Annotated in this window: 207 protein-coding genes, 3 tRNA genes, 1 other RNA gene, 1 pseudogene and 1 riboswitch (2 of these 213 only partly in view); of the genes and pseudogenes, 110 read left to right on the top strand and 102 right to left on the bottom strand. The window is 61.9% G+C overall.

The features are described from left to right. The 6 genes in view from malQ to FAY22_RS05035 are tightly spaced (at most 51 nt apart) and all read right to left on the bottom strand, a layout consistent with a single transcriptional unit that may run on beyond the window. Window positions 1-1,528: the 5' portion of a 4-alpha-glucanotransferase gene (gene malQ / locus FAY22_RS05060; protein WP_146329207.1), read on the bottom strand. It extends 584 nt beyond the left edge of the window; only the first 1,528 of its 2,112 coding nucleotides appear in the window; it begins with the start codon at window positions 1,526-1,528; its stop codon lies off the left edge, out of view. Next, on the bottom strand, window positions 1,525-3,315 hold the full coding sequence (treZ, locus tag FAY22_RS05055; protein ID WP_146329206.1) for a malto-oligosyltrehalose trehalohydrolase: 1,791 nt from the start codon (window positions 3,313-3,315) through the stop codon (window positions 1,525-1,527). Before treZ ends, malQ begins: the two co-directional genes overlap by 4 nt. Further along, window positions 3,302-5,425 carry a glycogen debranching protein GlgX gene (glgX, locus tag FAY22_RS05050; RefSeq protein WP_146329205.1) on the bottom strand — a complete coding sequence of 708 codons (2,124 nt, stop codon included), beginning with the start codon at window positions 5,423-5,425 and terminating at the stop codon, window positions 3,302-3,304. Before glgX (FAY22_RS05050) ends, treZ begins: the two co-directional genes overlap by 14 nt. A gap of 2 nt (window positions 5,426-5,427) precedes the next feature. After that, window positions 5,428-7,689, bottom strand: a complete 2,262-nt coding sequence (glgB, locus tag FAY22_RS05045; RefSeq protein WP_146329204.1) for a 1,4-alpha-glucan branching protein GlgB — start codon at window positions 7,687-7,689, stop codon at window positions 5,428-5,430. A gap of 51 nt (window positions 7,690-7,740) precedes the next feature. Then, complete coding sequence (gene treS, locus FAY22_RS05040) at window positions 7,741-11,154, bottom strand: maltose alpha-D-glucosyltransferase (protein WP_371417357.1); 3,414 nt, start codon at window positions 11,152-11,154, stop codon at window positions 7,741-7,743. Continuing rightward, entirely contained in the window at window positions 11,114-14,488 is a 3,375-nt protein-coding gene (locus tag FAY22_RS05035; protein ID WP_146329203.1) for a maltotransferase domain-containing protein, read from the bottom strand. The genes treS and FAY22_RS05035 overlap by 41 nt, the downstream gene beginning before the upstream one ends. 361 nt (window positions 14,489-14,849) lie before the next feature. Between FAY22_RS05035 and FAY22_RS05030 the strand changes: the two genes are divergently transcribed. Then, window positions 14,850-16,400: an alpha-amylase family glycosyl hydrolase gene (locus FAY22_RS05030; protein ID WP_146329202.1), complete on the top strand. Its 1,551-nt coding sequence runs from the start codon at window positions 14,850-14,852 to the stop codon at window positions 16,398-16,400. Window positions 16,401-16,444: 44 nt separating this feature from the next. Here FAY22_RS05030 and glgX (FAY22_RS05025) read toward each other — a convergent pair whose 3' ends face one another. After that, complete coding sequence (glgX, locus tag FAY22_RS05025; RefSeq protein WP_146329201.1) at window positions 16,445-18,580, bottom strand: glycogen debranching protein GlgX; 2,136 nt, start codon at window positions 18,578-18,580, stop codon at window positions 16,445-16,447. Between the two features lie 112 nt (window positions 18,581-18,692). Then, complete coding sequence (glgA, locus tag FAY22_RS05020) at window positions 18,693-20,219, bottom strand: glycogen synthase GlgA (protein ID WP_146329200.1); 1,527 nt, start codon at window positions 20,217-20,219, stop codon at window positions 18,693-18,695. 165 nt (window positions 20,220-20,384) lie between these two features. On the opposite strand from glgA, the gene FAY22_RS05015 reads away from it, so the two are divergent. The 6 genes from FAY22_RS05015 to FAY22_RS04990 all read left to right on the top strand — a co-directional run bounded on the left by FAY22_RS05015 (window position 20,385) and on the right by FAY22_RS04990 (window position 27,211). Next, window positions 20,385-20,717: a hypothetical protein gene (locus FAY22_RS05015; protein WP_146329199.1), complete on the top strand. Its 333-nt coding sequence runs from the start codon at window positions 20,385-20,387 to the stop codon at window positions 20,715-20,717. An 85-nt stretch (window positions 20,718-20,802) separates the two neighbouring features. After that, window positions 20,803-21,843, top strand: a complete 1,041-nt coding sequence (locus tag FAY22_RS05010; RefSeq protein WP_146329198.1) for a hypothetical protein — start codon at window positions 20,803-20,805, stop codon at window positions 21,841-21,843. Continuing rightward, window positions 21,840-23,534 (top strand): single-stranded-DNA-specific exonuclease RecJ, encoded by a 1,695-nt coding sequence (gene recJ / locus FAY22_RS05005; protein ID WP_146329197.1) that lies wholly within the window; start codon window positions 21,840-21,842, stop codon window positions 23,532-23,534. Before FAY22_RS05010 ends, recJ begins: the two co-directional genes overlap by 4 nt. A gap of 92 nt (window positions 23,535-23,626) precedes the next feature. Beyond that, window positions 23,627-24,731 (top strand): peptide chain release factor 2 gene (gene prfB, locus FAY22_RS05000; protein WP_146329196.1). Its coding sequence is split into 2 segments (ribosomal slippage): window positions 23,627-23,707 and window positions 23,709-24,731, totalling 1,104 coding nucleotides; the frame shifts between segments, so codons are not numbered across the junction. 36 nt (window positions 24,732-24,767) lie between these two features. Continuing rightward, window positions 24,768-26,294 (top strand): lysine--tRNA ligase, encoded by a 1,527-nt coding sequence (gene lysS, locus FAY22_RS04995; RefSeq protein WP_146329195.1) that lies wholly within the window; start codon window positions 24,768-24,770, stop codon window positions 26,292-26,294. Between the two features lie 230 nt (window positions 26,295-26,524). Next, window positions 26,525-27,211, top strand: a complete 687-nt coding sequence (locus FAY22_RS04990) for a glycine zipper 2TM domain-containing protein (RefSeq protein ID WP_146329194.1) — start codon at window positions 26,525-26,527, stop codon at window positions 27,209-27,211. Between the two features lie 76 nt (window positions 27,212-27,287). Here the strand turns inward: FAY22_RS04990 and iscX are convergent, their stop codons facing one another. The 12 genes from iscX to uvrB form a co-directional block, all read right to left on the bottom strand. Further along, complete coding sequence (gene iscX / locus FAY22_RS04985; protein WP_146329193.1) at window positions 27,288-27,482, bottom strand: Fe-S cluster assembly protein IscX; 195 nt, start codon at window positions 27,480-27,482, stop codon at window positions 27,288-27,290. Window positions 27,483-27,493: 11 nt separating this feature from the next. Further along, a complete protein-coding gene (fdx, locus tag FAY22_RS04980; protein ID WP_146329192.1) occupies window positions 27,494-27,832 on the bottom strand; it encodes an ISC system 2Fe-2S type ferredoxin in 339 nt (112 codons plus the stop codon). A 49-nt stretch (window positions 27,833-27,881) separates the two neighbouring features. Next, window positions 27,882-29,747 (bottom strand): Fe-S protein assembly chaperone HscA, encoded by a 1,866-nt coding sequence (gene hscA, locus FAY22_RS04975; RefSeq protein WP_146329191.1) that lies wholly within the window; start codon window positions 29,745-29,747, stop codon window positions 27,882-27,884. Between the two features lie 80 nt (window positions 29,748-29,827). Continuing rightward, window positions 29,828-30,343, bottom strand: a complete 516-nt coding sequence (gene hscB / locus FAY22_RS04970) for a Fe-S protein assembly co-chaperone HscB (RefSeq protein ID WP_146329190.1) — start codon at window positions 30,341-30,343, stop codon at window positions 29,828-29,830. Between the two features lie 85 nt (window positions 30,344-30,428). Beyond that, the gene (gene iscA / locus FAY22_RS04965) at window positions 30,429-30,752 is read right to left on the bottom strand and encodes an iron-sulfur cluster assembly protein IscA (RefSeq protein WP_146329189.1); all 324 of its coding nucleotides are present in this window, start codon (window positions 30,750-30,752) and stop codon (window positions 30,429-30,431) included. 52 nt (window positions 30,753-30,804) lie between these two features. After that, on the bottom strand, window positions 30,805-31,194 hold the full coding sequence (gene iscU, locus FAY22_RS04960) for a Fe-S cluster assembly scaffold IscU (RefSeq protein WP_146329188.1): 390 nt from the start codon (window positions 31,192-31,194) through the stop codon (window positions 30,805-30,807). A 30-nt stretch (window positions 31,195-31,224) separates the two neighbouring features. Further along, complete coding sequence (locus tag FAY22_RS04955; RefSeq protein ID WP_146329187.1) at window positions 31,225-32,478, bottom strand: IscS subfamily cysteine desulfurase; 1,254 nt, start codon at window positions 32,476-32,478, stop codon at window positions 31,225-31,227. A 17-nt stretch (window positions 32,479-32,495) separates the two neighbouring features. After that, complete coding sequence (gene iscR / locus FAY22_RS04950) at window positions 32,496-32,972, bottom strand: Fe-S cluster assembly transcriptional regulator IscR (protein WP_146329186.1); 477 nt, start codon at window positions 32,970-32,972, stop codon at window positions 32,496-32,498. A gap of 214 nt (window positions 32,973-33,186) precedes the next feature. After that, window positions 33,187-34,176 (bottom strand): hypothetical protein, encoded by a 990-nt coding sequence (locus tag FAY22_RS04945; RefSeq protein ID WP_146329185.1) that lies wholly within the window; start codon window positions 34,174-34,176, stop codon window positions 33,187-33,189. 345 nt (window positions 34,177-34,521) lie between these two features. Further along, window positions 34,522-35,046, bottom strand: a complete 525-nt coding sequence (locus FAY22_RS04940; protein WP_146329184.1) for a low molecular weight protein-tyrosine-phosphatase — start codon at window positions 35,044-35,046, stop codon at window positions 34,522-34,524. 260 nt (window positions 35,047-35,306) lie between these two features. Then, complete coding sequence (locus tag FAY22_RS04935) at window positions 35,307-36,098, bottom strand: uracil-DNA glycosylase (protein ID WP_146329183.1); 792 nt, start codon at window positions 36,096-36,098, stop codon at window positions 35,307-35,309. A gap of 102 nt (window positions 36,099-36,200) precedes the next feature. After that, window positions 36,201-38,294, bottom strand: coding sequence for an excinuclease ABC subunit UvrB (gene uvrB, locus FAY22_RS04930; RefSeq protein ID WP_146329182.1), 2,094 nt, complete (start codon window positions 38,292-38,294; stop codon window positions 36,201-36,203). 130 nt (window positions 38,295-38,424) lie between these two features. On the opposite strand from uvrB, the gene FAY22_RS04925 reads away from it, so the two are divergent. The 7 genes from FAY22_RS04925 (at window position 38,425) to FAY22_RS04895 (ending at window position 46,915) form a co-directional block, all read left to right on the top strand. Then, window positions 38,425-39,639, top strand: coding sequence for an amino acid aminotransferase (locus FAY22_RS04925; protein WP_146329181.1), 1,215 nt, complete (start codon window positions 38,425-38,427; stop codon window positions 39,637-39,639). A gap of 98 nt (window positions 39,640-39,737) precedes the next feature. Continuing rightward, window positions 39,738-39,813: transfer RNA gene (locus tag FAY22_RS04920), tRNA-Asn, on the top strand. Between the two features lie 365 nt (window positions 39,814-40,178). Next, a complete protein-coding gene (locus FAY22_RS04915) occupies window positions 40,179-41,108 on the top strand; it encodes a peptidase U32 family protein (RefSeq protein ID WP_146329180.1) in 930 nt (309 codons plus the stop codon). Between the two features lie 651 nt (window positions 41,109-41,759). Beyond that, window positions 41,760-43,382 carry a sensor histidine kinase gene (locus FAY22_RS04910; RefSeq protein ID WP_146329179.1) on the top strand — a complete coding sequence of 541 codons (1,623 nt, stop codon included), beginning with the start codon at window positions 41,760-41,762 and terminating at the stop codon, window positions 43,380-43,382. A gap of 404 nt (window positions 43,383-43,786) precedes the next feature. Beyond that, the gene (locus FAY22_RS04905; protein ID WP_146329178.1) at window positions 43,787-44,953 is read left to right on the top strand and encodes a PAS domain S-box protein; all 1,167 of its coding nucleotides are present in this window, start codon (window positions 43,787-43,789) and stop codon (window positions 44,951-44,953) included. Beyond that, entirely contained in the window at window positions 44,950-45,594 is a 645-nt protein-coding gene (locus FAY22_RS04900; RefSeq protein ID WP_146329177.1) for a response regulator transcription factor, read from the top strand. Before FAY22_RS04905 ends, FAY22_RS04900 begins: the two co-directional genes overlap by 4 nt. 442 nt (window positions 45,595-46,036) lie before the next feature. Then, on the top strand, window positions 46,037-46,915 hold the full coding sequence (locus FAY22_RS04895) for a Crp/Fnr family transcriptional regulator (protein WP_146329176.1): 879 nt from the start codon (window positions 46,037-46,039) through the stop codon (window positions 46,913-46,915). Between the two features lie 225 nt (window positions 46,916-47,140). Here the strand turns inward: FAY22_RS04895 and FAY22_RS04890 are convergent, their stop codons facing one another. Further along, window positions 47,141-47,860, bottom strand: a complete 720-nt coding sequence (locus FAY22_RS04890; protein ID WP_146329175.1) for a phasin family protein — start codon at window positions 47,858-47,860, stop codon at window positions 47,141-47,143. A 170-nt stretch (window positions 47,861-48,030) separates the two neighbouring features. Continuing rightward, window positions 48,031-48,777, bottom strand: coding sequence for an acetoacetyl-CoA reductase (phbB, locus tag FAY22_RS04885; RefSeq protein ID WP_146329174.1), 747 nt, complete (start codon window positions 48,775-48,777; stop codon window positions 48,031-48,033). Window positions 48,778-49,185: 408 nt separating this feature from the next. On the opposite strand from phbB, the gene FAY22_RS04880 reads away from it, so the two are divergent. The 4 genes from FAY22_RS04880 to minE all read left to right on the top strand — a co-directional run bounded on the left by FAY22_RS04880 (window position 49,186) and on the right by minE (window position 51,874). Continuing rightward, window positions 49,186-49,716, top strand: a complete 531-nt coding sequence (locus tag FAY22_RS04880) for a hypothetical protein (protein WP_146329173.1) — start codon at window positions 49,186-49,188, stop codon at window positions 49,714-49,716. A gap of 297 nt (window positions 49,717-50,013) precedes the next feature. Beyond that, entirely contained in the window at window positions 50,014-50,775 is a 762-nt protein-coding gene (gene minC / locus FAY22_RS04875) for a septum site-determining protein MinC (protein WP_146329172.1), read from the top strand. Between the two features lie 29 nt (window positions 50,776-50,804). Continuing rightward, a complete protein-coding gene (minD, locus tag FAY22_RS04870; protein WP_146329171.1) occupies window positions 50,805-51,620 on the top strand; it encodes a septum site-determining protein MinD in 816 nt (271 codons plus the stop codon). 2 nt (window positions 51,621-51,622) lie between these two features. Next, window positions 51,623-51,874, top strand: a complete 252-nt coding sequence (gene minE / locus FAY22_RS04865; protein WP_040039719.1) for a cell division topological specificity factor MinE — start codon at window positions 51,623-51,625, stop codon at window positions 51,872-51,874. A gap of 133 nt (window positions 51,875-52,007) precedes the next feature. On the opposite strand, the gene FAY22_RS04860 is transcribed toward minE, so the two are convergent. Continuing rightward, window positions 52,008-52,334 (bottom strand): hypothetical protein, encoded by a 327-nt coding sequence (locus FAY22_RS04860; RefSeq protein ID WP_146329170.1) that lies wholly within the window; start codon window positions 52,332-52,334, stop codon window positions 52,008-52,010. Window positions 52,335-52,631: 297 nt separating this feature from the next. Between FAY22_RS04860 and FAY22_RS04855 the strand changes: the two genes are divergently transcribed. From FAY22_RS04855 to FAY22_RS21945, 4 genes are all read left to right on the top strand, one after another. Beyond that, window positions 52,632-52,997 (top strand): hypothetical protein, encoded by a 366-nt coding sequence (locus tag FAY22_RS04855; RefSeq protein WP_168204775.1) that lies wholly within the window; start codon window positions 52,632-52,634, stop codon window positions 52,995-52,997. A 6-nt stretch (window positions 52,998-53,003) separates the two neighbouring features. Beyond that, window positions 53,004-53,519 carry a hypothetical protein gene (locus FAY22_RS04850; protein WP_146329169.1) on the top strand — a complete coding sequence of 172 codons (516 nt, stop codon included), beginning with the start codon at window positions 53,004-53,006 and terminating at the stop codon, window positions 53,517-53,519. Window positions 53,520-53,585: 66 nt separating this feature from the next. Beyond that, window positions 53,586-55,808 (top strand): YgiQ family radical SAM protein, encoded by a 2,223-nt coding sequence (locus FAY22_RS04845; RefSeq protein ID WP_146329168.1) that lies wholly within the window; start codon window positions 53,586-53,588, stop codon window positions 55,806-55,808. A gap of 520 nt (window positions 55,809-56,328) precedes the next feature. Beyond that, window positions 56,329-56,466: a hypothetical protein gene (locus FAY22_RS21945; RefSeq protein WP_168204774.1), complete on the top strand. Its 138-nt coding sequence runs from the start codon at window positions 56,329-56,331 to the stop codon at window positions 56,464-56,466. Between the two features lie 114 nt (window positions 56,467-56,580). On the opposite strand, the gene FAY22_RS04840 is transcribed toward FAY22_RS21945, so the two are convergent. The 4 genes from FAY22_RS04840 to FAY22_RS04825 all read right to left on the bottom strand — a co-directional run bounded on the left by FAY22_RS04840 (window position 56,581) and on the right by FAY22_RS04825 (window position 58,684). Further along, window positions 56,581-56,655 (bottom strand) — tRNA-Val (locus tag FAY22_RS04840). Between the two features lie 37 nt (window positions 56,656-56,692). Next, complete coding sequence (gene dnaQ / locus FAY22_RS04835) at window positions 56,693-57,403, bottom strand: DNA polymerase III subunit epsilon (protein WP_146329167.1); 711 nt, start codon at window positions 57,401-57,403, stop codon at window positions 56,693-56,695. A gap of 65 nt (window positions 57,404-57,468) precedes the next feature. After that, window positions 57,469-57,903, bottom strand: a complete 435-nt coding sequence (rnhA, locus tag FAY22_RS04830; RefSeq protein ID WP_146329166.1) for a ribonuclease HI — start codon at window positions 57,901-57,903, stop codon at window positions 57,469-57,471. Next, window positions 57,896-58,684: a class I SAM-dependent methyltransferase gene (locus tag FAY22_RS04825; protein ID WP_146329165.1), complete on the bottom strand. Its 789-nt coding sequence runs from the start codon at window positions 58,682-58,684 to the stop codon at window positions 57,896-57,898. Before FAY22_RS04825 ends, rnhA begins: the two co-directional genes overlap by 8 nt. A gap of 3 nt (window positions 58,685-58,687) precedes the next feature. Here FAY22_RS04825 and gloB point away from each other — a divergent pair, with 3 nt between their 5' ends. Then, window positions 58,688-59,461 carry a hydroxyacylglutathione hydrolase gene (gloB, locus tag FAY22_RS04820; RefSeq protein WP_146329164.1) on the top strand — a complete coding sequence of 258 codons (774 nt, stop codon included), beginning with the start codon at window positions 58,688-58,690 and terminating at the stop codon, window positions 59,459-59,461. Between the two features lie 213 nt (window positions 59,462-59,674). Next, complete coding sequence (locus tag FAY22_RS04815) at window positions 59,675-61,180, top strand: transglycosylase SLT domain-containing protein (RefSeq protein ID WP_146329163.1); 1,506 nt, start codon at window positions 59,675-59,677, stop codon at window positions 61,178-61,180. 50 nt (window positions 61,181-61,230) lie between these two features. Here the strand turns inward: FAY22_RS04815 and FAY22_RS04810 are convergent, their stop codons facing one another. The 5 genes from FAY22_RS04810 to FAY22_RS04790 form a co-directional block, all read right to left on the bottom strand. Beyond that, window positions 61,231-62,841 carry an ABC transporter ATP-binding protein gene (locus FAY22_RS04810; protein ID WP_146329162.1) on the bottom strand — a complete coding sequence of 537 codons (1,611 nt, stop codon included), beginning with the start codon at window positions 62,839-62,841 and terminating at the stop codon, window positions 61,231-61,233. Next, window positions 62,838-63,881, bottom strand: coding sequence for an ABC transporter permease (locus FAY22_RS04805; RefSeq protein WP_146329161.1), 1,044 nt, complete (start codon window positions 63,879-63,881; stop codon window positions 62,838-62,840). The genes FAY22_RS04810 and FAY22_RS04805 overlap by 4 nt, the downstream gene beginning before the upstream one ends. Then, a complete protein-coding gene (locus FAY22_RS04800; RefSeq protein ID WP_146329160.1) occupies window positions 63,878-64,939 on the bottom strand; it encodes a microcin C ABC transporter permease YejB in 1,062 nt (353 codons plus the stop codon). The genes FAY22_RS04805 and FAY22_RS04800 overlap by 4 nt, the downstream gene beginning before the upstream one ends. A gap of 10 nt (window positions 64,940-64,949) precedes the next feature. Then, the gene (locus FAY22_RS04795) at window positions 64,950-66,749 is read right to left on the bottom strand and encodes an extracellular solute-binding protein (RefSeq protein ID WP_146329159.1); all 1,800 of its coding nucleotides are present in this window, start codon (window positions 66,747-66,749) and stop codon (window positions 64,950-64,952) included. Window positions 66,750-66,890: 141 nt separating this feature from the next. Continuing rightward, on the bottom strand, window positions 66,891-67,091 hold the full coding sequence (locus FAY22_RS04790; protein WP_146329158.1) for a hypothetical protein: 201 nt from the start codon (window positions 67,089-67,091) through the stop codon (window positions 66,891-66,893). 12 nt (window positions 67,092-67,103) lie between these two features. Here FAY22_RS04790 and fabI point away from each other — a divergent pair, with 12 nt between their 5' ends. Continuing rightward, window positions 67,104-67,886, top strand: coding sequence for an enoyl-ACP reductase FabI (gene fabI, locus FAY22_RS04785; RefSeq protein WP_146329157.1), 783 nt, complete (start codon window positions 67,104-67,106; stop codon window positions 67,884-67,886). 382 nt (window positions 67,887-68,268) lie between these two features. Beyond that, window positions 68,269-69,678 carry a DEAD/DEAH box helicase gene (locus FAY22_RS04780; protein WP_146329156.1) on the top strand — a complete coding sequence of 470 codons (1,410 nt, stop codon included), beginning with the start codon at window positions 68,269-68,271 and terminating at the stop codon, window positions 69,676-69,678. Between the two features lie 83 nt (window positions 69,679-69,761). Here the strand turns inward: FAY22_RS04780 and senA are convergent, their stop codons facing one another. Next, window positions 69,762-70,949, bottom strand: coding sequence for a selenoneine synthase SenA (gene senA, locus FAY22_RS04775; RefSeq protein WP_146329155.1), 1,188 nt, complete (start codon window positions 70,947-70,949; stop codon window positions 69,762-69,764). Window positions 70,950-71,458: 509 nt separating this feature from the next. Here senA and leuA point away from each other — a divergent pair. Further along, window positions 71,459-73,174, top strand: coding sequence for a 2-isopropylmalate synthase (gene leuA / locus FAY22_RS04770; RefSeq protein ID WP_146329154.1), 1,716 nt, complete (start codon window positions 71,459-71,461; stop codon window positions 73,172-73,174). Between the two features lie 84 nt (window positions 73,175-73,258). Here the strand turns inward: leuA and egtB are convergent, their stop codons facing one another. Together egtB and egtD are read right to left on the bottom strand one after the other, a co-directional pair. Beyond that, the gene (gene egtB / locus FAY22_RS04765; RefSeq protein ID WP_146329153.1) at window positions 73,259-74,440 is read right to left on the bottom strand and encodes an ergothioneine biosynthesis protein EgtB; all 1,182 of its coding nucleotides are present in this window, start codon (window positions 74,438-74,440) and stop codon (window positions 73,259-73,261) included. Between the two features lie 9 nt (window positions 74,441-74,449). Next, the gene (egtD, locus tag FAY22_RS04760; protein ID WP_246860659.1) at window positions 74,450-75,502 is read right to left on the bottom strand and encodes an L-histidine N(alpha)-methyltransferase; all 1,053 of its coding nucleotides are present in this window, start codon (window positions 75,500-75,502) and stop codon (window positions 74,450-74,452) included. A gap of 144 nt (window positions 75,503-75,646) precedes the next feature. Here egtD and FAY22_RS04755 point away from each other — a divergent pair, with 144 nt between their 5' ends. From FAY22_RS04755 to FAY22_RS04705, 11 genes are all read left to right on the top strand, one after another. Next, a complete protein-coding gene (locus FAY22_RS04755) occupies window positions 75,647-76,312 on the top strand; it encodes an ABC transporter ATP-binding protein (protein ID WP_146329152.1) in 666 nt (221 codons plus the stop codon). Further along, the gene (locus FAY22_RS04750; protein ID WP_146329151.1) at window positions 76,309-78,858 is read left to right on the top strand and encodes an FtsX-like permease family protein; all 2,550 of its coding nucleotides are present in this window, start codon (window positions 76,309-76,311) and stop codon (window positions 78,856-78,858) included. The genes FAY22_RS04755 and FAY22_RS04750 overlap by 4 nt, the downstream gene beginning before the upstream one ends. Then, window positions 78,858-79,952, top strand: a complete 1,095-nt coding sequence (locus FAY22_RS04745; protein ID WP_146329150.1) for a lipocalin-like domain-containing protein — start codon at window positions 78,858-78,860, stop codon at window positions 79,950-79,952. The genes FAY22_RS04750 and FAY22_RS04745 overlap by 1 nt, the downstream gene beginning before the upstream one ends. Beyond that, window positions 79,949-81,748, top strand: coding sequence for an ABC transporter transmembrane domain-containing protein (locus FAY22_RS04740; protein WP_146329149.1), 1,800 nt, complete (start codon window positions 79,949-79,951; stop codon window positions 81,746-81,748). The genes FAY22_RS04745 and FAY22_RS04740 overlap by 4 nt, the downstream gene beginning before the upstream one ends. Before the next feature lie 105 nt (window positions 81,749-81,853). Next, window positions 81,854-82,120, top strand: coding sequence for a PepSY domain-containing protein (locus FAY22_RS04735; RefSeq protein WP_146329148.1), 267 nt, complete (start codon window positions 81,854-81,856; stop codon window positions 82,118-82,120). A 13-nt stretch (window positions 82,121-82,133) separates the two neighbouring features. Then, window positions 82,134-82,640 carry a cytochrome b/b6 domain-containing protein gene (locus FAY22_RS04730; RefSeq protein ID WP_146329147.1) on the top strand — a complete coding sequence of 169 codons (507 nt, stop codon included), beginning with the start codon at window positions 82,134-82,136 and terminating at the stop codon, window positions 82,638-82,640. Between the two features lie 77 nt (window positions 82,641-82,717). Further along, window positions 82,718-83,512, top strand: a complete 795-nt coding sequence (locus FAY22_RS04725; RefSeq protein ID WP_146329146.1) for a thymidylate synthase — start codon at window positions 82,718-82,720, stop codon at window positions 83,510-83,512. Next, on the top strand, window positions 83,512-83,994 hold the full coding sequence (locus FAY22_RS04720; protein WP_146329145.1) for a dihydrofolate reductase: 483 nt from the start codon (window positions 83,512-83,514) through the stop codon (window positions 83,992-83,994). Before FAY22_RS04725 ends, FAY22_RS04720 begins: the two co-directional genes overlap by 1 nt. A gap of 8 nt (window positions 83,995-84,002) precedes the next feature. Then, complete coding sequence (locus FAY22_RS04715; RefSeq protein WP_146329144.1) at window positions 84,003-84,581, top strand: DUF4337 domain-containing protein; 579 nt, start codon at window positions 84,003-84,005, stop codon at window positions 84,579-84,581. Window positions 84,582-84,943: 362 nt separating this feature from the next. Continuing rightward, window positions 84,944-86,149 (top strand): SRPBCC family protein, encoded by a 1,206-nt coding sequence (locus FAY22_RS04710; protein WP_168204773.1) that lies wholly within the window; start codon window positions 84,944-84,946, stop codon window positions 86,147-86,149. Between the two features lie 325 nt (window positions 86,150-86,474). Further along, window positions 86,475-88,724 (top strand): arginine/lysine/ornithine decarboxylase, encoded by a 2,250-nt coding sequence (locus tag FAY22_RS04705; protein WP_146329142.1) that lies wholly within the window; start codon window positions 86,475-86,477, stop codon window positions 88,722-88,724. Window positions 88,725-88,858: 134 nt separating this feature from the next. On the opposite strand, the gene FAY22_RS04700 is transcribed toward FAY22_RS04705, so the two are convergent. The 4 genes from FAY22_RS04700 to FAY22_RS04685 form a co-directional block, all read right to left on the bottom strand. Continuing rightward, window positions 88,859-89,044: a hypothetical protein gene (locus FAY22_RS04700; protein ID WP_146329141.1), complete on the bottom strand. Its 186-nt coding sequence runs from the start codon at window positions 89,042-89,044 to the stop codon at window positions 88,859-88,861. A 141-nt stretch (window positions 89,045-89,185) separates the two neighbouring features. After that, window positions 89,186-89,377, bottom strand: coding sequence for a hypothetical protein (locus FAY22_RS04695; protein WP_146329140.1), 192 nt, complete (start codon window positions 89,375-89,377; stop codon window positions 89,186-89,188). A gap of 148 nt (window positions 89,378-89,525) precedes the next feature. Further along, window positions 89,526-89,939, bottom strand: coding sequence for a hypothetical protein (locus tag FAY22_RS04690; protein WP_146329139.1), 414 nt, complete (start codon window positions 89,937-89,939; stop codon window positions 89,526-89,528). A gap of 60 nt (window positions 89,940-89,999) precedes the next feature. Then, window positions 90,000-90,623 carry a hypothetical protein gene (locus FAY22_RS04685; RefSeq protein ID WP_146329138.1) on the bottom strand — a complete coding sequence of 208 codons (624 nt, stop codon included), beginning with the start codon at window positions 90,621-90,623 and terminating at the stop codon, window positions 90,000-90,002. A gap of 195 nt (window positions 90,624-90,818) precedes the next feature. Here FAY22_RS04685 and FAY22_RS04680 point away from each other — a divergent pair, with 195 nt between their 5' ends. Further along, window positions 90,819-91,520, top strand: a complete 702-nt coding sequence (locus tag FAY22_RS04680) for a carbonic anhydrase (RefSeq protein WP_246860658.1) — start codon at window positions 90,819-90,821, stop codon at window positions 91,518-91,520. A gap of 454 nt (window positions 91,521-91,974) precedes the next feature. On the opposite strand, the gene dcd is transcribed toward FAY22_RS04680, so the two are convergent. The 4 genes from dcd to hrpA form a co-directional block, all read right to left on the bottom strand. Beyond that, window positions 91,975-92,541: a dCTP deaminase gene (dcd, locus tag FAY22_RS04675; RefSeq protein ID WP_146329137.1), complete on the bottom strand. Its 567-nt coding sequence runs from the start codon at window positions 92,539-92,541 to the stop codon at window positions 91,975-91,977. Window positions 92,542-92,719: 178 nt separating this feature from the next. Then, on the bottom strand, window positions 92,720-94,039 hold the full coding sequence (locus FAY22_RS04670; protein WP_146329136.1) for an NAD(P)/FAD-dependent oxidoreductase: 1,320 nt from the start codon (window positions 94,037-94,039) through the stop codon (window positions 92,720-92,722). 87 nt (window positions 94,040-94,126) lie between these two features. Further along, window positions 94,127-94,357 (bottom strand): hypothetical protein, encoded by a 231-nt coding sequence (locus FAY22_RS04665; protein WP_146329135.1) that lies wholly within the window; start codon window positions 94,355-94,357, stop codon window positions 94,127-94,129. A gap of 49 nt (window positions 94,358-94,406) precedes the next feature. Next, window positions 94,407-98,285: an ATP-dependent RNA helicase HrpA gene (hrpA, locus tag FAY22_RS04660; protein ID WP_146329134.1), complete on the bottom strand. Its 3,879-nt coding sequence runs from the start codon at window positions 98,283-98,285 to the stop codon at window positions 94,407-94,409. 108 nt (window positions 98,286-98,393) lie between these two features. Between hrpA and argA the strand changes: the two genes are divergently transcribed. Beyond that, window positions 98,394-99,704, top strand: coding sequence for an amino-acid N-acetyltransferase (gene argA, locus FAY22_RS04655; protein ID WP_146329133.1), 1,311 nt, complete (start codon window positions 98,394-98,396; stop codon window positions 99,702-99,704). 65 nt (window positions 99,705-99,769) lie between these two features. Beyond that, window positions 99,770-100,042, top strand: a complete 273-nt coding sequence (locus FAY22_RS04650) for an oxidative damage protection protein (protein ID WP_040039754.1) — start codon at window positions 99,770-99,772, stop codon at window positions 100,040-100,042. 105 nt (window positions 100,043-100,147) lie between these two features. Here the strand turns inward: FAY22_RS04650 and FAY22_RS04645 are convergent, their stop codons facing one another. Both FAY22_RS04645 and FAY22_RS04640 read right to left on the bottom strand, forming a co-directional pair. After that, window positions 100,148-100,942: an EAL domain-containing protein gene (locus FAY22_RS04645; protein ID WP_146333235.1), complete on the bottom strand. Its 795-nt coding sequence runs from the start codon at window positions 100,940-100,942 to the stop codon at window positions 100,148-100,150. A gap of 167 nt (window positions 100,943-101,109) precedes the next feature. After that, a complete protein-coding gene (locus tag FAY22_RS04640) occupies window positions 101,110-102,810 on the bottom strand; it encodes a methyl-accepting chemotaxis protein (RefSeq protein WP_146329132.1) in 1,701 nt (566 codons plus the stop codon). A gap of 34 nt (window positions 102,811-102,844) precedes the next feature. Here FAY22_RS04640 and FAY22_RS04635 point away from each other — a divergent pair, with 34 nt between their 5' ends. After that, the gene (locus FAY22_RS04635) at window positions 102,845-103,900 is read left to right on the top strand and encodes a MerR family transcriptional regulator (protein WP_146329131.1); all 1,056 of its coding nucleotides are present in this window, start codon (window positions 102,845-102,847) and stop codon (window positions 103,898-103,900) included. Between the two features lie 57 nt (window positions 103,901-103,957). On the opposite strand, the gene rpiA is transcribed toward FAY22_RS04635, so the two are convergent. Next, a complete protein-coding gene (rpiA, locus tag FAY22_RS04630; protein WP_146329130.1) occupies window positions 103,958-104,629 on the bottom strand; it encodes a ribose-5-phosphate isomerase RpiA in 672 nt (223 codons plus the stop codon). Between the two features lie 152 nt (window positions 104,630-104,781). Between rpiA and FAY22_RS04625 the strand changes: the two genes are divergently transcribed. The 5 genes from FAY22_RS04625 (at window position 104,782) to FAY22_RS04605 (ending at window position 109,931) form a co-directional block, all read left to right on the top strand. Next, on the top strand, window positions 104,782-105,141 hold the full coding sequence (locus tag FAY22_RS04625; protein WP_146329129.1) for a response regulator transcription factor: 360 nt from the start codon (window positions 104,782-104,784) through the stop codon (window positions 105,139-105,141). A 2-nt stretch (window positions 105,142-105,143) separates the two neighbouring features. Beyond that, window positions 105,144-105,758 (top strand): chemotaxis protein CheC, encoded by a 615-nt coding sequence (locus FAY22_RS04620; RefSeq protein ID WP_146329128.1) that lies wholly within the window; start codon window positions 105,144-105,146, stop codon window positions 105,756-105,758. Between the two features lie 2 nt (window positions 105,759-105,760). Continuing rightward, complete coding sequence (locus tag FAY22_RS04615; RefSeq protein WP_146329127.1) at window positions 105,761-106,744, top strand: diguanylate cyclase; 984 nt, start codon at window positions 105,761-105,763, stop codon at window positions 106,742-106,744. Between the two features lie 49 nt (window positions 106,745-106,793). Continuing rightward, complete coding sequence (locus FAY22_RS04610; RefSeq protein WP_146329126.1) at window positions 106,794-107,954, top strand: helix-turn-helix transcriptional regulator; 1,161 nt, start codon at window positions 106,794-106,796, stop codon at window positions 107,952-107,954. Between the two features lie 141 nt (window positions 107,955-108,095). Then, a complete protein-coding gene (locus FAY22_RS04605; protein ID WP_146329125.1) occupies window positions 108,096-109,931 on the top strand; it encodes a hypothetical protein in 1,836 nt (611 codons plus the stop codon). Window positions 109,932-110,003: 72 nt separating this feature from the next. On the opposite strand, the gene FAY22_RS21940 is transcribed toward FAY22_RS04605, so the two are convergent. Continuing rightward, window positions 110,004-110,144 (bottom strand): hypothetical protein, encoded by a 141-nt coding sequence (locus FAY22_RS21940; protein WP_168204772.1) that lies wholly within the window; start codon window positions 110,142-110,144, stop codon window positions 110,004-110,006. An 89-nt stretch (window positions 110,145-110,233) separates the two neighbouring features. Here FAY22_RS21940 and FAY22_RS04600 point away from each other — a divergent pair, with 89 nt between their 5' ends. Beyond that, window positions 110,234-110,623 carry a hypothetical protein gene (locus FAY22_RS04600; protein ID WP_146329124.1) on the top strand — a complete coding sequence of 130 codons (390 nt, stop codon included), beginning with the start codon at window positions 110,234-110,236 and terminating at the stop codon, window positions 110,621-110,623. A 13-nt stretch (window positions 110,624-110,636) separates the two neighbouring features. Here the strand turns inward: FAY22_RS04600 and FAY22_RS04595 are convergent, their stop codons facing one another. After that, window positions 110,637-111,821, bottom strand: a complete 1,185-nt coding sequence (locus FAY22_RS04595; RefSeq protein ID WP_146329123.1) for a DUF1501 domain-containing protein — start codon at window positions 111,819-111,821, stop codon at window positions 110,637-110,639. Window positions 111,822-111,841: 20 nt separating this feature from the next. Continuing rightward, a complete protein-coding gene (locus tag FAY22_RS04590; RefSeq protein ID WP_246860656.1) occupies window positions 111,842-113,278 on the bottom strand; it encodes a DUF1800 domain-containing protein in 1,437 nt (478 codons plus the stop codon). A 405-nt stretch (window positions 113,279-113,683) separates the two neighbouring features. On the opposite strand from FAY22_RS04590, the gene FAY22_RS04585 reads away from it, so the two are divergent. From FAY22_RS04585 to FAY22_RS04570, 4 genes are read left to right on the top strand one after another with little or no spacing between them, the layout of a single operon-like run. Further along, window positions 113,684-114,904 carry an efflux RND transporter periplasmic adaptor subunit gene (locus FAY22_RS04585; protein WP_146329121.1) on the top strand — a complete coding sequence of 407 codons (1,221 nt, stop codon included), beginning with the start codon at window positions 113,684-113,686 and terminating at the stop codon, window positions 114,902-114,904. Beyond that, the gene (locus FAY22_RS04580; protein WP_146329120.1) at window positions 114,901-115,584 is read left to right on the top strand and encodes an ABC transporter ATP-binding protein; all 684 of its coding nucleotides are present in this window, start codon (window positions 114,901-114,903) and stop codon (window positions 115,582-115,584) included. The genes FAY22_RS04585 and FAY22_RS04580 overlap by 4 nt, the downstream gene beginning before the upstream one ends. 2 nt (window positions 115,585-115,586) lie before the next feature. Then, on the top strand, window positions 115,587-116,744 hold the full coding sequence (locus tag FAY22_RS04575) for an ABC transporter permease (RefSeq protein WP_146329119.1): 1,158 nt from the start codon (window positions 115,587-115,589) through the stop codon (window positions 116,742-116,744). Further along, on the top strand, window positions 116,741-117,907 hold the full coding sequence (locus FAY22_RS04570) for an ABC transporter permease (RefSeq protein ID WP_146329118.1): 1,167 nt from the start codon (window positions 116,741-116,743) through the stop codon (window positions 117,905-117,907). The genes FAY22_RS04575 and FAY22_RS04570 overlap by 4 nt, the downstream gene beginning before the upstream one ends. 10 nt (window positions 117,908-117,917) lie before the next feature. Here FAY22_RS04570 and FAY22_RS04565 read toward each other — a convergent pair whose 3' ends face one another. Both FAY22_RS04565 and edd read right to left on the bottom strand, forming a co-directional pair. Continuing rightward, the gene (locus FAY22_RS04565) at window positions 117,918-118,538 is read right to left on the bottom strand and encodes a bifunctional 4-hydroxy-2-oxoglutarate aldolase/2-dehydro-3-deoxy-phosphogluconate aldolase (RefSeq protein ID WP_146329117.1); all 621 of its coding nucleotides are present in this window, start codon (window positions 118,536-118,538) and stop codon (window positions 117,918-117,920) included. Then, the gene (gene edd / locus FAY22_RS04560; RefSeq protein WP_146329116.1) at window positions 118,535-120,463 is read right to left on the bottom strand and encodes a phosphogluconate dehydratase; all 1,929 of its coding nucleotides are present in this window, start codon (window positions 120,461-120,463) and stop codon (window positions 118,535-118,537) included. Before edd ends, FAY22_RS04565 begins: the two co-directional genes overlap by 4 nt. Window positions 120,464-120,723: 260 nt before the next feature. On the opposite strand from edd, the gene pgi reads away from it, so the two are divergent. The 4 genes from pgi (at window position 120,724) to tal (ending at window position 125,924) form a co-directional block, all read left to right on the top strand. Next, complete coding sequence (gene pgi / locus FAY22_RS04555; protein ID WP_146329115.1) at window positions 120,724-122,385, top strand: glucose-6-phosphate isomerase; 1,662 nt, start codon at window positions 120,724-120,726, stop codon at window positions 122,383-122,385. Between the two features lie 126 nt (window positions 122,386-122,511). Beyond that, window positions 122,512-123,990 carry a glucose-6-phosphate dehydrogenase gene (gene zwf, locus FAY22_RS04550; protein ID WP_146329114.1) on the top strand — a complete coding sequence of 493 codons (1,479 nt, stop codon included), beginning with the start codon at window positions 122,512-122,514 and terminating at the stop codon, window positions 123,988-123,990. Window positions 123,991-124,005: 15 nt separating this feature from the next. After that, entirely contained in the window at window positions 124,006-124,875 is an 870-nt protein-coding gene (locus FAY22_RS04545) for an SIS domain-containing protein (RefSeq protein WP_146329113.1), read from the top strand. Between the two features lie 113 nt (window positions 124,876-124,988). Beyond that, window positions 124,989-125,924 carry a transaldolase gene (gene tal / locus FAY22_RS04540; RefSeq protein ID WP_146329112.1) on the top strand — a complete coding sequence of 312 codons (936 nt, stop codon included), beginning with the start codon at window positions 124,989-124,991 and terminating at the stop codon, window positions 125,922-125,924. Window positions 125,925-125,973: 49 nt separating this feature from the next. Here the strand turns inward: tal and FAY22_RS04535 are convergent, their stop codons facing one another. Both FAY22_RS04535 and FAY22_RS04530 read right to left on the bottom strand, forming a co-directional pair. Further along, entirely contained in the window at window positions 125,974-126,609 is a 636-nt protein-coding gene (locus FAY22_RS04535; RefSeq protein ID WP_146329111.1) for an FMN-binding negative transcriptional regulator, read from the bottom strand. A 44-nt stretch (window positions 126,610-126,653) separates the two neighbouring features. Next, a complete protein-coding gene (locus FAY22_RS04530; RefSeq protein ID WP_146329110.1) occupies window positions 126,654-127,055 on the bottom strand; it encodes a GNAT family N-acetyltransferase in 402 nt (133 codons plus the stop codon). Between the two features lie 114 nt (window positions 127,056-127,169). Here FAY22_RS04530 and FAY22_RS04525 point away from each other — a divergent pair, with 114 nt between their 5' ends. Continuing rightward, window positions 127,170-128,657 carry a PLP-dependent aminotransferase family protein gene (locus FAY22_RS04525; RefSeq protein ID WP_146329109.1) on the top strand — a complete coding sequence of 496 codons (1,488 nt, stop codon included), beginning with the start codon at window positions 127,170-127,172 and terminating at the stop codon, window positions 128,655-128,657. A 231-nt stretch (window positions 128,658-128,888) separates the two neighbouring features. Here FAY22_RS04525 and FAY22_RS04520 read toward each other — a convergent pair whose 3' ends face one another. The 5 genes from FAY22_RS04520 to FAY22_RS04500 all read right to left on the bottom strand — a co-directional run bounded on the left by FAY22_RS04520 (window position 128,889) and on the right by FAY22_RS04500 (window position 133,795). Continuing rightward, the gene (locus FAY22_RS04520) at window positions 128,889-130,133 is read right to left on the bottom strand and encodes a CaiB/BaiF CoA-transferase family protein (RefSeq protein WP_146329108.1); all 1,245 of its coding nucleotides are present in this window, start codon (window positions 130,131-130,133) and stop codon (window positions 128,889-128,891) included. Then, on the bottom strand, window positions 130,130-130,726 hold the full coding sequence (gene recR, locus FAY22_RS04515; RefSeq protein WP_146329107.1) for a recombination mediator RecR: 597 nt from the start codon (window positions 130,724-130,726) through the stop codon (window positions 130,130-130,132). The genes FAY22_RS04520 and recR overlap by 4 nt, the downstream gene beginning before the upstream one ends. Before the next feature lie 53 nt (window positions 130,727-130,779). Further along, a complete protein-coding gene (locus FAY22_RS04510) occupies window positions 130,780-131,106 on the bottom strand; it encodes a YbaB/EbfC family nucleoid-associated protein (RefSeq protein ID WP_040039770.1) in 327 nt (108 codons plus the stop codon). A 44-nt stretch (window positions 131,107-131,150) separates the two neighbouring features. Continuing rightward, window positions 131,151-133,058, bottom strand: a complete 1,908-nt coding sequence (dnaX, locus tag FAY22_RS04505) for a DNA polymerase III subunit gamma/tau (RefSeq protein ID WP_146329106.1) — start codon at window positions 133,056-133,058, stop codon at window positions 131,151-131,153. A gap of 116 nt (window positions 133,059-133,174) precedes the next feature. After that, complete coding sequence (locus FAY22_RS04500; protein WP_168204771.1) at window positions 133,175-133,795, bottom strand: TetR/AcrR family transcriptional regulator; 621 nt, start codon at window positions 133,793-133,795, stop codon at window positions 133,175-133,177. A gap of 93 nt (window positions 133,796-133,888) precedes the next feature. Here FAY22_RS04500 and FAY22_RS04495 point away from each other — a divergent pair, with 93 nt between their 5' ends. Continuing rightward, window positions 133,889-135,532 carry an isovaleryl-CoA dehydrogenase gene (locus tag FAY22_RS04495; protein WP_146329104.1) on the top strand — a complete coding sequence of 548 codons (1,644 nt, stop codon included), beginning with the start codon at window positions 133,889-133,891 and terminating at the stop codon, window positions 135,530-135,532. A 26-nt stretch (window positions 135,533-135,558) separates the two neighbouring features. On the opposite strand, the gene ffs is transcribed toward FAY22_RS04495, so the two are convergent. Together ffs and ubiD are read right to left on the bottom strand one after the other, a co-directional pair. Continuing rightward, window positions 135,559-135,657, bottom strand: an RNA gene (ffs, locus tag FAY22_RS04490) — signal recognition particle sRNA small type. A 51-nt stretch (window positions 135,658-135,708) separates the two neighbouring features. Beyond that, complete coding sequence (ubiD, locus tag FAY22_RS04485) at window positions 135,709-137,193, bottom strand: 4-hydroxy-3-polyprenylbenzoate decarboxylase (RefSeq protein WP_146329103.1); 1,485 nt, start codon at window positions 137,191-137,193, stop codon at window positions 135,709-135,711. 469 nt (window positions 137,194-137,662) lie between these two features. Between ubiD and FAY22_RS04480 the strand changes: the two genes are divergently transcribed. Continuing rightward, a complete protein-coding gene (locus FAY22_RS04480; protein ID WP_146329102.1) occupies window positions 137,663-138,580 on the top strand; it encodes a lytic transglycosylase domain-containing protein in 918 nt (305 codons plus the stop codon). Between the two features lie 73 nt (window positions 138,581-138,653). Here the strand turns inward: FAY22_RS04480 and FAY22_RS04475 are convergent, their stop codons facing one another. The 13 genes from FAY22_RS04475 to glyA form a co-directional block, all read right to left on the bottom strand. Continuing rightward, entirely contained in the window at window positions 138,654-139,838 is a 1,185-nt protein-coding gene (locus FAY22_RS04475) for a pyridoxal phosphate-dependent aminotransferase (protein WP_146329101.1), read from the bottom strand. Window positions 139,839-139,883: 45 nt separating this feature from the next. Continuing rightward, the gene (gene nusB / locus FAY22_RS04470; RefSeq protein ID WP_146329100.1) at window positions 139,884-140,354 is read right to left on the bottom strand and encodes a transcription antitermination factor NusB; all 471 of its coding nucleotides are present in this window, start codon (window positions 140,352-140,354) and stop codon (window positions 139,884-139,886) included. A gap of 3 nt (window positions 140,355-140,357) precedes the next feature. After that, the gene (gene ribH / locus FAY22_RS04465; RefSeq protein ID WP_146329099.1) at window positions 140,358-140,843 is read right to left on the bottom strand and encodes a 6,7-dimethyl-8-ribityllumazine synthase; all 486 of its coding nucleotides are present in this window, start codon (window positions 140,841-140,843) and stop codon (window positions 140,358-140,360) included. A gap of 129 nt (window positions 140,844-140,972) precedes the next feature. Continuing rightward, a complete protein-coding gene (gene ribBA, locus FAY22_RS04460; protein WP_146329098.1) occupies window positions 140,973-142,085 on the bottom strand; it encodes a bifunctional 3,4-dihydroxy-2-butanone-4-phosphate synthase/GTP cyclohydrolase II in 1,113 nt (370 codons plus the stop codon). A 123-nt stretch (window positions 142,086-142,208) separates the two neighbouring features. Continuing rightward, window positions 142,209-142,823: a riboflavin synthase gene (locus tag FAY22_RS04455; RefSeq protein ID WP_146329097.1), complete on the bottom strand. Its 615-nt coding sequence runs from the start codon at window positions 142,821-142,823 to the stop codon at window positions 142,209-142,211. Window positions 142,824-142,836: 13 nt separating this feature from the next. Further along, window positions 142,837-143,928, bottom strand: a complete 1,092-nt coding sequence (gene ribD / locus FAY22_RS04450; RefSeq protein WP_146329096.1) for a bifunctional diaminohydroxyphosphoribosylaminopyrimidine deaminase/5-amino-6-(5-phosphoribosylamino)uracil reductase RibD — start codon at window positions 143,926-143,928, stop codon at window positions 142,837-142,839. Between the two features lie 90 nt (window positions 143,929-144,018). Continuing rightward, the gene (locus tag FAY22_RS04445) at window positions 144,019-144,564 is read right to left on the bottom strand and encodes a GspH/FimT family pseudopilin (RefSeq protein ID WP_246860655.1); all 546 of its coding nucleotides are present in this window, start codon (window positions 144,562-144,564) and stop codon (window positions 144,019-144,021) included. 1 nt (window position 144,565) lies between these two features. Further along, the gene (locus tag FAY22_RS04440; protein WP_246860654.1) at window positions 144,566-145,045 is read right to left on the bottom strand and encodes a type IV pilin protein; all 480 of its coding nucleotides are present in this window, start codon (window positions 145,043-145,045) and stop codon (window positions 144,566-144,568) included. Then, complete coding sequence (locus FAY22_RS04435) at window positions 145,026-145,724, bottom strand: PilX N-terminal domain-containing pilus assembly protein (RefSeq protein ID WP_146329095.1); 699 nt, start codon at window positions 145,722-145,724, stop codon at window positions 145,026-145,028. Before FAY22_RS04435 ends, FAY22_RS04440 begins: the two co-directional genes overlap by 20 nt. After that, the gene (locus FAY22_RS04430) at window positions 145,721-146,722 is read right to left on the bottom strand and encodes a PilW family protein (protein ID WP_371417353.1); all 1,002 of its coding nucleotides are present in this window, start codon (window positions 146,720-146,722) and stop codon (window positions 145,721-145,723) included. Before FAY22_RS04430 ends, FAY22_RS04435 begins: the two co-directional genes overlap by 4 nt. Continuing rightward, entirely contained in the window at window positions 146,723-147,292 is a 570-nt protein-coding gene (gene pilV / locus FAY22_RS04425) for a type IV pilus modification protein PilV (protein ID WP_146329094.1), read from the bottom strand. A gap of 65 nt (window positions 147,293-147,357) precedes the next feature. Further along, window positions 147,358-147,828, bottom strand: a complete 471-nt coding sequence (nrdR, locus tag FAY22_RS04420; RefSeq protein ID WP_146329093.1) for a transcriptional regulator NrdR — start codon at window positions 147,826-147,828, stop codon at window positions 147,358-147,360. Between the two features lie 196 nt (window positions 147,829-148,024). Next, window positions 148,025-149,272, bottom strand: coding sequence for a serine hydroxymethyltransferase (gene glyA, locus FAY22_RS04415; protein WP_146329092.1), 1,248 nt, complete (start codon window positions 149,270-149,272; stop codon window positions 148,025-148,027). Window positions 149,273-149,361: 89 nt separating this feature from the next. Further along, window positions 149,362-149,467, bottom strand: a riboswitch (ZMP/ZTP riboswitch). Window positions 149,468-149,604: 137 nt separating this feature from the next. On the opposite strand from glyA, the gene FAY22_RS04410 reads away from it, so the two are divergent. The 9 genes from FAY22_RS04410 (at window position 149,605) to FAY22_RS04370 (ending at window position 155,699) form a co-directional block, all read left to right on the top strand. Beyond that, window positions 149,605-150,351, top strand: coding sequence for an SDR family NAD(P)-dependent oxidoreductase (locus FAY22_RS04410; protein ID WP_146329091.1), 747 nt, complete (start codon window positions 149,605-149,607; stop codon window positions 150,349-150,351). 9 nt (window positions 150,352-150,360) lie between these two features. Continuing rightward, window positions 150,361-150,792: a tol-pal system-associated acyl-CoA thioesterase gene (ybgC, locus tag FAY22_RS04405; RefSeq protein ID WP_146329090.1), complete on the top strand. Its 432-nt coding sequence runs from the start codon at window positions 150,361-150,363 to the stop codon at window positions 150,790-150,792. Window positions 150,793-150,856: 64 nt separating this feature from the next. Then, the gene (gene tolQ / locus FAY22_RS04400) at window positions 150,857-151,546 is read left to right on the top strand and encodes a protein TolQ (protein WP_146329089.1); all 690 of its coding nucleotides are present in this window, start codon (window positions 150,857-150,859) and stop codon (window positions 151,544-151,546) included. After that, window positions 151,546-151,986, top strand: a complete 441-nt coding sequence (locus FAY22_RS04395) for an ExbD/TolR family protein (RefSeq protein WP_146329088.1) — start codon at window positions 151,546-151,548, stop codon at window positions 151,984-151,986. Before tolQ ends, FAY22_RS04395 begins: the two co-directional genes overlap by 1 nt. A gap of 5 nt (window positions 151,987-151,991) precedes the next feature. Beyond that, window positions 151,992-152,936: a cell envelope integrity protein TolA gene (gene tolA / locus FAY22_RS04390; RefSeq protein WP_146329087.1), complete on the top strand. Its 945-nt coding sequence runs from the start codon at window positions 151,992-151,994 to the stop codon at window positions 152,934-152,936. A gap of 30 nt (window positions 152,937-152,966) precedes the next feature. Further along, on the top strand, window positions 152,967-154,211 hold the full coding sequence (tolB, locus tag FAY22_RS04385) for a Tol-Pal system beta propeller repeat protein TolB (RefSeq protein WP_371417389.1): 1,245 nt from the start codon (window positions 152,967-152,969) through the stop codon (window positions 154,209-154,211). A 44-nt stretch (window positions 154,212-154,255) separates the two neighbouring features. Continuing rightward, a complete protein-coding gene (pal, locus tag FAY22_RS04380; protein WP_146329085.1) occupies window positions 154,256-154,780 on the top strand; it encodes a peptidoglycan-associated lipoprotein Pal in 525 nt (174 codons plus the stop codon). Between the two features lie 3 nt (window positions 154,781-154,783). Next, window positions 154,784-155,533: a tol-pal system protein YbgF gene (gene ybgF, locus FAY22_RS04375; protein ID WP_146329084.1), complete on the top strand. Its 750-nt coding sequence runs from the start codon at window positions 154,784-154,786 to the stop codon at window positions 155,531-155,533. Between the two features lie 90 nt (window positions 155,534-155,623). Further along, window positions 155,624-155,699: transfer RNA gene (locus tag FAY22_RS04370), tRNA-Lys, on the top strand. An 86-nt stretch (window positions 155,700-155,785) separates the two neighbouring features. Here FAY22_RS04370 and FAY22_RS04365 read toward each other — a convergent pair. From FAY22_RS04365 to FAY22_RS04330, 8 genes are all read right to left on the bottom strand, one after another. Beyond that, a complete protein-coding gene (locus tag FAY22_RS04365) occupies window positions 155,786-156,808 on the bottom strand; it encodes a hypothetical protein (protein WP_146329083.1) in 1,023 nt (340 codons plus the stop codon). A 148-nt stretch (window positions 156,809-156,956) separates the two neighbouring features. Next, entirely contained in the window at window positions 156,957-157,274 is a 318-nt protein-coding gene (gene flhD / locus FAY22_RS04360) for a flagellar transcriptional regulator FlhD (RefSeq protein ID WP_146329082.1), read from the bottom strand. 17 nt (window positions 157,275-157,291) lie between these two features. Further along, window positions 157,292-157,609 (bottom strand): type II toxin-antitoxin system PemK/MazF family toxin, encoded by a 318-nt coding sequence (locus FAY22_RS04355; protein ID WP_146329081.1) that lies wholly within the window; start codon window positions 157,607-157,609, stop codon window positions 157,292-157,294. After that, window positions 157,603-157,857 (bottom strand): AbrB/MazE/SpoVT family DNA-binding domain-containing protein, encoded by a 255-nt coding sequence (locus FAY22_RS04350; RefSeq protein ID WP_146329080.1) that lies wholly within the window; start codon window positions 157,855-157,857, stop codon window positions 157,603-157,605. Before FAY22_RS04350 ends, FAY22_RS04355 begins: the two co-directional genes overlap by 7 nt. 265 nt (window positions 157,858-158,122) lie before the next feature. Further along, window positions 158,123-159,040: a hypothetical protein gene (locus FAY22_RS04345; protein ID WP_146329079.1), complete on the bottom strand. Its 918-nt coding sequence runs from the start codon at window positions 159,038-159,040 to the stop codon at window positions 158,123-158,125. 487 nt (window positions 159,041-159,527) lie between these two features. Next, entirely contained in the window at window positions 159,528-160,793 is a 1,266-nt protein-coding gene (locus FAY22_RS04340; protein WP_246860653.1) for a murein L,D-transpeptidase family protein, read from the bottom strand. Then, window positions 160,793-161,944, bottom strand: a complete 1,152-nt coding sequence (locus FAY22_RS04335) for a tetratricopeptide repeat protein (RefSeq protein WP_146329078.1) — start codon at window positions 161,942-161,944, stop codon at window positions 160,793-160,795. The genes FAY22_RS04340 and FAY22_RS04335 overlap by 1 nt, the downstream gene beginning before the upstream one ends. Before the next feature lie 280 nt (window positions 161,945-162,224). Further along, on the bottom strand, window positions 162,225-166,220 hold the full coding sequence (locus FAY22_RS04330; protein ID WP_146329077.1) for a hypothetical protein: 3,996 nt from the start codon (window positions 166,218-166,220) through the stop codon (window positions 162,225-162,227). Between the two features lie 380 nt (window positions 166,221-166,600). Between FAY22_RS04330 and FAY22_RS04325 the strand changes: the two genes are divergently transcribed. Continuing rightward, a complete protein-coding gene (locus FAY22_RS04325; protein ID WP_146329076.1) occupies window positions 166,601-167,662 on the top strand; it encodes a response regulator in 1,062 nt (353 codons plus the stop codon). A gap of 2 nt (window positions 167,663-167,664) precedes the next feature. Beyond that, the gene (locus tag FAY22_RS04320) at window positions 167,665-169,353 is read left to right on the top strand and encodes an EAL domain-containing response regulator (RefSeq protein WP_146329075.1); all 1,689 of its coding nucleotides are present in this window, start codon (window positions 167,665-167,667) and stop codon (window positions 169,351-169,353) included. Between the two features lie 110 nt (window positions 169,354-169,463). Here the strand turns inward: FAY22_RS04320 and FAY22_RS04315 are convergent, their stop codons facing one another. After that, window positions 169,464-174,203 carry an NAD-glutamate dehydrogenase domain-containing protein gene (locus tag FAY22_RS04315; protein ID WP_146329074.1) on the bottom strand — a complete coding sequence of 1,580 codons (4,740 nt, stop codon included), beginning with the start codon at window positions 174,201-174,203 and terminating at the stop codon, window positions 169,464-169,466. A gap of 946 nt (window positions 174,204-175,149) precedes the next feature. Between FAY22_RS04315 and FAY22_RS04310 the strand changes: the two genes are divergently transcribed. The 5 genes from FAY22_RS04310 (at window position 175,150) to FAY22_RS04290 (ending at window position 180,126) form a co-directional block, all read left to right on the top strand. After that, complete coding sequence (locus tag FAY22_RS04310; RefSeq protein ID WP_146329073.1) at window positions 175,150-175,923, top strand: ABC transporter substrate-binding protein; 774 nt, start codon at window positions 175,150-175,152, stop codon at window positions 175,921-175,923. 15 nt (window positions 175,924-175,938) lie between these two features. After that, complete coding sequence (locus FAY22_RS04305) at window positions 175,939-176,697, top strand: amino acid ABC transporter permease (protein ID WP_146329072.1); 759 nt, start codon at window positions 175,939-175,941, stop codon at window positions 176,695-176,697. A gap of 14 nt (window positions 176,698-176,711) precedes the next feature. Further along, the gene (locus tag FAY22_RS04300) at window positions 176,712-177,470 is read left to right on the top strand and encodes an amino acid ABC transporter ATP-binding protein (RefSeq protein WP_146329071.1); all 759 of its coding nucleotides are present in this window, start codon (window positions 176,712-176,714) and stop codon (window positions 177,468-177,470) included. A gap of 94 nt (window positions 177,471-177,564) precedes the next feature. After that, entirely contained in the window at window positions 177,565-179,004 is a 1,440-nt protein-coding gene (locus tag FAY22_RS04295; RefSeq protein WP_246860652.1) for a DcaP family trimeric outer membrane transporter, read from the top strand. 201 nt (window positions 179,005-179,205) lie between these two features. After that, complete coding sequence (locus FAY22_RS04290; protein WP_146329070.1) at window positions 179,206-180,126, top strand: DMT family transporter; 921 nt, start codon at window positions 179,206-179,208, stop codon at window positions 180,124-180,126. Window positions 180,127-180,204: 78 nt separating this feature from the next. Here FAY22_RS04290 and FAY22_RS04285 read toward each other — a convergent pair whose 3' ends face one another. Beyond that, the gene (locus tag FAY22_RS04285; RefSeq protein WP_146329069.1) at window positions 180,205-181,080 is read right to left on the bottom strand and encodes a LysR substrate-binding domain-containing protein; all 876 of its coding nucleotides are present in this window, start codon (window positions 181,078-181,080) and stop codon (window positions 180,205-180,207) included. Between the two features lie 112 nt (window positions 181,081-181,192). On the opposite strand from FAY22_RS04285, the gene FAY22_RS04280 reads away from it, so the two are divergent. The 3 genes from FAY22_RS04280 to FAY22_RS04270 are packed head-to-tail and all read left to right on the top strand — an operon-like array spanning window position 181,193 to window position 182,476. Further along, window positions 181,193-181,501, top strand: a complete 309-nt coding sequence (locus FAY22_RS04280; RefSeq protein ID WP_146329068.1) for a carboxymuconolactone decarboxylase family protein — start codon at window positions 181,193-181,195, stop codon at window positions 181,499-181,501. Between the two features lie 19 nt (window positions 181,502-181,520). Then, a complete protein-coding gene (locus FAY22_RS04275) occupies window positions 181,521-181,919 on the top strand; it encodes a tautomerase family protein (RefSeq protein ID WP_146329067.1) in 399 nt (132 codons plus the stop codon). Then, the gene (locus FAY22_RS04270) at window positions 181,916-182,476 is read left to right on the top strand and encodes a DUF4865 family protein (RefSeq protein WP_146329066.1); all 561 of its coding nucleotides are present in this window, start codon (window positions 181,916-181,918) and stop codon (window positions 182,474-182,476) included. Before FAY22_RS04275 ends, FAY22_RS04270 begins: the two co-directional genes overlap by 4 nt. 61 nt (window positions 182,477-182,537) lie before the next feature. Here FAY22_RS04270 and FAY22_RS04265 read toward each other — a convergent pair whose 3' ends face one another. Beyond that, complete coding sequence (locus FAY22_RS04265) at window positions 182,538-183,452, bottom strand: LysR substrate-binding domain-containing protein (RefSeq protein WP_146329065.1); 915 nt, start codon at window positions 183,450-183,452, stop codon at window positions 182,538-182,540. A 172-nt stretch (window positions 183,453-183,624) separates the two neighbouring features. On the opposite strand from FAY22_RS04265, the gene FAY22_RS04260 reads away from it, so the two are divergent. The 4 genes from FAY22_RS04260 to FAY22_RS04245 all read left to right on the top strand — a co-directional run bounded on the left by FAY22_RS04260 (window position 183,625) and on the right by FAY22_RS04245 (window position 185,825). Continuing rightward, complete coding sequence (locus FAY22_RS04260; protein ID WP_146329064.1) at window positions 183,625-184,326, top strand: pirin family protein; 702 nt, start codon at window positions 183,625-183,627, stop codon at window positions 184,324-184,326. Between the two features lie 26 nt (window positions 184,327-184,352). Next, window positions 184,353-184,736, top strand: coding sequence for a hypothetical protein (locus tag FAY22_RS04255; RefSeq protein ID WP_146329063.1), 384 nt, complete (start codon window positions 184,353-184,355; stop codon window positions 184,734-184,736). A gap of 99 nt (window positions 184,737-184,835) precedes the next feature. After that, entirely contained in the window at window positions 184,836-185,225 is a 390-nt protein-coding gene (locus FAY22_RS04250; RefSeq protein WP_146329062.1) for an OsmC family protein, read from the top strand. Between the two features lie 42 nt (window positions 185,226-185,267). Continuing rightward, window positions 185,268-185,825, top strand: a complete 558-nt coding sequence (locus tag FAY22_RS04245; protein WP_146329061.1) for an NADPH-dependent FMN reductase — start codon at window positions 185,268-185,270, stop codon at window positions 185,823-185,825. Window positions 185,826-185,919: 94 nt separating this feature from the next. On the opposite strand, the gene FAY22_RS04240 is transcribed toward FAY22_RS04245, so the two are convergent. The 3 genes from FAY22_RS04240 to FAY22_RS04230 all read right to left on the bottom strand — a co-directional run bounded on the left by FAY22_RS04240 (window position 185,920) and on the right by FAY22_RS04230 (window position 190,899). Further along, window positions 185,920-187,191: a chloride channel protein gene (locus tag FAY22_RS04240; RefSeq protein ID WP_146329060.1), complete on the bottom strand. Its 1,272-nt coding sequence runs from the start codon at window positions 187,189-187,191 to the stop codon at window positions 185,920-185,922. A gap of 523 nt (window positions 187,192-187,714) precedes the next feature. Next, window positions 187,715-189,919 carry an OsmC domain/YcaO domain-containing protein gene (locus tag FAY22_RS04235; RefSeq protein ID WP_146329059.1) on the bottom strand — a complete coding sequence of 735 codons (2,205 nt, stop codon included), beginning with the start codon at window positions 189,917-189,919 and terminating at the stop codon, window positions 187,715-187,717. A gap of 146 nt (window positions 189,920-190,065) precedes the next feature. Next, window positions 190,066-190,899, bottom strand: a complete 834-nt coding sequence (locus tag FAY22_RS04230) for a dienelactone hydrolase family protein (RefSeq protein ID WP_146329058.1) — start codon at window positions 190,897-190,899, stop codon at window positions 190,066-190,068. Between the two features lie 93 nt (window positions 190,900-190,992). Between FAY22_RS04230 and FAY22_RS04225 the strand changes: the two genes are divergently transcribed. Further along, window positions 190,993-191,964 (top strand): GlxA family transcriptional regulator, encoded by a 972-nt coding sequence (locus FAY22_RS04225; protein WP_146329057.1) that lies wholly within the window; start codon window positions 190,993-190,995, stop codon window positions 191,962-191,964. A 91-nt stretch (window positions 191,965-192,055) separates the two neighbouring features. On the opposite strand, the gene FAY22_RS04220 is transcribed toward FAY22_RS04225, so the two are convergent. Further along, complete coding sequence (locus FAY22_RS04220) at window positions 192,056-192,628, bottom strand: XRE family transcriptional regulator (RefSeq protein ID WP_146329056.1); 573 nt, start codon at window positions 192,626-192,628, stop codon at window positions 192,056-192,058. Window positions 192,629-192,718: 90 nt separating this feature from the next. Between FAY22_RS04220 and FAY22_RS04215 the strand changes: the two genes are divergently transcribed. Next, a complete protein-coding gene (locus FAY22_RS04215; protein ID WP_146333223.1) occupies window positions 192,719-193,246 on the top strand; it encodes a GNAT family N-acetyltransferase in 528 nt (175 codons plus the stop codon). A 137-nt stretch (window positions 193,247-193,383) separates the two neighbouring features. On the opposite strand, the gene FAY22_RS04210 is transcribed toward FAY22_RS04215, so the two are convergent. From FAY22_RS04210 to FAY22_RS04200, 3 genes are all read right to left on the bottom strand, one after another. Beyond that, a complete protein-coding gene (locus FAY22_RS04210) occupies window positions 193,384-193,938 on the bottom strand; it encodes a YbhB/YbcL family Raf kinase inhibitor-like protein (protein WP_371417350.1) in 555 nt (184 codons plus the stop codon). Between the two features lie 80 nt (window positions 193,939-194,018). Beyond that, entirely contained in the window at window positions 194,019-194,627 is a 609-nt protein-coding gene (locus FAY22_RS04205; RefSeq protein ID WP_146329055.1) for a peroxiredoxin, read from the bottom strand. A 216-nt stretch (window positions 194,628-194,843) separates the two neighbouring features. Further along, window positions 194,844-195,266: an Lrp/AsnC family transcriptional regulator gene (locus FAY22_RS04200; protein WP_146329054.1), complete on the bottom strand. Its 423-nt coding sequence runs from the start codon at window positions 195,264-195,266 to the stop codon at window positions 194,844-194,846. A 150-nt stretch (window positions 195,267-195,416) separates the two neighbouring features. Here FAY22_RS04200 and FAY22_RS04195 point away from each other — a divergent pair, with 150 nt between their 5' ends. Then, complete coding sequence (locus FAY22_RS04195) at window positions 195,417-196,496, top strand: ornithine cyclodeaminase (RefSeq protein ID WP_146329053.1); 1,080 nt, start codon at window positions 195,417-195,419, stop codon at window positions 196,494-196,496. Between the two features lie 32 nt (window positions 196,497-196,528). After that, on the top strand, window positions 196,529-197,458 hold the full coding sequence (gene rocF, locus FAY22_RS04190) for an arginase (RefSeq protein WP_146329052.1): 930 nt from the start codon (window positions 196,529-196,531) through the stop codon (window positions 197,456-197,458). A 65-nt stretch (window positions 197,459-197,523) separates the two neighbouring features. On the opposite strand, the gene FAY22_RS04185 is transcribed toward rocF, so the two are convergent. Together FAY22_RS04185 and FAY22_RS04180 are read right to left on the bottom strand one after the other, a co-directional pair. Next, complete coding sequence (locus FAY22_RS04185; protein ID WP_146329051.1) at window positions 197,524-198,897, bottom strand: tryptophanase; 1,374 nt, start codon at window positions 198,895-198,897, stop codon at window positions 197,524-197,526. Between the two features lie 105 nt (window positions 198,898-199,002). After that, window positions 199,003-199,446 carry an Lrp/AsnC family transcriptional regulator gene (locus tag FAY22_RS04180; RefSeq protein WP_210411894.1) on the bottom strand — a complete coding sequence of 148 codons (444 nt, stop codon included), beginning with the start codon at window positions 199,444-199,446 and terminating at the stop codon, window positions 199,003-199,005. Window positions 199,447-199,613: 167 nt separating this feature from the next. Between FAY22_RS04180 and FAY22_RS04175 the strand changes: the two genes are divergently transcribed. The 8 genes from FAY22_RS04175 to FAY22_RS04140 are packed head-to-tail and all read left to right on the top strand — an operon-like array spanning window position 199,614 to window position 206,918. Beyond that, window positions 199,614-200,801: a KamA family radical SAM protein gene (locus tag FAY22_RS04175; RefSeq protein WP_146329050.1), complete on the top strand. Its 1,188-nt coding sequence runs from the start codon at window positions 199,614-199,616 to the stop codon at window positions 200,799-200,801. Between the two features lie 22 nt (window positions 200,802-200,823). Beyond that, the gene (locus FAY22_RS04170; protein ID WP_146329049.1) at window positions 200,824-201,861 is read left to right on the top strand and encodes a zinc-binding dehydrogenase; all 1,038 of its coding nucleotides are present in this window, start codon (window positions 200,824-200,826) and stop codon (window positions 201,859-201,861) included. Window positions 201,862-201,873: 12 nt separating this feature from the next. After that, window positions 201,874-202,944, top strand: a complete 1,071-nt coding sequence (locus FAY22_RS04165; RefSeq protein ID WP_146329048.1) for a hypothetical protein — start codon at window positions 201,874-201,876, stop codon at window positions 202,942-202,944. Continuing rightward, window positions 202,941-204,479, top strand: a complete 1,539-nt coding sequence (locus tag FAY22_RS04160; RefSeq protein ID WP_146329047.1) for a lysine 5,6-aminomutase subunit alpha — start codon at window positions 202,941-202,943, stop codon at window positions 204,477-204,479. Before FAY22_RS04165 ends, FAY22_RS04160 begins: the two co-directional genes overlap by 4 nt. 17 nt (window positions 204,480-204,496) lie before the next feature. Continuing rightward, window positions 204,497-205,249 (top strand): OAM dimerization domain-containing protein, encoded by a 753-nt coding sequence (locus FAY22_RS04155; protein ID WP_146329046.1) that lies wholly within the window; start codon window positions 204,497-204,499, stop codon window positions 205,247-205,249. 37 nt (window positions 205,250-205,286) lie between these two features. Then, window positions 205,287-205,703 (top strand): hotdog domain-containing protein, encoded by a 417-nt coding sequence (locus tag FAY22_RS04150; RefSeq protein WP_146329045.1) that lies wholly within the window; start codon window positions 205,287-205,289, stop codon window positions 205,701-205,703. A gap of 6 nt (window positions 205,704-205,709) precedes the next feature. After that, a complete protein-coding gene (locus FAY22_RS04145) occupies window positions 205,710-206,528 on the top strand; it encodes a 3-keto-5-aminohexanoate cleavage protein (protein WP_146329044.1) in 819 nt (272 codons plus the stop codon). A 51-nt stretch (window positions 206,529-206,579) separates the two neighbouring features. Then, window positions 206,580-206,918, top strand: a complete 339-nt coding sequence (locus FAY22_RS04140; protein WP_146329043.1) for a hypothetical protein — start codon at window positions 206,580-206,582, stop codon at window positions 206,916-206,918. Here the strand turns inward: FAY22_RS04140 and FAY22_RS04135 are convergent, their stop codons facing one another. Then, window positions 206,919-207,914: a serine/threonine protein kinase gene (locus FAY22_RS04135; RefSeq protein ID WP_146329042.1), complete on the bottom strand. Its 996-nt coding sequence runs from the start codon at window positions 207,912-207,914 to the stop codon at window positions 206,919-206,921. It lies immediately after the preceding gene. Window positions 207,915-208,103: 189 nt separating this feature from the next. Between FAY22_RS04135 and FAY22_RS04130 the strand changes: the two genes are divergently transcribed. The 7 genes from FAY22_RS04130 to FAY22_RS04100 all read left to right on the top strand — a co-directional run bounded on the left by FAY22_RS04130 (window position 208,104) and on the right by FAY22_RS04100 (window position 215,429). Beyond that, window positions 208,104-208,535 carry a type IV pilin protein gene (locus tag FAY22_RS04130; protein ID WP_210411893.1) on the top strand — a complete coding sequence of 144 codons (432 nt, stop codon included), beginning with the start codon at window positions 208,104-208,106 and terminating at the stop codon, window positions 208,533-208,535. Between the two features lie 8 nt (window positions 208,536-208,543). Further along, window positions 208,544-209,056 (top strand): GspH/FimT family pseudopilin, encoded by a 513-nt coding sequence (locus FAY22_RS04125; protein WP_146329041.1) that lies wholly within the window; start codon window positions 208,544-208,546, stop codon window positions 209,054-209,056. A gap of 11 nt (window positions 209,057-209,067) precedes the next feature. Continuing rightward, window positions 209,068-209,649 carry a type IV pilus modification protein PilV gene (pilV, locus tag FAY22_RS04120; protein ID WP_246860650.1) on the top strand — a complete coding sequence of 194 codons (582 nt, stop codon included), beginning with the start codon at window positions 209,068-209,070 and terminating at the stop codon, window positions 209,647-209,649. 2 nt (window positions 209,650-209,651) lie between these two features. After that, the gene (locus FAY22_RS04115) at window positions 209,652-210,740 is read left to right on the top strand and encodes a PilW family protein (RefSeq protein WP_146329039.1); all 1,089 of its coding nucleotides are present in this window, start codon (window positions 209,652-209,654) and stop codon (window positions 210,738-210,740) included. Further along, complete coding sequence (locus tag FAY22_RS04110) at window positions 210,737-211,261, top strand: PilX N-terminal domain-containing pilus assembly protein (RefSeq protein WP_146329038.1); 525 nt, start codon at window positions 210,737-210,739, stop codon at window positions 211,259-211,261. Before FAY22_RS04115 ends, FAY22_RS04110 begins: the two co-directional genes overlap by 4 nt. 78 nt (window positions 211,262-211,339) lie before the next feature. Further along, complete coding sequence (locus FAY22_RS04105) at window positions 211,340-214,603, top strand: pilus assembly protein (protein WP_168204769.1); 3,264 nt, start codon at window positions 211,340-211,342, stop codon at window positions 214,601-214,603. A gap of 130 nt (window positions 214,604-214,733) precedes the next feature. After that, window positions 214,734-215,429, top strand: coding sequence for a UPF0149 family protein (locus FAY22_RS04100; protein WP_146329036.1), 696 nt, complete (start codon window positions 214,734-214,736; stop codon window positions 215,427-215,429). Window positions 215,430-215,496: 67 nt separating this feature from the next. On the opposite strand, the gene FAY22_RS04095 is transcribed toward FAY22_RS04100, so the two are convergent. From FAY22_RS04095 to FAY22_RS04075, 3 genes are all read right to left on the bottom strand, one after another. Then, window positions 215,497-216,003 carry a glycine zipper 2TM domain-containing protein gene (locus tag FAY22_RS04095; RefSeq protein WP_146329035.1) on the bottom strand — a complete coding sequence of 169 codons (507 nt, stop codon included), beginning with the start codon at window positions 216,001-216,003 and terminating at the stop codon, window positions 215,497-215,499. Window positions 216,004-216,157: 154 nt separating this feature from the next. Further along, window positions 216,158-216,388 carry a hypothetical protein gene (locus tag FAY22_RS04090; RefSeq protein ID WP_146329034.1) on the bottom strand — a complete coding sequence of 77 codons (231 nt, stop codon included), beginning with the start codon at window positions 216,386-216,388 and terminating at the stop codon, window positions 216,158-216,160. Window positions 216,389-217,199: 811 nt separating this feature from the next. Beyond that, on the bottom strand, window positions 217,200-217,481 hold the full coding sequence (locus FAY22_RS04075) for a hypothetical protein (protein ID WP_146333214.1): 282 nt from the start codon (window positions 217,479-217,481) through the stop codon (window positions 217,200-217,202). Between the two features lie 222 nt (window positions 217,482-217,703). On the opposite strand from FAY22_RS04075, the gene FAY22_RS04070 reads away from it, so the two are divergent. The 5 genes and pseudogenes from FAY22_RS04070 to FAY22_RS22290 all read left to right on the top strand — a co-directional run. Next, entirely contained in the window at window positions 217,704-217,958 is a 255-nt protein-coding gene (locus FAY22_RS04070; RefSeq protein WP_146329031.1) for a DUF1488 family protein, read from the top strand. 258 nt (window positions 217,959-218,216) lie between these two features. Then, the gene (locus FAY22_RS04065) at window positions 218,217-218,522 is read left to right on the top strand and encodes a hypothetical protein (RefSeq protein WP_146329030.1); all 306 of its coding nucleotides are present in this window, start codon (window positions 218,217-218,219) and stop codon (window positions 218,520-218,522) included. A 1,038-nt stretch (window positions 218,523-219,560) separates the two neighbouring features. After that, window positions 219,561-220,685, top strand: coding sequence for a mechanosensitive ion channel family protein (locus FAY22_RS04060; protein ID WP_146329029.1), 1,125 nt, complete (start codon window positions 219,561-219,563; stop codon window positions 220,683-220,685). Window positions 220,686-221,133: 448 nt separating this feature from the next. Further along, window positions 221,134-221,493, top strand: coding sequence for a hypothetical protein (locus FAY22_RS04055; RefSeq protein ID WP_146329028.1), 360 nt, complete (start codon window positions 221,134-221,136; stop codon window positions 221,491-221,493). 139 nt (window positions 221,494-221,632) lie between these two features. Then, window positions 221,633-221,857: pseudogene (locus FAY22_RS22290) on the top strand (J domain-containing protein); the annotation flags it as partial. A gap of 240 nt (window positions 221,858-222,097) precedes the next feature. Here the strand turns inward: FAY22_RS22290 and FAY22_RS04045 are convergent. Both FAY22_RS04045 and FAY22_RS04040 read right to left on the bottom strand, forming a co-directional pair. Next, window positions 222,098-222,475, bottom strand: coding sequence for a hypothetical protein (locus tag FAY22_RS04045; protein ID WP_146329026.1), 378 nt, complete (start codon window positions 222,473-222,475; stop codon window positions 222,098-222,100). Between the two features lie 96 nt (window positions 222,476-222,571). Then, window positions 222,572-222,877, bottom strand: a complete 306-nt coding sequence (locus tag FAY22_RS04040; protein WP_146329025.1) for a hypothetical protein — start codon at window positions 222,875-222,877, stop codon at window positions 222,572-222,574. Between the two features lie 191 nt (window positions 222,878-223,068). Here FAY22_RS04040 and FAY22_RS04035 point away from each other — a divergent pair, with 191 nt between their 5' ends. Together FAY22_RS04035 and FAY22_RS04030 are read left to right on the top strand one after the other, a co-directional pair. Next, window positions 223,069-223,275 carry a hypothetical protein gene (locus FAY22_RS04035; RefSeq protein ID WP_146329024.1) on the top strand — a complete coding sequence of 69 codons (207 nt, stop codon included), beginning with the start codon at window positions 223,069-223,071 and terminating at the stop codon, window positions 223,273-223,275. 2 nt (window positions 223,276-223,277) lie between these two features. Further along, the gene (locus FAY22_RS04030) at window positions 223,278-223,739 is read left to right on the top strand and encodes a thermonuclease family protein (RefSeq protein WP_146329023.1); all 462 of its coding nucleotides are present in this window, start codon (window positions 223,278-223,280) and stop codon (window positions 223,737-223,739) included. 20 nt (window positions 223,740-223,759) lie between these two features. On the opposite strand, the gene FAY22_RS21935 is transcribed toward FAY22_RS04030, so the two are convergent. Beyond that, a complete protein-coding gene (locus FAY22_RS21935) occupies window positions 223,760-223,921 on the bottom strand; it encodes a hypothetical protein (protein ID WP_168204767.1) in 162 nt (53 codons plus the stop codon). Window positions 223,922-224,066: 145 nt separating this feature from the next. Here FAY22_RS21935 and FAY22_RS04025 point away from each other — a divergent pair, with 145 nt between their 5' ends. After that, entirely contained in the window at window positions 224,067-224,471 is a 405-nt protein-coding gene (locus FAY22_RS04025) for a cupin domain-containing protein (protein WP_146329022.1), read from the top strand. A 202-nt stretch (window positions 224,472-224,673) separates the two neighbouring features. Continuing rightward, entirely contained in the window at window positions 224,674-225,153 is a 480-nt protein-coding gene (locus FAY22_RS04020) for a GDP-mannose mannosyl hydrolase (protein WP_146329021.1), read from the top strand. 45 nt (window positions 225,154-225,198) lie between these two features. Here the strand turns inward: FAY22_RS04020 and FAY22_RS04015 are convergent, their stop codons facing one another. Then, entirely contained in the window at window positions 225,199-225,750 is a 552-nt protein-coding gene (locus FAY22_RS04015; RefSeq protein WP_168204766.1) for a phasin family protein, read from the bottom strand. Between the two features lie 18 nt (window positions 225,751-225,768). After that, on the bottom strand, window positions 225,769-226,369 hold the end of the coding sequence (locus FAY22_RS04010) for an AMP-binding protein (protein ID WP_146329019.1). The gene runs 1,145 nt beyond the window's last position; the window shows 601 of its 1,746 coding nt (coding positions 1,146-1,746); the start codon falls outside the window, past its right edge; its stop codon occupies window positions 225,769-225,771.

Genomic DNA, 226,369 nt, shown 5'->3' with positions numbered 1-226,369 from the left:
TGACGATCGCGCGATGGCGCCACGATTCCAGCGCAATCAGGCGCAACAGATCCTGCAACGGATAGCGCAGGTAGGCGCCCAGCTGCGGCGACGCGCCGTTCGGCACCAGCCAAAGCCGGGTCAGGCCGAGGACATGGTCGATGCGCGCGCCGCCGGCGTGGGCAAAGGTGGCGCGCAGCATCTCGATGTAGGCGCCGAAGCCCTGCGCCTGCATCGCGTGCGGCGAGAACGCGCCCAGCCCCCAGCTCTGGCCGCGCGTATTGAGCACGTCCGGCGGCGCGCCCACCGACAGGCCGTTGATGATCTCGGCCTGCCGGCTCCAGGCCTGGCTGCCGTCGTTGTCGGCGCCTACCGCCAGGTCGGTGATCAAGCCGACCGGCATGCCGGCGTCGCGCGCCGCCTTTTGCGCGCCGGACAGGCCGCGCGCGGCTTGCCATTGCAGGAACTCGTGGAAACCGACCTCGGCGGCATGCTGGCGCGCGAACGCCTCGACATCGGCGCTGCGCGGGTTGCGCAATCCGGCCGGCCAGGTGCGCCAGTCGCCGCTCTCGCCGTGCCCGGCGCGCCATGTGTGCAGCGCCTCGAAGCGCGCATGGTCGCGCAGCGCGCCCCCGCCGTCCCGGCGGAACTGTTCGAAGTCGGCGCGGCCGCCGACGGCGACGAAGCGCTCGTACAGGCGGCGCAGCAGCGCCAGGCGCAGCGAGGCCGCCGCCGGCCAGTCGATCAGCTCATCCTGCTCCAGCGCGGCGTACCGGGCGGCGGCGTCCGCGCCAAGCTCGGCCAGGGCCGCCGCCATCGCATCGCCCCCCAGTACCGCCGCCGGGTCGACGTGCAACGCATTCAGGAACAGGCGGCTGGACGGCCCGTAGGGGCTGAAGCGGCGCACGTCCGCGCTGAACATCGCGTGCACCGGGCTGATCGCGACCGCCGAGGCGCCATGCGCGGCGGCCGAGCGCACCAGCGCCGACAGGCCGCTGAAGTCGCCGATGCCACCGTCGCCGGCCCGCCGGATCGAATACAGCTGCACGCCCAGCCCCCACAGGAGCGGATCGGACGGCTGGCCGCCGGCGCGCGCGGCGATCGCGTCGCCCACGCCGAAACAGCGCGGCGGCGCCACCGCCAGCGTTGCCGCTTCGTTCGCCACCAGCAGGCGGTGATAGCCATGGCGGTCGATCGGCGGCAGCACGATGCCGGCGGCCACGTCGTCCGGGAAGCGTCCGTCCACATGGCCGCCGTCTTCGAGCTCGATACGGTAAGGCATGCCCGCCAGGTGCGACATGGCGGCCAGGCGGACCGGCTCCCCGACCGTGCCCGTCGCCAGCGCCGGCAGCCGGTCCGCATCATGCAGCGCGGCCAGGCGCGCGGCGCTGTCGCGGCACTGCTCGTCGCTGGCGCAGGGGAATCCGAGCGCGTCGAGGATCGCGCGCAGCGCATCCGGCTCTACCCGCATCGGCTGCCCGAAAGCATTGGTCCATTCATGCGACAGGCCGGCGGCCTGCGCGAGATTCAATACGTCTGCATCGTTCATGCCGCAGCCTCCAGAACCGCGATGAAGGCGTTCGACGGCAGTTCGTCGCTGGGCACCGCGTTCTCCACGCCTCCGGTTGCAAAAAGAATCGTCCCGCCCTGACCGTCGGCCAGCCGGCGATAGCTGATGGGAACCGGTGCCGCGCCGAGATTGATGGCGACCATCAGCGCCTTGCCGTCCGCCATGCGCCAGCGCGCCTTCACCGCCGACCGGCCGATGACTTCCGCCCCGAGTGCGCGCGCCCCGTGCAACCGCGGGACGATGTGCGTGCGCCGGATCTCGAGCAGGCTCTTGATCCAGTCGCGCCAGGCAAGCGCGACTTCGGCGTCGGGCTTCGGGATCGAGTCGAGAAAGGTTTGCTCGGCGTTCGGATCCGGAATCAGTTCGCGCCGCGCCGGGTCGGAGAAGGCGGAAAAGCGCGTGAATTCCTGGCGCCGCCCGCTGCGCACGGCTTCGGCCAGTTCCGGCCCCAGGTGGCTGGTGAAATACAGGAAAGGCTGGGTCGCGCCGTATTCCTCGCCCATGAACAAAAGCGGGATCTGCGGCGACAGCAGCAAGAGCGCGACGGCCGCGCGCAGCGCGTGCGGACCGGCCAGCGTGGAGAGGCGCTCGCCGAAGGCGCGGTTGCCGACCTGGTCGTGGTTCTGCAGGAAGAACACGAAGGACGTGGGCGGCAGGTGCGCGCTCGGCTCGCCGCGCAAGGGCCCGCCTGCATGAAGCGCGGCCTCGCCCTGGTAAATGAAGCCTTCGGACAGCCCGCGCGCCAGCTTTTCAGCCGGCTGGTCGACGTAGCCCGCGTAATAGCCCTCGCGCTCCCCGGTCAGCATTACATGCATGATGTGGTGCAGGTCGTCGTTCCACTGGGCGTCGAACATCCGCGACGGCGAACGCTGCAGCAGGCGCGCGCTGTTGTCGTCGTTTTCCAGCACCAGGTGCACGTGGCGATGCGGCGGCACGCTGGCGCGCACCCGGTGCGCCAGTTCCTCCAGGCAGCCCTTTTCACTGATGGCATGCACCGCATCGAAGCGCAGGCCGTCGAAACGGAACTCATGCAGCCAGTAGAGCGCGTTCTCGGTGAAAAAATCGCGCACCTCGCGCCGCCGGAAATCGATCGCCTGCCCCCATGGCGTACGGACGTCGTCGCGGAAGAAGGACGAGGCATAGGCGCCGAGGTAATTGCCGTCCGGGCCGAAATGGTTGTACACCACGTCCAGGAAAACCATCATGCCGAGCCCGTGCGCGGCGTCGATCAATGCCTTGAGCTGGTTGGGCGTACCGTAGGCCGCGTCCGGCGCATACGGCAGCACGCCGTCGTAGCCCCAGTTGCGCGGCCCCGGGAAATCGGCGACCGGCATCAGCTCGACGGCAGTGATGCCGGTGTCCGCCAGCGCGGGCAGCTGCCGCATGACGCCTTCGAATCCTCCCAGCGCGCCCACATGCAGCTCGTACAGGACGGTCTCGTGCCAGGGCCGGCCGTTCCAGTCGGTGTTTTTCCATTGATAGCAGCCGGGATCGCACACGATGCTGGCGTCATGCACGTCGCCGGCCTGGGCGCGCGACGCGGGATCGGGCACCGCGAGACCGGCGTCCACCCGGTAGCGGTAACGCGCTCCCGCCCCGCAGGCGGCTTCCGCCTCGAACCAGCCGCCGTCGAGCCGCTTCATCGGCAGCGCCGCCATGCCGTCGATCTCGACGCTGACCTGTTCCTTGTCGGGCGCCCACAGGCGAAAGCGGGTGCGGTCGGGCGCGACCAGTTGCGCGCCGCAAGTGGGATTAAATGCTGACATGATCGGCTACCAGTAGTAGTGCGCTGTGCGCGGACACCTTGATCCTGTTGTGCTGCACGGCGCGGCCGCGCCCGCTTCCGTGCGGTGGCTCGGCAGCGTCGAGCAAGACTTTCCACGGCAATTCCGGTTGCGGCAGGACGAACTCGCGATCTTCGGAAAAGGCGTTGAGCAGCAGCAGCGACGCCGACACCGTGCCGGCCTGCGGATGAGCGGCGGCGCGGCGCAATCCCAGCAGGCGCCCTTCCGCGAAGTTCCAACGCTCCGGCGTCATCTGTTCTCCGGTCTCGTCGAACCAGCTGATGTCTGGCAGGTGCTGCGGCGTCCTGGAACGCGACTTCAGGAAGCGCGTGCTGCACAGCGTGGGCAGTTCGCGCCGCAGCGCGATGCAGCGGCGCGTGAAATCGAGCAGCGCGCGCCCGGCCTCGGTGTCGGGCAGGCTCCAGTCGAACCAGGAAATCTCGGTATCCTGGCAATACGGATTGTTGTTGCCGTTCTGGCTGCGACCGAATTCGTCGCCGCCCAGCAGCATCGGCGTGCCGTTGGCGAGCAGCAACGTCATCAGCATGGCGCGCTTGACCTTCTCGCGCGTGGCGACCACCTTCGCGGAATCGGTCGGCCCCTCCTCGCCCCAGTTGCAGCTGCGGTTTTCGTTGTTGCCGTCGCGGTTTTCCTCGAGGTTGGCCTCGTTGTGCTTGTGGTTGTAGCTGACCAGGTCCTGCAGCGTGAATCCGTCATGCGCGGTGACGAAGTTGACCGAGGCCCAGGAGCGGCGGCGGTGGTGGTTGAACAGGTCGGCCGAGCCGAGCAGGCGGCTGGCGACCGCGCCGCGCATGCCGGGGTCGCCGCGCCAGAAGCTGCGCACGTCGTCGCGGAAGCGGTCGTTCCATTCGGCCAGTCCGGGCGGATGGTTGCCGACCTGGTAGCCGCCGGGACCCAGGTCCCACGGTTCGGAAATCAGCTTGACGCCCGCCAGAACAGGGTCCTGCAGCAGCGCGTCGAAAAAGCCGGAGCCGGGGTCGAAGCCGTGATGCTCGCGCCCGAGCGTGGCGCCCAGGTCGAAGCGGAAGCCGTCGACATGGAACTCCCGCACCCAGTAGCGCAGCGAATCCATCACCAGCTGGATCACGCGCGGATGCGACATGTTCAGGGTATTGCCGCAGCCGGTGTCGTTGACGTTGTGCCGCAGGTTGTTGTCCTGCAGCCGGTAGTAGCTGGCGTTGTCCAGCCCGCGCAGCGAAATGGTGGGACCGAGCTCGCTTTCCTCGCAGGTGTGGTTGTAGACCACGTCGAGGATGACCTCGATGCCGGCGGCGTGCAGCTGGCGCACCGCGTGGCGCATTTCGTCGGGCGAGCCGCCCGACAGGTAGCGCGGTTCGGGACAGAAAAAGGACAGCGTGTTGTAGCCCCAGTAATTGGCCAGCCCGCTCGACAGGAGGCGCCGGTCCTGCAGGATGGCATGCACCGGCAGCAGCTCGACGGCGGTGATGCCGAGCTTGACGAGGTAGTCGATCACCCAGGGATTGGCCAGCCCGGCGAAGCTGCCGCGCTCGCCGGGCGGCACGCGCTGCGCGCGCAGCGTCATGCCGCGCACGTGGGTTTCGTAGATCACGGTCCTTTCCCACGGCACCCGGGGCGGCGCGTCGCCGTGCCAGTCGAAGGTGGCGTCGGCGACCACGCCCTTGGGCATGGATGGCGCGCTGTCGCGATGGTCGAACGACAGGTCGGCGCGCGGCGAGTGGATGCGGTAGCCGTACAGGGTGTCGGTCCAGCGCACCTGCCCGAAGAGCTGCCTGGCATAGGGGTCGAGCAGCAGCTTGTTCGGATTGAAGCGGTGCCCCTGCTCCGGCTGGTACGGGCCGTAGGCGCGGTAGCCGTACAGCGCGCCGGCATGCACGCCCGGCAGGTAGCCGTGCCACACTTCGTTGGTGCATTCCGGCAGCGCGCAGCGCGCCAGCTCATGCCGCCCGGTCGCGTCGAAGAAGCACAGCTCGATCTTTTCCGCGTGCGCGGAAAACACCGCGAAATTGGTGCCTGCGCCGTCATAGGTCGCGCCCAGCGGATATGGCAAGCCCGGCTGGATGGAGGCTAAAGGCAGGTGCAGGGCCGCCATTCTCAGCGCGCCGGCTTCAGGATCAGCGCCGCCAGCGGCGGCAGCCGCAGCCGCAGCGACTGCGCCATGCCATGCGCCGGCTGGTCCTCGGCGCGGATCGCCTCGCCGTTCCCCATGCCGGCACCGCCGTAGGCAGCGGCATCGGTGTTCATGATTTCCCGCCACGCGCCGCCCGCCGGCACGCCGACGCGGTAGCCCTCGCGCGCCACCGGCGTCATGTTCAGCACCACCAGCAGCGGGGCATCGCCCGCATCCCCCTTGCGCAGGAAGGCGAACACGCTGTTGTGGTTGTCGTCGCCGATCACCCAGGCGAATCCTTCCGGACTGGCATCCTTGCGGTGCAGGGCCGGCTCGGCGGCGTACAGGCGGTTGAGGTCGCGCACCAGCCGCTGCACGCCGCGATGCGCCGGGTTGTCGAGCAGGCTCCAGTCGGGCGAGGTGTCGTGGTTCCACTCCGCCTGCTGCGCGATTTCGCAACCCATGAACAGGAGCTTCTTGCCCGGATGCGCCCACATGAAGCCGAGGTAGGCGCGCAGGTTGGCCAGCCGCTGGCCGAGGTCGGCACCCGGCATCTTGTTGAGCAGCGAACCCTTGCCGTGCACCACCTCGTCGTGCGAGATCGGCAGCACGAACTTTTCCGAGAACGCGTAGATCAGCCCGAAGGTCATATCGTGGTGATGGTACTGGCGATACAGCGGGTCGTAGGCCATGTAGCGCAGCGTGTCGTGCATCCAGCCCATGTTCCACTTGTGGGTGAAGCCCAGCCCGCCCTCCGCTACCGGGGTGGACACGCCGGGCCAGGCGGTGGACTCCTCCGCGATCATCACTGCGCCGGGACAACGTTCCGCGATGACCTGGTTCAGGTTGCGCAGGAAAGCCACCGCCTCCAGGTTTTCCCTTCCGCCGTAGACATTCGGCACCCACTCGCCGTGCTTGCGGCTGTAGTCGCGGTACAGCATGGAGGCGACCGCGTCCACCCGCAGGCCGTCGACATGGTAGCGTTCCAGCCATTCCAGCGCGCTGGCGATCAGGAAGGCGCAGACTTCATTGCGCCCCATGTTGTAGATCAGCGTGTTCCAGTCCTGGTGGAAGCCCTCGCGCGGGTCCTGGTGCTCGTAGAGCGCGGTGCCGTCGAAGCGCGCCAGGCCGTGCGCATCGGTCGGGAAGTGCGCAGGCACCCAGTCCAGGATCACGCCCAGCCCGGCGGCGTGGCAGCGGTCGACGAAGGAAGCGAAGCCCGAGGGCGGACCGAAGCGCGCGGTGGGCGCGAACAGCCCGAGCGGCTGGTAGCCCCAGGAGCCGCCGAACGGGTGTTCCATGATCGGCAGGAATTCGACGTGGGTGAAACCCATGCCCAGCGCGTACGGGATCAGGCGATCACCCAGCTCGTGCCAGTTCAGGCTGCGGCCGTCTTCCTCCAGGATGCGCAGCCAGGAGCCGGCGTGCACCTCGTAGATCGACAGCGGCGCGCCGGCATGGTGGCGCGCGGCGCGTCCGGCCATCCAGTCGCCGTCGCTCCAGCGGAACGGCAGATCCGACGCCACCACCGACACGGTCGACGGCGGCGGCTCGGTGGCGCGCGCAACCGGGTCGGCCTTGAGCGGCAGCACGTTGCCGTCGACACCGACGATTTCGTACTGATAGCGCGCGCCGCTTTTCAGGCGCGGGATGAACAATTCCCACACGCCGGCCTCCAGCCGCAGGCGCATCGGATGGCGCCGGCCGTCCCACTGGTTGAAGTCGCCCACCACCGACACGCGCCGCGCATTGGGCGCCCACACGGCGAAGCGGGTGCCTGCCACGCCGGCGATCGTCATCGGGTTGGCGCCCAGGCAGTTGCCCAGCTCGCGGTGCGTTCCCTCGCGGAGCAGGTGCATGTCGAGCTCGCCCAGCAGCAGGCCGAAGCGGTAAGGATCCTCCGTGTACTGCACCTGCTCGCCGCCGGCGGCGGTCGGCCAGGTGATGCGCAGCAGGTAGTCCTGGTCCGGCGCCAGCAGCGGCGCGCCGCTGACGAACAGGCCGCCGTGGCTGACGTTGTAGAGCGATTCGAGCAGGCGGCCGCCGGCGTCGTTGCCCGCCACGCGTTCCACCACGTCGACCGCCAGCGCGCCGGGCTGGAACGTGCGAACGACGATGCGGTCATCCACCCGGTGCGGCCCGAACAGCGCGAACGGGTCCGCCAGGCGGCCGTGCAGGACCGCGTCGACGGTTCTCTGGTCGAGCCCGGTCGCTTGTGCGACTGAGTCGTCGGTGAGTTCGGTCATGCAATCACTCTCTTTCTGACACGCTTGATGATTTCGAAGAACGTCATCGGGTTACAGCAGCTCGTCGGCGATCTTCGCCAGCCCGTTCATCGGCACCGGTATCCATGCCGGGCGGTTCGCCGCCTCGTAGCAGATTTCATAGCCGGCCTTTTCCAGCATGAACAGCTGCAGCAGCGCGCGCTCGGCTTCCGGCGACACCTTCAGCGGCCCGGCATAGGCCGCCTCGCGGTAGGCGTCGAGGAAGGCCGCCTGGCAGGCCGGGGCGAAGTTGCGGATGATCTGCTGCTTGCGCAGCTCCGCCGCTTCGTCCAGGTCGGCCGGCCCGGCCTTGCCGGCGAACGCCGCCGCGTAATCGAAGGAACGCAGCAGGCCCGCCACGTCGCGCAGCGGGCTCGCCTTGGCGCGCCGCTGCTCCAGCGGCTTGGCCGGTTCGCCCTCGAAGTCGACGATGTAGACGTCGCGGTGGGCCACCAGCACCTGGCCGAGATGGAAGTCGCCGTGCACGCGGGTGCGCAGCGTGCCCAGACCGGCCTGCGCGAGGCGGTCGATCTGGGTCAGCAGGCGGTCGTACCGGCCGAGGAGGCGCGCCACCCGGTGCGCCTCGGCGTCGCTGCTCCATTCGCTGCGCCCGCGCAGTGCGTCGAACGCGGCTTCCAGCTGGTTCTTCGCACCTTGCGCCCATTGCGCAACGTCGTCCGCGCCGGCCTCCTCGGGCGCGAAGGCGGGGTCGTCGGTCGGCCCGGCCAGCGCCGCATGCATCTCGCCCAGGCGCTTGCCCAGCATGGTCGACAGCTGCAGCAGCTCGTCCTCGGGCGTCGGAATGTCGCTCTCCGCTTCCGCCGCCGCAGCCGGCTCGGATACGGCGGCCTGCTGCTGGATCCAGCGCGACAGCGTGTCGAGCACCCATTGCCAGGCGTCGCCCTGGTTGTGGATGAACTGCTGCAGCAGGATCATCGTGTGGCGCGTGCCGTCCTGGCCTACGCGCGCGGCCTCGCCCAGCATCTTCGGCGCGTTGGCATAGCCGAGCGCGGTGAGATAACGCCCCATCTCGGCTTCCGGATGCATGCCCGGCAACACGCGGCGGATCACCTTCAGCACGATCGCGTCCTGCAGCACGAGCGAACTGTTGGACTGCTCGCCTGACAACCGCTGCACGGCCGGTTCCTGGCCGATATCGACTTCGCGCAGCGCCTCGGTCGGGATGAAGCGGATCTCGCCGTCATCCGCCGGCAGCGTCGCGCCATCCCGCATCAGCTCCACGATCACGTAGGCGAACGAATCGAGCACGAAGGCGTCGGTAAGCAGGCCGACATGGCGCCCACGCCGCACCCTGGCCAGCGCCAGCTGTTGCGGCAGCGCGGTGACGATATCGTCCTCCCGGATATAGCCGAGCGGCAGAAGGTAGCGGTCGCTGCCGCCGGCGGTCGTGGTCTCGACTTCCGCCAGCATGGATGGCGTGAGGTGCGGCCGCGCCTGCGACGCCGGCAGCATGGTGGCCAGCGCGATGCGGGCCGACTGCAGCTTTTCCTGCTTGGCCGCATACCAGCGGCGCTTGGGCAGGTAGGCCGGCAGCGCTTCGTTTTCCAGGATGGCGCGGCGCGGGGCCTCCAGCACTTCCGTGACGCTGTTGCGCAGCACCAGCGTGGCCAGTTCCGGCAGCGGCTCCGGCGCCGGCGAATGCCATTCCGGCATGCGCGCCTCGGTCGCCAGCAGGAACCAGTAGAAGCCGTAAGGCGGCAGCGTCAGCAGGTAAGACAGCTTGCCGATCGGCGGAAAGGCCGAGCCGCCCAGCATTTCCAGCGGAATGCGCCCGGCATAGCTGGACAGGTCGAGCTCGACCGCCTGCGCCGAGCGCGAGACGTTGGCCACGCACAGGATGGTTTCCACCACCTCTTCGTCGGCGCGGAATTCGCGCAGGTAGGCCAGGATGCGGCGGTTGTTCGGATACAGGACGGTGAGCGTGCCGCGCCCGAACGCGCAATGCTGCTTGCGCACCGTGAGCATGCGGCGCATCCAGTTCAGCTGGGAATACGGGTCGACCAGCTGTGCCTCCACGTTGACCGCCTCGTAGCCGTACACCGGGTCCATGATCGCCGGCAGCACCAGCTTGGCCGGATCGGCGCGCGAAAAGCCGCCGTTGCGGTCCGGCGTCCACTGCATCGGGGTGCGAACGCCGTCGCGGTCGCCGAGGTGGATGTTGTCGCCCATGCCGATCTCGTCGCCGTAATAGAGCACAGGCGTGCCCGGCATCGACAGCAGGAAGCTGCTGAGCAGCTCGGTGCGGCGCCGGTCGCGCTCCAGCAGCGGCGCCAGGCGGCGGCGGATGCCGAGATTGATGCGTGCGCGCTTCTCGGACGCGTAGAAATTCCACAGGTAATCGCGTTCCTTGTCGGTCACCATTTCCAGCGTCAGCTCGTCGTGGTTGCGCAGGAAGATCGCCCACTGGCAGTGGTCCGGGATTTCCGGCGTCTGGCGCAGGATGTCGGCGACCGGGAAGCGGTCTTCCTGCGCCAGCGCCATATACATGCGCGGCATCAGCGGGAAGTGGAACGCCATGTGGCATTCCTCGTCGAAGTACGGGCGCACGTCTTCCGGCCACATGTTGGCCTCGGCCAGCAGCATGCGCCCCGGGTACTTGCGGTCGACCTCCGCCCGGATGCGTTTCAGGATCGCGTGCGTCTCCGGCAGGTTTTCGTTGGTCGTGCCTTCGCGTTCGACCAGGTAGGGCACCGCGTCCAGCCGCAGACCGTCCACGCCCATGTCCAGCCAGTAGCCCATGATGCCGAGCACCGCGTCCAGCACTTCCGGATTGTCGAAGTTCAGGTCGGGCTGGTGCGAATAGAAGCGGTGCCAGAAAAACGCGTTCGCCACCGGGTCCCAGGTCCAGTTCGATTTTTCGGTGTCGCAGAAGATGATGCGCGTGCCGCTGTAGGCCTGGTCGTTGTCGGACCAGACGTAGAAATTGCGCTCGCTCGATCCCGGCGGCGCCTGGCGCGCGCGCTGGAACCAGGGATGCTGGTCGGAGGTATGGTTGACCACCAGCTCGGTGATCACGCGCAGCCCGCGCGCGTGCGCCTCGGCGATGAATTCGCGCGCATCCTCCATCGTGCCGTAATCCGGATGCACGCCGGTGTACTCCGCGATGTCGTAGCCGTCGTCGCGCCGCGGCGAGGGATAGAACGGCAGCAGCCAGATGGTATTGACGCCGAGGTCGGCGATGTAGTCGAGCTTGTCGATCAGGCCGGCGAAGTCGCCGATGCCGTCGTTGTTGGCGTCGAAAAACGACTTGACGTGCACCTGATAGATGATGGCGTCCTTGTACCAGAGCGGGTCGTCGCTGAATGGCATGCTTTGTATCGCGGGCGAAGAGATTGAGTTGCGTCGGGTTGCCTTGCGGCGGTCGGTGTCCATGTCCATGTCGAGCTCACTTTGTTGCCTGCTTTTGCCTGACCCGCCAGATCGCATACGGGCAGATGAACGGATCGAGCCTGAGTTGCTGGCGCCTTCCCTGCCAGGACAGGTGCACGCCGTTGACCAGGTCCTCCACCTCGAGCGTGCCGTCGTCCGGCAGGCCGAACTCCCACAGCGGCAGCTCCAGCGTCGTGTCGTGCGCGGCGAACGGATCGAGGTTGATCGCGACCAGCACCGCGTTGTCGCCCGAACAGCTGCCTTGATGTTCGCCGCTGCCGGCCGGCGGCGTGGACTTGATGAAGAAGAGGATGTTGTCGTCCGACGCAGGCAGGAAGCGGATGTTCAGGTGCGTCTGCAGCGCCGGGTTCTCGGCGCGGATACGGTTCAACTGCGTGATCTCGCCGATGATGTTGCCCGGCCGGTTCCAGTCCCAGGCGCGGATCTCGTATTTTTCCGAGTCCAGATACTCTTCCTTGCCGGGAATCGGCGTTCCCTCGCACAGCTCGAAGCCGCTGTACATGCCCCACAGGCCCGACAGCATGGTCGCCAGCGCGGCGCGGATCAAGAAGCCGGGGCGGCCGGAACGCTGCAGGAAATATGGATTGATGTCCGGCGTGTTGACGAAGAAATGCGGGCGGAAATATTCGCGCACCGGCGTGGTCGTCAGCTCGGTCATGTAATCGATGAATTCCTGCTTGCTGTGGCGCCAGGTGAAGTAGGTGTAGGACTGCGAAAAACCGATCTTGGCCAGCCGGTACATCATCTTGGGCCGGGTAAACGCTTCCGACAGGAAGATCGTGTCCGGGTAGCGGCCGCGAATGTCGGCGATCATCCATTCCCAGAACGGCAGCGTCTTGGTATGCGGATTATCGACGCGGAATACCCGCACGCCCTCCTGAGCCCAGAACAGCACCGCGTCGCGCAGCGCGATCCACAGGCCGGGAATGGCGCCTTCGGCATAGAAGTCGACGTTGACGATGTCCTGGTATTTCTTGGGCGGGTTTTCCGCATAGCGGATGCTGCCGTCCGGGCGCCAGGCGAACCATTCCGGATGCGCCTTCAGCCAGGGATGATCGGGCGAGCACTGGATCGCGAAATCGAGCGCGAGCTCCAGCCCGTGCCGGGCCGCCTCGTCGCGCAGATGCCGGAAATCGTCCAGCGTCCCGAGCTGCGGATGCAGAGCATCGTGCCCGCCCTCCTCGGAACCGATCGCGTACGGGCTGCCCGGTTCGTCCGGCCCGGCGCTCAGGCTGTTGTTGCGGCCTTTCCTGTGCTTTTTGCCGATCGGATGGATGGGCGGGAAATACAGCGTGTCGAAGCCCATCGCCTGGATCGCGGGCAGGCGCTTCTCCACGTCGGCGAAAGTGCCGTGCCGCGCGGGATCGCCGCTTTGCGAACGCGGGAACAGTTCGTACCAGCTGGCATAGCGCGCCGCGCCGCGCTCGGCGTCGATGCGCATCGTCTCGCCGCGCACCGCGAACGGGCGGGCGTCCGCCAGCCGCATCGCCTCCGCCATCGGCTCCGACAGCAGCACCGCGACCCGCTCGGCGTCCCTGGCCGATGCGCCGGCGTCCTGTCCGGCGGAACTCCCGGCCGAATTTCCGACGACAGGCGCGGCCTCCAGCGAACCGGCCATCGCAGCCAGCGCCTGCGCCACCTCGGCCATGCCCTTGTCGCGCGCATGGCGCGCCGCCGCCTCCACCAGCAGCCGCCCTTCTTCCAGCTCGACCGCCACGTTCAGGCCGGCCGCCGTCTTCTTTTCCAGCTCGTCGCGGTAAGTCGAAAACACGTCGCGCCAGGCCTCCACGGCGAACAGGTAGCGGCCGATGCGCGTGAGCGGCAATGATGCCGCCCAGCGGTCGTTGCCCGTCGCATGCATCCGGGTTTCATGCCAGGCTTCTTCGTCCGCCGCGCGCCACAGGACCGCGACTGCCAGCTTGTCGTGGCCGTCGACAAACACGTCGGCTTCGATGCTGACCGACTCGCCGACGACGCGCTTGACCGGGAACTTTCCGCCGTCCGCCGAGGGCGCCACCGCTTCGATCGCGATGCGAGGGGACTTGGCCGCCGCAGCAGCGCTCGCCGCCTGCTCGCCGCCCTCGGGCGCGCACAGGATGGGCGCCAGCCGCTGCGCGATGAACATCTGCAAACCGCCGGGCAAAAGTTCGAGCGGCTTGTCCTGCGATTCATGTGCGCGCCGCGCCTCGCCCTGTGCGGCATCCTTCGGCCACAGCTGCTCGTAACGGATGAAGCCGCCGGCGCGCTCCAGCAACTGGCTTTCATTGACCACGCAGGAACGCCTCGCATCGGCGTTGGCGATGACGAGCAAGGCCTTGGCCGTGGCGCCCGGCGCCGTGCCGTGCGACGCTTCGCGCAACAGGACGGCGGCGCCGGTGTCGGCGCCGCCCAGGATGCGCGGCGCGCGCCCGTGAAAGGCCGCGCCCAGCGACGCGATGAATTCGTTGGCCCGCGCAATGTCATCGCCCAGATCGAACGGCGCGCCCTGCCGCACCGCGTTCCAGTCCGGCCGCGCGCCAATCAGGCCGGCCGTCAGGCCCGACGCGCCGTATTCGAACCCCATCGGCACCAATATCCCGTTGCCGGCGGCTGCCGCCAGCCCCAGCGCGCGCAGGTAGATCTGCCGCCGCACCGCCACATCCTCGTTGCCGGTGAGGCGCGCAATCACCGGCTCGTCCGGGCTGTCGGGAAAGGCGATCGGCGGCGCCACGCGCGCCAGCCGGGACTGTTCCTCCGCCAGCCAGCGCGAGCGGAAGTCCCACCACGCGCCCGAGGAAAAGGTGGCGTCGAAGCCGCAGCTGGCCAGCGCGTCGATCTGCGCCGGCGGGCAGCCCGGCGTCCAGGCCAGAAAACACGTCTCTTCCTGCGTTCGCCTGACGGATTCGATCAGGTTCTGCCACAGCGCCGGCGGCTGTTGCGCGATATTGATGCATCGAAAACCCGCCACGCCAGCCGCGATCTGTAACTGCACCTTGCCGCGCCAGTACGCGACGACCTGTTCCAGCACGTCCGGACGCTCGTAGCGGATGGCCCGCGTTGCGACGCCGGTTATGACACGGCGGGGCACGCGGCGCGGATCGGGCAATTCGTCATCCGCGCCGGCGTCGAGGAACCAGTCAGCATGGCGCTCCAGCAACGCCGCATCGGCGCCGATGCGGCCCGGGTCCAGGTCGACCAGCAGCCGCAGCCGCCTTCGAGCGCACGAGCTAGCCAGGCTTTTTACCGCCTCGTCCGAGGCCGGCGGTGTCATCACATGATCGAAACCCATCGCCGCGCATCGCTCAAGCAGCCCTTCCAATTCCGCTGCAGGACCGGCAAGTTCCGGGTCCAGGTAGTAAATCCGGGGAAGGAAAGGTTTCGATTTATCCATGTCGTGAATGATCCGTTGGTCCGCGCAGCCGGCACGCCTGCAATCATTTTCAATAGAGCAGCCGAGCCGGCGGTTTGTTCGCAAAAAGACATTCAGATGTCGCAAGCTTGTGTCACAAACATTGTCAGCCTCGCCAAACCGACAGTATTTCTGTATGGAAGAGTTGCGTGAGCGGAACAAAATGCGCCGTTCTTGCCTCTACGACATTGCGCAATTCCACTGAGCAACAGATATTGTGGATCTCGTCCCTCGCGTCCCGGCTCCGCCGGCGGGCGCGACGGGCAATGGATAACGCGGCCTTGTCCGCGCGCCGCCTGCGACAACCCAAGCCAGGCGCCGCACATGATTGGTGAGACGGTTGATGATTATTTATCAGGTATATCCGCGCAGCTTTTACGACTCGAACAACGATGGCATCGGCGACCTGGCCGGCATCGAGCAAAAACTTGCGTATATCAAGAGCCTCGGCGTCGACGCGATCTGGATCAGCCCCTTCTTCAAGTCGCCGATGAAGGACTTCGGCTACGACGTATCCGACTACCGTGCGGTCGATCCGATCTTCGGCACCATGGACGACTTCAGGAGCCTGATGAAGCGCGCCCGCGCGCTCGGGCTCGGCGTGATCGTCGACATGGTGATTTCCCATACGTCGGAAGAACATGCGTGGTTCAAGCAGAGCCGCGCGCGCCAGAACAGCAAGTCGGACTGGTACCTGTGGGCCGATCCGAAGCCGGACGGCAGCCCGCCCAACAACTGGGTGTCGGTGTTCGGCGGCCCGGCATGGCGCTGGGACGCGGAGCGGCGGCAGTACTACTTCCACTCCTTCCTGTCCAGCCAGCCCGACCTCAACATGCACAACGCCGGGGTGCAAAACGCGGTGCTGGCGGAAATGGATTATTGGCTCGACATGGGCGTATCGGGTTTCCGTTTCGATGCCTGCAATCACATTTTTCAGGACGAAATGCTGCGCAACAACCCGCCGCGTGACAATCCCGGCGACGCGCTGCATCCCTACGGCTACCAGGTGCATGTGTACGACCAGGGGCGGCCGGAGATGCTTCCCTTCCTGGAAAAGATCCGCAAGCTGCTCGACGCCTACGGCGCCTTCAGCCTGGCGGAAGTGGGCGGCACCGATCCCCTGAAGCTGATGGGACAGTACACCCGCCCCGGGCGCCTGCACTCCGCCTACAGCTTTGCGCTGATGCGCCCGGACTACAGCGCGCCCTACGTGCGCAACGTGATCGCCACGCTGGAAGAGCATATCCAGGGGCCGAGCAACGCCTGCTACGCGATGAGCAACCATGACAAGCCGCGCGTGGCGACCCGCTGGCAGCAGGGCCGCGAGCGCGACGCCACCGCGCGCGAGCACCTGGCGCTGCTGTTCGCCATGCGCGGCGACATCTGCCTGTACCAGGGCGAAGAGCTGGGCCTGCCGCAGTCGGATGTGCCGTTCGAGCGCCTGCAAGACCCGTTCGGCATCTCGTTCTGGCCGAAATTCAAGGGCCGCGACGGCTGCCGCACGCCGATGCCGTGGAATAACGATCAGCACGGCGGCTTCAGTGCGGCCGAGCCGTGGCTGCCGGTCGATCCGATACATGTCGACATGAACGTGGAGCGCCAGGAAAGCGATGCCCGCTCGACCCTGCGCTTTGCGCGCGAGATGATCGCGCTGCGCAAGTCCCGCCCGGAACTGCACAAGGGAAGCATCGAATTGCTCGACGCGCCGGAAGGCGTGCTCGCGTTTGCCCGCAGCCACGAGGGCAGCAGGATCGTGTGCCTGTTCAACATGGATACCGTGCCGAGAAAGATTCTGGAGTTTGGCTACGGCGACCTCCTCTTCGGCCAGCATGCCGATATCGACGGGAAAAATGTCATGCTGGGCGTGAGCGGGTTTTGCCTGCTGCAGGCATAAGGGCCATTCCAAAACGCAGGGCGGGGCGCCCCCCGCCCCCCGCCCTACTCCTCCATGTCCGCCAGGCGCAATTCCCTGGGCACGCGATTCGCGAACACCATCACGCTGAAGCCCTGCACATCCACCGAGCCTTGCGTCACTTCCCGCACCCGGCTCTCTTCCCCGGCGCTGTCGGCGAGCAGATACCAGCGCCGAGGAAGAGCGCCGGGCGCCGGGAAGCTGAACGTGATCGGCTCATGCCAGGCGTTGATGAACAGCAGGACGATGCCGGTGCGCCCATCCTCCTCGATGCTGGCGCGCTGCACCGCCAGCGCCCGCGCCTCCGGGTTTTGCCATGCCTCCGGCGCTACTACCTCGCCGCGCTCGTCGAACCAGGCAATGTCCTGCACGCCGGGCGCCAGCTCCGCGCCGTAATGAAACCGATCTGACTGCAAAGCGCAAAAGCTATGCCGGATGATTCCCAGCCGCGCGACGTAGGCGACCAGCGAACCGCCGGCCGGCGTTTGCGCCAGCGCCCAGTCGACCCATGAAATATCGTTGTCCTGGCAATACGCATTGTTGTTGCCGCGCTGCGTGCGGCCGAACTCGTCCCCGGCCAGCAGCATCGGCGTGCCCTGCGCCAGCATCACCGTGGCGAGCATGGCGCGCCGCACGCGCTCGCGCCGCGCCAGGATGGCGGCGTCGTCGCTCGGGCCTTCGGCGCCCCAGTTCGCGCTGTAATTCTCGGAATGGCCGTCGTTGTTGTTTTCCCCGTTGGCTTCATTGTGCTTTTCGGAATAACTAACGACATCCTGCAAGGTGAAGCCATCGTGCGAGGCGACGTAGTTGATCGAGGCCCACGGCTTGCGGTGGCGCCGGCTGAACAGGTCGGCCGAGCCGGAAAGGCGCGCCGCGAAATCCGCGCGCAGCCCGGCGTCGCCGCGCCAGAAGCGTCGCACGCCGTCGCGGAACTTGTCGTTCCACTCCGCGAACCGGGGCGGATGGTTGCCGAGCTGGTAGCCGCCGGGACCGATATCCCACGGCTCCGAAATCAGTTTCAGGCGCGACAGCAGCGGGTCTTGCAGAATCGCATCGAAAAAGCCCGAGCCCGGGTCGAAGCCGGTGCCTTCGCGCCCCAGCGTGGCGCCGAGGTCGAAGCGGAAGCCGTCGATATGGAAGGCCTGCGCCCAGTAGCGCAGCGAATCCATGACCAGCTGCAGCACGCGCGGATGCGATATGTTGAGGGTATTGCCGCATCCGGTTTCATTGATGTAATAACGCTCGTTGCCCGGCACCAGGCGGAAGTAGCTGGCATTGTCCAGGCCGCGAAAACAGATGGTCGGTCCCAGTTCGTTGCCGCTGCTGGTATGGTTGTAGACCACGTCGAGAATGACTTCGATGCCGGCCGCATGCAGCCGCCGCACCGCCAGCCGCATGTCGTTCAGCCCGCCCTGCGACAGGTAGGCGGGTTCCGGCGCGAAGAAGGATAACGGGCTGTACCCCCAGTAATTGCGCAAACCCTTTTCCAGAAGAAATCGATCCTGCATGTAGGCATTGACCGGCATGAGCTCGATCGTGGTCACGCCCAGCCGGTGCAGGTGATCGATGAAGCGCGGATTGGCCAGCGCTGCGAAGGTGCCGCGCAAGTCGGCGCGCAGGTCCTCGCGCAGGATCGAAATGCCGCGCACGTGTACTTCATAGATGACGGTCTTGGACCACGGCACGACGGGGCGGCGGTCTTCGCCCCAGTTGAAGACGTCCTCCGCCACGACCGACTTGGGCATCGCCGGCGCGCTATCGCGCCGGTCGAAACTCAGGTCGGCGCGCGCCGAACCGAGCCGGTACCCGAACAACGCGTCCGACCAGCGCAGCGGTCCCGACAACAGGCGCGCGTACGGATCGAGCAGGAGCTTGTGGGGGTTGAAGCGATGCCCCTGCTCCGGCTGGTACGGGCCGTAGGCGCGGAACCCGTACAGCAGCCCCGGGCCGGCTTCCGGCAGGTAGCCGTTCCAGACTTCGTCCGTACAGTCGGGCAAGGGGAGCCGCGCGACTTCATGCCGTCCGGCGGCGTCGAAGATGCACAAGTCGACACGCTCGGCATTGGCGGAAAACACGGCGAAATTGACGCCCTGCCCGTCAAAGGTCGCGCCCAGCGGATAGGGACGCCCAGGGCTCAGGCGGCCCGGGATTTCAAAAAACATGCGTACAGGATCTCCGTAAAATTTTTCTGGCGATATCCTCCTCCCCGCCGGCACCCCGGCCTTGTTGTGCGGGCGCCCGCCTTGCCGCTTTCATGCCGCTTTCATGCCGCCTTCATGCGGTCTTGTATTCCGGGATGTCCGCGTCCGGCATTTCCGGCTGCGCCACGAACAATTCCCTTACATCGCTCGCGGCGATCTCGCGATACGCGGCGATATATTTCTCGACTGGCTGCGACCAGGAAAAGTCGGCAGACATGGCGTTGCATTGGATCGGATGCCATTCGGACGGATTTTCATAGAGCGCGAAGGCGCGACTGACCGCCGCTGTCATGGCGTCGGGTTCTTCGCCGTCGAACAGGATGCCGCTCGCCCCATCCGGAGGTGCGCCCGACAGGCGGGCATCGGCGACTGTATCGACGATGCCGCCGACGCGCGAGGCGATCGGGATCGTTCCATAGCGCATCGAATACAGCGGCGTCAGCCCGAACGGCTCGAAGCGGCTGCCGTGCAACAGCATGTCGGCGCCGGCATGCAGCGCATGCGCGCGCTTCTCGTCGTAGCCGATATGCACCGCGACCCGTTCCGGGAAGCATTCCATCAGCCCGGAAAAGCCTTGCTCGTACCTGCGCTCGCCGCGCCCGAGCACGATCAATTGCGCGCGCGCATAGCGGCGCAACACGACCGGCAGCGACTCGAGCGCGACATCGGCCATCTTCTGGTGCGTGATCCGGCTGCCGACGGCAAGAATCGGGGCGAACGGGTCCGGCGGCAAGCCGAACAAGGTTTGCAATTCGCGTTTGCAACTGCTTTTTCCGCGCGGGTCGGACAGGGTGAAGTTGCGCACGATGAGGGCATCGTCCGCCGGATTCCAGGTATCGGTATCGACCCCATTACGTATGGCAAGAAGAGCGCGCCGGCGCTCGTTGAGCAACCCATCCAGGCCGTGCCCGAAGCGCGGCGTCAGGATTTCCGACGCATAGGTATCGCTCACCGTCGAGATGCGATCGGCGTAGCGGATGCCGGCCTTCAGAAAACTCAGCCGGCCCCAGAACTCCATGCCGTCCGGGCCGAGCATGTGCTGCGGGATGCCGAGGCCGGGCGCGCAGTCCACGGGGAAATTGCCCTGGAAGGCGAGGTTGTGAATGGTAAACAACGAGCCGACGTCCACGACACGGTGCGCCCGCAGCAGCGCCGGAATCAGGCCGGCATGCCAGTCGTTCGCATGCACCACGTGCGGCGGCGCCAGCGCCGTCTTGCCGCGGCAAACCGCCACGGCGGCATGCGCGAGCGCGCCGAAGCACTGCGCGTTGTCGGCGAATTCCTCGCCCCGCTCGTCCACGTAGGGATTGGCGATGCGCCGCTCGAAGCCGGGCGTACCCAACAGCAGCACCGGTGTCCCGCAATCCGGCATTGCGCCATGCAGCAGGCGGCCGGGTCCGCCCGGCAGGTCAGGAAGAAGCCCGGCCTCTTCCAGGTTGCGGGCCTGCTCCAGCGCGGCTGGATAGCCGGGCATCATTAGCGTCGCATCGATGCCGCGCCGCCGCAGCGTGCGTGCCAGCGAGGTGACGACATCGGCGAGGCCGCCGGTTTTAACAAGGGGAACTGCTTCCGAACAAACGATGAGGATGCGGGCATTCAATGGGGTGGCTCCGGTCTCATGGACGAAGGGGGATTCCGGCACATCACCCGAGGCGCCGGCAAGCTTGAAGCGTCAAATTAATATAGGCGTTGCCCCGATTGCTCACCTGTGTAAAATCAACTTAATGATGTCGATACCCGGTCCACCATAGAGAGAGCCGCCACCATGACTTCTTCCGACAACCGCCAGTCCATGCCGCCGTCCGCCACGCCGCCCCAATCCGGGTTCAGTCTCGAACGCGTGCGCAGCCTGGTCGCCGCGCTGGAACAGGAACTGGCGAATGCGCCGGCCGATGCGCCCGATGTACAGACCTTGAAAGGAGAAATCGCCACGCTCAAGCAGATGCTGGCCTCGCCCGGCGACCAGGAGCGCCAGGTGCGGGAGAGCCTGCATACGGTCCACAACACGTTCCAGGACATGACCGCGCGGGTGGAAAGCGAAGTGCTGAGGGATAGCCCGTATATCGCCGAAATCGGCCGGATTCTGGGCTTGGTGTAGGCCCCCGCGGCCGCGTTCCATAGCGGCTGCACTGCTCACGGAATGCATTTGGACGCCGTGCGGGGGATGCCCTACAATGCGCGGCATGAGCCGTCTCGACATCCTGCTTCCTTTCGCCCTTCCCCCGGCCGAACTCGCCGCCGATCTCCGCAAGGCCCTGCGCGCCCCCGCGCTTGCCACCCTCGTTGCCCGCGCCAGCACCGGGCGCGCACTGCCGGCGGATGAACCGGCGGAGGGGTTCCATCGCGCCCTGCCGCACGAGCGCTGGCTCGCGCAGGCTTTCCGCGCCGCGCCGGATGGCAACAGCAGCCCGCCGATCGCCCCGGCCTTGATGCGCCGGTTGGGCGCCGAACCGGGCGCGGGAAGCTGGTTCGTCGTGCAACCCGTTCACATCCATGTCGCGCGCGACCACCTGGTGCTCGTCGATCCGCGGCAACTGATGCTGCCCGAACAAGATGCGCGCGCCTTGTTCGATATCGCCGCGCCGCTGTTCGCGGATTACGGCAAAACCTTGCATTACGGCGATGCAAGTACCTGGTTTGTCCGCGCCGACGACTGGCACGAATTGCGCACGTCGACGCCGGACGCCGCCAGCGGCCACAACATCGATATCTGGATGCCGCGCGGACCGACCGAACGCGACTGGCGCAAGGTGCAAAACGAAGTGCAGATGCACTGGTTCAACCACGCCATCAATGAAGCACGCGAAGCGCGCGGCCTGAAGCCGGTCAATTCGCTGTGGCTGTGGGGAGGCGCGCCGGCCGATGCCACGCTGGCAAGCAATTACACCGACACGTTCAATCTTTCCGGCTGGACGCGATCGTTGGGCACGACCGCCCCCGCGATGCTGCCGCAAATCCTGGCGTCCCGGCCGCAGCAAGGGTTGGCGCTGCTGGATACGCTGCTGGAGCCGGCGTTGTCGAACGACTGGTCGCGCTGGCTGGACGCCATGCATATGCTCGAAGAGCAATGGTTTGCACCGCTGCTGGAAGCGTTGCGCGGCGGCGCGCTCGACCATCTTTCGTTAATTGCAACAAATGACACCGGCGTAGCGCAATTTGCCGTCAGCCGCCTTTCCCTGCGAAAATTCTGGGTGAAACCCTCCCTGGCGCCGCTCCATTCATGACCCGCATTACTACCCGTTCCTTTTCCTTCCGCAGCGCCGAACTATTGCGCCAGCAAGGCGTGCACCCTGTGCTGGCGCGCCTGTACGCGGCGCGTGGCTTGAACGACATGCGCGAACTGTCCAGCGAACTGGGCGCGCTGATCGCGCCGGCAGGGCTGTTGCATATCGATGCGGCGGCCGCGTTTCTGGCGGATGCGATCGCGGGGGGAAAGAAGCTGGTCATCGTCGCCGACTATGATTGCGACGGCGCCACCGCCTGCGCGGTGGCCTTGCGCGGGCTGCGCATGCTGGGCGCACGGGTCGATTTCATCGTACCTAACCGTTTTGAATACGGTTACGGGCTGACGCCCGAGATCGTCGAACTGACCGTCAGGGAAAAATCGCCCGACATCATCGTCACCGTCGACAACGGCATCGCCAGCATCGACGGCGTGGCCGAAGCCAACCGGCGCGGCATCGAGGTCGTCGTCACCGATCACCACCTGCCCGGCGACGCGCTGCCCAACGCGCGCGTGATCGTCAATCCGAACCAGCCCTCGTGCGGCTTTCCGAGCAAGAACCTGGCCGGCGTGGGCGTGATGTTCTACGTGCTGCTGGCGCTGCGCGCGGAAATGCGCAAGCGCGGCATCTTCGATGCGCAATCGCAGCCCAAGCTCGATGCGCTGCTCGACCTGGTTGCGCTTGGCACCGTGGCCGACGTCGTCAAGCTCGATGCCAACAACCGCATCCTGGTGGCGCAGGGCATCAAGCGCATGCGCGCCGGTCGCATGCAGCCGGGCGTGGCCGCGCTCTTTCGCGCCGCCGGCCGGGAAGCGCGGCGCGCCACACCGTTCGACCTCGGCTTCGCGCTCGGGCCGCGCCTGAACGCGGCGGGCCGCCTGGCCGACATGTCGCTCGGCATCGAATGCCTGACCACCGACGACGAAGGCCGCGCCTGGGCCATCGCGCAGCAGCTCGATACGATCAACCGCGAGCGGCGCGACATCGAGGCGGAGATGCAGGATACGGCGCTGCTGCTGCTCGACACCTTCAATCCGCAGGACAAGACCACCATCAGCGTGTTCGATCCGTCCTGGCACCAGGGCGTGATCGGCATCGTCGCCTCGCGCCTGAAAGACAAGTTCTACCGCCCCACCATCACCTTCGCGCCGGGCGGCGATGGCCTGATCAAGGGTTCCGGGCGCTCGATCGCCGGCTTTCACCTGCGCGACGCATTGGACCTGGTGTCCAAGCACGCCCCCAGCGTGATCACGAAATTCGGCGGCCACGCGATGGCGGCGGGGCTGACCATCCGCGCCGAGGCATTCGACGCCTTCGCCGCCGCTTTCGAGGCGGTCGGCCGCGACTGGCTCACGCAAAACCAGCTCGAGCGCGTGATCGAAACCGACGGGCCGCTGGAGGATGCCTATTTCTCCACCCAGTTCATCGAACTGCTCGACGGCCAGGTATGGGGCCAGGGGTTCGCGCCGCCGGTGTTTTGCGACGAGTTCCGCGTGCTGAACCAGCGTGTCTTGAAGGAAAAACACCTGAAGCTGATGCTCGAAAAGGATGGCCGCCGCTACGACGCGATCTGGTTCGGCCATGCCGACAGCCTGCCCGAACGCACCCTGGTCGCCTACCGGCTGGACGCGAACGAATACAACGGCGTGACAAGAGTGCAATTGATGATCGAGCATGCCCAGGCCGCCTGAACCTTGCCGGACCGCGGCGAACGCGGCTGCCATGCAGAATTCTTCGATTTCGCTGGGGTATAATCTAGGGTTTGATTGCAGAAGAGTTCATCATGGAAGCAGAACGTCTCAATTCCCTGTCAGCCCTGCTCGCGGACCTGTCGACCCGCGCAGCCGAATTACGGAGGTATCTTTGACTTCGATGTGAAGTCGGAGAAACTCGAACAAGTCAACGCCGAACTGGAAGACCCCAACGTCTGGAACGACCCGAAGCGGGCCCAGGACCTCGGCAAGGAAAAGAAATCGCTGGAAGCGATCGTCCATACCCTGATCAAGATCGACAACGACCTGCGCGATGCCAGCGACCTGTTCGCGATGGCGCGCGAAGAGCAGGACGAAGACACGCTGGTCGCGATCGAAGGCGACGCCGAGGAACTGAAGAAGCTGGTCGAAGGCATGGAGTTCCGCCGGATGTTTTCCAATCCGATGGACCCGAACAACTGCTTCATCGACATCCAGGCCGGCGCCGGCGGCACCGAGGCGCAGGACTGGGCCTCGATGCTGCTGCGCCAGTACCTGCGCTATTGCGAGCGCAAGGGCTTCAAGACCGAAATCCTGGAAGTGTCCGAGGGTGAAGTCGCCGGCATCAAGACCGCGACCATCAAGGTCGAGGGCGATTACGCCTATGGCTTCCTGCGCACGGAAACCGGCGTGCACCGGCTGGTGCGCAAGTCGCCGTTCGATTCCGCCAACGGCCGCCACACCTCGTTCTCCAGCATCTTCGTCTATCCGGAAGTGGACGAATCGATCGAGATCGACATCAATCCGGCCGACGTGCGTGTCGATACCTACCGCGCATCAGGCGCCGGCGGCCAGCACATCAACAAGACCGACTCCGCGGTGCGCCTGACGCACGCGCCTTCCGGCATCGTCGTGCAATGCCAGAACGACCGCAGCCAGCACCGCAACCGCGCCGAAGCGTGGGAAATGCTGAAATCGCGCCTGTTCGAACTGGAATTGCGCAAGCGCATGAGCGAACAGCAGAAGCTGGAAGACTCCAAGACCGACGTCGGCTGGGGCCACCAGATCCGCTCCTACGTGCTCGACCAGTCGCGCATCAAGGATTTGCGCACCAACCATGAAGTCGGCAACACCAAGGCTGTGCTGGACGGCGACCTCGACGATTTCATCGCCGCGTCGCTCAAGCAGGGTGTGTAAGCGCTCATCGATATTCCCAATACAGAACGTTCATTCATGACCAACCAAAACGAACAACTGACGCCGGCCCAGGACGAGAATTCGATCATGGCCGAGCGCCGCGCCAAGCTGGCCGCGATCCGCGAACAGGGCGTGGCCTTCCCCAACGACTTCCGCCCCTCTCACAAGGCCGCCGACCTGCACGAGCGCTACGGCGAGCTGACCAACGAACAGCTGGAAGCCGACCCGATCACGGTGAAGGTCGCCGGCCGCATGATGCTGAAGCGCGTGATGGGCAAGGCGTCGTTCGCGACCATCCAGGACGCCTCCGGCCGCAAGGCGGACGGCCGCATCCAGCTCTACATCACCAACGACAACGCCGGCGAAGAGACTCACGCGAAATTCAAGCACTACGACCTGGGCGACATCCTCGGCGCCGAAGGCACGCTGTTCAAGACCAAGACCGGCGAACTGTCGGTCAAGGTGAGCGGCCTGCGCCTGTTGACCAAGTCGCTGCGCCCGCTGCCGGACAAGTTCCACGGCCTGTCAGACCACGAAACCAAGTACCGCCAGCGCTACGTCGACCTGATCATGAGCGAGGAGACGCGCCGCACCTTCCGCGCGCGCACCGCCGCGATGTCCTCGATGCGCCGCTTCATGGCCGAGCACGGCTTCATGGAAGTGGAAACGCCGATGCTGCACCCGATCCCGGGCGGCGCGGCAGCGAAACCGTTCATCACGCACCACAACGCGCTCGACATGCAGATGTTCCTGCGCATCGCGCCAGAGCTTTACCTGAAGCGCCTGGTGGTGGGCGGATTCGAGCGGGTGTTCGAGGTCAACCGCAACTTCCGCAATGAGGGCGTGTCGCCGCGCCACAATCCGGAATTCACGATGATGGAGTTCTACGCCGCCTACGTCGATTACAAGTGGCTGATGGACTTCACCGAAGCGGTGATCCGCCAGGCCGCGGTCGACGCGCACGGCACCGCCTGCCTGACCTACCAGGGCCGCGAGCTCGACCTGTCCAAGCCGTTCCACCGGCTGACCATCGTCGGCGCGATCAACAAGTACGCGCCGCACTACAGCAACGAGCAGCTGCACGACGCCGCCTTCCTGCGCGCCGAGCTGAAGAAGTTCGGCGTCAATCCGCTCGCCAACGCCGGCATCGGCGCGCTGCAGCTGGCGCTGTTCGAGGAAACCGCGGAATCGCAATTGTGGGAGCCGACTTACATCATCGACTACCCGGTCGAGGTATCGCCGCTGGCGCGCGCCTCCGACACGTTGCCGGGCATCACCGAGCGTTTCGAGCTGTTCATCACCGGCCGCGAAATCGCCAACGGCTTCTCCGAGCTCAACGATGCGGAAGACCAGGCCGCGCGCTTCCAGTCGCAGGTAGCCGCCAAGGACGCCGGCGATGAGGAAGCGATGTACTACGACGCCGACTACATCCGCGCGCTCGAGTACGGCATGCCGCCGACCGGCGGCTGCGGCATCGGCATCGACCGCCTGATGATGCTGATCACCGATTCGCCGAACATTCGCGACGTGATCCTCTTCCCGCACCTGCGCCGCGAAGACTAAGCATAGCGTCGCCATACCTACAGAACGGGACCACGCACCGGTCCCGTTCTGCGTTTACGCATGCTGCAATGCTCCTCTCGCCTGCGCGGCCTTTGACGCACAGCAAATGTCGTTACAAAGCCTTACAGGTGACACATTAATCGCCTTTTCTTGGCTGGCGCACGCTCCGATAATTACTCTGTGAAAGAAGTCGACGATTCCCGTCGCAGACGCAGCAACAGGAGCAAATCATGGAAAACAACACCACGACAAAGCGCATGCATCCGCTGGTCGCCGGCGCCGCCATCTCCGTCATCCTGGTCAGCCTGACCGGCGTGGCCGCCATCACTGGCCTGCTCCCGAAGTCGCACAGCACGAACTCGCCGGAACCGGTGGCCGCAGCTGCCGCGCCAGCCGTCGGCGCCAATACGCTCGCCGCAGTCGCGCCGGGCTCGGCCGAGCCTTCCCTTCCCGCCTCAAAGCCCGATGATGGCGATGGCGCCAAGCCGGTGCCCGCACCGCAGCGCAGCTCCGTGCAGCGTGCGCATTCGCAGCCGCGCCATGCCCGCACATCCGAGCCGGTAGCCCAGGCGCCGGCCATATGCTCGAGCTGCGGGCGGGTCGAATCGGTGCAGGCGCTCCACCAGCAAGCCAAGCCGAGCGGCGTCGGCGTGGTCGCCGGTGCGGTGCTGGGCGGCGTGCTGGGCAACCAGGTCGGCGGCGGCAACGGCCGTGCGCTGGCGACGGTCGCCGGCGCCGTGGGCGGCGGCTATGCCGGCAATGAAATCGAAAAACGCAGCCGCGCCACGACCTCCTACGAAGTCCGGGTGCGCATGGAAGACGGCAGCGTCCGCTCCTTCCCGTATGCGCAACAGCCGGGCTGGAGCGTGGGCGACCGCGTGCGCGTGGTCAACGGCCACCTGGCGGAGCGTGCCTGACCGGTCGAACGACATACCCAAACAAAAAGGCGGCACAGGCCGCCTTTTTTATTTGCCGCTCACTATTTGAGGAAGGCTATTTCGCTTCCTCTATCCAGGCCATCTGGATTGCTTCCAGAACCTTTTCGCCGCCGCGCTGGTGGTCGTCGTCGAATCCGTCCAGCCCGAGCACCCAGTTGTGCAGATCGACGAAGCGCACCGTCAACGGGTCGACGTCAGGATATTTGTCGTTCAATTCTTCCGCAATACGCGTGATGTCGGTCCATTTCATGATCCGCTCCCTCAGTGATTCTCGCTGACCTGGTTGATCGTATATTTCGGAATTTCGACCACCAGGTCGTCGTCCCCCACGACCGCTTGGCATGACAGACGCGAGGTCGCTTCCAGGCCCCATGCGCGGTCGAGCAGATCCTCTTCCTTTTCTTCCGCCTCGTCGAGCGAATCGAAACCCTCGCGCACGACTACATGACAGGTGGTGCATGCGCACGATTTTTCGCAGGCATGTTCGATCTCGATGTCGTTTTCAAGCAAGGCATCGCAAATCGACTTGCCCTTCGGCGCTTCGATGACTGCGCCTTCCGGGCAAAGGGTGGCGTGAGGGAGGACGACGATTTGTGGCACGTTCTAACCTTTATAAACGATCGATCAATGGACGGTGTTCAGTTTTGCATCAGGCGATTTCGTCCAGCTTCTTGCCGGACAGCGCGGCGCGCACGCTGCGATCCATCCTGCGCGCGGCGAATTCCTCGGTACCCCTTGCCAGCGCGTCGACGGCCGCCTTGATCGCGAGATGATCGTCGCCCCGCTCCTTCTGGCGCACGTCTTCCATCAGCGCAAGCACCGCGGACTGTTCCTGGCCCGACAGCAGGTCGCCGTCGGCATCCAGCGCCGACTGCGTCGCCAGCAGGATGCGCTCCGCCTCGACCTGTTCTTCGCGCAATGCGCGCATCTTCATGTCGACCTCGGCCGAGGTGAACGACTCCTGCAGCATCCTGGCGATCTCGTCGTCGCTCAAGCCGTACGACGGCTTGACGGTGACCGACGCCTCCACGCCGGAATGCTGTTCGCGCGCCGACACCGACAGCAAGCCGTCGGCATCGACCTGATAGGTGACCCGTATGCGCGCCGCGCCAGCCGCCGTCGGTGGAATGCCGCGCAGCTCGAACTTCGCCAGCGAGCGGCAGTCGCTCACCAGTTCGCGCTCGCCCTGCACCACGTGGATCGCCATCGCGGTCTGGCCATCCTTGAAAGTCGTGAATTCCTGAGCCCGCGCGCATGGGATGGTCGAATTACGCGGGATAACCTTTTCCACCAGCCCGCCCATGGTCTCGATGCCGAGTGACAGCGGGATCACGTCCAGCAGCAGCCAGTCGTCGCCCGCAGCGCGATTGCCTGCCAGCAGGTTGGCCTGGATGGCCGCGCCCAGCGCCACCACCTTGTCGGGATCGATATTGGCCAGCGGGATCGTCTTGAAGAATTCTCCGACCGCCTTGCGGATATGCGGCATGCGCGTGGCGCCACCGACCAGCACCACCCCATCCACGTCCTCCACCGTCAGGCCCGCGTCGCGCAAGGCCTTGCGCGTCGGGGTTATTGTCTTGGCCACCAGATGCTGCGTAATCTGCGCAAAGGTTTCCGCCGTCAGTGTCAGGCGCACCTCTTCACCCGAGGTCAGCACCGCATCGATATGCGTCTCGCCCTGCGTCGACAGCAATTCCTTGGCTTCGCGCGCCTTCACCATCAGGATGCGGGTGTCCTTGTCGGATAACGGCGCGAGCCGCGCCTGCTCGATCATCCAGCACATCAGGCGATGGTCGAAATCGTCGCCGCCCAACGCAGAGTCACCGCCGGTCGCCAGCACCTCGAAGACGCCCTTGGTCAGCTTGAGAATGGAAATGTCGAAGGTGCCGCCCCCAAGGTCGTAGACCGCGAACACGCCTTCGGACGCGCTGTCGAGCCCGTAGGCGATGGCGGCAGCAGTCGGCTCGTTCAACAGCCGCAGCACATTCAGCCCGGCCAGTTTCGCCGCGTCCTTGGTGGCCTGGCGCTGCGCATCGTCGAAGTAGGCGGGCACCGTAATGACCGCGCCGACCAGCTCGTCGCCGAGCGCGTCTTCCGCGCGCTGGCGCAGCGTCGCCAGGATTTCCGCCGACACTTCCACCGGGCTTTTCACGCCGGCCACCGTCTTGATCTGCACCATGCCCGGCGCGTCGACGAAATCGTAAGGCAGGTTCTCGGCGTAGGCGATATCCTTCAGGCCGCGTCCCATGAAACGCTTGACCGACACGATCGTGTTCTTCGGGTCGGTCGTCTGCGCCGCCTGCGCCTTGCAGCCGATGTGCGCATGGCCGTTGGGCAGGTAGCGCACGATTGACGGCAGCAACGGCCGGCCTTCCTCGTCGTTCAATACTTCCGGGATGCTGCTGCGTACCGTCGCAACCAGCGAATTGGTGGTACCCAGATCGATGCCGATCGCCAGCCGATGCTGGTGCGGCGCGGTGGACATGCCGGGTTCGGAAATTTGCAGGAGTGCCATTGGAATCTTTACTCTGTCAGTTCATTGACGCGCGCAACGGGCGGGCGAATCGCAATCGGCCTGAATGATAGCCGAGGAATTCATCCTTCGATATGTTCGAAGATGTGCCCGATTTCCGTCGAAAATTTTTCGAGAAACATCAGCTTGCGCACGCCGTGCGCGGCCTCGGCGAAATCCTGCGCGTCCAGTTGTTCGCCGATTTTCCTCACTTCCGCCTTGCGCGCGCATTGCAGCTCGGCGTTCAATGCTTCCAGCGCATCGATATCCTTCGCCGCCCGGGCCTCTTCCAGCGCCTCGCGCCACTCCATCTGCTGCATCAGGAAGTCGCCAGGCATCGCCGTGTTCGACTCGATCTGCAAATCGACGCCGTTCAGCTCGCACAGGTAGGCCGCCCGCTTGTAGGGATTCTTCAGCGTCTGGTACGCCTCGTTGGCGCGCGTGGCCCACTGCATGGCGACGCGCTTTTCCGTGTCGGTCGCATTGCTGAATTTGTCGGGATGAACGCGGTTCTGCACCTCGCGATAGGCCTTGTCCAGCGCCGTCATGTCGATGTCGAAACGCTGCGGCAGGTGGAACAGCTCGAAGTGATTTTGCATGGCTAATTAAAACAAAAGCCTGTTCGCACAGGCTTCGGATGCGATTGGACGGCGCATTCCTCCCGTGGAAGGATGCGCACGCCACTCAGATGCTGAAGCTTTCTCCGCAGCCGCACTCGTTCTTCACGTTCGGATTGTTGAACTTGAAGCCTTCATTGAGCCCCTCGCGCGCGAAGTCGAGTTCGGTGCCGTCGATGTACGGCAGGCTCTTCGGATCGACGAACACCTTCACGCCGTGCGATTCGAACACGGCGTCGTCCGGCGCGCTCTCGTCCACGTACTCCAGCTTGTACGCCATGCCGGAACAGCCGGTGGTGCGCACGCCGAAGCGCAAGCCCACGCCCTTGCCGCGGCGTTCGATATAACGGTTGATGTGCCTTGCTGCTTTTTCGGTCAACGTGACTGCCATAATGCCTTATCACCTTTCGCAAATCTGTTCCGGCCGGGCCGGAACACCAAAATCAGGCCGTCTGCTTGGACTTGCTCTTGTAATCCTGCACCGCCGCCTTGATCGCGTCCTCGGCAAGGATCGAGCAGTGGATCTTCACCGGCGGCAGCGCCAGCTCTTCCGCGATCTGCGTGTTCTTGATCGCGAGCGCCTCGTCGAGCGTCTTGCCCTTGACCCATTCGGTCACCAGCGACGACGACGCGATCGCGGAACCGCAGCCGTAGGTCTTGAACTTTGCGTCTTCAATCACGCCGTCGGCGCCGACCTTGATCTGCAATTTCATCACGTCGCCGCAGGCCGGCGCGCCGACCATGCCGGTGCCGACCGACTCGTCGCCCTTGTCGAAGGCGCCGACATTGCGCGGGTTTTCATAATGGTCGAGGACTTTTTCCGAATAAGACATTTGATGCTCCTTATAACTTGGCAGGTGCGGTCAGTGCGCCGCCCACTGGATCGAGTTGATGTCGATCCCTTCCTTGTGCATATCCCACAGCGGCGACAGCTCGCGCAGCTTGGCCACCTTGGTCTTGATCAGGTTGATCGTGAAATCGATGTCTTCTTCCGTCGTGAAACGGCCGATGGTGAAGCGGATCGAGCTGTGCGCCAGTTCGTCGCTACGGCCCAGGGCGCGCAGCACGTAGGACGGCTCCAGGCTGGCCGAGGTGCATGCCGAGCCGGACGACACCGCGATATCCTTGATTGCCATGATCAGCGATTCGCCTTCGACATAATTGAAGCTGACGTTCAGGTTGTGCGGCACGCGGTGTTCCATGTCGCCGTTGACGTAGACTTCCTCGATCTCGGTCAGGCCCTTGGCCAGGCGGTCGCGCAGCGCCTTGATGCGCACGATCTCGGTGTCCATCTCTTCCTTGGCAATGCGGAAGGCCTCGCCCATGCCGACGATCTGGTGCGTCGGCAGCGTGCCGGAACGCAGGCCGCGCTCGTGGCCGCCGCCGTGCATCTGCGCCTCGATGCGCACGCGCGGCTTGCGACGCACGTAGAGCGCGCCGATGCCCTTCGGGCCGTAGGTCTTGTGCGCCGTGAACGTCATCAGGTCGACCTTCCATTTTTCGAGGTCGATGTGGACCTTGCCGGTCGCCTGCGCCGCGTCGCAGTGGAAAATGATGCCTTTCGAGCGGCACAGCTCGCCAATTTCCGGAATCGGCTGGATCACGCCGATTTCATTGTTGACCAGCATGACCGACACCAGGATCGTGTCCGGGCGAATCGCTTCCTGCAGCTGCTCGAGCGTGATCAGGCCGTTGTCCTGCGGCTGCAGGTAAGTCGCTTCAAAACCCTGGCGTTCCAGCTCGCGCACGGTGTCGAGCACGGCCTTGTGCTCGGTCTTGACCGTGATGATGTGCTTGCCCTTGGTCTTGTAAAACTGGGCCGCGCCCTTGATGGCGAGGTTGTTGCCTTCGGTCGCGCCGGAAGTCCAGATGATTTCGCGCGGATCGGCATTGACCAGCGCCGCGACGTGGGCGCGCGCTTCTTCCACCGCCTTTTCCGCTTCCCAGCCGTACATGTGGCTACGCGATGCCGGATTGCCGAATTGCTCGCGCAGATACGGGATCATCTTGTCGGCGACGCGCGGGTCGATCGGCGTGGTGGCCGAGTAGTCCATGTAAATCGGAAAATGCGGCGCCTTGATGGTATCGATCAGGCTTTTTTCCAGGGGGGCGTTCATACGGTATTTCACTCCAATCAAGCAGCCACGTGGGGCCGGTGCTGCACCATCACCACGTTGTTGTCGGCATTCTTTTGTTTCTGTTGGTCCACCAGGTCTTTCAGGGACACGGAATCGAGGTATTCCACCATTTTTGCATTGAGCGTCGACCACAGGTCGTGGGTCATGCAGCGCGTGCCGTGTTCGTGGTTGGAGCCATGGCAGTTTTCCTTGCCACCGCACTGGGTCGCATCGAGCGGTTCGTCGACCGCGATAATGATGTCCGCAACGGTCACGTCCTCTGCGCGGCGCGCCAGGGTGTATCCGCCGCCGGGGCCGCGTACCGATTCGACGATTTCATGACGGCGCAGCTTGCCGAATAACTGCTCCAGGTATGACAGGGAAATCTCCTGCCGCTGGCTAATCGCAGACAAGGTGACTGGCCCTTTATCCTGGCGCAACGCCAAGTCGATCATCGCAGTCACCGCAAACCGGCCTTTTGTAGTCAGACGCATAAAACTTCAGCTCCCAAGCGAAACTGTATCCAAGTTCTAACAAATATCCCGGATTCCCGAATATTTTAGTCAAGTATAACAAAGCCGACTGATTTTGTCAGGTATTAGGGGAAATACGCGAACCCGAATTGCGCAGGAGTTCCAGGATTGCTGCGGCGCAACTTAATCGACGCCATTATTTCATATTTCACATCTCGCCGCTTTCCTCGCACCGCTAGCGCAGTTTCAAGCGCACGAAAACCATGAAGGAAGCAGGATCGCCCGCGTAGACGGGTGACGCGGATGAGGGCACGATGTAACGGCTCACGAAGACGCCGGCATCCAGACCGACCGGACCGCGCACCCCGCTTTCATGAAAATATCCGAAGGTCAGCTTGTTCATCTTGAATGTGCGGTTCATGGCAGCGCCATCTTCGGCCACCAATTCACCGCTACCCACCTGCTCCAAGCGCCCGAACACCGCGTGCCGGCTATCGAAGCGAAGCGTGGATTCGAGCAAATAGCCCATCGTCGGTTCGCGATCCTTCCTTGCGTTCCGGCCCCAGGCAATCGTGCTTTGCCAATTACCGTTGCTAAGCGCGCGACTGTAGGTCGCCGACAGCGTCGCGCGCCGCACATTCTCGTCCGGCGCCAGCTGGTCGACACCGTTCAGCATGCCGCGGCTGAACTGGAAAGACCAATTCGGGGACGGGTTGTAGGAAAGCCGGGTCGAGGTGGAATCCAGCCGGAGCGCGTACTTCTCATCCCGCCACCGATCATTTCGCTCCTTCCCGGAGAAAGCGGACCCTTCGAACTTGAGCGCGTGCCATGCATAGCCGACCGTAAAAACGTGGGACACGTTGTTGTTCACGTCAAGCCAATGGCTGGCGCGCCCGGTTTCCGGATTATCAATACCGGAAATCTGCCGCATATAGGAAACGGGCGGCCCCAATGCTGGCTCGCCCGGCATGCCGAATGAGCCGAATACGGCACTCCGTCCACTCATTGGCAGGCTATACGAAGCAACATACGCCGGCGATCGGGTTCGATCGTCGTCGTGGCTATCCGCAATCAAAGTTCGACGATCGGATAATTCGAATGCACGCTGCCCCACAGCACCAGCAACTTCATGCTCGTCTGCCGCGCTGCCCGCTGTCGGCCAAGCGTGATCCATTGTCTCTTCGAAGAGCGTGCCGGCATGCACTGTCCAGCTTGCTGCGTACATCAGGACCGCCACCGTTGTTGTTATTGCCTGCATGCTGAGCCCCTTCCTGTTTGGCACACGAAGTAGTCAATGCTAGGCAAACTCCATACCAGAGCAGCAGCTAGAGGGTGCTTCCTTGACGACCATGGGAAATCCGGTACGAACATCGCGCCTTGAACTGCGGGAGGCGCTTGCGAAATAGCCGCGCGCCTACGATGGTTCGCCCCCAAGTCAAGGGGAAAATTTACAGGGCCGGGCAAGCGTTACAGCACGCCCCGCACAGGGTTGGAAACACGAGGGGGAGATTATTGCCGCCGAATCGCGGCAAAAGTGGGAAATACGCAGCAACTGGGAAATGCGCTGCAACTAATACATGCCGGGCCCCGCCGCCCTGGCACTCAGACGTTCAAGCGCGGCATGACTTTGAACGAGCGTCAGCATCAATCCTTTGCAGGCGTCCTCCACATAATCCAGGACGCGACCAAAGTCGGTGCTGCCGCGGTAATACGGGTCGGGTACGACGGGTGTCTTGAATTTGCGTGAGTATTCCATCAGCATGCCCAGCTTTGACTCGTAGGCGGCCGGGCACATGGTCTGTAGCCTGTCCAGGTTATTGAAATCCATTGCCAACAGTAAATCAAATCGCTCGAAGTCGTCCAGCCTCAGTTCCCGCGCGCGCAGCATCGACAAATCGTAGCCTCTCCGCTGGGCGGCAGCGATAGCACGGGGATCGGGCGGTTCGCCAACATGATACCCATGGGTGCCGGCGGAATCGACGACAATCCGATTTTGCATGCCGGCATTCTCAATCAATTGCCGCATGACACCCTCGGCGGTAGGAGAGCGGCAAATGTTTCCCATGCAAACAAACAAAATTTGAACATTTGCCATTGGCTACTCGACGATAAATAAAAAGCTGCCACAAAAAAGTCTGATGGCGCAACGGTCCGCACGCTCCCTATTCCACCTTATCCCGAATCGTGCTGCGCCGAAAAAGAGAAAAGGGTTAGCAACGTTGATGCCATCGCCCGAAAAAGTGCTTGAAGCACCGATCGAACCGCACGGCATCATCGTCCAACGAAATGCCAGGGAGGTTGATGATAAGTCGCAATAGCTTTTCAATTAAGCGTGCGCCGATGCGCACATGCCTGTTAAGCCTCTCCTTGCAGCAAATGCATCGGGCCGAACAGCTGCTGCATTGTCTCGTTCTGTATAAAAGTCAGGTTGTAAGGATGCTCGGACAGCGCTTTCGGAAATTGCTCGGTCGCCGGCAATCCCTTCAGCTGCTCGGCGATCTTCCCCCACAGCACCAGCGTCGGTGGCGCGATTCCATGCCTACCAGCATGCTCAGCCAGCGCCGCCAGCACGACTTGCAGGAACGGTTGCCATGCGCGCGCCTCTTTCGCCGGCGGCACGTGGGGGCGAAACACTAGCGCGGCGTTCAGCAGCAAAAAACCATTGCGCGTGAGGTTTGCCTGCAGCTCGGTCAGCGTTTGAACGAAAGGAGATCCGATCGTACGCGCCTTCATCGAAACCTGGGCGATGGCGTCGCCCGACGTATTGTCTGCCGCGAGCAACCCGTCCGCCACCAGCAGCATCTTCATGAAATTGCGCAGGGAGGTGGCGCGATTGACCTGCTTCGACAAGCCTTTCTCGGACCAGAGGGACTCGACCGCACCGTCCATGAAGCACACGCCGGTGGCGCTCTGCTCGCGCGGATAGGGCCCTTCTCCCACGAGCACATAGCGCACCTTGTCCAGCGGCTGCGCGAACGCAGCGAACATGCGTCCCTCGGTGGGCAGATAACTATCCTCGGCCAGCGCAGGCAGGTAAGACGGATCGGCTTCCGCAATTGCCTCCAGGCCGCGCCCCAGTGTGGAACGCCACGATGGATGAGCGAACTTGAGGGCCTCTTGTATCGGTTGCGGAATCATTGTCGGCATATTGGATAAGCAATAAAAAGGGGCGATTGTACCGTCGCCATGCAACGAAACCGCCCCTTGATGATTCCGGCTTCGCCGAAGCGCGGAGGTCGATCCACCAGATTATTTGCCCAGCATCGACACCACGTTGTCCTCGCCCGGTGTGCCAAACAACTGTTCTTTCAGCAGATGCAACTGGTCGCGCACCTGGGCCGCCTTTTCGAACTCCAGGTTCTTCGAGTGCTCCAGCATCAGCTTTTCCAGGCGCTTGATTTCCTTGCTGATCTGCTTTTCGGACATCGATTCGTACTTCGCATGCTCCTGCGCGACCTCCCGCTCCAGACGCGCCTCGTGCGGATTGTAGACGCCGTCGATGAGTTCGCGGATTTCCTTCTTGATGCCTTTGGGCGTGATATTGTTGGCTTTGTTGAAAGCGATCTGCTTGGCGCGGCGGCGTTCGGTTTCGTCGATGGCTCGCCGCATCGAATCGGTCACCGTGTCGCCGTACAGGATCGCAGTGCCGTTCAGGTTGCGAGCGGCGCGGCCAATGGTCTGGATCAGGCTGCGCTCGGACCGCAAAAAGCCTTCCTTGTCCGCATCGAGGATCGCCACCAGCGACACTTCCGGGATGTCGAGGCCTTCGCGCAGCAGGTTGATCCCGACCAGCACGTCGAAGGTGCCGATGCGCAGGTCGCGGATGATCTCCACGCGCTCGACGGTATCGATATCGCTGTGCAGGTAGCGTACCTTCACCCCGTTATCGCCAAGGAATTCGGTCAGTTGCTCGGCCATGCGCTTGGTCAGCGTGGTTACCAGCACGCGTTCGTCCTTCTTCACGCGCGCGGTGATTTCGGACATCAGGTCGTCGACCTGGGTACTGGCCGGGCGCACCGCAATCTGCGGGTCGACCAGACCGGTCGGCCGCACTACCTGCTCCACCACTTGCCCGGCGTGCGTTTTCTCGTAGTCGGCAGGCGTGGCCGATACGAAAACGGTCTGCCGCATCTTGGCTTCGAATTCCTCGAACTTCAGGGGCCGATTGTCAAGTGCCGACGGCAGACGGAAGCCGTAATCGACCAGGTTAATCTTGCGCGCGCGGTCGCCGTTGTACATGCCGTTCAGCTGCCCCAAGAGCACGTGCGATTCATCCAGGAACATCACCGCATCCTGCGGCAGGTAATCGACCAGGGTCGGCGGTGGCTCGCCGGGCTTGGCGCCGGAGAGGTGCCGCGAATAGTTTTCGATGCCCTTGGTGAAGCCGATTTCCGTCATCATCTCCAGGTCGAAGCGGGTGCGCTGCTCCAGCCGCTGCTCCTCGACCAGCTTGCCCTCCTTGCGGAAGAATTCGAGCCTTTCGCGCAGTTCTTCCTTGATCGTCTCGATCGCGCGCAGCACCGTCGAGCGCGGCGTCACGTAATGCGAGCCCGGATAGATCGTGAAGCGCGGAATTTTCTGCCGTACGCGCCCGGTCAAGGGATCGAACAGCTGCAGGCTGTCGATCTCGTCGTCGAACGTCTCGATGCGCAGCGCCAGTTCCGCATGCTCCGCCGGGAACACGTCGATCGTGTCGCCTCGCACCCGGAAGGTGCCGCGCGCGAAATCGACCTCGTTGCGCGTGTACTGCATCTGGATCAGGCGCGCAATCACATCGCGCTGGCTGACCTTGTCCTTGCTGCGCAGGGTCAGGATCATCTGGTGGTATTCATTCGGATTACCGATACCGTAGATCGCCGATACCGTTGCCACGATCACCACGTCGCGCCGCTCCATCAGCGATTTCGTGCACGACAGGCGCATCTGCTCGATATGCTCGTTGATCGACGAATCCTTCTCGATGAACAGGTCGCGCTGCGGCACGTAGGCTTCCGGCTGGTAGTAATCGTAATAACTGACGAAATACTCGACCGCATTCTGAGGGAAAAACTCGCGGAATTCGCTGTACAGCTGCGCCGCCAGCGTCTTGTTTGGGGCAAACACGATGGCCGGCCGGCCAAGGCGCGCGATCGTGTTCGCCATCGTGTACGTCTTGCCGGAGCCGGTCACGCCCAAAAGCGTCTGGAACGACAGCCCGTCCTCGATGCCCTCGACCAGCTTCGCAATCGCCGCCGGCTGATCGCCGCCCGGCGGGAACGGCTGGTACAGCCGGTACGGCGAGTCCGGGAAGGTAACGATTTTCGATTCGTCGATGGGACTGGATACCTGGGATAAATCTGCCATCTGCATTCGACCTTTGGTAAAATAATAGGTTGCAAATTAGCTTCGGGTTTCAAACCTGAAACTGACGACAACCCGGCTGCAACATCGTGCAAAACACGTGCCCTGGCAGCCAACTTTTCATGTTATCACGATGAGCCAATCCCATCCTGCCTCCCTGTTTTCCGCCATCGAAATGGCGCCACGCGATCCGATCCTGGGCATTACCGAAGCCTATAACGCCGACAAGAACGCCAACAAGGTGAACCTCGGCGTCGGCGTGTACTACGATGACAACGGCAAGGTACCGCTGCTCGAATGCGTGAAGAAGGCCGAAGCGCAGCTGATGGAAAAGGCCGCGCCCCGCACCTATCTGCCGATCGAAGGCCTGGCAGCCTACGACAAGGCGGTACAGGAATTGGTATTTGGCGCCGATAGCCCGATCATTCAGGAAAAGCGCGCCATCACCGTACAAGCCATCGGCGGCACCGGCGCACTCAAGCTTGGCGCCGACTTCCTGAAGCGCTTCTCGCCGAACGCGCAAGTGTTCATCAGCGACCCGAGCTGGGAAAACCATCGTGCGCTATTCGAATCCGCCGGATTCACCGTCAACAACTACCCATACTATGATGCAACGACCCGCGGCGTGAACTTCGGTGGCATGCTCAATGCGCTAAAGGGAATGCCGGCCGGCTCCATCGTCCTGCTGCACGCCTGCTGCCACAATCCGACCGGCGCCGACCTGACCGAGGCGCAGTGGACCGAGGTAATCCAGGTGATGACCCAGCGCGGACTGGTTCCGTTCCTCGACATGGCCTATCAGGGTTTCGGCGACGGCATTGACGAAGACGGCAAGGTGGTGCGCCGCTTCGCGGCGGCCGGCGGCCCGCTGTTTGTATCGAACTCCTTCTCCAAGTCGTTCTCGCTGTACGGCGAGCGCGTCGGCGCCCTCTCTATCGTTGCGGCCAGCACGGAAGAAGCATCGCGCGTGCTGTCGCAACTCAAGCGCGTGGTACGCACCAACTACTCCAACCCGCCGACCCACGGCGGCCAAGTAGTAGCCATCACGCTGTCGACACCCGAACTGCGCAAGCTGTGGGAAGACGAGTTGGCCGGCATGCGCGTGCGCATCCGCGAAATGCGCCAGGCGATGGTGCAGAAGCTGAAGGAAAAGGCCCCGGGCCACAACTTCGACTTTGTGATCCAGCAGCGCGGCATGTTTTCGTACTCCGGCTTGACCAAGGACCAAGTTGGCCGTCTGCGCGACGAATTCTCGATCTATGCCGTTGATACCGGTCGCATCTGCGTTGCCGCATTGAACTCGCGCAACATCGATGCCGTCGTTGACGCAATCGCCAAGGTGCTTTAATTCTAGAAAGAAGGATTAATTGTTGTCAGTCATTACGAAATTCATCAGAAAGTTTTGACAGCAACAGAAAACTCCTCCTATAATAGCGCTTCAGCTGTTCCCTGATAGCTCAGTCGGTAGAGCGACGGACTGTTAATCCGCAGGTCCCTGGTTCGAGTCCAGGTCGGGGAGCCAAAAGATTCAAGGGCTTACGTGAAAACGTAAGCCCTTTTTATTTGCCTGTTTGAAACAGCATCCGACAGCCAATCATTAGCGCCAGCTAAATTCCATTGAGAAACGTCAATAGTATCTTTGCATCACTTTGATACATTTCTTTCATTGCACGTCAGAAATAAAAGGCTTTCTGTGTCGCAAATTTGGCTTCCGCTGTCCAGTTTTGCCGCTTGCTTCACGCCTCTCCCCAGCATCGACTGGTTGCGTGACTTACCTCTTGTCGGCCATTCAAGCTCCCCGCCCTTCAGCCCCTTTTCGACGCGCATGGTCTCCATCCACTCCCATCGGGGCTCGTCCTCGAATGGCGCAAATCATGGAAAAACATCATGACGTTAGCGAACTTCTATTCCAGCAATACCACTGCGGGACCGATCACCGCAGCGATGGAGCTTGTCTGCCCCGTTAATAGCCTGAGTACGTTGCGTGCTGCAGTGGACCACGGGGCAGATTGGATTCGCCTGGATCATCGCGCGCATAACCAGACGGAGGAAATGCGGGATCTCAATCCGGACTACGCCGTACTAATCCGCCGAGGCATTCGCTACGCGCATGACAGGCGCAGCCGCGTACTTTTCGCAATTGAAACAGATGAGCAGGCTTCTTCATGGAGCAGCTTGCGCGACATGATCGATCTCGTGGCACAGTGCGGCGTTGACGCTGTCGCCCTTTCTGACCCATCGCTGCTACTGTATGCCGCCGCGCAGCATCCTCAACTTTCCCTGCATTACGAGGCCCACGAGGACTGCATCGACCATGACACCATCAATTTCTTCCACCAGCGCTTTGGCGTGGCTAGGGCCCTGCTGCCGCGGGTATTGACGCTCGCCCAGGTAGCACATCTGGCAGCGAATACCCAGGTCGAGCTGCAGGTAACTGGCTTCGGCAGGCAATGCTCACTCGTTACCCCCAGCAGTGGGCCTTCACTCGACGGTCTGCGCTTACGCGCGCATGACGCACGCAGCATAGGAAATACTCCCGGTCCGCATCTTTGCGGCGCGACCGAACGTGCGGCAAATGACAACTGCTTCACGCTTGACAAACCACCGGATACAAGCGTTTTGACATTGCTTCCGCAGTTGACATCTCTGGGCGTGCGCGCCATCCAGGCCGAGGCTCTGGAGCATGGCCCGGTGTACTTGGCGCAAGTGATGCAGGTATGGCGGGAGGCCGTCGACGAATGCCTGGAAAATCTCGATCACTATGCGGTAAAACCGTCGTGGATTGCAGAATTGCGCAGAGCGTCACCACATCGGTGATGACCATCGCCGGATGGGCATGTCCGGCGGCTAAGCATTGCTTGACCAGAAACCGTCGTAGTCCAGAGCCCTGACGGCAACGAACATTTCGCACTGCGGATAGACAAAGCCGCCAATCAACGAAAACATCCTGAATACACAAAAGCACGCTGACCTTCGCCATCGTGAGAAAAAGCCTATCGCCCATGAATAGCACCGCGATCGCCACGTAATCGAATAATTCGTGCGATGCACGGAAAATATTTCAAAGCCGCAACCAATATAGTTACAACAAAAAAACACAACCTCCCCGCTTCATATTGCAGCGCATCAAAAAACAACACATTTCATGCAGTATGTTATTTTTCCTCACCAAAAAACAACCACATTCCATTCATTACTCCGCACAGTGACAAAAAAAGGCACATGAAAAATAAGTACTTTTACTGTACAAACTAACAGTTGCAACATTGTGAGCACTTTAATATTATTCGATTGTCGCACTGCAGCAAACCTATCTGTTTTTGCCTGTATTGCGTGCATTTAACGGCTGCGAATCCGTCGCGCCGTCAGCCATCAAATTTCTGAGTTTGGAGGGCGTCCGTGAGTCAGACATTATCCGCCCCAGCTCCCCGCTCACCGGGAATACCGAAATCACTTAGCGGATGGCTCATGCTCGGCATATGCTTGGTCGTTACCGCGCTGGCATGGCGTGACGTGGAGGAAGGCCGACTGCGGGATGAACAAGCCTATTTCGAAGGCCAGTCAAGCAATATGACTCTCCGCATCGAACAGGCGCTTTCATCGTTTGAACAGGCTTTGCAGAGCGCGGCGGCTGTTGCCGCTAACCAGGAAGGCGCGCGCTCGAGATTGCGTGACCACGTCGCTGCATCTTCGTCGGGCATGCAAGAAATAGCATTTATCCCTGCAGCAGAATCAACCAGGGCTGCTGCACCGAACCTACCGAGTTCCGGCCTCCCGTCGGTCAAAATCGCCTATATCCCTGCCGGCCATTCAGGATCGGAGGCTGTCGCAATGCCGGACGAACTTCGTTCCCACGCGCTAGCCGCCGCCTCCCCTACCTCAACCGCAGCCGGCAGACAAAACGCTCCACTCGATCATCCGCAGCAAGTGACGCTGCTCATGTACCTGCCTGTTCACGCTGAGGAAGAAAGCCGGCGGCTTGACCACAGCTCCGGGAAATTGCTCGGCTATGTTTATACCCATATCCGCCTCAGCGACTTCTTCGATTCCTTGTGCAACGATGCGCAGCGCCATTTCCGAATCAAATTTTTCAAAGAATATGGTGCTTCGCCCGAGGCCCTGCTCTATGAGAACGCGCCCGCGCTGACTGCTCTGGGCGCTGCCCGATTCAGTAAGACTGCCGTTATTGATACCAATGGCAATCGCTGGACTATCGAGTTCGAAGCGTCGCGGCCGGGGCTGCCATATTCAGACACGCGTCGCCCCCAGATCTATATTCTGGGCGGTGGACTGATGCTGGCGTTGTCTATGCTTGCGACCATACGAGCAAACAATCGTTTGCGTCGGGCGCCCCCCGTGGAACAGACGCAGCAAGACTTGAAAAACCAGATTCATGCGCTCGAAGCGCGCCGGGATCAAGAACAAAAGCGTCTGGCGCAGGAAATGCACGACGATCTTGGACAACTGCTTGCCGCCATGAAAATGGACCTTGCCTGCCTTTCGCTCCATATACCGGCGGGCGACATGAAAGCATCACAACATTTGGCTGGCATCACTGAACTGGTCAACACCATGATGACATCGGTACGGCGTATCATTTCCGACCTTCCGCCCCAAGCGCTCGACGAGCTTGGGTTGTTCGATGCGCTTCGTCTGATGGCAAAGAAATTCGAAGAAAGGCATCAGGTCAGATGTCGCGTCAATTTGCCGGCCTGCGAACTACACATCTCGCAGCAGGCGACATCCGCCATCTACCGCATGACCCAGGAGTCGCTCAATAACGTCGCAAAACATGCTTGCGCCACAAAGGTCGAGATAAAAATGGTGACGTTCGACAACCGCCTTGAACTCAGCATTGCGGATAATGGCAAGGGCTTTTCGGCGCGGGCATTGCAGAAGGCCGGCTCGTTCGGATTGATCGCCATGCGCGAAAGAGCAGCGTCGCTAAATGGCAGCCTGCGAGTGGAGAGCACCAGCGGCGCGGGAACGACGATTTACATCACGCTTCCGCTCGATGAAAAGCTGCAGCACAGTACTCATTCAGATAACTCTCATTCAGATAAATCCACGATGCTGGTCGAAGGCATTTGACTTTCCCCAGGATCGCGAATGCAAGCAGGGCCAGAGCATACTTGGGAACCGCGGACTGAATGCAACGTTGGACTCTCCCTTGAGCGTGCAAACGCACCAATGAGGCGGCTTTCCAAACCTTGAGACCGCTCAATGGCCCGATAATTACGCCGGTCCTCTGGCACCGCCCGCAACCTTGTCGCGTGGCGAGGATTGTGAATTCTCAATTCGCATCATTTTTGATCTGTTACTTTGAATTTTTCATGGTCATAGCCTGATACACATCCTGGCTCGCCGGGCAAATCATAGAAACCTGAAAACGATGGATTCAGGCATGAATCATTCTGTCAGCCATATGAATTTCGGCTAGCGACGCCAATACATTGACCAACAGCTGACTACCGGCCCAATCAAAGAGAAATGTGATGATCACCCATTTGGAACACGGTTCTGACAAGCTGTCCAATTACATCACCACCTTATCTAGATTCCCCGCCAGTAAAGTCGGCCCCTCCCTGCTCTCCATCATAGAATCTGCCATGGACGGCGTCATCATTATCGATGCCGCCCGTCAAATCGTGCTGGTCAACCAGAAAGTGGAGCGCATGTTCGGCTACCCGGCGAGGCACCTGCTGGACAAATCCATCGATATCCTGCTGCCGCCGCGCCTATGTACCGAACAGGGCCGGCGCATCGACCGTTTCACAACGGCACGCGCACATGGCAGGCGAACTAGGCTAGGCCTCAGAGGGGTTCATGCAAACGGCGAACAGTTATCTCTGAACGTCAGCCTAACCCGCATCGCTGTGCACGGCGAGCCCTTCGTCACGCTGATCGTCCACAGCATGACAGCCGAACGCAACGCCATCGAAGCCAGACGACGCACGGTACGCCCCTCCGAACTCCGCAAATGGGCAGCATCTTCGCAACTGGCGAGCGAAGTGGAGAAAAGGCGCTTTTCCAAAAAGCTCTATGACGACATCGGACAGCGGTTGAGCGTATTGAAGCTGGACTTGGATTGGCTGGAGAATCGCCTCCCCACGACCAGTACAGGAGTGCCGGCAAGAGTTGCACAAATGCAAGGCTTGCTCGATAACGTTATTACGATGACCAAGAGTATGGCTTCCGCGCTGCGCCCACCCTTACTGGATGATTTTGGATTATTGCCCGCGGTCGAATGGATGGTCGAAAATTTCCAGAAAAAGACATCCATTTGCTGCATCGTTGAAAGTCACGGGCTACCAATCAGTCTCGGCGAGGCCATCGATTCAGCGATCTTCCGGGTAATCCAGGAAGCCTTGGCCAATATCGAAAAGCATTCTAGCGCCAGCAATGCACGTATTGTGTTTTCACAGGCTGCAAGCCAACTCGATGTTATGATTCAGGATGATGGCATCGGAATGGCGGGCGGCAGCGAGAACAAACCCGGTTGTTATGGCCTTATTACGATGCAGGAACGTATTTTTGTACTTGGAGGTACAATCAGCATCGGCAATATAAAACCGCACGGCGTGCTGATCCATGCATCCGTTCCAATAGAACCTCTCGCCACTTCCGAACCGCACTCACATTCCCCGTTGCCACGTTTATGATTCGCATTGTTATCGCCGACGACCATACCATCATGCGCGAAGGCTTAAAGCGCATTCTCGATGGTGCCGACGACATTGAAGTCGTCGGAGAAGCCGTCGACGGTTTCGAAGCGCTGGCTCATGTGCGCAAAGGCGGTTTCGACCTGCTAATGCTGGACTTATCGATGCCTGGCCGTAGCGGAGTGGAACTGATCCGGCAGATCAAAGACGAGATGCCAAAATTGCCTATCCTGATCCTGACCATGCACGAGGAAGAGCAATATGCAGTGCGCGCAATTCGTGCCGGCGCGCGTGGTTATCTCACAAAAGAAAGTGCTGGTACACAACTTGTCAGCGCCATCCGGAAAGTTGCTTCGGGACGCCCATATATCAGCCTTGAAGTTGCCGAGCAGTTGGCGATGGATGTAATGCCAGCGAACGAAGAGCTGCCGTATAAACAGTTGTCGAACCGCGAATTCGAGGTATTTACGCTACTGGTAAGCGGCAAATCGATTACCGAAATCGCCGACTTCCTACATCTGAGCGCAAAGACAGTCAGTACTCACAAGACGCGCATCCTGACCAAGATGAACATGAATTCACTGGCGGAGATGGTGCATTACGCAGTCCAGCATCGACTGCTTGGCCCACTGACGAATTAATCCCCCCTATTCCATTCCCGCTTCGACTAGCGCCAATGGTTTCACATTAACCGTTGCACCGCGCATTCGCGCCTTTAACTTGCGGCTTATAGCAATAATTTACCAATATCAATTATTGCTATATTGAAATGCGTTCTCCGTCTGCCCTATACAACTAGGGTCAGCAAAATTCAGGTTTGGATGTAGGGATATTCCTACATGCACGCCAGCCGTCCTACATTGCAATTCAGCTCACACCGATAGTAATTGATTATTGCGATTGCGATACTGTGCACTTCACCCGAAGTATGACAAGTGAGCAACTCGCCGCTGATTCTGGATCATTAAGCCAGCCTGGGAAGCGCGTTCCAATAATCAACAGGTGAATAATTAAAACGATTGTGCCGGTGCTTTAGACCGGCGCACCAGAAAATGTTGTGAAATATTGAATCAGGAGCTGACAATGTTATCGACGCAAATATCTGAAATTCGCACCGAGGCTCCCGCATCGGCACTCCATCCGTCCGCAGCGGAAGCAGGCTGGCAGCGCCAAGGGAAACTGTGGTCCAATCTGAAAGAACTGTGCGATATTCTACGCATTCCGTCTGCTACCATCCATACCGACGAGGAACTGCTGTTTCAGCATGTGCAATTCAAGACCGGCCAGCGTATCCATACTATCGGCCAACCGTTTGACACCCTGTACATCGTTCACTCCGGCTTCCTGAAAACCGTTCTGATCGATGAATTCGGCAACGAACAAGTCCTGAGCTTCCCGATGAAGGGCGATTTGTTTGGCGTCGACGGTATTCATTCCAAGCGCTACGCATCCGAGGCCGTCGCCCTGTCCAACTGCGACCTGATCCTGCTTCCCTTCAAAAAATTGACCGCACTTGGCCGCGCCCACGTCGAGTTTGAACACGCAATTTACAGCGTGATGAGCCGTGAACTCGTGCGTGAACAAGCCATGGTCAGCATGTTGGGAGCGTTGAGCGCAGAAGCACGCGTCGCCCGCTTCCTGGTATCGCTGTCGGAGCGTTATGCCGAAATGGGATATTCGAGCAAGCTATTCAACTTGCGAATGACACGCCATGAAATTGGCAGCTATCTCGGCCTGACGTTGGAAACGGTGAGCCGCACTCTCTCAGCGTTCAATGAAATCGGACTGATCACAGTTGATCAACGCTCGATCGGCATCAAGGATGTCGATGCACTCAAGACCCTGCGCCGGCTACCGCCCTCAAGCTCGCGCGCCAAGCAAGTTTCTTCGAAAAAGACGAAGCAGGTGCCGAAGCAACCGGAACAACCGGATTCCGATTGGGGACAGCTTGCAACTGCCTAACCTCAAAGTGACCGACTGCACAACGTGATCGATTGCTGGCTCTGGCGCTGAAACGCGTTTTCAAGCTAAAAAGCCCGGTCTTTTCAAACCGGGCTTTTTTACATTGCTCCTCACCCAAGCGCCATAAGAATGTCAGGAACCACCGCACTACCGCTATCCATAGGCCAAATCATGGCTTCATTTGTTCAACATAATTTTGCGAGAGTCCACATCGTCGCAAAATAACTATTTACGCTTTCCACCGCCAACTGGCGTTGGCCCGGTGGTCGTCGGGCCTCGCTTTTCCTCGATGCCGGCATTCTCGTCCGTCACGATCACAGCGCTTTTTGCCATGGTATTCGCTGTTCCGGCCGTCGTATCGGCAACAGTAGCAGCCATGTCACGCACGCCAGTTCCCGTCGCTGTGGCCAATGTTTCGGCTCCCTCCCGTGCCTTGGTTGCCGCGCTATCAATCGCCGAGCGAGCAGCTACCATGTTCTTCTTCGCAAGTTCGGCGACCTCCTTGAATGCCGACTCCCAAACTGAAAACATACTTGTCATGGGATTAAATACAGCATCGTTGGCCTGCGCTTGTGTCATAGCCAGCGGAGCAGCGGCGTTTGCCGGAGTATTCGCTCCCAACTGCTCGATATAATCCTGCATCGATCTGCCAATTTCATTCTGCATTTCGGCAAAGATGCGCATGATTTCCTTCTGATAATTCATAGTATCGTCGGGATTGCGCGAGAAAAAACTCGATTGAAAAGTCGTACCGACATTACGCGGATCACGAATGCTTGACATGGCCTGCGCAAACTTGAGTTGCTCGTTGAATGCGCGATGGGTTGCGCCGATCACCACGCGATCAATCTTTTCCGTTCCAGCGAAAATGGCGTCCGCGAATCGCCGCGACGCTTCAAGCTGGGACTGGTACATATTGACCATGGGGCTGAGTACATTCTGCATGATGGCTCTCCTGGAAGAATGAGAAGAGTGTGAAAGCCGGCATCAGATAACGCTCTTTGATGACTTCGGATTTGACTCTGCATATTCTCTGCGTATCCGGCGCATGCTTCCACTCGCCCCCATCTCAGCTTGAGACAGATCAAGCGCTCTCCTGTTTGTAACGCGATCCCTCAACACATATGCTGGCCGCCGTTGATCGCAATATTTGCCCCCGTCACAAAGCCCGCATCATCAGAGCAGAGATAGGCAATCAGACCGGCGACTTCGGCTGGCTCTCCCAGCCGGCCGACCGGAATCTCGGGAAGGATTTTCGTCTCGAGAATTTCCTTTGGAACCTTGGTTACCATCTTGGTGCGCAAATAGCCGGGAGAGACCGTATTGACGGTAATTCCCTTGCTCGCCACCTCCAGCGCCAGTGCCTTCGTAAAGCCATGCAGTCCAGCCTTCGCTGCGGAATAATTGGCTTGACCGAAGGCACCCTTCTGCCCGTTGACCGAGGAGATATTAATGATGCGTCCCCATCGGCTTTCAAGCATCCCGTGCAGCACCGGCTTCGTCATGTTGAATACGCTATCGAGGTTGGTTTCGATCACAGAACGCCAGTCCTCCAGCGTCATTTTCTTCAAGGTCGTATCGCGAGTGATGCCTGCATTGTTGACGAGCACATCAATGCGGCCAAGCTCACCGACAATTTTCATCACGCCCGCTTCGCACGAGGCGAAATCGGATACGTCGATCATGTACGCCGAAAAGTCGAAACCGGCTTCCTTTTGCGCTTTGAGCCATGCCGGCGCGTGGTCGTTGTTCGGTGAATAGGTCGTGCTCACGCGATAGCCGGACGTGAACAGTTTCTGGCAAATAGCCTCCCCCAATCCTCCCATGCCGCCGGTCACCAGCGCTACTCGTTGTGCGTCCATACTGTCCTCTCTGACTCCATGAAAAAAGTGCCGCGCCCCGCGGGAAAGCTGCATTCCTGCGCCGCGAACCATTTTGCTCCCGCCGGACATACGTGCGCGTGCGGTTTGTCAAAGTGGCTGCGCCAGCACGACGGCCCACGCGTCGACCGAAGCGACGGTCACATGTTCACCGTAGCCGGCCGCAACACCCCCCTTTGAGTTTGGGAAAATCGATCCGCAATGGTAATTCCTGCCAAGTCCCACCCGGACCGTCGCAGGCGAACCAGCCGCCCGGTTAGTGGTCTATTGGGGAGTGCAACAGGTTCTGGAGGAAAAGGGATCGTGATCCTTCGCCGCGACCACTGGCCACCATGTCACAGCATCAAGGGCGAAGGCAGGCATCAGTCTGCTTGATTAGGCTATGAGCGAATGCAGCCCAAGTTCTACATTTCATACTCGCCGGGCAAACTCGGTTCCGTGTTTGCGCTGTTTTACTTCGAGTCCGGCGCCGATATCTATGGCTGGCATATCGAGGCCAGGAGCCTGTATTTTTCCGCAGCCTTCTTCATGGTCGAAAACTTCTATGACAATCGCACGCCGCGCCTGTATCGCAGCGTGCAGGATGACGTTTACGGGCCATGGACTATCGACTATCCGCCCACCAGGGACGAGATCCGTTGTCCAGTGCCCGAATCGGTGGGACACGAACTGGAGCGCATACAGTCCCGCTTTGTCGAGGAATGGCTATTCTTCAAGAGCGACCTTCACATCGAAGCCGAACTGGCGGCCTACGCGGCACACGACATGCCGGTACAGGAAGTCAACATCAAGTCCAAGCGCCTGGCACGGCTGCAAAAAACCGGAAACACGTGGATTTACACCCCGCCGGGGATCGATTTCAACGTTGTGCAGCTGCTGCGCAAATATTGGCGGCTGAGCGAAAAAGTCCCGGCGCGCTAGCCTCAGCGCTTTGCACAGGCGACAATTTCCTTCCATCCGAACGATGGTCACCAACAGGACTGGAGGAAAACTCCTATTTTCTGCCACATCCGCGCGTCTGGCCGGTCGATCTCGCATAATAGCGCCGTGCCAGCGGTTATAATTACCACGAAGCACTAGCACGCGGTGAGCAATTATTCAATGCGCTGTAACGGGCTGCATCTTTCATGCGGCCCGTTTCATTTGACTGGCCCAATTTGATTTTTTGCTCGCCGGGCGCGTGCAATGGAAGCAGGCGCATTCATCCCAGGCACTTTTATGTCCAAGACTCAAAGCAGCAAGCCGATCGAGATCAAGATTTCAACCGTCGTGGCGGTATCCGCCATCCTGCGTTCGCATGATCTGGGTACGCTGGATGACGCGATGAAGACCATGACCGGCGGCGCGCCTGACTATTTCGACCACGAGTTCGCGGTTCTGGATGTCGCCGGCTGCGACTTCAGCAAAGACGGCATTGACTGGCCGGCGGTGATCGCCCTGTTCCGTTCCTACAGCCTCAATCCGGTTGCGGTGCGCGGCGCGCCGCCCGGCATGGAGCAGGACATCCTCGCACACGGCCTGAGCATCGATACACTGGCCAAGCCGCGCCAGGAAGCCGCGCAAGATGAACCAGCCGAGCCCGAACCGGCCGTCGCTGCGCAGACTGTAGCCCCGCAAGCCGCCCCGCCGGCCGTGCCCGCGGCGATGCCGGCGATGATTATCGATACCCCGGTGCGTGCCGGCCAGAGGATATACGCGCGCGGGGCGGACCTGGTCGTCATGGCCGTGGTTAACCCCGGCGCCGAATTGATCGCGGATGGCTGCATCCACGTGTATGCGCCGTTGCGCGGCCGCGCCCTGGCGGGCGCCAATGGCAACGCTCAGGCCCGGATTTTCGCGCTGAGCATGGAGGCGGAACTGGTTTCCATCGCCGGCATGTACCGCACGTTTGAAAGCGGCCTGCCGCCCGAGCTGGCCAAGAAGCCGGCCCAGGTCCGGCTGGCGGGCGATCGGATCGATGTATCATCCATCCGCGCTTAATTTTCGTATTTTCTGGAAGGAGTCTGTTTGTGGCGAAAATCATTGTTGTAACGTCGGGTAAGGGAGGCGTCGGCAAAACCACCTCCAGCGCCAGCTTCGCATCGGGCCTGGCCCTGCGCGGGCACAAGACAGCCGTGATCGATTTCGACGTCGGCCTGCGCAACCTCGACCTGATCATGGGTTGCGAGCGGCGCGTCGTGTACGACCTCATCAATGTGATCAACAATGAAGCGACGCTTAACCAGGCGCTGATCAAGGACAAGCACTGCGAAAACCTGTTCGTGCTGCCGGCCTCGCAGACGCGCGACAAGGATGCGCTGTCCGAGGAAGGCGTCGAGCGCGTGCTGAACGATCTCGACAAGATGGGCTTCGAGTACATCGTTTGCGACTCCCCGGCCGGCATCGAGCACGGCGCGGTGATGGCGCTGACCTTCGCCGACGAAGCGATCGTGGTAACCAATCCGGAAGTCTCCTCGGTGCGCGACTCCGACCGCATCCTCGGCATCATCCAGGCCAAGTCGCGTCGCGCGTTGAACGGCCAGGAGCCGGTCAAGGAGCACCTGCTGCTGACGCGCTACGTGCCCAAGCGGGTCGAGGCGGGAGAGATGCTGTCATTTACGGATGTGCAGGAAATCCTGCGCATTCCCTTAATCGGCATCATCCCGGAATCCGAATCGGTATTGCATGCATCAAACCAGGGCCAGCCGGCGATTCACATGGCAGGCACCGATGTCTCCGAAGCGTACAAGGATGTCGTCGCGCGCTTCCTCGGAAACGATGTTCCGCTGCGCTTTACCGCTTATGAAAAACCGGGGTTGTTCCAGCGGATTTTTAAGGGCAAGTAAACATGGCGCTACTTTCATTCTTATTCAATAACAAGCCGAAGAGCGCGAGTGCGGCCAAGGAGCGCCTGCAGGTCATCATCGCGCGCGAGCGCAATGGGCGCGACGGTCCCGATTTCCTGCCGGCCTTGCACAAGGAACTGATTCAGGTCATTTCCAAATATGCGAAGGTCAACGCAGACGACATCAAGATCTCTCTTGATCGCCAGGGCAACCTGGAAGTGCTCGATGTGAATGTCGTTTTGCCGGACGCGTAATCAAGCAAATGGCCGTCTCGGGGCTGTGTCGACCGCGTCCGTCGATGATGCGATCATGGCCCGATTTGGCTGGAAAGGCGCAGGCCGGCACGCCTGCGCCATCGACTCACCTCATTCGAGGCGATGTCCACAATCAGTGCAGCTGATGCTTCAAGTCGGATAGCTCGCGGTGCGCCTGCATGACGGCGCTTCTCAATTCGCCATCCACATTCCCCGAATTTTCGCAGGCGTCCTTGGCGCGATCCCCCAACTCTTCCAGGTCGTCGATGCACTGGCGAATCTGATTTTCATCCTGCGACTGAATCAGGCTCCTCGCCTGCATGGCCCGTTGGTCCAGTTGCTGGATGCTGTCCTTCAAATCCATCGGAAGGCTGGTTGCAGACTGACAGCATTCGGCTGCGTGATGGATGGTGTTTTCAACCTGGTTGAAGCGTTGCTGAATTTCGTTGGCACGCAACATGGTACCTCTCCTATCCGTTGTTGATACAAGTAAAAGGCCGCGGGTATATTTGATGACTACTTGACAAGGGAGTTCCGGGGACGGGGCACCGCTGCGATTGAATAAAAAAATCGGAACGACCTCACCATAGAATGGAGTTAACGACTCCGGTACGGAGGTTCGCTCTTCGCATATCGCGCCCCAGTGCTGGTAAGCCACAATCCTTGTAAGCCGAACTTATGCAGCAACGGCAAGTCAAAATGACAAGAGCGTCGTGACTCCCATGCATCCGGCGCCATCCGCGGCAAGGAGGTCGCCATGAAAAGGGCTGGGCCTGCAATCATCTTGTGCCTGCTGCTCGCATTACCTGCCAGTGGCACCGCATGGGCGCATCAGCAATTCCGCCATTGGCATGGCCACTCGCATGGCAGTGTCGGTATCGTTGTCGGCGTCCCGATCGTCCCGCCAGTGCATTACCGGTCGCCCACCTATTACGCCTATCCGCCCATCGTTGCAGTACCGGCGCCTCCGCCCGTCTACATCGAGCAAGGCGGACGCGACATCGACGAGCAGCCGAATTACTGGTGGTATTACTGCCAGCTACCGCAAGGCTATTACCCGTATGTGCAGCGCTGCCCACAAGGATGGACACGCGTGGCGCCGAAGCCGCCCGATTTACCATAGTTTCTCATGTCCTACGCCAAACACCTGGATCTACCGGCAGCCATCATGACGCTGGCGTTATGCGCGTGCACGACCGTGCCGCCGAACGAACCGAGCGTCCTGGTCCTGCCCGGAACGGGAAAGAGCTTTGAACAGTTCCGTGCCGATAACGCCGAGTGCAAGCAGTTTGCGCAAGAACAGACCAGCGGGCGCACACCGGACAGCGTGGCGTTCGACAGCGGCGTGCGCAGTGCCGCGGTCGGAACGGTCCTTGGCGCCGCGGCAGGCGCCGCGATCAATGGCCGGCACGGCGCCGGCGTGGGCGCCGGCGCCGGGCTGGCGCTGGGCGGACTCGCGGGAACCGGAACCGGACAAAACGCCTCGGAGCGACTGCAGCAGCGTTATGACTTCGGTTACGAGCAATGCATGTACGCGAAAGGACATCGCGTTCCGGTTTCCGGCGGCGACCTGATGAGCGAATTCTTCCATGGACGTGGCGGGCGCTACGTCGCTCCGCCGCCGCCTGCCGCCCCGCCCCGATAAATACCAACAACGCGCCGCCTCGGCAAGCCGCCGATACAAGGCATTTCCGGTACAATCCGCCCCACCATGAATGCACCTCCGAATCTGTTTTCCTATCCCCGTTACCGTTCCGATTACACCACCCCCGCCCCCTTCCTGCCAATGTCGCGCAAGGAGATGGATGCGCTCGGTTGGGATGCGTGCGATGTCATCCTGATTACCGGGGATGCGTATATCGACCATCCGAGTTTCGGCATGGCCCTGATTGGGCGCTTACTGGAAAAGCAAGGTTTCCGCGTCGGCATCATCAGCCAACCGGACTGGCATTCGGCGGAACCATTCCGCGCTCTCGGCAAACCGAACCTGTATTTCGGCATCACGGCCGGCAATATGGATTCGATGATCAACCGCTATACCGCCGACCGCAAGATCCGCTCGGACGACGCCTATACCGCCAATGCCGAACCGAACAAGCGCCCCGATCGCGCGCTGACGGTATATGCGCAGCGCGCGCGCGAGGCCTATCCCGAGACCGCCATCATCATCGGCAGTATCGAAGCCAGCCTGCGCCGCATCGCCCATTACGACTACTGGTCCGACAAGGTACGCCGTTCGGTATTGCCGGATTCAAAGGCCGATCTCCTGTTGTTCGGCAATGCCGAACGCGCATTGGTCGCCCTCACACACCGTCTGGCGGCAGGCGAGTCGATCAAGTCGATCCGCGACCTGCGCGGCACCGCATTCATGGTGCCGCCCGGGTGGAAGCCGGCTGCGGACTGGAGCGAGGCCAATTCGACCCGCGTCGATACGCCGGGAAGGATCGAGGCGCATCCCGATCCCTATGCCACGAAGGATAAAAACACCGATAGCTGCTCTACCGACGGCAAGCCAGCCGAGAAGCCGGTGCTGATCCTGAGCCGCGAAGAGCGGCAGGCCGCGCTGAAGGAACAGCACAACAGGACCGTGGTACGCCTGCCCTCCTACGAGCAAGTCAAGGACGATCCGGTGATGTACGCGCACGCGTCGCGCGTCTTCCACCTCGAATCCAACCCCGGCAATGCACGCGCGCTGGTGCAGGCGCACGGTGAGCGCGACGTCTGGCTCAATCCGCCGCCCCTGCCGCTGGCGATGGACGAGATGGACGGCATCTATGACGTCCCCTATGCGCGCTCGCCGCACCCGAGTTACGGCAAGGCGCGCATCCCGGCCTGGGAAATGATCCGCTTCTCGGTCAACATCATGCGCGGCTGCTTTGGCGGCTGTACCTTCTGCTCGATCACCGAACATGAGGGCCGCATCATCCAGAGCCGTTCCGAACCTTCCATCCTGCGCGAACTCGAGCAGATCCGGGACAAGACCAAGGGCTTCACCGGCACCATCTCGGACCTGGGCGGGCCCACAGCCAACATGTATCGCCTCGCGTGCAAGGACAAGAAGATCGAAGAAACCTGCCGCCGCCCATCCTGCGTGTATCCGAGCATCTGCGTCAACATGAGCACCGACCACAGCAAGCTGATCCAGCTGTACCGCAAGGCGCGCGCCATCCCCGGCATCAAGAAAATCCTGATCGGCTCCGGACTACGCTACGACCTCGCGGTGCGCTCGCCCGAATACGTCAAGGAACTAGTTACGCACCATGTCGGTGGCTTGCTGAAAATCGCACCGGAACACTCCGAGGAAGGCCCGCTGTCGAAGATGATGAAGCCGGGCATGGGCGCCTACTACAAGTTCAAGGAACTGTTCGAAAAGTATTCAAAAGAAGCGGGCAAGGAACAATATCTGATCCCTTACTTCATCGCCGCCCATCCCGGCACCACCGATGAAGACATGCTCAACCTTGCGCTCTGGCTGAAAAAGAACAACTTCCGCCTCGACCAAGTGCAAGCGTTCGTGCCGACGCCAATGGCGACTGCCACCGCGATGTATCACAGCCGTAAGAATCCGCTGCACAAGGTCACCGCAGACTCCGAGACTGTCGAAACGGCGCGCGCCGGTAAAATCCGGCGCCTGCACAAGGCTTTCCTGCGCTATCACGATCCGGAAAACTGGGAAATCCTGCGCGAAGCACTCAAGCGCATGGGACGCTCCGACCTGATCGGAAACAGCGAAAGGCACCTGGTTCCGCGCCACACCCCCACGCCTGCGCTGGCAGCCGTCGAACGAAGCAAGGAAACGCCGGGCCCGGACAAGCTTGCGAAAAAATTTGGCCAAAACAAGCCACGCCCGGGAGCGGCAGTCGTACGCACACCAACCAATAGCCGCTCGTCGCATAAAAAGCCCGCGCATAGCATCAAAACCGGGCGAAAATGAGCCAGGGCAGCCGATATGATTAGCATCGATCGCTGCCACACGCAGTTATAAAAAATAGGAATAACTGGTATCACCACAATAAAGCGGACTTGCGTGGGAGGCAGCGCTATAGTGAAAACGTCTCCTCCAACTCTCCTTGAATTGGATTTAGCCCGCAACCGCAAGGCCTGCGGGCTTTCTTTTTTCCGCCTCCTTTTTTATCTCCAATCCAATCGATGGGCTTTATGAAGCCTTGAGCGTGTTCGCTGGCTAAACGCGGCGATTTTACTCAATAGAAGAATTCCTTTTGAAACCGGCGCACTCAACTGAATTATTCATTCCAATTCACAACATTGACCGTGGCCGCTGGGAGCAACTGTACATTGGAGGCATGGGAAGATGATTTATTGATCCGCATACAACTCATTGATTTTTATCAATTATATTTCCCGAGAACTTGCTTAGCAGACTATTGCATCACAGAACAAGGTCTGTACAATGAAGATCGGAAAGTAGTTGTCCCAATCCAATGAGGCGGGCCATGCAAAAATCAACCAGCCAGGTAGCGGTTACCGTTTCCCGGTTCAACTTCAACAAGCTGCAAGCCGTTGCCTGCATTGCGGCTTCTGCCGCCTGCAGTATTGGTCTGATTTATTGGGCGATCAATTCGTTCAGCTGAATATTCTGATCGAGCCAGCAAGATATCTTGCTGACTGAAGGAAAAAGGGAAAAAGAAAAGCCTGCGCTAGCGCAGGCTTTTCTTTTGGCCGACATTCATGTCGGCGAGAATCCGTGGTGGACAGTACTGGGATTGAACCAGTGACCCCCGCCGTGTGAAGGCGGTGCTCTACCCCTGAGCTAACTGTCCGAAGAGGTCGGCATTATCTCACAAATGCTGCGTCGAATCAATTTGTGATTGCGATGCGCCACACGCAACTGCCTTTCGCTTCTTTGTCCAGTCGGTCGAGCAAGGCTTCGTGCTCGGCCATTTCCTCTGCCGAGGCTTGCAACACGATGATTTCCGCAGTCGTCGCGACCTCAATGACCTCCGTATCGGCCGCACTCGCCTCCGGAACGGCCAGATCGATGGTGAGACTGTTCTGCCCTCGCGTCATCGCGAGATAGACTTCCGCAAGCAGCTCTGCATCGAGCAATGCTCCGTGCAGCGTACGATGTGCATTCGAAATGCCGTACCGGTCGCACAGGGCATCCAGGGAATTGCGCTTCCCCGGATGCATTTCCTTGGCTTGCACCAGGGTGTCCGTTACCATCGCCACGTGCTGCACAAAGCGCGGAAAGCCCAGACGGTCGAATTCGGCATCTAGAAAAGCCAGGTCGAATGGTGCATTGTGAATGATGATTTCCGCATCCTTCACATAGTCACGCAGCGTATCGGCAATCTCGGCGAATTTCGGTTTATCGCTGAGGAATTCCGTGGTCAGGCCGTGCACCGCGAGCGCGCCCTCTTCCGAATCGCGCTCAGGGTTGATATAGGTATGAAAATTGTTGCCGGTCAGCCGGCGGTTGACGATTTCGACACAGCCAATTTCAATGATGCGGTCGCCGGAGCGCGGGTTCAAGCCAGTCGTTTCGGTATCGAGGACGATTTGTCGCATGCGTTTCTTGGGGGAGGTAAGTAGGTTTATCTGAACAAGGAGACCTGACGGGAGCGCGGCGGAGTTCAGGACACGGATGCCACGCCCAAATTGGCTAGCTTGTCGGCGCGCTCGTTGCCGTCATGTCCTGCATGCCCTTTGACCCAGCGCCATTGAATGCTGTGCGTGGCCTGCGCGGCATCGAGCGCCTGCCACAGGTCGACGTTCTTGACCGGCTCCTTCGATGCCGTCTTCCAGCCGCGCGCCTTCCAGCCATGAATCCATTCGCTGATGCCTTTCTGCACATACTGACTATCGGTATGCACAACCACCTCGCAGGGCCGCTTGAGCGCGGACAGCGCCTCGATCACGGCTTTCAGCTCCATGCGGTTGTTGGTGGTATTCCGCTCGCCGCCGAATAGCTCCTTCTTGTGTTCTCCGGCGATCAGCAACGCCCCCCATCCGCCGGTGCCGGGATTGCCCTTGCACGCCCCGTCAGTATAAATCACAACTTTATCCATTCCTGTTTTTCTGCCTGTGTATCTTGTTAGTCGCCGGCACGCCTTGTCGCGCGGTCGCGGTTTGCCTGGTCCACACCGGCCCGATCAAACGCATGCCCCGGATGCGCTTGATTGCCTGAACCATGTAAACCGCGCCGAGATAAGGCCACCAGCGATTGCCGGCCTTTTCCATGAAATTGAAGCGCTTGAGCCATTTCTCCGAGGTGCAGGGCGGCGCATAGCAACCGAAATGACCGCGATTGACCTCCATGTTCAGCAGTTTCAGCCAGTCCTTCAAGCGCGGCACGCTGATGAATTCGCCGTCCTGCGGCAGGAAATGCGCGCCGGTCAGCCGTCCCGCAACCTGGCGCAGTCCCCACAGGCTGGCGGGATTGAAGCCGCAAATAATCACCTGCCCCTCCGGAATCAGCACCCGCTCCACTTCACGCAGTACCTGATGCGGCTCGGCGGCAAATTCGAGCACGTGCGGCAGCACTACCAGATCGAGGCTTTGCGACGCGAACGGCAGCTCGGCGAAGTCATGCACCACGACGACAGGCACGCGCTTGTCGCCGGGCTTCCTATCCGGCATCCGCATATCGGTCAGCCATTTGTTGGGCATGCGATTCGCCTGCAGCGCATTAATTTGCGGCAAACCGATCTGGACTGCATTGAACCCGAAAATATCCGCCGTCAGCTCGTCCAGGCGCGCCTGTTGCCATGCCCGAACGTAGTCCCCGGTCGGCGTTTCCAGCCAAGGGCCGAGCGCTATAATGGATTTTTCAAGTGACGAATGGTCCATCGTATGTTGACTGTATTGGCTGTGCCGGCTTTTCAGGACAATTACTTATGGTTGATTCACGATGGCAGGCATGCCGTCGTGGTCGATCCGGGAGACGCAACGCCAATCCTCGCAGCGCTTAATGCACACCAACTTTCCCTGGCCGCTATTCTACTGACACATCACCATGCTGACCATGTCGGCGGCGTGCCGGACCTGTTGGCAAACTTCCATGTTCCGGTATTTGGACCGCGCCATGAAGCGATTCCGCAAATTACCGATCCGTTGAGCGAGGGCGAATCTATTACGATACCCGAATTGAGCCTGACGCTCGATGTCCTCGATGTCCCCGGCCACACAAAAGGGCATATTGCTTATATCGCACCTCGACAGCAATGGCTCTTTTGCGGCGACACCTTGTTTGCCGGCGGCTGCGGCCGTCTGTTCGAAGGTACGCCCGAGCAGATGGTGGATTCCCTGTCCAAACTGGCCGCCTTGCCGGATGCAACTCAAGTCTATTGCTCCCATGAATATACCCTCTCCAACCTGCGGTTCGCCCGCGAAGTCGAGCCGGACAATATCGCGCTAAACGCGCGCATCCGGGCCGAGCAGGCAAAACGCGACTGCGGCCTGCCCACGATTCCCTCCACCATCGGATTGGAACGATCCACCAATCCTTTCCTGCGCTTTCATGAACCGGCCATTGCGGAGCGGCTCATTGCCTTAAATCATCTTTCTTCCAGGGAACCAATCGCTGTTTTTACTGCCTTACGGCAATGGAAAAACTCCTATCGTTGAGATGGCTCATTCCATTGCAAAATTATCATGATAGATAATAACTATGGAATGTAATAAACCTTGACGCAGGAAAACACGATTACGTAAACTCCCGGACATCCCCATCCGCTCGTCCGACATCGGCGCGTCTTTCAGGCGCGCCGAACGTTTGAGTGCGGGTTACAAGCCAGCCGACTGCCGATGCGGCGGTATACCAAAAGCAAGCGAGGCCTCATGCATCTGCCGAAAACAAAAATATTACCTGTCGCAGCATTTTTTCTCTTCGGCATCCCTCTTACCACGCTGGCCAACGACCTTTCTCTCCCGCTCTACAACTGGGCGCAGGCATCCGCGCTCGACAAGCCGTACGATCCGAACGACCCGATCGCGCAAGTGCTGGCGATGGAAGAGGTCGATGTCTGGGGGCGCATCCGCAAGGGCTTTGGCATTCCGGACCTGAATAATCCTCTGGTCGACAATCAGCTGCAGTGGTACACCTCGCGCCCCGATTACATCCAGCGCACAACCACGCGCGCATCGCGCTACCTGTTCCACGTGGTGCAGGAGCTCGAAAAGCGAGGCATGCCGACCGAGCTGGCGCTGCTGCCTTTCATCGAATCGGCCTTCAATCCGCAGGCTTACTCGACCGCGAAGGCCGCCGGCATGTGGCAGTTCATTCCGTCGACCGGGCGCGACTTCAACCTCAAGCAAAGCGCCTTCAAGGACGAACGGCGCGACGTGCTGGCGTCGACCGACGCGGCACTGACCTATCTGCAGAAGCTGTATGACATGTTCGGCGACTGGCAGCTGGCGCTGGCCGCCTACAACTGGGGCGAAGGCTCGGTGCAGCGCGCGGTCAACAAGAACCGCGCCGCGGGACTGCCGACCGACTTCAACAGCCTGTCGCCATTGATGCCGGTCGAAACGCGCAACTATGTACCCAAGCTGCAGGCGGTCAAGAACATCATCGCCATGCCGGCGCAATACGGCATCACGCTGCCCAAGGTGGAAAACCAGCCGTATTTCGTCACTATCGGCAAGACACGCGATATCGATATCAAAGTCGCCGCGCAGCTCGCTGAGTTGTCGATCGACGAGTTCAAGGCGCTCAATCCGCAATTCAACCGCCCCGTCATCACCGGCAGCTCAGACACCCAGATCCTGCTCCCGCAAAGCAATGCTGCCAAGTTCAAGGCCAATCTGGCGAAATGGGGCCGCGCCTTGTCGTCATGGACGGCGCACAAGGTAACCAGCGCGCGCGAACGAATCGAAACGATCGCTTCGAAATTCCACACCACGCCGCAGGTGATCCGCGAAGTCAACAACATTCCGCCGAATATGCGCTTGAAGGCCGGCTCCACCGTACTGGTGCCGAAAGCCGAGGGCACACCGGAAAAGGATATCGCGCCAGAGATTGCGGACAACGCGACCATCGCGGTCGAACCGGACGTGCCGGACACCCGCCGCATCTATGTCAAGGTCGGCAAGCGTGACACCCTGGCGTCGATCGCCAAACGCAACCAGGTAAGCGTGGCGCAGATCAAGACGTGGAACAGCCTGAAGCATGACAAGGTATCGTCGGGACAAACCCTGCAGCTTCACGTCCCGTACAAGGCATCGAAAAACGGCAGCTATCACGTCGCACGCGGCAGCGCGCCGCACCGCAAGATCGCTCCGCCGGTGCGCAAGAGCAAAGCGACGGCTGCAACGTCCAAAACGCACAAGAAGCACCGCGGCTAACCAATTGCACAGCTGTACGGACCGGACAGGCCGTACAGCTGTGCGATCATTTATTCCTGCCCCGGCGCACCGCTTTCACTCTCCTCCAGCGCCGAGTAACTGGATGCTGCCAGCAGGCGCTTCGTGTACGCCTGGCGCGGACGGGACAGCACCTCTTCCGTGGTGCCGCTTTCGACGACCTTTCCATCCTTCATCACCATCACGCGGTGAGCCATCGCGCGTATGACCGCTAGGTCGTGGCTGATGAACAAATAAGCCATGCCGTACTTGCGCTGCAGTTCGGCGAGCAACAGCAAGACTTGCTGCTGCACCGAGACATCGAGCGATGATGTGGGCTCGTCGAGCAGCAGCAGTTCCGGCTTGAGCACAAGGGCGCGTGCAATCGCAATGCGCTGGCGCTGTCCTCCGGAAAACTCGTGCGGATAGCGCGACATCATTTCCGGTGCGAGGCCGACCTCGGCGAGAGCCTGGGCGACGGCATCGCGCAATCCACCCTTTCCCAGTTGCGGCTGATGCAGTTCCAGCCCCTCGCCGACGATCTGTTCGATGGTGCGGCGCGGCGACAGGGAGGCGAACGGGTCCTGGAACACCACCTGCATCCTGGCGCGCAATGGCCGCAGCGCCGCGCTCGGCATCTCGCTGATCGGATTGCCGACGAATGCGATGCGCCCCGTCACCGCTGCCGAAGACAGACGCAGCAACGCCATGCCCAGCGTCGACTTGCCGGAACCGGATTCGCCGACGATGCCCAGCGTCTCGTGCGGTTTCAAGGCGACGTCAACGTTGTCGACCGCGACGAATTCCTTCTTCTTGAACCAGCCCATCGGAATCGAGAACGTGCAGCGCACCTTGTCGGCCACCAGCAAGGGCTGCGCCGTGTCATCGACGGTGCCGACCGCGCGCGTCGGATGACTGGCCAGCAGCTTGCGCGTATAGGCTTCACGCGGCTGGTCGAACAGATCATGCGTGGTCGCGGTCTCGATCAGGCGCCCGCGCTCCATCACACCTACCCGGTCGGCGAAATGCCGCACCAGGTTCAGGTCGTGGGTGATCATCAGCACGGCCATGTTCTCTTCGCGCTGCAACTGGTTCAGCAGTTCCAGGATCTGCACCTGGATCGTCACATCCAGCGCCGTCGTCGGCTCGTCCGCGATCAACAGCTTCGGCTTGCAGGCCAGCGCCATGGCGATCATTGCGCGCTGGCGCTGGCCGCCGGACAACTGGTGCGGGAATGCGAGTGCGCGGCGCGCAGGCTCCGGAATGCCAGTCTTGTCCAGCAAATCCACCGCGCGCCTTGCTGCCATCTTCGCGCTCAAGCCCTCGTGCAGCATCAGCACTTCGGCGATCTGGTTGCCAATGGTGAACAAGGGGTTGAGCGCGGTCATCGGCTCCTGGAAAATCATCGCGATGTCCTTGCCGCGCACCGCGCGCATCGCCGCTTCCGGCTTCTTCAGCAGGTCGCCGCCCTCGAACAGGATGCTCCCGCCATAGCGTGCACCCTGATTCAGGCGCAGTACGGTGAGAGACGTCACCGTCTTGCCCGATCCCGACTCACCGACCAGGGCGAACTTCTCGCCGGGCGCGATGCTGAAACTGACATCGTGGACCACCGTGGACGACCCGAATGCCACATTCAGGTTCCTGACGTCGAGCAGACTCATGCCTTCCTCCTGACGTCCAGCGCATTACGCAGCGCATCGCCGATATTGGTCAGCAGCAGCAAGGTCAAGGTCAATGCAAAAAAAGTCGACAGCGCAATCCACCACGCGTCCAGGTTGTTCTTGCCCTGCGCCAGCAGCTCGCCGAGGCTCGGTGTTGGCGGCGGCACGCCCAGTCCAAGGAAATCGAGGCTGGTTAGAGACAGGATGGCCGCGCTCATGCGGAAAGGAAGGAAGGTCACGACTGGCGTCAGGCTGTTGGGCAGCACATGGCGCCAGATGATCGTGCGGTTCGACAGGCCCAGCGCGCGCGCCGCCTGCACGTACTCGAGATTGCGGTTGCGCAGGAAATCGGCGCGCACATAGTCCGACAATCCCATCCAGCCGAACAGCGAAAGCAGGATCAGCAACAGGCCGAGGCTGGGCTGGAAGATCGACGCGAAAATAATGAGCAAATACAGTTCCGGCATCGAGCCCCAGATTTCCATGAAGCGCTGGAAGAACAGGTCGGTCTTGCCTGCAAAATACCCCTGGACGGCGCCGGCGAGCACGCCCAGAATCACGCCGGTAACCGTCAGCGCCAGGCCGAACACCACCGAAATGCGAAAGCCATACAGCAGCCGCGCGAACACGTCGCGCCCCCGGTCATCGGTGCCGAGCCAGTTATCCGCCGAGGGCGGCGCCGGATTGGGAGACTTGGCGAAGTAGTTCAGCGTGTCGTAGTAGTAGTGATTGATCGGATAGATCGCCCAGTTGCCCTTCTTCCTGAACTGGTCCTGGATGAAGGGATCGAGGTAATCCGCCGGCGAATCGAAATCGCCGCCGAAGTCCTTCTCCGAGTAGGTGTGCACCATGGGGAACATCAGGGTGCCGTTGTAACGCGCCAGCAGCGGCTTGTCGTTCGATATCACCTCGGCCATCAGGCTCAGGCCGAACAGCACGAGGAAAATGACCAGGCTCCAGTAGCCCCGGCGATTTTCTTTGAAGCGCAGCCAGATGCGGCGCCCCGGAGAAATGGATGGCGTGGAAGCAGTTGCGTTCATCGGTTCAGACTCTCGAATTGCACGCGCGGGTCGGCCCACACGTAGCACAGGTCGCCTATCAGTTTCACCACCAGCCCGATCAGCGTAAACAGGTAAAGCGTGCCCATGACAACCGGGTAATCGCGCCGCACCACGGACTCGTAAGACAGCAGCCCCAACCCGTCGAGCGAGAACAGGGTCTCGATCAGAAGGCTGCCGGCGAAGAAGGCGCCGATGAAAGCCGCCGGGAATCCGGTCACCAGCGGAATCAGCGCATTGCGGAACACGTGCTTGTACAGCACGGCCTGCTCGCTCAGCCCCTTGGCGCGCGCCGTCAACACATATTGCTTGCGGATCTCTTCAAGGAAGGTGTTCTTGGTCAGCATCGTCATCACCGCAAACGAACCGGCAACCGACGCCACTACCGGCAAGGTGATATGCCACAGGTAATCGAGAATCTTGTGGAGCCAGGAGAACTGCTCCCAGTCGTCCGATGTCAATCCGCGCAAGGGAAACCATTGCACGAAACTGCCGCCGCCGAACAGCACGAGCAGCAGCACGCCCAGCACGAAGCCGGGGATCGAATAGCCGATCAGCACGGCGATGCTGGTCGCCACATCGAAGCGCGTGCCTTCACGCACTGCCTTGGCAATACCGAGCGGCAGCGAAATGAAATAGGTGAGGAAGAAGGTCCACATGCCGATGCTGATCGATACCGGCAATTTCGACTGCACCAGCTGCCACACGTCCTTGTGGTGATAAAAGCTCTGCCCCAGGTCGAAGCGCGCAAAGCCCTTCAGCATCAGCCAGAAGCGCTCGGCCGGCGGCTTGTCGAAGCCATACAGCGCCTTGATCTCTTTCACCCGTTCGGCGTCGATGCCCTGGCGCCCGCGATATTCGGAAGCGCCTCCGCCCGAAGCCTCGCCGCCGCCGGTCTGTCCCTTTTTCAGCTCGATCAGGGCCTGCTCGACCGGTCCGCCGGGCACGAACTGGATGACCGCGAAGGTAATCGCCACCACTCCGAGCAGCGTCGGGATCATCAACAGGATGCGCTTTCCAATGTAAGACCAGATATTCATCGTCGCCCTCTCATCTTGCCTTTTGCTGCCACCAGGTTGAAATGACATAGGGGTCGGCCGCATAGTACAGCGGCAGCCTGGCGGGGATGCCGAAGCGGTTGTGGTAGGCGACCCGATGGGTGGAAGAATACCAGTGCGGCACGACGAGGTACTTGTGCAGCAGGACGCGGTCCAGCGCGCGCGCCGCCGCCACCAGCTGCCTGCGCGATTCGGCCATGACCACGGCGGTGATCAGTTTGTCGACCGCCGGGTCCTTCAGGCCCCAGGCGTTGTTGGAGCCTTTTTCATCCGCCGCCTTGGAACCGAGCATGTCGAACAGTTCGTTGCCGGGACTGTTTGTATCCGGGAAGCGGATGCTGGTCATGTCGAAGTCGAATTCTTCCATGCGCTTCTGCACCAGCGCGTAGTCGGCGGTGCGCTGGTTGACCTGGATGCCGAGCTTTTGCAGGTTGCGCACGTACACGGTGATGATGCGCGACAGCGCCGACTGGTCATCCAGGATCTCGAACGTGAACGGCTCGCCCTTGCTGTTGCGCAGTGCGCCGTCGCGGTATTCCCAGCCGGCCTCCTTGAACAGCGCCTTCGCCCGCAGCAGGTTGGCGCGCAGAGAATCGGGCGGATTGGTGCTCGGAGGCACAGGCGCCGGACCGAACACGGCCGGGTCGAGCTTGTCGCGCATCGGCTCCAGCAGTTTCAGCTCATCCTCGCTCGGCATGCCGGTTGCCGCCAGCTCGCTGTTGTTGAAGAAGGAATAGATGCGCTTGTACTGACTGTAGAAAAGCTGGCGGTTCATCCATTCGAAATCGAGCGCCAGGCCCAACGCCTGGCGTACCCGCAGGTCCTGGAACTGCGGATGGCGCAGGTTCATCACGAAACCCTGCATGCCGGCCGCGTTCGAGTGCGGCAGCTCGCGCTTGACGAGCTCGCCGCTGGCGAACTTCGGCCCGATGTAGCTGCGCGCCCAGTTCTTCGCGCTGTACTCGACCACCACGTCGAATTCGCCGGCCTTGAACGCCTCCAGGCGCGCCACATCGTCCTTGTAGAAGCGGTACACGATGCGTCCGAAATTAAACATGCCCCTGCGAGCCGGCACGGCGTCGCCCCAGTAGGCGGGATTGCGTTTGTAGGTGATGGAGCGACCGACGTCGTAGCGTTCGATCAGGTACGGGCCGGTTGAAATCGGCGGTTCAAGCTGGATCTTGTCGAACGAGGTGTTCGCGCCCCACTTGCGGGAAAACACCGGCACGCCGCCGACGATCAGCGGCAGTTCGCGGTTGAGGGTCTTGAACTCGAAGCGTACCGTGCGGTTGTCCACCACCACGCACTGCTTGACGTCGGCGAACACTGTCTTGAACTGCGGCGAGCCCTTGGCCAGCAGCGTATCGTAGGAATACTTGACGTCGGCGGCGGTGACCGGGTCGCCGTTGTTGAAGCGCGCCTTCGGGTTCAGCCGGAAGGTCATCGACATCCGGTCCGGTGCCAGCTCCATATCCTCGGCCAACAGGCCATACATGGTCGCCACTTCGTCCGACGATCCGGTCGTGAGCGTCTCGAACATCAGGTTGGACACCCCGGCGGCCGACACGCCCTTCAGGGAAAACGGATTGAATTTGTCGAAGCTCGTGCGCCGGTCGGGATTGGCGAGGTACAGCTCCCCGCCGCGCGGCGCATCCGGATTGACGTAATCAAAGTGCGCGAAGCCAGCCGGGTATTTCGGCGTGTCGTACAGAGAGAATGCATGGGCCGCAAACGCACTGCTGCTGGCGTGAAGGCAACTAACGAGCAGAAAGGAAAAAAGGAATTTACGCATCCGCCTATATATGAAAGAAGCTGTCGCGCATAGCCGCACAGAAGCAGGCTATTGTACCCATTTAAAAGAAGATCGCATGGCGCCTCGCGGAAAATGCCATTGACATCCGAAGCCTCTAAGCAATGGCCTCCGACGGTTTTATCACGGGAAATTTGTTTGAAAATTGATTTCCAGCATGCTCAATGGCGAAAGCAAAAGTTGCCCTTGAGCCCACTCCCCCCTACAATCTTGCCCAGTTAAAAAATCTGAACCACGAAAAACGGCAAAACGTTCGTCTTTTCGGCGCGCCATGCGCTTAGGACCGACGATACTGTCCAAAGCGCATAAAATACGCAAAATCATTTGGAGTCATTTATGGCATTCCTACAAGGCAAAAAAATCCTGATCACAGGCCTCCTATCCAACCGCTCCATCGCTTACGGCATCGCCCAGGCATGCAAGCGCGAAGGCGCCGAACTGGCATTTACCTATGTCGGCGAGCGCTTCAAGGAGCGCATCACCGAATTTGCGAAGGAATTCGACAGCAATCTGATCTTCGATTGCGACGTTTCCAGCGACGATCAAATCAACGCGCTGTTCGCCGATCTCGGCAAATCCTGGGATCACCTAGATGGTCTGGTGCATTCGATCGGTTTTGCGCCGCGCGAAGCGATCGCCGGCGATTTCCTGGACGGCCTGTCGCGCGAGGCTTTCCACATCGCGCAGGACATTTCTGCCTACAGCTTCCCCGCGATGGCCAAGGCAGCGCTGCCGATACTGAGCCCGAATGCGTCGCTGCTGACCCTGACCTATCTGGGCGCGGTGCGCGTCACGCCGAACTACAACACCATGGGCCTGGCAAAAGCGTCCCTGGAAGCCAGCGTGCGCTACCTGGCCGAATCGCTCGGCCCGAAAGGCATCCGCGTCAACGGCATTTCGGCCGGCCCGATCAAGACCTTGGCCGCGTCCGGCATCAAGGATTTCAGCAAGCTGCTCGGCATCGTCGCCGCGCATGCCCCGCTGCGCCGCAATATCACGATCGAAGACGTGGGCAACACCGCGGCCTTCCTGCTGTCCGAACTCGCCAACGGCATCACCAGCGAGATCACCTATGTCGACGGCGGCTTCTCGCACGTGATGTACGCGCCGACTGAATAAAACCGAAGCCCTGCCCCGGATTGGCTTGCTCGCCAATCCGGCTAACGTTGCGCGAAGCACGCTTCGTGCAACGCTCCCTTGCCCCGCCTGCGTCAAAATAAATTCGGCAGCGAACAGATTTAGTCTGTATAATTCGCCGCTGTGCACTGCAACAAGCAGTCACTTGAGCAGCATCGCAACCCTTTAGCTGTACGATAAAGCCATCCCGCCTTCTGGTGTTGACGTTCCAGACACCGCCCCGGCGCAAAGCTTTGTGCCGAAATCTCTCAGAATTTTTTCTCAGCTGTTTCGTTGGTTCGCGTTGCATTTTTACATTCGCGCACCGGCCATGAACGTGCTTGTCACGTCGTGGTCGCGGCGTTGATTTACACGAAAGAACACAATGAGTTTTGAAGCACTAGGCCTGCACACGTCCATCCTGAAAGCCTTGTCCGAAGCCGGCTATACCAAACCCACCCCGGTACAGGAGCAAGCGGTTCCCGCGGCATTGCAAGACCGCGACCTGATGGTGTCGTCGCAGACCGGCTCCGGCAAGACCGCGGCATTCATGCTGCCGGCGCTGCACAAGTTCGCCCTTGCCGAACAACAATTTCAACCCGGCACCAAGACCCCGAACCAGGAACGGCAGTCGGCGCGCGCACGCGGCGACCGTCCTCGCTTCCAGCCTGCGCAACCGAAGATGCTGGTGCTGACGCCGACGCGCGAACTGGCACTGCAGGTCACCACCGCCACCTCCAAGTACGGCACCTATCTGCGCCGCCTGCGCGCCGTGTCCATCCTTGGCGGCATGCCGTATCCGAAGCAGATGCAGCTGCTGGCCAAGAATCCGGAAATCCTGGTCGCGACCCCGGGACGCCTGATCGACCATATGGAATCGGGCAAGATCAACTTCTCGCAGCTGGAAATCCTGGTGCTGGACGAAGCCGACCGCATGCTCGACATGGGCTTCATCGACGACATCGAAAAGATCGTCGAGGCGACGCCGGAAACGCGCCAGACCATGCTGTTCTCGGCCACGCTCGACGGCGTGGTGGGCAACATGGCCAAGCGCATCACGAAGGACCCGCTGGTGATCCAGATTGCAAGCTCCGGCACCAAGCATGAAAACATCCAGCAGCGCGTGCACTTCGTCGACGATCTGTCGCACAAGAACCGCCTGCTCGACCACCTGCTGCGCGATGCATCGCTCGACCAGGCCGTCGTGTTTACCGCGACCAAGCGCGACGCCGACACGATTGCCGACCGCCTGAACATCGCCGGCTTCACCGCCGCTGCATTGCATGGCGACATGCATCAGGGCGCACGCAACCGCACGCTCGACGCATTGCGCCGCGGCCAGGTGCGCGTGCTGGTGGCGACCGACGTTGCCGCGCGCGGCATCGACGTGCCGGGCATTACGCACGTGGTGAACTACGATCTGCCGAAGTTCCCTGAAGACTACGTGCACCGCATCGGCCGCACCGGTCGCGCCGGCCGCAACGGCCAGGCAATTTCGCTGGTGAACCACTCGGAAAATATCAACATCAAGCGCATCGAACGCTTCACCAAGCAATCGATTCCGGTCGATGTGATCGAAGGCTTCGAGCCGAAGAAATCCGCCACCGCACCGCGCAGCAACCGCAAGCCGGGTGGCTGGAAGCCGGGCGACAACCGCGGCAATGGCGGCAAGCCGGGCCAGCGCAGCTTCAGCAAGCCGGGGGCGCCGAAGCCGTCCGGCCCGCGCAAGGAAGGCGGCTACAGCAAGGGAGCACGCTCCGGCGACGGCGCACGCCGCTCCTACGGCGACCGCTGATCGCTCCTAGTGCATCAGCAAAAACGGCCGCTCCGGTTACCGGGCGGCCGTTTTTTTTCATGTGCTGCCGTTTCGCGTGCGCTCTACATGGCGCACGTACGAAAGCCGATGAACATGTCGTTGCGCCCCGGAAGGCAGAAATTGCGAAACTTCGGTGAACGCAGGCGCAAGCGGGTGGCGAACGATGCCCCGCGCACCGCCTGGTGCGTCATGAAGTGCGGTTCGGAATATTCGCGATACGCATCGACGGAAAATCCCGGATATGGCTCGAACGGCGAGCAAGTCCACTCCCACAGGTCGCCCCAGCGCAGCGCCGGATGCGCCGCCAGAGCCGCGTATTCCCACTCGGATTCCATCGGCAGACGCCTGCCCGCCCACGCGCAATATGCCTGCGCCTCGTACAGGCTGACATGGCGCACCGGTTCATGGAGCGGCAAGGCGATCTGCCGGCCGAAGCGCCGGCAGCGCCAGCGCCTGCCATCGGGTTCCCAGTCGCGCGGCGCCGACATGTCGTTACGCATCACCCAGTCGCGCCCGGCAACTGTCCAGAACTGCGGATTCTGATAGCCGCCATCCGCAATGAATTCGCCATACTGCGCATTCGACACCAGCGTCGAATCCATCGCGAATGGCGGCACGTAGACCGCATGTGCCCATTTTTCATTATCGAACACAAAACCGTCGCCGGGCTTGCTCCCCAACTCGATCGTCCCGCCGGGAAAACGGATTTCGCCTTGCGTCCAGGCCGGGATGCTGTGTTCTTCCAACTGCCGCGGCAGCCGCACGCCCAGCGTCTGCAGCACGGCAGCCAGCGCTTCGCCGCGCATGTCTTCGTGCGCCAGCGCCAGGCGATACGGGTACAGTGCCGCGGCTTCGTTTCTGGCACGTCCGAGCTTGTCGAGCACGCGGTCCAGCACTTCGCGGCAATAGGTTTTCAACGCGCCCGTGCTGGGCAAGTCCAGGCTCCAGCGGGCCCGCTGCGGTACCGTGTTGGGATCGAACCAGTCATCGCCCTTGGTCAGCAGCGAGGTACGTCCGGCCGCATCCGGTACGCTCGACTGCGCCTCGCGCAAGATGTACCACTCGGCAAACCACGCGATATATCCGAGTTCCCACAGAGGTGGATGAATGCCGGGCACCACCGGCACGTTGCGCGGCACATCCAACCCTGTGTCGGCGAAGCAGTCAAACAGGGTCAGCGTGTATTCGCGCGCGTCCTGCAATGCACCGGCGAGCTCGTTCGGTGTCGCGGTTCGAAAGGAAAAATTCATTGCCGTGCCGGTAAATCCGGAAATATTTTGCTGTCTTCATTATCGGTGCCGCGATGATAAATGCCAACAGGCGCTCCGCCGCCAGCCACGTTAGCTCGGACCACTTAAGCCGTTTGTGCGCTTGACAATGCACCGCCTGCTCTTCTACATTGGACGCATGTCGATCGCTCGCGCACATCACTCCCTCCTGCCCCTTTTCGCCTGCCTCCTGGCGGCGCGTGCGCTACTGCGCCTGGCGCGCTAATACTCTCCCCCTTCCCTGTTGTCTGTTGTTGCCCGCATGCCGAGCCGGCGATGCGGATGCCGAATTTTCCAAAGGCCATCCTTTCATGCACTTCAAGCGAATTCCCGTCACGATCGTCTGCGGCGACCTGATCGCCGTGATGATCTTCGCGCGTTCGCTTTCCCTGCTGCCGCTACCGATCGGTTGCCTGGCCTCGCGCTAGTGGCAGTCAGGCAGCCTCTTCGCCACATCTGGATTTCCCTTCAATCAAAGAAAAGGATTCACCATGATGTTGTCCAACCCTGCAGCCAAATATCGTTCCTTCCCCGCGGTCCAACTGCCCGGCCGTACCTGGCCCGATCGCGTCATCAGCAAGCCGCCGATCTGGATGAGCACCGATCTGCGCGATGGCAATCAAGCCCTGATCGAGCCAATGGATGGCGAGCGCAAGCTGCGCTTGTTTGAAATGCTGGTCAAGGTCGGCCTGAAGGAAATCGAAGTCGCCTTCCCTTCCGCGTCGCAGACCGATTTCGACTTCGTGCGCAGGCTGATCGAAGAAAAGCGCATCCCGCAAGACGTGACGATCGAGGTGCTGACCCAGTCGCGCGCAGACTTGATCCGCCGCACCGTCGAATCGCTGCATGGCGCTCGCCGCGCCATCGTGCACCTGTATAACGCGACCGCGCCGGCCTTCCGGGACATCGTGTTCGGGATGTCGCGCGAGCAGGTGCGCGACATCGCGGTGGCCGGAACGCGCCTGATCCGGCAACTGACGGACGAGCGGCCGGAAACGGAATGGGTATTCCAGTATTCGCCCGAAACCTTCAGCATGACCGAGCTGGACTTTGCGAAGGAGGTATGCGACGCCGTATCCGAGGTCTGGCAGCCGACGCCGCAACGCAAGATGATCATCAACCTTCCCACCACCGTCGAGTGCAGCACGCCCAACGTGTACGCGGACCAGATCGAGTGGATGCACCGCCACCTGGCGCGGCGCGACGCGATTATCCTCTCCGTGCATCCGCATAACGACCGCGGCACGGCGGTGGCGTCGGCGGAACTGGCGGTGATGGCCGGCGCCGATCGGGTCGAAGGCTGCCTGTTCGGCAATGGCGAGCGCACCGGCAACGTCGACCTGGTGACGCTGGCGATGAACCTCTACACGCAGGGCGTGCATCCCGGGCTGGATTTTTCGGATATCGACGCGGTACGCCAGTGCGTGGAAGATTGCAACCAGCTTCCGGTACATCCGCGCCATCCCTATTCGGGCGATCTGGTGTACACCGCCTTTTCCGGATCGCACCAGGACGCAATCCGGAAAGGCTTTGCGAGGCAGCAGGCCGACGCGATCTGGGAGGTGCCGTATCTGCCGCTCGACCCGGCCGACGTCGGGCGCAACTACGATGCCGTCATCCGCGTCAACAGCCAGTCCGGCAAGGGCGGCATGGCGTATCTGCTGGAGCAGGAATACGGGTTGCAGCTGCCGCGCCGCCTGCAGATCGAGTTCAGCCGCGTCGTGCAGCAGGTGGCCGACGACACCGGCAAGGAAGTCGTCGCGCATGACATTTACCGCATTTTCCGGCAAGAGTACCTCGATGCCGCGTCGCCTTACGGATATCGAATGCACCGGATGACGGACGATCCGGAGCAATCCGGCATGGTGCGCGTACAGGCGGAACTCCGGCATGCAGGCAGGCCGGTGACCGTTGCCGGTACCGGCAACGGGCCGATCGCGGCCTTCGTGCAGGGTCTCGGAACGGCAAGCGCGGGAGTGGATATCCGCCTGATGGATTACCACGAGCATGCCGCCGGCAGCGGCGCGGATGCGATGGCGGTGTGCTATGTAGAACTGCGCGTGGGCGACAATCCGACGCTGTTTGGCGTCGGGATGGATGCCAATATCGTCACGGCGTCATTCAAGGCGGTGCTCTGCGCAGTGAACCGGCAGCTTGCTTCCCGTAGAGTCAATGCGGAGCCGGCCGACGCGACAGAAGCCGTGTGACATCCCCCTGCGCCTGCGCAGGTTCAGGCGCAGGGCAGCCCATATCGGCGCGCCGATCGCACGCTGCCCGCACCGAAAAATCACTCAACCGCCGGCTGATTTCGCCAGCCGGATTCCGGCAAACTGCCAGCGCGCATAGGCCGGAAAGAAGTTACGGTAGGTGACGCGGGCATGCCCGGCTGGCGTTGCGCTGGATGAGCCGCGCAGGACATATTGGTTGGACATGAATTTTCCGTTGTACTCGCCGATGGCTCCCTCTGCAACGCGGTATCCTGGATATGGAGCGTAACTGCTCAGCGTCCACTGCCAGCAGGTGTCGAACAGCTGCGTCAATCCGGAATCCGGTGCCGAGGCAGCATGCTCCCACTCGGCTTCGGTCGGCAATCGCGCGCCGGCCCAGCGCGCGTAGGCGTCCGCCTCGAAGAACGAGATGTGTTCCAGCGGCCGGTGCGGATCGAGCTGCTGCAATCCATGCAATGTGAATTCGCGCCATCCGTCTTCATGGCGGCGCCAGTAGAGCGGCTGCATCAGCTCGCTGGCGCGCACCCAGTCCCATCCTTCCGACAGCCACAGCGAGGCCTTGGCGTACCCGCCGTCCTCCACGAAGGAAAGATATTCGGCGTTGGTGACGAGACGCGACGCCAGCGCGTACGGTTCGAGGAACTGGCGATGGCGCGGTGTTTCATTGTCAAAGCAAAATGCGCCGCCGGCATGGCCGATCTCCACCACGCCGCCGTCGAAAGCGCGCCAGCCGGCAGGTGCGGCGGGCGGCGCAGGCTCGAATGCGGCATTCGAGTAAGCCGGCCACAACGGATTCAGCGACAGCAGATGCTTGACGTCGGTTAGCATCAGTTCCTGGTGCTGCTGCTCATGGTGCATGCCGACTTCCAGCAGCATGTCCAGCTCGGGATCGCCGCCGCGCCGATCCAGCAGGACCGCCATGCGCTCGTCGACGTTGCGCCGGTAAGCCAGCACCTCGCCCAACGCGGGACGAGTCAGCATGCCGCGCTGCGGGCGCGGGTACTTGTCGCCGACACCGTTGTAATACGAATTGAACAGCATGCGGAAAGCCGGATGAAAGGGCCGGAACGCAGGCTCGAAACGTTCCAGGATGAAGGTTTCGAAAAACCAGGTGGTGTGCGCCATGTGCCACTTCACCGGGCTGGCATCGGTCATCGACTGCACGCAGCAATCTTCTTCGGACAATGGCGCGGCCAGGTCGAGCGTTTGCCCGCGCACGGCATCGAAACGGGAAGATGTTCTCATCGCGCCCTCCTACCGCACCCGCGCATGACACACCATGAACCAGCCGCGCTCGTCGGTCCAGGTCTGTATCCGCCCAAAGCCCGAGCGCTCCAGCAGTTGCAGAAAATCGTGACGGGCGTACTTGTAGCTGCTCTCGGTGTGAATCCGTTCCCCCGCCAGGAAGCGGCGCGCGCCGCCGCGCCAGCTGACGCGCGTTTCGCGCCGCGCCTCCAGATGCATTTCGATGCGGCCGTGGGCTTCATTGAAACAGCCGCGGTGGCGCCAGTTGCGCAGGTCGAAATCCGCGCCGATCAGGCGGTTCAGATGAAGCAGCAGGTTGAGATTGAACGAGGCGGTCACGCCGAGTGCGTCGTCATAGGCGGCGTCGAGCGTCTGCCGGTCCTTGAGCAGGTCGACGCCGATCAGCAGGCCGCCGTCAGGCCCGCAGGCTTCGCGCACCCTGCGCAATAGCGCGGCCGCCTGCTCCGGCGGAAAATTGCCGATCGATGAACCGGGATAAAAAAACAGGCGTCGCTCTTGCCCGACCGCATCGGGCAATTCCAGCGAAGCTGAAAAATCCATGCCGACGCCAATCATCCTAATATGCGGCGACTGTTGCCGTAACCGACAAACCGCATCGCGCAGGAAATCAACAGAGATATCGACCGGCACATATTGTACGGGCCGCAATGCCGGGAACAGCCGCGCCGCCTTCGCGCAGTTGCCGGCGCCCAAGTCGATCAGCGTCACGCCCTGCCCCGCCGCGCGGGCGATGTCGGCAAGATGGCACTCGACGATCGCCGCCTCGGTGCGCGTCGGATAGTATTCAGGCAATTCGCAAATCGCTTCGAATAGCTTGGAGCCGAGCGCGTCGTACAAGTACTTCGGTGAAACGGCAGGTTGCTCAGCGAGCAAGCCTGCATGGAGCTCGGCGTGAACGGCTTGCGGGTCGCTGCGATAAATCTGGATGAAGTCCCGCGACGCGTCAGGGTTCGGTGATGGAGGCATGGAATCAGGTGTGTCGCGTTGCTCGACAGCCAGATACGCCGACGAGCAATCGAGGGTTGGGATTTTGGTTATCATATTGAATCAACAAGCAGGACCATTGACGCTGCACAAGCGCACATATGCTTATGTCGTATTCGTCTTTCCCGCCTTGCAAGAACAAGCCGTTTCCTTTCCTTAAACACTTGCCCTCCGCCAGCGGAACCGGCGCACCGATCCCCGATGCTGACATTGCATGAGCTCACCAAGTCGTACGCCGATGGCAGGCGCGTCCTGAACGGGCTGTCGTATTCGCTCGGCGCCGGCGAATACGTGGCGATCATGGGCGAGTCGGGCGTGGGCAAGTCGACGCTGCTGAACCTGATCGCGGGACTCGATACGCCGGACAGCGGCGAAGTGATGGTCGACGGGACGGCGATCTCGTCGCTGGACGAAGATGCCGCGACCCGCTTGCGGCGCGAAAAGTTCGGTTTCATCTTCCAGGCGTTTCATGTGCTGCCGCATCTGACCCTGCTGCAAAATGTCGCCCTGCCACTGTTGCTGAATCGCGCTTCCCAGCAGCGCGCCCATGAGATGCTCGATGCGGTCGGCCTGCGCGGGCGCGCCGGGGATTTTCCGCGCCAGCTGTCGGGCGGCGAGCTGCAGCGCGTGGCCATCGCCCGCGCGCTGGTGCACCGTCCCGCCCTGATCCTGGCCGACGAGCCGACCGGCAACCTCGACCCGGATACCGCGCATGAAGTGCTTTCGCTGCTGCGCAACGAGATCAAGGAAAACGGTGCTTCCGCCATCATCGTGACCCACTCGCCCGCCGCCGCCGCGACGGCCGACCGCGTGCTGACGCTGACCAGGGACGGGCTGCGGCCCGCCGCCGGCGCGCCCCGGGAATGACCGGCGCCGCGCCATCCCGCCTGCTACTGAACCGCTGGCTGATGCTGGGCGAATGGCGCGCGCATCCGGGCCGGGCGCTGGCCGCGATGCTGGCGATCGCGCTGGGCGTGGCGCTCGGGTTCGCGATCCACCTGATCAATGCCGCCGCCTTCAATGAATTTTCTGCCGCCGCCAGGAGCCTGTCAGGACAAGCCGATCTGCAGGTGCGCGGCGCGCAGGCCTTTTTCGATGAGGCGCTGTACCCGAGGCTGGCGCGGCAGGACGGCGTCGCGCTGGCCAATCCCGTGCTGGAACTGGATGCCACCGTACCCGGCCGGGAAGGCGCGCTCAAGCTGCTCGGGATCGACCCGTTGCGAGCGGCCCGCATCGCGCCCGACCTGATCGGCGTGCCGGCGCCGGACCGGCCTTTCGACACGCTCGCCGACGACACGATCTTCCTGTCTCCGGCCGCCATGGCGTGGCTGCGGGTCGGGCAAGGCGGCGTCCTGCGGCTGCAGTCCGGCACCGCGATCGTGCCGTTGCGCGTGGCCGGCGGCATTGCCCAGGCCCGGCCCGGCCAGCGCATCGCGGTCATGGACATCGGCGCGGCGCAATGGCGATTCGGCCGCATCGGGCAGCTGTCGCGCATCGACTTGAAACTCAGCCCCGGCATCGACCGCGCCCGCTTCAGGCAGGCGCTGGCCGGAGAACTCGGCGGCTGCTGCCTGGTCAGCGAACCGCGGGACCAGGACACGCGCAGCGCCAACATGTCGCGCGCCTATCGCGTCAACCTCAATGTGCTGGCGCTGGTGGCGCTGTTTACCGGCGCCTTCCTGGTTTTTTCGACGCAGGCCTTGTCGGTCATCCGCCGCCGCAGCCAGTTGGCGCTGTTGCGCGTGCTCGGCCTCACGCGCCGCCAGCTGCTGGCGCAGATCCTGGCTGAAGGCGCGGTGCTGGGCGTGACCGGTTCGCTGCTGGGGCTGGCGGCGGGCTATGCGATGGCGGCGACGGCATTGCGTCTGTTCGGCGGCGATCTGGGCGGCGGCTACTTCCCCGGCGTGCAGCCGGCCGTGCAGTTCTCGCCGCTCGCGGCCCTGGCGTTCTTCATCCTCGGCAGCGGCGTCGCCCTGCTCGGATGCGCCAGCCCCGCGTGGGAAGCGGCACGCGCCAGGCCGGCCGCCGCGCTCAAGGCCGGCAGCGAGGATGTCGCGCTGTCGCGGCTGGCTTCGCCCTGGCCCGGCCTGGCTTGCATCGCGCTGGCCGTCGCACTGACGCAGGCGCCCGCCGTGTTCGAGCTGCCGGTGTTCGGCTACCTCGCGGTCGCCCTGCTCCTGGTCGGCGGCATTGCGCTGATGCCGCGCGCGGCCGCCCTCCTGTTCTCGCGGGCAGCAGCCGCCGCCGGCAAGCGCCAGGCAGGCGCCGTCCCGATCCTGGCGCTGGCGCGGCTGGCGAATGCGCCGAACCAGGCATCGATCGCGCTGGGCGGCGTGCTGTCGAGCTTCAGCCTGATGGTGGCGATGGCGATCATGGTCGCCAGCTTCCGCGTCTCCGTCGACGACTGGCTGTCGCACCTGCTGTCCGCCGATCTGTACGTGCGCTCCGCCAGCGGCGGCGCGACCGGCTCCTTGCGCCCGGAGGAGCAAAGCGCGATCGCGGCAACGCCGGGCGTGGCGCGCGCCGCTTTCCTGAGATCGACCCAGCTCGCGCTGGATCCCGGGCGGCCGCCGGTAACGCTCATCGCCCGCTCCATCGACGCCGCCCGGCCGGAGGCGACATTGCCGATCGTCGGAACGACACTGCCCGCCCCGCACATTGCCCGCGACGCCGTTCCCGTGTGGGTATCGGAGGCGATGCTCGACTTGTACGGCTACCGGGTCGGCATGCCGGCGCAACTGCCGCTCGCCGGCCGCACGGTCGAGGTCCTCGTCGCCGGCGTCTGGCGCGACTACGCTCGGCAGTCGGGCGCGATTCAGATGCGCCTGGCCGACTACCGCGCCTTGACCGGCGACAGCGAGGTCAACGACGCGGCGCTGTGGCTGCGCCCGGGCACCGGCGTGGAACAGGTCGAGGCGGCGCTGCGCCGCCTGCCGTTCGGCGCCGCGCTGGAGTTTGCGGAACCCGGCGAAATCCGCGCCGTCAGCCTGAAGATTTTCGACCGCAGCTTCGCGGTGACCTATCTGCTGGAACTGGTGGCGATCGTGATCGGGCTGTTCGGCGTGGCGGCCACGTTTTCGGCGCAAACACTGGCCCGCGCCAGGGAGTTCGGCATGCTGCGCCATGTCGGCGTAACGCGGCGCCAGATCCTGTCCATGCTGGCGGCCGAGGGCGGCGCGCTGACGCTGCTGGGCATCGCGTCCGGCTTCATCCTGGGCGGCGCGATCAGCCTGATCCTGGTGTACGTGGTCAATCCGCAATCCTTTCACTGGACCATGCAGCTGCACGTGCCGTGGACGTTGCTGCTCACGGTGGCGGCGCTGCTGCTGGCGGCGGCGGCGGTGACGGCCCTTGTGGCAGGACGTTACGCGGTATCGGCCGACGCCGTGCGCGCGGTCAGGGAGGACTGGTAATGAGGCTTTCATCGTGGTTCAGGCATTCACTGCTCGGCGGCCTGATTTTTTGCTTGTCTCTCGCCGCGCTGTCGTTCGCGGCGCCGCCCGACTTTTCCCCCGTCGTGCCCGGGCGCGCGCTGGCCTTCCCGCGCGACTTCGGCGCCCATCCGTCGTTTCGCACCGAGTGGTGGTACGTCACCGGCTGGCTGCAGGGCGCCGACCGGCAACCGATCGGCTTCCAGGTGACATTCTTCCGCTCCGCGACCGGGCACGGCCGCGCCAATCCGAGCCGTTTCGCGCCCACGCAGCTGATCATCGCGCACGCCGCCTTGTCCGATCCGCGCATCGGCAAATTGCTGCATGCCCAAGACAGCGCGCGCGAAGGATTCGGCATCGCCTTCGCCAAGGAGGCTGACACCGATGTCAAGCTGGACGACTGGCGTCTCTCCCGCACTCCGGACGGACGCTACCGCGCCACGGTTGCCGCGCGCGAGTTCTCGCTGTCCCTGACCCTGGCCCCGCAGCAGGCGCCCATGCCGCAAGGCGACGGCGGCTATTCGCGCAAAGGCCCGCAGGCGGCGCAGTCCAGCTACTATTACAGCCAGCCGCAACTGCAGGTCAGCGGCACGGTGACGCGCAACGGCAAGGTTATCGCGGTGAGCGGCACCGCCTGGCTCGACCATGAATGGTCGAGCACGCTGCTCGATCCGGACGCGGCCGGCTGGGATTGGGTCGGCGTCAACCTGGACGATGGCTCGGCGCTGATGGCGTTCCAGATCCGCGGCAAGAACGGCGGCAAACTCTGGGCGCATGCCGCCCTGCGCGATAGCTCGGGGCGCGTTACGCGCTTCAGCGCGGATCAGGTGCGCTTCTCGCCGCAACGCAGCTGGCGCTCGCCGCGCACCAATGCCGCCTATCCGGTCGCGACCCGCATCGACACCGGCGGCGTCGCCTGGCAATTGGCGCCGCTGCAGGACGACCAGGAACTCGACTCGCGGCAATCCACCGGCGCGGTGTACTGGGAAGGCGCCGTCAGCGTCACGCGCGACGGCAAGCCCGCCGGGCGCGGCTATCTCGAGATGACCGGCTACGTGAAACCTCTGAAACTATGAACTCCAAAGAACAACCCAAGGGCCGGCTGGCCACGCTGCGCGGGCTGCTGCCTTTCCTGACGCCATACAAGAAGCAGTTCGTCCTGGCCGGCATCGCGCTGGTCGTGGCGGCCACCGCCACGCTGGCGATTCCCTACGCCTTCAAGCAGATGATCGATGCCGGCTTCGGTGCGGCCGGCGTAGGTGCGGCCGGAGCCAAGGGCGCCGCGCACATCGACCTGTACTTCATCGCGCTGTTCGGCGTGGCCTGCGTGCTGGCCGTTGCGACCGCCGCCCGCTTCTACATGGTGTCCTGGCTGGGCGAGCGCGTCACGGCCGACCTGCGCGGCGCGGTCTATTCGCATGTCATCACGCAAAGCCCGCAGTTTTTCGAAACCACGCAGACAGGCGAAGTGCTGTCGCGCCTGACCACGGATACCACGCTGATCCAGACGCTGGTCGGCACCAGCGTATCCATGGCGCTGCGCAACGCGCTGCTGTTCGCCGGCGGCCTCGTCATGCTGTTCGTCACCAGCGTGAAGCTGTCGTCGGTAATCATCGTGCTCCTGGCGGCTGTGGTGCTGCCGATCGTCGTGTTCGGGCGTCGCGTGCGCAAGCTGTCGCGCGCCTCACAGGACCGGGTGGCAGACGCCTCGGCGCTGGCGGGCGAAATCCTCAACGCGATGCCTACGGTCCAGGCCTTCACCCATGAAGGCGATGAAGCGCGGCGCTTTGGCTCATCGGTCGAGCGCGCGTTCGAGACCGCGATACTGCGCATCCGCGCGCGCGCCGCGCTGACCGTCATCGCCATCCTGCTGGTGTTCGGCGCGATCGTGTTCGTGCTGTGGCTGGGCGCGCATGCCGTGGTGCGTGGCAGCATGACCGGCGGCGAACTCGGCCAGTTCATCCTGTACGCCGCCATCGTCGCCGGGGCGATCGGCGCGCTGTCCGAAGTCATCGGCGACGCGCAGCGCGCCGCGGGCGCGGCCGAGCGCCTGCTGGAACTGCTTGCGGTGCGCTCTCCGATCCAGTCGCCGGCGCAACCCGAGCCGCTGCCCGCGCGTGCAGCCAACGGCGCAGCCCTGACGCTGCGCGACGTCGGCTTCCGCTATCCTTCGCGCCCGCAGACGGCGGCGCTGTCGCGCCTTTCGCTCGACATCCGCCCCGGCGAGACGGTCGCCGTGGTCGGGCCTTCCGGCGCCGGCAAAAGCACGCTGTTCCAGCTGCTGCTGCGCTTCTACGACCCGCAGCAGGGCCGGATCATGCTCGACGGCGTCGACATCCGCCGGCTCGACCTGCATGCGCTGCGCGGGGCCATCGGCGTGGTGCCACAGGATACGGTCGTGTTTTCGGCCAATGCGCTGGAAAACATCCGCTACGGCCGCGCCGGCGCCAGCGACGAGGAAGTGATCGCCGCCGCGAAAATGGCGGCCGCGCACGAGTTCATCGAAAAGCTGCCGCGGGGATACCAGTCCTTCCTGGGGGAGCGCGGGGTGCGCCTGTCCGGCGGCCAGCGCCAGCGCATCGCGATCGCGCGCGCATTGCTGAAAAATCCCCCGCTGCTGCTGCTCGACGAAGCCACCAGCGCGCTCGACGCCGAATCGGAACGGCTGGTGCAGGGCGCACTGCAGGCAGCCATGGCCGGGCGCACCACGCTGGTGATCGCGCACCGGCTGGCGACCGTGCAACGCGCCGACCGCATCCTTGTCATGGAACACGGGCAGGTCATCGAAAGCGGCACCCACGCGGAACTGACCGCGCAAGGCGGGCTGTATGCCAGCCTCGCCGCGCTGCAATTTTCGCCTGATGCGGCATAAGCGAGGCCAAGCAACGGCGATAAAAGCTTGATCCAGATGACAATGATTCTCGTTTTCACGTGCTAACATTGGCGTTCGGCATATTCTTTAAACAAGGAAAACACCATGCGCAAAATCGTCGTCTCCACCCTGTTGCTCGCTCTTTCCGGCACCGCCTTCGCCAGCGCAAAATGCGCCAAGCATCCGAAGGAAGAATGGATGAAGGAATCCGACGCCCGTGCCAAGCTGGAAGCCGAAGGCTACAAGATCAAGAAATTCAAGGTCGACGGCAACTGCTACGAAATCTACGGCCACAACAAGGAAGGCAAGAAGGTCGAAATCTATTTCGACACCAAGACCCTGGACGTGGTGAAGTCGGAAATCGAAAAGTAAGCCCGCCATCGCCATGATCGACGTCTGGGACCGTGTCGTTCGCTTCGTCCACTGGAGCGTGGCGGCACTGGTCCTTGCCAACTTCTTCATCGAAACGGGGCGCTGGCACCGCTATGCCGGCTACCTGGCCGCGGCATTGGTCGCGCTGCGCCTGGCCTGGGGATTCACCGCCCCCGGCTATGCCCGTTTCTCCCGCTGGTGGCCGGGATTCAGGAAAATCGTCACCTACCTGCGCCAGACGATCGCGGGGCAGGCGCCGCGCTACATCGGCATCAATCCGATGGGCGCCTCGATGGCGGTGCTGCTGTGGCTGTTGATCGCCGCGCTCGGCGTCACCGGCTGGATGATGGGCCTCGACGCCTACTGGGGCGAGGAATGGTTGCAGGAGCTGCACGAAACGAGCGCCTACGTGCTGCTGGGCGGCGTCGCGATTCATGTTACTTCCGTCATCGTCGTCAGCATCAAGAACCGCGAGAACCTGCCGAAGGCGATGTTGACAGGGAAAAAACGTTCTTCCTAGCTCGCGTCTCTCCCTTGTCCCCGGCCGAAAAGCGCGAGGGCTTCCGGTAAAATAGCGCATCTTTCGAAAACCTCCCTATGCGCCAATACCTCGACTTCATGCGCCATGTCTACGAACATGGCACCGAAAAAACCGATCGCACCGGCACCGGCACGCGCTCCGTGTTCGGCTACCAGATGCGCTTTAATCTGCAGGACGGCTTCCCGCTGGTGACCACCAAGAAGCTGCACCTGAAATCCATCATCCATGAGCTGATCTGGTTCCTGGCCGGCTCGACCAACATCGGCTACCTGAAAGACAACGGCGTCTCGATCTGGGACGAATGGGCCGATGCCGAGGGCAACCTCGGGCCGATCTACGGCTACCAGTGGCGCTCCTGGCCAACGCCAGACGGGCAGCACATCGACCAGATCGCGCAGGTGCTGGACCAGATCAGGAACAACCCGGACTCGCGCCGCATGATCGTCTCGGCCTGGAACGTGGCCGACATCCCGCAGATGAAGCTGCCGCCCTGCCACGCCTTCTTCCAGTTCTACGTCGCCGACGGCAAGCTGTCCTGCCAGCTCTACCAGCGCAGCGCCGACATCTTCCTCGGCGTGCCTTTCAACATCGCGTCCTACGCGCTGCTCACGCACATGATGGCGCAGCAGGCCGGACTCGAGGTGGGCGACTTCATCTGGACCGGCGGCGACTGCCACCTGTATTCGAACCACATGGACCAGGTGCGCGAGCAGCTCTCGCGCGCGCCGTTCGAACTGCCGAAGCTGGTCATCAAGCGCCAACCGGCATCGATCTTCGACTACAAGTACGAGGATTTCGAGGTCGCCGGCTACCAGTCGCACGCGGCCATCAAGGCGCCGGTGGCGGTGTAATGGCGCAGCTGACGATCGTCGTGGCCACCGACGCAAACCGTGGCATCGGCATCAACAACACCCTGCCCTGGCGCCTGCCGGAAGACCTGGCGCACTTCAAGCGCACCACGCTCGGCCATCCGGTCATCATGGGCCGCAAGACCTTCGAGTCGATCGGACGGCCCCTGCCGAACCGGCGCAACATCGTCGTCACGCGCAACCCGCAGTGGCGCCACGAAGGCGTGGAAGCGGCAGCCTCGCTGGATGCCGCCGTCGCGCTTGTCGGCGATGTGCCGGCCTGCATCATCGGCGGCGCGCAGATTTACGCCGAGGCGCTGCCGCGCACCGACCGCCTGATCGTCACCGAGATCGGCAAGACCTTCGACTGCGACGCCTTCTTCCCGGCCATCGATGCGCAGCAGTGGCAGGAAGTCGCGCGCGAGCGGCATCATTCGGACCAGAACGGATTCGATTACGCGTTCGTCACTTATCAAAGAGTTTAGGAGAAAAGATGTCCGGACACGGATTTCATGTGCATGGTCCGCACGACCATGAAGTCGAGCATGCTGCGCATGGCGCACACGGCGGCGATGGTTTTGCCAACAAGATCGCCGTCACCACGGCCATTCTCGCCACCGTCGGCGCACTGTTCGGCTACATGGCGGGCGACACGCAAAACAATGCCGCGCTGAACAAGAACGAGGCGGCGATCAAGAAAACCGCCGCCTCGAACCAGTGGAACTATTACCAGGCCAAGTCCAACAAGCAGAATCTCGCCGAGCTGGCGATGACCCTGCCCGGCGTCGACGTCGACAGATACAAGTCGGAAGTCGAGCGCTACAAGAAGGAAAAAAACGATATCAAGGCCGATGCCGAAAAGCTGGAAGCCGAATCTGCCGAGTGGAGCCACAAATCCGACGAGCAGATGCACCAGCATCACCGCTGGGCGCAGGCCATGACGGCCGAGCAGATCGCGATTTCTCTGGCGGCCATTACGCTGCTCACGCGCAAGAAGTGGCTGGAGTACACCTCGTACGGCGTGGCCGGCATCGGCATCGCCCTGGGCGTGCTGGCCTGGCTGCATTTCTGATCCCTCTCCCCGATGCTGCCGCCCTCGTGGCGGCAGCCGCCGCTGCGGAATCCGTACGCCGCCCATGCCATTTTTCGCGGCAGATTCTTTCCCTGGATTAATCACATTTCCCCAAGCTTCGCGCGGCGCTGCAAAAATTACGGCACCAACGGTCACCGTTACGCTCAAACCTTTTCCTGCGCCCACGGGCAAGCGCGTCATTGCAGGCAAACAGGTTCTTGCTGCCAGAAAAACTCCCTAGCGGATGGCGCTCCCTGCTGGCGCAACGTTTGCATTACAGCCCGGCATGAGCGAGCGGACATCCGCAATGAAACGCGCGGGCGCAGCGGACATGCATCGTAATCCCAGGAAAGGAGATGGCCATGTATCAGGAATCAAGCAAGAATCAATCATGGACGGCGGTACTCGGCGCGGTCGCGCTGGGCGCTGCGGCAATGTACCTGTCCGACCCGGATCGCGGCAGGCGGCGCCGCGCGTTGATCAGGGACAAGGCGCGCAGCGCCGTCAACAAGACCGGCAACGCCATCGATGTCGCTTCGCGCGACCTCGGCAACCGTATGCAGGGATTGCGCGCGCAGGGCCGGCGCATGCTGCGGCGCGGGGCCGAAGCGGACGACCAGGTGGTGGCGGCACGCGTGCGCCAGTGCCTCGGGCGCTGCGTATCGCATCCGCATGCGGTCAAGGTCAACGCGATGCAGGGATGCGTGGCATTGAGCGGGCCGATTCTGGCCGCCGAAAAGGAGCGCCTGCTGGATGCGGTGCGATCGGTGTCCGGGGTCAGCGAGATCGACGACCGGCTGACCGTGCACGAGAGCGCCGAAGGCGTCGCGGCGCTGCAGGGCGGGCGCAGGCTGGCGCAGTCGCGCTACCTCTTCATGCAGGACAACTGGCCACCAGCCTTGCGCGCAATCGCCGTCATGGGCGGCGGCGCCATCGGATATGCCGGCGTGGCGCGCCGCGGCCCGGCCGGCGCGCTGGCCGCCGTGCTCGGTCTGGGGATGGTCTTGCGCGGCGCGCTCAACCGCCCCTTGTGGCGGCGCGCCGGTTCGCGCGCGATGAAGCCGCTCGACCTGCACAAGACCATCTACATCAATGCATCGCCGGAACGGGTATTTGATACCTGGAGCAAGTACGAGAATTTCCCGCGCTTCATGTCGAACGTGCAGCAGGTGCAGGACATGGGCAACGGGCGTTCGCACTGGACCGTCAGCGGCCCGGTGGGAACCCAGGTCGAATGGGACTCCACCCTCACCGAGTCGCGGCGCCCGGAGCTGCTGGCATGGCGCACCGAACCGGATGCGGCGCTCGAGCACAACGGCCGCGTGCGCTTCGAGGCGGTCGACGGCGGCACGCGCGTGACGGTGGACATGACCTACAGTCCGCCGGCCGGGACGGCGGGAGAAGCCTTTGCTTCGCTGTTTGCCGGCAGCCCGACACGCCAGCTGGATGAAGACCTGATGCACATGAAGTCGTTCATCGAAAGCGGCGTGCCGCCGCACGACGCCAGCAAGGCGATGCAGCAGCAGCCGATACAGCAGCCGCAGCGCATGGGAGACGTCCTGCATTGAGCGACGCACCGCGGGCGTCACGCCGCGCCCGCCCGCCAGTTCATCCCTTCGTATCACGGCCGGGAGCGGGAGCATACCGCAAGCTCCCGCTTCCCGTCGCGCCCGCAACCGGCGCGCAAAGTTATCAAATCAACACCACCATGGCGCACCGGCCTGCCGGCCCGCACCCTTGCGCGCCTCTTATGGCGCGCATAATGGCCATATTTCCCCCACATCATCCACATATCTGCGAAAATTCGGCTTTTCCCATTTTCGGCGCGCAAGCGGTTGTTGCCACGACTTGCCCAGGCGTCTCCCAAGCAACATGTCTATTTTGGAGACCTCGATGAAATTCCGCTTCCCGATCGTCATCATTGACGAAGACTTCCGCTCCGAAAACACTTCGGGCCTGGGCATCCGCGCGCTGGCGCAGGCAATGGAAAACGAAGGCATGGAAGTCGTGGGCGTGACCAGCTACGGCGACCTGTCGCAGTTCGCGCAGCAGCAGTCGCGCGCCTCGGCCTTCATCCTGTCGATCGACGACGAGGAATTCGGCGGCGGCTCGGATGAAGAAACCGAATCGGCGCTCAAGTCGCTGCGCGCCTTCGTGGAAGAGATCCGCTACAAGAACGCCGACATCCCGATCTACCTGTACGGCGAAACGCGTACCTCGCGCCATATCCCGAACGACATCCTGCGCGAGCTGCACGGCTTCATCCACATGTTCGAGGACACGCCGGAATTCGTGGCGCGCCACATTATCCGCGAGGCCAAGTCCTACCTCGACAGCCTGGCGCCGCCGTTCTTCCGCGCGCTGGTGCACTATGCGCAGGACGGTTCCTACTCCTGGCACTGCCCCGGCCACTCCGGCGGCGTGGCATTCCTGAAGTCGCCGATCGGCCAGATGTTCCACCAGTTCTTCGGCGAGAACATGCTGCGCGCCGACGTCTGCAACGCCGTTGAAGAACTCGGCCAGCTGCTCGATCACACCGGCCCGGTGGCGGCTTCCGAGCGCAACGCGGCGCGCATCTTCAACGCCGACCACTGCTACTTCGTCACCAACGGCACGTCGACGTCGAACAAGATGGTGTGGCACTCCACCGTCGGCCCGGGCGACATCGTCGTGGTCGACCGTAACTGCCACAAGTCGATCCTGCACTCGATTATCATGACCGGCGCGATCCCGGTGTTCCTGATGCCGACCCGTAACCACCTCGGCATCATCGGCCCGATCCCGCTGGAGGAATTCAAGTTCGAGAACATCCAGAAGAAGATCGAGGCCAATCCGTTCGCGCGCGAGGCGAAGAACAAGAAGCCGCGCATCCTGACCATCACGCAGTCGACCTATGACGGCGTGCTGTACAACGTCGAAACGATCAAGCAGATGTTGGACGGGAAGATCGACACGCTGCACTTCGACGAAGCATGGCTGCCGCACGCAACCTTCCACGAGTTTTACAAGGACATGCACGCGATCGGCAAGGACCGCCCGCGCGCCAAGGAATCGCTGATCTTCTCGACCCAGTCGACCCACAAGCTCCTGGCTGGCCTGTCGCAGGCGTCGCAGATCCTGGTGCGCGACTCGGAAAAGGTCAAGCTCGACCAGGACACCTTCAACGAAGCCTACCTGATGCATACCTCGACCTCGCCGCAGTACGCGATCATCGCCTCGTGCGACGTGGCCGCCGCGATGATGGAGCCGCCGGGCGGCACCGCGCTGGTGGAGGAAAGCATCCTGGAAGCGCTCGACTTCCGCCGCGCGATGCGCAAAGTCGACCAGGAATGGGGGCAGGACTGGTGGTTCCAGGTCTGGGGGCCGGACACCTTCGCCGAAAACGGCGTCGGCTCGCGCGAGGACTGGATGATCCGCGCCGAGGACGAATGGCACGGCTTCGGCAAGCTGGCGACCGGCTTCAACATGCTCGACCCGATCAAGGCCACCATCGTCACGCCGGGCCTGTCGCTCAACGGCCAGTTCGGCGAAACCGGCATTCCGGCATCGATCGTGACCAAGTACCTGGCCGAACACGGCGTCATCGTGGAAAAGGCCGGCCTGTACTCGTTCTTCATCATGTTCACCATCGGCATCACCAAGGGCCGTTGGAACACGCTGGTGACCGCGCTGCAGCAGTTCAAGGACGACTACGACAAGAACCAGCCGATCTGGCGCATCCTGCCGGAATTCGCCGCCGCCAATCCGCGCTACGAGCGGGTCGGCCTGCGCGACCTGTGCCACCAGATCCACGACATGTACAAGGCCTATGACGTGGCGCGCCTGACCACGGAAATGTACTTGTCCGACATGCAGCCGGCGATGAAGCCCTCGGATGCGTTCGCCAAGATGGCGCACCGCGAGATCGAGCGCGTCGCGATCGACGAGCTGGAAGGCCGTGTCACCGCGATCCTGCTGACGCCCTACCCGCCCGGCATTCCGCTGTTGATCCCGGGCGAACGCTTCAACAAGACCATCGTTGACTACCTGAAGTTTGCGCGCGATTTCAACGAGAAATTCCCGGGCTTCGAGACCGACGTGCACGGATTGGTCACGCAGGACGTGGGCGGCAAGCGCGGCTATTACGTGGACTGCGTCCGCTAAGCCGGCCGCCGCAAATGAAAACGGCGGGCGCATGCGTCGCCCGCCGTTGGAAATTTCACCCGCCTGCGCCCTGTGCGTTCACTCGCGCAGGGCTGCCTCGCCGGGCCGTTCCCGCTCTGGAAACGGCCGCGCGCTCAGCCGTCTACCTTGCCGTTATCGCCTGCATTGCCATCGATCGCGGGCGTGGTGCGTGCCGTACTCTGGCTGGCGCGACGGTCGGGACCATTGCGAGGCTGCGAGCGACGTTCGGCAATGCGGCGCTCGCGGAATTTGTTCAAGTCGTAGCTGGCTGCCTCAAAGAGGTTTTCCGGTCGCGTCATGTTTTCCCGCCCAATTCTGTTTAAAAATAGAAACTTCGCGAGATTCTAAGGCGGCATGTACAAACGATGTTGACTTTCCTCAAGCCTCCTCACATTCTAGGGCAAATTCTTCGGGGCTCATCGAGGGCAAAACCGCACCGTTCAATTATCGTCTGAACGCAGTTGCTGCCTCATCTGCTTGCCATTCCCCGCATTTTCGCCGTCCTCACCCACATCGTCCGGGTCGATCGGCTCGCGTCCGCCGCCTTCCCAGGTTTGCTGGCCGGCCTGCTGGTCCGCGGGCGGAAAACCATCCCGCTTGGGCTGCGCTTGCGTCTGCTGCGTGCCGCTCATGGTGAGACTCCTTCCGTAATGGTCGAACGCCGGACCTTGCTCCGGCCCGGTGCGACATGCCCGGCTTGAAGCAAGGGCATATCAGACTGCATTGGGCCTCGCGGCACGAAGATAGTTCCGGATTGGCATGCCTGGTTCATACCTCCCTCTAGCGTGCAACGCTTATCTTCATCGTCACCGGAAACCCTGCCTGAGCGGGGTAATCGGGCGGTTTGGGAAAACGGACCGATGCAAAGCCGCTGGCGATACACCGGCCGATGGCGTTATCCGGCTTCACCGCGATCGCCGTCGCCCGCCCGGCGGCGCCGATGCCGGCGACCAGCACTACCGACTTTTGCCCCGGTGCTGGCTCGACCGCATGGCAAGAGCGCATCGTGCGCGCCAACTGGCGGCCGCTGCGGCGGATCAGCGCCGCCTTATAGGTCCTGAATCTCTCATCCGTTTCCGCATCGTTGGCCAATTGCACCCGTGTCTCGAAGGACGCGGGCAAAACCGGGGCCGGGGCCTGCGCATGGGCCGAGGCGGTGAGGACGAAAAAAATCAGCGGGGCAGCATGTTTCATGGCGGTGGAAAGTTTCGGTCAGCTGTCAGACGAAAGTCGCTTCATGCAATATTGGGCAAATTAATAGGCATAGCCGACCGACAGGCCGCCGCCCCAACCCGGGTTGCTGTCGGCCAGACCTTTTGTGACATAGGTTTGCGTTTTCCAAGCCTTGTCGACCTTGTGCACGTAACACGCGCTTACTTCCAGCGAGGACAGGCTTGATTTCTTGCTGCAACCAAACGCAATGCCTGCATTTTCGGCAGCGTCTTGCGCATGGGACGGGTTGGCGGTCGACAGAAGGCTGGATGCCGACGGAGGCATTCCTGGTATGCCGGGCATCCCCTCTCCCAAGGCTGTCCCGAATCCCTTGACGCCGGTTGCTAGGCCAAACCGAGGCTCCCCGCCAATCTGAACGCCCCCGTGCCTGAAAAAAGGATCGCCAGATAAGCTGTAGCTTGTTATCCGGATTTTCCGAAATTTCTCTTGGCGCCTGGCTTTTCCCGCGATGCCGAAGATATTCTTCCGCAGTCCGGGCTTCAGCTGTTCTTGCCTGTTCGAACGCGTCCGCGACGAGGGGGCGGCAGCAGACGCGCCCGACACGATAGTCAGGTCCATGCAAAATACTGGCCCTATGCCGGAAAAGACCAGCCAGGATGCGAGCAGGAAGAGCAGTGCGGGCCGCTTGATCGCCATAACCAACATGCAACTTGGTAATTCTTTGTAATTGTGGGGAACTCGATTGCATCAACATAGATGAGTTCCTCCTTCGTTGCTGTAAAGAAAGGTAACAGCCGTTGCGGCCGGCGCACTACGCCTCCTAGAAAGGCATTCCGGCGGCGATCAATGAAGTGGCAAAATCAATAACTTTCCGCCTTGGGATGAACGTCAGTACTCGTCGTGGCAGCAGCCAAGCCTCTCACGCAATTCATGCTACGCTTATCACTCTCAATTTCGAAGGATCCTATGATTTCAGCATTGCAAGCACTTGAACAACTACGAGACGGCAACCGCCGTTTCGTTTCCGATATCCGTAACTCCAGCGCGCTGCCGACCCATGCGCGCAGTACCTCGCTGCCGACCGGACAGGAACCTGTCGCCGTCATCCTAGGCTGTTCCGACGCACGCGTACCGGCCGAAATCGTATTTGATCAAGGGCTCGGCGACCTGTTCGTGATCCGGGTGGCGGGAAATATCGTGGCGCCGTCCCAGATCGGCAGCGTCGAGTTTGCCGTCGAGCGCTTCGGCACCCGCCTCGTCGTCGTGCTCGGCCACAGCCAGTGCGGCGCGATTCACGCCACGCTGGAAGAATTGCAGCGCCCGACGGAAAACCAGTCGCGCAACCTGCGCTCGATCGTCAATCGCGTGCGGCCATCGGTGGAAGGCTTGCTGGACACGGAATTGAAAAACGATTTCGACGCGCTAGTTCACCACGCGGTGCGCGCCAATATCCGCGCCTCCGCCAACCAATTGCGACACGGATCTGAAATTCTTGAAACGCTGATTGAAAAAGATGGCCTGCTCGTCGTCGGAGCCGAATACTCGCTAGAAACGGGCGTCGTCGATTTCTTCGATATCCAGTCGGAATCCTTGAAAGCTTAAGCCTGGACCAACGAGCAGCAGGTTCCTGCCTTACTCGTCATCACAGTGCCCGGCTCACCCGGGCATTTGCTGCCTGCCCAAAAAGAGTTCTTTGGCGATAGCGGTGCTGTTTTCGATCTGATATTTACATTTCGCAACAACTCTAGCAAAACAGAAACATCCTTCTTCGAAGTTTCCGTGCATCATTAGTTGCACATAGGAAATTATCAAACAGATCAATACAGGTTTTCACCGTCTCCATCGCGAGGGCTACTTCTCCGCAAGGGGAAGCTTGGGTGAGCGGCAGTGTGTATGAAGTACTTTGCGTACCGCAGACACTCTCCCCCTTACCTCTCCCCTCTCCCCGCAAGGGAGAGGGGATTTTTTTGCTGCCGATTCAGGCGGAGATCCCGGCTGTGACTGCCGCACCCCTTGCTACTGCAAGGAATGCTCGCCGCGGGCTTGCCGCTGGCGCTCAGGTCTTCGGCAAGGTGACGCCGTGCTGTCCCTGGTACTTGCCGCCGCGGTCCTTGTACGATGTCTCGCACACTTCGTCGCTTTCGAAAAACAGGACCTGCGCGCAACCTTCGCCGGCGTAAATCTTCGCCGGCAGCGGCGTGGTGTTTGAAAATTCGAGCGTCACATAGCCTTCCCATTCCGGCTCGAACGGCGTCACGTTGACGATGATGCCGCAGCGCGCATAGGTCGACTTGCCGAGGCAAATGGTAAGCACATTGCGCGGAATGCGGAAATACTCCATGGTGCGCGCCAGCGCGAACGAATTGGGCGGAATGATGCACACGTCGCCCTTGAAATCCACGAAGGACTTTTCATCGAAATTCTTCGGATCGACGATGGTGCTGTTGATGTTGGTGAAAATCTTGAATTCGTCCGCGCAGCGGATGTCGTAGCCGTAGGACGAGGTGCCGTAGCTGACGATCTTGTGGCCGTCGACGTGGCGCACCTGGCCGGATTCGAACGGCTCGATCATGCCGTGTTCCTGCGCCATGCGGCGGATCCATTTATCGGATTTAATGCTCATTATGTTTGCGGTGGGATGGATGGACTGATCGCATAAGCGGAAAGGCGCCTGGCACGCGCTTCTTCCGCTCGCGCGAATTCCCGCGATTTTACGCGAAAACACCGCCCGGACCACTATTTGGAACGGCTATTTTGCCGGCCGCATTCCCGGCATCGGGAATGCGCGCCGCGCGATCCATTCAGGCGAGATGCGCCGCCGCCCCGGCATGATAAGCGCGTGGCACATAAAAGGCCGATGCCTGCCGCGTGTATTGCTGCTGCACGCATTCGCTGTACGCTTCCTTCAGCGCCAGCGGATTGTGCAGCAATTTATCCTTCCATTCCCCGAGCCGCACCTGCTGGCGGATCAATGCGCGCAGGATGCCGGAATGCTCGGTCAGGCCGATGGCATTGCAGCCGATAAGCACGTCGCGCCTGAATTCGAGGCGCAAATACCGGAAGTTGCAACTGTCTGAAAATTCGACCCACTGCCCGCCGCGCACGCCCTGCCACTGGCCGAACGACGACGAGATCAGGCCCATCGTGTCGAGTACGTCGATCTGCCGCGCGCTGCGCTGGAAGGCATGCTTTCCAGCCATGTTCAGCGCGGCGCAGTAGGCCTGGTCGGCGGCATTGGGCTGCACTCCGGAGATGATGCTGCGGCCCGTTTCAGGATCGAAGGTTTCCGCGCAATCGCCGGCCGCATAGACGCCCGGCATGCTGGTCTGCATCGATGCATCGACCACCACGCCCCGCAGGCACTTGATGCCGCAGCCCTTGAGGAATCCGATGTTCGGTTCGCTACCGACCGAATAAACGATCAAGTCCGCCTGCAGCTGCTCACCATTGGACAGGCGCACGCTGCGCGGCGACGTGCTGTCATGCGTGCAGCCGATACCAGTCACGCGTGCCGAGGTGTACACCCTGATGCCTTTTCTCTCGCACCACAGCCCGACCATCTCGCCGGCGGCCCGGCCCATCATGTTGGGTAGCATGCGGTCGCGTTTCTCGACAACGGCCAGGTGGACGCCACGCGCCGCCAGCGCTTCCATGACGATGCACCCGATGAAGCCGGCACCGATCAGCACCACGCGCGACCTCGGCTTGGCCAGCTGCATGATGGCGCGCGCATCGTCGAGCGTCCAGCATGCGTGCACGCCGGGGAGTTCGATGCCGGGAATCGCCGGTGCTCGCGGCGATGCGCCGGTCGCGATCAGGAGCCGGTCAAACTCGATGGCGCTGCCGTCGTCCATCTTCACGGTGCGCGTCCTGCCGCTGACATGATCGGCGCGCCCGGTTTTCTGCGCGATGCGCAGGCGCGAGAAATAATCCTTTTCGCGACGCAGGTAGGTGCCGGCTTCATGCAGCTGCCCGCTCAACAGCTGCGGAATCGACATGCGTGAGTAAGGCGGCTGCGGCTCGTCGCCGATCAGGAGGATATCGTCCGACGGTGCGTGCTTGCGAAGGGTTTCGGCCGCGATTACGCCCGCCGGCCCGTTGCCGATGATGACGTGTCTCATCGCAGCGCTCCCGAGCGCGCCGCCGCACCGCTTTCCCCGTGCCAGACCACCGACGATTTTTGCATTACCCCTCCCGTGGATCAGGTTTTACAAAAATCCACTATATCGGCGGTCAAACATTGTCAATTGAATAATATCAAGGGTTGCGGCCTGCCCTTCTGTCCTTGCGCAGGCAAGCAGGTCATTCAAACGGCGCGCGTCAGCCAGTGCCGCAGGAGTGATCGCCGGCAGGGTGGAGGCGGATTTAGCATGGGCAACGCACGCTGCGAAAGGGAGCATGATGCCGTTCTTTACTGCGCTCATTTCCGCGAGGATCATGGGGCATTACCATGCCATGTCCTCCCTGGCGCCGTCTATCGCCCTCAAGTCAACGCTGCATCGATTCCCATACCTTTTGCAGGCGCTTGACCGATACCGGCATCGGCGTGCGCAGCTCCTGCGCGAACAGCGACACCCGCAGCTCTTCCAGCAGCCAGCGGAATTCCTGCATTTTCGGATCGCTGCTCTTCTGTCCTTTCTGCGCGCGCTGCCACGGCATCGCCACCTGCGCCCATTCGGCCATCAGGCGCTGGTCGCGCGCGGGATCGGCACGCAGCTTGTCGAGGCGAACGCCGATCGCCTTCAGATAACGCGGAAAGTGCGCGAGCTGCGCATAGTCGTTCTCGGCGATGAAGCGCTTGCCGACCAGCACCTGCAGCTGCGACTGCATGTCCACCGCGCTCTGCGCATGCGATTTCACGCCTTGCAGCTTTTTCGGCAGCGTGTAGTACTCGGCCAGGATTTGCGATGCAAGGCGCGCGATTTCATTGACCAGCAGGCCCAGGCGCGACTTGCCTTCCTCCTTGCGCCGGTTGAACTCATCCGCATTCTTCGGCAGCGGCTCCTGCAGGCAGGCGCGCTCCAGTCCTGCCTGGATGATCTGATCGCGCAACTCTTCCTGCGTGCCGAGCGACATGAATTGCATGCCCATCTGCTGCAGGCCTGGAACGTTCTTTTCCAAGTACTTGAGCTGTTCCTTCAACTGCAATGCGAACAGGCGGCGCAGGCCGATGCGGTGCACGCGCGCCGCTTCCGCCGGGTCGTCGAACACTTCGAGGTCGCAATGCGTGGCCTTGTCCACCAGCGCCGGAAAGCCGATCAACGTCTGCTTGCCCTGCTGGATTTCGAGCAGTTCCGGAAGCTCTCCGAAGGACCAGGTGGTGAGGTTCTGATGCGCGCCGGCGCTGTGCGCCGCGCCCGATGCCGACGGCTGAGAGCCGTCGCGCCTGGAGCCGGCGGAGCCGGTTTCAGCGGGCGCAGCCACCGTCTTTTCAGCCAGCTGTTGAAATTTCTCCCGCGCCTGCCCGCCGAACTCGGCCTGCAGGGCGGGCAAATTGCGCCCCATCTCCAGTTGTCGCCCGTGTTCGTCGACAATCTTGAAATTCATGAAGTGGTGCGCCGGCAGGGTCTCCAGCTTGAAGTCGGCGGTCTTTACCGTCACGCCGGTCTGCTCGCGCACGTCGGCTATGACGGCGTCGATCAGGTCGCCCTTGCCGAATTCGGCCCGCTCGCAGAAGCCGGCCGCGTAGTCTGGCAATGGAACGCAATGGCGGCGCAATTTCTGCGGCAGCGACTTGAGCAGCATGTGCACCTTTTCCTTTAGCATGCCCGGCACCAGCCATTCGCAGCGCTCGGCCGACACCTGGTTCAGCGCGTACAGCGGAATGGTGAGCGTGACGCCGTCGCGCGCGCTGCCCGGCTCGAAGTGATAGGTCAGCGCCATGTCGACGCCGGCCACCGCCATCTTCTTCGGAAACAGGTCGGTGGTCACGCCCGCCGCCTCGTGCCGCATCAGGTCGTCACGGTTCAGGTGCAGCAGTTTCGGATTCTTTGCCGTCGCATCCTTGAGCCACTTCTCGAACGCTGCGCCGTTGTAGACATCCTGCGGGACCAGCTTGTCGTAGAACGCCGCGATCAGCTCCTCATCGACCAGCACGTCGAGCCGGCGCGACTTGTGTTCGAGGCTTTCGATCTCGCGCACAAGCTTTTGGTTGTGTGCGAGGAAAGGCGCCCGCGTCTCATAGTCGCCGCCCACCAGTGCGCTGCGGATGAAGATGTCGCGCGCTTCCTTCGGATTGATCGCGCCGAAATTGATACGCCGCTGGCTATAGACCACCAATCCATAGAGCGTCGCGCGCTCGAAGGCGGATACTTGCGCGGTACGCTTTTCCCAGCGCGGATCGCCCCAGGATTTCTTCAGCAGATGCCCCCCGACGCGCTCCAGCCACTCCGGCTGGATCTGCGCGATGCAGCGCGCGTACAGGCGCGATGTCTCCACCAGCTCGGCCGCCATGATCCAGCGCCCGGCCTTCTTCGCCAGCGACGAGCCCGGCCAGATATGGAACTTGATGCCGCGCGCGCCGAGGTACTGCGGCTCGTCTTCCATCTTGTAGCCGACATTGCCGAGCAGTCCCGTCAGCAGCGCCGTATGCAGCTGTTCGTAGGTGGCCGGCGCCTCGTTCAGGCGCCAGCCCTGCTCGCGCACCAGCGTCAGCAATTGCGAATGCACGTCGCGCCATTCGCGCAGGCGCAGCTGCGACAGGAAATTGGCGCGGCAGGACTCCATCAGCTGCTTGTTGGATTTCTTGTGCTCGACCGCATCCTCGAACCACTTCCAGATCTTCAGGTAGCTCAGGAATTCCGATTTCTCGTCCGCGAATTTTTTATGCGCGTTATCGGCGGCATCCTGCGCCTCCATCGGGCGGTCGCGCGGGTCCTGCACCGACAGCGCCGACGCGATGACCAGCATCTCGGTCAATGCCGCGTTGTCGCGCCCGGCCAGGATCATGCGTCCCACGCGCGGGTCGAGCGGCAGCTTCGCCAGCTGGCGGCCGAGCTGGGTCAACTGGTTGTCGTCGTCGGTGGCGCCGAGCTCCTGCAGCAGCTGGTAGCCATCGGCAATGGCGCGGCCCAGCGGCGGCTCGATGAACGGAAAGGTCTCGACATCGGTCAGGCGCAGCGATTTCATGCGCAGGATGACGGCCGCCAGCGACGAACGCAGGATTTCCGGATCGGTGAATTTCGGCCGCTGCTGGTAATCCTTCTCATCGTACAGTCGGATGCAGACGCCGGCAGCAACGCGGCCGCAGCGGCCGGCGCGCTGATTGGCGGCCGATTGCGCGACGGGTTCGATCTGCAGCTGCTCGACCTTGTTGCGATAGCTGTAACGCTTCACCCGAGCCAGGCCGGTATCGACCACGTAACGGATGCCGGGCACCGTCAGCGAGGTTTCGGCGACATTGGTGGCCAGCACGATGCGGCGCGCGTTGGACGGCTTGAACACGCGCTCCTGCTCCTGCACCGACAGTCGGGCGAACAGCGGCAGGATTTCCACGTGGGGCGGATGATGCTTGCGCAAGGCTTCGGCCGCATCGCGGATTTCGCGTTCGCCCGGCAGGAACACCAGCACGTCGCCAGGGCCGATGCGCGCCAGTTCGTCAACCGCGTCGACCACCGCGTCTATCAGGTCGCGCTGTTCCTTCTGCGAGGAAGGCTTGCCTTCGGTTTTGTCGTTCGATTCCACCGGCCGGTACCGGACTTCCACCGGATACAGGCGCCCCGAGACTTCGATCACCGGCGCGGGACGCTCGGGTTGGCCGAAATGCCGCGCAAAACGCTCGGCATCGATGGTGGCCGAGGTAATGATGATCTTCAGATCGGGCCGACGCGGCAGCAGCTGCTTGAGGTAGCCGAGCAGGAAATCGATATTGAGGCTGCGCTCATGCGCCTCGTCGATGATGATGGTGTCGTATTGTTTCAGCAGCGGGTCGGTCTGCGTTTCCGCCAGCAGGATACCGTCGGTCATCAGCTTGACCGACGCGCCGGCAGACAGCGTGTCGGTGAAGCGCACCTTGAAGCCGACGTGTTCGCCCAGCGGCGAGCCGAGTTCCTGCGCGATGCGCTTGGCGGTTGACGACGCGGCAATGCGGCGCGGCTGCGTGTGGCCTATCAGGCCGGACTGGCCGCGTCCCAGTTCGAGGCAGATCTTGGGTAGCTGCGTGGTTTTTCCGGAGCCGGTTTCGCCGCTGACGATGATGACTTGGTGCTTGCGCAACGCGTCGGCAATTTCCCGGCGCCGGCCCGAGACCGGCAATTCTTCGGGAAAGGTAATCGGCGGCAAGGGATTGCGCACGGCAGGCACGGTTTGCTTTGCCTGCGGCTGGCGCGGCTTGGACGGAGTTTTTCTGGCTTGTTCTAGTTCAGACATATCGGGGCGAATTATACAGAGCGAGAACGCAACGGATGCGGGCGAAAAAATGTACGGGAAGCATTGCCGGCGCGGCTGCCGCGGGTCGCTCTGTATATAATGCGCATCATGGAAAATCCAATTCAATTCGTTCAATGGCTGCGCTCGGTTGCGCCGTACATTCACGCTTTTCGCGGCAAGACCTTTGTCGTCGCCTTTCCCGGCGAATTGGTGATGGCTGGCGCGCTGCCGGTGCTAGCGCAGGACTTGTCGCTATTGCACGCACTCGGCATCAAGGTCGTGATCGTGCACGGTTCCCGTCCCCAGGTGGAAGAGCAACTCGCGCTGCGCAACCTGAAGGCGCACTACCACAATGGCCTGCGCATCACCGATGCGGCGGCCATGGAATGCGTGAAAGAGGCGGCTGGCGAATTGCGCCTGGATATCGAAGCCGCGTTCAGCCAGGGCTTGCCGAATACCCCCATGGCACATGCGGCAATCCGTATCATTTCAGGCAACTTCGTGACTGCGCGCCCGCTCGGCGTAATCGACGGCGTCGACCTGGAATTCACTGGCGTCGCGCGCAAGATTGCCTATGAGACCATTCATCCGATCTTAAGTGCCGGCGCGCTGGTGCTGCTGTCGCCGCTCGGTTTTTCGCCGACCGGCGAGGCATTCAACCTGACGATGGAAGACGTGGCGGTCGCCGCCGCGACCGCCTTGCATGCCGACAAGCTGATTTTTGTGAGCGAGACGCCGCTGATGGCGGATGCGGAAGGCCGCGACGTGCGCGAACTGACTGCCGCGCAAGCCAATGCGCTGCTAAAGACCGGCCAGTTGCCGGCCGATACGGCGTTCTACCTGCAAGCCTGCGTGAAGGCTTCGCGCGGCGGCGTGCCGCGGGTGCATATCGTGCCGTTCGAAATGGATGGCTCTGCGCTGCTGGAAATCTTCACCCACGACGGCGTCGGCACCATGGTCAGCACCGAAAACCTGGAAACGCTGCGCGAAGCGACCATTGAAGACGTCGGCGGCATCCTCAAATTGATCGAGCCGCTGGAAGCCGATGGTACGCTCGTCAAGCGCGGACGCGAGCTGATCGAGCGCGAAATCGATTATTTCTCCGTCATCGAGCACGACGGCGTGATCTTCGGCTGTGCCGCGCTGTATCCGTTCCCGGCCGAAAAGATGGCCGAAATGGCGTGCCTGACCGTCAACCCGGAAGTGCAAAGCCAGGGCGACGGCGAGCGGATCCTGCGACACATGGAAAACCGCGCGCGCGCCGCCGGCTTCAAAAAGCTGTTCGTGCTAACGACACGTACCGCGCACTGGTTCCTCAAGCGCGGTTTCATGCACGCGACGGTCGACGATTTGCCGAAAGACCGGCAGCACATGTATAACTGGCAACGAAAATCGCTGGTTTTAATCAAACAGCTTTGAACGAAACGGCGCATCATGCCGGTTCCGACATGGCAGAACATTTTTGAACGCACAAGGAGTAGAACATGGCCCGTACGGTCCACTGCATCAAACTGAACAAGGAAGCCGAAGGTCTGGATTTTCCGCCGTACCCGGGCGAACTCGGCAAGCGCATCTACGAAAACGTGTCGAAGGAAGCCTGGGCCGGCTGGCTCAAGCACCAGACCATGCTGGTCAACGAAAACCGCCTGAACCTGGCCGACGCGCGCGCGCGCAAGTACCTGGCCACGCAGATGGAACGCCACTTCTTCGGCGAAGGCGCCGACCAGGCCGCCGGCTACGTGCCGCCGACGGAATAAGACGCATCGCCTCTAAAAAAGCCCGTTGAAGCGATTCAACGGGCTTTTTTTCTGGCGAGACCCGAATGCGATGCCCCAGGTTGTCGGGCCGAAGGGAATTGGCGACTAATCCCAGGCATGGGGATCAACCTCGCCGAGCGCCTTGAACGCAGGCCTGCAAAAATAATAACCCTGCATCAGGTCGATGCCTATGCTCGCCAGATAATCCCTTTCTCTCCTTGTTTCGACGCCTTCGGCAATCACGCGGCTGCCGAGCAGACGGCTCATGTATACCAGGCCTTGCACGATGGCTTGTCGCGCGGGCATTGCATCGATGTTCCGCACCAAATCCATATCGAGCTTCAGTATCGTTGGCTGAAACTCGCTCAGCAGATTCAATCCCGCGTAACCGGCGCCGAAATCGTCGATGGCAGTCTTGAATCCAAGGCTGCTGTATTTCTGGAATATGTTCAGCAAGTGCGCCCGATCGACCACCCGCTCGTCTTCGGTCACTTCGAAGATGATGCGCTCCGCCGGAAAGCCGTATTCGCGCGCGGCGCGCAGCGTGCTTCGTATGCATGCCTCCGGCTGGTACACGGCGTTCGGCAGAAAATTGATGGATAAAAACGTATCCATCCCAAGGTGTGCCGCCGTCGAAACAGCCTTGACGCGGCAAGCCTGATCGAACTGGTAGCGGTTCGTGTCGTTGACCCGGGCCAGTACGGACCGCGCAGATTCGCCGTTAGGCCCGCGCACCAGGGCTTCATGCGCAAAGACGGTGCGCGTGGCGAGATCGACGATCGGCTGAAATGCGTATTCGAAGTCGAAGTCCAGCTTCACCCCGTTGTTGCAGCCCCTGCAACCGGACCTGCGAGGCTCGTTGTCGACCTCGTCAAGATCGATGATTGTGCGTGCGTACATGACAGTTCTCCTCGTCGATGTCATCAAGGCGATGCAGGAAAAATCCCTGGATCGGGTGCTACCGCTGACCGACCGCAGCGTGGTTGTCCAGTGCGCTTCGATGTCCAACGCGCCACGCCCCTGCCGTTCCTTCAACAGCGATCCGCGCGCTCGCGGGCGCCGGATCGCTAAAACTCCTCCCAACCGGCTCCTGCGCCTGCAAGCTGGCCGGCTCGGACCATGCGCCCTGCGGGTTCGTGCGCGATTTTCCCCGGTTGCCGCGTTAGCGCGGGCGCGCCTGCAGGTTCTGCTTTCCGGCTCCCTGCAAGATCGCCCAACTGGAATGCGCTGACCACCTGCGTCAGATCGCGCGCCTGGTCCTGCAGGCTTTGCGCGGCAGCGGCGGCTTGCTCCACCAGCGAAGCATTCTGCTGCGTCACGTCGTCGAGCTGCGCGATTGCCTGATTGATTTGATCGATGCCGCTGGTTTGTTCCTGGCTGGCTGCGGCAATCTCTTGCATGATGTCCGTGACGCGCTGGATGCTGCCCACAATCTCCTGCATGGTCTTGCCGGCATGGTCCACCAGCTTGCTGCCGGCGTCGACCTTTTCCACCGAGTCACCGATCAGGACCTTGATCTCCTTGGCGGCGCTGGCGGAACGCTGGGCCAGCGAGCGAACCTCGGACGCGACCACGGCGAAGCCGCGCCCCTGCTCGCCGGCACGTGCGGCTTCCACCGCGGCATTCAAGGCCAGGATATTGGTCTGGAAAGCGATGCCGTCGATCACGGCAATAATGTCGACGATCTTCTTTGCCGATTCGTTGATCGCGCCCATCGTATCGACCACTTGCGACACCACGGCGCCCCCCTCCCTGGCAACGTCAGAGGCCGATCTCGCCAAATGGTTAGCCTGCCGCGCATTGTCTGCGTTTTGCTTGACGGTGGAAGTCAATTCCTCCAGGGACGACGCCGTTTCCTCCAGCGAGCTTGCCTGCTCTTCGGTGCGCGACGACAGGTCCAGGTTTCCGTTTGCGATTTGCGCCGACGCCGTCGCGATGGTATCGGTGCCGCTGCGTACACGTCCCACGATGCGCACCAGGCTGTCATTCATCTCTTTCAGTGCCTGAAGCAGCTGGCCGGTTTCGTCGGTAGAGCGAATCTCAATGCGGTTGCCCAGGTCGCCGCCGGCGACCGTCTGCGCCACCTTTACCGCCTCGTTGATCGGGCGCGTGATGCTCCTGGTGATACTCCACGCAATGACTGCGCCGGCCAGAACGGCCAGCGCGCTTATCCCCAGCATCAGCGTGCGGGCGTTCACATAGGCGGCCTGCGAGTCGGCCACGGCTTGCAGGTTGAGCTTTTCCTCGGCCGTCGCCAGCTCGCTCAATGCATTAATCCAGCGCCTCTGCACCGGACGCAATTCCTTGATCAGCACTCTTGTCGCTTCCTCCGCGTTATTGGCCAGTCCCAGGTCGACCGCCTTGGCCATCACGGGAGCGGCGGCGGCGTTTTCGGCCGCGATTGCGCTCAACAGCGCTTTTTGCCTTTCCGTGGTGCCGGAACGATCGGAAAACATCCCGGTGAGCTTTTTTTCGGCCCGCGCATACCGCTCTGCCTGCAGCTTGATGCGTTCCACCTCGGGCTTCATGTCTTCCGCATCCTTCAACAATGCGAGGTTGCGCAAGGCAATCATTCTGTCATCTACCGTAACGCGCATCTCGGCCACCAAGTCGCGCTCCTCATCGTTGACACCGGTGATCTCTTCCATGCGTTGCTGCACCTGTGCCAGACGGCTCAGGCCAAGTGCGGCGGTGGCAATCAACAAAAGCAGCACCACTGAAAAACCGGCGCCAAGACGCGCACCAATTTTCAAGTTTGCGAAGATCATGTCATAGCTCCTTTGTTAGGAAATTAGTCGTAACATGCGCGATCACGACTGCGGCAGGCATGGATTTGATCGGATTCTTGCCGAACCTGAAGCAAACTTAATTGCTGTTCAGAAAAATGATATCATGGATTTGTCTAAGACAAATCAACTTATGAAAAAAGAACATCTCTCGATTTCGGCTGTTTCGGAAGACACTGGCATTGCCAAGGAAGTGTTGCGAAAGTGGGAGGAGCGTTACGGATTTCCCGTGCCCGAAAGGGATGGCGCCGGCGTTCGGCTCTATTCGGCTGAGCAAGCCAGTCGCCTGAAGGTCATCAAGCGGTTACTTGATGTCGGCATGCGCCCGGGACAGGTCGTACCGCTCGACGAGGCGGGCCTGGCGTTGCTTCTGACGCAGAGAACGCCGGAAAGCACGGTGACGGCGAAATCGCTTTTCACTGAAAACATCGTCGAATGGCTTCGTTCGCGCGACCCCGAACTGCTGCGCAACAAGCTGCAATCAACCCTCGCGCAACTGGGGCTGCGCAATTTCATCATCGATGTCATGTCCGAGATGAACGAGGAGGTCGGCGGCGCCTGGGCAGACGGCCGCATTTCGGTAAAGGATGAACATCTCTACACGGAGACCGTGCAGACGTTGGTGCGGAATGTGCTAACCGGCGTCCGGCCTACCGACGGCGCGCCGCGCATTCTTTTGACGACGGTAACCGGAGAACTGCACACGCTCGGCCTTCTGATGGCTGAAACGGTGATGTCGCTCGAAGGAGCAACGTGCATTTCGCTGGGGGCGCAAATGCCTCTGCCGGAGATTGTCGGGGCCGTAAAGGCGTACAACGCCGATATCATCGCGTTGTCGTTCAGCTCCGCCTTCCCTAAAAAGAAAATTCCACCGATATTGAGGGAATTGCGCTCACTCTGCGCCCCTGACACGGTGCTGTGGGCGGGAGGCTCCGGCGTGGTCGGACTCGACAGCACGCCAAGAGGAGTATTGCTGCACCCCACCCTCGCAAGCGGAATCAGCGCGCTGGAGAAATATCGCCAGCGCCACCCGGTTCCGAAAGCGGAAAGCGAGCAACCTCGGCAAGCATAAAAGGCAAGGGCAGGCTCAACACCTGCCCTCTTGCCGGCTGATGCTACTGGGCGCGGATCAGAACGTCATCTTCTTCACGCCTTCCGCCGTCCCCAGCAGCGCGACATCCGCGCCGCGCTGCGCGAACAAGCCGACCGTCACGACGCCGACCATGTTGTTGATCAGCGCCTCCATCTCGGCCGGACGGTCGATCTTCAGGCCGATCAGGTCGAGGATCATGCAGCCGTTATCGGTGATCAGCGGCTGGCCATCTTTCACGCGCAGGCGCGCCTCGCAGCCGAGAGCAGCCAGCTTGCGGGCCAGCGCAGCCTGCGCCATCGGGATCACCTCGACCGGCAGCGGGAAGGCGCCGAGCACGCCGACCAGCTTGGAGCCATCGGCGATGCAGACGAACCGGTCGGACACTGACGCGACGATCTTCTCGCGCGTGAGCGCCGCGCCGCCGCCCTTGATCATCGCGCCCTGCGGCGTGATTTCGTCGGCGCCGTCGATATACACCGACAGGCGTTCGACGTCGTTGAGATCGAACACCGGGATGCCGTGCGACCTGAGTCGCTGCGCGGTGGCTTCGGACGACGCGACCGCGCCCTTGATGCGGTCCTTGATCTTGCCCAGTTCATCGATGAAGAAATTGGCGGTGGAACCGGTCCCCACGCCGATGATTTCACCTTGCGGCACGTATTCGATCGCGGCGCACGCCACCGCCTGTTTCAGTTCGTCTTGAGTCATGGTGTTTTGCAAAGAAAAGAATGCGCCTATTTTAAGCGCAGCCGCTAGCGGCGGCAGTTTTTTTCGCGCAGAGACGAACCGCGGGTACCATTCGAAGGTAGACTTACTTCAAAGTATTTCTAAGATATGTTTGATTCACAAACATTACAAAAATGACAACAGTCCTCGTAGTAGACGACAGCCGTGTTTCGCGCATGCTGTCGCGGCAATTCATCCTGCAAAAGCATCCTGACTGGACCATCGCGGAAGCCGCCAGCGGCGAAGAAGCGATCGACAAGCTGCAGACCGTAACCCCCGACCTGGTCCTGCTCGACCTCAACATGCCCGGCATGGGCGGGCTGGCTGCGGTCGAAAAAATCCGTGAAAAATGCCCGACGGCGCGCATCACGCTGCTGACGGCCAATGTGCAGGACGCGATCCGCGAGCGCGCCGCCGCGCTCGGCATCGGGTTTGCCGAAAAGCCGATCACCGAAGTCCGCATCGACCAGATCATCGCCACTCTCGGGAACTAGCCATGTTCCAGCTCAGCGAACTTCAGCACGACGCCCTGCTTGAAATCTTCAATCTCGGCGTCGGACAGGCCGCCGCGGCCATGAGCCGCATCGTGAACGAAGAAGTCACGATGTCGGTGCCGATGATCGCGTTCCTGAGCCGGGCCGAAGTCGCGAAAACCCTGGGCAGCCGCGAGGGCCGCCGCATCTGCGCCATCACCCAGCATTTCGAAGGTGCCTTCAACACCGAGGCCTTCCTCATGTTCCCTGAGGAGAAAAGCCTGGAGATCGTGCGTCTGATGGTGGGCCAGTGCCTGTCCATGGAAGAGCTGTCGGAAATGGAGCAGGAGGCGATGAGCGAAATCGGCAACATCATCCTGAACTGCTGCATGGGCGCGTTCGCCAATGCATCCGGCAAGGAGCTGCGCGGTTCGCTTCCGCTTTACCACGTCGGCACCGGCGACAACATCCTCGCCGTCTCCGGCAAGGAATGGGACGGAGTGGTGCTGACGCTGAAGATCGACTTCAATATCGAGAAGCATCAGATCCACGGCTATGTCGCCTTCCTGCTCGACCTGCCGGCCTTGCACGACCTGCAGCAGTACATCGATGACTATCTCGCCAGGCTGATGGGATGAACATGTCGACCACGTCCCCGGAAACCCGGCTGCAGCTTTTCACCAGCGTCCTGGCGGCCGTCCGCACCGGCATCATCGTGTTCGACGGCGAGCAGCGCGTGGTGTTGTGGAATCGCTGGATCGAGCAGCACTCGCACCTGCCCGCATCATCGGTGCTCGGCAAGCCGTTTGGGGAAGTATTTCCCGACATGGCGGACGGCCGCACCCACATCGCGATCCGCGAGGCGCTGCGCAATAACTTCGCGTCGCTGATTTCCCAGAGCCTGAACAAGGCTCCCTTCCCGCTCTTTGCCGGGCCGGCCGATGCGGCAAGCGGCACGCGGCTGCAGCAGGCGATCCATGTGATGCCGCTGGAGGTTGCCGGGCTGCCGCGCCATTGCATGGTGCAGATCACCGACGTCAGTACGGCCGTGTCGCGCGAACGCAAGCTGCGCGAAATGGCCGTCGAGCTGGAATCGCAGACGCTGGTCGACGGCCTGACCGGCATCGCCAACCGCCGGCACTTCGACCTGCACCTGGAAGACGAATTCCGCCGCGCCAAGCGCACCGGACTGCCGCTGTCGCTGATCATGATCGATGTCGACTACTTCAAGGATTACAACGACAATTACGGCCACCAGCGCGGCGATGAATGCCTGGTGCGCATCGCGGGCGCCCTCGGCGCGGTGCTGAACCGTTCGCGCGACCTGCTGGCGCGTTATGGCGGCGAGGAGTTCGCAGTGATCCTGCCGGATACGGGCTGCGACGGCGCGCTGCAACTGGCCGAGACAATGCGCGCCGAAATCGAGGCGCTGGAGCTCGAACATGGCCATTCGGGCACCGCCACGCGGGTGACCGTGAGCCTCGGAGTGAGCACGATGGCCCCGGATCTCCTGGCCAACAGCGGCAGCCTGATCCATGCGGCCGACCGCGCGCTGTACCAGGCCAAGCGTTCCGGACGCAATGGCGTGGCGGTCTACAACGACGAACAGGCCGCCAAGGTGTAGGCCGTCTCCCCGGCTCCGATGCCGGGCTCTTCCATGACAGGAGGCAGGTATGAATACCGGTGCATCAATCCAGTTGCATGCCGCGATCGATCCGTTGCTCGCCAGTCTGTACGACGGCGTGACGGCGGCGAACGGCTTCCAGGCTTTCATCGAGGGGCTGGTCGAATCCTTCGGCCTCAAGGCGGTCACGCTGATCGTCCACCATGCCGAAACGCACGAGGTCAAAGGGCTCTGGCTGAGCGGCATCACGCCTGACTGGGTAGAGCGATACGCGCTCGACTATGCGCAGGAAGACATGCTGGCGCAACACATCGTCGCCTCCCCTGTCGCGCACTTCTATGCAAGCAACCTCGACATCGCGCATCCCGAGCGCATCCCGCACAGCCGCTTTTTCCGTGAATGGCTGGAGCCGCAGGGCGTGGCCTACGCGGCCGGCGCGATCGTGCTGCGCGAAGGCGCCTGGTGCACGCAAATCATCCTGCAACGCTCCCCGGCGCATCCCGCGTTCACGCGCACCGAGGTAGACACGCTGGACCTGCTCATGCCGCACATGCAGCGCGCGCTCCAGATGCGGGAACGCTTCGCCGATCTGCAACTGGGCCAGGATGTCCTGGCAGGCGGGCTGGACCTGCTGGCGATGCCGGCGCTGTTCTTCGACGAGCATAGCCGCGCCGCCCACCTCAACCGGCGCGCCCGGGCGCTGCTGGCGGAAAGCAGCCTGCTGCGGCTGGAAGACGGCCACCTGGTGGCCAGCAATGTGGAAGCCAGCCGCAAGCTCAATTACGAGATCGCCAGCGCGATCCAGGCCAGCCGCGGCGACGCGGCGCCCCTGAACGAAGTCGTGCTGCTGCCGCGGCCGGATCGCCTGCCCCTGATGCTGATGGTGGCGCCGCTGCGGATCGGCGCGGGACAGGCGCACGGCGCCGCCCTGGTGTTCGTGTTCGATCCCGACGACGCACCCAGCCTGACCGCGGACCGGGTGCGCAAGCTGTTCAGCCTGACCGACGCCGAAGCCGGCCTGGCGGTAGCCCTGTGCAGCGGCCGAACGCTCGACGATATCGCGCGCGAGCGCGCCGTGTCTCTCAACACCCTGAAGACCCAGCTCAGAAGCGTCTTTGCCAAGACCGGCACCAACCGCCAGACCGAACTGGTGTCGCTGCTGCTGGCCAGCCCGGCGTACTTTCTGGCGGAACGCGCCGACCTGCATTAATACCCCGCTTAAGCCTCCACCTCCCGTCCATCACCCGTTTGGGTGATGGCGGATTTGACTTTAATCAATTAGGATTCCCGCAGGTTTTTCCTAATAACATTATTAGTCCAGCGAAATATTCTTCAGACAGGGAGATACATCATGAAAGCACGGGGCACGATGAGACTGAAAGGTTTGGTGATTGCCAGCGCGATTGCGGGCGCACTGGCGGCTTGCGGCGGCTCGTCCGATACGAATACGACTTCGACTTCCCACACCATTTCCGGCAGCGCCGCCGTCGGCGCGCCGCTGGTCGGCACGGTGACGGTCAAGGATGCGCTCGGTGCCACGAAAACCGTGCAGATCGGCACCAACGGCTCCTATTCGGTCGACGTGACCGGCATGACCGCGCCGTTCGTGTTCCGCGCCTCGGGCACGGCCAACGGCCAGACCTATACCGTGCATTCCATTGCTACCGCAGCAGACACCGACGGCAAGATCAACATTACCCAGCTGACCGACCTGGTCGTCGCCAACATCGCCGGCCAGATTGCGCAAAACTACTTTGACAAGTTCACGGAAAGCAGCAATGCCACCGCCGCGACCAAGACCGCGATCGATGCTGAAGTGAGCAAGCTGAAGGAAAAGCTGCTGCCGATTCTGACCGCGCTGGGCGTGGATGCGGCCGTGGACCTGCTGCGCACTCCGTTCACTCCGCTGGCGGACAAGCTGGACAAGGCGCTCGATACGATTCAGGTCTCGGTCGATCCGAATACCAACATCGCCACCATTTCCACCCTGGTCAACTCGATCACCATCACCGACGATCTGGCGGTCAAGGCTGCAGCCGAAACTGCGCCGGCCACGCTTAGCGCGGACAACGTCGGGACTGGCGCAGCCGATACTGACCTTGTGAAGAAAGCGTTGAGCGATTTTTCAGCCAAGTTTGCGACCGGATTGCCATCCGTATCCGATCTGACTCCTCTGCTTACCACCGGCTTCCTCAACGACGACGAGGACAAAACTGCATTCCTGGGCTGGGTCAGCACCGAATCCAAGCTGGTTGGCGGTTCGTTCACCGACATCGACATTCATCAGATCGACTACAGCAACTCGTCGAAAATCATTGCGCGCATCTCGTTCACGGTCAAGACCAAGGACGGCATCGAACTGGCCCGCCTGCAGAACTGGAAAGTGCTCAAGGGGAACGACGGCGTATGGCGCCTGCACGGCAACCAGCGCGTACTCGCACTGGAAGCATTCGCCAGCGCATCCAAAGTGAACTCCGCGACGAGCTCCACATCTTCCTGCGTCAACGTCGGGCTCAATTTCAATATCGAGGATCTCAACGCCGTCAACAATAGCGTTGCCGGAACCCCCATCGACCATATTCTCGTCACGGGCCCTGGCTTGCCGTCCGGCGGCCTGCGCTACACTCAGCCCACGGTGGGCGGGCGCTGGCTCAACCAGTCGGGTCAAACGAATTACATCATGTCGTCCGATTGCGCCAACACGACGCCGGCAGTCTCCGACAGCGCTATCGCGGCGATCCCGGACGACTCGATCTACACCTTCACCGCGTATGACAGCAGCAATGCAAAGGTCAACTTCCAGTTCGGCACCACCGACGGCACCTATGGCCTCAAGATCCATCGCCGCCCAATGACGCTGGCCGAGGCCAAAGCAAGCACCGCCTTCCCGGTCATCTCGGCAGACACGGTCAGCGCATTCGCGAACTTCACGAGCGGGACGTTGTCGTTTGCGGCGAGCAACGTCAATGCATCGAAATCCGCCTGGGTGAACCTGTTGCAAAATACCAACCCGGTTGATTCCTCGCGCGACCTTGAAAATACCGTCATTCCGAAAACGGACGGTACCGTCAGCACGAGCCTTACACTGCCGGCGCTGCCGAACGGAACCAGCCTTACCTACAGCTGGCTGTGGATCGAATCGCCTGACGCGTATCGCCGCAACATGCAGACGATGTACTTCCGCTAACGACTGCAAATTCCGGGCTGCCATTTATTGGCCCGGCAAAAAAAGCCTGTCCCGCTTCAGCGGCAATGCCGTTCAGCTATGCTGAACGGCATTTTTATTTGCGCTTTTTGATATTTCGCCCCGCGCACCACCTGGCATTCTTCGCTCGTGCGCCAAATCGCCAAATTCCGCCAGCCGTTCCATGTTCGCGCCCTTGCGGACGGTTTCCGCCATGATTATCCTGTGCGACAATCGCTCGCGGTTTGGCGGCGCCCTTGCCCTCAATTGAGTGAATTTCAACGCAACCCGCAGATCGGAATTGCATGCACAACGACGACCAGATTGATTTTTCTTCCCTCTTCCCATCGAAGCGCAGTGTCGTGCGTGTCGCCGCCTTCATTCTGGGCGCGTCGATCATTGTCGGCTTGGCGCTCGGTCTATGGATCGCCCGGTATCCCGACGGCGCGCTTGCAATAGCGCTAGGAAAGACATTCGTTGTAGGTGGCCCCGCGGCTTTTAGCGGACCGGGAGGCGACTTGACTGCCATGGCGTTCGGCTTCGTGTCGGGCATATGCCTGGCCTTTGTCGCCGCCTTCATTGGCACCGCCTGGCAGATTTATCACGTCACGAAACGATATAACGCATTGCTGGCGGAGGAAAAAATGAAGGCATATCGCCGCGCCGTTGCAGGGAAATCATCGCGTCAATCCTGAATATCAACGCCCGCTACACCAGATCGAGCTGCCTGGGCCGCACGCCGGGAAAAACCCTGCCGAGCTGAGTGAGAGCGAGGCCGTACATGCGCTCGAACAGACCGGCAAGCACGGCTCGGTATTCATTCAACACCGGGTAATCGCGGTTCTGAAACAGCGACGCGGCATTCACCCGGATCTGCTCGCCGGCGACGGTTCCGCCGCGTACCGAGCCGCCCAGCACCCAGAAGACCGAGCCGTGTCCGTGATCGGTACCGCGATTCCCGTTTTCACGGAACGTGCGGCCGAATTCGGACATGACCACCACAACGGTGTTGCGCCAATCCGGCCCCATTTCCTGTGCCAGAGCCAGCAATCCTCGTCCCAGTTCATCGAAACGGCCGGCAAGGTAACCGCTGGCTCCTCCCTGGCCCACGTGCGTGTCCCATCCGCCGACGTCGACGAAACCGATGTTGTATTTGTCGCGCATCAGGCGCGCGACGCGGCGCGCCTCGGCTTCGAATCCTTTCGCGCTGATCGCGCTCCGGTTCGCGGCGTCCATTTCGCCGGCCATCTGCCGCGCGACTTCATTACGCATGGCAAATCCCTCGTCCACCTGGCGGCCGATGGGCGTGTTCTTGTACATTGACGCGATGACGTCGCTCTGACGAGCGTCGAGCGCCGGCTTGCCGATATGGCGCAAAGCCGTGTTCGGCACCTGGACCTCCCCCTGGAACACCAGCGGCAGCTGGTCGGTGAAGGATACGGGCATCGAACCGGTCAGCACGCCGGCCAGGCGATTCAGGAAGCCGGAGCGGAAATCGCGATGGCTTGCGCTCCCCTGCCCGAGCTCGATGCTGTCTTGTGTTTCAAAATGGCTGCGCGACAGGTCATCGGTTCCGGCGAACGGAATGAAGGCCGCCTGCCCCTGCATGTAAAGAGAAAAAATCGATTCCCGCAGCGCCGGATGCAAGCCCCAGTCCCCGGACAGGGCGATCGCGGAATGGAGATCGTTCGAGGGCCGGGCAATAGCGATGCTGGGGCGTGATTCATAGTAAAAATCGCTCGCCGTCGGCACCAGCAGGCTCGCGGCATCGTAGCCGCCCCGCAGGAAGACCACCAGGAGCTTGGCCGGCGCCGCCGGCGCGGCCAGCAGGCGTCCCGAGACCGACGCAAGCGGCAATGCCCCCATCCATTTCAGTAATTCGCGGCGTCGCATTCCTGGCCCTCGCAGATTATTTAACGGTACATGAATTCCGGCGCGGACAGCAGGAAGGTATTCCATTCCTGCGGCGACGTCGCCTGCGCGAGCGCCTGCAAGGTCGGCGCGCCGAGCGTCTTTTGCAGCGCTTCGTAGAAGTAGGGATTGGCGAGCTGGGGGAACGCGGGGCGGTCTTGCGCCCCTTCCGCCTTGAACAGGCCGGCGCTGCCCGAGCCGATCGCCTTGCCGATTTCAAAGCGGGTGGCCATCTGGCCCGAACTGTCCCACGCTGCGGCGGCCAGCGGATATCCGTCCGGCGTCTGCCGGCCGTACAGCGGCTCGCCCATCCGGTGCAGCCATCCGATCATCGGCGCTGCGTTAAGAATCGGCTTTTCGTCATATGCCAGCCGCACGGCCGAGACGACATAATGAACCGGGTCCTTGAATTCGCGGCCGAGCGATTGCCGGAATTCCGGCGCCGCGAATAATGCCGCCAACGTCGCGGCGATGTCGCCGTCGGTACGCAGGAAGGTGTCCGACATCCGCTGCACCAGCGCGGCTGGCGGCTGATCGCCAACGAAGAAACTGGCGATCTTGCGGCTGATGAAGCGCGCGGTGGCCGGATGCCGGCTGAGGCGGTCGATCGCTTCGTCGATTTCCGCCAACCCGCGCCCATGCACCACCTGGCCGAGCAAGACCTTGTCGCCATAGTCGTGCCGGTTGGGATTGAATTCGAACAAACCGCGGCGCACGTACTGGCCCTGCAGCTCGCGCCGCACCTTGGGGGTGCCGCTGCCGAGATTGACGCCGACGCCGGTGAGAATGCGCGCCAGTTCCTGCACATCCTTTTGCGTGTAGCCGCCGTCCACGCCCAGCGTGTGCAACTCCATCAGCTCGCGCGCATAATTCTCGTTGATGTGATTGGCCGCGTTATGTTCGTTGTCGAGGTAACGCAGCATCGCGGGATGACGGACGGTGGCCTGGAGAAGTTCGCGGAACTTTCCCAACGCATGCGGCCGAATGGCATGCTCTTCATAGTCTCCCACCATGGCCCGGAGGTTGTGCTTGCCCTGGTGAATGCTGAAGTGATTCATCCAGAACCATGTCATCTGTTCGCGCAACTGGTTGCGGGAATAGAGATCCCGCAGCAAGGAGCGCGTCGCCGCCTCTTTCGCCAGCCGGTTCAATTCTTCCTGGTATGCCTGGCGCGCGGAGCTCCTGTCGTCGTCGTTGGCGATACTGTCGAGTTGTTTGCGGCGCTCCTCGAGTTCAAGCACCAGCTGATCCACGGGGCGCTGCGAAATCGTCAGGCTGCCGATCTGCGCCTGAACCGAGGGCGGCAGCCGGTCGTCGCCGGGATGGAGTTGCTGCTCGATATATTGATCGATACCGATGGCTTTGACCTGGCGATAGGCAGAGCTGGTGCCGCCCCACGTAACGCGGTTGAGTACGGCTCCGGCATCCGCATTGCCCATGTTGATTCTTTGCGAAACTTGCGGCGCCCGGGAAGCGCAGCCTGCAATCGCCGCCAGGACGAGCGTCAAGCAGGACAGACGACGTGTTCCAGACCAGATAATTCTGTACATTATTCTTTCCTGAGATCAGGCACCTTTTCGATACCCGGGCAACGTTTCATTCTCGCATGTCGATGCCGAGACCGGTTCGTCTTGCTTATCGTGATTAACGCAAACAGGCCAAGGCGGCTGACCAGCGTGCCCAGTTGAAATGTAACGGCTTGTAGCGTGATGCGGGGAGCCGCCCGCCCATCAGAGCAGCGGTTATGGCGCCGCCATCGGGCATTATAATTTCGACATGCTGGCTCCTCAGGCCGGCACCGCCGAGCCCTCGCCCTCGCAAATCAAGCCCATCAAGGACACGAATTGGATTCCCCCGACCTTTCCCGACTGAAGATCGACCGTAGCGCGACGCCGTCCGGCGGCCATCCGAGGGGCCCGCGCAGGCGCTGGAGCCGCATCGCCATTGCAGCCATTGTGGCCATCGGCGTCGCGCTCGCCGTCGCCGCCCGCCTGCGCGGTCCCGTCAGCGTGGAAACGGTAACAGTCGCCACGGCCTACCCATCGCAGAATTACACCCTGCTCAACGCCACCGGCTACGTGGTGGCGCAGCGCAAGGCCGCGCTCTCATCGAAGGCGACCGGCCGGCTGGAATGGCTGGGCGTGCTCGAAGGCAGCCCCGTGAAGAAGGATGAACTGGTAGCGCGCCTGGAAAACAGGGACGTGTCGGCCGCGCTCAGGCAGGCCGATGCCAACATCCAGGTCGCGCGCGCCAACCTGGAACAGGGCATGGCGGAGCTGCGCGACGCCGGGCAGGCGTACCGGCGCTCGCAGGAGCTGTTGCAGCAGAAGTACATCTCGGCGGCCACGCACGACGCGGCGCAGGCCCGCTACAACAAGGCGCAGGCGGCGATCAGCGGCCTGCGCGCAGCCATCGCCGCCGCCGAGGCCAATCGCCAGGCAGCCCAGGTAGCGTTCGACCAGACCATGATCCGCGCACCGTTCGACGGCGTGGTTCTGACCAAGAACGCCAACGTCGGCGACAACATCACGCCCTTCTCCTCCGCCACAGACAGCAAGGGCGCGGTCGTGACCATCGCCGACATGGACACGCTGGAAGTGGAAGCCGACGTGTCCGAATCCAATCTCTCCAAGATCAGCGTCGGCCAGGCGGCCGAGATACAGCTCGATGCCTTTCCCGACCTGCGCCTGGCCGGCGTGGTGTCGCGCATGGTGCCGACCGTCGACCGCTCCAAGGCCACGCTGCTGGTCAAGGTGCGCTTCGTCGAGCGCGACCCGCGCGTGCTGCCCGATATGAGCGCGAAGATCGCCTTCCTGTCGCAGCCGGTGCCGCCGCAGGACAGGAAGCCGGTCACGGCGGTGCCGGCCGGCGCAGTCGTCCAGCGCGACGGCCGCAAGGTCGTGTTCGTGGTGAAGGACGACAAGGCGCGGCAGGCCGGTGTGCAGGTCGGCCGCAAGATCGGCGAGCTGCTGGAGGTGAGCGGCATTGCCGCCGGCGACAAGGTGGTGCTCAACCCGGACGACAAACTGAAGGACGGCGGTACGGTCGCGCCGGCGAAGAAATGACGCCGCTGGTCGACATCCGGCACCTGGCGAAATCCTACCGGCGCGGCGACCAGATCGTGCCGGTGCTGACCGATATCACGCTCGCCATCAACGCCGGCGATTTCACCGCGCTGATGGGCCCGAGCGGTTCCGGCAAGAGCACGCTGCTCAACCTGATCGCCGGCATCGACAAACCCGACGGCGGCATCCTGCTCGTCGACGGTCTCGACATCACGCAACTGTCCGAAGGCGAGCTGGCCGACTGGCGCGCCGCCAACGTCGGCTTCATCTTCCAGTTCTACAACCTGATGCCGGTGCTGACCGCGCTCGAAAACGTCGAACTGCCGCTGCTGCTGACCGGGCTGTCGCGCCGCGAGCGGCGCGAGCGCGCCGAGCTCACGCTCGCCATGGTCAACCTGTCCGACCGCATGGACCACTATCCGTCCGAGCTGTCGGGCGGGCAGCAGCAGCGCGTCGCCATCGCGCGCGCCATCGTCACCGATCCGACGCTGATCGTGGCCGACGAGCCGACCGGCGACCTGGACCGCCACGCCGCCGCCGACGTACTCGACCTGCTGAACCGCCTGAACCAGGAACTGGGCAAGACTATCGTCATGGTGACGCACGATGCGCATGCGGCGGAGCGGGCGCGCTCCATCGTGCGGCTCGACAAGGGCGAACTGATGCCGGCCGCGGCCTGACCATGCAGACGCTCAAGCTGATCCTGAAGAACGCGATGCGGCACAAGCTGCGCACTGCCCTGACGGTGCTCGGCCTGGTGGTGGCGACGCTCGCCTTCGGCCTGCTGCAGACGGTGGTCGGCGCCTGGTATGCCGGCGCGAATGCGGCGTCGAATACCCGGCTCGTCACGCGCAACGCGATTTCCCTGGTCTTTCCGCTGCCGCTGTCGTACGAGGCCCGGATACGCGGCATCGACGGCGTAAACGGCGTCGCCTACGGCAACTGGTTCGGCGGCATCTACCAGGAACCGAAAAATTTCTTTCCGCAATTCGCGATTTCCACGCGCAGCTATCTCGACCTGTATCCGGAATTCGTGTTGAACGACGACCAGCGCGCGGCATTCGAGCGCGACCGCAAGGGTTGCGTGGTCGGCAAGAAGCTCGCGGCACAATATGGCTTCAAGATCGGCGACGTCATCCCGCTCAAGGGCACCATCTTCCCCGGCCAGTGGGAATTCGTGGTGCGCGGGATTTACGAGGGAAAGAATGCGACCACCGATACCTCGCAATTCTTTTTCCACTGGGACTACCTCAACGAGACGATGCTCAAGACCGCCAAGCCGCGCGCCAACCAGGTCGGCTTCTACGTGGTGCGCATTGCCAATGCGGATAACGCCGCCTCGGTATCGCGCGCCATCGACACCCAGTTCAAGAACTCGCTGGCGGAGACGCTGACCGAAACCGAAAAGGCTTTCCAGCTCGGCTTCGTGTCGATGTCGGAAGCGATCGTGGTGGCGATCCGCGTGGTGTCGTTCGTGGTGATCGTCATCATCATGGCGGTGATGGCCAACACCATGGCGATGAGCGCGCGCGAGCGGCTGGCCGAGTACGCGACGCTCAAGGCGCTCGGCTTCGGCCCGGGTTTCCTGGCGCAGCTGATTTTCGGCGAATCGCTGCTGATCGCGCTGTTCGGCGCCACGCTCGGCATCGCCCTGCTGTTCCCGGTCGCGCACGCGTTCAGCGCGAAGATGGGCACGCTGTTCCCGGTGTTCGAGATCGCGCCGCGCACACTGCTGCTGCAGTTCCTGGCCGCGCTCACGGTCGGCATCGTCGCGGCCATCGCACCGACCCTGCGTTCGACCCGCGTCAACATCGTCGACGGCCTGCGGAGCATCGGATGAAGCTCCCTCTCAGCTACATCGCGCGCAACCTCTGGACCCGGCGCCTGACCACGGCACTGACCGCATCCGGCCTGGCACTGGTGGTATTCGTGTTCGCCACAGTGCTGATGCTCGACGAGGGCTTGAGGAAAACGCTGGTGACGACCGGCGAATACGACAACGTGGTGCTGATCCGGCGCGCTTCCGAAACCGAGGTGCAGAGCGGCGTCTACCGCGACCAGGCGACCATCGCGGCCAGCCATCCATCGATCGCACTGGGCGCCGACGGCGAGCCGCTGGTGTCGAAGGAAACGGTAGTGCTGATCGCGCTCAACAAGCGCGGCACCGACAAGCCGGCCAACGTGGTGATCCGCGGCGTAGGCAAGCTCGGGCTGGCGCTGCGCCCGCAGATCCGCCTGTCGGCCGGTCGCATGTTCCGTCCCGGATCGTCGGAAATCATCACCGGCAGCGGCATCGCCAAGCGCTTCTCCGGAACCGCCGTCGGCGAGACGCTGCGCTTCGGCCAGCGCGACTGGACCGTGGTCGGCACCTTCGATGCCGGCAACAGCGGCTTCGATTCGGAAATCTGGGGCGACGCCGACCAGCTGATGCAGGCGTTCCGCCGGCCGGTGTATTCCTCGGTGATCGTGCGCCTGAACGACAGCAGGGAATTCGACGCCTTCAAGAAGGACATCGAGGGCGACCAGCGCCTGACGCTGGAAGCCAAGCGCGAGCAGTCCTTCTACGCCGACCAGTCGAAGGCGCTGTCCACCTTCATCAGCATCCTCGGCATGACCTTGTCGATCATCTTTTCGATCGGCGCCATGATCGGCGCGATGATCACGATGTATGCGTCGGTCGCCAACCGGGTGGCGGAAATCGGCACGCTGCGCGCGCTCGGCTTCCGGCGGCGCAGCATCCTGGCGGCGTTCCTGGCGGAGTCGCTGCTGCTGGCGCTGATCGGTGGCGCGGCGGGGCTGTTCTTCGCGTCCTTCATGCAGTTTCTCTCGTTCTCGACGGTGAACTTCCAGTCGTTTTCCGAGCTGGCATTCGGCTTCACGCTCAACCCGGCCATCGTGATCAAGTCGCTGCTCTTCGCGCTGCTGATGGGTTTTGTCGGCGGCTTTTTGCCGGCGCTGCGCGCCGGGCGGATGAAGATCGTGGATTCGTTGCGGGCAGCGTAGGGAAACTATTTCAGCGCAGCTTGCTGGCCGCCGATGCCAGCGCGGTAATCTGTTTCCAGTCGCCGTTCCGGATTGCTTCCTTCGGCGTCAGCCACGATCCGCCAACGCAGGCGACGTTCTTGCATGCAAGGAATTGCGCTGCCGTTTCCTGTGAAATGCCGCCGGTCGGGCAAAACATCACGTCCGGCAGCGGCCCCGCGATGGCGTTGAGCATTCCGACACCGCCTGCCGGAACCGCCGGAAACAGCTTCAGCTGCCGGAATCCCGCCTCGCGCGCCATCATCACCTCGGACGGCGTCATCACGCCCGGCAGCAGGGGTAAGCCGCTCGCTTGCGCCGCCTCGATCATGCGCGGCGTCAGCCCCGGCGACACGCCGAACACCGCGCCCGCGTCGCGCGCGGCGGCGAACTCTTCCGGCCGGGTCAGGGTTCCCACGCCGACGATCGCGCCCGGCACCTGCTCGGCCATGGCCCGGATCGCCGCCAAGCCATGCTCGGTGCGCAAGGTCACTTCCAGCACCCGGATGCCGCCCTCGACCAGCGCCTTGGCAAGGGGGACTGCATGTTCGATGGCGTCGATTGCGATCACCGGAATCACCGGCGAGGCGCTCATGATTTCAAGAAGTGTCATGGTTTTCTTTCCATCGGACGGGAGAACAGGAAATCTTCATCCGAGTAAGCCTCGGATTGCGGCACGGCCAGGCAGTTGTCCGTTTCCTCCGGCATGTGCAATGGCGGCGGCAGGCCGAATGTCGCGGCGCCCTGCTCTGCCTCGCTCACCGCATGGCGGAAGGTGGCAAACAACTCGCGTCCCATGCCGACATGACTGGCCGACAGGTTCGCCGTGGCGATGGTGCGCGTGTTCCATTCCGTATCCGGCACCAGCGCCTGCAGCACGCCGGCGTCGGCATCGAGCCGGATCAGGTCGCCGTCGCGCACGCGCCCCAGCGGTCCGCCGGCCAGCACTTCCGGCGACACGTGGATGGCGGCCGGCACCTTGCCCGACGCGCCGGACATGCGGCCATCTGTCACCAGCGCGACATGCCGCCCGGCGTCCTGCAGGTTGGTGAGCGCGGGCGTGAGCGCATGCAGTTCCGGCATGCCGTTGGCGCGCGGCCCCTGGAAGCGCACCACCGCCACGAAGTCGCGGTCGAGCTTGCCCGCCTTGTACGCGTCCATCAGCGCTTCCTGCGAATCGAACACCAGCGCCGGGGCTTCCACCACGCGGTGCTGCGGCTTGACGGCGGAGACCTTGATGATGGCCCGCCCCAGGTTGCCGGACACCAGTCGCAGCCCGCCATCGGCGGAAAACGGTTCCTTCGCGGGCCGCAACACGCCGAGATCGCCGCTGGCGTCCGGCGCCGGCCGCCAAACCAGCGTCTCGCCCTCCAGGAACGGTTCGGCGCAGTGCGCGCGCAAGCCTTGTCCCATGACGGTCGTCACATCGTCGTGCAGCAAGCCGGCATCCAGCAGTTCGCGGATCACGAACGGCGGACCGCCGGCCGCCTGGAAATAATTGACGTCGGCTTCTCCGTTCGGATAGATGCGCGCCAGCAGCGGCACGACCGCGGACAGCTTGTCGAAGTCGTTCCAGTCGATCACGATGCCGGCCGCCTTGGCCACCGCGATCCAGTGCAGCGTGTGGTTGGTGGAACCTCCCGTCGCCAGCAGCGCCACCACCGCATTGACGATCGACTTCTCGTCGACCACCCGGCCGACCGGGATGTACGACTTGCCTTGCGCGCTGATTTCCACCGCGCGCTTGCCGGCGGCGGCGGTCAGGGCCTTGCGCAGCGGGGTATTGGGCGGCACGAAGGCCGCACCCGGCAAGTGCAGGCCCATGACTTCCATCAGCATCTGGTTGCTGTTGGCGGTACCGTAAAAGGTGCAGGTTCCCGGGCCATGATAGGACTGCGATTCCGACTCCAGCAGCTCGTCGCGGCCCACTTTACCTTGCGCATACAACTGGCGCACCCGCGCCTTTTCGGAATTGGAAATCCCGGTCGTCATCGGGCCGCCCGGAACGAACACCGCCGGCAGGTGGCCGAAATGCAAGGCGCCGATCAGCAGCCCCGGCACGATCTTGTCGCAGATGCCGAGGTAGACCGCCGCATCGAACATGTTGTGCGACAAAGCCACCGCTGTCGCCATCGCAATCGTGTCGCGCGAGAACAGGGACAATTCCATGCCCGGCTGGCCTTGCGTGACACCATCGCACATGGCGGGCGTGCCGCCGGCGAACTGCGCCACGCCCCCCGCCTCGCGCACGGCGTCCTTGATAATCGGAGGAAAGTGCTCGAAGGGCTGGTGCGCGGACAGCATATCGTTGTATGCCGACACGATCGCCACCGAAGGGTTGTGCAACTGCTTGAGCTTGAGCTTGTCGTTGGCGGGGAAGGCCGCGAAGCCGTGGGCGAGATTGGTGCAGGCCAGTGCGGCGCGATGCACGGTGTTGCCGCGTGCCGCATCCAGGCGCGCCAGATAGGCGTTGCGATAGGGGCGGCTGCGCGCGGCGATCTGCTCGGTGACCGCCTTCAGAACAGGATGAAGAGCCATGGAAGCATTCCTGCGGAAGAATTATTTTTGAAATTTTACTACATTTTAATTGCCGATCCAGAACTACGTTTTTCTGCGCGCCATTTCTGCACTCTCGCTCAGAAAATCCGCTGAAATATCTGCCGGGAGAGAATCGGAGCACAACCGGAATGCAAGCTCCTGAGCAAGCGCAAAACGTGTTCAAAGATGCAAATAAATTGTAGTGAATTTACTTAAACCTGATGTATAGTTAAACAAATCGAATTCTCCGATCGCCCGCCATGCACTCGTCATCGCCGACCTCATCGCTGATCAATACCCCAGCCTTCCAGGCTCTTGCCGCGCATTACGCCGAAGCCAGGGAATGGCATATGCGCGCCCTGTTTTCGCGGGAAGAGGACCGCTTCGACCGTTTCTCCATCGAAGCGGCGGGCCTGCTGCTGGATTACTCGAAGAACCGGCTGAACGCAACGACGGTGCAACTGCTCACGCGGCTGGCGCATGAGCGCGGCGTGGAAGAACGGCGCGCGGCCATGTTCGCCGGCGAAAAAATCAATGTCACCGAACATCGCGCCGTCCTGCACGTTGCGCTGCGCATGCCGCGCAACAGCATTCTGATGGTAGATGGACAGAATGTGGTGCAAGAGGTTCATGCGGTGCTCGATCATATCCAGGCATTCAGCGAGCGCGTGCGCTCCGGCGCCTGGACTGGCCATACCGGCAAGGCGATCACCGACATCGTCAACATCGGCATCGGCGGTTCCGACCTCGGACCGGAGATGGTTTGCCGCGCGTTGCGCCCCTTCATCCACCCGCGCCTGACCATGCACTTCGTGGCCAATGTGGACGGCCATGACCTGGACGCGGTATTGGCGAAGGTCAATCCGGACACCACGCTATTCATCGTCGCCTCCAAGACGTTTACCACGCGCGAAACGATGCTCAACGCGCAGTCGGCGCGCGAATGGTTCCTCGCCCGCGCCGGCGAAGCGGCATTGCCGAAGCATTTTGTCGCGGTTTCGACCAACACGAAAGCGGTCAGGGATTTCGGCATCGATCCGGAAAACATGTTCCCGTTCTGGGACTGGGTCGGCGGGCGTTACTCGGTGTGGTCGGCGATCGGGTTGCCGGTCGCGCTGGCCATCGGGTTCGACGGCTTCGCCGAATTCCTCGGTGGCGGCCATGCCATGGACCAGCACTTCCGCAGCGCGCCGCTGGAACGCAACATGCCCGTGCTGCTGGCGATGACCGGCATCTGGTACCGCAATTTGTTCGGCAGCACGTCGCTGTCGATCGCGCCCTACCATCAGGACCTGAGCCAGTTCCCCGCTTACCTGCAGCAACTCGAAATGGAAAGCAACGGCAAGTGCGTGACGATCGACGGCGCCGCCGTGGATTATTCCACCTGCCCGGTCATCTGGGGCGATGTCGGCACCAACGGCCAGCACGCCTATTTCCAGCTGCTGCACCAGGGAACGACGATGGTGCCGGTCGATTTCATCGCAGCGCTGAAACCGGCACACGACCTGCCCGGCCATCATACCGTGCTGCTGGCAAATTGCTTTGCTCAATCGGAAGCATTTATGCGCGGCAAAACTACGGAAGAAGTACGGGCCGAAATGCGGGCCCAGCAGATCGCCGAAGCCGAAATCGATGCCTTGCTGCCGCACAGGACTTTCCCCGGCAATCACCCCAGCAATACCATCCTGATGGACACGCTGGCGCCAGCCACGCTGGGCGCATTGATCGCGTTGTATGAGCACAAGACCTTCGTGCAAGGCGTCGTTTGGGGCGTCAACAGCTTCGACCAGTGGGGTGTGGAACTGGGCAAGGTGCTGGCGAAAACGATCGAAACGGAATTGACCGGCAACACGCATGCGAAAGCGCACGACAGTTCGACCAATGCGCTGATTGCGCGCGCCAGGGAAGCACTGGGACACTGACGCCTGGAACAGGCCGTGATGCGTCATCGCGCGGATTCGCGCTTTCTGCTCGCCTACGTTCAAAAGTCGCCTAAACTAAAAAGTCATTGATCGTCGGCTTCTGTTAACCCAAATCAATCTCACATCATGGCCCTTACAGATTTTGACCTGGCCCTGTTTGGCGGCAGCGGCGACCTCGCAATGCGCAAGCTGTTGCCGGCCTTATACAACCGCGAGCGCTGCAAGGATATTCCCTCCACTGCCCGCATCATCTGTATCGGACGGCACGAATGGAGCCGCGAGGCATTCCTGGCTGAGGTCGAGAAAAACGCGAAGCCGCATATCGCGTCCGGCAATTTCAGCGAAACGGCGTGGAACGCGTTCTGCGCACGCATCAATTACGTCGCGCTCGACGCGATGAACCCGGATTCCTACCGGGCACTGGTCGACGCCATGCGCACGGACACGACCGGCATCAACCGCGTGTTCTACCTCGCCACGCCGCCCAGCCTGTTCGCCACCGTCTGCCATAACCTCGCCGCCTGTGGCCTGGCCACGTCCAACTCGCGCGTCGTACTGGAAAAGCCGCTGGGGCGCGACCTGGACAGCGCCAAACAGATCAACGAAGAAGTCGGCCGCGTCTTTTCCGAATCGCAGATCTTCCGCATCGACCATTACCTTGGCAAGGAAACGGTGCAGAACCTGCTTGCACTGCGTTTCGGCAACGTGCTGTTCGAACCCTTGTGGCGGCGCGAATGGATTTCCGATGTGCAAATCACGATCGCGGAAGAACTGGGCGTCGGCAACCGCCTCGACTATTACGATACCGCCGGCGCCTTGCGCGACATGCTGCAGAACCACCTGCTGCAACTGCTGTGCATCGTCGCCATGGAGCCGCCGGTGGCGGCCACGCCGGACGCGGTGCGCGACGAAAAGCTGAAGGTGCTGCGCTCGCTCAAGCGCTTCACGCCGCACATGCTGGTGCAGAACGTGGTGCGCGGCCAGTACCGCTCCGGTTATGTCGACGGCGTCGCCGTGCCCGGCTACCGCAAGGAACCGGGCGCCAACCCGGCCTCGCGCACCGAGACCTTTGTCGCGGTCAAGGCCGAGATCGAAACCTGGCGCTGGGCCGGCGTGCCCTTCTACCTGCGCACCGGCAAGCGCATGGCCGACCAGCTAGCCGAGATCGTGGTGCGTTTCAAGTCGATCCCGCACTCGATCTTTGCGCAGCCCAACAGCAGCTTCCAGCCCAATTCCCTGATCATCCGCCTGCAGCCCGACGAAGGCCTGCAGCTGAACCTGATGGCGAAGACGCCCGGCGACGGCATGCGCCTGCGCCCGGTCGAGCTGGAACTGGATTTCCGCGAAACATTCAAGCAGCCGCGCATGGAAGCCTACGAGCGCCTGCTGCTGGACGTCTTGCGCGGCCAGCTCACCCTGTTCATGCGCAGCGACGAACTGGAAGCGGCGTGGGAATGGGTCGAGCCCATTCTCAACTACTGGGAACAGGAAGGCATCGAGCCGATGCCCTACACCTCGGGCACCTGGGGACCGGCGGCGGCCAGTGCCCTGATCGGGCGCGACGGCTTGCAATGGCGCGAGGAATCGCTGCCGGAAGAATTATAAAAAAACAGGTTTTCAATGCTGCTTGACTCGATCCGCACCCAGCTCGACACCCTCTCCAAGTCGGAGAAAAAAGTTGCCATGGTTGTCTTGAAAAACCCCGACCTCGCGGTGTCCGGCAACATCACCGCGCTGGCCAAGAATGCGCAAGTGTCGGAACCGACCGTGGTGCGCTTTTGCCGCGCGCTCGGCTGCGACGGCTGGCATGAATTCAAGCTCAAGCTGGCGCAGGGCCTGGCGCTGGCCTTGCCGCCGGCCGATGAATCGATGGCGCAGGGCGACCTGGCGTCGGACCTGGTCAACAAGATCTGCAGCCGCTCCATCAATACCCTGCTCGACCTGCGCAACAACCTCAAGCCGGCCGCCATCGAACAGGCGCTGGAACTGCTGGCGCGCGCCAACAAGATCGAGTTTTACGGACAGGGATCGTCGGGCATCGTCGCCACCGACGCGCAGCACAAGTTCTTCCGCTCCGGCGTGCCCACCGTCGCCTACGCCGATCCGCACATTCACAGCATCTCTGCCTCGCTGCTGCAAAAAGGCGACGTGGTGGTGGCGATTTCGCAGCGCGGCAACAGCACGGCGCTGCTGCGCAGCGTGCAACTCGCGCGCAAGGCGGGCGCCGACGTGATCGCGCTCACGCCCAGCGGCACCCCGCTGGCCGACCTGGCGACGGTACTGGTGCCGATCGACCTGAGCTTCAATATCGACCCGTACACGCCGATCTCGGCGCGCCTGGCGCACCTGGTCGTGATCGACATTCTTGCCGTCGGACTGGCCTTAAAGCGCGGGCCGGAATTCCGCAAGAAGATGCAAAACGCGCAAAAGGCGCTGCAAAAATACGACTTGCAATTCGACGCCTACTACCGGCACGCGCCCAAGGCGTAACGGAGCGCGGACTGATGCATATCTAACAAGCAAGAATTAAGCGTTGTTCCGAGTGACAATCTGGGTATGATCTACGTTTTCCCCTCTTCCTGCGCCATTCGCAACCAGATTCCATGAACCAGCTCGAACAACTGAAACAGTACACCACCATCGTCGCTGACACCGGCGACTTCCAGGCCATGAAAGCCTTCGCCCCACGCGATGCGACCACCAATCCGTCGCTGATTCTCAAGGCGGTGCAAAAGGATGAATACAAGCCGCTGCTCGAACGGGCAGTGCGCGACCATGGCGGCAAACCGATCGCCGAAATCACCGACCATCTGTTGGTGGCCTTCGGCCTGGAAATCCTCAAGCTCATTCCGGGGCGCGTTTCGACCGAGACCGATGCGCGCCTGTCGTTCGACACCGAGGCCACCATCGCCAAGGGCCGCGCGCTGATCGCGCTGTACGAAGCCGCGGGAATTCCCCGCGAGCGCGTGCTGATCAAGATCGCCTCGACCTGGGAAGGCATCCGTGCCGCGCAAGTGCTGGAGCGGGAAGGCATCCGTTGCAACATGACGCTGCTGTTTGCGCTGCCGCAGGCGATCGCCTGTGCCGATGCCGGCGTGCAGCTGATCTCCCCGTTCGTCGGCCGCATCTACGACTGGTACAAGAAATCGATCGGCCAGGAATACAGCGGCGCGGACGATCCGGGCGTGCAATCTGTCAAGCGCATCTACGACTACTACCGCAAGTTCGGCTACGAGACCGAAGTGATGGGCGCGAGCTTCCGCAACACCTCGCAGATCACCGAACTGGCCGGCTGCGATTTGCTGACCATCAGCCCCGAACTGCTGCAAAAACTCTCGGAAAGCGATGCACCCGTGGTCCGCAAGCTGAGCCCGCAGCAGGCGCAGGGTTCGGACCTGCAAAAGCTGGACCTGGACGAGAAGGCATTCCGCTTCATGCTCAATGAAGACGCGATGGGAACGGAAAAGCTGGCCGAAGGCATCCGCCTGTTCTGCGCGGATGCGGTCAAGCTGGAAAAGATGATCGCCGCCCTGCGCTGAACGCTCGTCCTAGATTCAGCCCGCCGCTCGCCGGCTTGAATGAAGGGCGTTACCGGGATGCGTTCGCCACCGCATCCGCCATCGCGAGCGAGCCGGCGTCGCCGGCCGCCCGCAAGCCCTGCTCCACGCTGACACGGTTTGCAAGCGGCTGGTTCTGGCTGAGCTTCCATTTGCCGATCAGCCTGTCGATCGGGATTTCGATCCCGACCACCGCCGCCAGCAATTTTTCAATGAAATCGTCCGGCGCGTCCGAAAGCTTCCACGGCTCCGGCCGCGCCGCCTCGAAGCTGTCGCTCATCCTGGCGAGATGGGCGCGCAGCCATGCCGGATCGTCGACCGCACGCAACCGGCCGTAGGCGTGCACCACCATGAAGTTATAAGTCGGCACCACTTTTCCCCCTTCCTGCTTGGTCGCATACAGCGACGGGCTGATATACGCCTGTGGCCCCTGGAAAACGGCCAGTGATTCAAGGTCCGCCGACGCGTCGCGCCATACCGGATTGTTGCGCGCAACGTGGGCGCGCAAGGTGCCGAACCGTCCAGCTCCGGGATCGATCTCGAACGGTATGTGATTGGCGTTCAAGCCGCCCGCGTCGAGCGTCACCAGCGTGCCGAGCGGATGCGCGCGCATCAGCCGGTACAGCTGTTCCGTGTCGGTTTCTTCGAAATGTTTTGGCAGGTACATGGTCGTTAATGGAAAAGGCTGCGGTTGCTCGGGTGCGACGGGAGTCAGGCCTGCCGCTTGATGATCCAGCCGTTCGGCACCGCCTCGAAGCCGGCCTTCGGGTAATACTCCATCGCCGATGGCGCCGCCAGCAATAGCAGCATCGACTGCGCGCCGACGGCGTCGCTCACGCGCTTGATCAGTTCGCGGCCGATTCCGCGGCACTGGTATTGCCTGTCGACCGCGAGGTCGGACAGGTAACAGCAGAAGCTGAAATCGCTCAGAGCCCGGGCCACGCCGATCAGGCGATCGCCGTCCCAGGCAGTGATGAGTACATTGGCATGTTCCAGCATGCGCGCCAGGCGCGGCAGGTCGTCGGTCGGGCGGACAATGCCGGATGCATCGAATACCTCGGCCAGCTGTTGCGGCGAGATGGGCCGCTTGTCGTCGTAACGGATGTGCGTCATGTCCTTGCCTGTCGTTGTGAATCAAGATACAGATTACCCATTGCATTGGCTTTCTCAAAGTGCCAATAAATGGTATTTTTCAAATACCAATTCCGCAAACACCGGATAAGACCGATGTATGTCGCCCAATTCCTGACCACCCTCAGGCTGGATTCCTCCGCGCCGACGCCGCTGTTTCGCCAGCTTTACGCCGCAATCAAACAGGCGGTCCTCGCAGGCCAGCTGCAATCCGGCATGCAGCTACCGCCCACGCGCGAACTATCGACACTCGCGGGAGTGTCGCGGCAGACGGTGCTCAACGCCTACGAGCTGCTCGTGGCGGAAGGCTTCCTGACAGGAGCCGTCGGCAAAGGCACGTTCATCAGCGCCGGCTTGCCGCTCGCAGCACAATCCGAGCAACCGATTCCGGGCGCCCCGCCACCGTTGCTGCGCCCCCTGTCGCCACGCGGCCAGCGCTTTGCCGGTGCGCGCGTGCGCCTGAACGTGCCCAGCGGAGCACCGCGCGCCTTCAGGCTGGGCATGCCGGCCACGGACGTGTTCCCGTTCGATCTGTGGGCGCGGCTGGAGTCGCGCAGGTGGCGCCGGCCGTCGTACCAGCTCGGCTACGACGATCCGGCCGGCTACCCGCCGCTGCGCCGCGCGCTTGCCGCCTACGTGAGCGCTTCGCGCGGCGTGCGTTGCACGGCGGAGCAGATCGTCATCACCTCCGGATCGCAGCAAGGCCTGTTCCTGGCGGCGTCGATGCTGCTCGCGCCAGGCGATGCCGCGTGGGTGGAAGAACCGGGTTACCGCGGCATGATAGCGGCGCTGCATGCGACCGACGTGCGCGCCTGCCCGGTGCCGGTCGATACGGATGGATTGTGCGTGGCAGCGGGAGCGGCGACTTTTCCCGACGCCAAACTGGCATACGTCACCCCCTCGCACCAGCTTCCGCTGGGCGTCACGATGAGCCTGCCGCGCCGCCTCGCCCTGCTGGAATGGGCGGCGGCCAGCAAGGCCTGGGTCATCGAGGACGATTACGACAGCGAATACCGCTACACCGGCCCGCCCGTGGCGTCGCTGCAAAGCCTGGACCAGGCCGGCTGCGTGATCTACATCGGCACATTGTCGAAGATCCTGTTTCCGGGCCTGCGGCTCGGCTATATGGTGCTCCCCGCCGGACTGTCAGAGGCGTTCGCGCATGGCAAGGCGATCATGGACCGCCACACGCCCACCGTGCCGCAGATGGTCCTGGCCGATTTCATCGCAGAGGGCCATTTCAGCCGCCATATCAGGCGCACCAGGGAAGTGCATGCCGAACGGCGCGCGGCCCTGCTCGACGCGCTGAACGACTATCTTGCGCAGGAGCTGGAAATCGGGCCGGCGGACGCCGGGCTACACCTCGCCGTCACGTTCCGCGATGCGCTTGACGATCGCGCAATCGCGCATGCGGCGCTGCAAAAGGGAATAGAAGTGCGCGCGCTGTCGCAAACCTGCCATTTCACCGGGCCTCCTGGCGGCGGCAAGCCGCTATCGGGATTGGTGCTGGGATTTGCGCCGGTGCCGGCCGCGCAGTTGCGGCAAGGTGTCCTGACGCTGCGCGAAGTCGTGCGCAACGCCTGACCGCGGCCACCTATCAGAGCGAATTGATTGTCTGCGCAAGGGAGGTCATGTTAGGCAGAGAAGCGCAGCCGTACGTGAGGTGCGGCGAGCATCGCAGGCCTAAGAGTCCCCCCTTTCATAGACGGGCACCTTGCTCTAGCCAAACACGCGTCCGAGCGTGAAATACCCGAGCAGGAACAGCGCCAGAGCAATCGCGAACTGCTTCCAGAAATCCTTGTTCATGCGTGGCTCCTAAATGACGCGCTCGTTCTTCAGCTGCGCGATATGCGCGTCGTCGAATCCGAGCGCGCGCAGCACTACGTCGTTGTGCTCGCCCAGCGCCGGGCCGAGCCATCGGGTTTCGCCGGGCGTCTCGGACAACTTGGGCGTGATTGCCGGCAGCTTGAGCGGCGTGCCGTCACTGAACGCATGCTGCTCGATCATGCGCCGCGCCAGGAACTGCGGATCGCTCATCATGTCGCGCACCGAATAGATTTTCCCGACCGGGACATCGGCCGCCTTCAGGATCGCCAGCGCCTCGTCGATGTGCTTCGTGTCGCACCAGGCCTGGATTGCGCCGTCGATTTCCTCCGTGCGCGGCACGCGGCCGTCGTTGCGCGCGAGTTGCGGGTCGTTCGCCATGTCGTCGCGGCCGATCGCACTCATCAGACGCTTGAAGATCGCGTCACCGTTGCCGGCGATGACGATATTCTCGCCCTCTTTCGTCGTATAGGTATTGGACGGCACGATGCCGGGCAGCGCGCCGCCGGTGCGTGCGCGCACCACGCCGGCATAGTCGTATTCCGGCACCATCGACTCCATCATGTTGAACACGGCTTCGTACAACGCCACGTCCACCATCTGCCCCTGGCCCGCCACGCATTCTGCGCCGGTCTTGCCGTTCCAGCGCCCGCCGGTCACATCGCGGTGGCGCAGCGCCATCATCGCGCCGATCACGCCATGCAAGGCGGCCAGCGAGTCGCCGATGGAAATGCCGATGCGTACCGGCGGGCGGTCCGGATGCCCGGAGACGTAGCGCAGGCCGCCCATCGATTCGCCGATCGCGCCGAAGCCCGGCAAGTCCTTCATCGGTCCGGTCTGGCCGTAGCCCGACAGGCGCACCATGATCGTCGCGGGGTTGATTTTCCTGAGGTCTTCGTAGCCGACGCCCCATTTTTCCAGCACACCGGGGCGGTAGTTTTCAATGACGATGTCGGCGTCCAGCGCCAGGCGCTTTGCGATATCCTGGCCGCGCGGGTCTTTCATGTTCAGCGTGACGCTCTTCTTGTTGCGCGACTGGACCGACCACCACAGCGAGGTGCCGTCCTTGAGCACTCGCCACTGCCGGATCGGGTCGCCGCCGTCGGGCGCCTCGATCTTGATTACATCGGCGCCGAATTCGGCCAGCATGCGCGAACAAAACGGGCCCGCGATCAGCGTGCCCAGTTCCAGTACCTTGATGCCGGCCAGCGGACCGGAGGATTTTTTTTCCGTCATGTCGATCGCCGGTCCAGCATCGCGCGGGCGATGGTGCCCGCGTCGACATATTCCAGTTCGCCGCCGACCGGCACGCCGCGCGCCAGCCGGCTCACCTTCAGGCCGCGCGCCTTGAGCGTCTCGCTAATGTAATGCGCGGTGGCCTCGCCTTCATTGGTGAAGTTCGTCGCCAGCACAACTTCCTCGACCTCGCCGTCGGTGGCGCGCGCGATCAGCTTTTCGAGGTGGATGTCTTTCGGGCCGATGCCGTCCAATGGCGACAGGCGCCCCATCAGTACGAAATACAGTCCCTTGTAGGTCAGCGTCTGCTCGATCATCAGCTGGTCGGCCGGCGTCTCCACCACGCACAGCAGGCTCGCATCGCGCGCGCTGTCGAGGCAGGTTTCGCAGACCTCGCTTTCGGTGAAGGTGTTGCACCTGGCGCAGTGACGGATCTTCTCCACCGCCTGCGTGAGCGCGCGGCCAAGCATGGCCGCGCCGTCGCGGTCGTGCTGCATCAGGTGATAGGCGATACGCTGCGCGGACTTGGGCCCGACGCCGGGCAGGCGGCGCAATGCTTCGGCGAGGAATTCGAGGCTGGAGGGTGATTTCACTGATCGGTGTCGTGGCTATGGCTGGCCGGCACCGGGCCGCCCAGCCCAAAACATCAGAACGGCATCTTGAAGCCGGGCGGCAGCGGCATGCCGGCGGTCAAGCCGGCCATTTTTTCCTGCGAAGTCGCTTCCGCCTTGCGCACCGCGTCGTTAAAGGCGGCGGCCACCAAGTCTTCCAGCATGTCCTTGTCGTCGCCCAGCAGGGACGGGTCGATCGACACGCGCTTGACGTCGTTCTTGCAGGTCATCACGACCTTCACCATGCCGGCGCCGGATTGTCCTTCGACTTCGATCGAGGCGAGCTGCTCCTGCATCTTCTTCATGTTGTCCTGCATCGCCTGGGCTTGCTTCATCAGTCCTGCCAGTTGGCCCTTCATCATGGTCGTACTCCTGTTCGTTAGTGAATTCGTTGGGAATGTGTTGATTAAGCGGGCCGGATCGATCCCGGCACGATGGTTGCGCCGAATTCGCGCACCAATGCCTGCACGAACGGGTCGCGCTGCAGGTTTTCTTCCGCCTGGCGCTGCCGCGCTTCGCGCTCGGCCACCGCCTGTGCATTGGCGGTATGCTCGACAGCGCCGATTTCAGTCTCGACCCGGACCGGCTTGCCGAAATGTTCGCTCAACGCCGCCGTCAGCTTCTCGACGGCACCGGCCGAACGCAGCGTTTCCAGCGGAATCCGCAACTGGAATTGCGCGCCCTCTCCCTGCACATCGCAGCGCAGCAGTTCGCTTTGCTGCGCCAGCTGCTGCACCACGCCGCGCAAGGGCAGCGACGCGGCCAGCGCCGGCCAGTTGCCGTCCCAGTTCAGGGCGGGAACCGGGGTCGGATCGGGCGCCCTTTGCCTTGGCGCGGGCGCCGCTTGCACCGGCCTTTCCGTCACCGCGACCGCCGCGCCCGCACCGTTCAGTGCGGCTGCGTCGGCGGGCGGTTCAGTTTTTTTTTGAGCCTCCGCCTCCATCGCTTCGGGCACGGCTCGTTCCCTTGCCTGTGGCATTTCCTCTTCCCACGGCGGAGGCGCGCTCGGCGGCTTGGGCGCGATGCTCGCCGCAGGCGGCATCTTGCCGCCATTGCGCGCGGCTTCCAGCGCGGCGCGCGCCGGGCTCATCGCACCGGCGGGCCGCGCCACCGGCGCGCTTGCCGTCGCCGCCTGGGGCGCGGCGCTTAACCTGGCAACCGCGCCGGCGACGGCCGGCGCGGGAGCTGCCGACGCAGGCGCCGCCGCCGGCTTCGCTTCCGCCGCGCCGATTCCCGGCCTAAAGGCCAGCATGCGCAGCAAGGTCATCGAGAATCCGGCATATTCATCCGGTGCCAGGCTCAGTTCGTTACGCCCGTGCACCGCGATCTGGTAAAACAGCTGCACTTCCTCGGCATCGAAACACCCCGCCAGGCGCAGGATATCCTCGCGCTCGGGCACGTCGTCGGGAACCGCTGCAGGCACGGTTTGCGCCAGTGCGATCCGGTGCAGCAAGGTGCCGAGGTCCTGCAATGCCGCGTTGTACGACAGGCTGCGCGTTGCCATTTCATCTGCCACTGCCAGCAATCCGGCGCCATCCTTGGCTGCCAGCGCATCGAGGACGCGGATCAGGTAGGACTGGTCGAGCGCGCCGAGCATGCCCTGCACCGCTTCCAGCGTCACCTTGCCAGCGGCATAGGCGATGGCCTGGTCGGTCAGCGACAGCGCGTCCCGCATGGAACCATGCGCTCCCTGCGCCAGGAGGCGTAGCGCCGGCGCATCGAATTCGATGCTTTCCTGGCCGAGGATGTTTTCCAGATGCCCGACGATATGGCCGGGCGGCATCTGCTTCAGGTTGAACTGCAGGCAGCGCGACAGCACGGTGACCGGTATCTTTTGCGGGTCGGTGGTCGCGAGAATGAATTTCACATGCTCGGGCGGCTCTTCAAGCGTCTTGAGCATCGCATTGAACGCATGGTTGGTCAGCATGTGAACTTCGTCGATCATGTAGACCTTGAAACGGGCATTGGACGGCGCGTAAATCGCCTGCTCCAGCAATTGCGCCATTTCGTCGACGCCGCGGTTCGACGCGGCATCCATTTCAATATAGTCGACGAAGCGGCCAGCATCGATCGCGGTGCATGCCTCGCAAGTGCCGCATGGCTTGGCGGTAATGCCTGTTTCACAGTTGAGCGATTTCGACAGGATGCGCGACAGCGTGGTCTTGCCGACGCCGCGCGTGCCGGTGAACAGGTAGGCATGATGCAGCCGCTTTTGCTCCAGCGCATGCGTCAGCGCCCGCACGACGTGCTCTTGCCCGACAAGCGTGTCGAAACTCTTGGGGCGATATTTACGGGCCAGGACTTGGTAAGACATAAAGGCGCGAGAGGTTATTTATAAGACGCATTTTACCTGACAGCCCGGGCGAACTTACAGCTTGATCTTTGAATAGCCAGCAAGTTGCAAACGACAAATTCCTGAGGTACAGGTTCCTACATCGCTCCGCCGAGATAGCCGTGGACCAGCTCTCCCAGCTGGCGCCGGAACTCGGGCGTGCCGACGGCATGCGGCCGGCACATCAGCGTCTGGTACAGCAACCCGTAGACAGCGGCATGCAATACGTACGCCACGTCTTCCACGAGTTCGTCGCGAGGCGGTCCGGCGCAGGCGCGGATCGCCTGCCCCCAGATGCCGACGAAATGACGATACAGCACGCGATAAGCCTGCTCGTCCGATATCTGGCGCTCCAGGAAAATCAGCGCCGACCATTCCTCGGTCCGCTCCGTATGCAGGGCGACGACAGTATCCAGCAAGGCATCCACCATCTCCGCCAAAGGCTTGCCGCGCGCGGATTCGATGCACGCGAGCATCAGGTCGCCGACGGACTTGAAGCGCTGATGGATGCAGTTGGCCGCGATCGATTTTTTATTCGGGAAATATTCATACAGCGTTCCCAACCCCACTCCGGCAATCGCCACGATGTCGCGGATCGTCAAGCGGGCGTAGCCGCGCTCCAGCAAAAGCCGAACAAAGGCATCCAGAATCGCATTCTGCGTCACCCTGGAACGCGACTGCACCGGCTTGCGGCGCGGTTTTAAAGGGATATCAGCCACTTCCTGTCTTCCTGCAAAAGACGAACACCCGAACCGGCGCCAGGCGATAGACTTGAAAAATAATCCACGCCAGACAAGACAAGGAGACCCGCCATGCAATGGCCGACCCACGAAGTCACGAACCAGGTTCCGGAACTCGAAAACTACAATATTTACACCAGCGACCAGGCATTGCGCGAGGGCGTGCAGCGCGGCCAGGCACATTGGAACGAGGAAAACCTTATCAGATTCGGCGCCGAATTGGGCAGCAAGGAAGTGCTGGCACTGGGCGAGCAGGCCAACCGCCACTTGCCCGAACTGGTCACGCACGACCGTGTCGGCAACCGTCTCGACGCCGTGGAGTTCCATCCGAGCTGGCATCGGCTGCTCGGCCTGCTGCGGCAAGAAGGCTTGCATGCTCTGCCATGGATGCAGCCGCAGGCCGGCGCACAGGTGGCGCGCGCGGCAGGTTATTTCATGCAGGCGCAGGTGGAGGCTGGCTCGCTGTGCCCGACCACGATGACCTTCGCCTCGATTCCAGTCCTGCGCAACGAACCGAAGCTGTTCTCGATGCTGGAGCCGAAACTGTTTTCGCGCGAGCACGATCCGCGCGACCTGCCGCTGGAACAAAAGAAATCGATCATGGTCGGCATGGGCATGACCGAAAAACAAGGCGGCTCCGACGTGCGCACCAATTCCACCGTCGCCCGGGCGCCGGCTGGAACAGGACGCGGCGCCGACTATCTGCTGACCGGCCACAAATGGTTTTTCTCGGCGCCGATGTGCGACGCGCACCTGGTGCTGGCCCGTACCGACGCCGGATTGTCCTGCTTCTTCGTGCCGCGCTGGCGGCCGGATGGCAGCAAGAATGCCGTGCTGGTGCAACGGCTGAAAGACAAGCTCGGCAACCGCTCCAATTCCAGCAGCGAGGTCGAGTTCCAGGGTGCCTACGGCATCATGGTCGGCGAGGAAGGCCGTGGCATCCCGACCATCATCGAAATGGCGAATTACACCCGGCTCGACTGCGTCATCGGCAGCGCCGGCCTGATGCGCCAGGCTTTCGCACAGGCCGCGCATCACGCGCGTCACCGCAGCGCGTTCGGCAAGCGGCTGGCCGAGCAACCGCTGATGCGCAACGTGCTGGCCGACCTGGCGCTGGAAAGCGAAGCCGCCACCGTGCTGATGCTGCGACTGGCGCGCGCCTTCGAGTCGTCAGGTGATCCGCTGGAACGCGCATGGCGCCGCATCGTCACGCCTGCCGCCAAATTCTGGATCTGCAAGCGCGCGCTCGAATTCACTGGCGAATGCATGGAAGTCTGGGGCGGCAATGGTTACGTGGAAACCGGCCCGATGGCGCGCATGTACCGCGAAGCACCGGTCAACTCGATCTGGGAAGGATCGGGCAATGTGATGTGCCTGGATGTATTGCGCGCCGTCGAACGTGAAACGGAAGGTTTCCTGTTGCTGCTGAAACAATTCGATCAAGCCGCCGCACAACATCCTGGCTTGCGCACGCTGGTCCATGCCTTGCGCACTGATCTGGCAACGCCGCCGGAACAGCGCGAAACGCTCGCGCGGCGCTTCGTGCAAAGGCTGGTGCTGGCGGCGCAGGGAGCGCTGATGCTGGAACATGCCCCGACGCCGATTGCCGAGGCATTCATTGCCAGCCGTGTCGACCCGGATTGCGGCCGCGTCTATGGCACGCTCGCTGCGAGCGCCTTGCAACAGCGCATACTCGAACGCGCCTGGCCGGTTTGATTCAAGGGGGGGGGGAGAACAAGGAAAGGGGCGAGCCTGATCTGCGGCACTTGCGGGAAATGGCTGTGGCTGCTTCGTTCCCGACCTGACCAGGTTGACCATGCCGCAATGCGCAGGGGCCCGCCGACGGTTATTTTACCAGCAAAGCGCGGCGGACGCCGCGCTATTTGCCGGCCTTACAAGCCCACTTCCTGCCAGATACGGTCGACCTTGGCCTTGACTTCGTCCGTCATGGCAATCGGCCGTCCCCATTCGCGATCGGTTTCTCCCGGCCACTTGTTGGTCGCATCGATTCCCATCTTCCCTCCAAGGCCGCTGACGGGCGATGCGAAATCGAGATAATCGATCGGCGTGTTGTCCACCAGCGTGGTGTCGCGCACCGGGTCGACCCGGGTGGTAATAGCCCAGATCACTTCCTTCCAGTCGCGTACGTTCACATCCTCGTCCACCACGACGATGAACTTGGTATACATGAACTGGCGCAAAAAGCTCCAGACGCCGAACATGACGCGCTTGGCATGCCCTGGATACGCCTTTTTCATCTGCACCACCGCCATGCGATAGCTGCATCCTTCTGGCGGAAGATAGAAATCGGTGATCTCGGCAAACTGCTTTTGCAGCAACGGGATAAATACCTCGTTCAGCGCCACACCGAGGATCGCCGGTTCGTCCGGCGGTTTCCCTGTATAGGTCGAGTGATAAATCGGGTCGCGCCGCATCGTGATGCGGTCGATGGTAAATACCGGGAACCATTCCTGCTCGTTGTAGTAGCCGGTATGGTCGCCGTAAGGGCCTTCCAGCGCATGTTCATAACCGCTCGGGTGCGACTCGTCGGGATAGATGTGCCCTTCCAGCACGATCTCGGCCGAAGCCGGCACCCGCAGTTCGCTGCCGACCGCCTTCACCAGTTCGGTCCGACTGCCACGCAACAAGCCCGCAAATTGATATTCCGACAAGCTATCCGGCACCGGCGTGACCGCACCGAGGATGGTTGCCGGATCGGCACCAAGCGCTACCGCGATCGGATACGGCTTGCCGCGATTGACGATGCAGTGCTCGCGGAAATCGAGTGCGCCACCACGGTGCGCCAGCCAGCGCATGATTACCTTGTTGCGGCCGATGACTTGCTGTCGGTATATGCCCAAGTTTTGCCGCTTCTTGTGTGGTCCCTTGGTAATAACAAGTCCCCAGGTAATAAGAGGCGCGACGTCACCCGGCCAGCAATGCTGGATCGGTAATTTCGCCAGATCGACATCATTGCCCTCCCACACCACATCCTGGCAAGGAGCCGAACGCTGTTCCTTGGGCGCCATGTCCCACAGCGCCTTCACCATCGAACCAAGGCCAAGCACATCCTTAAAGCCTTTCGGCGGCTCCGGCTCCTTCAATGTCGCCAGCACGTGCCCGATCTTGCGCAACTCGCCGATGTCCTCGGCACCCATCCCGAGAGCGACGCGACGGGTCGTGCCAAACAGGTTGGCAAGCACCGGGATCGTATGGCCGGCCGGTTTTTCGAACAGGACCGCCGGACCACCCGCGCGCAAGGTGCGGTCACAGATTTCGGTCATTTCCAGGTAAGGCGATACTGCGGCCGAAGTGCGTTTTAATTCACCCAATTGTTGCAATTGGGAAATAAAATCCCGCAAATCTGAATATTTCATGATTTTTTACAATGTCTGAGGCTTGTTTCTATTTTTAAAATAGCGAACACAAGTCGTTGATTCTATTGGTTTTCTGCTGCATCGCAGCGAGATTTGCAGATTTAAAAGTTATATAGAATCAATTTGATAGTGTTGACTTGATATAAACAGGCACCTAAAATCTGCCCAGCTTGATGAGAGAGCGAGCCGGGACTGACGGTGACGCGACAAAGACTCTTATCGTTCACGGGATCGGGGCCCATTACATTTTAAGGAGTGTTATCGAAAGGCGTCTGCCTTCTTCCCCGAAAAAGTTGTTTGCCGCTGATACGGCGCCGTCAGGCAGCCGACAGCCCGGGGCAAACAATTCCGACGCCTGTTGCTTGCGCCATGCATGTCGACAGGCGATGTTTCTGATCACGACCAGCACCAGACGCTATGAGTAGTTATAGCGGCTGCTCTTGTGTGTTGTGACGATTCAGGAGGCTCTATGCTAAATCGATGTATCCGGGTAACGTTCGACTTTACCCGACGCAAGGCAAGCCAGTCGGCCGCCTGGGCGGTTTTCGCCGGCGACACCCTGCGCGGCTTTGTAACGACTGCGCACCACACGCTCATGATTCTGGGAATCATCGCCATCGCGGCGCTGGGCGCCATGTTCGTCAAACCTGAGCTGGCGGACCAGTTGCTCGCACTGTCCCCTTTTATCGAGGCAGATGCTGCGGAAGCCGAAAATACGGTGGCAACTGCGGAATCGGCTGAAACACCAGCGCCAGCCACCGCCCCAATCAAAGCGTCCAGCGAAGACGATAGCAAATTGCTCGCCAATTCACGTCAGCAGCAATGGGTTACCAGCTGGCTCTCCAAGCGTTATCGAGTTGCATCCGATGCCACGCACATGCTGGTATCGACAGCCTACATGACCGCCAAGGATATCAAGCTCGATCCGCTGCTGATCCTGTCCGTAATGGCAATCGAATCGGGATTCAATCCTTTTGCGGAAAGCCCGGTCGGCGCACAAGGCCTGATGCAGGTCATGTCGAAAGTTCATCACGACAAGTTTCAAGAGCTCGGCGGCGTGAAGGCCGCCCTCAATCCGGCTGCCAATATCCGTGTCGGCTCGTTGATCCTGAAGGATTATGTGACGCGTGGCGGTTCAATTGAGGCTGGGTTGAAACTATACGTCGGCGCAGGCGCATTCGATTCCGATTCCGGTTATGGGGCTCGAGTCTTGGCAGAATATCGACGCCTGAAAGACGTATCCATGGGCAAGAAGGTACCGGTCTCTACCGCTGCCGTTAAACCGCGCCAGCCGGAGATTAAGCCGAACGGCAATGCAGACGAGCCCACATCCGTGAGCGCATCGAAGGAATCCTTCACAAAGGAAGGCAAGCTGGCCGCATTGTAAGAATCGCTACAAGCTAATAAAAAAGGAGCCTGAGGCTCCTTTTTTATTGCTTATATACCTTGATGCAACTTGACTAGTGCCTGGCATCAAAAAAGCGGCGCAAGCGGCTAACCGCTTCCTCTAGGTTTTCCATTGAAGTTGCATAGGACAGGCGAATGTACCGGCGCGCCGTGTAGGGCCCGAAATCGAGCCCAGGTACCAGCACTACACCCGCTTGGTTCAGCATGTCTATCGTCAACCGATCCGCGTCATCCGACAAGGCCGAACAATCGGCATAGACGTAGAACGCGCCATCCGGCATCACCGGCACCTTGAAGCCAAGCTCACGCAGCATGGGAACAATGTAATCGCGGCGGCGCTTGAACTCCGCCTTACGCTGCTCATAGATGGCGATTGATTCCGGTTCGAAGCACGCTACCCCTGCATGCTGAGCAATACTCGATGCGCAGATGAACAGGTTTTGCGCCAGCTTTTCGATCTGCGGCACCATCTTTTCCGGCACCACCAGCCAGCCGAGCCGCCAGCCGGTCATGTTGAAATATTTCGAGAAACTGTTAATGACAATAACATCCTCGCCCAAGGACAATGCCGAGAACGGCTCCTGATCGTAGGTCAGCCCCTGGTAGATTTCGTCGACAATCGTAAAGCCATGCTTTTCCCGCACTGTCGCGACAATTTTCGCCAGCTCCTGATGCGGGATTGAGGTGCCGGTCGGATTGGATGGCGATGCCAGCAGCACGCCGCGGGTGGCCGCTCCCCAGTGTTCGCGCACCTCTGCATCCGACAGCTGAAAGCGCTGCTCCGGGCCGCTCGGTATCATCCTTGCCTCGCCATCGAAGGCCGCGACGAAGTGGCGATTGCACGGATAGGACGGGTCCGGCATCAATACTTCCGCCCCTTTCTCCACCAGCGCCGCACAGGCAAGCAGCAGGGCAGCCGAGGCTCCGGCGGTGACGATGATGCGCGACGGCGCGATCTGCAGCCCGTACACCCGCTGGTAATGGGCGGCAATCGCTTCGCGCAAGGCGGGAATGCCGGTGGCCGAGGTGTACTGCAACCGGCCGTCGGCCATGGCGCGCGCGGCAGCATCGATCACCGGCTGCGCCGCCGTGAAATCGGGCTCGCCAATGCCCATATGAATAATGTGGCGCCCCTGCCGCTCCAGTTCGGTCGCCATTTTTGCCAACTCCATCACATGGAACGGCGCAATATTGGCTAGGCGCGATGCGAGCGAGAAATCGAGGCTGGAGGAATTCATACGGAACGGATTGTTGCCGCAGGCTTTCCCCGCGGCTCGATGGGATTAATGCTTCTTCGCGTCGTCCACTTCGACATCGCGCACCTTGGCGGCGAACTTGTCGAGCACGCCATTGACATACTTGTGGCCGTCGATGCCACCGAAGGACTTGGTCAGCTCGACCGCCTCGTTGATGACCACCTTGTAAGGAATTTCGCGGTGATTGTTGAGTTCGTATGCGCCAATCAGCAGCGCAGCGTGCTCCACCGGCGACAACTGGTCGATCGGCCGGTCGATCAGCGGCGCCAAGCCTTCACGCAGGCCGGGCGCCTGCCTGATCGCGCCGTGCAACAGCGCATCGAAATGCTCGGCATCGGCCTTCTCGAAACCATGCGCTTCACGGATGTGCGCATCGATCGCGCCCGCATCCTCGTGATTCAACAGCCATTGATACAAACCCTGCAGCGCGAATTCGCGCGCGCGATGACGCGGCGTGCGATTCTTGTTCGGATTCGCGTGAACAGTCTTTTGGGTCATTACTTACTCTTCCTCAGTTACTTCGCCAAGCTCTTCCAGCGCAATCGCCAGGTTCGCCATTTCGACGGCGACACGCGCCGCATCCACACCCTTTTCCGCCATGCGCGCCTCTGCCTGCTCGTCGGTGTCGGTCGTCAATACCGCATTGGCAATCGGAATGCCGAAATCCAGTCCGACACGGGTAATTCCGGCGCCCGACTCGTTAGACACCAACTCGAAGTGATAAGTCTCGCCGCGGATCACGGCGCCGATGGCAATCAATGCATCGAATTGCTGCGTTTCAGCCATTTTTTGCAGCGCCAACGGAATTTCCAGGGCGCCCGGCACCGTCACATGCAATACGTCTTCGTCTGCCACGCCAAGATGCTTCAACTCGGCCAGGCAAGCCGACAGCAGGCCGTGGCACACGTCTTCGTTGAAGCGCGCCTGCACGATACCGACGCGTACGCCTTCGCCGCTCAAGTTACTTTCGTATGTTCCTACGGTCATGATGGTTCCTTTACACGCGACTGCGCTTATTGATTGTTGGCCAACACCCGGCATTCCACAAGCAAAAAGGAATGCCAGGTGCCGATATTCTTGAAAGTCCAGCCACCGGCCGCGTTGATGCGACAGATTTTATTGACTCGGCTTGTCCTGGTAGCCAGTCACTTCCAGGTTGAAACCCGCCATCGACGGCATCTTTCTCGGATTAGCCAGCAGCTTCATCTTGCCCACTCCCAGGTCCTTCAGGATCTGGGCACCAATGCCGTAGGTCCGCAAGTCCATGCGCGTTTCGCGCGCCTGCGGTTTTACATCGGGCGCGGCCAGCGCGGCGAACTGCGCGAACATCTGGTCGGCCGACTCTTCGCAATTGAGCAGCACCACGGCGCCGCGTTCGGCCGCCTTGACCGCTGCCATCGCCGATGCCATGTTCCAGGAATGGGTGGTGGCCCGGGTTTCGAGCAGGTCGAGAATCGACACCGGCTGGTGCACGCGCACCAGCGTTTCCAGCTCGGGCTTGAGCTCGCCATGCACCAGTGCCAGATGAGCGCTGCCGCTGGCCTTGTCGCGATAAGCGACCGCCTTGAAGTCACCGTGCGCAGTATGCATCACGCGTTCGCCGACACGTTCGACGATACTCTCGTGCTGGCTGCGATAATGGATCAGGTCGGCGATCGTGCCGATCTTCAGGCCGTGCTCCTGCGCGAATTCCATCAGGTCCGGCAGGCGCGCCATGGTGCCGTCGTCCTTCATGATTTCGCAGATCACCGCCGCCGGTGTCAAGCCGGCCATGTCGGCCAGGTCGCACCCTGCTTCGGTATGACCGGCGCGCATCAGCACGCCGCCCTTTTGCGCCTTCAACGGGAAAATGTGACCCGGCTGCACGATGTCGGAAGGCTTGGCATTCTTCGCCACCGCGACCTGCACGGTCTTGGCTCGGTCCGCGGCTGAAATGCCGGTGGTAACGCCTTCGGCCGCTTCGATCGATACCGTGAACGCCGTGCCGTACGACGTCCCGTTACGGGCAGTCATCATCGGCAGGTTCAATTGGTTGCAACGTTCTTCCGTCAGTGTCAGGCAGATCAGCCCGCGGCCGTACTTGGCCATGAAGTTGATTGCCTCGGGCGTCACGAACTCGGCGGCGAGGACCAGGTCCCCCTCATTTTCGCGGTCTTCTTCGTCGACCAGGATGACCATGTGGCCGGCGCGCAGCTCGGCGACAATTTCTTGTGTTGTTGAAATAACCATGACTTAAATCCTATGTAGCACGCTATTTTAAAGGATTTAGGCTGCTTCCAACTTTCAAGACCGCAAGTATCGACAGGTTTTGTCGCCTCGCGCCGCCCAGGCAGGCTATCGAACAGCCGAAAATCAGGCTTTCAGGCTCAGCATCCGCTCGACATAACGCGCAATCAGGTCGATTTCCAGATTGACCTTCACGCCCGGCTTCAGATGCTTGAGCGTGGTCACCTCGACCGTGTGCGGGATCAGGTTGATCGAGAACTCGCATGCGCTGGCACTATCCACGACGCGATTGACGGTCAGCGACACGCCATTCACCACGATTGAACCTTTATAGGCGAGATACTTGGCGAGATCCTTCGGCGCTTCGATCACCAGCTCCATCGATTCGCCGACCGGCTCGAACTTGCGCACTACGCCCAGGCCGTCCACATGGCCGGACACCAGGTGTCCGCCCAGGCGCTCGGCCAATGTCAGTGCCTTTTCCAGATTTACCTCTCCCAGCGCATCCAGGCCTGCGGTGCGGTTGAGGCTCTCGCGCGACACGTCGACCACGAAACCCTGATCTGTCTTTTGCACGACAGTCATGCATGCGCCATTCAATGCAATCGAGTCGCCGAGGGCGACGTCGGCCATCGGCAAGGCGCCGGCATCGACAGCGAGGCGCACGCCGGCATCGGCTTGACTGCCCAATGGAGAAATGGAAGTGATCTTGCCGACGGCGGCGACGATTCCGGTAAACATGCTTGAAATCCGATTAAATGAAACGAGCAAGGATACGCAAATCCGGTCCGATTTGCTTGACTTCGTGATACGACAACGTCTTCCTGCCATCGAGGCTGGCGAGCGCCGGCAAATCAAACAGGCCTTGCGCATCGCCCAACAGGCTGGGCGCGAGATAGAGCAGCAATTCGTCGACGCAGCCTTCGCGGATCAACGAACCGTTCAGCCTGAATCCTGCCTCGACATGCACTTCGTTGACCTGGCGCCTGCCGAGCTCAAGCATCAGCGCCGGCAAGTCCACTTTTCCATGGGCATTTGGAAGCACGATGACTTCGGCGCCGCGTTCGCGCAATCGCGCTTCCTTTTCGGGATCGCCATGCGCGGCAACGACCCATGTGCCACCGCCCTCCAATATGCGCGCTTGCGGGCTTATTTGAAGCTGGCTGTCGATGACGATACGGCGCGGCTGACGAGGTGTCTCGATGGCCCGCACGTTCAGTTGGGGATCGTCCGCCAGCACGGTGCCGATTCCCGTCAGCACCGTGCACGCGCGAGCGCGCCACCAGTGGCCGTCATCGCGCGCGGCACTGGAGGTGATCCACTGGCTATGGCCATTGTGGAGCGCCGTCTTGCCGTCCAGGCTGGCGGCAGCTTTCATCCGTATCCAGGGCTTGCCGCTACGCATGCGCGACATGAATCCGATATTCATGTCGCGGGCGTCCTCCTCCAGCACGCCGCAGGTCACGTCGATACCGGCGGCGCGCAGCTTTTCCAGGCCCTGCCCGGCCACCAGCGGATTGGGATCGGCGACTGCAGCAACCACTCTGGCCACGCCCGCCCTGACCAGGGCGTCCGCGCAGGGCGGCGTGCGCCCGAAATGGCTGCAGGGTTCCAGGGTCACATAGACTGTCGCACCACGCACGTCCGCGCCGCGACGGGCGGCATCATTGAGCGCCTGCACCTCCGCATGCGCCTGCCCGGGCGGCTGCGTATGCCCTTCGCCGATGACTTGTCCGTCCTTGACGATCACGCAACCGACGCGCGGATTCGGCGAGGTGGTAAACATGCCTTTCGACGCCCATTGCAAGGCGCGTTCGATGCCTTGCCGATCGCTGGTAATTTCCACGGGATTGACTATGTTCGGTTATTGAATTCGATGCCGGCGTCCTGCGCAGGCCGGCTCCATTCTATCGCCAAAGACGAATCGATCAGTTGCTCAGCAACTGGCACCGTCGGTGTCCGGATTGCAGACACGCGGGCGCCCCAGGAAATTCAGCTTGATCTTCCTGGTCTGGCTGCCGAGCTTGAACGTGAAGGAGCCGAATTGCGTAGTCTGGCTGCTGGAATTGGTGCGCGTGCGGCCGGAGCCGGTATATGCCAGATATTGTACTTTTGAATCGGTCAGGCTGGCCGCAATGCTCGTTCCGCGCGCCGCCTCATGAGAAAAGACGATCCGTTCGCGACCATCCGGTCTCTGGTTCCCGTTTTCATCGATGAAGACCACCCAGCCCTTGGACCAGTCGCCAGCCGCATCCTTCGGAACAAGATCGACCCGTGCGCCCAGCCGGATTGCCTCCGAGCGGGCTAGATAGATCGCGGCGAAAAAATCATTGACCGTCGTCGCTATCCGTTGGCGCTCGATCATGTCCCGGAAGCTGGGTGCGCCGAGCGATGCAAAAATCCCGACGATGGCAACTACAATCAGCAATTCCGGCAGCGAGAATCCATCGTTCCATCCTGCATGCCTGATGACGACCCGCATGCTAGTTCCAGCAGTCCGGGTTGTTGGCTGTCTTGACTCCAGTGCTGGTCAGGACGAGATCGCCGCATTCCCGATCCCTGAATTTCAGATCCACGTTGTACGTTCCCGGCATGGCCGTCAACTGCACGCAGTTTTCGATCGACTCATCCTGGCACGGTTCCGCCTTGATCTCGTATGCGCTGCTTTTCGCACTATTCCCGGAGAACCACTTGAATTTTCTTTCCTCCTCGTCCGACGAGGAAGAATGAAAACGGATGTAGCTGTTGTGCGCTGAATAGAAGCGCTCTTCTTGCTGCATCACTTGCATCAATGCTGCCCGGCCTTCGGCGCGCCTGCTCTTGCGCACCGACTCCCGGTACGAGGGTATGGCCATCGCCGTCAACAGGCCGGCGATGGCAAGGGCAATCATGAGATCGGTGAGCGTGAATCCGTGCGGTTCATCCATAAGATCAAATGAGTTCTTACTTTCTTGCAAGAGCATCGTGCAATTCCTTCCAGTTCGGTATTTCTCGCCAGCTGAGCCGGCCGACCGGCATCGCCTGTTCCTTGCCGCCCTTCCCCGCTTTTCGGTAAAGCGTTTGCAGCATCACCCGGGTGGCATTCGCTGCGCCGAAACCGATGGCGGTAATCCGGTAGTGATATGTTTCCTGCGTCGCACCACCGGCTTCGTCGTCGGGCATGAGTTCAATGATGTACCTCGGCGCGTGCATTGGCAGCGGCCCGGCACCGGCTGGCAGCATGCGCCCGGTGAAATGCCCGTACGGCACGGACTTCGCGCTCGCGAAATCAATCGCTTGCCAAGCTAGCCGGATATTCCGCCCCGATAGACACAAGCCGAGGTAGCGCGCTGTTTGGCCGTTATTGCAGTCCGGTGCGAACCCTTCGCTGCTATCGGACGCAAACAGGGAGCTACGCGGCGCCGATTCGATGTCCAGTTCGGCATCGGCCAGCGCCGCTTCCGCAGCTTGCATGGCAATCTCCCGGTCGCGCTCGTTGCGCGAAGCCTTTTCGTCCTGCAAAGAGATCTGCGCCGCCGAAAGCCCAACCATTGCCAGCACCGTCAGCATCAGCAGCGTGACGATAAGAGAAGCTCCGGATTGATCGCCCCGGGAGGCGAAGGCGCGCGGCCGTGTAGGCTTGACGTAGTGTCCGCGCCTCATCGCGCCTCCTGTTCCGAGGCCAACGATGGTGGGCGCAAATGGATCGTCGTCGCGAAAATCCGGCGTATTCGGCCGCGCTGCGATGCCGGCATTTCCGCCTCCCGCATACGCACGCCCTTGTCCGTGTCCGCGAATGCGCTCGCGTAATCCTTGCCGAACAAATCACGATCAGCATCCATGCCGCCCGCACGAGTCCGATGCGTGCCATGCACAAGCAGCGCGACCCTGACTGCCACGACCTTCTTCCAGTAGGTCTTGCGCTCCCTGTCCCGTTCTCGCGCGGCGGCGTCAGTGCCTTCAACGACGAGAGCGCCATCCAAGGCATCGATAGCCGACGCCATCGCAAACCGGTTCGGCAATCCGTCGGCATCGGTGTCCAGTCCGTACAGCACCTGGAACGACTCAACGCCGCGCGCGATTGCCTGGGAAGACCAGCCGCTGGCGCCCTGATACTTGCAGTACAGCTCCGGCTCGCCTGTCGCATCCTCCGCCACATAAAAGATGCTCCAGCCGCGCCCGTCGTCAGCAGCAACGCCAAAGCCGGCGCAATTCGTCATTGTCCCGTCGGCATTGCCTGCGGCGCCGGAGCCGAAAAATCGCACAGCGAGCACATCGCTGCCATTGACCGACTTCTTGAGCGGCGAATCGATGCCTTGCGTGCCACTTTTCAGACTGCGCGCGTCCAGTCCGGCAATCATCGCCCCGACCTCATCCTCGACAGGCGTCGCATTGCCACCTCCATTCCCGGGAAAATACGCGGCCTGCCGAACCGCACGCGAGACCATTTCGATAGCAAAGCGGCCGCTGGCCTGTATCTGCGCCTCGTCGTCTTGCAGCAGGTAACCTGATTTGGCGGACAGGAGAATAGCTGTCGCTGCCATCACGACCAACATCCCGATCGTCATCGAGATCATCAGCTCAACCAGTGTCACGCCGGATTGTTTGCATGCCCGGGCCAAGCCCGCGCCGTCATTGCCGCTGCATACTTTCATACCCATTCACAGCGCCACGGCCAGTGACACGGACGGAGCCGATATTCCGGAGGCATCCCGGAGCAGGCTTCCGTCAGGATTTTTTACTTGCCAGCCTAGCTTGATGACGACTGGCGCAGTGCTATCCACTGCACCGTCGCAGTTCCAGGTCAATGCCCTGGCGGCACTACTCCACGGACTGGAATCGCGGCATACCACGATGCGCCCGCCCGGCAAAGCTTCCTTGACGCGCGTTTTCCACTCGTACATTTCAAATTCGGCCAGCTCCTGTGCATTGCATTCGATTCCATAGCAAAGCTTTGCAGGCGTTTGCAGGTCGCCATCGGCTACGGATTGGTAATCGAGCCCGATGAATGGATCAGCGCCGTTCTCTTGCAGGAGCCGTCCATGTCCGGCTCGCATCGCGCCGGCCATTTCCGCAGCGAGCTGAAAAGCGAAAGTCTGAATGGCGGACTGTTGCGCAGTACGCATCGCTGCGAGCTGCATGCCGGCCGCTCCCAATACGCCCAGCGCGAGAACCACGATCGATACCAACACTTCGATCAGGGAAAAGCCGTTTTTCGTCGATTTACCCATGCTATTTATTATTAATTTGACAACATTTCGGGCGCAAAAATTCGCCCTATGCTTACCAAGACGAATTACTTGGAGGGACTTTTTCGCTCTCGCCCGACCTCGGCGATGACATCCTGAAATTCCGCGACGTCTTCAAAACTCTTGTAGACGGAGGCAAATCGGATATAGGCAATCTTGTCGAGGCGTTTCAGCTCTCGCATGACCAGCTCGCCGACGTGCCCCGACAGCACTTCGCGCGCACCGCTCGACAGCAGCTTTTCTTCGATATGATGAATGGCAGCATCGACCGTTTCGGCAGACACTGGACGCTTGCGCAGCGCAAGCATCATGCTGCCGCGCAGCTTGGCCGGGTCATATTCCGTGCGGCTACCGTTTTTCTTGACGATGACCGGCATCGACAATTCGATGCGTTCATAGGTAGTAAAGCGCTTGTCGCAATGGGCGCAACGACGCCGGCGCCTGATGGTGTCCCCTTCTTCCGACACGCGCGTGTCGATGACCTGGGTATCGTCATGATGACAGAAGGGGCATTTCATAGCGGTTAACCGTTCGTATCAGGCTCTGCAACCAGTTATCAATTAGTCAATTTTGTTGCATGGTCGCAGAGCCATCAATCACATATTTTTGGTATATGGCATTGTTTCGAGATGGAACATGGCGCTTCGTTGATCATACGCAAAAGCATTCCGCTTCCACCAGCAGTTCAACGAAGCAGCCGTCGCCGCCCTCGCCTTAGCGTGCGTATACCGGGAAAGCGTCGGTCAGCTTCTTAACTTCCGCCTTCACGCGCTCGATGGTCGCGGCGTCGTGCGGATTGTCCAGCACGTCGGCGATCAGGTTGCCGACCTTGGTCGCTTCCGCTTCCTTGAAGCCGCGGGTGGTCATCGCCGGGCTGCCGAGGCGGATACCGGAGGTGACGAACGGCTTTTCCGGGTCGTTCGGGATCGCGTTCTTGTTGCAGGTCATATGGGCAGAACCGAGGATCGCTTCGGCTTCCTTGCCGGTGATTTTCTTGGCGCGCAGATCGACCAGCATCACGTGCGATTCGGTGCGACCGGATACGATGCGCAAGCCGCGCGCGATCAGCGCTTTGGCCAGTGCATCGGCATTCTTCACCACTTGCTGCTGGTATGCCTTGAATTCCGGCGACAGTGCTTCCTTGAATGCAACTGCCTTGCCTGCGATCACATGCATCAGCGGACCGCCCTGGATGCCAGGGAAGATAGCGGAGTTGATCGCCTTTTCATGCTCGGCCTTCATCAGGATCACGCCACCGCGCGGGCCGCGTAGCGACTTGTGGGTGGTGGATGTCACGAAGTCGGCGAACGGCACCGGATTCGGATAAACACCGGCGGCGATCAGGCCGGCATAGTGAGCCATGTCGACCATGAAATAGGCGCCGACCTCTTTCGCGATCTTGGAGAAACGCTCGAAGTCGATGCGCAACGCATAGGCGGAGGCACCGGCAATGATCAGCTTGGGCTTCTTTTCGCGCGCCAGCTTTTCCATCGCGTCGTAATCGATCTCTTCCTTCTCGTTCAAGCCGTAGGAAACGACGTTGAACCACTTGCCGGACATGTTCAGTGCCATGCCGTGGGTCAGATGGCCGCCTTCCGCCAGCGACATGCCCATGATGGTGTCGCCCGGCTTGAGCATCGCGAAGAACACGCCTTGGTTCGCCTGCGAACCGGAATTCGGCTGCACATTGGCGGCTTCCGCGCCGAACAATTCCTTCAGGCGGTTGATCGCCAGAGTCTCGGCCACGTCAACGAACTCGCAGCCGCCGTAATAGCGCTTGCCCGGATAGCCTTCCGCGTACTTGTTGGTCAGCTGCGAGCCTTGCGCTTCCATCACGGCCGGCGAGGTGTAGTTTTCGGACGCGATCAGCTCGATATGGTCTTGCTGGCGCTGGTTTTCCTGCTGGATGGCGGACCAAAGTTCCGGATCGACTTTGGCGATGGTGTGGTCTTTTGCGAACATGAAAAACTCCAATCGATTTAAGTATGCAATGCCGAAATCGAATGAGGGCTGATGAGAAGAAGACAGGCAGCCTCAGTCGTACATTCCATTTGGGCTGCCCAGGCGAACGGCGAAAGACATCTCACGTTCCCCGGTGGATATCCACCTTGTCGCCGGAACCGCAAGCCCGGCTTTTCGCCAGTCACGTGAGACGAAATGGTACCAAATTGTAAGGTAGGTGCTTGATTTGAGCAAGAATGGTGGAAAATTCTGCACCGTTTTCATAGGAGCAGCATCTGCCGCCTTTGGGCTACAATTTCGCAATTCGTTGCATATCACCAATGGGAGATCGCATGATCGTTCTGGTTACCGGCGCCACATCCGGTTTTGGCGCCGAAATGGCACGCAAGTTTGCGCAAAATGGTCATCAAGTGATTGCTGCCGGCCGGCGCAAGGACCGTCTGGACTCGCTCGCCGCCGAGCTTGGGGCCAACCTGCTGCCGATCGTAATGGACGTCAGGGACAAAGCATCGATCCAGAACGCTCTCGGCGCCCTGCCCGATGCATGGCAGGAAATCGATGTCCTGATCAATAACGCGGGTCTGGCGCTCGGCATCGAACCGGCGCACAAGGCGTCGCTGGAGGATTGGGAAACGATGATCGCGACCAATTGCACGGGGCTCGTGACGATCACCCGCGCCCTGTTGCCTGCGATGGTGGCGCGCGGGCGCGGCACCGTGATCAATATCGGCTCCGTGGCAGGCGCCTATCCCTACCCGGGCGGAAACGTTTATGGTGCAACCAAGGCCTTTGTCGACCAGTTCACGCTGAACCTGCGCGCCGACCTGGTCGGCACCGGCGTGCGGGCTACCAATATCGCTCCCGGCCTGTGCGGCGGCACTGAATTCTCGAACGTGCGCCTGAAGGATGACGCGGCCGCCGCCAAGGTGTATGAAGGCACGGTACCGCTGACGGCCGTCGACATCGCGGAAACCGCCTACTGGATTGCGACGTTGCCGCCGCATGTGAATATCAATTACATCGAAATGATGCCTTCCTGCCAGGGTTTTTCCCCCTTTGCGATCAAGCGGAGCGTCTAGTCAGCCGCCATGCAATCCGATTTCACCTGGACCGTACGCGTCTATTACGAAGACACCGACACGGGCGGCATTGTCTTTTACGCAAACTACCTGAAGTTCTTCGAGCGCGCCCGCACCGAATGGCTGCGCGCGGCTGGCATCGGCCAGCAGGCATTGACGGAATCGCATCGGGCCATGTTCGTCGTCAGGAGCACGGCCGTCGATTATCATGCCCCTGCGAAACTTGATGATGAACTGAAACTTACTGTCGTTGTCGAACGGCTCGGGCGTGCCTCAGTGCAATTCATTCAGGAAGCCTGGCGCACCGACGGCGAGCAGCCGCAACTGCTTACCAGCGGGCGCATCAAGGTCGGCTGCGTGAGTACCGAAACCTTCCGTCCCTGCCCGATCCCGGGCGAGGTGCTGGAAAGGATAAAAAATACAGGGCCGATTTCCAGTTAGGGAGCGCAGCCCGGCGACTGCCGCGGCCGCTTTTTATAATTACAAATCAGAGTTGAACGTTTCAATGACCGTCACCCAAGATCTCTCCTTCCTTTCCCTGATTACCAATGCATCGCTGCTGGTGCAACTCGTCATGGCGCTGTTGCTGCTGGTGTCCGTGATGAGCTGGTCGTACATCTTCCGTAAGATGTTCGCCATTAAAAGCGCACGCAGCCAAACCGAGGAATTCGAGCGCGCATTCTGGTCGGGAGGCAATCTCGGCGCCCTATATGAAGAAGCCGGCTCCAACCGCCGCCGCACCGGCGCGCTCGAGCGCATCTTCGAGTCCGGCATGGGCGAATTCAACAAGGCCCGCGCAGCCTTCGGCGGCAAGGGCATGGTCGACGCCGGCGGCGTCATCGACGGCGCGCGCCGCGCGATGCGGGCAGCCTATCAACGCGAAATGGATGCGCTGGAATCGCACCTGGCCTTCCTGGCATCGGTCGGCTCGGTGTCCCCGTATGTCGGCCTGTTCGGCACCGTGTGGGGCATCATGAATGCCTTCCGCGGCCTGGCCAACGTACAGCAGGCCACGCTCGCGGCGGTCGCGCCCGGCATCGCCGAAGCGCTGATCGCCACCGCCATCGGTCTGTTCGCGGCGATTCCCGCCGTGGTCGCCTACAACCGCTATTCGCACGACATCGACCGGCTGGCGATCCGCTTCGAGAGTTTCATCGAAGAGTTCTCCAACATCTTGCAACGGCAGGTCCGCTGATGGCAGGCTTCAGTTCCATGCGCGGCGGACGCGGCCGCAAGCTCAAGTCAGAAATCAACGTCGTGCCGTATATCGACGTAATGCTGGTGCTGCTGATCATTTTCATGGTCGCCACACCAGTGTCGAATCCGGGCGTCGTCAATCTGCCCACGGCAGCCAAATCGGCGCTGCCGCCGACCGAATACATCCAGATCGCGCTCAAGCCCGACACCACCGCCACCATCGGCATCAACGGCGGCAAGGACGGCCACCAGCAGGCCGAATCGGTGCCTGGACGCAGCGCCCTCATACAGAAGTTGCGCGCAATGCATGAAGCGAATCCGGAACTACCGGTGATGATCGCCGGCGACAAGGACATCAAGTACGACGACGTAATCCAGGTGATTTCGGAAGCGAAAAAGCTCGGCGTCGACCGCGTGGGGCTGGCAACCAAGCAATGAGAGCGATGACCGACGCAACGCCGTACACCGTACCGCAGGAACCGGGACGCTGGCGCGCCATCATCCTGGCGGCGCTGGTCCATATTGCACTGCTAGCCTTCCTGTGGATCGGCGTACGCTGGCAGAACGAGGCGCCGACCACGATCGAAGCGGAAGTATGGAGCCCGCAGCCGCGCGAAGCGGCGCCTGCGCCCGAACCGGTGGCCGAAAAGGAGCCGGAACCGGCGCCGGTGATCAAGGAAATGCCGCGCGAAACCCCGAAACCCCAGGTGGAAGAGCCACCGGTCGCAAAACCGGACATCGCGCTGGAGCAGGAAAAGAAACGCAAGGAACTGGAAAAGAAGAAGCGCCTTGAAGAAGAAGAGAAGCTGGCCAAGCAGAAGAAGCTCGAACAGGAGAGGCTTGCGCAGCAAAAGAAAGAGCGCGAAGAACACGAGGCGAAGCTGAAGAAAGAAGAAGAGCTGGCGAAGAAGAAAGCGGAACAGGATCGCCTGGCCAAGCAGGAAGCCGAGAAGAAGGAAAAAGAGAAAAAAGCCGCCGACGCCAAGCGCAAGCAGGAAGCGGAAGACAAGAAGCTTGCCAAGCTGCGCGACGAGGAAATGCGACGCCTTGCCGGCGGCGTTACCGGCACGGGCGGCAGCGGCGAAGCGGCCAAGTCACAGGGCGGGCGCGCCGATTCCGGCTACGCCGGGCGGGTGGCGGCCAAGATCAAGTCGAACATCGTGTTCAACGTGCCCGAAGGCTTGACTGGCAACTCGCCCGTCGAATACGAGGTCAACCTGCTGCCGGACGGCTCGATCGCCGGCATGAAAAAAGTCAGATCATCGGGAGTGCCCGGCTTCGATGAAGCCGTTCGCCGGGCCATTGAAAAATCGCAGCCGTATCCGAGAGACAAGTCGGGTTCGGTCCCGTCCAGCTTCATCGGAACCCATAGACCCAAAGACCAGTAAGCACTTATGAAAAAACTATTCTTGCGCTGCATGCTGCTGATCGGCGTCGCCGCCGGCTCGCTTGCGCACGCCCAGTTGCGGATCGAAACCTCCGGCGTCGGCGCCACCCAGATACCGATTGCCATCGCAGGCTTTGCCGATGAGTCGATCGCGCCGCAGCAGGTTTCCGGCATCATCAAGGCCGACCTCGAACGCAGCGGCTACTTCAAGATCATCGATACCGGCAATGCGATGTCCGAAACCACGCCGGTCAATTACGGCGAGTGGAAATCGCGCGGCGCCGACGCGCTGGTCGTGGGCAGCGTGCAGCGCCTCGCCGATGGCCGCTTCGACGTGCGCTACAAGCTGCTCGACACCCTCAAGTCCGGCAGCCTGTCCGGCCTCGGACTGGCGACCTCGCCGAACCGTGTGCGCGTGGCGGCGCACAAGATCGCCGACGACATCTACGAAAAACTGCTCGGCGTGCGCGGCGCGTTCAGCACCCGCATCGCCTACGTCACCAAGGCCGGCCGCGACTATCGCGTCGAGATCGCAGATGCCGACGGCGCTGACATGCAGGTCGTGCTGACCTCGAAGGAACCGATCATTTCCCCGGCCTGGTCGCCGGACGGCACCAAGGTCGCCTACGTCTCCTTCGAAAGCAAGAAGCCGGTAGTCTATGTGCAGGATCTCGTCACCGGCCGGCGCACCGTCGTCGCCAATTACAAGGGCAGCAACTCCGCGCCCGCCTGGTCGCCGGACGGCAGCAAGCTGGCGCTGGCGCTGTCGCGCGACGGCCTGACCCAGGTCTATGTCGTCAATGCCGACGGCGGCGGCCTGCGGCGGCTGACCAATACCGACGGCATCGACACCGAGCCGCAATTCTCGCCCGACGGCCAGTCGATCTATTTCACCAGCGACCGCAGCGGCGGGCCGCAAATCTACCGCATGAGCGCTGGCGGTGGCTCGGCCCAGCGCGTGACCTTCCGCGGCAGCTACAACATCAGCCCGCGCATCTCGCCTGACGGCAAAACCCTCGCCTATATTTCGCGCCGCGATGGGCGCTTTCAACTGTATGCGCTCGATCTGACCAACGACCAGGAAATGCGCCTGTCCGACACGGCCAAGGATGAATCGCCCAGCTTCTCGCCCAATGGCAAGTACATCATGTATGCGACCGAATCCGGCCGGCGCGGAACGCTTGCTGCGGTATCGGTCGACGGCCGCGTCAAATACACCTTGGCCACGCAGACGGGCGATATCCGCGAGCCCACCTGGGGTCCGTTCATGAAATAATGTTGTTTTACAATAAAACCGCTTCACTTTCTGGAGAATTTCTAATGCGCAAATTTACGACTTCCGCCCTCATCCTTTCCAGCGCTCTCGTGCTGGCCGCCTGCGGCTCTTCCGTCAAGCTCGACGACAAGGCCAAGGTCGAAGAACGCAATCCCGTCCCGACCGCCGGCGCAGACACCCGCACGGTGACTCCGGTCGCCGCCGTCACGACCGATCCGCTCAACGATCCGAAAGGCATCCTCGCCAAGCGCAGCGTCTACTTCGACTTCGACAGCTACATCGTGAAGGACGAGTTCAAGCCGGTGGTCGACGCCCATGCCAAGTACCTTGGTTCGAACAAGGGTCGCAAGATTGTCATCCAGGGCAACACGGACGAGCGCGGCGGCCGCGAATACAACCTGGCGCTGGGCCAGAAGCGTGCCGAAGCCGTGCGCAAGTCGCTGGCGACGCTGGGCGTGTCGGAATCGCAGATGGAAGCGGTTTCCTTCGGCAAGGAAAAGCCGAAAGCGACCGGCAGCGATGAAGCATCCTGGGCAGAAAACCGCCGCGCCGACATCGTCTATCAATAAAACATGAACAAGATCATCAAATCTTCGATTGCTGCGGCCTTCATGGCCGCATTTTCTTTGGCTCCACTGGCCGCGCAGGCCGCGCTATTCGAGGATGACGAGGCGCGCCGCGCGATTCTCGAAGTCCGCAAGCGGCTCGACGGCATGCAGGGCGAACTCAACGCCAAGGCCGACAAGAGCAGCAACTTCGAGCTGAACAACCAGAACGAACAGTTGCGGCAGGAAATCTCCAAGCTGCGCGGGCAGATCGAAGTGCTGACCAACGAACTGGCGAACCAGCAGCGGCGCGAAAAGGATTTCTACGTCGACCTCGATACCCGCTTGCGCAGGCTGGAACCGCAGAAGGTGACGATCGACGGCAAGGAAGTCACGATGGAACCCGGCGAGCAGAAAGCGTATGACGCCGCGCTCGGCTATTTCAAGGCTGGTAACTACAAGGAGGCGGGCGCGGCGTTTTCCGACTTCCTGCGGCGTTATCCGCAGTCGGGACTTGCACCGTCGGCGCAATACTGGCTGGGCAATACCTATTACGCACTGCGCGACTATCGCAGCGCCATCAGCGCGCAGCAAGTGGTGGTGAAGAACTATGCCGACAGCCCGAAGGCTGCCGATGCATTGCTCAACATCGCAAGCTGCCAGATGGAACTCAAGGACAAGGCCGCCGCGAAAAAGACGCTGGAAACGCTGATCGGGCAATACCCGGAATCGCAAGCGGCGCAGACAGCAAAAGAACGCTTGGCCGCGCTGAAGTAGGATGTCTTGGCTAGTTGAGTGAATGCCTGCAAATGATTCCGCAAAGCATTTGACAGACAGGCCAAAACCTCTCTATAATCTTGGTCTTTCGGGTCGTTAGCTCAGTCGGTAGAGCAGCGGACTTTTAATCCGTTGGTCGCGTGTTCGAGTCACGCACGACCCACCAGAAATAAAGCAAAAAGCCCAGTCTTCGGACTGGGCTTTTTGCATTTTGACTGCGGCGCGCTCACGCGAAGACAAATCGGGACGACGTCAGTCGAAAACCCGCATGACGACGCAGTACACAAGGACCGCCACAACAACTAGAGCCAGGTGAGACAGGTGAAAAAGCAGTCTTCTCCTGTCGCGGATCGCGAATTTCGCTTTCAGCTTGCCGATGAGCGGGCCGGCCGGCCTTTTTTGCTTGAACTCCTCCTTCGACTCCGGCGCCGCTTCCTGCTTGCGCAGGATGGCGTCGGCCACTGGGGATGGCGCCTTCGCCGGATACAAGCTTTCCGTCGCTTCCGGCTGCCGCGGCTGGATTTCCACCGGCGGCTTCACGCGGCCCGTGGTCAACATGAAGTGCAACTCGGATACCGACGGTTTGCGGCCGTGGACCTTTTCCCAAGCCTGAACGAGGTTGATGTAGCCTTCGCCGAGCAGGGCGTCATAAAGCTGGTCGCCCATGGCGCGCCCTTTTTTGACGGCGTCCGCGAGCAAGCCCTCGTGCACGCTGCGCTCGCTCCCGTTCATGGCACTTGCCGGCACATCGTCGACATATTCGACCGGACCGTTGATCTGCACGGCGGGCTCAAGAATGGCCTTGATATCGATTCCCTTGAGTTCAAACAGCGCCTGCACGGCGGCGTCGACACGCAGGGCGGAACCGGCGGACACATGCTCGGGAAACAAAGCCGATGCGCGGTAGCCGCGCAGGAAGGACAGCCAAGGCTCCATGTCGGCCCTCGGCAAGGAAAACGGCTTGCTCCAGATCGCTCCGTCGGCGCCCTCATCGAGGGGGATCAGCGCCGAGCGCATGTCGGGGATGCGGCGCAGCGGAATAATGAAGTCGGTCTCAGGCAACGCCCTCACCTCGGCAGCCGCCGATCGCGCCGCTTCCACTTGGACAATTGGTTCCTGCTGCGACGCGGACATTGCCGGCGCTTCGTCGAGCGTCGGCTCGACCCTGCGCGCACCGCCCTGGCGCATGCGTGCCTTTTCCTGCTCGACGGCCTTCCTGGCTTCCTCCAGAAGGCGCCTTTGCCGTTCGGTTTCCTGCTGCAGGAGATCGTCCATGACAGCAGGCCTCTACGCCGACCCAGAGCTTCGGATTAAACCCGGCGCCACACGCGAGCGCCCGCCTGCCGCATTCGGCAAAGCGCGGCTTGCATGCGCGGTATCGCTGTCAGGCATAATCGGAAGATCTCAATGGACGCTGCCGGGCTTACACAATCGTTTCCGGCGCCTGGGACGCCATCAGGATGGAAGCGTGCACCATGGCGGCGGCGGCCCCAGCCTTGTCGTTCAGCAGAGTCGACAGTATCGTGGTGTCGTTGAAACGGAAGCGCGACAACATCATGTTGCAGCTCGCCAGCTTCAACACCTGCGCATTGCTCATGCCCGCGATCAGGTCCGCGATTTCGCCGCTGATACCGAGCCGGAAAATCGCTTCGGCCCGATCCTGCCGGATCATCTGTTGCGCGATCATCAGGTAGCTCAGATTGACGTCGCGAATCTCGGATGTGTAATCGTTATTCGACATGGCAGTCCATCCCTTATTCAGTGAGCAAAAACTTCTTGTAGTGCGTCAAGTATCTTGACCATGGTGTCATCGCCGACCGTACCCAGCTTGCGGATCAGGCGCGTCTTTTCCATCGTGCTGATCTGATCCAGCAGGATCAGTCCATCCTTCCCCATGAAATTCAGGGGAATCCGGAAAGGCGCCGGCAAGTCCTGGGTACTCATGGGTGCCACGATCAAGGTATTGAGATGCTCGTCCATCTCTTCGGGCGATACGACGACGCAAGGCCGGTGCCGTTGCGTTGCACCGCCCGGCTTGTCAAAGTCGATCAGCCAGATCTCCGCGCGCATCACCATGAAAACTCCACCTCCGACTCCTTCGGCAGGAGCGGCCAGACAATCGCTTGTTCGGCAGAATGGGCGGCGATCAGCTGGCATGCCTGCGCCCATCCTTCGCGCGACTTCTTCTTGGGCTTGCGGATCACAATTGCATCCTTTTCCACTTGCAGATCCACCTCCCCGATATCGAGGCCGGCTTCCAGCAAAAAAGGCTTGGGAATCAACACGCCTTGCGAATTGCCCATTTTGCGAATTGTGGTTTTCATCACAATTTCCTTTAACATCATGTTCTCATATAGTGCGATAAATTACCACAAGGCAAGTTACATATGGACACATTGTTGGTACATGGCATCCATTTGTACGTACATTGTTTCCACTAAACAACGGAAATGCGCAATAGGTAATAACAACGTAAGAACTTATCACCGACCAAGACCCATGGCGGCGGGGATGGTTGTCACGAGAACGGGTAGATGAGGCGGCTCATTCCGGGCCGCGGGGGGAGAGATGAAACCAAACCGGCGCACTTTAATACGGCGTCGCATGGGCATAGGATGGGCAGCCATTCTTGCCCCACATACCGTTACACACCCGCCATTTGCATTGTTCGCGCCTGATGAGATTGGGCACGCGCGCGCATTTTGCCAGTTTGGATTGCATGTACGGCGAATTGTGCGAAGCGCGGCGTGGTACCTCCCTGGTGGCGATGCGACCGGACGATGAGCGGGCGCGCGCTTCATTTACCACCCGCCGGCGCTCCGATTTTTTTTTTAGCTCTTCGTCAGCCTGCTGCTGTATCCGTTCAATCTCGCGGTCCTTCATCACTCGCGCGGCGGAACGATGGCTCCTGGCGGACTTGCGGGGCGTCGCTTGCGGCTGCGCGTCGCTGCGCCCCTCTCCCCGCTCGATCGGGAGGGTAGTTCCAGTATCTGAACGGACAGGCATGTTAGCCCGTTTCGCATTTTCCGCGTCCGCTCCAGCGCGGGTTTCGCTGTTCCCATAGGCCGGATCACCATAGGGCAACTCGGCTGGATTTATTTTTGGAATGGACGCCGCCATTCCTGCAGCAGGCGGCTTGCGGCCGTCATAAGGCAGTTCGCTCGCACTGATGCCACTGCGGGTCGGCGGCATTGCCTGTACATCCCTGGCCGCCGATACCGGCTTCCATATCCGGGACAACGGGGCTGTTGCCGGAACATTTTTGGCGCCCGCAAGCCACCATGTAGCGGCCAGCCCGGCCGAAGCTCCCAGCACAAACGTGAGCAGCATGAGCAGGGTGCGATACACCGGCCGGGGCCTCTTCCGTGGCGCATGCTCGTAGCGAGCCGCAAGCACCCTCAAGCGCTCATAGTCGGGCGCGGCGAAACGGCTGGCACGGCGTTCTTCCGGCGCGGGTCCTTGCATGCCGTCACTGATGTTCGCAGCGATCTCCGGCTGCGCTTGCATTGCGGCTCCGTTCGCCGGATCGCCCTCTGGGCTCGATAACGGTCGTTGCGATGTGGCACTCGTCAATCGGCTTGTCCTCGCAGGTTTTCCGGAACAGCCATATCCGGACTTCGATCTGGAAATGGATTAGGTCTGCCGCAGCCCTGGAACACGCTCGCCCATTTTTGAAACGCCATGGCGATCGCGGCAGAGACGCTGGCTTGTCACGGAGCTGGCAAAACCGCACAGAGGAAAATTTTTAATCTGCAATGCCGACGTCGCATTTCAAGCCAGGCCATTCATCCTCTCTTGATGAAATGACAGCGGGCAGTAAAAGTAAGTTCACTTGGAGCAGCATGCCCGGAGACCATCCGATTGTAGAAAGCCGGGCAAATCCGCTGTTGAGGCGCGTCATGCCGAAAGCTGCCCACCGCGCCACTTGCTGGTCGAAAAAAAACGGCTGCCATAAAGGCAGCCGTTCGATCCGGCACAAGTCGACAGATATCTCTCAGATATTAAGTTCGTAAATGATTTTCCATTGCGCCCCCTCCTTGGCCCAGTACTGGCGCTTACGGGTCAGGCTCTTGTTGCGGCCGATCGACGTTTCTTCGGTAAAAGTGCTGACGATCATGTCGTCATGCCCCGGATAAAAGAAATACGTTGCGTCGCGCAGCCTGACCGACAGGTTCTTCACGCCGCTCATGAACGGTAGATGCCTGGCCAGCCAGGCTTTCACATCCTCGCCGCGATCGGATTTGAACTTGCGCGAATAGTTTTCCATCACGCGTGTCGCATTCCGGCTTTCCATATCGCGCCGCCAGTCTTCCACCAGCCGTGCCGCGGTATGCCGGTCGCTGTCCCATTTGGACTTGTTGACGAACTCCACGCTTTCGCTGATGACCACCGGTGTCTTGCCAATCTCGACCGAATTGGCCAGCTGATACAGGTCCGGATTGGTCAGCACCACGCAGCCGTCGGAAGACAGCGGCGGGCGGCTGTAGCTATCCGATGGCGTGCCGTGCAGCCAGATGCCGGAGCCGCTGCGGCCGTGCAGCTTGTCCCATTCGTTCGGATAATTGATCGGCAAGGCGCCCGAGCCGTAGAAGTCGGGCAGCCGCGCACCTGACAGATGGCTGGTGATGTAGTAGATGCCGACCGGCGTTTTCTGGTCGCCCTCTTTCAGCTTGTTGACGCCGAGCTTGCCCTGGCTGATGTAGTAATCGGTAACGAACTTCGGGCGCCCACCCTGGTTCTCGTACACGTACAGGCGCGAGCGCTTCGCATCGACCACCAGTGCATGCTTCTGGTCCTCGCGCAGCTGCAGCAGCGAACGCGGGATCAGCGCCGGGTCGGGCCGCTCGCGCAGCGACTTCAGGCGGACCATCGCTTCGTCGCGTAGGTTCTTGAGCTTGTCTTGCGGACCGTCGGTCGCGCCCAGCGTCTTGACCGGGCGCGTGTGCATCAGCAGCAGGTCGCCCCGGATCAGATGTCCAAGCCGGAAATTCGGATAGGCCTCGACCAGCTGGTCGGCCTTCTCCTGGGCGGCGCGCAGGCGATTGGCACCGAGCTCCTTGTACACGCCGATCAGCAGGGCTTCCGGATCCGGCTTGTTGGAGGCCAAGGCGGCCTGCACGACCTGCTCGGCCGAATTCCCGGCCAGTGCCGCGTGCGGCAGCGCGCCGCCGCCCGCGGCCAGCAGCCAGGATAATCCCGCCATCAAGGCCCGCTTGGCAGTCGCCGTGATCCGGCGGTCGGTTGATTCAGAACGATACATCAGTTACCCGTGCTCTCCTGCTTGATGAGCCACTTGCCGCCATGCTTGGTCAGGGTCAGCGTCTTGCGGGTGTTCGCCGTCAGACGATCCGATACGTATACCTGGCGGAATTTCACCGTGGCCGAATTGCCGTTCACCGCGACTTGCGGCGACTCGACCTTGACGCTGATGCGGCCCTTGCCGGCGATGCGCGCGCGGCGGTCATCTTCCCACGCCTTGCGCTGCTGGCCGTTCGGCGTCTGGAAATCGCCGCCATAGTAATTCAGATACGACTTCACATCCTGCGCGCTCCACGCCTTGGCCCAGCCGTGCACCGCATTCAGCACGTCGTCGCGTTCGACATTGGCGGCCGGCGTTGGTTTCGGCTCGCGCTTGACCGGTTCCGGCTTCTCATGCTTGACGGGCTCCTGCTTGGCGACGACGGTCGGCTTGGCGGGGGCCTCGACAGGCGCCGGCTTGGCCGGGGCCGCCGGGGCCGGCGTGACAGCCGCCACCTTCGGCGCGGGCGCGACCGGAGCAGGAGCGTAATTCGGAGCCGGAGCGGGCTGCGGCGCCTTGGCCACGGCCGGCGCGCTCGGCGCAGCGGCTGCCTTGGGCGTGCCGCCGTTGAGGTTGCCGACCAGCGAACGCACCAGCGTCAGCTTGGACTTGGCGGCCGAATTGGCGGAGTCGAGCTGCAGCGCCTTGTCGTACGCCTGGCTTGCCAGTTTCGCATGCACGTCGCCCAGGTTCTCGTATGCGGTGGCGTAGCTCGGATTGGTCCGGATCGCCGCATCAAGCGCGGCGCGCGCCTTTTCGTACTGGCCCGCCGCCGCGTACAGCACGGCGAGATTGTTGTACGGCTCGGGCAGCGCCGGGTAATCCTCGGTCAGCTTGGTAAACACCGTGATCGCTTCGCCCGACCTGTTCTGTTCGGTCAGGATCACGCCTTTCAGGAATCGCATCTGGGCGTCGCGCGGATTCTTGCTCAGGAATGCGTCCGCGCGGTTCAGTGCATCCGCGTATTGTCCGTTCTTCACCAGCCGCGTCACGTCGGCCAGGTCGTCCGCGAACGCGGGCGCGGCCAGCAGCGCGGCCAGCAAGCCCGACAGCGCGACGGTTTTGTTCAGGGCTGGGCGCAGATGGATCATGCAGCGCGAGGTGAATGTCATGGTTGTCATCGATGTAATGGGCGGCAGGTCGATTGCGGCGGCTCCGGGCGCCTGATCCTGCCGATCGCCGTTGCGTCCCTCCGTTCGTGCAGAATGACGCTTTCGCAATTTGATTCGGTAGCGCGGTGCCGGTCCTGCATGGCCAGATTTTTGATCTGCTGCATTCTATACTTACTAGGCCAAATTCGCCATTTGGCGCCGCGCCTGCGCCTGTCTACGCAACAGCATAGACAGGACGACAATGGCCGCGAGCGGGGCGATGCCGGGCACGGCCATCGCGCTACTCCTTGGCCAGTTGCTCCGGCCTGGCCTGCTCGCCTTGCGGCTGGTCCGCAAGCTGGTAGGTGATCTGCAGTTTCGACTGGCCGGGCACATGCGTGCCGACAGCCATAGGCGTTGCCTGCGACTGCGTAGGCACATGGCCGGCCACGGTGACGACGCCGGCGGCCTGCGCCATCCGATGCACCGCTTGCGGCTCCTGCACGACCCAGGCAACCGTGGCCGCCACGCCGACGACGAACGCCGAGCCGCCGAGCAGCGCCGCCAGGGAACGGCGCACCACCTTCGGCCGCGCGACCGACGCCGGCGCCAGCGCCAGCACCTGTTCGGCGCGCACCCGCCAGTCGGCGAGCTGCTCGTATTTGTGCGCCATGCGCTCGATGAGCTTGCGCGCCGTTTCCTGCGCCTGCGCCTGCTCGCTCCTGCACTTCTCGCGCAATGCCCTGGCCTTCTCGGTGGCTGCCGCGTCGGCTTCCTTCTGGGTGCGCGCCGCCTTGAGCGCGCGCTGCTCCACCTTCGCGCGCTTTTCGTGCTCCGCCCTGGCTTGCGCGTCCTCCGCCTGCCGCTGACGGGCCAGTTCAAGCGCCGTGCGCTCGGCATCGGCGCGCCTGTTTGCCTCGGCGCGCGCCGCTGCCTCGGCGCGCACCTTGTCCTCGAGCAGGGCAAGCGCCTGCTGTTCCGCCTTGGCGCGCGCCTGCTCGACGCGGGCCAGTTCGATCGCCTTGCAAGCCTTGGCCTCGGCCGCCTCGGCCGCGATGCGCTGCACGTTGGCCAGCTCCGCCGCCTTCTCCAGCATCTGCCTTTCGGCGGCCGCGCGCGCCTCGGCGGCCATGCGCGAGGCGCGCGCGGTACGCTCGCGCACCCGCGTAAGCGCGGCCTGCTCTTCTTCGATCCGCGCCAGCTCCTGCGCTTCGGCGCATGCGCCCTTCTCGCAGGCGAGCTGCTCCTGCGCCGCCGCTGCGGCCTGTTGTTCGGCCGCAGCGCGCGCGCGTTCCATGCGCAGCTTTTCCTGCAAAGCCTGCAGCGCCTGCTGTTCCGCATCGGCGCGTTCGCGCTCGACCCTCGCCAGCTCGATCGCCTCGCGCGCCTTGGCCTGCGCGGTCGCGGCAGCCTCGCGCTGCGCATCGGCCTGCTCGGCGGCTTTCTCCAGCAATTGTTTTTCGGCGGCGCACTGCGCTTCGCTGGCTTCGCGCGCAGCCTGTTCCAGTTGTTCGCGCGCGCGCGCCGCCTGCGCCCGCTCCAGTTCGGCTTGGGCCCGCGCTTCGGCTTCGCTTTGCGCAGCCTTTTCCGCGGCCAGCTTGCGCTGCAGCGCTTCGAGCGCCTGCTGTTCGGCGGCGGCCCGCTCCTGCTGCACGCGCGCCAGTTCATTCGCCTCGCGCGCCTTCGCTTCGGCTGCCTCGGCGGCCAGGCGTGCCTGTTCCGCTTCATGCAGTGCGTCCGCCAACTGCCGCTTTTCGGCTTCGCATTTCGCTTCGATCGCTTCGCGCGCGGCACGCTCGGCCTGTTCGCGCTCGCGCATCGCCTGCGCGTGCTCGCTTTCGGCGCGGGCACGCGCTTCAGCGCATTCCTTCGCCGCCTGTTCCGAAGCGCGCAGCTGCAGCGTCGCTTCCAGCGCCTGCTGTTCGGCCTGCGCACGTTGCTCGCTGGTGCGCGCCAGCTCCACTGCTTCGCGCGCCTTGGCTTCAGCCGCCTCTGCCGCCTGGCGCTCGAATTCTGCCTGCTTCGCGGCCTGTTCGAGCAATTGCTTTTCGGCCGCAAGCCCGGCTTCGATCGCCAGCCGTGCCTGCCGTTCCTCGTCTTCGCGCGCGCGCAAGACCTGCGCCTGCTCCTGCTCGGCGCGCTCGCGCGCGTTGGCCTCGGCGCGCGCAGCCTCATCCGCCTGGCGCTTCTGCTCGGCCGCCTGCAGCGCGCGCTGCTCTGCCTCGGCGCGCTCGCGCTCGGCGCGCGCTGCCTCGGTCAGTTCGCGCGCCTTCTTCAGAGCGATCTGGGCCGCCTTGCGCTGCGTATCCACCGCGGCCCGGGTCTGGTCCGCGGCATGTCTTGCCGCCGTCGCTTCCGCTTCGCGCGCCTGGCGCAACTCGCGGTCAGCCTGCTCGCGCGCGCGCAACGCTTCGGTCTGTTCTTGTTCGGCGCGCAGGCGCGCCTGTTCCTCGACAAGCGCCGACTGCTCTGCGGCCAGCTTCTCCTGCGCCGCCAGTAGCGCCTGCTGCGCCAGCTCGGCGCGCTCGCGCTCCACCTGCGCCTTTTGCCGCAGCGCGTCCAGCGCGGCCTGCTCATTCTGCGCGCGCTCTCGTTCCACGCGCGCCAGTTCGACCGCCTCGCGCGCCTTGTCCAATGCCGCCTGGGCCGCCTTGCGCTGCAGGTCGGCACGCTCCATCGCCTTGTCGAGCGCCAGCTTGGCGGCTGCGCACTCCTCTTCCTTGGCGATGCGGGCTGCCGCGTCGGCCTGCTCCTGCATGCGCAGCATCTCGGTGTAGCGCTGCTCGGCGGCCGCGCGCGCCCTGGCCTGAGTACCGGCCGCTTCCTCGGCGCGCACCTTGTCCTTGAGCGCCGCAACGGCACGCTGTTCGAATTCGGCCCGTTCGCGTTCCACGCGCGCCAGCGTAACCGCTTCGCGCGCCTTCTGCGCGGCGGCTTCCGCCGCCTTCTGCCGCTGCTCGGCCTGTTCGGCCGCCCTGGCGTATGTTTCTTCCTCGGCTGCTGCCTGCTCGGCGGCCTTCAGTGCCGCGACGCGCTCCAGCTCGACGCGCTTTTCCGCCAGCTGGGCGGCGCGCTGCTCTTCCTCGCTGCGCATGCGCGCCGCCGCGGCGGCCTGCTGCTCGATCTCGGCGCGCTGCCGCGCATCGGCCGCAGCCTTGGCTTCCGCATTGACGCGCGCGCGCGCTTCGGTGTCGGCGTGGTGTTCGGCTTCCACGCGCGCCAGTGCCAGTTCCTGCAATTCCCGTTCGGTGCGCACCCGCGCCTCGGTCGCTTCGCGAATGCGTTCTTCGGCCTCGGCGCGCGCCTTGGCGGCCGCTGCCGCGACCGATTCCGCATGATGACGGCGCGCGGCGGCTTCGCGCATTTCCGCTTCTGCGTCCAGTCGCATCTTGAGCGCCTCGGCTGCCCGGCGTTCCAGTTCGATGCGGGCCTGGGCGGCCGATTCGCCTTCCTGTTCAGCCAGCGCGCGGGCACGCGCCTCTTCCCTTGCGCGCACTTCGGCCGGCACGCGGCTCAGTGCCGCCTGCAGCGCCAGCGCTTCGGCGCGTTCGCGTTCGCGCGCCACTTCCAGCGCCTCGCTGCGCGCCTGGGCCAGCAATTCCGCGGTCTGGCGCGCTTCCTTTTCGCGCCGTTCCTTTTCGCGCGTCAGCTCCAGCATGCGCGCTTCGGCGCGGGCACGCCCCTCGGCCTCTTCCTTGGCTGCTTCGGCCACGGCCAGTCGCTCCACGGCTTGGCGGCGCGCAAGTTCGCTGTCCCTGGCCACCTGCTCGACGGCGGCAGTGGCGCGCGCCACCAGTTCGGCGTCGGCGGCCATCTGCTCGGCGGCGCGCTTGCGCGCTTCTTCTTCCAGGCGGGCACGCTCCTCCGCCACGCGCTGCGCCTCGGCATCGGCGGCAGCGCGGGCCTGCATCTCGGCCGCTTCCCGCTTGGCGGCGGCGGCGCGCGCTTCGCTGGCTTCGCGCGCCTGGCGTTCCGCGTCGAGGCGGGCGCGCTGGGCGGCGATCGCCTCTTCGGAGGCCTTGGCATTCTGATACGCCTCGGCGGCGGCGGCCGCTTCCAGGCGGGCGCGCTCCTCGGCCAGTGCGCGGGCGCGTGCCTCCGCATGGGCGCGGTTTTCGGCGGCCACGGTGGCCTTGGCTTCCGCTTCCACGCGCGCAATGGCCTCGCGGATGGATTTCAGATCGACGCGCGCGTCGACGGCGCCCGGCTGCGCGGCCTGGCCACCTGCGGCCTGCTCGCCCTCCGGGGACTTGCCATCGAGATCGCGTTTTTTGCGCATCGCCTGGTTTGTTTCCATGTTCGACTCCTGCTGTATGCCGATTCCGTGGTTTTCGTTGTGAATACGCTGGCCGGAATTTCTTACTCCGGGATTATCCGGAGAGTTCCGTCAAGCCAGTCCGGGAAAAGAAGGAGAAATCCCGGTCACTTTGCACTTATGCGCGGCAGCGGTCGCCCCCGACGTGGCAAACGCGTCACGCTTGGAGCGCACAAGGCGCCAAATTCGATGCCTTTTTGATATAAAAAACGTTTTTTCATGATGTGTCACAGTTTTCCGATACAGAATCGGGGCGGCTGTGGCTATACTTTGAATGTTTATTTACGGCAACTTGCTTTTTTAGCAACAAATCTAGTGAAGAGCAAGTGCCCGAGATGTCGATGCGCCCAAACCACAAAAATATGATGAGACAGCAGGACGCACGCCAGGACATGAGCAAGGGTGCCGCGACCGGCGGCATGGGAGACTTGTTCGCCGGATTGAATCACGACGTCCGCACGTCGATGAACGGCGTGACGGGCATGCTGGCGCTTTTGCTCGACAGCGGTCTGACCGACGCGCAGCGGCAGCTCGCCTCGCAGGCGCTGCGCTGCGCCGGGGACTTGATGGCGCTGTTCGACGCGGACGCCGCCTCCCCTTGTGCGGCGCGCCGGCAAGACGCCCCCCCATTTCTCGCCGCCCCCTTCCTCGCCGGCTGCCGCATCCTTGTCGTCGATGACAATTCCGTCAACCGGACCGTGGCACAGCGCTTGGCGGAAAACCTGGGGTGCGCCGTCGAGGCCGCTGCCGACGGCGAACAGGCCGTCGCGATGCATGCGGCGCACCCTTACCACCTGATCCTGATGGATTGCCAGATGCCGCGGATGGACGGTTATCAGGCCACGCAGCGCATCCGCGCGCTCGATGGCGCCGCCGGACGCGTGCCCGTCATCGCGGTGACTGCCTGCGCGGCTCCCGAGGAGCGCGAACGCTGCCTGTGCGCGGGCATGGATGATTTCGTCGCCAAGCCGTTACGCCCGGGAGACCTGGAGGACGCGCTCGCGCGCTGGCTGCCGGCCTCCGCGCCGGTGCATTGCGCGCCGGCCGCCTGCGCCGACGAACTGGACCTGGTGCGCGACATGTTCGGCGCCGATTTCGCCGAGCTGGCAAGGCTTTACAGCAGCGACGGCGCGCCGCGCATCGAGGCCATGCGCCGCGCCGGCGCAGCCGGCGACTGCGCGCAAGCTGCCAAGTTCGCCCATGCGCTCGCCGGCAGCAGCGTGTCGATCGGCGCAACCGGCCTGTCGGTGCTCTGCAAGGAACTGGAGCTGCGCGCGAAAGCGGGCGAGCTGGACGATTTCGGCGCCAGGCTGGCAGATATCGAGGCCGAGTACGGCCGCGTCTGCAGCAAGCTGCAGGCGATGCTCGGCGCGCCCGGTCTGGAATCGTTCGACAACGGCATGACACTCAAGCGGCAAGGATAACTATGTTCGACGGCAGTGTACCCGACGAAAACAACGCTTCGGCCAAAACCGCCCTGGTGGTCGACGACGGCCCGGTGGAGCGCCTGGCCGGCAAGGCGATGCTGGAAAAGCTCGGCTTCACGGTGACCGCCGCAGCCAGCGGCGAGGAAGCGCTCCAGCTGCTCGGCAGCCAGGCCATGGACCTGGTGCTGTGCGATATTTCGATGCCCGGCATGAGCGGCCTCGCCTTGCTGGAGGCCACGCGCGCGCACACGCGCCCGCCGCCGTTCATCATGTCGTCCAGCCACGACGACGCTGAAAGCGCGCTGGCGTCCATGCATGGCGGCGCTTGCGGCTACCTGATCAAGCCGCTGCGCTTCGATACCCTGCGCGCCGCAGTAGTGGACGCGCTCGGCAAGCAGCGGGTTACGAATCCTGCATCGCAGGCCGAAGCGCCGCGTGACGCCCTCACCGGACTGGCCAACAGGCAGGAATTCACGCGCGCGCTGACCGAGCGCATGCAAAATCCCCAGCCAGGCTCGCCTTGCGGCGCGGTGCTGTTCGTCAAAATCTCCGGCCTCAACCATATCAACCACAGCTACGGCCGCGCCGAAGGGAACAAGGCGCTGCAGGCGTCAGCCCGCATCCTGTCCGGACTGGTGCGCCAGGACGACTTGCTGGCGCGCTTCGGTGGCGACCTGTTCGCGATCTATTTCAACGGCATCGACGAAAGGCTGATGGAAGCGCGCACCGCGAGCGTGGTGGAGACCATCGAAGGAACCAAGATGGCGCTGGCCGGCGACGCATTTTCGTTGACGGTGGTAGCCGGCGGCGCCCGCGGGCAAACCGGCATGGAGCCGGAAGAGCTGCTCAACCGCGCCGACTTCGCGCTCCACCTGGCGCGCGACCGAGGCCGCAAGCGCGTCCATATCTACAGCGAAGCCGACGAAGTGCACAAGCGGGAACTGTCGCGCCAGCTCAACCTGCTGGCCCAGGCGCGCGCCGCGCTGCACGACCCGAAGCGCATGGCGATGCACTACCAGCCGATCAACGATCTCGTCACCGGCAAGATCAGTCACTACGAAGCACTGCTGCGTCTCCTCGACGAGCACGGCAAGCCGTGCAATACCGGCGAGCTGATCAAGGTGTGCGAAGTGTTCGGCATGATCGGCCAGATGGACCGCGCCGTGGTGAAAGCGACGCTGCAGGACATGACGCGCCTGCCCGGCAATGCGAACGTGGCGATCAACCTGTCGGGCCAGTCAATCGGCGACCCCGACCTGCTGCAGTTCATCGAAACCCAGATGAACGCGCTGAAGGTGGATCCGACGCGCGTCATCTTCGAGCTGACCGAAACCGCCGCCTTCCACAACGTCGATGAAGTGCGCCAGTTCGTGCGGCATATCAAGAGCTTGGGATGCCGCTTCGCGCTGGACGATTTCGGCGTCGGATTCTCCTCGTTCTACTACATAAGGGAACTCGATTTCGACTACCTGAAGCTGGACGGTTCCTTCATCGCCAAGCTGCCGCACAGCCCGAACGACCAGGTGTTCGTGCGAGCAATGGTGGAGATTTCGCGCGTGTTCGGCCTGGCGGTGATCGCCGAATGGGTGGAAGACCACGCGACGGCGGTGATGCTGCGCGACTTCGGCGTGGCGTTCGGGCAGGGCTACCACTTCGGCAAGCCTGCCCCGCTGCCGCACGGCGGTTGAACCGGGCTCTGAATTCTTCAACTACCCCGCGTTGCCGATACCGCCGGCAACGTCCCTGACATCGGCCTGCCGCAGCGCGCATCGCGTGCGGCAGGCTACCCACCTTCGCGTCAGGCGGCGTCGGTCGCCGACGACGCGGCTTCCGACAGGGCCCACGCATCCAGCACCGCATGCTCCAGTCCCGGCTGCGCGCCGGCCTGGACGGCGCCGACCTTGAGCTTGCGCATCAGCGCCTCGACGACCGCCGCCGGGCTGTCGGACGGTTTGCTGCCGACCGGGATCTGCTGCAGCAGGCGCATCAGCAGACGTTGCTGGGCGCGCCGCAATGCCTGCAGGGCGTGATCGCGCAGCGGCGCCTGCGAGGCGCTGGCCGGCGCGTGCATCAGCACCCGTTCCAGCCCGTCGATGCCGGCCTGGCGCCGCAAGGCCATGCCCAGTTGCAGGAATTGCGGCAGGCTCATGCCTTCCGGACGCGGCACCGAGAGGCCGGCGAACAGGAAGTCGGCGATGCCTTCGAGCGCTTCCACCGTTTCGCAAGCCTGCGCGAAATCGGCCGGCAAGCCTTGCGCGGCAAGCGTCGATTCGCTTACCGGCGCCAGCTCACGCACCGCCTGCGGCCGGCTGAACAGCTGCGTCAGCTCGCGCAGCGCGCCGCTTTCACGCAGCTGCTGCTCGGGCACGGACAGCACGCCAGCCATCACCGCTTTCTGCAGCGCGCGGGTATGGCGGTCGATCTCGATCGACACGTCGCGCGGCACCTGCAAGGCATGCGCGTCGAGCGTCGCGAACACCGGCGCCAGGTTCAGCGCGGCCCACGCCTGGGCCCAGGCGCACAGCACCTCGGTTTCCTTCACGCCGCGCGCGGCGGCGATCTCGGCCACCATCACCGGGCCGCAGCGGTTGACCGCTTCGTTGGCCAGCACGGTGGCGAGAATCGCATTGGCCAGCGGATGCTCCAGCGGATTGCGGCCGGCTACCAGCGCCGGTGGGAAGTACGGCGTGAGCAGCGTCGTCGCCCATGGCTGCTGCGTCAGCGGCAGCTCAGCCAGGATGCGCTTGTAGCGGTTCTTCACGTGGGCCAGCACGACCGCCAGCTCCGGCGCGGTCAGGCCATGTCCTTGCGCCTTGCGTTCGGCCAGCTCGACCGCGGAGGGCAGCTGCTCCAGCTTGCGCGAAATCACGCCTTCCGCTTCCAGGTTCGCGATCAGCGCAGCGTAGCTGTCCTGCGCCGCGCTGTCCGCCTGCGCCTGCGTTTCGCGCGTCAGCAGGTGGGTCTGCAGCGCGTTGTCGCGCAACACCAGCGACACGATATCCGGCGTGATGTCGGTCAGCAGGCGGTTGCGCTCTTGCTCGCTCAGGATGCCGGCGTTGACCTCGGTATCGAGCCAGATTTTCACGTTCACTTCATGGTCGGAGCAATCCACGCCGGCGGAGTTGTCGATCGCGTCGGTGAAGATGTGGCCGCCCTTCAATGCAAATTCGATGCGGCCGGCCTGGGTCGCGCCAAGGTTGCCGCCTTCGGAAACCACCTTGCAGCGCAGGTCGGCGCCGTCGACGCGGATGGCGTCGTTGGCGCGGTCCTTCACCTGCTCGTTGGTCTCGGTGGACGCCTTGATGTAGGTGCCGATGCCGCCGTTGTAGAACAGGTCGACCGGCGCCATCAGGATGGCGTGCATCAGCTCTTCCGGCGTCACGCTGGTCGCCGCGATGCCGAGCGCCGTGCGCGCTTCGGCCGACAGTTCGATCGAGCGCGCGGTGCGCGGCCACACTCCGCCGCCCGCCGAGATCAGGCTCTTGTCGTAATCGTCCCAGGACGAGCGTGGCAGCGCGAACATGCGCTCGCGCTCGGCAAGCGACACCGCCGGATCGGGATTGGGATCGACGAAGATGTGGCGGTGGTCGAACGCCGCCACCAGCTTCATCTGGTTTGACAGCAGCATGCCGTTGCCGAACACGTCGCCCGACATGTCGCCCACGCCGACGGCGGTGATCGGTGTCGTGTTCAGGTCGTGGCCGAGTTCGTAGAAGTGGCGCTTGACCGCTTCCCATGCGCCCTTGGCGGTGATGCCGAGCTTCTTGTGGTCGTAGCCGTTGGAGCCGCCCGAGGCGAACGCATCGCCCAGCCAGAAGCCGCGCTTGACCGCGATGCCGTTGGCAATGTCGGAGAAGGTCGCGGTGCCCTTGTCGGCCGCCACCACCAGATAAGGATCGGGATCGTCATAGCAGACCGTCTCGGCCGGGCGCACGACTTCGCCGCGCACACGGTTGTCGGTCACATCCAGGAGGCCGGCGATGAACTGCCGGTACACTGCCTCGCCCTCGACCGCGATCACGTCGCGCGTCGCGTCCTTGGGCATCATCTTGCACACGAAGCCGCCCTTGGCGCCGACCGGCACGATCACCGCGTTCTTGACCATCTGCGCCTTCACCAGGCCCAGCACCTCGGTGCGGTAATCCTCCATGCGGTCCGACCAGCGCAGGCCGCCGCGCGCCACCGGGCCGCCGCGCAGGTGCACGCCCTCGAAGCGGCGCGCGAACACGAAGATTTCGCGGTACGGGCGTGGCTGCGGCAGCAGCGCGAGCTGGCTGCTGTCGAACTTGAAGATGATGGTGTCGCCCGCCTGCGCGCTCTGGAAGTATGAGGTGCGCAGGGTGGCAAGCATCAGCGTGGCGATGCTGCCCAGGATGTTCTCGGTGTCGGCATGGTTGACCTCGGCCAGGCGCTGCTTGAACGAGGACAGCGTTGCGGTGCCGAAGGCGCGCTGCTCGGCGGAGAGCGTCGGATCGAAGCGCGCGGTGAAGCTTTCCACCAGCGTACGCACCAGCGCAGGCTGGGTCTTCAAGCGCTCGGCCATGTAGCGCAGGCTGAACTTGCAGCCGGCCTGGCGCCAGTAGCTGGCATAGGCGCGGATCAGCTGAACCTCGCGCATGCGCAGGCCGGCGTCGATCACCAGCGCGTTCATGCGGCCGTCCTCGGCCTCGTCGTTGAACAGCGCCTCGAACAATTCCTGCGCCACCTGCGCGACCTGCGGCTGGGCCAGCTTCATGGCGCTTTGCGCGTCGACCGACAGGCTGGTCACGAAATAGCGCGAGCCGTCGGCGGCCGGAATCGAATGGGTGCGCTCGCGCCCGATTGCCACGCCGGCATTCTGCAGCGCGGGCAGGATGGTCGACAGCGGCGGCACTGTGTTAACCGAATGCAGGCGGATGCTGACGGCTTCGGCCGCGCTGACTTCGATGCGCACCTTCACGCGCGCGGGCTGCGGGTTGGACAGCAGCGTGCACAGGTCGCGGTAAGCCACCTGGGCCGTCGCGGACGCAATGTAGTCGGTCGGCAGGATCAGCTCCATCTTGCGCAGAGCGTGGCGCAGCGCGGCGTCCTCGGTGCCGTCGACCAGGCTCTCGAAACTGCTATGCCAGCCTTCCAGCGCGACCTGCATCGGCTGCTGGATGTCGGCATCGAGATCCAGCGCCATGCCGGCGCCGGCGGCGATCAGGTACAGGCGCGCCAGCGGCCCGTCCGACAGCAGCGTCTGGGCGCGTACATCGCGCGCGCCGGAGATGGTCTGCAGGGTTTGCGCCAGGTGGTCGGCCAGGCTGCCGCTGTAGTGCTCGCGCGGCATGTAGATCAACACGTTCAGGTGGCGCCCGTACACGTCGCGCCGCGCGAACACCTTGGCGCGCGGCTGCTTGTACAGGGCCACTACGGAGCCGCATACCTCGGCCAGCCAGGCCGGATCTGCCTCCAGCAGTTCGGTGCGCGGCAGGGATTCGAGGATTTCAAGGAATTTCTCGGCGCGGAATCCTTCGGAACGCACGCCCGCCAGCGACAACACCTGCTTGATGCGGCCGCGCGCGAACGGCAGTTGCGGGAAGGTGCTGAAAGTTGCGGCACGCGAGAACAAGCCGACGAAGCAGTGCTCGCCGAGCACCTCGCCCTGGCTGCCGGTGTCGCGCACGCCGATGAAGTCGAGCTGCTGGTCACGGTGCAGCGTCGACTGCACGTCGGCTTTCACCACCGACAGCGCATCCTTGCGTGCGGCCAGCGTATCGAAGTCGCCCGGGATGCCGGCCAGGCAGTCGCCGTACACCGGATGGCTCTTGTCGGCCAGCACGCCAAGCGCGCTGCCGGGCGTGCGCACCAGTTCGCGCTGGCCGGCCTGCACCTGGTAGCGCGCGTAGCCGAACAGCTCGAAGCCGCCATTCTTCGCCCACTCCAGGAAGGCCGCCACTTCGTGGCCGTCGGCGCCGCCGGGCTGTACGACGGCGCCGGCGGCGACCTCGGACAGCTTGGCGCGCAGCGCGACCGCGTCATGACGCACGGTGGCGGCATCGCCGGCGGCCATGCGGATATTGGCGAGCAAGGTGTCCAGGTCCCCCTGGCCCGGCTGCTCCGCCAGCAGGCACAGCACCCAGGACTCGGCCGGGGCCCCGCCATTACCCACTCTGGAGACGCCGGCGACGCTGCCGTCGGTGGCGCGCTGCACCGACAGCACGGCATTGAGCACGGCGCGCGACGGCACGCGCAGCTTGCGCAGCGCCATCACCATCGAATCGACCAGGAACGGCATGTCCTCGTTGAGGATCAGGAGCGCGGTGCCCTGCCCGCCGCGGCCGTCCGCATACGGCAGCTGCTCGATGCGGCAGCCTTCCTGCGGCGTCCATTTGGCCAGACGGGAAAAGCCTTCCCACAGCGGCGAAGCCAGGCTTTGCGGCGCGATGCCCGCCAGGTCTTCATCTTCGATCGAATCGAGCCAGGTGGCGATCAGCGCCTCGACCTGGGGGTTGCCGGCGGCCTTGTCGGCCAGCGCAAGCTGCAGGACGTGCGAACGTAGGTCTTGCTGTTTCATATGCTCTCCATTGAGACGGATTGAGTGTGCGCCGTATCGCGCAACGCCTCTTCCGTGCACGCGGCATGGCGTGTCGGGAAGAGGCGGCGGCGGGCGCGTCGGCCGGCGACGGCCGGTCGAATAAAAAGGGAAGACGCGCAGCCAGCGGCAAGTCTTTCCTTTTTCCTCGATCGGCATTGATCGCCGTGCGGGTTCATCATAAGGTTGCCTGCGCCGATTAATATTCTTTATTTATGCAAAGTTCTGAAGCTTCTATGGCCGGATTGGCGGGGCGGCCGAGGCGTCCGAACGATGGCCTCCGCGATGTTTCCGCTTAATTATCAATATATTGCGTGCGCGACGTACTGCAATTACAGCGTTGGCCGAAGGGAAAAATAGAAAGGGAAAATCGCCCCGTTTCCGTAACCGGGACAAACCGGATCGAGGTGCCGTACGCATTCCGGACGGGGCATGTCATTAACTAATTTGAGTGCGCAGCAACATATGCTCACGAAGGGTAAGTTTCTGGCAGATTTGTTTAAAAATATTGCTTTTCAGCACAATCATTGACACAACACAATTAGCAAAATTAACAAAAACAACTGACGATTTGTTATGTTCGCTGTATATTTTGTACAAAAAACACCCTTCTGATTGACATTTATTAGCGATATTCTTCCCTTACCCAAAGGCAAGTATTTACTTCATCCAAAAATATGCAGGAGACAATGAGCCTTGGCGTGAAACGCAAGCCCAGGCAGGTCAAATGACAGGTTGCGTCCTGTTTCCTGTACTCCCCGGCGGCGTAAAGCCCCTCATTCGTCCACTGATGTTTCCATCGATGTCGTAAACCGATGCGTCCCGGCTTTTACGGAAAGCCGAGGGCGATTGCTTTTGTTTTTTCCGGTTCAGCCGCAAGAACGGCGAATTGGTTTTTGTCCAAACGACATCATGAAAGGGAGTGGGCATGAAGTTTTTTTCTAAGGTGGCGGGCGCTGTCGTCGGCATGGCGGTCCTGTGCGGCGGAACGGCAGAGGCGCGCGACTGGAGCGTCATCAAGTCCTCGGGAACGATGATTGCAGCGACCGAAGGCGCTTTTTTTCCGTTCAACTATTTTGAAGGCCCGAAGCTGACCGGCTTCGAGGTGGAACTGGCGGAAGCGGTCGTGGCCAAGCTCGGCCTGAAGATGGAATGGCGCGTGGTGTCCTTCGACGCCCAGCTCGCGTCCATTCGCCAGGACCGCTTCGACTTCGCCATCGCCTCCCACGGCTACACCGAGGAGCGCGCCAAATCGGTGGATTTCGCCAATCCCCACTACTGCACCGGCGGCCAGATTGCCGCTGCCAAGGACGGCCCCCTGACCATGGATGCTCTCAAGGGAAAAACCGTGGGCGTGCAGCTGGCGACCAGCTACTACGATAACGCCAAGAAGATTCCCGGCGTGCAAGAGATCAAGACCTACAAGGCGGATCCGGAAGCGTTTTCCGCTCTCAGGGCCAAGAAGGTCGACGCCTGGATTTCCGACAAGTGGCTGATCAAGTCCACGCTGGAAAAGAACGCCGGCTCCGGCATCGTCTCCGGCGAGCAAGTCTTCGTCGAGCGCGTCTCCATGATCCTGCGCAAGAACAACAAGGAACTGAAAGACCAGCTCAACAACGCCCTGGCCGAAGTCGTCAAGGATGGCACCTACGCCAAGCTGTCCCAGAAATATTTCAAGACAGATATTTCCTGTCACCAGTAAGGCAAAGAGCCCAACATGAACTGGACCAAAAAACATCCCGGATGGGCGATGTTTGCGGCGATGGTCGGCCTGCTGGTTTTCCTCTGGGGCCTGGCGGTGCCGCTTTCCCACGCGCCGGCGCCGATCGGACCGGCAGCCCAGCAGTTCGCCGAGGGTGCGCGCGTCACCGTCCTGCTGACCCTGATCTCCGGGTCGGTCGGCGTGGTGCTGGGCATACTCGCCGGACTGGGCAAGCTGTCGTCTTTCGCTCCCGTGCGCTACCTGTGCGACTTCTACGTCTGGCTGATCCGGGGAACGCCGCTGCTGCTGCAGATCCTGTTCGTCTGGCTGGCCTTGCCCCAGATCCTGCCGGAGTCGGTGCAGATCTCGGACTTCGCCTGCGCCGCCATCGCACTGGCCCTGAACATCGGCGCCTACAACACCGAGTGCGTGCGGGCCGGCATCCTGGCGGTGCCGCATGGGCAGATCGAGGCCGCGCGCGCGCTCGGCCTGTCGCCGCTGCAGACCTTCATCGACATTACCCTGCCGCAAAGCATGCGGGTGGCGCTTCCGGCGCTCGCCAACAACCTGGCATCCCTGGTCAAGGACTCGTCGCTGGCGTACGCCATCAGCGTCGTCGAACTGACTATGGTGGGTTACCGCGTACAGGCTGAAAGCTACCAGCCGATCCCGGTGTTCCTGACGGTGGCGGCCGTTTATCTGATCCTGACAACCGCGTTCACGACGCTGACCAGCGCACTGGAAAGTCAGCTCGATGTCGGCCGCAAGCGCTGATGGAGACCAATATCATGATCAACAAACCTGAGGCCAGGCCGATCATCAAGGCGACCAACGTCGACAAGCACTTCGGCGCATTCCACGCGCTGAAAAGCGTCTCCGCCACGTTTTACGAGGGAGAAGTCACCGCCATCCTGGGCCCGTCCGGCTCCGGCAAGTCCACGTTCCTGCGGACCCTGAACCGGCTCGAAGCCCATGACACCGGCTCCATCGAGGTCGACGGCATCGAACTGAGCGACGACCTGAAGAACCTGGACGCCATCCGCCGCGAAGTCGGCATGGTTTTCCAGAGCTTCAATCTGTTTTCGCACTTGTCCATCCTGCAGAACATCACGCTCGCTCCCATGCGGGTGCGCAAGATGTCCAAGGCCGCCGCCGAAGAAAAAGCGCTCGCGCTGCTGGAGCGGGTGGGTCTGAAGAACCAGGCCAGCAAGTACCCGATCCAGCTCTCCGGCGGACAGCAGCAACGGGTGGCGATTGCCCGCGCGCTGGCGATGGATCCGAAGGTACTGCTGTTCGACGAGCCCACTTCGGCCCTCGACCCGGAAATGGTGAACGAGGTTCTCGCCGTCATGCGCGAACTGGCCCATACCGGCATCACCATGCTCGTGGTCACCCACGAAATGGGCTTTGCCAAGGAGGTCTCGGACCGCGTGATCTTCTTCGACCATGGCGTGATCCTGGAGGACACCACGCCCGAGCAGTTCTTCGGGAATCCTTCCCATGAACGCGCAAAGGCATTTTTATCGCAGGTGCGACACGGGTTCTGACCAGCGCGGCTGACGCCGCATATCCGAATCATTTTTTTACCGGTCCCCATGAAGGACCATGGACCACTGCTTTTAAAAAAATCAGGGAGAAATAATGAAATACAACCGTATCGTGGCAGCTCTTGCCGCCGCCGGCTTCGGCCTGGCACCTGTTGCCCACGCCGCCAGTGACGCCGAGCGCATCAACCAGCTCGAAAAACAACTGAAGATGATGCAAGAGCAGATCGAGGCGCTGAAGGCGAACAAGGCTTCGGCTCCGGTTTCTGCGCAGGAATTCAACGACTTGAAGGATCAGGTCAGCGCGCAAGGCAAGGAAGCCGTCGTCGCCGGCGACATTCCGGGCTCGTTCCGCGTCCCGGGTTCCGAAACATCCATCCGCGTCTACGGCATCGCCGAGCTGAACATGGTCCACGAGACCAAGGGAGATAACGGCAAGAACGACTACTCCACGTTCATGCCCTACATGCCCCTGCGCGGCACTGCTGACGCCCAGCGCAGCGGCGGCACCTACCTGCACGCCCGCACTTCCCGCATCGGCATCGAAGGCGCCCAGCCGAGCAGCTTCGGGCAGATCGGCTTCAAGATCGAAGGCGACTTCAACAACGACCCGCGCACCGGCAATTCCCAGCAGAGCGGCAGCATCCAGAGCATCTACACCCAGCAGCAGACCAACAGCTACGACTTCCGCCTGCGTCATGCGTATGCCCAGGTCGGCGGCTGGCTGTTCGGCCAGACCTGGTCCACCTTCATGGACATCGACAACACGCCGGAGACCGTCGACTTCAACGGCCCCATCGGCTCCACCTTCATCCGTCAGCCGATGGTGCGCTATACCTATGTGACGCCGCAGTACGGCAACTTCACGGCCGCCGTCGAGAACTCGGTGAGCTACGTGCTGGACCCGACCGGCACCGCCACCGATGCCGGCTTCGCCAAGACGCCGGACCTGATCGCGCGCTGGGACAAGCCGTTCGACTGGGGTTCGCTGAGCCTGCGCGCGGTGACCACCGAGCATCGTGTCAACGGCGCCATGCTTGATGGTTCCGGCGGCACCACCAACGTCGACGCTTCCCGGCGCGGCTGGGGCGTGGCCGCCAGCGGCCAGATCAAGACCGTCGGCGACGACTTCATCAGCTGGATCGTCACCGGCGGCAACGGCATCGGACGCTACTTCAACTATATCGAAGGCGCCGGCTTCAACCTTGCCAACAACAGGATCGAAATGGAACGCGCGCTCGGCGTCGTACTGGGCTACCAGCGCAAGTTCAACGAACAGTTCCGCATGAACTTCGTCTACGGCTACCAGAAGAACTACGACAACGGCTACACCGACTGGGCGCGCGCCAATGGCCTCGATTCCGGCACCTTCGGCGTGAACCGCTACATCAAGCAAGCCCATATCGGCGGCTTCTGGAATCCGATCAAGCAAGTCGAGATCGGTGCCGAGTACATCTACGGCAAGCGCGAGACCCTGTCCGGCCAACAGGGCGACATGTCGCGCATCAACTTGCTGGCCCGCTACTACCTGAACTAAGCCGGGCAAGCCTGCCGTCGCACCGCCTTGCCATCGCTTGGCCGGCGGCGCGACGGCGTTTTCTTCCACGCGCTGCCCTCTTCGCAGCCCGGCGTCGTGGAGAAAACCTGAGCGACAACTTCCTGTCGTCCGCATTCCTGCAGTCCGGGCGCTCATCTCCGGCGCCAGGACGGCATCGCACCTGACATGAAAGTCCGAACCATGAGCCGATCCCTTGCTAACCTCCTCATGCTGCTTGCCGCCCTGATCTGGGGCACGGCATTCGTCGCCCAGCAGCTCGGCATGAGCAACGTCGGCCCATTGACCTATACCGGCGTGCGCTTTCTGATCGGCGCCGCTTTCATCCTGCCGCTGGCCATGCGCGAGCGCGCCCGCCTGTCCGGCGTCGGCGTGAGCTTCGATCGCGGCGACCTGATGTCGTGGTCGGGGCTGGGACTGCTGCTGTTTCTGGGAGCGTCGTTGCAGCAAGTCGGCCTGATGAGCACCACCGTCACCAACGCCGGCTTCCTGACGGCGCTCTATGTGCCGCTCGTGCCCGTGCTGGCTTGGCTGGTCCATCGCCATCGGCCCCACATTTCGATATGGCCGGGCGCCCTGTGCTGCTTGGCCGGCACCTGGCTCTTGAGCGGCGGCGAACTGGCCGATTTCACCGTCGGCGACCTGTGGGTGACGGCCAGCGCCGTTTTCTGGGCCTGCCACGTGCTATGGGTCGGCCACGTCGCCGCCCGCAAGAACAACCCGATACTCGTCGCATTCGGGCAGTTCGTCGTCTGCGGCCTGCTCTCGCTGGCCCTGGCCCTCGCGACCGAACCCGTTTCATGGCAAGGCATCCAGGCGGGACTGCCGGCGATCCTGTACGGCGGCCTGCTGTCGGTGGGCGTCGGCTTCACGCTGCAGGTGGTCGCCCAGCGCCACACCCGCGCCGCCGATGCCGCCATCCTGCTCAGTTCCGAAACCCTGTTCGCCGCCGTCGCCGGAGCCGTCTATCTCGGCGAGCGCCTCACGGGCATACAGCTTCTCGGCTGCGTCCTGATGTTCTCCAGCATACTCGTCGTGCAGCTGGCGCCCTTGTGGTGGCGGCGGGGAATGCGCGGCATCCGGGCCGACGGCGCATCCCGATAGCCGCGCGCGAGATTCACGCCGGAAGCGGTCTTCCAGCTTTCTCGCCAAGGGCTTCGTTAAACATATTCTGAATGGCGATCAAGCCAAAACGCTTTCGCGCAGGTCGGCAGCCAGCAATGCGCATGTCTGGTCAGGTTCCGCTTCCAGGCGATGCAGCACGAGGCCGACCTTCGGCAACGCCGGCAAGCTGAATTCCGCGGCCGGCAGCGTGCGCAAGTTGTTGCGCAGCCCGAATCTCGTGCGCACCGTCACACCCAGACCAGCGCCCACTGCAGCCCACACCGCCCCGAGGCTGTGGCTGGTGAATGTCAGGCGCCACGGGATGCCTGCCCGGTCCAGCGCCTCGGTGGCAATCGTGCGCATGAGGCAAGGCGCGTCGAATGCCACCAAGGGAAGCGGCATGCTCCGGTTGCGCAGCGATTCGGGGCTCGCGCCCGCCGGCCCGATCCACTCCAGCTGGTAGCGCCCCACTTTTTCCATGTAAGGCGTGTCCTGCGTTCCTTGCCATGTCAGCGCGAGATCGAGCCGGCCGCCGATCATGTCGGACACCAGGTCCGCATTGCGTGCCACTTTCGCCTCGATGCGCACACCCGAGTGGCTGCGCGCGAAGCGACCGAGCACATCCGGCAGCAAATGCTCGCCGAAATCTTCCTGCAAGCCGAGGCGCACGAATCCATCCAGTCCGGCGGCGCCGACGGCCATTGCCGCTTCATCGTTTAATTCGAGCATGCGCCGCGCATAGCCGAGCATGACCTCGCCGGCATCGGTCAATGCCATGCCCCGGCCGGACTTGCGCAGGAGCGTGACGCCGGCCTGATCTTCGAGTTTCTTCAATTGCGCGCTGACCGCTGAGGTCGATCGTGCCAGCCGGTCCGCCGCCTTGGCGAAGCTGCCAAGCTCCATTCCAACCGCAAAGCTGCGCAAGGCATCCAGGTCGAAGTTGACTCGTCGCATTTAATCATCCCAAAAAGCTGAATCGTTTGTTTTTTATTTCCCGATTTTCGAAACGATCATCACGCCATACACTGTCGCTGTCAACCGATTCATACCCATGGGAGAAAGCGCTATGACTTCAATGCTGGGACTGGGGCAACAGGCATTCGGACAAGTTGCACCGAAGTTCGCCGAGGTGACCGACAAGGTGCTGTTCGGCGACATCTGGGAACGGCCCGGGTTGTCAAAGCGCGACCGCAGCCTGATCACGGTCGCCACGCTGCTCTCGCTGTACCGGCTCGAACAATTGCCGTTTCACCTCGCCAAGGCGCTCGAGAACGGGTTGACGCGCGAAGAGCTGGCCGAAGCTGTCACGCACCTCGCTTTCTATGCCGGATGGCCGGCGGCCGCGAGTGCTCTGGGCCTGATCGAAAAAATCTGAATTTTTCAAGGAGACCAACATGCCAATGACTCGCATCTCGCTGCTCAAGGGAAAACCGCAGTCCTACGTGAAGGCATTATCGGACGGGGTGCACCGTGCGTTGGTGGAGGCATTCGACGTGCCACCCGACGACCGTTTCCAGGTCATCCATCAGCATGAACCCGAAGAGCTCGTGTTCGACAGGAATTACATGGGCGGCCCTCGCTCGGACGACTATGTGCTGATCTGCGTTACAGCCGGCAAGCCGCGCAGCACCTCGATGAAGGAAGCGTTCTATCGACGCCTGACCGAGGTGCTTGCCGAATCGCCGGGCATTCATCCGAAAGATGTCATGGTCATCATCAGCATGACGAGTTTCGACGGCTGGTCGTTTAGCGGCGGCGTTGTGTCGCTGTTCCCGCAGGAGCTTGCGCAATGATCGCGATGCAATACAGCCTGGTGCTGCCTGCCGATTACGACATGGGCATCATCGACCGGAGGATTGCCGAGCGCGGGCATTTCACCGACGGCTTTCCCGGCCTGGCCTTCAAGGCCTATCTGCACGCGAGAAAACAGGGCATCCCGGCGAGTTCCGACAACCTGTACGCGCCCTTCTATCTCTGGCATACGACCGAGGGGATGAACGAATTCCTGTGCGGCGCCGGGTTTCAGGGGCTCACGCAATCGTTCGGCTGGCCCTCGGTGCGCACGTGGTCGGTGTGGCATGCGCAGATGTCGCGAGAAATCGCAGGGGCACGGTACGCGCTGCGCGAAACGCTGCAGATTCCCCCCCATGCGGATCTTGCCGCGTTGCGGCGCGCCGAAAGCGCAGGTTCGCGGGAAATGCTGTCAAGCCGCGATGTCCTTGCGACGCTTGCCGGCTTCGATCCGACGAACTGGTGCCTGATCCGATTCCAGTTATGGGACAAGGTGCCGGACCGGCGATCGGACGGGCAGATGCAAGTCTATGATGTCGGCCATGTGTCGACCGGTTGAGCAGCCGTTCAGCGCGAACAGGCCAATCGTCGATACTGCAATGCCGCGATGCCCCCTGAAGTCATCGCGGCGGCTTTAACAGACGCAGCAGCGACACATTTTTTTGCATGCGTTCGGTCCACCATTTCAGCGCCTGCCCGCCTTCGGCGCTGCGCCACGCGAGATAAAACGTTTCCGCCGGCCTTGCCTCTTCGACTTCCTTCTCGACCAGCAGGCCGGATTCGATCCCCTGCCGCGCCCAGGGCTCCGGCAGAAAGCCGAAGCCGAAACCGGCAGCCTGGAATTCGTACTTCGTTCTCATGTCGGGCACTGTCAGCGCATCTTGCCCGAACAAGAGTCCGACCGTACGCACCGGAAGCCGGCGCGCAGAATCGGCGACAGAAATGGCACGGTGCGCCTGCAGATCATCCTTGGTCAGGGGCCGCTGCAAACGGGCCAGCGGATGCGCCGGCGATACCGTAAAGACGAACGGAATTTGCCCCAGAGGCAACGCGGCGTAGCCGCCGCCGGATGGCCCCTCGCCTGCCGCGGCAATCAGCAGATCGACGCGCCCATCCAGCAGCGCCTCCCAGGTGCCGGACAGCGATTCCTGGACGATGCGTAACCGCGTCTGGTCCGCACATGCATAAAATTCGGTGATGTCCTCGCTCAAGCCGGTCGGCGAAAACATCGAGTCCATCCCGATTACGAATTCCGTTTCCCATCCGGAGGATACGCGGCGCACCCGGCATTCCAGATCGCCGGCAGCCTTGAGCAAGTAGCGCCCTTCGCGCAGCAATTCCCGGCCGGCGGCAGTCAGTTCAACCTTGGGACCGCTGCGCTCGAACAGCTGCACGCCAAGATCCTCTTCCAGCTTGCCGACGGTGTAGGAGATCGTCGACGGCACCCGAAACATTTCCTTCGCGGCGCCGGCAAACGAGCCGCGGCGATCGATGGCATCGACGATTTGCAAGGCGTCCAGGCTGAGTTTCAACATTCGAAAATTTCGATGATAGGTTGGTAAATTTTCCGTTTTTGTTTTCCAGCTTTAGCCGCAATAATACAACTCATCGAGGGATACCCAGGAATCAATGAGCACATACCCGGCGCCATCCTTGAAAATCATCATTCAATATTTTCGAATATAAACCATTTTGAAAGGATCAATCATGTTGCAAGTTCGCAAAAGCAATGAGCGCGGTGCTGCCAATTTCGGCTGGCTGCAGTCGAACCACAGCTTTTCCTTCGGGCACTACTACGATCCGCAACAGATGGGTTTCGGCCCGCTGCGCGTGATCAACGAAGACCGCGTCGAACCGGCTGGCGGTTTCGATCCCCACGGACATCGGAACATGGAAATCATTTCCTATGTGTTGAGCGGCGCGCTCGAACACAAGGACAGCATGGGCAATGGCTCCGTGTTGCGTTACGGCGATGTACAGCGCATGAGCGCCGGCACCGGAGTTCTGCATAGCGAATACAACCCGTCGCAAAGCGAGCGCGTGCACTTCCTGCAGATCTGGATCGAGCCGAACGTCCAGAATGTCGCGCCGAGCTACGAGGAAAAGCACTTCGATCGGGAATCGAAAATCGGCCGGTTGCGCCTGATCGTTTCGCCGGATGGAAGGGATGGCTCGGTATCGGTGCACCAGGATGCCCGCGTCTATGCCGCAATCCTTGATGGAGGCGACAGCGTGAAATACGAACTTGCTTCCGGTCGCACGGCATATGTGCACATCATCCGCGGGCGCTTGACCGCCAACGGCACGGCGCTGGCATCCGGCGATGCGCTGAAGGTGAGCGACGAAAGCCTGGTGGCCCTGTCGCAGGCCGAGGACGCCGAAGTCTTGCTGTTCGACTTGCCGTATTGATTTGACCGACCATCCGGGAGGCTGACATGGACAAGCGAAAAGCGTTGAGCGACCTGGCGCGCGCAATGCGCGACCTGCACCAGGCCTTGGTGCAGGTGGTCCGACGTGAGTATGAAAAGCAATGGGGCGCGGTCGCCCCCGGTCAGCTGCTCCAGCTGCTGACCCGTCATCCGGATTTCGACTGGCTGCATGTACTCAGCGAAATGATGGTCGAGATTGACGAGATGCTGGACCAGGACCAACTGACGTCCGAGGATGCGCGCGCTGTCCATGAATCGGTCGAAAAGATGCTGGTGCCGGGAGAAAGCGCGCCGTCCGGCTTCGCGGCGCGCTACCTGGCGGCGTTACAGGACGAACCGGCGGTGGTCATTGCGCATACGGACGTGCGGCGGATACTCGACGCACTGTAACGGCGCCCGCACGGATTTCACCGGGTGAAAAATTCATGCCCGGATCCGCGAATTCGAGTGACATTGCGTTGTAGTTAATCAACAGGAGGAGATAAAAAAATGGAAATCAGGGTGCATCGCGGGCAAGGCAAGCTCCAGCATGTAATCGAGATCGGACCACATCGTTTATTGACCGACGCGCCTGCCGGGCTGGGCGGCGAAGACACGGGGCCGGAACCGCACGACCTGCTTGCCGCCGCGCTCGCGGCATGCACGGCACTGACCGTGACGATGTATGCAAAGCGCAAGGGCTGGCCGCTGGACGATATCGATGTGCGCATCGAGCACGGCAAGCTTGAGCAAGCTTATGTGCTGACGCGCCGTATCGCCTATATTGGCGATCTGAGCCCTGAACAGCGCGACATGCTGACAGCGGTGGCGAACAAGTGCCCGGTCCACAAGACGCTTTCAGGCGAGATCCGGATCGTCACGGAAGAAGTTTCACCGTAATCATTTTCCAGACTACCTATCCAGGGAAAGGCAGGAACAGACATGACCACGATCATCGGCATTTCCGGCAGCCTGCGCGCTGGTTCCTTCAACGGCGCATTGCTGCGCGCGGCCGCGCAACTCATGCCACAGGATTCGCAACTCGAGATTGCCACCATCAAGGACATTCCGCTGTATGACGGCGATGTCGAGGCGGCGGAAGGCATTCCACCCGCGGTGCAAGACCTGAAGGATCGCATCGCGGGCGCGGCCGGCCTGTTATTGGCGACACCGGAGTACAACAACGGCATCCCCGGCGTCTTCAAGAACGCGATCGACTGGCTATCGCGTCCGCCGGCGGATATCCCGCGCGTCTTTCGCGATCGCCCGGCGGCCGTGATCGGCGCATCGCCCGGAGGCTTCGGCACCATCCTGGCCCAGGAAGCTTGGCTTCCCGTCCTGCGCACCCTCGGGACAAGACCCTGGTTCGGCGGCAGGCTGATGGTGTCGCGCGCGGGTTCGGTATTCGATGCCGGGGGCAACCTGATTGACGACAAAATCAGGGAGCAGCTGCAGCAGTTCCTGCAGGGATTCGTCGCATTTGCACGATCGTCGAGCTAGTCCGCCGTTCGCCTGGACGAAAGCACGATGACAGGCATGCCGGTCGATGCCGACCAGCCCGTCAATTGAAGATATGACCGCAGAGCCAGCACGGCTAACCGTGCGGTTCCACCCGTGTTTCGTGGCTCGCGCGCGCCAATGTCACGGCTTCGCGGCGGAAGTTGCGGCTGGCGCTATGGTAGAACGGTCGTGGGCAAAACTGACGCGAAACGAAGGAGGCGAGCACCGTCACGGCCAAGAGCAGGAGCGTCAGGTCTTGCGAACGCGTCATTTCCATCGTAATGACGGTTGCAGTGATCGGCGCCTGCGTGGCGGCCGCGAGAAAGCCGGCCATGCACAACAGCGCCAGCAGGCCAGGCGCAAAATGACCGGGGAAGAGCGCCGAAAGGTGTTCGCCGATGCCGGCGCCGATGGCAAGCGAGGGGGTAAAGATGCCGCCTGGCAGACCAGCGACATAGGCCAGCACGGTAGAGGCCAGCTTCGCGATGCCGAACAGGTCGCTACCGCTTTCGTGGCCATTGAGTAATGACGACGCTTGCGCATAGCCGGTGCCGTAGGTGGTGCCATGCGCGATCAGGCCAAGCAGTGCAGCCAACAGGCCACACGCGGCGGCCGTCACGATGGGGTGCTGTTGCGTATGGTGGCGCCACCCGGAAGGTACAAGACCCGGCGCACCGCGCAACAGAAGGCGTGCGAACAGCCCGCCAAGTACCCCGTTCGCCACTCCCGCCAGCACCACGCCCAGCCAGTCGTTGCTTAGCGCGAGGAAAGTATGTTCGACGCGAAAATACGAGTTATTTCCGAGCAGCGCGAGTGTCAGGAAGCCCGCGGTCAGTACGCCCGCCATCACCAGCCGGTCAAAGCGCACCACACTGCCACGCCCCAGCTCCTCGATGGCGAACACTACACCGGCCAGCGGCGTGTTGAAGGCGGCGGCAAGCCCTCCCGCCGCGCCGGCAGCAATCAGGGCGTCGGTGCGAAAGCCAATGCGCAAGTTGCTGTTTGCACGCGTCTTTTCATGCAACCATGCCCCCCATGCCAGCATGACTGCGGCGCCGACTTGCACCGAAGGGCCTTCGCGGCCGATCGACGCGCCGATCGCGAGGCCGCCGGCCGTGAGCACGATCTTCCAGAGCGCTTGCGGCAGCGCGACCAGTAGGCGCTGCTGGTCGCTGCGGGACGGCATATCCATTGCCGCGATCACCTGCGGTATGCCGCTTCCGCGCGCCTGCGCCGCATAGCGGACTGTCACCCAGCGCAGGGCGGCGAAGCCGAGCGGCAGCATCAGCAAGCCGCTCCACCAATAGCGGTGCGTGACAAAGAGGTTAAGGTCGAGCGCCTTCTCAGCTAGCCAGGCAAAGGCCATTGAAACCGCGGCGACGCATGCCGCGCCAGCCAGGAAAACCGCATAGCGGATGCCGTGACGGGAGATTCTAAGTGTGTGGCGCGCGCGGCGACGGATGGAGCCGACAAGACGGGATCGCGCAGACGCTTGTCGTGGCACCTTTGTATGGGAGGAAGTTGATGACAAGATGGATAGTGCAGGAACGACACGGAAGCTGCCGATTATAGTCCTCGGCCACGATCCCTGTGAGGGAGGGGAAGTAGGCGCGCTGCCGCAAGTGACGCAGAGATGAGCAGAGGAAGCTTATCCCGTGCATTTAAACTCTGATCAAGGCCCGACTCGCATTCGGGCGTTCCAGCCCGAAAGGTCGGCATCGTCGAAGGGCCTCCCCCGATCAAAGCGTCCGCATGCTTTTCAGGGGGAACGTGTCTCTTTCCATGTCGCGATTGGGTGCTCGCCACAAATTTCTTGACGCCCGGGTTTCGAACATAATTTCGTGCTGGGCGATGAATGGCGTCATCGCATCCAGCCTGAACACGCAACGCTAGCCGACTGTGGCCGCTACATTGCCGCGTGCCGCATGCACTTTCTTGTAGCTGTCGATCAGGCGGTGGTGCCGGTCGAGCCCCTCCAGTTTCATGCTGGTTGGCGTCAAGCCAAAGAAGCGCACGCTGCCGTCCACCGAGCCCAGCACCGCATCCATCCGCGGATTGCCATACATCCGGCGGAAATTGACCACGTAATCGTCCAGTTCAAGCTCGTCGTCGAGCAGCACCTCCAGCACCACGTCCAAGGCTTGATAAAACAACCGGCGCTCGACCGTGTTGTCGTTGTACTGCAAGAAACCGCCTACCAGCTCGTGCGCCTCTTCCAGTTGCTGCAAGGCGAGATGAATGAGCAGCTTCAATTCGAGGACCGTCAGCTGTCCCCAGACTGTATTCTCGTCAAATTCGATGCCGATCAACGTGGCGATGTCGGAGTATTCATCGAGCTCGTTGTTATCCAACCGCTCGAGCAACGCTTCCAGACTTGCATCGTCCAGGCGGTGCAAGTTCAGGATATCTTCGCGGAACAACAGCGCCTTGTTGGTGTTATCCCAGACCAGATCTTCGATGGGATAAATTTCGGAATAGCCGGGCACCAGAATCCGGCAAGCAACGGCGCCGAGCTGGTCATACACCGCCATGTACGCTTCTTTGCCCATGTCTTTCAGAATGCCGAACAAGGTCGCGGCTTCCTCGGCGTTGGACTTCTCGCCCTGGCCGGAAAAATCCCACTCGACAAATTCGAAATTCGCCTTGGCGCTGAAAAAGCGCCACGACACCACGCCGCTGGAGTCAATGAAGTGTTCAACAAAGTTGTTTGGCTCAGTCACAGCTTCACTGACAAAGGTGGGCTGAGGCAGATCGTTCAAGCCTTCAAAACTGCGGCCCTGCAGCAGTTCAGTCAGGCTGCGCTCCAGCGCCACTTCGAAGCTCGGATGCGCGCCGAACGAAGCAAAGACACCGCCAGTACGCGGGTTCATCAAGGTGACGCACATCACCGGGTACTTTCCACCCAGCGATGCATCCTTCACCAGCACCGGAAAGCCCTGCTCTTCCAACCCTTGAATGCCGGCCAGGATGCCAGGGTATTTCGCCAGCACGTCCTGCGGCACATCAGGCAGTGCCAGTTCGCCTTCTAGGATTTCGCGCTTTACCGCCCGTTCAAAAATCTCGGACAAGCATTGCACTTGCGCTTCGGCCAGCGTATTACCGGCACTCATGCCATTGCTGCCGTAAAGGTTTTCGACCAGGTTGGACGGGAAATACACCACTTCACCGTCCGACTGCCGCACAAACGGCAGCGAGCAGATACCGCGTTTCACATTTCCCGAGTTGGTGTCGATGAGGTGCGAGGCGCGCAGCTCGCCGTCGGGGTCGTAAATGGGCCGGCAGTATTCATCGAGAATGTCAGCCGGCAGCGCATCTTTACGGCCCGGCTTGAACCAGCGCTCGTTCGGGTAATGGACAAACGGCGCATTGCCGATGTCTTCGCCCCAGAACGTCCCGCCATAGAAATGGTTGCAATTCAGGCGCTCGATAAACTCTCCCAGTGCCGACGCCAGCGCGCTTTCCTTGGTCGCGCCCTTGCCATTTGTAAAACACATCGGCGAATGCGCATCGCGGATATGCAGCGACCACACATTGGGAACGATATTGCGCCACGAAGCGATTTCAATCTTCATGCCCAAGCCGGCCAGCAGGCCGGACATATTGGCGATGGTTTGCTCCAATGGCAGATCCTTGCCCAGAATATGGGTGCTGGCGTCGGGAGCCGGTTTCAATGTCAGCAACGACTGCGCATCGGCATCCAGGTTCTCGACCTCTTCGATCACGAACTCGGGACCGGTCTGCACCACTTTTTTCACTGTACAACGTTCAATGGAGCGCAAAATCCCCTGGCGGTCGTGAGCAGAAATATCCGGCGGCAACTCGACCTGAATCTTGAAAATCTGCTTGTAGCGGTTTTCCGGATCAACAATGTTGTTTTGCGACAGGCGGATATTTTCGGTCGGGATGTTGCGAGTGTTGCAATACAATTTCACAAAGTAAGCCGCACACAAAGCCGACGAGGCCAGAAAGTAATCGAAGGGACCGGGCGCCGAGCCATCTCCCTTGTAGCGGATAGGCTGGTCGGCCACCACCGTGAAATCATCAAACTTGGCTTCGAGGCGAAGCTTGTCGAGAAAATTGACCTTAATTTCCATGGGAGTTCTTTAAAACCGCTGCTCAAAATGATGTAGCCGCTATTATCCGTCAAGTGAGCGCTCCACAAGGAAAAGGCATGCAAGCAGTCGCTTTTATGTCGTCGCATGTCCGCTTTGGGCTGCACCGTGCCTGTCACGCTCCAGCTTCATTTGCCGAGCCGAAGCGTAAAGAACGCCAGTATTTCATCGCGCGCCGCAAGCGTCGGCTGCCCCGCTTCGTCTATCAGATGGGCGGTCACCACACTATGGGGACTTGCCACGACCTTGTCGAAGAACGGTGGCGTATTCGGGTTGGCCGCATTGTCAGGCAGGACACGCGCTACGAACCGCTCGCCGAGTGCTTCGGTGTAGGCTGCAAATCGCTGTGCCTTGCAGTGCTTGTCGCCTTCAAACCGGTAGGCGATAACGGTCAGATCTTCCCGTTCCAGGCGTTGCCGGACGCTCGCCAGTTCTTCGGGGGCCATGTTGATTCCGGCAGGATCATCCAGGGGAAGCGACGGCTGGCATACTACCGGCGCGAGCATCGATGGCTCAAGCATCATCGACAATGCAAAGTTACCGGTGAAGCACATGCCGATCGCCCCGACGCCCGGCCCGCCGCACTCCTGATGCGCAAATCTGGCGAGCGTACGCAGCCACTGTGTTACCGGGCTTGATTGGTTGGTGGCGAACGCACGGAATTCCGCGCTGACGCAAGCCCGCTTGAACGTGGCAATGCCTTCATCAACGCCCGGCACCGCGCCGTCGCGGCCGAACAGAGAAGGCATATACACCGTGAAACCCGCGTCCCGCACCCATCTGCTGAAACGCGCAACGTGCGGGCTAATGCCCGGCATCTCCGTCATCACGATCACCGCTGGCCCGTCGCCCGCCACGTAGACTGCCTTTGTGATTTCATTGAGAGTGATCTGGCGGCGCTCGAAGTCGTCGAGCGGATCGTCTTCATTCAGGCTCTGGCTCGCTGTCTTGATAGTTGGCATCTGCGTCTCCTGTCATGGATAGATCGCAGTCTAGCTCCGTACAGTCGAGGGATGACTTGTCAAATTCGACTCATTTCATGCCAAAATGGACAAATGCAAACGATCTTGATATTGGCACTGGATGGTGTGATGGACTCCGGCCTTTCCATTACGCTCGATACGTTGAAAGCCGGATGCACCTTCCTTGCCGGCGCGGGCAGGAAGGACAAGATCCGCATCGTTACCGCCGGATACAAGAAATGCATAAAAACCGGCGCGGGACTGCGACTGACGGCGGATATGACCTTCAAAGAAGTAATCGCGTCACGGTCCAAGCCGAATTGGATCGTTCTCCCGGGCGCAGGTCTAACGTCCGATAAGGAAATTACTGCCCGGCTTGCAAAAAAAGACGCGATCGAAGCCATGCGATTGCTGCAGGCTTGCGGCAAGGCGCAGTCAAAAATTAGCGCAGCCTGTTCATCTGTTTTTCTTCTTGCAGAATCCGGCATGTTGTCGGGGTGCGCTGCGACGACGACGTGGTGGCTTTCCCAGATCTTTCGAACCCGGTACCCCGACATCAGGCTGGATGAATCAAGGATGCTGGTGCGCGACGGCCAATTCCTGACAGCCGGCTCCGCCTTTGCGCAGCTGGATCTTGCGTTGGCGATTGTGGCCGACACGATGGGCGCGTCAATTGCGCATTTATGCTCGCGCTATTTATTGATTGACCAGCGTACTTCACAAGCAAGGTACATGATACAGACGCATATGCAGCATATGGACCAGACCGTGCTTGCTGCGGAACGATGGATCGACGCCCATTTGTCGGTTCCCATCAGCGTAACGGCATTGTCGTCCGAACTGGCGATGTCCGGGAGGACGCTGGCGCGGAGAATCCAGTTGGCCACAGGCGTATCCCCAGTCAAATTTATTCAGCGCCGCAAATTAATGCACGCCGTGCATCTGATTGAAACGACAGCGTTATCTATCGATGCCATAGCCGAGAAAATCGGATATCAGGACGGAACGGCATTACGCAAATTGGTAAAGCGCGAATTCGGCACAACCCCGGGCGGGCTGCGCTGAAGTTACTGCCACCCCGGCGCTTCAGGAATGCCGCTGGCCAGGCGATCGGTTTGCGTCGCTGCGAACAGGACGCGCAATGAGCACCGTCGCTTCATCGTTCGTTTCGCAGAACAGCAACGGCATAGGTACAGGCATGGTCGCTGTCATTCTTGAAAATGCAGTCGGCAGGCGCTCCTAACTCCAGGCAGTCGCCTTCCTCGAGTTCATGGCGCGTCGCGCCTTCGACAAACACCAGCGCCCCACTCAGCACCCAGATCAGTTGCCGCTGAAATGCGTATGCCGAGGCCGGCATCGGAATTTCGGCGCCTGCGGGCAGTTCGATATGCACCAGGTCCAGCGGCAGATCCGAGCGTGGCGAAACGTGCCGGCGCACATAGCCGCTTACGGGATCGACCCAGACAGGTTGATCCTTCTTGCGCAGGAGCCGTCCCTCCGGCATCTCAGCCCTGGCAAGCAAGGTCGACATGCTGAGGCTGAATGCGCCTGACAATCTGCCGAGAACCGTTGCCGTGGGACTGCTTTCCGCTCTTTCGATCTTGTGAATCATTGCCCGCGAGACTCCGGAACGTTCGGCAAGCTCGCTGAGCGACCACCCCCTGCTCTCCCGCTCAATCCTGATCCGCGCACCGATACGCGCATCCAGCCCATCTACTTTATTGGACATATATTTTAATATATTATAATATTATTGGTTAAAACCACTGTTTTGGTGGATGTTCATACCATTATGATGGACGAACGACAGAGGGTCAAAGTGCAAATCCGCGACGCGAATGTGAACGATGCAGAGGGCATCGCAGCGATCTATAACGACGCTGTTCTTAACACCACAGCCATTTGGAACGAGACCGTGGTAGATACGGCGAATCGGGCAAAGTGGATGGCGGACAGACAAAGCATGGGATACCCGGTCCTCGTCGCGGTGGCGGACGATGGCGCGGTGCTGGGATATGCGTCGTTTGGCGACTGGCGTGCATTCGACGGCTATCGACATACTGTCGAGCACTCAGTCTATGTCGACAGGAATCAACGCGGCGCGGGGATAGGAAAGGCGCTGATGGTGGCCCTCATCGAACGCGCACGCGCGGCCGGAAAACACGTCATGGTGGCGGGCATAGAGGCCGGCAACGTCGCCTCGATACAACTGCATTACCAGCTAGGTTTTGTGCAGAGCGGATTTCTCAAGGAAGTCGGGACAAAATTTGGCAAATGGCTGGATCTGGCTTTCCTGCAAATTCAGCTTGACGCGCGTACCGTGCCGGACACGCCGCAGACGTCCTGAATGCGCGCGCCGAAGGATCGCAGTTCACCCTCAAGGTGCCCTTCACCGGCTCTTGCGACAAAAGATCGCGCGAGCCGGCATCTCAACTGCGGAATTTGGTTTTGAGCTTGAATTCGAGGTACGAGTGAATGGCCGGATCAGCGGCCGTAGCGTCCAACGGTGCTTTGCCCTCCCAGTGCATGCCCTTTGAGGGCTGCCAGCAATTCGTCCCGCGTTAATCCCGGCGGCAGCGCCGACGGCTCCAGGTCTGTCGCAACCACCGTTATGGTGTAGTGATGGGGAACATCTCCGACCGGCGGACACATGCCTCGGTAAGCCGTGGCGCCGGCCACGTTCTTGCCGACGGTCGCGCCGGCGCCATCGGTTTGTCCCTCGCCCTGTTTCAATTGGCCTCGGTCGGCTGCAATGTTATAAGCCACCCAGTGCGACACGCCCAAGCCATTGGCGCCATCGGGGTCCGCCATGAAAACGGCGACCGATCTTGTGCCGGCCGGGAGATGGGACCAGGACACCTGAGGAGACACGCCTTTTCCTCCGCAGTCGCCGGTATCGCCGGCATGCAGCTTCGGAATCACGCCACCGTCCGCGAACGCGGTGGACGAGACTTGCATGCCTGCGGCGTTGGCAAAACCTGCCGATACATACAGCATCCCGCAGATTGCCGATGCCGTGAGCGCTTTTGTATGGTTCATATGCATCCTTTGTCGATAAAACACACCATCAAAGCCGATCGGGTCGTCGCACCGTCAGCGCCTGACGAAAACGGGCCGGGTCATGGTTTTTCAGATGGCTTGCCTACCGCAAGTTGTTGCACTTTTTCGAGCGCCTTTTCGACATTTGCCTTGGGCGAGAGCCCGCCTATGGCTGCTGCAATCCTGCCGTCCGAAGTGACGATGAACGTCGTCCGCTCGGCAAACCCGTGATCGATCTCAATTCCGCGCGTGTCCTTGATCCCAGCATGAAATTCCTGAACACTTAAATCGTAAGACTTCGCAATTTTGCCCTTGCTATCAGAGGCGACTGGAATTTTTCCGGCACAGTAATTGGGATCGGCGGAAAAACTGTTGAGCCGCGCAATGCTGTCGAGAGATACCCCGATGATTGCCGCGTTGGCAGCCGTGAACTTGTCGTGATTTACGGCAAATTCGTGCGCTTGAATATTGCACCCGCTGGTGTAGGCGGATGGGTAGAAATAAACCACCACCGGGCCCTTTGTCAGGGCGTCCTTCAACGAAAATGTGAAGGACTTTCCTGCGAGGGAAGCTTGGACTTTGAATAGAGGCGCCGAGTCGCCCTCTTTTAGTGCGGCATGAACTGGCAGCGCAATGACGCCCAAGAATAGTCCTGCGAACAAAATGGATGGCAGCGAAAAATTTCTCATGGGTGCTCTTCTATGCCAAGAAAAGTGTCAATGAAAAAATAGCATAATCCTTCCGGTTCGACAGGGTGGTTTTCTTAAAGCCGTTTAGGATCGAGTGCCGCTCCATTCAATGAAGCCCTGAACGGCCGCTCGCGGCGCAAAGCCGACCGTGATCATGATCGCTGGACAAAGCAATCTGCTTGCCGCGTTGAGTCATCAAAAGCACCGAAGAACCGCTCAGGCCCGATAGGTGGCCAAGTGGATACTGGTTTCGGAAGTATGGATTCCCTTGATCAGGCGAATGCGTTCGAGGATGGACGACAGTTCCGTCAGATTTTCCGCCCGTAATTCCGCTAGGAGATCCCAACGCCCGTTGGTGTCATGCAAGGCCGCCACCCCGGGCTCGCCCAGCAGGTTCGCGATGACCGCCCGGGTTTCGTTTCCCTCGACGACGATGCTCATCCAGGCCCGGATTTCGTTCTGTTGGGCGTCCGGACGCAGGCGCACCGTGTAGCCGACGATGATCCCCTGATCTTCCAGCCGCGTAATACGGTTGGTAATGGTGCCGCGGGACACCTTCAGGCGGTGAGCCAGGGTGGCGACACTGGTGCGGGCATCCGCTCGCAGAATGCTGATGAGTTGCTGATCCAACGCGTCCATTTTGGCATCTCGATAAAAATATGTGACATATTAATCAAAAAAATCACAAAACGTCACGTTTCTCAGCATTCTGTTTGACATGGGCATCCCAGATAATGTTGTTGATTCAAGAAGAATGATTCAACGAAAAACAGGACAGAGGAGCAAAACGTGCAATCCAATCAACACGTCACCACTCGTTTTCTGAGCGCCGAGGGCGCCGCCGACATGATTTGCCGCAAGGGCTTGGCCGCCTGCATACAGGGCATCGCCGCCTATATCCATGCCGACTTCGTACGCTGGAACGATTTCGAAAAGATCGCCCGGGTCGCCAACCACTCCACCGATGGCGTCATCGAACTGATGCCGATTTCGGATGCCCAGCAATATTCCTTCAAGTACGTCAATGGCCATCCGCGCAACTACCGCTTCGGCTTGCCCACGGTCATGGCTTTCGGCGTGCTGGCCGATGTGGACACGGGCGTTCCCACCCTCGTCAGCGAACTGACCCTGACCACGGCGCTGCGCACCGCCGCCATGTCTGCGGTGGCCGCCCGCGCGCTGGCCCGTCCCGACAGCGCGCGCATGGCGCTGATCGGCAACGGCGCCCAGAGCGAATTCCAGGCCCTCGCCTTCCACCACATGCTGGGCATCAGGGAATTCCACCTGTACGACACCGATCCAGCCGCAACTGAAAAGCTAGTGGCCAATCTCGCAGCGCTCGGGCTTCATGCCAAGCGCTTCAACAGCATCCGGGAAGCGGTGCGCGGCGTCGACATCGTCACCACGGTCACCGCCGACAAGACCAACGCGACCATCCTCACGCCGGACATGATCGAACCCGGCATGCACATCAATGGCGTCGGCGGCGACTGCCCCGGCAAGACCGAACTGCATCCCGACGTGCTGCGCATGGGCGCGGTATTCTGCGAATTCGAGCCGCAATCGCGCATCGAAGGAGACATGCAGCAAATGCCGGCCGACTTCCCCGTCGTCGAGCTGTGGCAGGTGCTGACGGGTAAGACACCGGGACGCCGCCAAGCCAGCGACGTGACCATTTTCGATTCCGTGGGCTTCGCCCTGGAGGATTACTCGGCCCTGCGCTTTATGCGCGATACTGCGGTCGAACTCGGTATGGATGAGGAGATTTCGCTCATTCCGGCGCTGGCCGATCCGAAGAACCTGTTCGGTTTCCTGCCCGGCCGGCAAGCGAAGGCGGAAAGCGCCTTGCCGGCGGCGCTGGCCGCCTGAACCTGTATGAAAACGCGTCAAGAAGGATTGGAATGACTAGTATGCGTCCCGCCAGCATCATTGGCGTGCCGACCGACATCGGCGCCGGCACACGCGGCAGCAGCATGGGGCCCGAGGCCCTGCGGGTGGCCGGCATCGTCGAAGCCGTGGCCCGCTATGGCTGCGACGTGAAAGACTGCGGCAACGTCGCCGGTCCGGCCAACCCGGGTCTTGCGCCCGTTTCCGGTTTCCGCCATCTGCAGGAAGTAATGGCATGGAACGAGGCGGTGCACCATGCGGTGTACGCCGAGCTGGCGGCCGAGCGCCTGCCCATCATGATCGGCGGCGACCACTGCCTCGCCATCGGCTCGATCAGCGCCGTGGCGCGCCGCTGCCGCGAGCAGGGCCGCACGCTGCGCATTCTCTGGCTGGATGCCCATGCCGACTTCAACACCTCGATCCTGACCCCGACCGGCAATATCCACGGCATGCCGGTGGCCTGCCTGTGCGGCCACGGGCCGAGGGAACTGGTGGAAATCGGCGGCTCGACGCCGGCGATCCGCCCCGACCAGATCCGGCAAATCGGCATCCGCAGCGTGGACGAAGGAGAAAAGCGCTTTCTGCGGGAAGCCGGCGTCGAGGTTTTCGACATGCGCTATATCGACGAAGTGGGCATGCGCCACACCCTGGAGCTCGCGCTGGCCGGCATGGACGAATCCACCCACCTGCACGTCAGCTTCGACGTCGACTTCCTGGACCCCGACATCGCTCCCGGCGTGGGCACGACGGTGCGCGGCGGCCCGACCTACCGCGAGGCCCAGCTGTGCATGGAGATGGTGGCCGATACCGGCCGCCTCGGCTCCCTGGACATCGTCGAACTCAATCCCGCGCTCGACATCCGCAACACGACCGCCGAACTGGCGGTCGACCTGGTGGAGAGCCTGTTCGGCAAGAGCACGCTGCTGCGCATGCACCGTCCCTGAGCGGCGCTCGAACGGAATGAAAACGGCGATCCGCGGATCGCCGTTTTCTTTTCTGGATAGCCCGTTCAATCGACCCAGGCGAACTCGGCGGTGAAGTGCCGCAGGAACTTCGGCTGCTTGACGATCTTCACGCCGCGAATGCCGGCCGCGCGCTCCTTGACCTCGGCGATCACTTCCGCCGCATAGTCGAAGTGCGATTGCGTGTACATGCGGCGCGGGAAGGCCAGGCGCAGCAACTCCATCTTGTGGTAAGTCTCGCTGCCGTCGTCCATGCGCTTGCCGAACATGACCGAGCCGATCTCGACGCCGCGGATGCCGCCTTCGAGGTAGAGCGCGTTGCACAGCGCCCAGGCCGGGTAATGCGCCACCGGCATGTCGGGCAGCACGGTGCGCGCATCGAGATAAACCGCGTGGCCGCCGGTCGGCTTGACGTAGCCGATGCCGGCCGCGTCCAGCTTTTCGCCGAGGTACTCGGCGGTGCGCAGGCGGTAGCGCAGGTAGTCCTCGTCCAGCCCCTCTTCCAGGCCGACCGCGAGCGCCTCCAGGTCGCGCCCGGCCAGGCCTCCATAGGTCGGGAAGCCTTCCATCATGATCAGGTTGTTGCGGATATCGTCGAGCCAGCGCTCGTCGCGCAACACGATGAAGCCGCCGATATTGACCATGCCATCCTTCTTCGCGCTCATGGTCGCGCCATCGGCGTAGGAGAACATCTCGGCGGCGATCTCGGCGACCGGCGTATGCTCGTAGCCCGGCTCGCGCATCTTGATGAACATCGCGTTTTCGGCGAAGCGGCAGATGTCGAGGATGAAGGGCTTGCCGTATTGCTTGAGCAGCTTGGCGTAGGCGCGGATGTTGGCCATCGAGACCGGCTGGCCGCCGCCGGTGTTGTTGGTGACGGTCAGCATGCCGAACGGGATGCGCCCTCCTTCAGCCTTGAGCAGCGCCTCGACGCGCGCCAGGTCGATGTCGCCCTTGAAGGGATGGACCAGGCTTGGCTGCAGGCCTTCGGGGATGACCAGGTCGGCGGCCTCGACGCCGAGGTATTCGAGGTTGGCGCGCGTGGTGTCGAAGTGGCAGTTGTTGGGCACCAGGTCGCCCTTCTTGCAGAGCGCGGTGAACAGCACTTTTTCGGCGGCGCGGCCCTGATGCGTCGGGACGAAATGCGGCATGCCGGTGATCTTGCGGATCACCGCCTCGAGCCGGTAGAAACTCTTCGCGCCGGCATAGCTTTCGTCGCCTTCCATGATCGCCCCCCACTGGCGCGACGACATGGCGCCGGTGCCGGAATCGGTCAGCCAGTCAATCAGCACATCCTCGGCGCGCAGCTTGAAGACGTTGAGTTTTGCTTCTTCGAGCAGGCGCGCGCGCTCGTCGCGCGTGGTCATGCGGATCGGTTCAACACTTTTGATGCGGAACGGTTCGATCAGGGTTTTGGGCATGGTATGTCCTCTGGAAGTTTTGCGAAGCGCAAAAGTAGCTCCGGAAGACGCGGCGTGGTGTCGGTTTTTTGCAACGGTTGCAAAAATTTCCAGTAGAGCGTTGGTTTACTCCGGCCGGTCCAGCTTTTTCGATAGCAGCACGGTCGAGAAGGTATCGATCACGCCCTTGATTTCCCGGATGCGGTCGATGGTCGCGTCCAGCTCGTCCGTCGACTCCGCCGTCAGCATCGCGCACAGGTCATAGCGGCCGCTGATCGTATAGAGCTTGTTGATGTTGTGCAGCCTGGAGAGCGCGCGCACGACGCTGCGCTCGTCCTTCGATTCGCTGGAAATCATGACCATCGCATTGATCCCTGGCGCGCTCCTGACGGTCGCCACGCTGATCGTATAACCGCTGACCACGCCGGCATCCTCGAGCGCCTTCAGCCGCAGCTGCACCGTGCTGCGCGCGCATCCAAGCGCCTTGGCGAGCTTCACGACCGGCAGGCGGGCATTGACCTTCAGCAGGTCGATCAACTGGCGATCCAGGCTATCCAGAACAGGGGGCATACGCGCGATCAGTCACTTTGCATTAATCGCAATCATTATGACTGAAATTCAACGTTTATTACAGCCACTTTGCCTGTATGAACCGGCCCTCCGCGCCACATAAACTTGACTGAAAAGTATTGCCGATTGCTAACAGCCCAATAAGAACTATCCGGAGGATTCATACCATGCTCATGCAGACAGCCGAACTCAAGCCTCAGGTCAAACTGCTTTCCCGCGCCGAACTGGACGCCTACGATCCGGAAGCGGAATCGTGGCAAAAGCAATTCACCCGCCGCTATACCCACCACTCCGAATTAAAGAACGTCCTCAACAATATCGAGGACGTCAATGAAACGGTCTACAGCAAGTTCGCCATCGCGGTCACGCCCTACATGGCCAAGCTGATGGACCGCGACGATCCGGACTGCCCGATCCGCAAGCAGTACCTGCCGAGCTTTCACGAGGAAACCAGGCCGGGCTTTCACACCCTGCTCGACGAGCTGGGCGAGGAAGGCGACACCATTCCCGACACCAGCGTCGTGCACCGCTATCCGCGCCGCGTGCTGTTCCTCGTGTCGAACACCTGCGCCGTGCTGTGCCGCTTCTGCACCCGCAAGCGCATGGTGGCGCAGCCGGACGGCTCGGTGCACAAGGACCAGATCGAACGCTCGATCGACTACATCGCCGGCAACAAGGACATCGAGGACGTGCTGCTCTCCGGCGGCGATCCGCTGACCTTCACCGACGAGCGCCTCGACTACATCCTCGGCCAGATCCGCGAGCGCGCGCCGCATGTGCGCTTCCTGCGCATGGGCTCGCGCATGGTGGTGCAGCTGCCCACCCGGATCACGCCGGAACTGTGCGCGATCCTGGAAAAGCACCGCGTGCAGATGGTGAACATCCACATCAACCATCCGAAGGAAATCACGCCGCTGCTGCGCCGCCGCGTCAAGATGATCCAGAAAGCCGGCATCATGATGGGCCTGCAGACCGTCTGCCTGAAGGGCATCAACGACGACGTCGCGGTCATGCGCGAGCTGTTCATGCAAGCCATCGAGATGGGCGTGCGCCCCTACTACGTCTACTCGACCGACATGGTCGAGGGCGCGCACCACTTCATCGTCCCGCACCACCGCATGCTGGAACTGTACGAAGGCCTGCGCGGCTGGATCAGCGGCCCGGCGGTGCCCACCTTCGTAGTGGATGGCCTGGGCGGCCTGGGCAAGCTGCCCATCATTCCCACCTATGTGCACGAAGAGATCCGCGCCGACGGCCAGGGCACCACGGTCAAGTGCCGCAATTACAAGGGCATGACGGTCGAAATGCCGGGCCTGGGCCTGGATTTCCGGGTTCCCTCGCAAAGCAACGGCTGAACAACCTGATCCCGAAGAAATCATGAAGAACGGATCCCCCTACGGCACCCATCGCGTGATCGAACCGCAAGGCGTTCTGCCGCAAGGCGCATGGAAGATCGATAACACCATGGAGATCTGCGACAACGAGATCCTGGTCGACGTGGCCGCGCTCAATATCGACGCCGCCAGTTTCACCCAGATCAAGAAGGAAGCCGGCGGCGATCCGGCGCAGATCGAAGCGATTGTGCGCGGCATCGTCGAGCAGCGCGGCAAGCACCACAACCCGGCGACCGGCTCCGGCGGCATGCTGATCGGACGCGTCGCCGCCATCGGCCCGAAGCTGGCGGGCAGGATCGACCTGCGCGCGGGCGACCGCATCGCCACTCTCGTCTCGCTGTCGCTGACCCCGCTGAAAATCGATTCGATCAAGAAAATCCACCTCGACAAGGACCAGATCGAGATCGAAGGCCAGGCCATCCTGTTCGAAACCGGGCTGTACGCGAAGCTGCCGGACGACATCCCGGAAAAGGTCGCGCTGGCCATCCTCGACGTCGCCGGAGCGCCCGCCCAGACCGCGCGCCTGGTGCGCCCCGGCGACACCGTGGTGGTGGTCGGCGGCGGCGGCAAATCGGGCACGCTGTGCATCTATGAAGCGAAGAAGCGCGCCGGCCCGGCCGGCCGCGTGATCGGAGTGTCGCCCTTCGCCAAGGATTGCGAGCGCATGCGCGAGCTGGGCTGGGCGGATCATGCGCTGCAGGTCGACGCCACCGACGCGGTGGCGATGATGGAAGCCGCCGGCGCGGCGACCGGCGGCAGGATGGCCGACGTGGTCATCAATTGCGTGAACATCCCCAACACCGAGATGGGCAGCATCCTGTCCACCCGCGACCTCGGCAAGATCTACTTCTTTTCGATGGCGACCAGCTTCACGGCTGCGGCGCTGGGAGCCGAAGGCGTCGGCAAGGATGTCGAGATGATCGTCGGTAACGGCTACGCGAGGGACCACGCGCTCTATGCCCTCTCGCTGCTGCGCGAATCGCCCCGGCTGCGCCGGCTGTTCGAGACCCTGTATGTCTAGCCGGGGCCATCCATGACCAAGTCCAGCGCCCTGTGGAACCGGATCCGCGATTGCGGCATGACGACCGTGGCCGTCATGGGCATGACCAAGAACACCGGCAAGACGGTGTGCCTGAACCATCTGCTGGCGCAAGCGAGGGCCCACAACACCGCGGTCGGCATCACTTCCATCGGGCGCGACGGCGAGGAGCGCGACCAGGTGTTTTCGATTCTGAAGCCGCCGGTCCTGGTCGCTCAGGGCTGCCTCGTCGCCACCGCCCGCGACACATTGCTGCGAGCCAAGGTGCGCTGGAAGCAGATCGGCGGCACCGGCATCGACAGCCCGATGGGCGAGATCCTGGTCGTGCGCGCGCTCGATGCCGGCGAGATGGAAATCGCCGGCGCCTCGCGCAGTCACGACCAGCACCGTGTCATCGCCCTGCTCAAGCAATGCGGGGCTGGGTTGGTCATCCTGGACGGCGCGCTGGGCCGCAGCCACCACGCCTCGCCGGCGATCGCCGACGGGGTGGTTCTGGCGACAGGAGCGGCCATCGGCGGCGGCATCAGCGACGTGCTGAAGAAGACACGCGACCGCCTGGCCATCCTGCGGATCGACGAAGCCGATGCGGCGCTGGCCGCCCGGGTCGGGCGGGTTTTCTCCGACGGCGGCGTCGGCGTCTGGAACCGCGCCGGCGACTGCCTGTTTTCCGAGCGCATCGCCACGCTCAATGCGGCCGGCACCCTGCTCGCGCTGCCTGCCGCGGATATCGCCAGCATCGCGGTTTCCGGCGCGGTGGGCCGCTCTCTGTGGCAGGCAGTCACCACCCTGCAAGCCCGCCATCCCGGCCTGACGCTGGTGGTGGCCGACGGCACCAAGCTGTTCATCGACGCCAACGATGTCACGCTGTTCGCGAAGTCGGGCGGGCGCCTCCTGTCCTTGCGCGGCATACGCATTGCCGGCATCACACTGAATCCCTTTTCCCCCTTCGGCGGCAGTTTCGACGCCAAAGAATTCATCGCCGCCGCACGCGGCGCCTTCCCCGGGCAGGTCGTCAGCGACGTGGTCCAGGAAGAACAATCCATGCTTGAAGGAGCCAACCCATGACGCAACTGACGCTGGATCAGGCGCAAATCGATGCCGCCCGCAGGTCGGCGGGCAAGATCGCGCGCGACGTATTCGAAGACATGAACCGCTTCACCACCACCACCGTGGAACGCGCCACGCTGCGCCTGATGGGCGTCGACGGCGTCGACGAGAACCAGGTCCCGCTGCCGAACAGGCTGGTCTCGCACTTGCAGGAGCGGGGACTGCTGCCGCACGGCGCCGCCGCCGTCGTGGCCGGCGCAATGGCCGAGCATGGCCTCTCCGCGCAGCAGGTGGCGCAGGAGGTCGCCGACGGCAAGCTGGCGCTGGACCGGCCGCGCAATCCGGATGCCGCCCGCAAGAGCGCAAAGGCGCAGGCCGCCGCCATGTGCGAACGCATCGCCGCCAAGCGCGCGGACCGCGACCGCTTCGTCGACCAGTTGGGCGAAGGCCGCGCTCCCTGGCTCTACCTGATTGTCGCCACCGGCAACATCCATGAGGACATCGTCCAGGCCCGCGCGGCTGCTGAACAAGGCGCCGACATCATCGCGGTGATCCGCTCCACCGGACAAAGCCTGCTCGACTACGTGCCCTACGGCGCCACCACCGAAGGCTTCGGCGGCACCTACGCCACCCAGGAAAACTTCCGCCTGATGCGCGCCGCGCTGGACGAGGTCGGGCAGAAAATCGGGCGCTACATCCGCCTGACCAACTACTGCTCCGGCCTGTGCATGCCCGAGATCGCAGCCATGGGCGCGATGGAGCGCCTGGACATGATGCTCAACGATTCCATGTACGGCATCATCTTCCGCGACATCAACATGAAGCGGACCTTCATCGACCAGTTCTTTTCACGCATGGTCAACGCCTACGCCGGCATCATCATCAATACCGGCGAGGACAACTACCTGACCACGGCCGACGCCTATGACGCCGCGCACACGGTGCTCGCGTCCCAGCTCATCAACGAGCAGTTCGCCTATGTCTCAGGCTTGAAGCCGGGGCAGATGGGACTCGGCCACGCGTTCGAAATCAATCCGGACCTGGAGAACGGCTTCCTGTGGGAGCTCGCCCATGCCCAGCTGGTGCGCCAGGTCTTCCCCGACGCTTCGCTGAAGTACATGCCGCCGACCAAGCACATGACCGGCAACATCTTCAAGGGCCATATCCAGGACGCGCTGTTCAATGTGGTCAGCGTGCTGACCCGGCAAAACATCCACCTGCTGGGCATGATGACCGAAGCCATCCACACGCCATTCATCCACGACCGCTTCCTGGCGGTGCAAAACGCGAAATACGTATTCGGCACCATGCGCGACCTGCACGAGGAAGTCGAGTTCAAGGCGGGCGGCAAGATCGAACAGCGCGCCCGGCAGGTGCTGGCCGAAACCGTGGCCGTGCTGGCGGACATCGAGCGCATCGGCCTGCCGGCGGCCATCGCCCGCGGCACCTTCGCCGACATCTCCCGCACGCCGGACGGCGGCAAGGGCCTGGATGGCGTGATCGCGAAGGCGGACGACTACTTCAATCCGTTCCCGGCGCTGATGCTCCAGTGATCAGAGAGGAAAACGACATGACCGAACAACAGATCGGAAAATGGGTGAAGCCCTACGGCGACACCATGGATGACGGACGCGTGCAGCTTTCGTTCTCGCTGCCGGTGGCGCTGGATGAAAACGCCAAGGAAGCGGCCCGCCGGCTTGCGCTTGAAATGGGGCTGATCGAGCCCGGCGTGGTGCACGCCGAGGACATGGGACAGGGCTTTTCCTTCTACGTGGTCTACGGCCAGTGCAAGCACCGGGTCGATCTCGCCTGCATCAAGGTCGCCAAGCCCGAATTCGAAGCCCTGGACAAGGACGGCATCAACGCGCTCATCGCCGAGAAAATGCGGCGCAAGATGGTGGTGGTCGGCGCCTGCATCGAAACCGACGCCCATACCGTGGGCATCGACGCCATCATGAACATGAAGGGCTACAACGGCCACAAGGGGCTGGAGAGTTACCACGAGGTGCGCGCCATCAACATGGGCGCCCAGGTGGATTCCGAAGCGCTGGTTGCGCGCGCCATCGAGGAAAAGGCCGACGTCATCCTGGTGTCGCAGGTGGTGACGCAAAAGAATATCCATCTCGACAACCTGACCAAGCTGTCCGACCTGCTGGAAGCCGAAGGGCTGCGCGACCGGATCATCCTCGTGGTCGGCGGCCCCCGCATCTCGCACGAACTGGCCAAGGAGCTCGGCTACGACGCCGGCTTCGGCCCGGGCTCCTACGCGGAGAACGTCGCTTCCTTCGCGATTCACGAATGGACCAGGCGACACGCAGCCTGAAGCGTCGGCCTACAGGAGAAAAACAAGGAGAAAAAACATGCAGGAAATAACCAGTCTCATCCGCCTGCGCATCAGCGCGCACGACGCCCATTACGCCGGCGGCCTGGTGGACGGCGCCAGGATGCTGCACCTGTTCGGCGATGTCGCAACAGAACTGCTTATCCGCAGCGACGGCGACGAGGGCTTGTTCGTCGCCTATGACAATGTCCAGTTCCTGGCGCCGGTCCATGCCGGCGACTACATCGAAGCCAGCGGCCGCATCGTTTCCATGGGTAAGACTTCACGCAAGATGGAATTCGAGGCGCGCAAGGTCATCGCCTCCGCCGGGATCGAGGGCCAGGCATCCGCCGCCGATGTGCTGCCCGAGCCGGTGGTGGTGTGCAAGGCTTCGGGTACCTGCGTGGTGCCGGCCGGCTGCCAGCGCGGCCCACTGAGCACATTAAGCGGAAAGTAAGCCATCATGGAAAAGCTGATCATCACCGCCGCCCTGACCGGCGCCGAGGTCACCCGCGAGCAGCAGCCGGCCCTGCCCGTCACGCCTGAGGAAATCGGCATCGCGGCGGAAGAATGCGCGCGGGCCGGCGCCTCCATCGTCCATGTCCACGCCCGCCACCCCGACGGCAGGCCGACCCAGGACAGGGAAATCTACCGCCGCATCATCGCCGAGGTGAGCAGGCGCTGCGACGTCATCGTGCAGGTGTCCACCGGCGGCGCGGTCGGCATGAGCGCCGAAGAGCGGCTCGCGCCCGTCACCCTGAAGCCGGAAATGGCGACACTGTCCATGGGTACCGTCAATTTCGGCGGCGACGTGTTCATGAACCATCCGCGCGACATGGAAACCTTCGCCCGCGCCATGGCCGAGCACGGCGTCAAGCCCGAACTGGAAATCTTCGACTCGGGGATGCTGACCACCGCCAGCCGCTGGCTCGCCAGGGGAATGATCGCGGGGCCGGTGCACGTGGACTTCGTGCTCGGCATTCCGGGCGCCATGGCCGGCACGCCGGAAGCGCTCATGTACCTGAAATCGCAGCTGCCGTCGGGCGCGACCTGGACCGTGGCCGGCATTGGCGCGGCCCAGCTGCCGCTGGCGCTCATGGCCATCGTGCTGGGCGGGCATGTGCGCGTCGGCTTCGAGGACAACATTTATTATCGCAAGGGAGAGCTCGCCGTCAGCAATGCCCAGCTGGTCGAACGCGTCGCCGCCATCAGCCGCGCCATGGACAGGCCGGTCGCCACGCCAGACGAGGCGCGGCGCATTCTCGGCATTAGAGCTATTTGAATCGGGAAAAATCGTCTAAGCTTGGCGCCACGCACAACGACGGAGCTTGCCATGCATACCATCCCCGAAACGAAGAAGAGCCACCTGTGGCGCAAGATCATCTGGCACACCGACCCGGACGAACATCCGCTCGGCCCCTACCACTGGGTGGAAATCTACTGCTGCGAAGAGTCCAACGGCTACGCCGTCTGGTATGTGCGCAAGCTGGCCAGGGACGACACGCGCGGCGTGCCGGGCACCGAGAGCGCCGACTACCTGCTCAACTTCTATTCGAAAACCAGCCGCGACGACGCCATCGAACGCGCGGTGCTGCTTGCCAATTGCGCGCCGACGGCCGACCAGGTCATCCGCGAACTGGACACGCTGGCCGCGAACGCGCAGAAGGTGTGATCACGCCGGCCATAACGGCGGCTCATCCATCAGCGCCACCTGCTCGCGCAGTTCGAGGATGCGGTCCTGCCAGTAGCGCTGCGTATTGAACCAGGGGAAAGCGGCCGGGAACGCGGGATCGTCCCAGCGCCGCGCCAGCCATGCCGAGTAATGGATCAGGCGCAGCGTGCGCAGCGCCTCGATCAAGTACAGCTCGCGCGGGTTGAATTCGAAAAAGTCTTCATACCCCGCCAGCAGGTCGGCCAGCTGGCGCGCCATGTCGCCGCGTTCGCCCGACAGCAGCATCCACAAATCCTGGACCGCCGGACCCATGCGGCTGTCGTCGAAGTCGACGAAATGCGGCCCGGCGTCGGTCCACAACACGTTGCCGACATGGCAATCGCCGTGCAGGCGCAGACGGCGCACGTCGCCGGCGCGGTCGAAGCAGCGCCGCACGCCGTCGAGCGCCTGCGCCGTCACGCTGCGGTACGCCTCGCGCAAGTCGGCCGGCACGAAATCCTGCGCCAGCAGATAGTCGCGCGGCTCCTCGCCGAAGGTGGCGATATCCAGCGCCGGCCGCTCGGCGAACGGCTGCGCCGCGCCCACCGCATGGATGCGCCCGATGAAGCGTCCCAGCCATTCCAGCGTGGCGCTGTCATCCAGCTCCGGCGCGCGCCCGCCCTGGCGCTTGAACACTGAAAAGCGGAATCCCTCGAAATGGTGCAGCGTGCCGCGCCCGGCCAGCGGCAACGCCGGCACCGCCGGAATTTCATGTTCGGCCAGCTCCTGCACGAAGGCATGTTCCTCCAGGATCGCCGCATCGCTCCAGCGTCGCGGCCGATAAAACTTCGCCACCAGCGGCGGCCCGTCTTCCATTCCCACCTGGTAGACGCGGTTTTCGTAGCTGTTCAGGGCGAGCAGGCGGCCGTCGCTGTACAGGCCGACGCTTTCCAGTGCGTCAAGCACGCAGGTCGGATCAAGGGCAGAAAAGGAAGCAGGCGTAGTCATATCCACCATTGTAAGCGCGAGCGGAAGACGGCATCGGGGATTCCACCGACGTGATCGAAATGACAAGATGCAACAAGGACTTGCCACTCATACCCGGGAATTGACCTGTTATCGGAGAAATGTTGCCTGAATGCACTATAGATGTATTCTCACAATGCAACCATCAGAGAAATATTTTTTGCGAGAAGGAACCCGGAAATGAACCACACCGCCCTGAAAATGCCGCCGGCGCAGCCCGTCCGGGGATTTTCATTGATCGAATTGATGGTTACCGTGGCCATTATAGGAATCCTCTCGGCCATCGCCGTACCGTCCTATACGCAGTACGTGATCAAGACCAACCGCTCCGCGGCCCAGACGTACATGTTCCAGCTGGCGAACAAGGAAGAGCAATACCTGCTCGACGCCCGGCAATACACTTCCACCAAGTCCGACCTGATGAGCGACCCGGCCGAGGTGTCGAGAAACTATACCGTTTCGATCTCGAACGTCACGGCAAACACTTACACCATCACGGCCACCCCGACCGGCAACCAGTTGGCCAAGGACACGAAATGCGGGACGCTGACCCTGACGCAGGCCGGGACCAAGGGCATCAGCGGCAACGGCACCGTCAGCACCTGCTGGTAGGCGGACATATGAAACCTCATTCACTCCCGGCATGTTGCCCTCCTGGCCGCCCGCTGCGCGCGCCGGGCTTCACGCTGGTCGAACTGATGATTACGATCGCCATCAGCGCCATCCTGCTGGGACTTGCTGCGCCCTCGTTCTCCAGCTTCATCAAATCGCAGACCGTCAGGACGGCCTCTTCCGACCTCAATGCGGCGCTGATTTTCGCGCGCAGCGAGGCAATCAAGCGCAACAGCGATGTCGTGATCACCCCGGCCAGCGGCGGCTGGCAAAACGGCTGGACCGTCACCGTCACTACTGTGGCCGGAGTGGACTCCACCGCCAGCACCACGACCTTGGGCAGCCAGGCATCCTTTTCCGGCCTGACCATTACCGGCCCGACCGGTGGCCTGACCTACGGCAGCGACGGGCGTCTCGCCGGCACGACCATGCCGACTTTCCAGATCAGCGGCAGCGCGAGCACGCGCTGTGTCAGCGTAGGCCTGAGCGGCGTCCCCATGAGCAAAACAGGGAGTTGCTGATGAAGCCACGCATGAAATCAACTTCCGTTCAAGCTGGCGTGAGCATGATGGAAGTGCTCGTGACAATGGTGATACTGCTCGTCGGCCTGCTCGGCCTGGCGGGCATGATGATGCAAAGCCAGCGCGCCGAAGCCGAATCGTACCAGCGGACCCAGGCGCTGATCCTGTTGCAGGACATGGTCGCCCGTATCAACACCAACCGCAAGGTCGCATCGTGTTATGCCGTCACCGACGGCGCCAGCGGCGAACCCTATCTCGGCACCGGCACGGCGGTTACCGCGCCCACCTGCGCGGAAGGCACGGCGGCGCAGCAGGCCCTCGCCATTCAGGATATGACGGAGTGGAGCAATCTGCTGCAGGGCGCCGCGGAGAAATCGGGAACCAACGCCAAGGTCGGCGCCATGATCGGCGCGCGCGGATGCATCAGTTACGACGCGACCGCCAATCGCTATTTCGTCAGCGTGGCGTGGCAGGGAATGGAATCGACCTCCGCACCAGCGGCCGGCTGGACTTGCGCGACCGGACAGTATGGTGACGAAAAGCTGCGGCGCGTGGTGAGCGTCCCCCTCAGTATTGCCGACTTGGGTTCATGACCATGAATGCACTTGTACGCAAATCACTCCGGGCCGGATATCGCCACGCTCGTGCGGTGAGCCGGCATGCCGGCCTTTCGCTGGTGGAATTGATGGTTGCCATCACCATCGGGCTGCTTCTGGTCCTGGGAATCACGACCCTGATCACCCAGCAAAGCAGCGCCAGCAACGAGTTGAGCAAATCCAGCCAGCAGATCGAAAACGGCCGCTATGCGATGCAGCTGCTGCAGGACGATATCGAGCTCGCGGGATATTACGGCGAATACTACAATCTGGCGGCCGCGCCCGCCACCATGCCCGATGCCTGCGCCACGGCGGCGGCCGATCTGGACGCGGCGATTCCCCTGCCGATCCAGGGCTACGATTCGCCGTCGACCATTCCCGATCCACTCTCGGCCTGCCTGTCCGATGCCAATCATGTTGCCGGCACCGACATCCTCGTCATCCGGCGCACGGATACGACCAGCATTCCGATCGCCTCGGCCGCAGCCGGGCAGGTATACCTGCAGTCCGGGCTGGATGTCTCCCTGAATTTCAGCAAGGTGATGGGTACCGGCTCCGACACGACCGTTTTCACGCTGAAGAAAAAGGATGGCTCTCTGGCCCCCCTGCGCAAATACCTGGTCGACATCTATTACGTCAGCCCGTGCAACGTGCCAGCCAGCGGCAGCGCCTGCACCGGCAGCAGCGACGACAACGGCAAGCCCGTCCCGACCCTGAAACGCATGCAGCTGTCCGTTTCCGGCGGCGCCCCCGCCTTTGCCGTCACGCCGCTGGTCGAGGGCATCCAGAACCTTCAACTCGATTACGGCATCGACACCGATTCCGACGGCGCGCCCGACTACTACACGAGCGGCACCTACCAGCAGGACGGTGCCACGGCGCTTACCACGGCGGATTGGGCGAACATCGTCACCATCCGCATCAATCTGCTCGCACGCAATAATGAAACGAGCGTCGGCTACGTCGACAAGAAGACATACAACCTCGGCAACGCCGGCACCGTCGGCGCATTCAACGACGGCTACAAACGTCATTTGTTCAGCGGGATTGTGCGCGTCGTCAATCCCAGCGGAAGGAAAGCGAAATGAGCACGCACTCAAAACAGTCGGGCGCCACCCTGATCGTCAGCCTGGTCATGCTGGTGGTGTTGACACTGCTGGTCGTGACCGCGATCCGGTCGGGCAGCACCAATCTGCGCATCGTCGGCAATACGCAGGTCAAGGTCGAAGCCAACGCGGCGGCGCAACAAGCCATCGAACAAGTCATCAATACCGACTTCACCACTACTCCGGTGTCGCAGACCGTCACGGTGGACATGGGAGCGACGACCTACTCGGTCGCGGTGAGCACGCCGGTCTGCAACAACACGGTGCCCATCTACAGCGATGACCCCTCACTCGATCATAGCGACGAAAACGACAAGCTCTGTTTCGAGGAAAATCCGCCGCCGCCGATCCTGGACGCGAACGGCAAGCCGATCCCGGTGGAGACCAAGTGCAAGCGCCAGCAATGGGATGTCCAGGCCGACATCACCGATCCCAACTCGGGCGTGCACGTAACGCAGCACCAGGGCGTCACCAAGCGCACCTATTTGCCCACCTCGTGCTAGCTCTTCCATCCGATGCCCGTCCATGAATCACATCGTCACATCAAAAGTAGCGGCGCCCGTCGCCCTGGAGGTAAGGTCATGAAAACGATCCGGTCTATTGCGCGTTTCGCGGCGTCGCTGGTGCTCGCTCTTCCGCTTGGAGCCATGGCGGAAGACATCGATATCTACGACGGCCTCAACGGCGGCAGCGCTCCCAATGTCCTGTTCATTCTCGACAATGCCGCGAACTTTTCCTCCAGCGCCGGCAACTGCCAGTACACCGACGGTACGGCCCCAACGCTGAATGGCACAGCCGGCGGCATCGAGCAATGCGCGCTCTACAACGTTCTGAGCAGCCTGCCCACTGGATTGAAGCTTAACGTGGGGTTCATGGTTTACAACTCCAACAACTTTACCGGCTTCGGCTGCGCCGCTGGCGGTAACGGCGGGTGCGTGATCCAGCCGATTGTCTCGATGAATGACGCCACCAGCAAGAACGCCATGCTGGCATGGATCAAGCGCTGGCAAACGTCGGGGAACACAGCGGACAACATCAAGGCCAGCGGCGAAGCCACGGCGGCAACGGTGCAGGAAGCGTGGGCCTATTTCACCGGCAAGACCGGGCTCTCCGGCAGAAATTACGCAGGAATCACGCCGCCCAACACCGGATGCCAGAACAACTTCGTCATTTTCATCGGCAATGCCTTCACCACGGCGGGCACGCCGGGCGATGGCGGCAGCACCAGCCCGTCCTCCGCGCTGGCCAACGCGCCCGGAATCACCAGTGCGCTCAAGCGCAATATCACGGTCCCGTCCCAGTGTTACGGCTTGTTCGGCGGCGTCGGCTACAAGGCATTTACCCCCGGCACCACGAGTTGCGGAACGGTGACTGCCGCCGATAACTTCTGCGGTACCTATTCCATGGGCAATCACACCGATTCTTCGGGCCTGTACGCAGACGAATGGACGCGCTACATGTACCAGACCGACGTCAACGGCGTCTACGGCGGCAGCGGCCAGAAAATCAAGACGTTTACCATCGGCGTCATGGGGCCGAGCTGCAAGGCCGATTTTCCGGCGCTCCTTTTCAGCATGGCGAGCCAGGGCGGCGGTAAATACTTCCCCGCCACGAGCTATCAGGGGATTGTTGACGCGCTGGGCAAAATCTTCAACGAAGTCTCGGCCGTCAACAGCGTGTTCTCGTCTTCCAGCTTGCCGGTCAGCGTCAACACCCAGGGCAGCTATCTGAACCAGATCTACATGGGCATGTTCCGCCCCGACCAGGGCGGCAACCCGCGCTGGCTCGGCAACCTGAAACAATACAAGTTCAAGTGGAACGCCAGCCTGAACATGCTGCAGCTGGCCGACAGCACCGGTGCCGACGCGATCAGTTCCGGCGACACCGGCTTTATTTCGCCGAACGCCATCAGCTTCTGGACCAGCAAAAACATTAACGATGTGCCGGATTCGACCGGCGGATTCTGGATCAGGAACCCGCAGGGCGCCGGCGTGGCCTTCGATTCGCCGGATGGCGAAGTCGTGGAAAAAGGCGGCGCGGCCCAGCAGCTTCGCCTGGCCAACCTGCTCGACAACTATGCGTCTGCGGCGGGCTCGTCGTCCAACCCGCGGCGCCTCTATACCTACTGCCCGGCCGGCACCGGTTGCGCCACACGGCTGTCGGACAGCACGAATGCATTCGCCACAGGCAACACCGCCATCACCAATACCATGCTGGGCGTTGCGGCAGCGGACCGTGACACGCTCATCAGCTGGGTGCGCGGCCAGGACAACAATAACGACGAACTGGGCCCGGGCGGCTCCGTCACGGTGCGCCCATCCATCCACGGCGACGTGCTGCATTCGCGCCCGGTGGTGCTGAGCTACGGCGGCAACCCCGAATCGGTCGTCGTTTTCTATGGCGGCAACGACGGCGTCTTTCATGCGGTGAACGGCAACCAGACCGCATCGATCGGCTCCGTCCCACCGGGAGGGGAACTGTGGGGACTGATTCTTCCCGAGTTCTATGGCAAGCTCAATCGCCAGCGTCTGAACACGCCCGTTCTCAAGCTGCCGTCGACCAACAGCGCCTTGAATCCGCAGCCGAAAGATTATTTCGTCGACGGCTCGCCGGGCGTCTTCCAGCAGTTGAACAGCGACGGCACGGTCAACAAGTCGTACCTCTACCTGAGCATGCGCCGCGGCGGACGGTTTATTTACGCGCTGGACGTCAGCTCGCCGACCGACCCCAAGGTGCTGTGGAAAAAATCCTATACGGATGCGGGAATGAGCGAACTCGGCCAGACCTGGTCGCGGCCGAAAATGGCTGTCGTCAAAGGCTGGAACCACCCCGTGCTGATTTTCGGCGCAGGTTACAGCCCCACGCAGGACGATGAACCGCCGACCGCAGACAACATGGGACGCGGCATCTTCATTCTGGACGCAACCAATGGCGACCTGATCTGGAGCGCCACGCCGTCGAACGGCGCCACCGCCTGCACCGGCACATCCACCCAGGCGAGCTGCCAGGTTTCGGGCATGAACTTCAGCATTCCGTCCGATGTCACTCCGGTGGACCGCGATCATGACGGTTATACGGACCGCTTGTACGTGGCGGATACCGGCGGAAATGTGTGGCGCGTCGACCTGGAGCCGACGGCCGGCAATACGCCGGACAAATGGCGCGTATACAAGTTCGCCGCCCTGGGCTGCGGTACCGGCCCATGCACCTCGGGAGTGCCGCGCAAGTTCTTCTATGCGCCGAGCGTGGTCGCCATCGGCACGAGCGGAAGCAGCACCTCCTACGACGCCGTCATGGTCGGCTCCGGCGACCGTGAGCATCCCCTGTACAGCACCAATGCCAATTCGGCCTACGCGGTCACGAACCGCCTCTACATGCTGAAGGACGTGAAGACCGGCAAAGACGGCAGCGGCTTGAGCACCATTACCGAAGCGGCGCTGTTCAATGCCACCTCGACCCAGTATGACAATACGGTCAGCGGCTTCTACATCACCCTGGGCACGGGCGAAAAGGCGGTCAACGCTCCCTTGACCATGTCCGGCATTTCCTATTTCGGCACCAACCAGCCGACGCTTCCCAGCGGCGTATCCTGCACCGCCAACCTGGGCACGGCGCGAAGCTATAGCATGGACATGTTTACCGGCGCTTACCGGAGCGTCATCTTGGAAGGCGGCGGCCTGCCGCCGTCTCCGGTGAGCGGCATTGCATTGGTCGACGGGCAAAAGCACAGCTTCTGTATCGGCTGCATCGACCAGGATTCCAGCAAGAAGTCCGCCCTGGAAAACGGTTCCGAAGAAAAGGATGGCAAGAAGAAAATGAGCAGAACCTACTGGTACAAGAAGTAATGCCGCATCAAGCGCCCCCCCGAAAAGAGGCGGAGAGTTCCGCCTCTTTTTTTATTTCATCCACGCTACCGAGACATTCGAAGAACAAGCCACTAAACTAGCGGGCTCAATCTCCAGAAAGACATCATCCATGCACTTCGACGAACCCCTCTCCGACAAAGAATTCAAGGAGCTCGACCAGTTTCTGCTCTCCGACCGCTGCGCCGACGACGGCATGACCATGGATTCGCTGCACGGTTACTTCACCGCGCTGGCGATTGGCCCGGAAGAAGTTCTGATGCCCGAATGGCTGCCCCGCGTGTGGGGCTCGTTCGGCGCGGAGGGCCCAAAATTCAAGACGCCGAAAGAAGCCGAACGCATCACCGGCCTGATCGCGCGTTTCATGAATGAAGTCGCGATCACCTTCGAAGTCGCGCCCAAGGAATTCGAGCCGCTATTCTGCGAACAGGAAGTCGACGGCCGCACGCTGCTCGACGGCGATGCCTGGGCCTGGGGATTCTGGGAAGGGATGAACCTGCGCGCCGAAGCGTGGGAACCGGTCTGGAGCGCGAATATCGCGGACATGGTGCGCCCGATCTACCTGCTCGGCGCCGAGGAAATCGAGGAAGAGGAAATGGCGCTGGTCGACACGCCCGCGAAGCGCCACAAGCTGGCGCTGGAAATGGAGGCAGCGATCCCGCACATCCACCGTTTCTGGCTACCGCATCGCAAATCGGCAGTGCAGCAGGTGCAGCGCGAAACGCCGAAGGTGGGGCGCAACGATCCCTGCCCTTGCGGCAGCGGCAAGAAATTCAAGAAATGCTGCGGCGCCGACCAGGCAGAGTAAGAACGACGTGCGCCGGGCTCGCTCCGCCAGGGAACGAGCCCCAATTAACGTGCAATACTCAGCCGTATCACGGAAGCGGCAGCACCGACACTCTCACGCGCAGGCGTTGGCCCGGATCGTAGGGCATCACCGAGGTATAGGTATGGCCGCGATATTCGTAGGTGACGGCATAGCCGTTCGTGCGCGATTGCCAGTTATCGACCATGACGCAACGCTGCACCGGCTGCTGTTCCACGACCGCTCCGCCACCGTTGTTGTTTTCCACGCGATCGCCGGCGATTGCCCCTACGATCGCGCCAGCCGCAGTAGCGGCAGTGCGGCCGTTGCCACCGCCCACCTGGTTGCCGAGAATGCCGCCGGCGATGCCGCCGATGATTGAGCCGCCCATGCCACGCTGTGCTTGACGCTGCGTGGTGACGTACTCGGTGCGGCACTCCTGCCGCGGCTGATTGACTTGTTCGACTTGCGGGCTGACGCTGACGACTCGTGCGGAGTCTTCAAAATCGTTCGCGGCTGCCACAGACAAAACTCCGAAACAGACAGCGGCCACCGCCACCCTGACTTGCATATTCATTAGATGCCTCCCGTTTGAAACCGAATCATACTACGTGGTTAAACGCAGGAAACATCGAAATGTTATACAGGGAAATGTAACGGTATGTATCGTCCAGTATCGTTGCGCAAAAGAAATGTCAACCTGACTTGCCGTTTGCAAAAATGCCGAAAAATCAGGCGCCGGACCGATCCTTTTGGGCGCCGACCGAGCGCGTCAGCTGGACCAGCAACGCCCCTTTCACCATCGACAATGCAACATTGCTACCCAACTTAAAACCTTGCATGGCTGCTGCATCCATCAACGCAAGTACCTGCTCATGTGTCAGGTGTTGATAATCATTATGTGCGTACAGTGCGTCGCGATTCTTGCCGTTAAGGTCGGCGACAATTTCTTCCGGTGTCATCTCGTACTCCTACTGCCCGTAAAATCCGGGCAAATGGTAAATAAGCCATCCTGTCGGCCAGAATAAGCTTAAACATGAGACAACTCCCTGCGCATTCTTGAGAGGGACTGCACAGTTTTATTGTTGCGACTCAAGCGATAAGGAGAATTAATTGAAAAGCTGCGTGACCGCTTTGCCGGGTTATGACGAGGGACTATTGAACGCTTCTTCTTCGGTTCGGTAATCGTCGGCGCACGACTTGCTGCAAAAGCGCCGCACGTTATCCAACGGCGTATTGCAATACCAGCATGCGCCCTTCGGTTTCAGCGCAGCCGTGGTTCTCGGCTGCATGGCATTATCCCGTCCGCCAGGTGCAGTACGATCGTCAATATGGTCTGCATCATTCATGATTCAGCCGCCAAGAAAAAAGTACCAAGCCACGATTGCGCAAAAGGCGCTGACAAAAGTATAGACCGATCTGAACCGAGGGGGAAAAGTCTGGCAAAAATTCGAAATTCTTCGAAGTACCCCCGGCATCCCAAACTGATGATATTCAACAACATCAGCTTTGTCTGTCCTTCGTCATGCTTTTTTCTGCCGCCTTCGCGACCAAACACATCACCCTTGATTTTTGACAAGCGTGTAACAAGCCTCGGCGGCGCCTGCGGTCAAATATTGAAGGACGAAAATTAAATATCGGCAGTATTTAATCCGGACGAAGTGGCATCCGGCATCCAAGCGGAACTAGACACCGTCATAATCGGGGAAGGCGAGTGACGAACCCGGTCGCAGTCGGTTACCCGCTGCCAGAACGAGAATGGCCAAGCCAACGCTACGGCAGCACTTCATGTTCGACATGGGTCGTTTCATCGCCCACCTTGCTGCGCCAGCCTTTTACAAAATACTCCTTTTCATCGGCCGTCGGCTCGACGAACCAGACCACGATCAACTTGCCTTTATGATCGTGCAGCTGCGACAGCTTGGCGAGAAAATCCTTGTTGCCGCTTGCATCCGCGAGGCCAGCCGCATAGCCGTACACTCGGTTCAGCCTTTCAATTCTGTCCGGCTCGGTGCCGCTGTTGGTGGCACTGATTTTCGGATGATCGAGGTACATTTCCATTCTCCCTGAATAGGCAATGACGATCGGCCGGAACGACGCTTCCATGCACCAGCCATCACGATTGTAGCGCCGTTGCTGCCAGGATATCGACCTCACTCTCTACGCCGTGCCGCGCCGCTTCAAGTAGTTGACGCCAATCAAAACCACTCCACAGTCGATCATTACCATCGAAAGCACAATTTCGAAGAACTCTACTAACAAAGATATGGAGACAGAATGAATAAGACGACAGCAGATCCCCAGATTGCCGATGAAGGCGTGAAATTCACGGTGGAAGTGGGTTTTGTCGACCGCGAATGCATCGTTTCAAAAAACGCGCTGGCCCATCTGCGTCGCCTGAAAGGCGGGCAGCAGGATTTCATGGAAACCTACCGCAGCTTTGAAGACCAGATCCATAGCGTGGCACGGCGCCTGGTGGTTGCTGGCGTCAGCGGTACACCGCTTGTTTTGGGCGCCGCTTACTTTGTTTGAGCAACGCCAAGCATCCGCCCGAATGAATCTGAGATGCTGTCAAGCGAAGTCTGTACTGACTTCATCGGTCAATGCGGAGTTTTGTCGCACCGTTTGTTTGCAGGCCGTTGTACAAGGTGTGCGGTGGCCGTCAGCGAAGAAGCATTGCGCTTCTCCGCTGACGGCATAGAAATTACCACCTCTGAGAATTCTCAAAAAAATATCCGCATATTTAATCAGAATAGATTCAACTTGAACCAGAAACGGGGACGATGACAGATGAACGAAATTAATGAAACAAAGGCTGCCGAACAGTTCCAGTATGATCCCAACAATCTGCTGGAATCATTGATCGAAAAGCTCAACCTCAAGAACGACGCCGCGCTGTCCCGTGCTCTTGAAGTCGCACCTCCGCTGATCAGCAAGATTCGCCATCGCAGATTGCCGGTAGGAGCGTCTCTGCTCATTCGCATGCACGAGGTTTCTGATTTAAGTATCAAGGACTTGCGTACGCTAATGGGCGACCGCCGCAACAAGTTCCGCATCAGCGACAAGCAGTTCAAGCCAAAACCGCAGGCGTCATAATTCGCTCGTGTGCAGCCAGCTTGTTGCGGCCATCGGGACGATTGCCGTTAATAGCATGCATTACTTATCCACAGCAGCTGTGGTCAAGCTTGTTGATAACCTTGTGGGTTACTCTGCAAGTGGTTGATTCAGCTTGATTTTGTTTTCTTGATGCAGAATCGAACAAAGGAGCTATTGAAGCGAAAGCATCAATAGCTCCTTTGTTTTGCTAGTCCCCGAAGGCTTTCTTCTGCCATGCCCCTTGATGACATCCCTGCGTTTATGCAGGTCGCGCATAAAACCTGCAGAAGACGGAGGACGCTGGCTGATACCGCGATAACGGCCACTTATCAATCAGATCGACACCGGATTTTCCACCGGTACGTAAAGGGCAAAAAAAAGCCCGCAGGCCTTGCGGCTGCGGGCAAATCCAATTCAAGGAGAGTTGGAGGAGACAGGAATAACTATATCGAAGTGCCAACCATTAGTCTGCTTTCTTCTTCCAATATCTGATATTCGAACTATCTATATCTAATAAAGAAAGCTATGTGTAAAAACGTCGTCGCTCATAGACCATGCTAGTGACGCGCTCCTTCCCACCCGAATCTAGGCAAGGACGGGACATGAGCTCAATCAATATAGCTGGAGACGCTCCGGTAGTAGCATGCTCTGGTAGGCTAATAGGAGTGAAACATCGTGATTTATGAAGAACATCAGGTTCCGCCTGAGCCCTCACTTCCGGAAGAGCCGGTGCCGGATCCAGATCCTCCCGAAGAGGAGCCGGTCCCCAATCCCAACCCGACGAGACCCGCCTGCACTCAGGTCAGATGAACTTTCGGCCGGCAACTCTTCGCATCGTGCTGCCTGTCGGCTTGCCCGGTCGCCGACAGCAGATATAACAGGCAACACCTGGCGGGGCCAGGACAGCCGAGCCACTCGCTGCGTCGACCCGGCGTAGTCACGTTGCGTTTTCCCGCCTCAGCTACGAGTCCACTTCGCCATGTACATGTACTTGGTCCGCCCGCTGCCCTGTTTCCGTGCCATCGGTTTCATGCACGCATGAGCGCTTCATTCGATTGGCTCGGCACACTCGTCTATGCCGTCAGTCCTTGGATCGTGCTCATTCGCGAGATCCCCTGGACAGTGGTCCTGCTCCAGCTGCTGATCGCGTTGTGCGCCGCCGTGGTGGTGCACCGTGTGGGCACATCGATCCTGCTGCGACTGACAGCATCGCTTCCGTTTTCGCGCCGTCTGGTTCAGTACGGGCATCGTGCAGGCGGCGTAGCCGTGTTTCTGCTGGCGGCTCAGATCATCTTGCGCAATGCGCCCGCGAACCTGTGGGGCCTCGATGCCGCGCTCCACCTGAATGCGTTATGCCTCATTAGCGCGCTGACGTGGCTAGGCGTGCGCTGCGTACGTGCCATTGCCTACGCCATCATCGAACGCTACCCGGCCGATACGCCGGACAACCTGCAAGCGCGTCGCGTTCAGACGCAGACCAAAGTACTTGCGCGCTCCGCGATGGTGCTGATTGTCCTGATCGGGGCGGGTGCCGCACTGATGACCTTGCCGCTGTTGCGGCAGATTGGCACTAGCCTGCTTGCCTCCGCCGGCGTAGCCGGCTTGGTAGTCGGATTCGCGGCAAAGCCCGTTCTCGGAAACCTGCTCGCCGGAATGCAGATCGCGCTAACTCAACCAATCCGTTTGGATGATGTGGTCATCGTGCAAAACGAGTGGGGACAGGTCGAAGAAATTACCGGCACCTACGTTGTGGTGCGCCTGTGGGACCGACGCAGCATGGTTGTCCCGCTGCAATGGTTCATCGAAAACCCGTTCCAGAACTGGACCAAGACCGCCGCTGACCTCCTTGGCTCGGTACTCATCTGGGTCGATTACCGCATGCCGCTGGAGCCGCTACGCAGGCAGGCCGAACGCGCTTGCCGCGACGCACCCGAATGGGACGGTCGCTTGTGCCTGACACAGGTGGTCGAGGCGGGGGAACATGCGATGCAGTTGCGGGTGCTGGTCAGTGCAGGCGATGCGACCCGCCTGTGGGATCTGCGCTGCCGGGTACGCGAAGGGCTGATCGACTTCGTTCAGCGCGAATTTCCGGAGTATCTCCCCCGGCTGCGGGCCGAACTCGCAGAACACCACGAAGGTCAGCGTCCGGCAGACAGCCCTTGATGCCGGTTTATCATTGAGCAAACTCAAATTAACAAAAATACAGCCTTGTTAGAGTTTAAATTCGCTCAAGGGAGGATCATCATGACCAATTATGACGCACCCTTTTCAATTGGCGAGTACTGGATACAGTGCGCAGTCGATTATTGGACCGCCATGTCCTTTCCCGCCATTTATCTTGCAAAACACATTTGAAAGATGTTGATTTCAATCAAGCAATTTTGATAACAAAAGGCTATTCGCTTGGAATAAAGACATCTCTGTGCCTTGCTCGGTCACAATACACTTCTTCAATCTGATCCTTGGGGCATATTGCCCTGTCGCCGCATTTGAAATTAATGCGATCAAGATCAGCGGGAAAGTTGACCATGCCGCGCATTCATAGAGCCTTGCACCGCATGCAACAGGTCGGCGTTACCTGCGCGATTGATAATCGACTCCCTCTTCCGTCATGAATGTCGCATCGTGTTCTTTTCGATTGCTCGCCTGCCTGGCCGGCGCATCGCTGCTGGATGCCTGCTCTCTGTTTCCTGCATCGACAGAGCCTGCCGATTACGGCCATCGAAAACAGGTGTTGCAAGCGAGACGCGAACAGAATTTCCAGTCGATTTGGCGCGGCAAGCCATACAACGCCTTGCTGGAAAGCTTCGGCGCACCTCAACTGCTCATGAACGTGCCAGGACAGCGCGCATTGCCGACATCCGTCGCGGTTTATGGCATCATGGATAATCTTTCGCAGTGCGTCGACGCCTTCACCTTGGTGGTGGTGCATGAAGGCGAAGTCGTTATTGCCGATTATTTTTGCCGGTAATACGGCCAAATACGGAATTCACTGGTTTCGGGAAGAACGGGTTAAACTTTGTCAGTTGATATATAGCAGGAATAGCGATATCCGCTAGACTTAATATAATTTGTAGTTACCCGGACAACCATTACCATTCAAAATAATAATGGCGCGTATCCATACGCATTACGATAACCTGAAGGTGGCGCGCAATGCGCCACCGGAAGTGATCCGTGCTGCCTATAAAACCCTGTCGCAGAAATACCATCCTGACCGTAATCCGAACAATCCCGACGCGATCCGCATCATCAAGATCATCAATTCGGCCTACGAAGTGCTGTCCGATCCCCGCAAGCGGCAGGAACACGACGAATGGATCGCCAAGGAAGAAGCGGCGCAGGTCAGGAATACCAATGGCGCCCCGAATTTCGGCTTCATGTCCGATGCCGACGACCTCAACGCCATGCGTAGCGCAGCCGTGCGGCATCGGTCCGACGGCGGCCGCCGCTCGCATCGCCGGCAAAAAGGTGCATTCAAGCCTTGGGATGCCATCGTGCAGCTATCGCGCGTAATCGCGGACCGCTTCTCTAAATTCCGCAAGGTGTAATACGTCCTGCACGGATTGCCTGCCTTATCGTTCAACGCAGGTCAGAAACAGATACGCGGTGACAAGAATCGCGATGACGACGCAGGAAAATGCAAACCCGATCCCGGCACTGACGCAAAACACGGTCGCGCATAGGTGATCGGCGCTTTGTGCAGCTGTTTCCCCCATCAGGTCCGAAAGCACGCGCGTCAGCTGCATCATGCATGCCGCAATGCCGATCCACTTCCCCATGTAGAAGGGAAGGACCTTGCGCCGCGACCGGTTATAACGGTAATTGGCGGTACGCTGCTCGATCGTGCCGCGACCGGCATCGCGGAAAATCCAGAACGGAATGGCCAGGCGCCAGAAGTATTGAAGCCGCGAATAAAGTCTCTTCAGTTGCAGCGGATTGTTGCTGTCCATGAAACCTGCCCCTCCGATTACTTAGTCTTGCATCGCCCGCCAGTGTTCCGTCAGCCTAACAAATGCATAACAACATGGATTTCTATCGCTTTGGCGCTATTCAGGCACCGTGCCCGGATAGGCTGCATCGAATGCCTCGTCGAAGGTGGGATAAGTCGTCCCGTTCGCGGCAAACCCGGCGGTTGCCTCCGATTGCGCTTCCAGTTGGGCCTTCATGCGCAGATAACGTTGCGCGGCTTGCCGCAGCTGGGCCTCTGACTGCTCGAGCTGCTTGATCCGTTGCTCGCGCCGATGCAGCTCTGCGCGCAGCTTTTCGATGGTTTCCGCCGCATTCTCGGCGAGACAGACGATCTGATCTAGGTGAATATCCTTGCCTTCCGGCTGAGGTAGCGATTCTTGCATTCCCGATTCCATTTATTTGCCTTATGGAATGCTTAGGCCGAGTATTGATGCGCGAGTTCCTGCGTCCATCGATTTCAGGCTCGAACAAGGAACAATACTCGGACACTTGTTACAAATCGGCCTATGCTGACAGTATCGTCGCCGGGATGTCCCGTTCCCGGCCCTGATTCATAGCGATACGGAGGTTTGACATGGAGATCGAAGAATTCATCGAGGCAAAGCGCACACTGGATCAAAACGTCGCCATCTCAATTCAGGCGGAAATCGACAAGTTCGAGCGCGCCACTGGCAGAACGCCCAGTTACATCGATGTGGAAATGATCGCGATCGAAAAGGAAGGCGGTCCGAAGCGGCGTTTTACGGTCGGCACCGTGCGCAGCGAAGTGCCGCTCGATTAGTCGTGGGCAGGCATCCGCGCGGCGCGCTGCTGGCCGCTTGGCTAGGGGCATTCGCCATGCAGCGGGCGGCGGCGGAAATATCGAGCTTCGCATTCGTGCAGCCAGACGGCTCGCTGACGGTCGCCGGCAACGTCGTGCACTTGTACGGCATTTATATCCCGCCGACCGAATCGACCTGCTATTCCTTCATTCGGCCGATGCCATGCGGGACACGGGCCTCGCTGGCGCTCGAATTCCAGATTTCCGGCGATTTCGTGCATTGCACCGAAAGAACCGCCAACCCGGACGGCAGCATCAGCGCCAGCTGCCGCGGAAACGGCCAGGACCTGAGCGAATGGATGTTGCAAAAAGGGTGGGCGATCGCCTTGCCGGACGCGCCCTTCCAGTATGCGGCGCTGGAAAAGATCGCGCGTGCCAGGGGAATCGGCATCTGGGGGATTTCGATCGATTCGACCGGAAGATAGGCTGGCCGATGCCCGCGTGCCTAGCGGCCGGGCGCCTTGCTTTTGTTCGCGCATAAGGCCGCCGCCGGATCGTCTGCGCAGCGCCGTTCGATGATGGCTTCGGTCAGTGCCCAGATCGCGATGCCCACCACCAAAAGAATCACCATGACCTGGATAATCGTGAAGCCGCCGCTGCGTTTCATCCGACACTCCCTCTGTACAATCCAGTGCCATGGTAGCGGAGCCGGCGTCCGACGGCTTGTCCATTCCGCAGGCGCGACGGTTGAAGAAAATCAGGACTTTCAGCGGCGGAAGGGACAAGCTGGATCCAATCACCGGAGAGCCGCAATGACGGAAACGAAATCCGCGCAAGGCGTGGTCGCCTTGCGACCACAGCAGGAAACCATGACGCGCCAGCGCCTGCCCTACTTTGTCGGCGTATCGGGCCAGACGGCGGGCGCGACCGGGCTGTCGATGCATATCGTTGTCATCCCTCCGGGAGCACGGGCCGCGCCACACCTGCACGAAGGATATGAAACAGCGATTTACGTGCTGCAGGGGCGCGTGCAGACGCGTTATGGCGAGAATCTGTCCCAGTCGGTGGTCAGCGAGGCGGGTGATTTCCTGTTCATCCCGCCCGGCATGCCCCACGAAGCGATCAACCTGAGCGACACCGAACCGGCGCGCGCGATCGTGGCACGCAACGACCCGAACGAGCAGGAACGCGTGGTACCTTATTCCGTGAAGTCGTAGGATCTATCCTCGCCCTTAAGGAAAAAAGCCCGCGAACCTGATGGCCGCGGGCAAATCCACTGGAGGGTGGAGGAGACAGGAGAGAGAGACAGAAACTGTCTCGAAAGCATTGTGTCACCCAAAACTTAAATCAGACTTAAAGACGGCCAAGTCACCGGTAAAGCGCCGGTACGGCCGGCAAGGATGCACTCCCAACTTACCCATGCACGTTGACAAAGATACTTTTCTTCGCGTGATCGAGGCAACGCCATTTGTTTCGATCGACCTGGTCATCCGCAATGCAGCGCAGCAGGTCTTGCTCGGCTACCGGTGCAATCGGCCCGCGCAGCATTACTGGTTCGTGCCAGGCGGGCGCATTCGCAAGAACGAGCGCACGCAGGATGCCTTGCAGCGCATTGCCCAAGCCGAATTGGGAATTGCGGCCGGACCGGGAAAACTGCTCGGCGTATTCGACCACATTTATGACGACAACTATTTCGGAGTTGCGGGGATCGGCACGCACTATGTCGTCTGCGCCTACCAGTTCGAGGTCGACGGCGATATCGTCTTCCGGCAGGACGACCAGCACGCCCGGATCAAATGGTGGAGCGTGGACGAGCTGCTGGCGAGCCGCGACGTGCACGACAATACGAAGCTTTACTTCCGTGACGTGCCAGGCAACGGGTTCCGTAGCGGCTGCTGAGCCCGGATTTTAAGTCGGCAAGTTTGCCTTGCCGACTGCGGCATTTCAGGCTCGGGTTGCCGTCGAAGCCGGGCTCTTGCGTGCTGCAGCACGCGTCTTCTTTTTCGGCGCAGTTTTTTTCACCGCGCTTTTTGCCGCTTGCTTCGCTGGTTTCACGGCCTTTCTGGCAGCGGGCCTATCGCCATGCTTCTGTGCGATCAGCTTGTTGATCATTTCATGCAGTTCGCCGATGCGCTGGCCAAGCGCCTCGATGTCGTTATGGGTCGGCACGCCCAAGCTGCGCATGGCCTGAGCCATGCGGTCCTCGAACACGCTTTCCAGCTTTTCCAGCGAACCGGACGCCCGCCGGCCCAAGCTTTCCGCCATCCCGGCCACGGTTTCGGACAAGTCCGCCAGCTGTTCGCCGGCCAGATTCTGTGTCCGCTTCTGCACCGCCATGCCTTCCTGGACCAGCTTGGAAAACATTTCTTCGCCTTCCTGCTGCGCCTTGGCGAAGGCGCCCAGGCCTGCTTGCCAAATCTGTTCCACCGAATTGCGCACCGCGTCCACCATCCGGCTATCGTCTGCGTGCGCCTGCATGTTCAATTTGCGCGCCATTTTTTCCCCCTTCATTGGTCATGTGGATAAAATCTGTCCTTCCATGCCGCCCTCCCGATGTCCGTCATCGGCAGCGGCGGCATCGCTCCGTCCGGCCCGCATCTCTTCTTCCTTGACGAGGCGCCGCAGGATCTTTCCGATATTCGATTTGGGCATTGGGGCCTCGCGGAATACCACGTACTTCGGCACCTTGTATGCGGTGAGGTTTTTCCTGCAATGTTCGATGAGCGTGTCGGCGGAAAGTTGCGGGTCCTTTCTGACCACGACCACCTTGACCACTTCATCGGAATGCTCGTCGACCGTGGCGATCGCGGCGACTTCGAGCACACCGGGGTGCATTGCGACCACATCTTCGACTTCATTCGGAAAGACCTTGAATCCGGAAACCACGATCACATCCTTCTTGCGATCCATCAGCCGGACATAGCCTTGCTCGTCCACGCAGCCGATGTCTCCGGTGCGCAGCCAGCCGTCCGCCGTGAACACGTGCGCGGTTTCCTCCGGCCGATTCCAGTAGCCTTGCATCACCTGAGGTCCGCGCACGCAGATTTCGCCGGTCGCGCCGGCCGGCAGCAAATTGTCCTGCTCATCGAAGATGCCAACCTCGGTGGAGGGAATC

Source organism: Noviherbaspirillum sp. UKPF54 (assembly GCF_007874125.1).
Taxonomy (GTDB): domain Bacteria; phylum Pseudomonadota; class Gammaproteobacteria; order Burkholderiales; family Burkholderiaceae_D; genus Noviherbaspirillum.
The sequence above is the reverse complement of the archived record's forward strand: the minus strand, read 5'-3'. Positions and strand labels throughout refer to the sequence as shown.

What these genes read in the sequence shown, in the direction of transcription:
- treZ (WP_146329206.1), bottom strand. Translation starts at nt 3,315, where the DNA reads ATGTCAGCATTTAATCCCACTTGCGGCGCGCAACTGGTCGCGCCCGAC.
- glgX (WP_146329205.1), bottom strand. Translation starts at nt 5,425, where the DNA reads ATGGCGGCCCTGCACCTGCCTTTAGCCTCCATCCAGCCGGGCTTGCCA.
- glgB (WP_146329204.1), bottom strand. Translation starts at nt 7,689, where the DNA reads ATGACCGAACTCACCGACGACTCAGTCGCACAAGCGACCGGGCTCGAC.
- treS (WP_371417357.1), bottom strand. Translation starts at nt 11,154, where the DNA reads ATGCGATCTGGCGGGTCAGGCAAAAGCAGGCAACAAAGTGAGCTCGAC.
- FAY22_RS05035 (WP_146329203.1), bottom strand. Translation starts at nt 14,488, where the DNA reads ATGGATAAATCGAAACCTTTCCTTCCCCGGATTTACTACCTGGACCCG.
- FAY22_RS05030 (WP_146329202.1), top strand. Translation starts at nt 14,850, where the DNA reads ATGATTATTTATCAGGTATATCCGCGCAGCTTTTACGACTCGAACAAC.
- glgX (WP_146329201.1), bottom strand. Translation starts at nt 18,580, where the DNA reads ATGTTTTTTGAAATCCCGGGCCGCCTGAGCCCTGGGCGTCCCTATCCG.
- FAY22_RS05015 (WP_146329199.1), top strand. Translation starts at nt 20,385, where the DNA reads ATGACTTCTTCCGACAACCGCCAGTCCATGCCGCCGTCCGCCACGCCG.
- FAY22_RS05010 (WP_146329198.1), top strand. Translation starts at nt 20,803, where the DNA reads ATGAGCCGTCTCGACATCCTGCTTCCTTTCGCCCTTCCCCCGGCCGAA.
- recJ (WP_146329197.1), top strand. Translation starts at nt 21,840, where the DNA reads ATGACCCGCATTACTACCCGTTCCTTTTCCTTCCGCAGCGCCGAACTA.
- lysS (WP_146329195.1), top strand. Translation starts at nt 24,768, where the DNA reads ATGACCAACCAAAACGAACAACTGACGCCGGCCCAGGACGAGAATTCG.
- FAY22_RS04990 (WP_146329194.1), top strand. Translation starts at nt 26,525, where the DNA reads ATGGAAAACAACACCACGACAAAGCGCATGCATCCGCTGGTCGCCGGC.
- iscX (WP_146329193.1), bottom strand. Translation starts at nt 27,482, where the DNA reads ATGAAATGGACCGACATCACGCGTATTGCGGAAGAATTGAACGACAAA.
- hscA (WP_146329191.1), bottom strand. Translation starts at nt 29,747, where the DNA reads ATGGCACTCCTGCAAATTTCCGAACCCGGCATGTCCACCGCGCCGCAC.
- hscB (WP_146329190.1), bottom strand. Translation starts at nt 30,343, where the DNA reads ATGCAAAATCACTTCGAGCTGTTCCACCTGCCGCAGCGTTTCGACATC.
- iscA (WP_146329189.1), bottom strand. Translation starts at nt 30,752, where the DNA reads ATGGCAGTCACGTTGACCGAAAAAGCAGCAAGGCACATCAACCGTTAT.
- iscU (WP_146329188.1), bottom strand. Translation starts at nt 31,194, where the DNA reads ATGTCTTATTCGGAAAAAGTCCTCGACCATTATGAAAACCCGCGCAAT.
- FAY22_RS04955 (WP_146329187.1), bottom strand. Translation starts at nt 32,478, where the DNA reads ATGAACGCCCCCCTGGAAAAAAGCCTGATCGATACCATCAAGGCGCCG.
- iscR (WP_146329186.1), bottom strand. Translation starts at nt 32,972, where the DNA reads ATGCGTCTGACTACAAAAGGCCGGTTTGCGGTGACTGCGATGATCGAC.
- FAY22_RS04945 (WP_146329185.1), bottom strand. Translation starts at nt 34,176, where the DNA reads ATGTACGCAGCAAGCTGGACAGTGCATGCCGGCACGCTCTTCGAAGAG.
- FAY22_RS04940 (WP_146329184.1), bottom strand. Translation starts at nt 35,046, where the DNA reads ATGGCAAATGTTCAAATTTTGTTTGTTTGCATGGGAAACATTTGCCGC.
- FAY22_RS04935 (WP_146329183.1), bottom strand. Translation starts at nt 36,098, where the DNA reads ATGCCGACAATGATTCCGCAACCGATACAAGAGGCCCTCAAGTTCGCT.
- uvrB (WP_146329182.1), bottom strand. Translation starts at nt 38,294, where the DNA reads ATGGCAGATTTATCCCAGGTATCCAGTCCCATCGACGAATCGAAAATC.
- FAY22_RS04925 (WP_146329181.1), top strand. Translation starts at nt 38,425, where the DNA reads ATGAGCCAATCCCATCCTGCCTCCCTGTTTTCCGCCATCGAAATGGCG.
- FAY22_RS04915 (WP_146329180.1), top strand. Translation starts at nt 40,179, where the DNA reads ATGACGTTAGCGAACTTCTATTCCAGCAATACCACTGCGGGACCGATC.
- FAY22_RS04910 (WP_146329179.1), top strand. Translation starts at nt 41,760, where the DNA reads ATGCTCGGCATATGCTTGGTCGTTACCGCGCTGGCATGGCGTGACGTG.
- FAY22_RS04905 (WP_146329178.1), top strand. Translation starts at nt 43,787, where the DNA reads ATGATCACCCATTTGGAACACGGTTCTGACAAGCTGTCCAATTACATC.
- FAY22_RS04900 (WP_146329177.1), top strand. Translation starts at nt 44,950, where the DNA reads ATGATTCGCATTGTTATCGCCGACGACCATACCATCATGCGCGAAGGC.
- FAY22_RS04895 (WP_146329176.1), top strand. Translation starts at nt 46,037, where the DNA reads ATGTTATCGACGCAAATATCTGAAATTCGCACCGAGGCTCCCGCATCG.
- FAY22_RS04890 (WP_146329175.1), bottom strand. Translation starts at nt 47,860, where the DNA reads ATGCAGAATGTACTCAGCCCCATGGTCAATATGTACCAGTCCCAGCTT.
- phbB (WP_146329174.1), bottom strand. Translation starts at nt 48,777, where the DNA reads ATGGACGCACAACGAGTAGCGCTGGTGACCGGCGGCATGGGAGGATTG.
- FAY22_RS04880 (WP_146329173.1), top strand. Translation starts at nt 49,186, where the DNA reads ATGCAGCCCAAGTTCTACATTTCATACTCGCCGGGCAAACTCGGTTCC.
- minC (WP_146329172.1), top strand. Translation starts at nt 50,014, where the DNA reads ATGTCCAAGACTCAAAGCAGCAAGCCGATCGAGATCAAGATTTCAACC.
- minE (WP_040039719.1), top strand. Translation starts at nt 51,623, where the DNA reads ATGGCGCTACTTTCATTCTTATTCAATAACAAGCCGAAGAGCGCGAGT.
- FAY22_RS04860 (WP_146329170.1), bottom strand. Translation starts at nt 52,334, where the DNA reads ATGTTGCGTGCCAACGAAATTCAGCAACGCTTCAACCAGGTTGAAAAC.
- FAY22_RS04855 (WP_168204775.1), top strand. Translation starts at nt 52,632, where the DNA reads ATGAAAAGGGCTGGGCCTGCAATCATCTTGTGCCTGCTGCTCGCATTA.
- FAY22_RS04850 (WP_146329169.1), top strand. Translation starts at nt 53,004, where the DNA reads ATGTCCTACGCCAAACACCTGGATCTACCGGCAGCCATCATGACGCTG.
- FAY22_RS04845 (WP_146329168.1), top strand. Translation starts at nt 53,586, where the DNA reads ATGAATGCACCTCCGAATCTGTTTTCCTATCCCCGTTACCGTTCCGAT.
- FAY22_RS21945 (WP_168204774.1), top strand. Translation starts at nt 56,329, where the DNA reads ATGCAAAAATCAACCAGCCAGGTAGCGGTTACCGTTTCCCGGTTCAAC.
- dnaQ (WP_146329167.1), bottom strand. Translation starts at nt 57,403, where the DNA reads ATGCGACAAATCGTCCTCGATACCGAAACGACTGGCTTGAACCCGCGC.
- rnhA (WP_146329166.1), bottom strand. Translation starts at nt 57,903, where the DNA reads ATGGATAAAGTTGTGATTTATACTGACGGGGCGTGCAAGGGCAATCCC.
- FAY22_RS04825 (WP_146329165.1), bottom strand. Translation starts at nt 58,684, where the DNA reads ATGGACCATTCGTCACTTGAAAAATCCATTATAGCGCTCGGCCCTTGG.
- gloB (WP_146329164.1), top strand. Translation starts at nt 58,688, where the DNA reads ATGTTGACTGTATTGGCTGTGCCGGCTTTTCAGGACAATTACTTATGG.
- FAY22_RS04815 (WP_146329163.1), top strand. Translation starts at nt 59,675, where the DNA reads ATGCATCTGCCGAAAACAAAAATATTACCTGTCGCAGCATTTTTTCTC.
- FAY22_RS04810 (WP_146329162.1), bottom strand. Translation starts at nt 62,841, where the DNA reads ATGAGTCTGCTCGACGTCAGGAACCTGAATGTGGCATTCGGGTCGTCC.
- FAY22_RS04805 (WP_146329161.1), bottom strand. Translation starts at nt 63,881, where the DNA reads ATGAACGCAACTGCTTCCACGCCATCCATTTCTCCGGGGCGCCGCATC.
- FAY22_RS04800 (WP_146329160.1), bottom strand. Translation starts at nt 64,939, where the DNA reads ATGAATATCTGGTCTTACATTGGAAAGCGCATCCTGTTGATGATCCCG.
- FAY22_RS04795 (WP_146329159.1), bottom strand. Translation starts at nt 66,749, where the DNA reads ATGCGTAAATTCCTTTTTTCCTTTCTGCTCGTTAGTTGCCTTCACGCC.
- FAY22_RS04790 (WP_146329158.1), bottom strand. Translation starts at nt 67,091, where the DNA reads ATGATTTTGCGTATTTTATGCGCTTTGGACAGTATCGTCGGTCCTAAG.
- fabI (WP_146329157.1), top strand. Translation starts at nt 67,104, where the DNA reads ATGGCATTCCTACAAGGCAAAAAAATCCTGATCACAGGCCTCCTATCC.
- FAY22_RS04780 (WP_146329156.1), top strand. Translation starts at nt 68,269, where the DNA reads ATGAGTTTTGAAGCACTAGGCCTGCACACGTCCATCCTGAAAGCCTTG.
- senA (WP_146329155.1), bottom strand. Translation starts at nt 70,949, where the DNA reads ATGAATTTTTCCTTTCGAACCGCGACACCGAACGAGCTCGCCGGTGCA.
- leuA (WP_146329154.1), top strand. Translation starts at nt 71,459, where the DNA reads ATGATGTTGTCCAACCCTGCAGCCAAATATCGTTCCTTCCCCGCGGTC.
- egtB (WP_146329153.1), bottom strand. Translation starts at nt 74,440, where the DNA reads ATGAGAACATCTTCCCGTTTCGATGCCGTGCGCGGGCAAACGCTCGAC.
- egtD (WP_246860659.1), bottom strand. Translation starts at nt 75,502, where the DNA reads ATGATAACCAAAATCCCAACCCTCGATTGCTCGTCGGCGTATCTGGCT.
- FAY22_RS04755 (WP_146329152.1), top strand. Translation starts at nt 75,647, where the DNA reads ATGCTGACATTGCATGAGCTCACCAAGTCGTACGCCGATGGCAGGCGC.
- FAY22_RS04750 (WP_146329151.1), top strand. Translation starts at nt 76,309, where the DNA reads ATGACCGGCGCCGCGCCATCCCGCCTGCTACTGAACCGCTGGCTGATG.
- FAY22_RS04745 (WP_146329150.1), top strand. Translation starts at nt 78,858, where the DNA reads ATGAGGCTTTCATCGTGGTTCAGGCATTCACTGCTCGGCGGCCTGATT.
- FAY22_RS04740 (WP_146329149.1), top strand. Translation starts at nt 79,949, where the DNA reads ATGAACTCCAAAGAACAACCCAAGGGCCGGCTGGCCACGCTGCGCGGG.
- FAY22_RS04735 (WP_146329148.1), top strand. Translation starts at nt 81,854, where the DNA reads ATGCGCAAAATCGTCGTCTCCACCCTGTTGCTCGCTCTTTCCGGCACC.
- FAY22_RS04730 (WP_146329147.1), top strand. Translation starts at nt 82,134, where the DNA reads ATGATCGACGTCTGGGACCGTGTCGTTCGCTTCGTCCACTGGAGCGTG.
- FAY22_RS04725 (WP_146329146.1), top strand. Translation starts at nt 82,718, where the DNA reads ATGCGCCAATACCTCGACTTCATGCGCCATGTCTACGAACATGGCACC.
- FAY22_RS04720 (WP_146329145.1), top strand. Translation starts at nt 83,512, where the DNA reads ATGGCGCAGCTGACGATCGTCGTGGCCACCGACGCAAACCGTGGCATC.
- FAY22_RS04715 (WP_146329144.1), top strand. Translation starts at nt 84,003, where the DNA reads ATGTCCGGACACGGATTTCATGTGCATGGTCCGCACGACCATGAAGTC.
- FAY22_RS04710 (WP_168204773.1), top strand. Translation starts at nt 84,944, where the DNA reads ATGTATCAGGAATCAAGCAAGAATCAATCATGGACGGCGGTACTCGGC.
- FAY22_RS04705 (WP_146329142.1), top strand. Translation starts at nt 86,475, where the DNA reads ATGAAATTCCGCTTCCCGATCGTCATCATTGACGAAGACTTCCGCTCC.
- FAY22_RS04700 (WP_146329141.1), bottom strand. Translation starts at nt 89,044, where the DNA reads ATGACGCGACCGGAAAACCTCTTTGAGGCAGCCAGCTACGACTTGAAC.
- FAY22_RS04695 (WP_146329140.1), bottom strand. Translation starts at nt 89,377, where the DNA reads ATGAGCGGCACGCAGCAGACGCAAGCGCAGCCCAAGCGGGATGGTTTT.
- FAY22_RS04690 (WP_146329139.1), bottom strand. Translation starts at nt 89,939, where the DNA reads ATGAAACATGCTGCCCCGCTGATTTTTTTCGTCCTCACCGCCTCGGCC.
- FAY22_RS04685 (WP_146329138.1), bottom strand. Translation starts at nt 90,623, where the DNA reads ATGTTGGTTATGGCGATCAAGCGGCCCGCACTGCTCTTCCTGCTCGCA.
- dcd (WP_146329137.1), bottom strand. Translation starts at nt 92,541, where the DNA reads ATGAGCATTAAATCCGATAAATGGATCCGCCGCATGGCGCAGGAACAC.
- FAY22_RS04670 (WP_146329136.1), bottom strand. Translation starts at nt 94,039, where the DNA reads ATGAGACACGTCATCATCGGCAACGGGCCGGCGGGCGTAATCGCGGCC.
- FAY22_RS04665 (WP_146329135.1), bottom strand. Translation starts at nt 94,357, where the DNA reads ATGATCCTCGCGGAAATGAGCGCAGTAAAGAACGGCATCATGCTCCCT.
- hrpA (WP_146329134.1), bottom strand. Translation starts at nt 98,285, where the DNA reads ATGTCTGAACTAGAACAAGCCAGAAAAACTCCGTCCAAGCCGCGCCAG.
- argA (WP_146329133.1), top strand. Translation starts at nt 98,394, where the DNA reads ATGGAAAATCCAATTCAATTCGTTCAATGGCTGCGCTCGGTTGCGCCG.
- FAY22_RS04650 (WP_040039754.1), top strand. Translation starts at nt 99,770, where the DNA reads ATGGCCCGTACGGTCCACTGCATCAAACTGAACAAGGAAGCCGAAGGT.
- FAY22_RS04645 (WP_146333235.1), bottom strand. Translation starts at nt 100,942, where the DNA reads ATGTACGCACGCACAATCATCGATCTTGACGAGGTCGACAACGAGCCT.
- FAY22_RS04640 (WP_146329132.1), bottom strand. Translation starts at nt 102,810, where the DNA reads ATGATCTTCGCAAACTTGAAAATTGGTGCGCGTCTTGGCGCCGGTTTT.
- FAY22_RS04635 (WP_146329131.1), top strand. Translation starts at nt 102,845, where the DNA reads ATGCGCGATCACGACTGCGGCAGGCATGGATTTGATCGGATTCTTGCC.
- rpiA (WP_146329130.1), bottom strand. Translation starts at nt 104,629, where the DNA reads ATGACTCAAGACGAACTGAAACAGGCGGTGGCGTGCGCCGCGATCGAA.
- FAY22_RS04625 (WP_146329129.1), top strand. Translation starts at nt 104,782, where the DNA reads ATGACAACAGTCCTCGTAGTAGACGACAGCCGTGTTTCGCGCATGCTG.
- FAY22_RS04620 (WP_146329128.1), top strand. Translation starts at nt 105,144, where the DNA reads ATGTTCCAGCTCAGCGAACTTCAGCACGACGCCCTGCTTGAAATCTTC.
- FAY22_RS04615 (WP_146329127.1), top strand. Translation starts at nt 105,761, where the DNA reads ATGTCGACCACGTCCCCGGAAACCCGGCTGCAGCTTTTCACCAGCGTC.
- FAY22_RS04610 (WP_146329126.1), top strand. Translation starts at nt 106,794, where the DNA reads ATGAATACCGGTGCATCAATCCAGTTGCATGCCGCGATCGATCCGTTG.
- FAY22_RS04605 (WP_146329125.1), top strand. Translation starts at nt 108,096, where the DNA reads ATGAAAGCACGGGGCACGATGAGACTGAAAGGTTTGGTGATTGCCAGC.
- FAY22_RS21940 (WP_168204772.1), bottom strand. Translation starts at nt 110,144, where the DNA reads ATGGCGGAAACCGTCCGCAAGGGCGCGAACATGGAACGGCTGGCGGAA.
- FAY22_RS04600 (WP_146329124.1), top strand. Translation starts at nt 110,234, where the DNA reads ATGCACAACGACGACCAGATTGATTTTTCTTCCCTCTTCCCATCGAAG.
- FAY22_RS04595 (WP_146329123.1), bottom strand. Translation starts at nt 111,821, where the DNA reads ATGCGACGCCGCGAATTACTGAAATGGATGGGGGCATTGCCGCTTGCG.
- FAY22_RS04590 (WP_246860656.1), bottom strand. Translation starts at nt 113,278, where the DNA reads ATGGGCAATGCGGATGCCGGAGCCGTACTCAACCGCGTTACGTGGGGC.
- FAY22_RS04580 (WP_146329120.1), top strand. Translation starts at nt 114,901, where the DNA reads ATGACGCCGCTGGTCGACATCCGGCACCTGGCGAAATCCTACCGGCGC.
- FAY22_RS04575 (WP_146329119.1), top strand. Translation starts at nt 115,587, where the DNA reads ATGCAGACGCTCAAGCTGATCCTGAAGAACGCGATGCGGCACAAGCTG.
- FAY22_RS04570 (WP_146329118.1), top strand. Translation starts at nt 116,741, where the DNA reads ATGAAGCTCCCTCTCAGCTACATCGCGCGCAACCTCTGGACCCGGCGC.
- FAY22_RS04565 (WP_146329117.1), bottom strand. Translation starts at nt 118,538, where the DNA reads ATGACACTTCTTGAAATCATGAGCGCCTCGCCGGTGATTCCGGTGATC.
- edd (WP_146329116.1), bottom strand. Translation starts at nt 120,463, where the DNA reads ATGGCTCTTCATCCTGTTCTGAAGGCGGTCACCGAGCAGATCGCCGCG.
- pgi (WP_146329115.1), top strand. Translation starts at nt 120,724, where the DNA reads ATGCACTCGTCATCGCCGACCTCATCGCTGATCAATACCCCAGCCTTC.
- zwf (WP_146329114.1), top strand. Translation starts at nt 122,512, where the DNA reads ATGGCCCTTACAGATTTTGACCTGGCCCTGTTTGGCGGCAGCGGCGAC.
- FAY22_RS04545 (WP_146329113.1), top strand. Translation starts at nt 124,006, where the DNA reads ATGCTGCTTGACTCGATCCGCACCCAGCTCGACACCCTCTCCAAGTCG.
- tal (WP_146329112.1), top strand. Translation starts at nt 124,989, where the DNA reads ATGAACCAGCTCGAACAACTGAAACAGTACACCACCATCGTCGCTGAC.
- FAY22_RS04535 (WP_146329111.1), bottom strand. Translation starts at nt 126,609, where the DNA reads ATGTACCTGCCAAAACATTTCGAAGAAACCGACACGGAACAGCTGTAC.
- FAY22_RS04530 (WP_146329110.1), bottom strand. Translation starts at nt 127,055, where the DNA reads ATGACGCACATCCGTTACGACGACAAGCGGCCCATCTCGCCGCAACAG.
- FAY22_RS04525 (WP_146329109.1), top strand. Translation starts at nt 127,170, where the DNA reads ATGTATGTCGCCCAATTCCTGACCACCCTCAGGCTGGATTCCTCCGCG.
- FAY22_RS04520 (WP_146329108.1), bottom strand. Translation starts at nt 130,133, where the DNA reads ATGACGGAAAAAAAATCCTCCGGTCCGCTGGCCGGCATCAAGGTACTG.
- FAY22_RS04510 (WP_040039770.1), bottom strand. Translation starts at nt 131,106, where the DNA reads ATGATGAAGGGCCAACTGGCAGGACTGATGAAGCAAGCCCAGGCGATG.
- dnaX (WP_146329106.1), bottom strand. Translation starts at nt 133,058, where the DNA reads ATGTCTTACCAAGTCCTGGCCCGTAAATATCGCCCCAAGAGTTTCGAC.
- FAY22_RS04495 (WP_146329104.1), top strand. Translation starts at nt 133,889, where the DNA reads ATGCAATGGCCGACCCACGAAGTCACGAACCAGGTTCCGGAACTCGAA.
- ubiD (WP_146329103.1), bottom strand. Translation starts at nt 137,193, where the DNA reads ATGAAATATTCAGATTTGCGGGATTTTATTTCCCAATTGCAACAATTG.
- FAY22_RS04480 (WP_146329102.1), top strand. Translation starts at nt 137,663, where the DNA reads ATGCTAAATCGATGTATCCGGGTAACGTTCGACTTTACCCGACGCAAG.
- FAY22_RS04475 (WP_146329101.1), bottom strand. Translation starts at nt 139,838, where the DNA reads ATGAATTCCTCCAGCCTCGATTTCTCGCTCGCATCGCGCCTAGCCAAT.
- nusB (WP_146329100.1), bottom strand. Translation starts at nt 140,354, where the DNA reads ATGACCCAAAAGACTGTTCACGCGAATCCGAACAAGAATCGCACGCCG.
- ribH (WP_146329099.1), bottom strand. Translation starts at nt 140,843, where the DNA reads ATGACCGTAGGAACATACGAAAGTAACTTGAGCGGCGAAGGCGTACGC.
- ribBA (WP_146329098.1), bottom strand. Translation starts at nt 142,085, where the DNA reads ATGGTTATTTCAACAACACAAGAAATTGTCGCCGAGCTGCGCGCCGGC.
- FAY22_RS04455 (WP_146329097.1), bottom strand. Translation starts at nt 142,823, where the DNA reads ATGTTTACCGGAATCGTCGCCGCCGTCGGCAAGATCACTTCCATTTCT.
- FAY22_RS04445 (WP_246860655.1), bottom strand. Translation starts at nt 144,564, where the DNA reads ATGCGGGTCGTCATCAGGCATGCAGGATGGAACGATGGATTCTCGCTG.
- FAY22_RS04440 (WP_246860654.1), bottom strand. Translation starts at nt 145,045, where the DNA reads ATGCTCTTGCAAGAAAGTAAGAACTCATTTGATCTTATGGATGAACCG.
- FAY22_RS04435 (WP_146329095.1), bottom strand. Translation starts at nt 145,724, where the DNA reads ATGAGGCGCGGACACTACGTCAAGCCTACACGGCCGCGCGCCTTCGCC.
- FAY22_RS04430 (WP_371417353.1), bottom strand. Translation starts at nt 146,722, where the DNA reads ATGGGTATGAAAGTATGCAGCGGCAATGACGGCGCGGGCTTGGCCCGG.
- pilV (WP_146329094.1), bottom strand. Translation starts at nt 147,292, where the DNA reads ATGGGTAAATCGACGAAAAACGGCTTTTCCCTGATCGAAGTGTTGGTA.
- nrdR (WP_146329093.1), bottom strand. Translation starts at nt 147,828, where the DNA reads ATGAAATGCCCCTTCTGTCATCATGACGATACCCAGGTCATCGACACG.
- glyA (WP_146329092.1), bottom strand. Translation starts at nt 149,272, where the DNA reads ATGTTCGCAAAAGACCACACCATCGCCAAAGTCGATCCGGAACTTTGG.
- FAY22_RS04410 (WP_146329091.1), top strand. Translation starts at nt 149,605, where the DNA reads ATGATCGTTCTGGTTACCGGCGCCACATCCGGTTTTGGCGCCGAAATG.
- ybgC (WP_146329090.1), top strand. Translation starts at nt 150,361, where the DNA reads ATGCAATCCGATTTCACCTGGACCGTACGCGTCTATTACGAAGACACC.
- tolQ (WP_146329089.1), top strand. Translation starts at nt 150,857, where the DNA reads ATGACCGTCACCCAAGATCTCTCCTTCCTTTCCCTGATTACCAATGCA.
- FAY22_RS04395 (WP_146329088.1), top strand. Translation starts at nt 151,546, where the DNA reads ATGGCAGGCTTCAGTTCCATGCGCGGCGGACGCGGCCGCAAGCTCAAG.
- tolA (WP_146329087.1), top strand. Translation starts at nt 151,992, where the DNA reads ATGACCGACGCAACGCCGTACACCGTACCGCAGGAACCGGGACGCTGG.
- tolB (WP_371417389.1), top strand. Translation starts at nt 152,967, where the DNA reads ATGCTGCTGATCGGCGTCGCCGCCGGCTCGCTTGCGCACGCCCAGTTG.
- pal (WP_146329085.1), top strand. Translation starts at nt 154,256, where the DNA reads ATGCGCAAATTTACGACTTCCGCCCTCATCCTTTCCAGCGCTCTCGTG.
- ybgF (WP_146329084.1), top strand. Translation starts at nt 154,784, where the DNA reads ATGAACAAGATCATCAAATCTTCGATTGCTGCGGCCTTCATGGCCGCA.
- FAY22_RS04365 (WP_146329083.1), bottom strand. Translation starts at nt 156,808, where the DNA reads ATGGACGATCTCCTGCAGCAGGAAACCGAACGGCAAAGGCGCCTTCTG.
- flhD (WP_146329082.1), bottom strand. Translation starts at nt 157,274, where the DNA reads ATGTCGAATAACGATTACACATCCGAGATTCGCGACGTCAATCTGAGC.
- FAY22_RS04355 (WP_146329081.1), bottom strand. Translation starts at nt 157,609, where the DNA reads ATGGTGATGCGCGCGGAGATCTGGCTGATCGACTTTGACAAGCCGGGC.
- FAY22_RS04350 (WP_146329080.1), bottom strand. Translation starts at nt 157,857, where the DNA reads ATGAAAACCACAATTCGCAAAATGGGCAATTCGCAAGGCGTGTTGATT.
- FAY22_RS04345 (WP_146329079.1), bottom strand. Translation starts at nt 159,040, where the DNA reads ATGCAAGCGCAGCCGGAGATCGCTGCGAACATCAGTGACGGCATGCAA.
- FAY22_RS04340 (WP_246860653.1), bottom strand. Translation starts at nt 160,793, where the DNA reads ATGTATCGTTCTGAATCAACCGACCGCCGGATCACGGCGACTGCCAAG.
- FAY22_RS04335 (WP_146329078.1), bottom strand. Translation starts at nt 161,944, where the DNA reads ATGACATTCACCTCGCGCTGCATGATCCATCTGCGCCCAGCCCTGAAC.
- FAY22_RS04330 (WP_146329077.1), bottom strand. Translation starts at nt 166,220, where the DNA reads ATGGAAACAAACCAGGCGATGCGCAAAAAACGCGATCTCGATGGCAAG.
- FAY22_RS04325 (WP_146329076.1), top strand. Translation starts at nt 166,601, where the DNA reads ATGATGAGACAGCAGGACGCACGCCAGGACATGAGCAAGGGTGCCGCG.
- FAY22_RS04320 (WP_146329075.1), top strand. Translation starts at nt 167,665, where the DNA reads ATGTTCGACGGCAGTGTACCCGACGAAAACAACGCTTCGGCCAAAACC.
- FAY22_RS04315 (WP_146329074.1), bottom strand. Translation starts at nt 174,203, where the DNA reads ATGAAACAGCAAGACCTACGTTCGCACGTCCTGCAGCTTGCGCTGGCC.
- FAY22_RS04310 (WP_146329073.1), top strand. Translation starts at nt 175,150, where the DNA reads ATGAAGTTTTTTTCTAAGGTGGCGGGCGCTGTCGTCGGCATGGCGGTC.
- FAY22_RS04305 (WP_146329072.1), top strand. Translation starts at nt 175,939, where the DNA reads ATGAACTGGACCAAAAAACATCCCGGATGGGCGATGTTTGCGGCGATG.
- FAY22_RS04300 (WP_146329071.1), top strand. Translation starts at nt 176,712, where the DNA reads ATGATCAACAAACCTGAGGCCAGGCCGATCATCAAGGCGACCAACGTC.
- FAY22_RS04295 (WP_246860652.1), top strand. Translation starts at nt 177,565, where the DNA reads ATGAAATACAACCGTATCGTGGCAGCTCTTGCCGCCGCCGGCTTCGGC.
- FAY22_RS04290 (WP_146329070.1), top strand. Translation starts at nt 179,206, where the DNA reads ATGAGCCGATCCCTTGCTAACCTCCTCATGCTGCTTGCCGCCCTGATC.
- FAY22_RS04285 (WP_146329069.1), bottom strand. Translation starts at nt 181,080, where the DNA reads ATGCGACGAGTCAACTTCGACCTGGATGCCTTGCGCAGCTTTGCGGTT.
- FAY22_RS04280 (WP_146329068.1), top strand. Translation starts at nt 181,193, where the DNA reads ATGACTTCAATGCTGGGACTGGGGCAACAGGCATTCGGACAAGTTGCA.
- FAY22_RS04275 (WP_146329067.1), top strand. Translation starts at nt 181,521, where the DNA reads ATGCCAATGACTCGCATCTCGCTGCTCAAGGGAAAACCGCAGTCCTAC.
- FAY22_RS04270 (WP_146329066.1), top strand. Translation starts at nt 181,916, where the DNA reads ATGATCGCGATGCAATACAGCCTGGTGCTGCCTGCCGATTACGACATG.
- FAY22_RS04265 (WP_146329065.1), bottom strand. Translation starts at nt 183,452, where the DNA reads ATGTTGAAACTCAGCCTGGACGCCTTGCAAATCGTCGATGCCATCGAT.
- FAY22_RS04260 (WP_146329064.1), top strand. Translation starts at nt 183,625, where the DNA reads ATGTTGCAAGTTCGCAAAAGCAATGAGCGCGGTGCTGCCAATTTCGGC.
- FAY22_RS04255 (WP_146329063.1), top strand. Translation starts at nt 184,353, where the DNA reads ATGGACAAGCGAAAAGCGTTGAGCGACCTGGCGCGCGCAATGCGCGAC.
- FAY22_RS04250 (WP_146329062.1), top strand. Translation starts at nt 184,836, where the DNA reads ATGGAAATCAGGGTGCATCGCGGGCAAGGCAAGCTCCAGCATGTAATC.
- FAY22_RS04245 (WP_146329061.1), top strand. Translation starts at nt 185,268, where the DNA reads ATGACCACGATCATCGGCATTTCCGGCAGCCTGCGCGCTGGTTCCTTC.
- FAY22_RS04240 (WP_146329060.1), bottom strand. Translation starts at nt 187,191, where the DNA reads ATGGCCTTTGCCTGGCTAGCTGAGAAGGCGCTCGACCTTAACCTCTTT.
- FAY22_RS04235 (WP_146329059.1), bottom strand. Translation starts at nt 189,919, where the DNA reads ATGGAAATTAAGGTCAATTTTCTCGACAAGCTTCGCCTCGAAGCCAAG.
- FAY22_RS04230 (WP_146329058.1), bottom strand. Translation starts at nt 190,899, where the DNA reads ATGCCAACTATCAAGACAGCGAGCCAGAGCCTGAATGAAGACGATCCG.
- FAY22_RS04225 (WP_146329057.1), top strand. Translation starts at nt 190,993, where the DNA reads ATGCAAACGATCTTGATATTGGCACTGGATGGTGTGATGGACTCCGGC.
- FAY22_RS04220 (WP_146329056.1), bottom strand. Translation starts at nt 192,628, where the DNA reads ATGTCCAATAAAGTAGATGGGCTGGATGCGCGTATCGGTGCGCGGATC.
- FAY22_RS04210 (WP_371417350.1), bottom strand. Translation starts at nt 193,938, where the DNA reads ATGAACCATACAAAAGCGCTCACGGCATCGGCAATCTGCGGGATGCTG.
- FAY22_RS04205 (WP_146329055.1), bottom strand. Translation starts at nt 194,627, where the DNA reads ATGAGAAATTTTTCGCTGCCATCCATTTTGTTCGCAGGACTATTCTTG.
- FAY22_RS04200 (WP_146329054.1), bottom strand. Translation starts at nt 195,266, where the DNA reads ATGGACGCGTTGGATCAGCAACTCATCAGCATTCTGCGAGCGGATGCC.
- rocF (WP_146329052.1), top strand. Translation starts at nt 196,529, where the DNA reads ATGACTAGTATGCGTCCCGCCAGCATCATTGGCGTGCCGACCGACATC.
- FAY22_RS04185 (WP_146329051.1), bottom strand. Translation starts at nt 198,897, where the DNA reads ATGCCCAAAACCCTGATCGAACCGTTCCGCATCAAAAGTGTTGAACCG.
- FAY22_RS04180 (WP_210411894.1), bottom strand. Translation starts at nt 199,446, where the DNA reads ATGCCCCCTGTTCTGGATAGCCTGGATCGCCAGTTGATCGACCTGCTG.
- FAY22_RS04175 (WP_146329050.1), top strand. Translation starts at nt 199,614, where the DNA reads ATGCTCATGCAGACAGCCGAACTCAAGCCTCAGGTCAAACTGCTTTCC.
- FAY22_RS04170 (WP_146329049.1), top strand. Translation starts at nt 200,824, where the DNA reads ATGAAGAACGGATCCCCCTACGGCACCCATCGCGTGATCGAACCGCAA.
- FAY22_RS04165 (WP_146329048.1), top strand. Translation starts at nt 201,874, where the DNA reads ATGACCAAGTCCAGCGCCCTGTGGAACCGGATCCGCGATTGCGGCATG.
- FAY22_RS04160 (WP_146329047.1), top strand. Translation starts at nt 202,941, where the DNA reads ATGACGCAACTGACGCTGGATCAGGCGCAAATCGATGCCGCCCGCAGG.
- FAY22_RS04155 (WP_146329046.1), top strand. Translation starts at nt 204,497, where the DNA reads ATGACCGAACAACAGATCGGAAAATGGGTGAAGCCCTACGGCGACACC.
- FAY22_RS04150 (WP_146329045.1), top strand. Translation starts at nt 205,287, where the DNA reads ATGCAGGAAATAACCAGTCTCATCCGCCTGCGCATCAGCGCGCACGAC.
- FAY22_RS04145 (WP_146329044.1), top strand. Translation starts at nt 205,710, where the DNA reads ATGGAAAAGCTGATCATCACCGCCGCCCTGACCGGCGCCGAGGTCACC.
- FAY22_RS04140 (WP_146329043.1), top strand. Translation starts at nt 206,580, where the DNA reads ATGCATACCATCCCCGAAACGAAGAAGAGCCACCTGTGGCGCAAGATC.
- FAY22_RS04135 (WP_146329042.1), bottom strand. Translation starts at nt 207,914, where the DNA reads ATGGTGGATATGACTACGCCTGCTTCCTTTTCTGCCCTTGATCCGACC.
- FAY22_RS04130 (WP_210411893.1), top strand. Translation starts at nt 208,104, where the DNA reads ATGAACCACACCGCCCTGAAAATGCCGCCGGCGCAGCCCGTCCGGGGA.
- FAY22_RS04125 (WP_146329041.1), top strand. Translation starts at nt 208,544, where the DNA reads ATGAAACCTCATTCACTCCCGGCATGTTGCCCTCCTGGCCGCCCGCTG.
- pilV (WP_246860650.1), top strand. Translation starts at nt 209,068, where the DNA reads ATGAAATCAACTTCCGTTCAAGCTGGCGTGAGCATGATGGAAGTGCTC.
- FAY22_RS04115 (WP_146329039.1), top strand. Translation starts at nt 209,652, where the DNA reads ATGAATGCACTTGTACGCAAATCACTCCGGGCCGGATATCGCCACGCT.
- FAY22_RS04110 (WP_146329038.1), top strand. Translation starts at nt 210,737, where the DNA reads ATGAGCACGCACTCAAAACAGTCGGGCGCCACCCTGATCGTCAGCCTG.
- FAY22_RS04105 (WP_168204769.1), top strand. Translation starts at nt 211,340, where the DNA reads ATGAAAACGATCCGGTCTATTGCGCGTTTCGCGGCGTCGCTGGTGCTC.
- FAY22_RS04100 (WP_146329036.1), top strand. Translation starts at nt 214,734, where the DNA reads ATGCACTTCGACGAACCCCTCTCCGACAAAGAATTCAAGGAGCTCGAC.
- FAY22_RS04095 (WP_146329035.1), bottom strand. Translation starts at nt 216,003, where the DNA reads ATGAATATGCAAGTCAGGGTGGCGGTGGCCGCTGTCTGTTTCGGAGTT.
- FAY22_RS04090 (WP_146329034.1), bottom strand. Translation starts at nt 216,388, where the DNA reads ATGACACCGGAAGAAATTGTCGCCGACCTTAACGGCAAGAATCGCGAC.
- FAY22_RS04075 (WP_146333214.1), bottom strand. Translation starts at nt 217,481, where the DNA reads ATGTACCTCGATCATCCGAAAATCAGTGCCACCAACAGCGGCACCGAG.
- FAY22_RS04070 (WP_146329031.1), top strand. Translation starts at nt 217,704, where the DNA reads ATGAATAAGACGACAGCAGATCCCCAGATTGCCGATGAAGGCGTGAAA.
- FAY22_RS04065 (WP_146329030.1), top strand. Translation starts at nt 218,217, where the DNA reads ATGAACGAAATTAATGAAACAAAGGCTGCCGAACAGTTCCAGTATGAT.
- FAY22_RS04060 (WP_146329029.1), top strand. Translation starts at nt 219,561, where the DNA reads ATGAGCGCTTCATTCGATTGGCTCGGCACACTCGTCTATGCCGTCAGT.
- FAY22_RS04055 (WP_146329028.1), top strand. Translation starts at nt 221,134, where the DNA reads ATGAATGTCGCATCGTGTTCTTTTCGATTGCTCGCCTGCCTGGCCGGC.
- FAY22_RS04045 (WP_146329026.1), bottom strand. Translation starts at nt 222,475, where the DNA reads ATGGACAGCAACAATCCGCTGCAACTGAAGAGACTTTATTCGCGGCTT.
- FAY22_RS04040 (WP_146329025.1), bottom strand. Translation starts at nt 222,877, where the DNA reads ATGCAAGAATCGCTACCTCAGCCGGAAGGCAAGGATATTCACCTAGAT.
- FAY22_RS04035 (WP_146329024.1), top strand. Translation starts at nt 223,069, where the DNA reads ATGGAGATCGAAGAATTCATCGAGGCAAAGCGCACACTGGATCAAAAC.
- FAY22_RS21935 (WP_168204767.1), bottom strand. Translation starts at nt 223,921, where the DNA reads ATGAAACGCAGCGGCGGCTTCACGATTATCCAGGTCATGGTGATTCTT.
- FAY22_RS04025 (WP_146329022.1), top strand. Translation starts at nt 224,067, where the DNA reads ATGACGGAAACGAAATCCGCGCAAGGCGTGGTCGCCTTGCGACCACAG.
- FAY22_RS04020 (WP_146329021.1), top strand. Translation starts at nt 224,674, where the DNA reads ATGCACGTTGACAAAGATACTTTTCTTCGCGTGATCGAGGCAACGCCA.
- FAY22_RS04015 (WP_168204766.1), bottom strand. Translation starts at nt 225,750, where the DNA reads ATGGCGCGCAAATTGAACATGCAGGCGCACGCAGACGATAGCCGGATG.